We start from the raw sequence: 226,371 nt of genomic DNA on the forward strand, positions 1-226,371 counted from the left end.
TCGCGTGGATGCCCGCGCGGGCACGGGCGGCAGCAGGACGACGAGCAGGACGAGGGCCGCGACGCCCAGCGCGGCGACCGACAGGAAGGCCGCCCGCCACCCGGCCAGGTCGCCGATGAGCGTCCCCAGCGGCACCCCGACCACGGACGCCGAGGACACGCCGCCGAAGACCACCGCCGTGGCGTGGGGAACGTGGCGTTCCGGCACGAGGCGCGGCGCCAGTCCGCCCGCGATCGACCAGAATCCGCCGATGCTCACCCCCACGACGGCTCGGGCCGCCAGGACGAGCGCGAAGTGCTCCGCCAGGGCGCATGCGACGTTCGCGGCCGCCATCAACGCGACGAACACCGCCAGAAGCGTGCGCCGGTCCACGCGGCCGAGGAGCACCGCGGCCGTCGGTGCCGTCGCGGCCGCCACGAAACCGGGCACGGTGACCATGAGCCCGGCCGTCCCGTCCGTGACGGACAGGTCCGCGCCGACGGCGGTCAACAGCCCGACGGGCAGCAGCTCGGTGGTCATGAGCGCGAAGATCCCCAACGCCACGGCGGACACGGCGAACCACGCGCGGCGGTCGACGCGCCCGTCCACCTGACCGGTGTCGTCCCCGCGCACGTCCCCGCTCCGGCCGTTCACATCGCCACCTCGAACCCGTTGAACCCATAATCATTGATAGGAAACATCCAGGATTACCTCCGACCAAAGCCCCTCCGAGGAGGGGCCCATCGTCACCGCGTCACTCGCCCGCGAACCAGCTCCGCACGCGCTCGGCCGTCCCGGGGGCGATACGGTCCACCGACGCCCTGATCTCGGCGAGCGTCTGCGCCCCGAGCTCACGCCGCCAGGCGAGTTCGGCCCTGCGCATCGCCAGGTCGATCTGGCAGGATCCGGGAGGAGTCTCGTCCGGCGCGCCCGGCCCCCGCTTCCGGATCTCCGTGCACTGGAAGGCCTCCTCACGCCCCTCGATCGCGCCCACCACGTCCATGAGAGTGATGTCCTCGGGCTCGCGCGCCAACCGGAACCCGCCGCGCGGCCCGGGGGTCGAGTACACGACCCCGCCGCGCGCCAGCGCCTGGAGCTGCTTGTTCATGTACGCGGCGGGCAGCCCGTAGTACTCCGCCAGCCTGGCGCTGGGCACCGCCCGCTCCGAGCCCACCCACGCGAGGTTGAGGCAGCTGTGCAGCCCCCACTCGACCCCTTCGGACATCCTCATAAACCTGGATACTAGATGTCCAGGAACGTCCGCGCAAGGCCGCGGCCCCCGCTCGCCCCGGATCAGGCGAACAGCCCGGCGGCATGGTCCAGGACACCGCGCGGCAGGTAGTCGCTCTCCACCGGCACATCCCAGCCCCGGGCGCTGGCCAGGCAGGCGAGCGCGAGCAGACGCGTACTGACGTATCCGTCGCTGTCCCCCTTCTTGTCGCCCACGCTGAAGGCGTCCCGATGTGCTTCCAGCGCGTCGGCCAGGGCCAGGGCGAAACCCTCCCGGTCACCGGCCACCAGCTGGGACAGCGCGACGACCGGCGGCGGCGGAAAACCCGGGATCACCTGGTATCCGGGCAGGGCCGCCAGCGCGTCGTCCATCGCCGCGCGCGCCTGCGCCGCCCGGCGTTCGGCGTCCCGCGCCTCGGGCCCGGCGGTGCGGGACCGGGCCGCCTCCACCCGCAGGTAGGCCAGCAACGCCCCCGGGTACAGCGTGAAGACCCGGTTGCCGCCCTGGGCCCTCCGGCCAGCGAAAGCGCCCGTGGGGTGGGCCAACAGCGCGTCGAAGCGCTCCCGCGATCCGGAGAGCACCGCGTACTCGACCGCGACCGTACGCGCCCCCTCGTTGACGTCCCCGGTGGGAGGCACGGCACGCAGGGGCGCGGTGGTCGGGCCGAGGGTGACCTCGACGGTGTCCTCCGCGCCGGTCACGCTGGCGAAGGCGGCGGCCGTGTACTGGGAGGCGTGGGTGAGCGCTTCGAGTTGGCGCGGGTCGCGGGCGTGCGGGTCGGCGAGCGAACGGAGCTGGAACCTGCGGATCTCGTCCCGGGCGGACGACTGGAGTGCCCACGGAAGCATGCTCGGCAGGGTGCTGGGGCTCCACGCGTCGCGCAGCTCCTCCCGGGACTCCTCGTCCCGGCGCTCCAGGATCCGGTCGATGAACGTGGGCGCCTCGGCCGGCCGGACCACGGCCAACCGCCCCTGGGCCAGCTCCCTCAGTGCTCCCGCGTCCTTGTCGGCGCCGTAGGGACCCACGCGCGGAGCGCCCCACCCCTCCTCGCCCACGACGAGTCGGCGCGGCAGGTAGTCCGTCTCGAACGGCTGCTCCCAACCCTCCGTACGCACGGCCATCGCGGCGAAGGCGATCGCCTCGACGGGCAGCAGGGACGCGGGGAAGTCGTCGGACGACCGCTCACGATGGGCTTGGAGGCGACCCGTCATCAGCTCCCAGAACAGCTCCTCCTCCCCGGAGAGCAGACAGTGCAGCTGGAGGAGGTCGGGGTGCGGGAATTCCCCGTCGTCGGCGATACCCCTCACAGCCGAGTCGACGTAGGACAGGAGCTGGTCCCGCTCCGCTCCCGCCTCGGGGAAGAGGTAGTAGGCCAGGCCGCGCGCCAGCACCTCCCCCTCGTCGAACGCCGAGGCGAGGCTGAGGAGGGCGCCCGAGTTCTGTTCGTGCGCTCCGGCGACCAGGCACAGGTACACGGTCCGGATCCAGTCCCAGGACCCCACCGGCTCGGGGTCACCGTCCTCACCGTCCCCGGAGTAGGACACTCCTGTGCCCGTATAGGTCAGGAACACCGGGAACGCCGCCGACGCGGGCGCGTGATCGAGCTTGAGCGCCCCGATCCGGGCCTCGGCCGCCGAGTACAGGGCGGTGACGGCGTCGGCGTCGATCGAGGGATCGTCGGCCGACCGGGCCCCGGCGTAGGCCAGCAGGTCGTCGGCGACCATGTCCCAGCCGTGGAGCTCCCGTCCGGCCTCCTGCTCCCCGTGGACCATCCCGCCGATCCGGTCGTGGAAGTCGTCCGTAGCCTTGGCCAGGGCTTCGGCCCTCACCTCGTGCCGCTCGATACGCACTGGTCTCCCGCGTCCCTTCCATGGCGTGATGCCCGGACCCCCTTCACGGGACCCGAGCGCGCAAGGAAGTCTGGCACGGCGCCGCGACGAACGGCGCGTGCATCCGGGCCGTGGAAAACCTCCGCCTCACCGCGTTTACCCGTAGGTAACAATTGGATCGACGGGCCCGGAGACCTGGATCACGTGACGCCGGGCACCTTAGTGTGCCGCCATGAGTGTCTTGCGCAGCCGTGTCCTCGTTCGCGTACTTGTGGGTTCCCTCGCCGCCGTCGTGGCACTGGCGCTGATCGGCACGCTTCTGGGGATATGGGCCGTCCGCCGGTCGTTCCCGGAGACCTCCGGCGAACTCGCCCTCCCCGGTCTCGACTCCCCGGTCACCGTTCTGCGCGACGGGTCCGGCGTCGCCCACGTCTACGCCGACACCTCGCACGACCTCTTCATGGCCCAGGGGTTCACCCACGCCCAGGAACGCTTCTGGGAGATGGACTTCCGCCGCCACGTCACCGCCGGGCGGACCGCCGAGCTGTTCGGCCCCGACCAGGTCGAGACCGACGCGTACCTGCGCACGATGGGTTGGCGCCGCGTCGCCGAGCAGGAGTACGACCTGCTCGACGAACGGACGCGCGCCCACCTCGACGCCTACGCCGAGGGTGTCAACGCCTGGATCGAGGAGCACGGGGGCACCGCGGCCAGCCTGGAGCACGGCCTGCTCGCGGTGACCGCCGGCGACTACGCCATCGAGCCCTGGACCCCCGCCGACAGCCTCGCCTGGCTCAAGGCCATGGCCTGGGACCTCGGCGGCAACCTCCGCGAGGAGACCGAGCGCGCCGTCCTCCTCGCGTCCGGCCTCACCCGCGACCAGGTCGACGAGCTCTACCCCGCCTACCCCGTCGACCGGCACGCTCCGATCACCGCGACCGACCAGCACAACGGCGCCGAGGTCGGGACCGAGGCCGACGAACGGCGCGCCCCCGCCGCGGCACCGCAGACGGACTCCCCCGACTCCACCGACCGCGGCGGGACCGGCTCCGAGACCTCCCCGGCCGCGCCCGCCGACCTGCCGGAGGACGCCCTCGCCGCGCTCGACGGCCTCGACCGGATCTCCGCGGCGGTCCCCGGCCTGCTCGGCCCCTCCTCCAGCTCCGACCTGGGCTCCAACTCCTGGGTGGTCTCCGGCGACCACACCGAGTCCGGCATGCCGCTCCTGGCCAACGACCCCCACCTCGGGGCGTCGATGCCCTCCGTCTGGTTCCAGAACGGCCTGCACTGCGCCGAGATCACCGACGCCTGCCCCTACGACGTCACCGGATTCAGCTTCTCCGGCCTCCCCGGCGTCGTCATCGGCCAGAACGAGTCCATCGCCTGGGGCCTGACCAACCTCAACCCCGACGTCATGGACCTCTTCGTCGAGCGGATCGACGGCGACCACCACGTCGTGGACGGCGAGCGGGTCCCCCTGGAGGTCGTCGAGGAGACGATCGCGGTCGCCGGGGGCGAGGACGTCGACATCACCATCCGGCTGACCGGGCACGGCCCCCTGCTCTCCGACGCCGTGGCGGGCCGGCACCTGACCCCCCTCACCGAGAACCCGGGCATCACGGAGGACTCGGCGCGGGACGACGAGGAGGGCACGGACGCCGGGGAGGCGGACTCCACCGGTTCCCCCGACGACGCGGACGGCTACGAGTACGGCGTCGCCCTCCAGTGGACCGCCCTGGAGCCGGGCACCACCGCCGAGTCCGTCTTCGCCCTCAACCGCGCCCGCGACTGGGCCGACTTCCGCGACGCCGCCAGCCGTTTCGACGTCCCCGCGCAGAACCTCGTCTACGCCGACGCCGAGGGCAACATCGGCTACCAGGCGCCCGGCCGCGTCCCCGTGCGCGGCCAGGGCGACGGCCGATGGCCCGCCCCCGGCTGGGACTCCTCCTACGACTGGGGGGACTACCTGCCCTTCGACGAACTGCCCAGCGTGTACAACCCCGGCTCCGGGGTGATCGTCACCGCCAACCAGTCCCTCGTCGACGCCGAGTACCCCCACCACCTGACCGGCGACTGGGACTACGGCTACCGGAGCCAGCGGATCAACGACCTGATCGACCAGGCGATCACCGAAGGCCCGGTGACCTCGGAGGACATGTCCGAGATCCACATGGACTCCTACCACGCGGCCGCCGCCGAGGCGCTCCCGTACCTGCTGGAGGCGGAGGTCGACGGCGTCACCGCCGAGGCACGGGACCAGCTCCGCGACTGGGACGGCTACACCGATCCCGACTCCTCGGGAGCCGCGTTCTACCAGGCGTTCTGGCGCCACCTCCTGCCGCTGCTGTTCGACGAGCTGGGCGACGTGCCCATGAGCGGCAGCTCGCGCGGCATGTACGTGGTCAACGGGCTCCTCGCCGACCCCGGGTCCCCCTGGTGGGAGGGCGAGACCGCCAGCGGGCGCGACGAGGTCCTGGTCGCCGCGATGGACGCCGCAGCCGAGGAGCTGACCGAGCGTCTGGGCGAGGACCCGGCCGACTGGCGCTGGGGCGACCTGCACACCCTGACCGCGACCAACCAGTCCTTCGGCGCCTCGGGCATCGGCGCGGTCGAGTGGCTGCTCAACCGGGGACCGGTGGAGAGTTCGGGCGGGTCCAGCATCGTCAACGCCACCGGCTGGGAGCCGGCGAACGGCTACGAGATCTCCGCCGTGCCGTCCATGCGGATGGTCGTGGACCTCGCCGACCGGGACGCCTCCACCTGGATCCATCTCACCGGCAACTCGGGGCACGCCTTCCACCCCAACTACGACGACCAGATGGAGGCGTGGGCGACGGGCGGGACGCTGCCGTTCAGGGTCTCCCGCGCGGCGGTGGAGGAGGCCGCCGTCGACGAGCTGACCCTCGTTCCCTAGAGGCGCCGTCGTCAGGGGCTGGGGCCCGCCTTGCCAGATGAGGACGCTTGTCCTAAGGTGGGAACCGTTCCTAGGACGCTCGTCCTAGGAACGGTCACCGAGTGTGGGGGGCAGTCGTGGGCACACGCGACCGGATCGTCGACGCGGCCAACCGCCTGTTCTACGAGCAGGGCTTCGAGCCGACGTCGTTCGCGACGATCGCGGAGGCCGTGGGCATCTCCCGCGGCAACTTCTACTACCACTTCAAGACCAAGGACGACATCCTCGACGCGGTGATCGAGTCCCGGTTGGCGAGCACCCGAGAGATGCTCGCCGAGTGGGCGGACGGCTCGGCGGACCCGCGCGAACGCGTGCGGCGCTTCGTCGAGATCGTCATCGTCAACCGCGCCGACATCGAGAACTACGGATGCCCGGTCGGGACGCTGACGAACGAGCTGGCCAAGCTCGACCATCCCTCCCGCGCGCACGCCGTCGGCGTCTTCGCGCTGTTCCGCACCTGGCTGCGCGAGCAGTTCGAGGAACTCGGGTTCGACGCGGAGTCCGACGAGCTCGCGATGCGGGTCCTGGCGTTCAGCCAGGGGGTCGCCACGCTCTCGAACGCCTTCCACGACGGCGACTTCGTCGACCGCGAGGTCGACCGGGTCAACCTGTGGCTGACCGAAGTACTGGCCTCCCGCACCCCCGCCGACAGCGCGGTCTGATCCGCGCCCGTTTCCCTGCCCTCCCCGCTCCCTTCTTCGACCCCATCCCTGATCCCCGAGGAGACTCCCGTGTACATCGCCCTGCTTCGCTTCTCCGCCAACAAGGCCGCGGCCGCCGAACACATGCCGGCGCACCAGGACTGGATCCGCCAAGGCGTGGAGGACGGCGTCTTCGTTCTGGTCGGGACCATCCAGCCGGGACTGGGCGGCACCGTGATCGCGACGGGGACCACTCCGGAGGACCTCGAGGCGCGCGTCGCCAAGGATCCGTTCGTGATCCACGACGTCGTCACGGCCGAGATCCTCCAGATCGCCCCGAACCAGACGGACCCGCGCCTGGCGTTCCTCAAGGACTGACCTCGGATGGGAACGTTCCTCGCCTCCGACGGCGCGCCCCGCTGCGCCTGGGCCGGGTCGGCGCCCGAGTTCCTCGACTACCACGACACGGAGTGGGGTTTCCCGGTCGCCGACGACCGTCGCCTGTTCGAGAAGGTCAGCCTGGAGGGCTTCCAGTCCGGACTCAGCTGGCGCACCATCCTGGCCAAGCGCGAGAACTTCCGGGCCGCGTTCGCCGGGTTCGACTTCCACGCGGTCGCCGACTTCACCGACGGCGATGTGCGGCGCCTGCTCGACGACGCCGGCATCGTCCGGCACCGGGGCAAGATCGAGGCCGTCGTGAACAACGCCCGCCGAGCCGTGGAACTCGAAGCAGAGGCCGGTTCGCTGGCCGCGTACTTCTGGCGCTTCGAACCGGCCCCGGGCGAGGTCGATCCGCCCCAGACCGTGTCGACGTCACCGGCGTCGGTCGCGCTGGCGAAGGACCTGAGGAAGCGCGGCTGGAGGTTCGTCGGGCCGACCACCGCGTTCGCGTTCATGCAGGCCATGGGGCTGGTCAACGACCACGTCACCGACTGCTCGACGCGGGACCCGGTCAGGCGGGCCCGGCGCGCCTTCACACCGCCTCGGTGACGCGTCGGACGGGGCGCCGCACGCGGCCTCCGCACGACGGTCCCACCGCCCCCGCGCGCCTCACCCGCGCGGGGGCGGCCGTGCTCCCGGCACGGCTCAGGCGTGCCGCCCCAGGTCGGGGAAGCCCACCCCCGTGAGCTCCTCCGACACCGTCCACAGCCGTCGCGCGGCGATCGAGTCCCATGCGGCCTCGCTGCGGCTCGACAGACCCGGGGCTCCCCGCAGACCGCCCATCTTCCGCGGTCCGGCGTAGGCCGCGCCGGGCACGTCCTGGGTGGCGGCGTAGATCGTGGGCAGGGCGCCGTTGGCCCCGCTCTGGGCGATCAGCGCGTTGCCCACGGCCATCAGCCCCTTGTACACGGGGTTGGCGGCGTGGCTCTGGAGGTTGGTGGCCGCGTACCCCGGGTGGGCGGCGGTGGCGAGCACCGGCGAGCCCGCCGCCTCCAGCCGGCGCTGCAGCTCCAGCGTGAACAGCAGGTTGGCGAGCTTGGACTGGGCGTAGGCGCGGTTCGGCGTGTAGCCCCGGTCCAGGTTCAGGTCGTCGAAGTCGATGCCGCGCGCCAGCCGGTGCATGCCGGACGACACCGTCACCACCCGGCCGGTGACGTGCGGCAACAGGAGGTTGGTGAGGGCGAAGTGGCCGAGGTGGTTGACCCCGAACTGCGTCTCGAACCCGTCCTCGGTCGTCGACTTCGGGACGGCCATCACGCCCGCGTTGTTGACCAGCAGGTGGATCGGCCCGTCCCACGCCCGCGCGAAGGCGCGCACGGAGTCGAGGTCGGCGAGGTCGAGGCGGCGCACCTCGGCTTCGCCGTCGACCGACGCCGCGGCGGCCTCGCCCCTCTCCTCGTCGCGGACGGCCATCACGACGCGCGCGCCCTTGCGGGCGAGGACGCGCGTGGTCTCCAGGCCCAGTCCGCTGTTGGCTCCGGTGACGACCGCCGTGCGGCCTCGGAGGTCGGGGATCGTGACCGCGTTCGTCTCCATCGCGCCACGGTAGGCGACCCCACTCCAAGTTGTCAATGACAACAATGCTGGCGAAGGCCTATCCTGGACCCATGCCCGACCGCCCTTACCACCACGGCGACCTGCGCTCCGTCCTCCTCGCCAACGCCGAACGCGCCCTCGCCGAACGCGGTCCGGCGTCGCTGTCCCTGCGCGAGCTCGCCCGCGAGGCGGGGGTGAGCCACGCCGCGCCCAGCCGCCACTTCAAGGACAAGCAGGCCCTGCTCGACGCCCTGGCGCTCTCCGGGTTCGCACGGCTCACCGAACGCCTGGAGCGCGCGGTGGAGGCCGAGGACGACATTCGCGCGTGTCTGCTCGGGCTGGCCAGGACCTACGTCGCCTTCGCGATCGAGCACGCCGCCCTGCTCGACCTCATGTCCACGCGCAAGCACGACCCCGACGTCTCCGAACAGCTCCTGGCGGAGATCACCCGCATGCTCGACACGGTCGTGCGCCCCATCCGCGAGGGCCAGGCGGCCGGGGAGCTCGCCGGAGGCGACCCGTACGCCGTCGCGATGACCGTGGCGGCCACCCTGCACGGCTTCGTGTCGTTCAAGGCCAACGCCGCCCCCGCCGACATCGAGGCGCACCTCGCCGAGGTGGTCGGGGTCCTGTACGAGGGGCTCGCCCCGCGCTGAGCCGGGCCGCGCCGACGGGGACCGCGCCGACACCGTCCCGCACCGCGGTGGGCCGCTCCGACACCGGCCCGCGATGGACCGCGCCGAGACGAACCGCGCCGACCATGGGCGCGTCCCAAAGGCGCGGAGCACCCCCGGACGAGGAAGGCACCCATGGAGTTCCCCGGCGACTTCGAGACCCACCTGACCCTCGACGCGCACACCCCCGAACGCGTCGAGGAGGCGGCCGCGTGGGCGCGGGACAACGGGCTGAAGTTCACCCACATCGAACTCGACCGAGGCGCCTCCGCCTCCCAGCCCATGGTCACCTACCACGGCCACGGCACGCTCAGCGGGGAGCTCGCCGTCGCCGAGCGGTGGACCGCGCGTCTGGCGGAGGCGGGGTTCGAGGTGACCCGCACCAAGATCGAGGCCTCCCCGCTCAACGTCGACGTCCCCAGAACCCGGGAGGAGGCGCTGGCCCTCCCGCCCCACTGTTACTTCGAGCACCACATCAAACTGCTGCTCGCCCCGGACACGGACCTCGACGCGCTCTCCCGGCTCGTCGAACCGCACCTCGCGAGGCTCTCGCGCAACGCCCGCCGGGTGCGTGAGGACGGCTGCCAGGAGCGGTTCGTCACCCAGCGCTGCTCTCGGGTGGGCGTCCCGACAGCCGTGACCCTCCTGGACCGGTTGGAGGAGGCGCTGAGGGGCGAGGGTCTGGAATGGGCCTACCGCTCCCCGCGCGATCGGCGGGCGCCCGTCCCCGGGATGGTCGACCTCGAACGCGAGTTCGTCGTGTACGACAGCGCGCTCGACCTGGACGCCGGGTGGATGGACGCCGCACCGGTCGCCGCCGAGCCCGAGCCGCCCGCACGGCTGTCGTGGTGGTCGTCACCGCAGCGGCGCTACCCCGCCACCTACCTCCCGAACACCGCCGGACCGCGCGTCAGCCAGGAGAAGGTGTTCGACCCCGCCCTCAAGCAATTCCACAACGCCTACCGGCCGGGCGAACCCGTCTTCGACTCCCCCGAGGGCGCGGAGTCCTGGTGGTTCCACCAGGGCTTCGCCATGGAGCACACGGTGAACGCGATCGCGAGTACGCCCCACTGGAACCGCCACCTGGTCCTGCGCGGCGGCGTGCTCATGCCCCAGTGGGTCGGCGAGGCCGCTCGGCGCCCCCGTGACCTGGACTTCGTGGTCGTGCCGCCGGACATGGAGCCGACCGGGGACGACGCGGCCCGACTGATCGAGGCCATGGTGGACGAGATCTGCGGCGCCGTCCCGAACCTGCCCGGCACATACTTCGACTCCGGGGGTGTTCGGATCGAGAGCATCTGGACCTACGAGCGCGCGGAAGGCCGTCGCGTCGTCGTTCCCTGGTCACACGGTCCTCAGAAGGACCCGAACCCGCTGCGCGGCACCGTGCAGATCGACCTGGTCTTCCGCGAGCCGCTACCCGAAGCCCCGGTGCGGACACTGATCGGCGGTGAGGAGATCCTCGCGGCCAGCCCGGAGCTGTCGCTGGCGTGGAAGGTCCTGTGGCTGTACACGGACACCTATCCCCAGGGCAAGGACCTGTACGACGCCGTGCTCCTGGCCGAGAACTCGTCCCTGTCTCGCGACCTGCTGATGAGGGTCCTGGGACCGGTGATGGAGGAGGAGTTGGCCGTGAACGCCGAGGAGGTGGACGAGCGGTACCTGCGGGAGGAGACGCTCGGGCCGAACCTCGAAGGGGGGTGGGAGCACTTCCGGCAGGAGTGCCCGTGGGTCGGGGGCGGGGCCGAGGAGTGGCTGACCCGCTTCGAGACCGCCCTGGCCCCGGTGTTCAGGAAGGGCTGAGCCCGAGCGCCCCGGTCAGCGGTCCCCAAGGTCCGCCCACCGGCGTTCCCACGCCGCGTACAGCTCCGCGAAGTACGGATGGCGCCCGGCGATCGGCGGGAAGACGTCCAGCGTCTCCCGTCGGTAGGCGACCCACCTGACCGGGTCGGGGTGGGGGCGCTGGACGTTGCTGTACCGGTCCGCGAGCTTGACGACCACCGCGCGCTCCGGTGCCCCGCCGACGCCGAACCGTTCCAGATACGCCGCACGTACCGCTCGCCGGTCGGTCGCGGGAGCCGACGGCTTGGTGAGCCAGTCCACCAGGGTCGCCACCTCCTCACCGAACCGATCGCGCACCTCCGCGACGGTCACGGCGGTGTCCTCCACGGTGTCGTGCAGCAGCGCCGCCGCCAGCGTCGGGTCATCGGTCTCCCCGGCGTCCGCCAGGATCAGCGCCGCCTCGGACAGGTGCACGGTGTAGGGCGCTCCCCCGGGGCGGATCTGCCCGTCGTGGGCCGTCTCGGCGAACCGCCACACGGGTTCCAGGCGGTCGAGCGCGTCGGCGGCCACGCCCGAACGCCGAAGGGCGTCGCGTGTACCGGTCCAGGTCGCGTGTCCGGTGAACTCCTTCATGTGTTCCCCTTCGGGTCGGTGCGCCCGTTCCGGCGCGGCGGTGCCGAGGACGTCAGGCATCCATCGTGGCCGACGGCCACGGGTGATCGGCGGGTTCCGAACGCGGACGGCCCGGTCTCCCGTCTGGCTCCGGAGCCGTGGCTGACCCGGTTCGAGACCGCCCTGGCCCCGGTGGTCAGGAAGGGCTGAGCCCGAGCGCCCGGCGCGCGGCCCTCACCCAGTGCGGGGCGGCCGCACGCTGGGCGATCGCGAGCGCCCGCCTCCGGTGCGCCTCCGCTTCCTCCGGCCTGCCCAGTGCCTCGGCCAGGTCCCCCAGGTACGCCGCCACGGGACCGAGCGTCAGCAGCCCGCTCTGCGCTCCCGCGAGTTCCCCCGCCGCGGGGAGCAGGCGCCCGTACGAGCGCTCCATGGCCGTGCGGTCGCCCGTCCTGAGGGCGACCAGCGCCGCGAGGGCTTCGCGTGCCTCGAACAGCAGGTCCGGCGGCGAGTCCGTCGCGAGCGCCTCTGCCGCCGCCGCGCGTTCACCCTTCCGCGCCAGGTCGAGCGCCCGCGCCCAGGACTCGAAGGGCCCGAAACCGCCCAGGTCCGTCCCGCCGCGGCAGTCCGCCCGCCACACGCCGCGGGAGCCACGCCCACCGGACCCGTCGGCGTCGCCGCCCCCACCGCTCTGGACCCGCAGGCACAGCAGGGCGAACGGCATCAGCCCCCGTTCCATCCCCCGCATGCCGCTCCGCCGCAGCCCCACCGACGCCGCCCGGCAGGCGGCCTCCGCCTCCTCCGTCCGCCCGGCCACGGCGAGGCGCAGCGCCGCGTACCACTCGGTGAACACACCCGCGAGCGGGATCCCGTGCTCCTCCGCCAACCGGTCCACGGCGGCCGCGTGCCCGTCGGCGGCGGCGAAGTCCGCGCGTGCGGCACACGCCTGGAGCAGGATCAGGTGCCCGAGCACCTCGAACCCCGCCAGGGAGTGCCGCCGCGACAGGTCGACCAGCTCCGCGCCCAGCTCGGCGCGCTCGCCGGCCGATCCCGCCCGCTCGAAGGCGTGCATGAAGCGCGCGTTGAGGGCGAACGCGAGCAGCGCCGGATCGTCCAGTTCGCGCGCGATGGCCTCCGCCTCCCGTGCCGCGGCCCGGCCCCGCCCGCTCGGGACGCCCCGCAGTTCCATCGCGAGCGTGGCGAGCAGTCGGCACCGCTCGGCCCGACGGCCCTCCGGGAGGCGCACGAGCACCCGCTCGACCGCCGCCACCACCCGCCGGGACAGGGATGCGTCGTCGTTGGCCGTCCAGATCGCGGGCACGTCGAACGCCCCGAGCACGGCGGCGGTCTGGAGCGGGTCGCCCAGCTCCTCCGCCATCGCGACGGCCTCGCCCCGGTACCGGCGGGCGCTCTCCAGTCCACCCGTGAACGCGAGCGCGCGGACCAGTCCCATGACCAGGTCCAACCGCTCCCGGACGGTGCCCCCGCCCACGCGGTCGTACGCCGCCAGGGCCTCGTGCCACACCCTCGCGGCCTCGTGCGGAGCGAAGGCGCGTTCGGCCCGTTCGGCGGCGGCACGCGCGTACCGCACGGCCTTGTCCGCCGTGTCCCCGGTCCCGGCCCGCACGTAGTGGTGGGCGAGAGCGGCGACGTCGTGCGGGCGCAGCCGTTCGACGGCCTCGGCGATCCGCGCGTGCAGGCGGGCCCGGCGGACACCGGCCGTCTCGTCCCGAAGCGCGTCCCGCACCAGGTCGTGCGCGAACCGCACGCGCGCCGGTCCGTCGTCGACCATCAGCCCCTCGCGCTGCGCCGACTCCACCGCGTTCAGCGCCTCGTCCTCCCCCGCCAGGGCGGACAGGACGTCGAGGTCGACCTCGCGGCCGACCACCGCGGCCTGACGCAGCACCTCCTGGTCGGCCTCCGGCAGCCGAGCCGTCCGAAGGCGGATCACGTGCCGGACCCCGGCCGGAATCGACTCCAGCACGCCGATCCCCTCGTCGCGGAGCAGTCGCGCGAGTTCCCCGACGTAGAAGGGGTTGCCGCCGGTGCGCCGGCGGACGACGCGCACGACGTCGGCGTCCACCCGACCGCCCACGGTCTCCCCGACCAACTCCCTGACCGCCGCCGTGTCGAGTCCGCGCAGGTAGACGCGGGTCGGTTCGGCTCTGGCGAGTCGTCCCAGCGCCTCGGCCAGCGGCGCGCCGATCTCGTTGGCGCGGTAGGCGGCCACGACGACCACGGGAGCCGTGATCCCCTCGCCCGCCAGCGAGGTCAGGAGGGCGAGCGTCTCCTCCCCCGCCCACTGGAGATCGTCGAGCACGATGAGCAGCGGCGCGGCGCGCGCGACGTCCGCGAGATGGTCGGCGGCGGCGCGGTGGGCGCGGAAGCGGCGGGCGGCCATCGCCTCGGGCGGCACCGGGTCCGTGTCCGGAAGGGACGGAGAGGCCTCGGGGGGCGTGGGATGCCCGGCCTTCGCCAAGAGGGCGAACACCTGGGTCCACGGCCAGTGGCCGGGCGCGCCCTCCTGTTCGGGGCCGCGGCCCCAGGCCACCGTCCATCCGCGTTCCGCCAGACGCGCGGCGGTCGCCTCGGCCAGGGTCGTCTTGCCCTCGCCGGGGTCGCCGGAGACCAACGCGAGGCCGAACACGCCCCGTGCGGCCGCCCTCTCGGCCGCCGCGGTCAGGCGCTCCAGTTCGGCCTCCCGACCGACGAACGATCGCTCCCGCCCGGTGGCCGGGACGGTCCGCCCGCCCGGAACCCCCGGCCCGTCCGTCCGCCCGGCCGGTCGGGGTCCCACGGCGGAGGGTCCCACCGTGCTGGACCCGACCCGTCGCGTCCCGGCACGGCGGGGTCCCTCCAGGTGCGGGGCCTGCGCGAGGACGTCGGTCTCCAGGCGCCGCAGATCCGGGCCCGGGTCCACCCCCAACTCCTCCGCCAGCACCGCGCGTGCCCTCCGCAGCGTCGCCAGCGCGTCCCCCTGGCGGCCGGACCGGTACAGGGCGAGCGTGAGGAGCCGCCACGTCTCCTCACGCCAGGGGTGCCCCATGGCCCGCGCCTCCAGGTCGGGCACGGCCTCGGCCGCCCGACCGAGCGCCAGCAGCGTCCGCGCCAGCACGTCCTCGGCGATCAGCCGCAGCTCACCGAGGCGGGCGGCGTCGGCGCGCGCCCAGTCGGCGTCGGCGAACCCGGCGTAGGCGGGCCCGCGCCACAGGTTGAGGGACGCGTCGATCCGGACCAGCGCCGCCGTCTCGTCACCGGCCTCCAGCAGGTGTTCGGACGCGGCGAGCCCGGTCTCGAACCGCCCGGCGTCGACCGACTCCGGTGGTGTGCGCAGCGCGTACCCCGGGCCGACCGTGACCAGCAGGCGGGCGGGAGCGCGCGGCGGCCGGTCGGGTTCCAGTGCCCGGCGCAGCTCACCGACGAACGTCCGGATCGCGCCGACCGCGCCGCCGGGTGGGTCGTCCCACAGGTCGTCGACGAGCCGCTCGACCGGCACCACCCGCCCCCGGGCGACCAGGAGCCTGCCCAGCACCGCCCGATGGCGCGCCCCCTTGAGCCTGACCGGCCCGTGCCCGTCGGCGGCCTCGATCGGCCCCAGCACCCCGAACGTCACCGACGACACGATCCCCCCGCCCCTGTTCGCCGCCCACGCCCAACCTAACCCCGTGCGGGCCGCGTCCGCGGCGGCGCTCATCCGGCGCTGACCGGCCGCTGATCCGCGCCGCGCACGCTCGTGGCACGCCGCCCCGACCGGAGCGGCGCCGAGCCGACGACGAGGAGACCCGATGGAACCGAGGATCAGCGGATTCGACTACCAGCGCGTGCCCGTGGCCGAGGGGGTCGCGCTGAACGCCGCCGTGGGCGGGTCGGGCAGCCCGATCGTCCTGCTGCACGGGTTCCCGCAGACCCACCTGATGTGGCGGCACGTCGCCGCCGATCTGGCGGCCGACCACACCGTGATCTGCCCCGACCTGCGCGGTTACGGGGACAGCGACAAGCCCGAGGACACCGACGGGAACGCCTATGCCAAGCGCGCGATGGCGGCCGACGTCGTCGCCCTCGCCCGCGCCCTCGGGCACGAGCGGTTCGCGCTGGCGGGCCACGACCGGGGCGCCCTCGTGGCGTTCCGCGCGGGGCTCGACCATCCGGAGGCGGTCACCCGCCTGGCGTCGCTGGACGTCCTGCCGACGCTGGACATGTGGGAGGTCATGCACGGTGTGTCGGCCGCCGTGGGGTTCCACCTGTATCTGATGGCGCAACCGCCCGGCCTGCCTGAGGCGATGATCTCGGCGGGCGCGGACGCGTTCTTCGGCCACTTCCTGGACGCCTGGTCGAACGCGCCGGAGGCGATCCCGGAGGACGTCCGCGCCGCCTACCTGCGGGCGTGCCGTGCGGCGGTGCCGTCGATCGTCGCCGACTACCGCGCCTCGGCCACCGTGGACGTCCGGCACGACGAGCAGGACCGCGCCACGGGGAACCGGCTCGGCATGCCGGTGACGGTGCTCCAGCAGGACTGGGGCGCGGCCCTGGGCTTCGACGCCGCCGCCCGGTGGCGTGCCTGGGCCGACGACCTGCGGCACGTCACGGTCGCGTGCGGCCACTTCATGGCGGAGGAGGCCCCGGCCGAGGTGGTGGGAGAGCTGCGTGCGCTCATGGCCCGCTGAGCCGTCCCGCACCGCCGTCTCCGGGCGGCGCGGTCACGGACGTCCGTGACCGCGCCAGCCCGTCCCCACCCGACCGGTGGACTCGCTAGAGTGGCCCGAAACATCGCAGACTTCGCTGGGAGACGGATGGCCGCGGTCGCTGGCGACAGTGCCTTCGGGGACGATGCCCCCATCGACGGTCAGCTGCCCATGAACGCCCGGCAGGAGCATTTCAGCCTCGCCTTCACCCGCATGGTCGCGTACGCGGCCGGATGCTCCATCAAGTCGCACGAGACCGACTACGACGGCGTCGACATCACGATCGCGTCTTCCGCCGAGTACCTGCGTTGCTTCGGCCCCCAGTTCGAGCTGCAGCTCAAGTGCACCGCCCAGAGCCGGTACCTCAGCGATGACCACATGGCGTGGCCGATGAAGGCGGACCCGTTCCGCAAGCTCACCAGGACCGACCGCTTCATCCCCGCCTACCTCGGCGTCCTCCTCATTCCAGCGGCCCCGGAACCGTGGCTCGCGGTCGATGAGGCAGGCCTGCACACGAACAGCAGGATGTACTGGCAGGCCGCGTCCGAACTCGCGACCGTTGAGGAGATCGGCGGAACCAGGACGGTCCACCTGCCCCGCAGTAACCTGTTTACCCCAGACCAGCTTCTGGGCATCATGAAGAGGCTCGGCGAGCAGGAGGGAGGCTTCTGATGACCCCCACCACGCTCGACCCCATCGGCGAGGCAGCCGACTTCCTCACGCCACGGGACGTGTCCCGTTTCCTGGCGGCACACGGGTGGGAACTGGAAAGCAGGCGACCCGGCGTACGAGAAATCTGGCGGCTGGAAGACTCGCCTGACCACGGGTCGGCCCGCGTCATGCTCCCGCTGGCCACCGAGTACGCGGACTTCCGCGCGCGTTTCAGAGATATAATCGACTCCCTCTGCCATGTGTACGGGATTGATGCCTCCGAACTTCAGGAGCGTATAAGTTCAACGAACTCCGATCTCTTCTTCGCACGCATCAACCAACCCATGGCGGGCAACTCCCTTCCCTTCCGGCAAGCCGGCAGGACTGTCGAATCCCTCTTCAGAATGTTCAAGGCAGCCGCCACGACGGCAGCCGATCCTCACCATTCTCACCAAGGGCGGCGTCCAGCCGTGGTCGCGGACTTCCTCGACGATCACATCAGGCTCGGACAAACTCGCCAGGGCAGCTATGTCTTCACCGTTTCGGTCAGCCACGAAGGCGCACGGACCGATGGCGGCGGGTGGGGCGACACCGCGTCACAGACGTTTTCACGCCATGTCATGACGACGCTCGCCCAAGGCTTGGAATCCACGAGGCGCCTCGCCGCGCAGTGGGACGAACGCGTACTCGAAGCACCATGGGAGTTCGGACTGAGCTCCGCCCTGGTGGAATCCATCGAGGAGATGACCCATCCGGAGCGCCTCCGTTCTCTGGACCTTTATTTTGAGTGGGCGAACTCGGGACCTCCGGAGAATGTCAGAACATCGTGTATCGTGTTCGACCGAGACGTCATCGCCGAACTTCCACGAATTCGCGAGCGTCTTGTCCGCCGCGAGGAGCCCGCACGGAAAGTGACACTCGTCGGGATAGTGAAAAGTCTGGCCCGTGAGGAGACCCCACCGGGCGATCATGACACGGCGAGCGCGACGCTCCTCACCGAAGTGGGCGGCAAGCAGCGCAGTGTGCACGTCCTTCTGCATGGCGAGGACCACCGATGGGCGATCTTGGCCTACCAGCGGAGGCTTCCTCTCGTCGTCACTGGATACCTCTCCTACGAGCGACGCGCCTGGCGCCTTTCCGGGCCCATCGACGTGGATACCGCCTTTCTCCGTCACTTCTCCCAGGAACAGCCGTCTCCGGACGATGACCGTGAGGGCTCCTGACCGCCCTCCGATCACGACCGGCGGCGCCCGGCGGGGGGCCGCACGCCTCGTCGACCGACGTTCCGCACGCCGGTTCAGGTGATCATCGAACGGGGTAGACCCCGGTTACGGGCGGTGATCGCGGGCGGTGGACGCGCCGCGGCGGCCGATGTCGATCGGGGGCGACATGCAGGCGAGGATCGGCGACTACGTGCATACGCACGGTGTCACCAGCAGTGACGGTCAGCACAGCGGCAGGATCGTGGACGTGCGCGGCGCCAACAACGGCCCGCCGTACGTCGTGCGTTTCCCGGACGGCGAGGAACGGCTGATCTACCCGGGGCCGAACACCATCGTGGAGCCCCGCTTCCCGAGCGACTGACGCCGGGACCCGGGCCCTTCCGGACACGTCGGGGGCCGGTGGGCACGACGCCCACCGGCCCCCGTCACGTGCGCGGGACGTCCGCGCCGCTCAGGAGCGCAGCCGTTCCAGGAAGCCCCCGAGGTTCTCCTGGGCCCGCGCCACCTGTTCCTCGACGCTGAGCGACTCCTTGAGCCGGCTTCCTCCGGGGGCGGGCTCCCGCAGCCCGCGGATGTACAGCGAACAGCCGAAGTCCGCGCACATGCGCAGCCCGACCGAGTTCCCCTCCCGGCCCGCCCTGCCCGCCTTGGGCGCCGACATCAGCGTCACCCCCTCGCCCCGGTGGGTGGTCAGGCAGAGGGAGCACAGGCTCGCGCGGAACCCGTCGCGTGTGGGGACCAGCCGCATCGCGACCCCCACCGGCCCCTCCTCGCGTTCGACGACCAGGTAGGCCCGCTCGTGCGCGGTGTGGTCGCGCCAACCGAGGAAGTCCAGGTCCTCCCAGGGCCGCTCCGCGAGGTCCCGGGGCAGGGCCAGGCGCTGGGCCTCCCCCTTCGAACAGTTGACGAACGATGCGCGGATGTCCCGCTCGGTCAGGGCCTTCATGTCGGCCGACGCTAACAACCCGCGCACACGCCGGACAACGGGTTTTCCCGGCACGCGGCGTCGCCCGCGGACTCTCCCGAACCAGCGCAAAACCAGTGGAAGCACCCGCGTCCCCCCGCCTACGCTCCCGCCAGGCACGCGCGCGCTTGCCCCGCATCACCGACGACTCCGAGAAGGGACGGTAGTAGCCCATGAACATCCACCGCACGGATCCGAACACGATCCGCAACATCGGGATCATGGCGCACATCGACGCGGGGAAGACCACCACCACCGAGCGCATCCTGTACTTCACCGGCGTCTCCCACCGGATCGGCGAGGTCCACGACGGTGACACCGCGATGGACTTCATGCCCGAGGAGCGGGCGCACGGCATCACCATCACGTCCGCGGCGACGACCTGCCACTGGTCGGTGGAGGGCGTCGACCACACCGTGAACATCATCGACACCCCCGGCCACATCGACTTCACCGTCGAGGTCGAGCGCTGCCTGCGCGTGCTCGACGGGGCGGTCGCGGTCTTCGACGGCGTCGCCGGTGTCGAACCCCAGTCGGAGACGGTGTGGCGCCAGGCCGACCGCCACGGCGTGCCCCGTGTCTGCTTCGTCAACAAGCTCGACCGCGTCGGCGCCGACTTCGAGCACTGCGTGGAGACGATCGCCGCCCGGCTCGGCGCCGCCCCGCTGGTGCTCCAGCTGCCGATCGGCGCGGAGAGGGATCTGCGCGGCGTGGTGGACCTCGTGGGCATGCGGGCGCTCGTGTGGCCCGAGGGGAAGGGGTCCGGCGAGGACTTCGACGTCGTCGACGTCCCCGGGGACATGGCCGAACGGGCCCGTGAGTGGCGCGCCCGCCTGGTGGAGGCGGTCGCGGAGCACGACGAGGAGGTGATGGAGCTGTACGTCCAGGGGATCGACCCCACGGAGGACCGACTGCACGCGGCGATCCGCCGCGCCACGCTGGGCTCGGTCGGCGGCGGCACCACGGTCACCCCGGTGCTGTGCGGCAGCGCGTTCCGCAACAAGGGCGTGCAACCCCTGCTCGACGCCGTGGTGCGCTACCTGCCCTCCCCCGTGGAGACGGGGGCGGTGCGCGGCCACCGACCGGACGATCCCGGCGCCGCGGTCACGCGCGAGCCCACGGAGGACGCGCCCCTGGCCGCCCTGGCGTTCAAGATCAGCGGCGACCCGCACCTGGGCAGGCTCACGTTCGTGCGCGTGTACTCGGGGCGGCTCGACGCGGGCGCCCGCGTGCACAACCCGGTGAAGGGAGGAAGGGAACGGATCGGCAAGGTCTACCGCGTGCACGCCGACAAGCGCGAGGAGATCGCGTCGGCGTCCGCCGGCGACATCGTCGCCGTCATGGGCCTCAAGCGGACCGCCACCGGTGAGACGCTGTGCGATCCGGCGGATCCGGTCGTGTTGGAGTCCATGGACTTCCCCGATCCCGTCATCGAGGTCTCGGTCGAACCCGAGTCCCGGGCCGACCAGGAGCGGCTGTCGGTGGCCATCGGGCGCCTGGCGGAGGAGGACCCCTCCTTCCGGGTGCGCGCGGACGCCGAGAGCGGCCAGACGATCATCGGCGGCATGGGCGAACTGCACCTGGAGATCCAGGTCACCCGGATGCTCCGCGAGTACCGGGTGGCCGCGCGGGTCGGCAGGCCGCGGGTCTCCTACCGCGAGACGATCCGCCGTGCCGTGGCGGGGGTGGAGTACACCCACCGGAAGCAGACCGGCGGCAAGGGGCAGTACGCGAGGGTGCGGATCGCCCTGGAGCCGATCGGGTCCGGGTACGAGTTCGTGAACGCGGTGACGGGCGGCCGGGTGCCCCGGGAGTTCGTCCCGGCCGTGGACGAGGGATGTCGGGAGGAGATGACGGCCGGCGTCCTCGGCGGGCACGAGATGACCGGCGTGCGGGTGACGCTGCTCGACGGGGCCTTCCACACGGAGGACTCCTCGGAGCTCGCGTTCCGGACCGCCGGTGCGGCCGCCTTCCGGGAGGCCGCCGCCCTGGCGGACCCCGTGTGCCTCGAACCGGTGATGGCCCTGGAGGTCACCACACCGGAGGAGCACATGGGCGACGTCATCGGCGACCTCCAGGCCCGACGCGGACGGGTCAGGGCGCTCTCCGACCGCCGCGGCGCGAAGGTCGTGTCGGCGCTGGTCCCGATGGCCGCGACCTTCGGCTACGTGGGCGACCTGCGCGGACGGACGTCCGGCAGGGCGAGCTTCACGATGGAGTTCGACTCCTACGCCCCGGTGCGCCCGACGGTGGCCGGGGCCTGACCGCCCCGGTCGGTCGAGCCGACCGACCGGGGCGACACGGGCCCCGCTCCGGTGGCCCGCCAGCTCGGGCCTCGGAGCGGCCTGAACGGCCGCGGGCCCCGGTCCTTCGTGGACCGGGGCCCGTCCGTGTGCGCGGCGGCGCCGGTTCGCGCGGGATCTCAAGGCTCGCGATCAGGTGCGGGTCCGGTCCGGGTGCCTGGCGGGGATTCGGGCGGCGCCATCGTCCCGGGGCGCGACTCCGCGCGTGCGGACGCCACGGACCCCGGTGTCACAGAACCCGGCGCCACGGGCCCTCCGGCTCCGCCCCCGTGCGTCGGGCCCGGCCCCGCGGCGGTCCCGCCGCCCGGCGCCGCACTGCCCGTACCGGCCCCCTCTGGCCGGGAACCCCCGGATCCGGGCGCGAGGTGCGCGTCCAGCAGCCCGACCAGGCGCAGCGCCACCGCCGCGAGCAGGGCCAGGCCGCCGCCGAGTTCGGCGACCTCCTCCAGCGACTGCTGGAGTCGTTCGGCGGACACGCTCCAGGTGGCGGGGTCGACCGAGTCCACGCCCACGGCGGTCGCGGACAGCACGACGCCCACGACCAGCGCGGCGGTCGCGCCGCGGTCGGGCCGCATCGCCCGCCACACCGACGGCAGCAGCGCCAGGCCGACCACCGCGACGCCCAGGATCAGGAAGTCCCCGGGGGCCACCCACGGCAGGAAGGGCACGGTCACCCCGCGCGGCGCCAGGTAGCCGTCGCGCACGCGCTCGTGCAGGGCGAAGCGGTCGTCCACGGCCAGCGCGACGAAGCCCGCCCCGAGCAGCGGCCAGATCCACCGGGGGCGCTCACCCGTCCTGCCCAGGACGAGCGCCACCAGGCCGCAGCCGGCCCCGGCGAGGACGAGGGCCACACTCTGCAGCCAGGTCATCGGGGTCAGTTCGGGGGCGATCCACTCCCAGTACCGCGGCCACCGCGCCGCGGCGAGCGCCAGCGGCGCCAGGACGCAGACCGCGGCCAGGAGCAGGACCGCACGCACACGCGCGCCGTTCACACGACCACCTCCGGGGTCACCTCGCGGGCGGAGGAACCGGCACGGCCGCCCAGGGCCTCGGTGCGCCCGTCGCACGGGCCACCCGTCCGACCGGGCCACGTCACCGCGTCCCCCGGTCTGCCCCGGACCGCCGCCAGCAGCCGCTCGCCCCACATGCGCGCGCCGCGGTCCAGTGTCTCGTCCCGCCACCAGGCGCTGTGCCCGGTCTGGAGGACCCGGCCCTCGGCCAGCACGTCGGTGTGGCGGTCGGGGTCCAGGACGGTGTCGTCCACCGCGTAGCCGCGCAGGCGGCCGGAGCGGACGTACTCCACCGCCGCCTCGGTGTCGACCAGCGCCGACCGGGCCACGTTGACCAGCAGCGCGCCGGGACGCATCCCGGCCAGCTCGGCGCGGCCCAGGAGCGGCGCGGCCCCGTGGCTGTGGTTCGCGCACACGGCGACCGCGTGCGCGTGGTCGAGCAGCCGTTCCGGTTCGACCATGCTGAACCCGTCCGCGCGGGCGCGGGAGACGGCGCCCGGATCGGGGTCGGTGCCGATGACGTCCATGCCGAGAGCGCGGGCACGGCGGGCGACCGCGCCGCCGATCCGGCCGACGCCCACGATCCCCAGGGTCCGCCCGGCGAGTTCCACGCCGCGCAGCGAGACGCCGGGGCCGACCCGGTCGCGGCTGCGGTCGTTGGCCAGGTGCAGGCGGGTGGCCAGGGAGAGGAGCATCGCCAGACAGTGCTCGGCGACGGCCGTGGTGGCGTAGTCGGGCAGGACGGACAGTCCGACGCCGCGTGATCGCAGCAGGCGGACGTCGAGATGGTCGTAGCCGGTCGCGTACAGGACGATGCCGCGCAGCCGGGGCAGGGCGTCGAGCAGGTCGGCGTCGATCCTGGGCAGGCACAGGTTCGTGGCGCCGAGCAGGTCGGCGTCGGCCAGGAGCCGGGCCGCCGCGTCCGGGTCGGGGGCCGTGTCGGTCCGCACGGCGGTGGTGTGCGCGAACTGTCGGATCTCGGTCCAGTGTTCGGGAAGGAGAGCGTCTTCGCCTCGACGACTGAGCACGACGAGACGTGGGGGAATCATTCGGTGTCGACCTCCGGGCTTCGGGTGCGCCGCCGTTCGCGGAAGGCCGGTGCGCCACGGGGTCGGGGTCGGCGCACGCGAACGCGTCGGGGCCGGACGGCACCGGAACCGGTCCGGTCCTCGTCCCTTCCGACGAGTCCACCGGGGGAGCCCGCACGGACTCCGCGCCCCGTGGCGGACGGAGTCCACGCACCCCCTCCGGTGTGCCTTTCGTGTGTGTGGCGTCTAGGACGGGTGCCTCGCCGCCCAGGTTCACACCGAGGAGCCGCCGTTACACCTCTGACATGCGGTGACGCACGGTTGCGCGAACATCACCGAACGCCGTCCGCTCCGCCGCGCCGTGGCCTGTTGTGGGGCAGCCGGGCGAGCAGCAGCGCCATGCCGCACGTGTTGGTGAGCGCCGCGAAGGTCAGCCCGGCGCCGACGAACCCGGCGACCCACACCGCGGGCGCCCACCACTGGCCCGCCACCACGGACACCAGGACGATGCTCCCGGCGACCAGGCGCACCTGCCGTTCCAGGGACCAGCCCGCCGCGCCGCCGACCGCGGGGGCTCCGGCGGCCGCCCAGGCGTTCATCCCGCCGGCCAGGACGACGGCGTCGGTGATCCCGGCCCGCGCGAGCCGGGCCTGGCAGCGGGCGGCGCGGTCACCGGACTGGCAGACGAGTACGAGGCGGCCCGCGGTGTCGGCGGCGAGCCGCTCCAGGCGCCGGTCGGTCTCGTCCAGGGGCGCGTTCACCGCGCCGCCGATGCGGGAGGCCTCGAACTCGGCGGGGGTCCGGAGGTCCACCAGCACGGTGGCGGGGTCGGCGGCGATCAGGGCGCGGACGGCGGGAACGTCGAGGGTGGTGAACGTGTCTGGCATGGGGGGCTCCAGGCGGGGGACTCGGACGTGGGCAGGGTCCGGGACGCTCGGCCGGATCAGCTCCCCGTCCACGCGTTTCGGCCCAGCCTACCGGGGAGGGGTCGGGCCGTACGGTTCCTCCGGCACCGGTCCGAGCAGGTCCCAGCGGTTGCCCGCGACGTCGAGGAAGACCACGACCCGACCGTAGGGCTCCGTGCGCGGCTCCCCGGCGAACGCGACCCCGGCCGCGGCCATGCGCGCGTGGGCCGCGTCGAAGTCGTCGACGCGCAGGAAGAAGCCGACCCGTCCGGCCGTCTGCCTCCCGACCGCCGCCGCCTGCCCGTCGCCGTCCGCGCGGGCCAGGAGCAGCCCGGTCCGGGCGCCCGGCGGACGGACCACGACCCACCGCTTGGGGCGGCCGTCATCAGTCGTGGAGGGGGAGTCCTCGACCAGCTCGAACCCCAGGACGCCGACGAAGAAGTCGATCGCCGGGTCGTACTCGTCGACGATGAGCGAGACCAGATCCAGGTGCATCCCGACAGGCTAGGGCCCTGGCGCGTCGCGGTCCAGGGGCCGCTCCCCCGCACCGGAGCGCGGGCGGCCGGGTCGTCGGGCGGGTCGGGGCGGGCGTGGACCGGTTCCGGGCACTTGCGTTTGTCCTCCTAACGATCTATTTTCGTTGGTGACACAAACGTTCGTTAGCCAAACGATCTCGATCGGAGTCCGCGTGCCCGTCATCGACGTTCTCGACTCGACCATGTACTACGAGGAGACCGGAGAGGGAACCCCCGTCGTCTTCCTCCACGGCAACCCCGCCTCGTCCCGCGTGTGGCGGAGGGTCATGCCCGTCGTCGGCGCCCCGGGGCGCCTGCTCGCACCCGACCTGATCGGCATGGGCCGGTCCGGGAAGCCCGGCGACGCCCACCGGTTCGCCGACCACGCGCGCCACCTCGACGCCTGGTTCGACGCACTGGGCCTGGACGGGGTGGTGCTCGTCGGACACGACTGGGGCGGAGCGCTCGCCTTCGACTTCGCCGCGCGCCACCCCGGGCGGGTGCGCGGCGTCGCCTTCCTGGAGGCCATCGTCCGGCCGATGGCCTCGTCGGAGCTGAGCGGACCGGCCCGCGAGCGCTTCGCGACCCTGCGCACGCCGGAGGGCGCGAGGGCGGCGCTGGAGCGGCACACGCTCGTGGACGCGGCCTTCACCCGCGGCGTCCTCACCCCGCTGAGCGAGGAGGAGATCGCGCCGTACCGGGCCCCGTACCCGGACCCGGAGAGCCGGCGTCCGCTCCTGGAATGGGCGAACTCCATGCCCCTGGACGGAGAGCCCGCCGACGTCGCCGCGCGGCTCGACGGGTTCCAGGACTGGCTCGCCGCCAGCGTCGACGTGCCGAAGCTGCTGCTGACCTTCGACTCCTCGCCGACGCTGCTCATCACCGAGGAGATGGCCGCCTGGTGCGCGACGCACATCGCGGCTCTGGAGACCGAGCACATCGGCCCGGCCGGGCACCACGCGGCGGAGGACCGGCCCACGGAGATCGGCGAGGCCGTCGCCGCGTGGGCGGACCGCCACGGACTGCGGTAGGTCCCCGCGCGGGCACACGGACCGAGCCCGCGACGGGTCCCGCCACACGGGCGGACCGCCCCGGCCCGCGGACCGCCCCGCCCGGCCCGCCGCTACCGGGATGCGCTTCGCGGGACCGGGTCGAACGCCGCCCCCGCCCCGGCCCCGGCCCGCGTTCCTCCTCCGAGGACGCCGACGCGACCCGGCAGCCCCTCGGCCGACGCGGACATCGAGCGCAGGGCGGCGAGGAGATGGCGGACCGGGTCCTCCGGCGGGTCCGGCCGCACCGCCACGAGCGTCGTCGACCTGGGCGCGGTGAGCTCCCGGTAGGCGATCCCCGGCATCGGCGGCGGCGGGCCCACGGGATAGAAGACCGTCCACGACGGCGGCGCGTGGACCATGTCGGCGAGCGTCTCCTGGAGCCTGGTGAACGGCGGTCCCGCCGGCGGGGCGATCCCAGCCGCCCGGAAGGCGCCGGTGACCAGAGCGTGGAACGGCGGATTGCCCCGGCGGGGCCCCAGGCGCACGGGAAGGTCGCCCAGATCCGCCAGGTCCAGCACGTCGCGCGCGGCCAGCGGATGTCCCGCGGGCAGCGCCGCGACCAGAGGGTCCGACCAGGCCGGGAACAGTTCGATGCCGGGCCCGTCCCACAGGTCCCGGACGAAGGCGGCGTCCAGCGCTCCCGTGCGCACCCCGGACAGCCGCCGTGCCAGGGGCGACTTCGTCAGCCGGACGCGCAGGTCGGGCGCCCGGTCGGCCAGCAGGCCCAGCAGCGAGTAGACGCGCTCGTCGTGGGCGAAGCCCGTACCCAGGTGCAGCACGCCGGATGCCGCGGAGGCCAGCTCGGCGGCCACGCGACGGGTGCGTTCGACCGCCTCCAGCACCTGGCGCGCCTCCGCCAGCAGCCGCTCCCCCGCGCCCGTGAGACGCACGTGGCGGGTCGAGCGGTCGAAGAGGACCACACCGAGTTCCCGCTCCAGCCGCCGGACCTGCTGGCTCACCGCCGGTTGGCCGATGTGCAGGCGCTCCGCCGCGCGCGCGAACCCGCCCTCGTCGGCCACGGCCGCGAAGTAGGCCAGCTGCCGCAGCTCCACGGCGTTCCTCCCCGTCGATCACGATTCGTGATAACTGTACGTGCGGACCGCGCCTGGTTCGGGGGCCCGCACGGCGGTGGGATCGGGGCATGACGAACACATCGATCTCCGCGCCCGCACGGGAGCTGGCGCGGCGCGTGCGCGGTCCGGTGCTCCTGCCCGGCCAGGACGGCTACGCCCAGGAGCTCGCCGGATTCAACCGCGCCGTCCACCACCGCCCCGACGTCGTGGTCGGAGCGACCGGCCCCGACGACGTCCGCGCGGCCGTCGGCTTCGCCGCCCGACACGGCCTGCGCGTCGCGGTGCAGGCGACCGGGCACGGGGCGACCTCGCCCGTGGACACGGGCGTGCTCGTCTCCACCCGGAGGATGGACGAGGTGACCGTCGATCCGCGCACCCGCACCGCGCGCGTCGGCGCCGGAGCACGCTGGCAGCAGGTGATCGAACGCGCCGCCCAGCACGGCCTGGCCCCGCTCAACGGGTCGTCACCGCTGGTCGGAGCGGTGTCCTACACGCTGGGCGGCGGCCTGCCGGTGCTCGGCCGCACCTTCGGCTGGGCCGCCGACCGGGTCCGGAGCCTCGACGTCGTCACCGCCGGGCACGGCCCCGTCACCGCCGCGCCCGACCGGCACACCGACCTCTTCTGGGCCCTGCGCGGCGGAAAGACGGGCTTCGGGGTGGTCACCGCCATGGAGGTCGGCCTCGTCCCGCTCACCGGGCTCCAGGGCGGCGGCCTGTACTTCCCGGCCGAGCGGGCGGAACGGGTGCTGCGCGCCTGGCGGGAGTGGACCTCCGCCGTCCCGGAGACCATGAACACGTCGGTCGCCCTCCTGCGCCTCCCGGACGCGCCCGGCGTGCCGGAGCCGCTGCGCGGACGGCCGGTCGTGCACGTACGCGTCGCCCACATCGGATCGCCGGGCTCGGCGGACGCGCTGCTCAGGCCCCTGCGGCGGCTCGGCCCCCGCCTGCTCGACACCGTCGCCCGGATCGCCACGACGTCGATCGCCTCCGTCCACGACGACCCGACCGAACCCATGCCCTACGACGAGCGCTCGCTCATGCTCCGCTCCCTGGACGGCGACGCCGTCGACGCCCTGCTCCACGCGGCGGGGCCGGACTCCGCGACCGGGATGGCGATGGTCGAGATCCGCCGTCTCGGCGGAGCCCTGAGCCGACCGCCCCGCCCCGGCGGCCCGTTCGACGCGATCACGCACAGGAACGCGGCCTACAGCCTGTCCACGGTGTCCCCCGTGCCGGGCCCGCGGGCGACCGGCCCGGCGGAGGCGACCGCGCTCCTGGACCGCATGGCCCCGTGGAGCACCGGGCGGCGCCTGGTCAACTTCCTCGGCGGCCCGGACTCCGCCGCCCTCGCCCCGCAGGCGTACAGCCCGGAGGTGTCGGCCCGGTTGGCCGAGGTCAAGCGCGCCTACGACCCCGACCGCCTCTTCCCCGCCGCCCACCTCTCCGGAGGCGACCGGTGACCGCCGACCTGTCCGCGCGTTCCGGCCCGGACGCCCGCGCGACCGGCCTCCGACTCGGCGCCCTGTTCGGCCCCGCCGTCTTCGGGGTGACCGCGGCCGGGGTCGCCCTGCCCGACATCTCCGCCGACCTCGGGTCGGCGCCCTCCCTGACCGTGTGGGTGCTGACGGCGCACGCGCTCGCCCTCGGCATCGGCACGGCGCTGTTCGGACGCCTCTCCGACAGCCTCGGCGGCCGGACCGCTCTCACGGTCGGCGGGCTGCTGCTGGCCGCGGGCACGGCGCTGTGCCTGGCCGCGCCCGGGATGGGCGTCCTCGTCACGGGCAGGCTCCTCCTCGCGTCGGGGTCGGGCGCCATGTCGGCGACGGCGCTGGGCCTCCTCGGCTCGGTCCGTCCCGACCAGCGCGCCACCGTGCTCGCCGTGTTCGGCGGAGCGCTCGCGGTCTTCTCGGCCTGTGCGACGCTCGCCGGCGGCCTCGTCACCGAACTCGTCTCCTGGAGGATCACCGTCACCCTGCCCGCGCTCTCCCTGCTGGCGGCCCCGTGGTGCCTGCGCCTCGCGGGCCGCACGGGGTCGGGCCGGAGCGTCGATCCGCTGGGGGCCGGGTGCCTGGCCACCTGCGCGGCCTCGCTCCTGGTCCTCCTCCAGGCTCCGGTACTCGCCCTTCCGGTGTGGGCCGTCGCCCTCGTCGCGGCGCTGTCCGTGATCGCCGGGGGCGCGACCGCGTGGAACGTCCGACGCGTTCCCGAGGGCTTCGTTCCACGACGGCTGGTCACCGACCGCGCCTTCCTCCTCGCCTCGGCCGTCGGCGGCTGCGCCTACGCCGGGCTGTTCGCCGCGATGTACGCGGTACCGCAGATCCTCGTGGGAACACACGGCTGGGACGTCCTCGACGTCGGACTCTGGCTGCTGCCCGGCGCGGTCGCGGGAGGCGTGCTCTCCCGCGTGGCGGGGCGCCTCGTCGCCAGCGGGGGTGCGCGGCTCGTCGCCGGGACCACGGCCGCCGCGTTCGGCGCGGTGCTGGCGGCGGGCGCGGTGGGATCCGGACCGGCGCTGCCGGTGATCGGGGCGTCGCTGGGCTTCGCCGCGTTCTCCACGGTGCAGGTCGTCGTCACCGGGATCATGACGCTGCGGCTCCCGCCGACGGAGCGCGGGGGTGGGCTCGGCCTGCTCAACCTGGCCTTCTTCGTCAGCGGCGGCGTGGGATCGGCGCTGGTCGGCGCCCTGGCCGCGTCGGTCGGTCCCGCGGCGGCGCTCGCCGCGGTGGCCGCTCTCCCGCTGATGGGGGGTGCTCTGACGTTCCTGCTACCGGCTCCGCCGCGCCGGACGTGACCGCCGCCCGGCCGGCGTCTCCAGGGAATCGGCCAAGGGGAGCACGTCGCCGAACGCCGCGTCCGCGCCGATCCACCGCACGCGGTCCTGGACGTCCGCCCCGGTCTCCCCCGTCCTGCAGCCGTCCCCGCCCGTGTGGACGTCCCCGTCCGCCCCAGGACTCCCCCCAGGCGGAGGCGTGCGCGAAGGTCAGGCGGACCGCGCCCCGGGGCGGGCCGGTCCGCCCGCCGCGGGCACGGCAGCGGGTCGACAGGCGTCCCGGGAGCCGGAAGCGGGCCGGGGCCCGCCGCCGACCCCGGTCAGCCGATGTCGAACCGGAGGATCCGGTCGTCGCCCTCGCGCACGTCCCCGCGGCCGTCGGTGTTGGAGGTCGTGACCCACAGCGAGCCGTCCGGTGCGGCCTCCACCGTGCGCAGACGGCCGTGCCGACCCCGTAGCAGCGCGGTCGGTTCACCCGGCGCACCCGCCTCCAGGGGAACCGCCCACAGCCGCTCGCCGCGCAGCGCCGCGACGTAGAGGGTGCCGTCGACGATGGCGGCGCCGGAGGGCGAGGCCTCGTCGGGCGTCCACGTGAGGAGCGGGTCGGTGAAGGGGCCGCCCTCGGCGCCTCCGGCCCCCTCCACCTCCGGCCAGCCGTAGTCGCGGCCCGGTTCGATCAGGTTGACCTCGTCGAACGCGTCCTGGCCGAACTCGGTGGCGAACAGCCGCCCCTCGTCGTCCCAGGCCAGGCCCTGGACGTTGCGGTGGCCGAGGCTGTACACGGGGGAGCCGGCGGTCGGGTTGCCCGGCGCCGGTTCGCCCTCCGGCGTCAGCCGCAGGATCTTGCCGTTCGGACTGTCCGGGTCCCGGGCGAGGCTCGGCCGCCCCGCGTCGCCGGTGGCGACGTACAGCATCCCGTCCGGCCCGAAGGCGATCCGGCCGCCGTCGTGGTAGCTGTTCCTGGCGATGCCGTCGAAGACGGTCTCCGGGGTTCCCCCGCCGAGCCGGAACCGCACGACGCGGTTGTCGTCCCCGGTCGTGAGGTAGGCGTACACGTAGCCGTCCTCCGCGTGGTCCGGCGACACCGCCAGCCCCATCAGTCCGCCCTCCCAGCCGGACTCCGGCCCCTCGGGCCCCGCCACCCCGGGCATCTCGTAGACCTCCCGCGGCTCGCTCCCCTCGGGCGAGACCAGCAGGATCCGCCCGGTGTGCCGCTCGGCCACCAGTGCGTCGCCGGTCGGCAGGAAGTCCAGCCCCCACGGGACGTCGAGCCCGGCCGCCACCTCCACGCCCGTGCCGACCTCCGGCGCCCGCGTCCCGTCGCCGCCGCGGGCGTCCTCCCCGCCGGAGCAGCCCGCGACCGCGATCGCGATCGCCAGCAGAGCCGCCGCGCGGAGACGCACAGCCGCCATCGCGCACCCCCGAAGTCTCACCGCAAGGATCTCCTCCCACGCGGGAGACGGCAAGCGCGCGGCGATACCCGCATCCATTTCGGACATGGATATCCCGCGAACGGGGGCCTCATGCTAGGCACACCGAGAAAAATCCCCCAAGGGGGGCACACAATGACTTGAGCTTGATTTGAGCTTCGGACTCCCAGGGGACGCTTTCGGGCCATTCACCATCGCACGTTCTTCCCGGTGAACAGACCAAGAAAAGGCGATCCTACGATATCGCCCCAGCTCACAGGGGCCACCACGCACCCCTGGCCACGGATGGCGACGCCAGGAATCCGCACAGGCCACCCGGTATCCGTTATCCATACGCCTGTTTCCGTTCTTCGGGGTCTTGTTTTCTCGGGCCACCCCTGTTTCCATGTTCGTGTTCTCCGGAGAGTCCGTGTTGTTCGAGCCGCCCGGATTCCGCCCTGCACGGTTCTCGGGCCCCACGAAAGGATCAGGATGAAGAAGATGCTCGGACGGGTGCTCGCCGTCGCCGCCGCCGGAGTGTTCGCGTCGACGACGTTCGCGTCGCCCGCGTTGGCGAGCGTGAAGATCACGGCGTACGAGACCGCGCCCGTGCGCACCCAGCCCTACGGGAGCAGCCACCAGGTCCGCACGCTCCAGCCGGGCGACTACATCTACGTCGACTGCTTCGTGTTCAACTCGTACGGCAACCGCTGGTACCGCACCGGGGCCGGCTTCTACACCTACGCCCCCCACTTCCCGTCCTACTCCAACATCTACAAGTGCTAGCCGCGGGCGAGGACTGACAGCGAGCCCGCGCACCAGTCCCGGGTGCCGCCCGCGCGTCCGCCGGGCGGCACCGCACCGCGCCCGGCGGCCCGATGTCGTCGGGCCCGAGTAGCGTGCACGCCATGAGCTACTCGTTGAGCGTGTACGTGGTCGACCTGGACGTGTTGCGCGGATCGGCAGGGTCCGGGGACACCAGGCTGCGGCGCATGATCGGGGGCCGTTTCAAGCGGCACCTCGCCTCCTTCGACGACCAGTTCGACCACAGCATCGACGACGGCGCGCCGCCGATCTACGAGGCGATCGGCGCGGTGATCGACGGCGGCCCCTACGACGAGCGCTTCGCCCACATGTACCACTTCGCCTACAAGTGGATCTGCGAATTCCACGGCCGCTTCCTCGACAACGACTCCTTCTCCCCGTTCCGGTCCGGATGGCCGGAGCAGGTGGACGAGGAGCTGAAGGGCCTCGGGATCACCGCGGTGAGCGTGGCCGAGTTCGGCTACGGCGCGCCCCCGAAGCTGCCGCGCGTTCGCGACGTGCACGGATACGGCGAGTGGAGTCCGGCGGAGTGCCAGAAGGCGCTCACCCAGTGGGAAGCGGTGACGCCCGAGCGGAAGGCGGCCCTGGACCCCTACGTCCTGGAGGCCGTCGAGCAGTGCCTCGGGTGGTGCCGGTCGGCCGACGCGGCGGGCCGCGGCGTCGCGGGGTTCTTCGGCTGACCGGGCGCCCACAGGCGATACCTCCTCACAGCCGTCCTGCTGGTGCCCGGCACACCCCTCGGTTGACGTGGACGACCCGTTGACCAGCAGGCACCGCCCGCCCTCGGGCTCGGCCGCACCGCCACGGATCCGGCCCCGGGCCTCCCCTGCCCCGCGAATCCACGCAAATCCGGCGAATCCATTGCGGAACCGTCGTCGGATGTCGCTAGACTCCTGCGCGGCAGGGCCGTAGCGCAGAGGTCGTCGCGCCTGACATCGAGTTGGAGGACGCCGGTTCGAATCCGGCCGGCCCTGTCACTTCCACGTCTGGAGGGATTTCGAGGGAGCGTTGATGCCCGCCGACGAGCCCGTGACGGCGGTGTCCGACACAGGAACCCTCGACCCCGCCGATCTCGACACCTGCCTGCGCGTGCTCGCCCGGGCCCGCGACGCCGACCCCGGCGATCCGCGCTGGCTGGAGGTCCGGCGGGCCGCCGACCAGGTACACCGCTCCGTCAAGAAGTCGCGCAGGTCGGCCCGGCGCGCCGAGCGCAGACGGCTCGACGGCGAGGCGACCTCCGCCGCCACCCGCCACCGGCAGGAGATCCCCGACACCGGCCCCGTGTCCGCGCCTCCGCCCGCCGCACCGTCGCGGCCCCTCGTCGGCGCCCGGCGCTGCTACGTCTGCAAGACCCCCTACGACCGCGTACACCCCGAGTACCACCTGCTGTGCTCCGCCTGTGCCGAGGAGAACCTGGCCCGCCGCCATGCCCGCTGCGACCTGCGCGGACGCCGCGCCGTCGTCACCGGGGGCCGGACCAAGATCGGCTTCCACACGGTGCTCAAGCTGCTGCGCGACGGCGCGGAGGTCGTCGCCACCACGCGGTTCCCCGCCGACGCCGCCCGGCGCTTCGCGGCCGTGTCCGACTCCGCGGACTGGCTGGACCGGCTGCGCGTCCACGGTCTGGACCTGCTCGACCTGGCCGGGGTCGCCGACTTCCTCGACACCCTGCACCGGGACGTCGACCACCTCGACATCCTGGTCAACAACGCCGCGCAGACCCTCCGCAGGCCGCCCGCCTACCACCGCGAGGTGCGGGCCGCCGAGCGGCTGCCGTTGACCGGGGACGCCGCCCGCGTCCACGTCACCAGGGCGCCCGGGTCCGCTCCCGCGGCCCTGGCGGCCGGTACGACCGCCCTGGCCCCGTCCCCGGCCACCGCCCCGGCCGTGCGCTGGGAGGAGCTCTTCCCGGCGGGCCGCACGGACGAGACCGGTGAACCCCTGGACCTGCGGGACCGCAACAGCTGGAGCCTGCGGCTGCACGAGGTCGACCCGGCCGAGTGGATGGAGGTGCAGGTCGTCAACGCGTTCGCGCCCTTCCTGCTCACGTCCCGGCTGCGCGGCCTGTTGGAGGCCTCCCCGTTCCCCGACCGCTACGTCGTGCAGGTGTCGGCGATGGAGGGCAGCTTCTCCCGGGAGCGCAAGACCGTCCGGCACCCGCACACCAACATGGCCAAGGCTTCGCTCAACATGCTCACCCGCACCTCGGCCGCCGACTACGCGGCCGCCGGCATCCACATGAACAGCGTGGACACCGGATGGGTGACCGACGAGCGCCCGCATCCGGACAAGGCCGTCCAACGAGCGGCCGGGTTCCGACCGCCGCTGGACGCCGTCGACGGCGCCGCCCGCGTCTACGACCCCGTCGTACGCGGCGTCGGCGGCGAGCGCCTGTCCGGCCTCTTCCTGAAGGACTACCGAGCGGTGGAGTGGTGATGACCGAACCGACGCCCGTGCGCTGCCCAGCCATCGAGCACCCCGACCTCCCCCTGGCCGATCCGGCGGCGCTGGACCCCCTGCTCGACCGACTCGCCGACCCCGCCCCGGTCGGGGCCGACGAGGAGTTCCCCCTGGGCACCCTGCGCCCGGACGGCCGGGTGGACCTGTGCAAGCAGGGGCTCGGCCCCGCGGGGGCGGCCCGCGTCCTGCCCGCCGCGACCGCCTCGCCGCACGCCGTGCACCTGCTCCTGGGCACCAACGCCATCGGCGCCGAGGGCGCCCGGCTGCTGGCCGACGCGCTCACCCCCGGACACGGCCTGGAAACCGTCTACCTGGGCTGCAACCGGATCGGGGCGGACGGGGCGGCGGCCCTGGCCGCCCGGCTCGGCGACGACGAGACCGTTCGGGCCCTGTGGCTCAAGCGCAACCCCGTCGGCGACGCCGGAGCCCGAGCGCTCGCCGGCATGCTCACCCGCAACCGCCGTGTCCGCTGCCTGGACCTGGTCAACACCGGGATCACCGCCGAGGGCCTGCGGGCGCTGCTCAGCGCGCTCACCGACCGGCCCGAGCCGGTGGAGCGGCTCTTCCTGGGCGGCAACGGCCTCGGGCCGGACACCGCCGACCTGCTGGCCGCCTTCCTCCGGGACGCGGGCGTGCGCGAACTGTACGTCCCCGCCAACCACCTGGGCGACGAGGGCGCCGCCGTCATCGCCGCGGCCACCGACCCCGCGCGCCCCGTCACCCTGGGACTGGGAGGCAACGGCATCGGTCCGGCCGGTGCGCGCGCCCTCGCCGACGCCCTCGGCGGGATCGAGGCCCTGGACCTGGGCCGTCCTCCGTCCGAGCGGGCCCTGGGCGCACCCCCCAACACCTCCGGCGACGAGGGGTTGGCCGCGATCGCCGCCGCCCTCCCCCACAGCGCACTGCGCCGCCTGGAGGTGCGCCACACCGGGATCACCCACAAGGGCGCGGCCACCGTCCTGCGGGCCGTCGCCCGGGGCGGCCGACTGGAGTACGCGGGGTTCGGACCGGGCATTCCGCGCCGGACCAAGCGGGCGGTCGGCCACCACCTCCGTCCAGGCCAGGGCACCCACCACGACCTGCGGATGATCAGGAGCCTGTACCGGTGACCGCCCTCCCGCCACGCCCGCCGTCGGCGTCGCACCCGCCCGCGCGGGCCGCCTGGCTCCGCAAGGTCCGCCTGTACGCGGTCCCCCGCACCATGGTCGAACGGGCCGCCGAGCGCCGCCTGGCCGGAGACTGGCGCGGCGCCTGCGCCGCCGCCGGTGTGGACACGGCCTTCGACATGGCCGCGGTCGCGAACGAGCACGGGACCGCGTTCGCGACCGCGCTGGAGGAGGATCTGCTGCACCTGGTCCCCGACCTCGTGCGCTGGCACATGCCCCGGCTCGCACCCCACTCCGCCCTCCTCACACCCGACCAGACCGTGGCGCTGTCGCGACCGGGCGGTGGGGACGCCGCGCTTCCCCACCTGAAGGTCCGCACCACGGCCACCACGGCCTTCGCGCCCCAGAGGCTCACCCTCGGCCTGGGCCCCGTCTCCTTCGGCAACGACGAACTCATGCGGGTCGTCGAGGCGGAGCACCTCAGGTTCTGGAGCGGCCTCGTCCACAACTGGACGACGTCGCGCTACCTGTGGGACGCCCGGAACACCGGTGAACTGCGCGAACGGTGCGGCGGGAGCACCGAGCGGGCCCCGTTCCACCACCCGGACGGCCGCCCCCTGTCCGCCGCCGAGCTCCCCTCGGCCGACCCCGGCCCCGGCGACCCCGCGGCCCTCACCGAGTGGGTGGACGGGCTGCTTCGGGCGGGCGAGGTCGAGGCGGCCTTCACCGCGACGGGCATCGGCCTCGACACCGAGCCGGTGGAGCTCGACTGGATCGACCCGGTCGACGCCGGAGCCGTCGCCGCGGACCTCCCGCTGGACCCGTGCCGCCTGGGGTCCGAGGTCCGCCGGTTGAGGGAGGCCGGCCACGGGGACCGGTACTGGATCCCGCACACGCTGCACGACCGGATCGTGATCGAGGTCGACGACGACGGCCTGCGGCTGGGCGTGGACGAGTACGAGACGTGGGCCGCCCAGGAGGCCCACCTCCTGCCCGAGGCGTGCTGGCGGCGCTCGCCCGACATCGACGTGCTCCGCGACGGCGGTGCCGCCCCCGACCACCTGCACCCGCTGGTCCGCGCCGCCCTGTTCCCCGCCCGGCCGCCCGCCGACGGCCCGGTGGGGCCGCCCGACCCCGCGCCGCCCGCGCCGCTGCGGGTGCGCTGCCAAGGCGTGTGGCACCGGGTGGCGCACCGCGGCGGAGCGCTGGAGATCCCGCACGACGAGGAGGAGCGCCGGCGCGAGGCCGCGCTGCGTGCCTTCGGCGGCGCCAGCTCCGGGTGCTTCGCGGCCCGGGAGGCGTGGACATCCGTCGGCGGACGGCTGCCCCGGGCCCTGCGCGCGCAGCGCGACGACCTGTTCGAGAGGGCCAGACACGGCGACACCGACGGCGTCCTGCGGCTCCTCGACGCGGGAATGGACCCGCGCGCCAGGGACCGGCGAGGACGCACCCTGCTGCACCACCTGGCGTTCCTGGACCACGAGACCGTCCTTCCGCGCCTGCTGAAGGAGGGTCTGGAGGTCGACACCGAGGACGACCAGGACCGCACCCCCCTGTACGCCGCCGTCACCGGCGGCGGCCCGGTCGACCTGGCGCGGGCACTCGTCGGCGCGGGGGCGAGGACGGAGGACACCGGCCTGGACACGTGGGAGGAGCAGACGTCGCTGGTGGAACTCGTCAACGAGCGCTGCGCGCGGGAGGTCCCGCCCGCCCTCGATGCCTGGTCGGCGTTCAAGGAGGAGCTGTGACCACGGTCAGCGAACCCCTGTCCGCCGCCGACGGCCTCAACGGGCTGCTGCGCGCCCGGCGGACCGAACCCGCCGCCAACCCCCGGTTGGAGGCGCTGGCGCTCGCGGTCACCGCCAACCTGCCCGTCCTGCTGTGGGGCGAGCCGGGCATCGGCAAGTCGTCCGGGCTGGAACAGCTCGCCTCCGGGCTCGGCCTGCCGTTGGAGACCGTGATCGCCAGCGTCCACGAGCCGTCGGACTTCGCCGGTCTGCCCGTGGTCGGCGACGACCCGGCCACCACCGGCGTCCCCATGGCCCCGCCGGACTGGGCGGTCCGGCTGACCCGCGGGGGACGCGGCCTCGTCTTCTTCGACGAGCTGTCGTCCGCCCCGCCCGCGGTGCAGGCGGCGCTGCTGCGCGTCGTCCTCGAACGCCGGGTCGGCAGCCTCGCCCTGCCCGAGGCGGTACGCGTGGTGGCCGCCGCCAACCCGCCCTCCAGCGCGGCGGACGGCTGGCACCTGGCCCCGCCCCTGGCCAACCGCTTCGTGCACCTGCGCTGGACCCACGACGCGCGCACGGTCGCCCGGGGCATGACGGGCGTGTGGCCGTCCGTTCCCACACCGACCGTCGACCCCGCCAAGGTGTCCTCGGCCGTCGCCCGCGCTCGCGGGGCGGTCTCCGGGTTCCTCACCGCGCGCCCGGGGCTGGTGCACCACATGCCCTCGGACGCCGAGGCACGCGGCGGCGGCTGGCCGTCGCCGCGCACCTGGGAGATGGCGCTGCGACTGCTGGCCACGGCGCACGCCGCCGACGCGTCGCAGGAGGCGCTGTCCGCCGCCCTGGTCGGCGCGGTCGGGGACGGGGCGGGCCTGGAACTGCTGGCCTACCTCGATCAGCTCGACCTGCCCGACCCTGACCGGGTCCTCGCCGACCCGGGGGCGTTCGCGCTGCCCGAGCGCGGTGACCGGCAGCTCGCCTTCCTGACCGCCGTGGTCTCGGCGGTGCAGGGCGAGCCGACCCGGCGGCGCTGGGAGGCCGCGTGGAAGGTCCTGGCCAAGGCCGTGGACGCGGGGGTGCCCGACGTCGCCGCGCGGGCCGCCGCCGACCTCGCCGCGATGCGCGATCCGGGGTGGGCGGTGCCCGGCGACATCGACGCGTTCGTGGACCTGCTGCGGCTCTCCGGCGCCCTGACCGGGAGCTGAGCGTGTCCACGGAACACACCCTGGACCGCACCAAGCTGCTGGCCGCCCGGTACCGAGCCGCCACCGAGCGCCCGTACCTGGCGTCGGCGCTGTACTCGCTGACCGTCGTGCCCGGCGCGGGGGTGCCGACGATGGGCGTCGACCGGCACTGGCGGTGCTACGTGTCGCCCGCGTTCGTTGCGGCGACCCCGGTCCCGGAGCTGGCCGGGGTGTGGGTCCACGAGGTGGCCCACCTGTTGCGCGACCACCACGGGCGGGCCGATCGCCTGCCCGCGGGCGAACAGCGGGACCGGCTCCGCGTCAACGTGGCGCAGGACTGCGAGATCAACGACGACCTGCTCGCCGACGGGCTGGAGCTACCGAAGGGACGGGTGGAACCGAAGGGATACGGGCTGCCCGCGGGGCTCCTGTTCGAGGAGTACCTGCCGCTGCTGCCGTCGCCGATCCCGTCCGCGTCGGCCGCGGAGTGCGCGGACTGCGGATCGGGGGCCGACGGCGTGCGCCGGGCGTGGGAGACGCCGGAAGGGCACGGCGCGGGCGTGAGCGAGGTCGAGGCGGAGTCGCTGCGGCGCTCCACCGCCGAGGCCGTGCGCGCCCATGTGCGCGCGCGGGGATCGGTGCCCGCGGGGTGGCGGCAGTGGGCGGAGAAGGTCCTGGAGCCGACCGTGGACTGGAGGACGGTGCTCGCGGGGGCCGTCCGCGAGGCCGTGGCCTGGGCGGGGGGCGCGGTGGACTACACCTACCGGCGGCCGTCGCGCCGGGGTGCGGCTCTGCGCGGCGTGGTGCTGCCGAGCCTGCGCCGCCCCGTGCCCCGGGTCGCGATCGTGGTGGACACGTCGGGGTCCATGGACGCGGACGACCTGGCCGCGGCCCTGGGCGAGGTGACGGGCATCCTGCGGGAGGTCGGGGTGGGCGGTGACCGGGTCACGGTGCTGTCATGCGACGCCGACGTCCAGGCGACGAGGCGCGTGGTCAGCGCCGACCAGGTAGAGCTGCTGGGCGGCGGCGGAACGGACATGCGCGTGGGGATCGACGCGGCCCTGGCCGGACCGCGTCGGCCGCACATCGTGGTCGTGCTCACCGACGGGTACACACCCTGGCCGGCGGAACCGGTCTCCGCCCGACTCGTCGCGGCACTGGTCGGCGACGGCGCTCCGGCCCCGCCGTCGTGGGTGGAGAGCGTCCGCGTGGGCTGAGTGCCGGGAGGGCGGCGGCGCACGGGCGGCCGCACGGTGCTGGCCCGCCGCTCGCACACGGCCGTCGGCGCCTCGCTCACAGACCCGGCTGAGCGCCGGAGGCGCGGACGGGCCGACGCCCTCGGCGGGCCCGTCCGGGCACCGTCGACCCCTGGTGCCAGGGGGTGTTTCGTGCGTGGATCGAGGCCGTGCGATGATCATGTCCCGCGGCTCGAGGAGATCTGACAGACGCTTCGTGGGCGTCGCCGGAGCCGTCGCCTCCGAACCGGACCGCCGCCGATGCGCACCCAGCGGCGGCTGACCAACGGCCTACCGCGGCGGGACCCGCCCGAGCGGTACGGTCCGTGGGAGACGGAGTACCGCCGCTGGCATTGCGAGGGCGCCCGGCACCGCGTCGTCGAGCAGCTCCAGGCCCGGGCCGACGCGAAGGAGCTGACCATCCGGGACATCTCGGTAGACTCCACCATCGCCCGCACCCACCGACACGCGGCCGGTGCGCCCGTCCAGATCACTGGCCGTTGCCCAGGGGGCGCGGGAACGCCCCACCGGCGCGAAGGTCGGCTTGTGAGGAGCTACCGAAGATGGTCCAGGGTCTGGTGCGGTCCGTGCCCACGGTGAACGACGCGGTGGTGCGCGGGGTGGTCTACCCCCGGCGGTCCCTGCTTCTGGTCGCCGGAGTACCCGGGGCCGGGAAGAGCACCCTGCTGCGGAGGCTGTTCGGTCTCCGCGGGGACGAGGTGCGGACCGTGCTCACCGCGGACGGTGTGCGGGTGATCGACTCGCTGCAGTCGCGGTACCAGCTGGGACCGCTGCTCCGCCGGGTCCCCTACCCCCTGTGGCGCTGGGTGGTGCACGTACTGCACCTGGCCCGGGTGGCCGCGGCGCTCCGCGGCGGCCCGGTGGTGGCGCACGAGTGCGGGACCCGGCTCCCGGTCCGCGTGCTGCTCGCCCTGCTCTGCCGACTCCGCCGGTACGAGGTGCACGTGCTGATGATCGACGCCACCCCGCAGGAGGCCCGGAGCGGGCAGAACGCCCGGGGACGGCGGGTGACCGAGCGCAGCCACCGGGCGCATTCGCGGCGCTGGCGGCGACTGCGCGCGGCGACCCGGCACGGGCCGACGTCGTTCGCGCCGGGCGCGCGCAGTCTGCTCGTCCTCGACCGGCGCCGGGCGCGGAAGCTGGCCCGGATCCGGTTCGCCCCCTGCGCGAACGCCCGTACTCCCCCGCACACCGGGACGGAGTCGCCCGCTGTGCAGCTTGAACTCGTGATGTCCCCTACCTCGTGACACTGGCTGGTCACGGCGGTACGACGTCCCATGAGACACGCGCGAGGGGGCGGGCCGACGCCCCCGGGAGCGACAGCGCCGAGAGCAGACGCGGCCGGGAACGGCCGAACACTTCGTCCGTGGTGAGGGGACGGAGACCATCGGCGGGGAGTTGCGGGTGACGACGCGGTCGGTGTGACGCTGACGATCCACGGGCGGCCAGGGCGGTGCGCTCGGTGCCCATAGGCGATACCTCTTCAGGCGGCGAAGCTGTCAGCGGAGTGGTTCCGCCTGAAGATGTCCCAGGTCAGACATAGTGAGAGCCAGCGAGGGGACTTGAACCCCTAACCTATCGCTTACAAGGCGATAAGTGTTATGGGAAGTGTCCAAGTGCGGAAAGGGTGCTCTCACCGAGGAGGGAAATCCAGAGGCGAAATCTGTTCTCCAGAGTAGATAGCAGATCCCGCCTCCGCAACCGGTTCCGCAAAACTCTGTGGATAACTCAGCTATCGCCTATCCGCAGGTCATCGGCACACAGAAAAGCCCTGGGCGACGCCCAGGGCCTGATCCAGAAGAAAACTCACCGGCTCCCGCGAAGGAGCTTCTCCCTCACCCTCGCGCTCTCCGGGATGGACACCACTCGGTATCCCGCCTGCCCGATCCGCTTCTCGGTCACGTAGTGGTCCCCCTCCCAGCGCGGCGCCACCTCCATCACGCCCGCCAGGCGCGCAACCTCGTCCTGCTGGTGCCCGTCGCACCCCTCGGTGAAGTAGACGATCTCCACCCGCGTCATCTCCCCCACCGGCAGGTCCGGGTTCGCCTCCAGGTACGACGCGAGCCTGCGCAGATCATCGAGCAGCGCCAGCCGCTCCGAGTGCCCGGCGACCCGCAGGGTGGCTCCCTCAGCCTGCGGGCACGTGCTCCGCAGACCGAACGTCCGACGGCGGCCTCGTCCTCCCACCGCGTACAGCCGCGGCTCGTGCTGGCACCGCCCGCTCTCGTCCAAGCGCCGCATCAGCTCACACCTTCCGGGTCGACAACGTCCTTCACCCCAGAAAGAAGCCACCCACACCCCCGGATTGGACACCGGCCCCGAGATCCTTGCCCCGTCGCCCACCCCCGCCACGAGGAGAAGAGACCAGCGAAAGACATATATGTCGGAGTCGCACAGACGCCCCTCAGCACCCCACATGACCTGCAATGTTAGTGCCTTGCTCGAGCACAACCAAGACGACACCCCAGCGACCACCAACAGGCCACGATCAATACATCAGGCAAAGGAATGGATCTAGAACCTCCAACCATCGAAAAACCATCCCTGCAACAGTCAGACCCGAAATATAAATAAATTATCCAGAGTCAACGCGATGAAAAATAACCTGAATACGATCCGGATCCGGCCAACGAGAGGAAGTGAACACCGAACAAAAGAGTGACCTTCTCAATAGTTTGTAGAGATAGTCGGTTGCCGTTATTTCATATCTAGCAAACTTGGCCACACAATCAGTGGCCACAATTCGCCAACCATCAGGGTTTCCAACACGCTCCCAAAAGAGCTTTCTTCCCGAGTCATCCTCGGCCCAGCAGACGAGATTCGAGAAACTAATCCACTCGGCACCGGAACCCGAGAATCCCGCAGGGAGGATCTCGCCCCCACGAACAAAGAAGCCTGTGTTCTTGTGAATATACTCAAGATCCCTCTGGCTTTGAGGAAAGAACCGATCAATCACCCCAGGGCCCTTGACAATGAGTTTCTTGTCAATGGAGAAGTCTGAGCCGATCTTCGCCACCATTTCAATATAGTCAGTCGGCAGAGGAAGGGAAATCTCATCGCATGAGGGAATCGCAGATTCCCTTCCTTCACCAGCGCGCCCACCCAGCAGAAGATTCCGCAGTTCGTCGACTACCACTGCCTAACACCCCATCCCCCAGGCTCGAACATCGCAGACACACACGCATGTCCACCAAGTGTTCTTGAATTCTGCCTGTTCTCAATACAAGAATTAATATCCAAGCCCCCACTCCCTACAGCTCTGTAGTGAATGTAAGTTGGCATCTCCTGGGCATCAGAGTAGATAGGAACCACCGACATATAGACAGCCTGCCCCTCACTCACCGCATTTCTGATGTCGGCTTCAATCTTGGACATCTCGGGATTATTCGCCCTCGCATGAAGCGTCACCAGGTTCCACGGATCATCGCCACTGAATCCCAAACTATCAGCACCAAGGTGTCCTCTATGGTACTTCCATGACCCGCTTGGAAGAACGTAGTTGTTCGACTCCGTCCCCGTTGGAGTCCCAGGCCACCCAGGAGGATTGATTTCATCATTTGCCCCCGTCCCCCTCCAAAAATCATGGTCATCACAGAGGAGGGCAATTACTCCAATTGCCTTTTTCTGCTCATTCCATCTATTATTACCCGGGATAACTTGACGATCGTTCTGGCAATCACTGTTTCCAACTTGTGACCCCAAAGGCATCCCCCGATAGGAGTCCACGATACTCTCGTACTCCTGTGAAAGTTCCACATGCACATTCAACATGGACTTGTATGCTTGTTTCTCCCTGGCCCGACGCTCCTCGTCCACATCCTTCTGGGAAACCACAGGAGACATAGGCGGGCGGTCCTGTGGGGTATTCAGAATATCGTGAAGGATTTCTTTTCGGTTATCTACAACGATGGGAACATAAGGTTCTCCCGAATCCCACAGCACATGGCCGCCGGACCCGTTCCAGCCGCCACCGCCAGGAGCCCCCCAAGACCTCGGCTTCCCCCAGGAACTCTGAATAAGTCGCTTTCGTTGTGTCATAGTCGGAGGCGTGGAAATGGTTCCACCCCTCGGGGTCGATCCGATTATCGGACCCATGTTTGCCAGGTAATAGAAACCTACTCCGACACCAACAGCGACTACAACAACCGCCGTACCAGCCAGAACATAAGGATTCGCCAAGACTGGAGCGAAACGCGCTCCCGCGAGGCCGAGCCTCAAGACCCGCCCAGGCGTGAGCTTGTTGGTTCTGGAGGGATACGTGAACGGAATAGCGTCGTGACCACTTGGGTCGGTGTACAGCACCGGGTTAGCATTGGCGTAGGTGTACCGATTCGCTTGCACTGAAGGGCTCGGTTCCAGGGTCAGCGTGTCCCTGGACGCGAACCGTCCGCTCCCCGGCTGATACCAGCGCGCGTGCATGTTCACATCGCCGGTTTCCGGATCGGTCCACTCCCCCTGGTAGCCCACCGACGCGATCGGGGACCCGCCCAACTGCTCGCCGAACGGACCGAAATCGGCCGCACTGATGACCGTTCCGGTGCCGGAGTAGGTCGCCACCGTGTCGCCGTGCGCGTTGTTGTACGTCAACGCTGGCGTCTGGCCTCGGTCGAAGACACTCACGGCCTGGCCGTAGGGGTCCCGCCCGTACTGGGAGACCGGTGTCTCCGTACCGTCCAGAACCGCGATGGGGTCGTTCTCGAGGCTGGGATAGACGAACCACTCCGTACCCGCGGAGGTAGTCCGTTCAGCGAGGCGCCCCAGAGCGTCGTAGGCGTACTCGCCGGATCCGTTGCCAGCACTGACCATCCGGTTGAAGCCGTCGAACTCCGGGGTCCGGAATTCTCCGTCGACGAACTGAGAGCTGATCGTTCCACGCGGCGTATAGCTCCAGGTGTCCCCCTCGCTCGACGAGACGAGTCGGTTGCGTTCGTCGAACTCGAAGGTTTCGTCCCCCTCTTGGACCCTGTTTCCGGAGTCGTCCCACGCGTACTCTGTGACCACACCGCCCGGAGCGGTCCATGAGGTCAGCCGCGAGGCGTCGTCGTAGTCGAACTCGTGCGTTCCTTCTGGAGCCACGCCCTCTGCTGTCCGCGCCGTGATGCGTCCAGCCGCGTCATAGGTGTAGCTAGTCCCGAGGAGCCTGCCTCCTGAAGGTGAGGTGAGCACGTCCTCGGTCAGCTGACCCAACGGATCGTGGGTGAAGCTCCGGACGGTTCCGTCCTGGGTGGTGATGGAAGCAGTGCGTCCCGCCTCGTCGTAGGCGATGGACAGGTCCTCGCCGGTGACAGGGTCATGGTGATCGACGACCCGTCCCGCCTCGTCGTAGGCGAATGTTGTGGTCCCCGTCGGGTCCAGACGGGTGGTCGCACGCCCAGCTCCGTCGTAACTGACGGTGGTCCCAGGCGCCATGCCACCGAAGGAGACCGTGTTCGGGCCCAGGAACTGCACCTGGTGTCCGCGGTCGTCGTAGACGATCTCGATGGCTCCGCTGTTCGGAGTGCCGATCGAGGTGGGACGGCCCATCTGGTCGTAGCCGATGTGACGGTCCTGCGTCGTGACCTCGGCCCCTGTCGAGCTCTCCCTGGACAGTCCGCCTAGAGCGGTGAACTCTCGCTCACGGACGACACCGCCGGGGACGTGCTGCTCGACCGGGTTGCCCGCGGCGTCGTAGTACGTGGTCCAGGTGCGATCACTCTCAGTGGGTGTGGCTTCGGTCGCGGGCTCGATCAGCTGCGCGACCTGACCGCTCGGGGTGTAGGTCGTGTGCGTGCTGTTGCCCCTGCCGTCGGTGAGGCGTGTCTGCTGCCCAAGGGCGTCGTAGCCGAAGGTGGTGGTGATGGTCTCGGTGTCGCTGACCGGCTCGATCCGGCTGGTCGGCTGCCCGAGAGCGTTGAACTCCGTCGTCACCGCGTGGCCGAGGGGATCGGTCTCGGAGACGGGGAGTCCGGCGGCGTCGTACGCGACACTCTGCGAGCGCAGTTCCGTGCCGTCCTCCGCGAGAACCGTAGTGCGGATCTGACGTCCCGCCAGGTCGAACTCCGCGACGATCTGAGTACCGATGGGGTTGGTGACCGTGCTCGTCCGTCCGGCGAGATCGTGGTCGAAGCCGGTGGTCTCCCCTGCCGGGTCGGTGGTCGAGACCAGCTCGCCCGCAGCGTTGTAGGTGCTGGTGGTGGCGTTGCCGAGGGGATCCGTGGTGGTTGTCGTGTTACCCATCGCGTCGTAGGCGTACCTGGTCGTGTACGCCGCTGCGGAGGGGATGCGTTCGATCTGCGTGTCGGTGACCTGACGGCCAAGATCGTCATAGGTGGCCTCGATGCGCGCGCCCACCGGGTTGGTGGTGGCAAGGAGCTCCCCGACGGGGTTGTAGATGAACGTCCACTGCCCGGGTTCGGCTGCCTCGTTCAGCGGAGGGTCGGTGATCCCGGCAAGGTTGCCGAGCTGGTCCCACGTGAACGTGCGGACGTTGCCCAGTGCGTCGGTCTGCGAGGCGATACGACCGAGGTCGTCATAGGCGGTCTGCGCGCGAGGCGTGATCTGTGATCCGTCCGCCCCGTCGAAGCTCGGTGCCTGGCTCTCGATTTGCTGACCGACCAGGTCGTAGCCGAATTCCGAGGTGTAGCCCTCAGCGTCCTGCTGATGGGTCAGATTGCCGACCAGGTCGTAGCCGAAGGTGCTGGTGGGCCGCTCGGTGACCGTGGGCTCACCGTAATGCTCGATCGCGACCTCGGGCAGCTGCTCCTCCACCAGACGACCCAGTTCGTCGTAGCGCATCTGCGACGTGAAAGCGGAGGCATCTGCTCCGTCCTCATGCCCGCGCGGGTCCGTGACGGCGGTGACGAGTCCGAGTTCGTCCACCTCGTAGCTGGTGACGAGCTCGCCACCGCTGACCTGTACGGCTTCCTCAATCACCCGTCCACCGCCGTCGTAGGCGTAGCGGGTCTGCTCGGAACGGCCTGAGGGATCGGTCATCGCGGCCGAGAGCGTGTTGCCGCGCCCGTCATAGGTGTAGGAGGTGACGCGGGCGAGCCCCTCGGGATCGAGGGTTTCACTGACGAGGCGGGAGTCGGCGTTCCACTCCATGTCGACTCGGGTCGCCCCGTCGTTGGTCACGGCACGGACGGGGTTGCCCACCGCGTCGTAGGCGTGTTCCGCCAGGACCACGTCGCGCGGTTCCTCAGCGTCGTTGAGCATCGCTCCAACCGCGATGGTCTGCGCTGGTAGCTCGTCCGCGTAGTACGTGTAGGCGGTGGTGCGTCCGACGGCGTCGGTTGTGGAGGCCAAGCGGCCGTCCGGGTCGTAGGCGTTGGACTCAAGTACCAGTTGGGTGGGCTCGTTGTCCTCGTCGGGGTGACCGACCCAGCCCTCGATGGTGCGTTCGGCCACGTGTCCACGGGGGGTGTAGGCGGTGCGGAACACCGTACCGGAGGCGTCTTGGTGGTAGATCTGCGCGCCGGTGTAGTCGTAACCGAAGTGCTCGGTTCGGCTCTCTGGGTCGGTTCGGGCGACCAGGTGTCCGAACTGGTTGTAGGCGAACTGCGTGGTCCTGTCAGGCTCACCGCCGCTCAGGTCACTGACGGTCTGACGGACCACGTTGCCGTCGTTGTCGTAGACGAAAGTGGTCCGTGCCTGGTGGACAGTGTCGGTGAGTTCGTTGGTGACCGCGGGCGCCGTCTCGGTGAGCACTCGTCCGGCGCCGTCATAGGTGCGCGTGGTCGTGATGCCGTTCGGATGGTCGCCCGTGGTGACCGTAGTGGTGAGCACCCGCCCGAGTCCGTCGTAGGTGTACTCGGTCACCAGGCCGGAGGGTTCCGTGACCGAGGTGATGTCACCGTGGCTGTTGTGGGCGAACCGGGTCTTGCCTCCGTCGGCGTCCCAGGATTCGACCAGGAGCCCGGCTGGGACGGTTCCGCCGTCGGTGGCTGCTTCCGTGCCGTCGGTGTAGAAGTAGCGGACCGTGCGGCCGTCCGGGAAGTCCTCGGTGGCGGGGCTGGTCTCGGAGATCTGGTTGCCGTGGACGTCGTAGGCCCACCAGGTGCGGTAGGTGGGGTCGAGCAGGTCCGCGGAACGGGCGTCGTGGTGGGCGGTGAGCTGGTTGTTGCGGGGATCGAAGGGATCATCCGGGTTGTGGTGGTAGCCGAACCATTCCCAGGAGCAGGAGGTGGCGGCCAGGTCCCGGCAGCTCATCTGGCCGATCCGGTTGCCGCGTTCGTCGTTGAAGAACCGCAGTTGGGCTCCGCTGGGCATGGTGGTCGCCACCAGGAACCCGCCCGTGTCGTAGGCGTAGGTGGTTTCGTGTCCCTGTTGGTCAACGTCACTGACACGGCGGTATCCGGCCAACGCGTCGTAGCGGGAAGAGGAACGCTCGACACGGGGGTCCGTGATCGTCACCTCTGCGGTGACTTCGGGTTCCTCGTTGTTGATGTCGCCCTGGTAGCGCTGGTTCGAGTAGAGCCACTTACCGCCGTTGTGGTCGTGGAAGATGCTGACCCGCGAGGTGCTCTCGTCGAAGGACAGGTTGACCATCTCGTTCAACTCGGGCGAGGTGACCGTGTCCAACCTGTCCGCGGGGTCCACACCGGAGGCATGGTGCAGCGCGATGGTGTCCGGGTGCAGAGGGCGCTGGTAGACGGCGACCTCATCGATCTGCCCTTCGAAGGGGAAGTCTCCCAGTGAGGGCAGGGTCTCGGGCCATCCGCTGCCGCCCATGCCGTAGCCGACGTACACGAACCGGGTGTCGCGGTGTTCGACCTGCCCCGTCTTGGATCCGACCTCCTCACCGTCCAGGTACAGGGTTTGGGAGGTACCGTCCGACGTCAGCGCGACGTGGTGCCACTGGCCGTCGTTGACCGCCTGTTCGGTGGTGATGGGGGCGACGCCGCCTGCGGTCCAGAACTGGGCTCGGAGCTTGCCGTCGTTGCCCACGTAGACGAGCTGTGTCCGTTGGTCGGGGTCGGTGGGCTTGTCGAGAGCGCCGATCACGGTGCCCTGTTGGGTGGTGGAGAACCACGCCTCCACGGTGATACGCGCACCGACGCTGTGCAGGATGGAGGTCGGGAGTTCGGCGTAGGCGCCCGAACCCGCGGCCAGGGCGTTGGAGGTGGCACCAGCGAGCGCGCCGTCGGCTCCCAGCGCTGAGCCAACGATGGAGGCGGCCTCGCCACCCAGCTGGCTGGGAACCTTGTTGGCGGCGGTGTCCCCGCTGCTCTCCTCGAAGCGCCAGTAGCCGTAGGGGTTGGAGTCCATGGCAGCGGCGCTGTAGTGCGATCCAGCCGTGTAGGTGTAGGTGGTGCACTCGAGCTCGGGGTTGCACGCCTCGGTCAGCCGCTGCCCGTCGTAGGCGTAGGTCCACTGGGCACTGGTCTCGTCGCCGCCCTGAGCGGTCACCGCGGTGACATGGCCGTCCTGCCAGGTGAACTCGAGGGACCGACCGCCGTCGGAGGTGACAGTGGAGATGTCGCCCGAAGAGTCGTAGGTGATGGTCTGGGATCGGCCACGGTGGTCCGTGACTTCGAGCAGGCGCCCCGCATCGTCGAAGACGTAGGAGGTGGAGGCCTTGTCCATCAGTTGCCACCCGGTGGCCGTCTCAGCGAGCACCGCGTGCATGCCCGAAGGCGGTGTGAAGCTTCCGTCCGCGTTGCGCGCGAAGCGGTGCTGACGGCCGTCCGGGTACGTCAACACAACGTTCCCGGTACCGTCGACGTCCGGCACCAGATCCATGTCGAACCGGGTGGACCAGCCAGCACCGAAGATGGCGTCCTGTCGGGGGTCGGAGGAGTTGTACGTGCGGGTGATGCTCAGCGGCGGACCGACCGTCGGCACGACGGCGTCGGTGACGGTCTGGGTGAAGTTGCCGATGAGCGCGTTGACCGTCCCGTGCCCGTCCGGGTCGCTGCCGGAGAGGTTGGAGGTCACGGCGGGCTGGTCGGGGTCGGCGATCAGCCGCAGCCAGCCGCTCTCGACGGTTTGACTGCTGTCACGGACGAAGACGTTCCACCAGTATTGGTCGCCCCACTCCATGAGGCCGTTGGGTAGCTGCCAGGAGGTCTCGGTCTGCCATCCGGAGTCCACGCACTCCCAGTCCGGCCACTCGCCGTCACAGAAGTTGAACCAGAACTCCATGCCGTCGGTCGGCCAGGCGTCGTTGTTGCGTCCCAGCGCGGTGAACTCAGGGGTCAGCGTCGCGACTCTTGCTCCATCGCGGGGGCTGAAGTCCAGGAGCTGCGGGGGAAGATCGGGGATCTCCAGGTTCACCTGAGCCAGCATGGGGACGCCCCACGCCGCGAACGACTGCGCCTCGTGGGTCATGTCGAACTTGATGGTCCACGTGCCCGGCGGCAGGGGATCGATCTGGGCGTTCACCGTCGCCGTCTGCCCCGTCGCCACGTTCGTCGGCATGGGGGTCGTGGGGGCGATGTGGTAGACGCGGTCGCCCTCCTGGTCGTAGACCTGGTAGCTGAGTTCGTATCCGTTCGTCGGAGTCCAGGTCTCGTGGCCGCGGTTGGTCACCTCGACCTCGACGGAGGTCCCACGGTTGGCGTGGGGCGCAGGGTTGAACTCCGGCGGGGAGGTGGCGAACTCGTAGTCGGCTCGGTAGGGGCTGTAGGTGACCGTCATGTACGGCGCGCCCCACGACTCCCGGCTGCCGAACTTCTTCCAGCCACTGCTGCTGGTGGCGGAGGCGCGGACGGTGAGGCCGTAGTTCGGCTTGTCCCCGTCCACCCACGCCTGGACCAGGTCCCGGCCGCCCGTGCCCAGGTCGATGCCTTCGTATCGGGCGGGGCATGAGCTGGAACTCGCTCCGATCGGCATCCAGCCGCGTGCGAAGCTCTCGGTCCCGAGGGGTGTGGAGCGGTAGTCAGGTCCGGGGTAGTCGGAGATGGACTTCTGGGACCAGGACTCGGTCACCTCGTGGACGTAGACCGGGCTCGGCGTGCACGAGTAGGACCAGTGGTTGAACAGGTAGAGCTCGGCTCCGAAGATCTTGTGGTCGCTCAGCTCGTCGACCATCGCGTTGAACCGCAGGTACGAGGCAGCCCGATGAGAGCCGCCGTCGTAGGTTCCGACCTTCAGTTCCTGCTCGGTGTAGCGCGAGGTGTTGTAGCCGCTCTGGACGTAGGTGTCCTGCGAGGCGTTGTAGTTCCATGTCGACGTGGGGTCCACCGCGACCGGGTAGACACGGTTCTCGTCGGTGAGCCACTCGAAGTCGGCGACCACCTCCAGAACCCAGCCACCGTCCTCCTCGATGAGGGTGAACTCCACTGCCTCGGAGAACTCGCCGTCCCCGGAACGGGGGTCCCGGTTCGAGTCCTCCATGTACCCGGCGGGGATGTGACCGACCGCGTCTCCATCGCCGTTGACGAGGTCGATACTGCCGTCCTCCAACTGGACGGGATCCAGGTCGCCCAGTTCGAGGGGAAAGCGCCAACGCACGTCGTCTTCCGTGGCGGGGACTTCCTGGAGCCAGATGGTTTCCTTGACCGCTCCACCGATCAGTGACGTCAGCTCGATGTCCACACCGGGCAGGGCCTCGGCGTAGACGATCGTGTTGGGCTCGTCCTCCAACACCTCGCCCTGAGCGCTCTGAGCCCCTTCTAGGGAGAAGGACAGGCTGTGGCCCTCGTCCAGCTCCATGCGTGCGAGCGCATCCGCGTCGGCGGTCGCAGCGAAGTCCACCTCCCTGGAGTCTGCGGAGTTGGTCCAGGTAAGGGAGTTCTCAGGCACGAGGTTGGGGTCGATCTCCTCCCAGGAACCGTCGTCCTCCTCGTAGTGCAGGGGCTCCAGGGAGAAGTCGGTGGAAAGCGTGCCGTCCTCGTTCTCGAACGTGCGCGAGTGCTCGTCACGCTCTTCGACGAGTTCCACACTCGTGTCCGGATCGAAGCCCGAGACCTCCGGCTCCGGCTCTTCCTCCACAGTGCGAACCGCAGGCTCCGCATCCGGAGGAGCGAGTGTGTCAGCGTCCTCGGGCAGATCCGGCCACTCCTGGGGCAGGGCGTCCGCAGGGGGATCCACATCCGGCCCCTGACCGGTTGAGGTGCCGTCGACCAGGGCGGTGTCGGCTTCGTGAGAGAGGCCGTCGGCAGATCCGTCACTCTGATCCGGGGTCACCACGTCCGCAGCGGACACCGGGGTGAGCCGGGGCATGCCCGTGTACAGCGGCACGGAGGATATGGAGTCCGACAGCAGCAGGACCAGAGCACTGCCGACTGCGATGAATTTGATCAGCCGACTCGTGCGAGGCTTCGACCGATCGTTCGTGTCACGGCGGGCAACGATGCGCTGAAGCACCGAGCGGGGGGTCACGCGCTGGCCGGTCGACACGACCGGTCACCTCCGGATCACTAAAAGCGAACCAGGAGCGGAAGGTGCCCTAAGCCCCCAAAGAGCACGCACTTCCCCCAAAGTCCGCAAATCCGGAACGCCGCTTGAAGCTGACAGAACCAGGCGTAAAACTAGCAGAAGTTGAAACTCAGTCCACAAGACCTCATGGACACCATAAACCCCACTGTTTCCACAACGAGACTTATACGTGACCAGCGAAAATCATCCATAAAGGGCCTGACCTGGAATTAGTCACTGAGTGCGACATTCGAAGTCAGAGCGTGAAAGATCTTGTTCGTGGCTGCGCTGGGCCGGGCGCGCATGGATTTGAGGCGATCGGCGAGGTCCTGGAAGGTGCGTTGCACGGCATCCGGGCGACCCAGCGCCGCGTGGATCTTCATGATCTCCTGGTAAACGGCCTCGTTCAGGTCATCGGACTCGCGAGCGCGCTCCAACCAGGCCAGCGCCTGTTCAGGTGTCTCGGCTGTCTTCGCCAGGCTCACGAAGCAGTCAGCGGCGGCTCGCCGGTACGCCTGGCGCTTCTCCTCGATCCACGGGAAGTCGACCTCGGACAGCAGCACCTGCGCGTACTCGCCTGAGGCCAGGCGAAGGTGCTCCGCACGCACCGCGGAATCCGATGTCTCGGCTGCCGTCTTCATCGCTGCGTCGAATCGCCACACGTCCACGTCCACGACCTCCTCCCGGATCCGGTAACGTCCCGAGTCCACCTGGAGGATCTCCGCTTCGGGGTCCCCAAAGGCGTCGCGGACGACGCGGCGGACGTCACTGGAGGCGGTGTTGCGCAGGGCCCTGGCCTTGCTCTCGGTGCTGTCGGGGAAGAGAGCGTCGGTCAGAGTCTCGGTGCCGACTCCGCGTGGATGAAGTGCCAGGTAGGCGAGCATCCTTCGGGATGACGAACGCATCCGCTGGCCGATGTCGGACCCCGCCACGCTGATGTACGGGTGCGGTGCGAAGAGCTGGATGTCCACCTTCGTCGGCGGAGCCGAACCCGGGGAAACTCGCCCCTGGTCCAGTTCGGGCTCCGGGAGTGCTTCCTCCTCTTCCGACGTCTCCTGTTCCGGCTGCTCTGACCACCGCAGTTCCTGCCTCTCATAGCCCCCGGCGAACTGGGCAGCGAAGGTCGCCTGGTCGATGTGCAGGAGCCGCAGGTCCGTGTAGGCGGCGGTGCTCCCGTCCGACGCGGTGACGCTGACCATGTCGAAGGAGTCACAGTCCACTTCGGCGTACCCTGCTCCCGCACCGAGAGCGACCACCAATACCTCGTCCTCATCCGCTTGCGCCAGGGTGAGCAGACGGTCCCGAACCAGGGCGTGTTCGGGAGTGTCCACCACCAGCAGGATCCGTTCCTCTCCCTGCTCACGTGGTGCTGCGGAGATGCTGGCCAACTCCGCTTCCGTGATGGCGGAAGCCGTGTCAGCGCTCACCGTCGCACCGGGGACCCGCGCGTTCGGCGGTGCACCCGCTTCAGCGATCACCTGGCGGGTGGTGACGACCCGGACGTCGGGCGAGTCCACGGCCCGGACGATGAGGGATGCGCATACGCCCACCGCGTGGGCGCCCACGATGCCGAGCCCCGTGCGCGCGCTGACGCTGAGGCTGTCAGCGATCCGTACGTGCCCTTCGGCACTGATCACGCCGCTGTCAGTGTCCCGGAGCACGGGTACCGGACTCCCCAGGACCTGATCACCGTCGAACTCCTCGCCCTCGAGAAGGTCGCTCCGCTCCTTCTTCGGCTTCCTCTCACGCCGTCCAGGTGCTGTCAGCCGTCCCGCGATCACTCCTGCCGCTCCCCCGGCGACGGCTCCCACGATCAGCTCGCCGCCATGGAACCCTCCGTCGCCCTGCGGATCGGTCTTCGGTTCCTCGTCAGCGGCTGGCTCGCCGTTCTGTGAACTGTCCGCCGTCTCCGATTCCCCTTCCTCCGGCGCAGCGAGTTCGTGCGGTCGGGTGATCAGGGTGTAGGTGATCTCGCCCCGGCGCTCGGCGGCGTGCCCGAGGTCGGGTTGCTCCCGTGGTTGGTCGGAACCCATCCCCTCGGTGGTGATCGTCCACCCCTCCCCGAGCTGCTCGGTCAGGAACGCGGCTACGGCGTCGGCCCGCCGTTGTGACAGGTCGCGGTTGTAGGCATCCAGCCCGATGGAGTCGGTGTGGCCGGTGACCGCGATGGGGCTCCCTGGATCACCGAAGAGCTGGAGGAGTTCGACCGTGGGCAGCAGTTCGTTCCTCATCCGGGGAGTGAGTTCCGCGGAGTCGAAGCCGAAGCCGGACAGTACGCGGGTGCGTTCCAGCGTGTGTGCGGGTTCCTCATTGTCAGCGGTGTGTTCGTCGGTCGTCGGCGTTGCGTCAACCGACGCCACGGCGGCAGGTGACACGGACATAGCCACCGAACTCCCGGTGACTCCGGTCACGACGAGCCGCAGCAACCCGATTCGGGGGATCTGACCTCGAAGAAGGGCAACGACGTCCGTGCCGACCAATACCACGAACGCACCCCACAAGCCCCACAGGATGACGAGCACCAGGGCATGGAGGACGGACGTCGGAAGCGTGCCGCTGATCAAGGACAACCACATGTAGTCCCAGGTCATGTCCGGCCCCACTGGCCATTCCCAGCGGCTGAGAACCACCGGCGGCGCGACCAGCAGGACGAGCGTGGCGCCCGTGGCCAGGACCATCTTCGTCGGGTTCATGGCGTCATCCCCCTCGTTCTTCACGGTGTGTGTGCCGTCGCCGTGGCCTGGGAGACGATCTCAACGTTCCCGATCACTGCCAGCACCGTCGGCTCGTGATGGGTGGTGACGGTGACCGTGATGGCATCGGCCCGAACCTCCACCTCCGCACTCGCGCCACCGCGTTCCGCGTGGGCCTGGGCGGCTCGACGTGCGGGGGCCTCATCGAGAACGACCGACCCTGCTCGCAGCCCCTCCTCGTCGAGCTGCTGCGCTCCGGCCCGGGCAGCTTCGTGCGCGAGGGTGGTCGTCATGGTCTTGGCGCGCAGCATCCTCGCGCCGTCGTGGACCAGGCCAAGGCAGGCGATCAGCGTCATGGCGACGATGACGACGAACGCGCTGGGGTGGCCGCCGTGCAGCATCAGGGTTCCCGTTCGCGGTGGACGTCCAGGACAGACGTGGCGTGGCCAGAGATGGTGCGGCGTTCACCAAGCCCCAGGCCCGGAAGGTCGTCGCGCTGGCTGACGCAGGTGACGTCGGCCTGAACAGCGCGGTCTCCGGCAGTGGTGGTGTGCTGGATGGTGACACTGGGGTTCTGGCAGGCGCGGCCCCACGTGCCGACGCTCTCTGCCACGGCACGCTCGGCCGCAGCGCGAGCCTCCCCCGGGTCGAGGTACAGGGACGCGGAGCGGGCGGCGCCGTGTGCCAGCGCATCGGCGGCGAGCCCCGCGGTGTAGGAGCGGCCGGTCAGGGTGAGCAGGGCCAGGAATGCTAGGAGCACGGGGACGATGAGGATCACCTCGACCGACGCGCTCCCCCGATCACCCTCCTGCCCCCTGCCTCGCCACGGCGTCATGGGGCGCCCCCCACAGGCCGTTCGATGGGGCCCGTCAAGGTCGCGGACACCGAAGGGCTCCAGCCAGGCAGGAGGCTGACCGTCACTCCATCCACAGAGACACGAGCCGTGCCGTCGCGTCGTTGGACCTGGATCCGTAGGTCCCGCAGGACCGTCCCGCCGAGGTCCTCCGCCAGCGCGTACCCCCGCGTACGACCCTCCCCCTCGCTCCCCTGGAACGCACGCCCGGCCGCCAGGGCTTCGGTGGCGATGGCCTGCGCCCGGTGATGCGCGTGCGCCCACAGCCCGTACTGGATGATGCCCAGGAGCATGACGAACATCAGCGGGATCGCGAACATCAGCTCAGCCCCGCCCCTGTCGTCACGAGAGGCCCAGCGGAGACCCCGCCGGTTCACGGAACGACCCCCAGGTCGATGCCCTGCGCGGTCTCGATGATGAGCGGGGTGATGATGGCGCCGACCCCAGTCGCGATGCCGATGGTGACGGCGAGCATCAGCACCCAGTCGGTGGTGGCCGATCCGCGGTCCCCATCGGGGCTCCGTGTGCCGAGGATCAGTTCCACGAGGGCGCGCAATCGCATGGAGGCCATGTGCTCGTTCGCCTTCCTCTCCTTCTCGGTGGTGGTTCAGAATCCGTTGCTGACCTGCACGATCGCGGGGTAGCCCATGAGCAGGAGGAAGCCGAGGACGAGCAGCATGACGGGCAGGCTCATCCGTTCGGTGGCTTCGAGGGCCTCGGTCTCCAGCGCGGCCAGCTGGTGGGCGCGGAGCGATCTGGCCTTGGCGCGGACCGAGGCGCGTACCCTGGCGCCGTCGGCCCCGGCCAGGCGGATGGACGAGGCCAGTTCCTCCAGCTCCCGCACTCCGGTCTGACGGGAGAGATCCGTCAAGGCGTCCCAGGGCGGTCGCGTGCGCAGGTGGGCTTCGTGCAGGCACCTCCGGATGCGTCCGAAGGCGGATCCGGTACCGCGCCCAGTGGCCGCCGTGAGTGCCCCGGTAACTCCGGCTCCGCCCGCGAGTGCGACCCCGACCAGGTCAGCGATGACCGAGGTGGCCAGACGTAATTCGACCCGCTGACGGCGCGCCCGCGCTCGAAGCAGGATCCCCGGGGCGAGAGCGCACACGGCCAGACTGGTTCCGCCGATGACCAGCGCGGCCGACATCGGGAGCACGGAAGCCGCTGGCACGGCGATCGTCAGCGTGCACGCGAACAGCGCTGCTCCGGCGAGCGCCAGGGCGACGACCGTCGTGCGATGGGTGTCGACGTCCATGTCGCACGCCGCGAGGTCGCTCCTGGTCCGGCGTCCGGGCCAACCGATCCGGGCGAGAACCGCGCAGCCGATCCCCTTCCCCTGCTCGAGGATGCCCACGGATCGCGCAGCACTGTCGATCTCCTCCGTCGGTGGCGGAAGGAGTTCGTGCAGCCGCGGCCGGCGCAGCCCCTGAGCGATCAGCCAGACGCCCGCTCCGACCGCGGCTCCCCCGACCGCCGCGACGATCACGGTCATACGCCCACCCCCGCGGTCGGGGCGGTCAGGACGCGCCGCGTTCGCGGTGGGGCGGACAACCGCACCAGCCACCACAGGGCGACCGCCCACAGCACCCCGACCGTCGCGAGGACCAGTTGCCCGGTGGCGGAATTCAGGGGTGCGAAGTAGGCACCGTTGAACACGGCCATGCCGACCACCATGGCGAGCGTGGTCGAGATGATGATCCGCACCGACGTGCGGGTTCGTGCCCTGGAGGCGTTGGTGCGCACGAGCATCGACGCGCGGTCGTGGGCCGCCTCGGCGAGGGTTCCCAGCAGGGCGCCGAGGTCGGCGGCGTGTCGGCTGGCCGCCATGGAGAGCGCGGTGGCCACGAGGTCCGCGGTGTCGTTGTCGACGCTGTCGGCGAACGCGGTGAGCGCGTCGTCCAGGTCCGTGCCGTCGACGAGGTCCTGGGCCAGGGTCTCCACGTGTGGGCGGATCGGTGGCGGGGCGATCGGGGCGGAGGTCCAGATGGCCTGGCGCAGCCCGGAGGATCCGGCGATCAGGTCTCGTAGCTGCTCGGTCCAGCCCGCCACAGCCTCGATCCGTTCCACCTCGGCCGTCGTCTCCCGGTCCGGCGCCATGATCCCCGGCAGCCACCACGTGGCCGCTGCCGCCAGGACGGCGGCGACCGGCCATCCGGTGAGCGCCCAGGTGGCCGCGCCCACCGCACCCGCGACCGCCAGCCGGATGACCACGTCACGACGCACGGGCGGGGCCGAGCGCGCTCGGGACACCGCGGCCGTGAGAGCCGGGGCGAGAAGCACCAACCCCAGCCCGACGGCTCCCCCGCCCAGGCTCGCGACCAGCACGCCCGTCACCACTCCTCCCTGAACAGGCAGGCCGGGTCGAAGCCCACCCGGGCGAGGGAGCGGGCATAGTGCGGGCTGGGCGGGGTGACGAACCCGCCGAGCTCGGCGGAGTAGATCTCGTTCGTGATCGCCTGGGGGCCGTCCATACCGACGACCTCCCGGATGCTCGACACCCGCCGCCTGCCGTCCGTGCCGGTGTCGATGTGCACGGCCAGGTGGACGGCGGAGGCGATGAGGATCGCGCTCTCCTCCAGCGTCAACCGTTCGCTGGACTGGTTGGCGTAGGTGGCCAGCTTGGTGAGGATCTGTGCGGAGGAGGAGGCGTGCACGGTGGCCATGGACCCGTCGTTGCCCATCGTCATCGCGTTGAGCAGCGGGACGGTCTCCTGGCCTCGTGTCTCTCCCACGATGACCCGGTTCGGGGACATGCGCAGCGCGTGGCGGACGAGGTCGGCCAGGGTCACCTCGCCCGCGCCCTCGGTGTTGGGCGGTCGCCCCTGGAGTGCGAGGCAGTCGAGGTCGTCGTCGCCCTCCAGCCCGAGTTCGTAGGCGTCCTCGATGGTGATGACGCGCTCGCCGTACGGGATGTGCCGGGCGAGTGCCCGGAGCAGGGTGGTCTTGCCCGATCCGGTGGCGCCTCCGATGACGATGTTCAGCCGGGCGCGGACGGCGGAGGTCAGCAGGGAACGCACGGATGCGGTGAGCATGCCGGAGCTGACCAGGTCGGTCAGGGTGAGTTCGTGTTCGGGGTGGCGGCGGATGGTCACGGCGGGCCTGCGGGACACCCCCATCACGGCGGACAGGCGCGCTCCGTCGGTCAGCTCCATGGACAGCAGCGGCGCGGACAAGTCGAAGCGGCGTTCCCCGCCGGGTGCCTGACCGGCCAGCCGCTGGACGAGAGCGACCAGCTCCTCGTCGGTGGCGGTGACGGGTGGGCGTTCCTCGCGTCGGCCGTCACCGAAGTCGACCCACACGCGGGTGCCGTTGATGTGGATGTCCCGCACGCCCGGTTCGGAGAGCAGGATGTCCAGCGGTCCCAGCCCGCACACCTGGGCCAGTGCCCGTGCGCGCACCCACGCCTCGTCCTGTTCGGTCAGCGGCGCCGCGGCTCCGGTCAGGGCACGGCAGGCGTACTCGTCCAACAGCGCGGAGAGCATCCTGTCCGCCAGTTCGCGGTGTCCGGGAGCGTGGTGGGTGTCCTGGGGCAGGGTGTCGGTCTCGGAGGTGCGGCGGACGAGTTCGTCCGTCACCGTGGCCGCGAGCTGGTCGGCGAGGTCGGCAAGCGTGGTGGGGAAGTTGACGAGGGTCATGCGGCCACGCCCTCCAGCCGACGCGCATCCGAGGATGGCGGTTCGCGGACCCAGATCTGGTCGTCGATGTGTTCGGCCAGCCGACGTGCCGTGGCCAGCAGCGGCATCCACTCGACGGCGTCGGGGTCCTGGCGGGTGTGCGACCAGGCGGCGACCCGCTGCCGCAGGCCGCGCGGGCCGGTGCCCTCTCCCCTCAGGAACGCCGCGCCCGTGGTGTCGGTGGGCACGCTCGCCCACACCGGGTATCCGGTCTCGGCGGTGATCTCGTCGGCCGGGAACCGGCTGTCGCGCACGGCCAGCCCCACGCGCGTGCCGCCTTCGGCAAGGGCGTCCAGGACGTCGCGGCAGCGGGCCACCCGGTGGATCTGGGAGGGGTCGTTGCCCGTGACGGCGACGACCGCCGCGTCCACCTGCGCGAGCAGGTGCGCGCCCGCCGTCCCCGGCATCACGCGGCCCAGGTCCAGCACGGTCACCCCGCCGAAGAGGACCTGGATCCTGCGGGTGAGGGCCACCACCACGGCGGCGGCCTCGTGCGCGGTCGGCGGCGCGGCGACGACCCGCATCCCACCGGGGAGCTCGTAGGCGTGGCGGAGCAGGACCCGCCGAGTTCCCTCCTCCTGCACCACGACCGGCCCCGAGGTCGCCCGCACGGACGCCGTCAGAGAGACCAAGCCCGGTCGGCCGGCGATCCGGTGCCACGTGGCCAGGTCGCCCCCGCTGACGTCGGCTTCCACCAGCACCGGGACGGTGAGCGGACCGGCGGGCCACAAGGCCGCCAACCCCGTCGCCAGGGTGGTGACCCCTGGAGCACCCGAGAATGAGCACACCGCGATGATCATGTGTTTCCCCTCGTCGATCCGTTGTCCTACTGCCCGGGCGTCAGCACCAGGCGCGTCCCCGGCTCGTCCACGACCCTGGCCGCCTCCGCGACGTCACCGACGTCCACGAGCAGCTCGATGACCTGCGAACCGCTCAGCTCCCCCTCGTCCCCCACCGAGTGCAGGCGCGCGGGTATCGGCTCGTTGTCTGTGTCCTCCTCGCCGTCCTGACTCCCGACGATCAGCAGCGGCGCACCCTCGCGCGCGGAGGCCGGGAACATCCCGGGCGGGGCGTCGACCGACATCACGGCATGTCCGGAGCCGGGCCAGGCGGTGGTGTCGGCGAGCATCGGTTCCGTCAGCACCGTCCCCGCGGGGACCGGCACCGCCGCCGTCGCACCGACGACGCCGTCAGCGGAGACCAGATCCAGACCCTCCACACCCAGGGCGTGGACCACGCGGACGTCGGTGTCGGTCAGTACGTCACCGGCCGCGATGTCGGTGGCCGTGACCAGTAGGGGGACGCGCTCTTCTTCGTGTGCGGCGGCCCAGGCGGCGACGATTCCGCCCAGGAGCACGACCGCGATCCCAGCGAAGGGCCGCTTCCATCCCCGGCGACGCACCGGGGTCAGGCGTGATTTCCCTCTGACTCGACCGGTTGTGTGGGGTTCGTTCACCGTCGTCGTCACGTTTCCTCCGTTCTTCCGTTCGTGGGGTTGTCAGCCGTCGGTCACCAGGGCGTGGACCTCGCGCACCCGGACGCCCCTCGACGCGCTGGTCGTCAACGAGTCCAGGGATCCTCCGCTGCCGGTGGTGGTCGTCCACCGCACGGTCCACGTGAGGGTGGCCGTGACGGGGAACCGCCCGTGCGGCTGGTCGGTGGAGGTGCGGGTGTAGGTGTGGCCGCAGTCGGGCGAGGGAGCTCCGGCGTCATCGAAGGTGGCGGAGAAGACGGTGCCGGGGCCGTCGCATTCGACGACAGTGCCGTCTCCCATGTCCCACCGGACGGTGTCCGGGGTGGCGGTCACCGTCACCGAACCGGACGAGACCAATGCCGTCGCGCCGACCGGTTCCCACTGGGCGCCGTCCGCCCAGAGCCAGAGTGGGAAGTGAACGATCGACGTCGCGTCGAAACCGGGCGAGGCACCGACCGAGAGCCGAGGAAGCGACATGGAGGCCCGCGTCCGTTCGGCGAGGACACGCGGACTGATGGCCTGTTCGTCGCTGTCCGATGCGGGCTGCACCCACGCCGTGCAGGTCCACACCGCCTTGTCCTCGCCCTCCTCGCACGCTGGCTCGGAGGAGGTCTCGGCTGGCGCGTCACCGTTCCCGGATCGCGAACCGCCGCCGGAGGGGCCGCTCTGCTGCTGGGACTCCGCGAAGGCTGTGCACCCAGCCCCGCCATCCTGGCCGCACGTCGCCAACCCGCGGAATTCCGAGGAGCCATCCGCGGGAACGGTGAATGCCAGGAGAGGCAGTAGCGAGGCGCTGCCCACCACCCTCAGCATTGAAGGGTTCAGCATGTGTCGTCCCCCCAGATACGCATCTCGACGACCCACCAGTCGAAGACGTCTCGCTTGACCGTGGCGGTGACGAGGACGCGGTCCATCTCGGGTTCTTCCGCGCCAGCTGCCCGCCAGTCACCACCGACTTGGCAGTCATCGATCTCGACTGTGGTGGGATCGTCCTCGGGCTCTGCCGAGACCACCTCAGGGCTGGGGTCGAGCTCTCCTTCCATGCCGTGACCCTCGTCGACAAGCCCCTGGACACCGAACTGAGCCAACTCCAGAGCCTGACCGGTGGCGTGCTCCGCCAACTCCGGGTGGTCCGGGTCCATCTCCTCCGAAGCCAGCACGATCGCGTCCCAAAACCGCAGGTAAGCGGCTATGGCTTCGTCTTCCGGGGTTGCCTCCGAAGGTTCCGTTTCCACTGGGGTTGTTGAGGATTGAACGACTGGTTCGGCACCCGTCGAATCCTCGACGGAGCACCCCGACATGAGGACAAGACCGAAAGCAGGCAGCACAAATCCGCGCAGCACCAAGAAGCACTCCTTTGAGTGATTATTTCATCACTCTTAGCGATCAAGGTGAACGTAGCCCTTCGAATGCCCTGTACACAAGCGGTTTCAGGCAGCCCGCCCGCGAAAGGTTGTGGACAAGATCACAGAACCGTGATGTCCAACTCGGCATCCTGCGAAAACACAGTTGGAGTCCAGGAAGGAGCAACGGTCTGGCACCTTCCTGAGCGCACTGAACCGGGCGGCACCCACCGTGGGCACCGCCCGGTCTCTACCGAGGTCAAGCAACCAATCAGCGTGTGAGGACGAACCGCCCCAGCCCGTCTGGGACCTGATCGGGGGAAACGTTGAAGGTCGCCCACACCCCGATACCGAACTCAGTACCGCCCGGCCCCACCGGGTAGTAGCCCCATTCCTCGGCGAGGATGTCGACCAGCGCCAGGCCGCGCTGCCCCTCGGCCATGTCCCACTCGTCGGTGGTGCGTTCGGTCGGGATGCGCGGCAGACCGATCCCGCCGCCCTCGTCGACGATCGCCAGCCACAGCGTGGACGGGGTCGGCATCGCCAGTACGCGGAGGAACTCCGTCCCTCCCGGTGCGTACTTGACCGCGTTGGCCGCAAGCTCGGCCGCGCACAGCTGCACGGTGTCCACCAGGTCAGGGTCGAACCCCGTCAGGTCAGCCGCCAGGTCACGACGCACCGGACCCACCTGAGCAAGGTTCGCGGTGTAGACGCGGTGATCCCACCAGGTCACGGCACGCGTGGGTGGAGAGAGCATGGTGTCGTTCATGGCCTGCTCCCCTCAGCCGACGGTGTTGAGGTAGGTACGGATGGCGGCTGCCAGGTCGCCCAGGTCGTCGGGTGCCCGATCCGTCGGCGCTGCCAGGAGATCGCCCTCCGGAGGGCGGGGCCGGGGTACCAGTGGTCGCCCCGGTGGCCGAGGGCGCATGTAGGGACGGACGAGCGCACCGCCGGTCTCGTCGGGGTCGTCGTTCTCCGGCCCTGCCAGCTCCTGCGCACTGCTCGTGCTCGTGTCCGGCGTCTGGGGACGGGGCGGCTCGGGCGGCGGGGTGATCGCAGCCGGTTCACGCATCGGCGGGTCAGGGACGAACACGAAGGCCAGTGCGGTCGCCAGGGCCGCTGCGGCGAGGGCCCAGAGCTGTCCCGCGAGGGTTCGGTGCCGCCTGCGGTGGCGGCCGGTAGTGTCGTGATCCACGGTCATCCTCCTGCTGCATTCAGGTGGTTGATCACGCCCCGGCTCGGTGCTCCAACACCGATCGGGGCATCTTCGTGTCTGCCGCTGAAACGGGTGTCATTGGCCCGGGTCGGGCTGCGCTTCCCGCCGTGGCAGCAGGTCTTTGGCTGCGTTCAGGCGTCCAGGTCGCGGTGGGGGTCGATCAGCGCCCACACGGTCAGCGGACCTCCTCGGAGGCCGGTCCACCACCACTTCTCCGCCAACGCGGCCACCAGGCGCAGCCCGAATCCGCACTCCTCCGCGTCGCCCACATGGGCAGCCAGGGTGGGCACGGTGACTGGGCGCAGAGCCCGAGGACCGTCGTCGGTGACGGAGATCAGGACGATCTGGCCGGGCATGACCTCCACGGTGACCTTGATGCGCCCGTACCGGCCGCCCGAAGCCGAATGCCGCACCGCGTTGGCGACGAGTTCGCTGACGGCCAGTTCGACCATGACGGTCTCCGCCTCGTCCAACCCGGTGGCCCCCGCGCACCAGGTCCGGATCCGACCAACCTGCTCCGGGGTCCCGTCGAAGTACGCGGCGGACATCCCCCGTCGTCCGGTCCTCACGCGCATCGGCAGTCCCACCACAGCCCGTCGATCCTCGTTCTGACCGCACCGCGACCGAGGGATGAAACAACCGCCAGGCGGCTGATCTGGGACTGGTGTGTTGGAGCGGCTCATGCCTGGGTCTCCTCAGTCGCAGGAACACGGGAACGCGCGTGACGCATCGCGTTCCCTCACGGACCGGCGCACAGACCCCGAGAGCACCGAACGTGATCCCGAAGACACTGAGCGCTGACATCGATGATGCGCCAGGGGAAGTTTCCTCGCAATAGCTTTTTGGAAATTTCCAAGAGATCTTCTAGACATGTCCGTGACGAGACGGCGCAGAGGGATACTGGGGAGAACGGAGTGTCACATGACCCGCAGGAGGAACCGCCCCATGCCCCAAGAGCAGCACGGCCCCATCGCCAGCCGCCTACTGCTCGGCAAGGCGCTCCAGCAGCTCAGGGACGAGGCCGGTCTGAGCGGGGCCGAGGTCGCCAAACAGATGGGGTTCGGGGCGGCCAAACTGTCGAAGATCGAGCGAGGGCAGGCCGCGGTCTCCAAAGCCGACCTCCACCTGTTCTTCCAAGTCCTCAACGTCAGCGACGACGTCCGCCCCACCCTGATCGAACTCGGAGCGCAGTCCCGAAGGCCACGGCGCAACCGCACCACCACGTTCGAGCAGGAACTGCCCGGCAAGAACTTCGAGAGGTACCTCGGGCTCGAGGAGATCGCAGTCGGCATCAAGGACTGGCATCCCTACCTGATCCCAGGGCTCCTCCAGACCCCCGAGTATGCCCGTGCCCTGATCTCCGCCAACCCGCTGCTGCTTCCCGACCAGGTCGACCACCTCGTCCAACTCCGCGTGGAGCGCCAACAGGCGTTGCACCGGGAAACGGACCCTCTGCAGCTGTGGTCGATCGTGGAGGAGTACGCGCTCCGACGCGTCCTCGGCAGCCAGGAGATCCGCGACGGCCAGCTTCGCCACCTGCTCACGATGGGGCAGAAGCCCAACGTCAACATCCAGGTCGTCCCGGAGTCCGCTGACGCGCACGCCGGACTGGACGGCGCCTTCGCCATCCTCGACGCCGGAAACCACCTACCGCCCGTCGTCTACATCGACAGCCGAGGCATGAACACCTACGTCGAAGGAGTGACCGAACTGGCCGTCTACAAGGCGACCTACGACCACATCCAGTCCGCCGCGCTCTCCCCGGTACAGTCAGCCGAAGTCATCACGGCGATTCTGGAGGGCACCCGATGAGATGGACCAAGTCCAGCTTCAGCAGCACAGGGGCGACGTGCGTCCAGGTCCGAGCCCCGCGGCCGGGCGTGACCGAAATCGGTGACACGAAGAACCCCGACGGCCCCACCCTCACCGTCCCTGGCTTCGACTGGGAGTACTTTCTCGGCCAGGTCACCAACGGCACCACCGACTTCGGTCGTCTGCGCGCCGAGTTCCTACCCGACGGCGGCTTCACCCTCACGGACACCGGTATCCCGAACTCCCTCGTCCTCACCTATACGAAGTCCGAGTGGGACGCCTTCAAGCTCGGGGTCGAAGCCGGAGAGCTGCGCAGCGAGGACCCACGTGGCCTTCTCGTCAGTCACGCCTGAGTCGATCCAGGACCTCCGGCAACGGCAGCGCCCGGTCGTCCTTGTCCTGCTCCCAGAAGTCGAACACTGCGGCGGCGGCCTCGGCCATCTCCTGGGGAAGCCCTGCCTTGGCGAGGCTCTGGGCCACCTCACGCATCTCTGGGGCCCAGCGCCACGCCTTCGCCGCTACCCCGGTCAGGTACTCCGGGGTGGCCAGAGGAGACTTCGCCAGGCGGCGCGCCTCCGCCGTCAGGTGTTCATCCACTCCATGGGAACGACCCAGCGCCTGAGCGATCCCAGCCAGGGCGCACGCGGCCTTCTGATACGAGCCGTAAGCCATCTTCAACGCCGAGGCGGCTCCGACGGGTCCCTCCATAGGAATCGGAACGACAGCCGTCCCGGCGAACAGTTCCGTGACCGCCGCCAACTCCGCCTCCTCCCCGGAGAGGTAGAGGTGGGTGGCGACGGAGCCCCCGGGTGGCGGACCGATGACGCACCCGTCCAGGGCTCGGCCCCCGTGAGCGGCCATGTCGGCAGCGATCCGCTCAGCTCGGTGGGGGCTGATGGCGTTGGCCTCGACGAAGATCCCCGAGAAACCGACCTCCCTCACCGCAACGGCCGTCTCCTCGGCGGCGGCCGGTGGGCACAGGGAGATCACCACGGACGAGTGCTCCAGGAGCTTTTCCAGCTCGGGAACGGCGTCGAGCCCGGCTTGTTCAGCGCGCCGGGCGCTCGCGTCACTTCGCCCGGTAGGGCACCACAGGACACGGACCCCAGCTTTGGTGATCTCGTGTCCGACTGCGGCGCCCATCTGGCCAGGGTGCAGCAGGCCAACGGTGAGGGAGCTGGTCATGAAGTGGACCCTCCGGGGAGAATTGGGGATGGTCAGGTCACAGAACTCGGTAGTGTCATCACGAAGCGTGACAGCCAGGAGTAAGGTCCTCACCTGCGGAGTCTGCGGCGCCCCCTCCCGGTAGGACCGACACTGTAGCCCTGGTCACCCCTCACCCGCGCCACATGAACCCGCTGTCCCCACACTCCGCACCCGCATGACGCGTGTATTGAACGACATGGAACCGCGATGCTCACATGACGTTGACCTCGCGCCCCAGGGTGGCCGCAATCGCCCGCGCGTGCACCAGACCGGGGCGAGCGATTCGAGCGCGGTTCGACGAGCAATCCACGATCGTCAGGTGATTCGCTTCCGGGCAGACCCCACCGTCGATCGCGACGTGGACTTCGGTACCGGTCAGCTCCAGGAACTCGTCGACCTCACAGGGCGAGACAGCCGGGCCCGGGGTCCCGTCCCCGGCCTGGCCGGAGATGTTGACCGTGGTCGCCGCCACCAGCGTGCCCGACCGCCGAGCCAGTTCACCCAGCGTCCCCGGGTCCCGGGTCACGAGCGCCGGCGCACCCACGGACGAGTAGCGCCGAGCGTCCTCCGCCTCACGCCACCGCATGAGCATCGCCAGGTCTCCCGGCCAGAACTGGTCCGCGAGTGCCCGAGCCTCAGCTGTCAAGACGAACAATCGCTCGCACACCTCGGATGAGGGAGCGATCAGCGCCAACGGCTTGTCAGCCGGGCGCCGCTTGGCGTCGAAGATCCGCTGACAGGCGTCCTCGTCACCAGCGTCGGCGCAGATCATGTACCAGCGGTTCGTTGGCACGATGACCAGGTGCCCGGACGCGATCGCGGCTTCCGCGTCCGAAAGTCGATCGTGGTCAGTCCATCGCATGAGGGGTTCTCCAGGGGTAACGGATGAGGGTCTGGGGACGATGTGTCTCCCTGCGTGCACCTACCGGGACGCGGGGACGTGGTCACGCAGCGGTGGGAAATCGAGCCAGGGATCCTTGAGCGCTTCCAGGCGTCGACGAACATGGTCAACGTGGGAGACCCGGAAGTACGCCATGATTCGAGGCTGGTTCAGGATGTTGCGTCCCACCGAGTGCGGCACGAGGTGGTGCATGAGAAGGACGTCTCCGGTGCGCCCGAGGAAGGGAGTTCCCTGGTTCGCGTCCAGGTGCGGAGGCACCTGCTCGGTGAGGCCCAGCGCCCATTCGGAGCGGAACCACTCCGCCATCGTGTGGTGTCCTCCGGGTTGGTAGTGCAGCGCGCCGCCTTCGGGGACGTCCAGGTCTGACAGGACCACGCCGATTAGGAGGGAGAAGGTCCGCAGCTCGTCGGGGTCGAGGTGGGGGCAGGCGACACCATCGACGTGCATCGACTTCTCGGGCTGTTCGCTTCCCAGATCAGCTTCCGGCAGGCGGATCTGGATCTGAGTGGTCGTGACCGGGGCGGGGGTTCCGATGAGTTCTTCGACGAGTCCAACAACGTCGGGGGCGTCGAACAGCGCGAGGAGATCGGGGTGGGAGCCCAGGTGAGGGGCGAAGGTCCGCTGCGTGTATTGGCGTACCAGGGCGGGATCCATCTCCTCGCGGTACCAGCGCGTGATGTGTGCGTGTGCCTGAGTAGTGAGGCCGTGGGGCACGAGGTCTCGTCGGATGAGGAGCCCGTCATCGATGAAGGCACGGATGTCGTCTTTGGTGAGCCCCATGTCATCGCCTTTCGGGGGTCTGGGGGTCGGTGGACGCGAGTGTGGCGAGCACATCCGGTAGGGCCGCCAGGGCGCTGTCGATGATCCGCCAGCCGAGCTCGGGGCTGGCGTCGCGGGGGTTCGCTCCGATCACGCCGTGGGAGGAGATGGCGGGGTCGTCGGACGACCAGGGCCACGTCGTGCCCCGGTGGATGATCCTTCGTCTGATCGATTCGGCTCGGTGGGGTGCGGCGTGATGGTCCTGGGCCAGGTTGTCGAGGCGGACCCTCTCGGGTGCGAGGGCGAGCATGAGGGAGGTCTCCACGACTCCGGCGTGGATGTCCGGCATCGGCCCGTCAAACCGGACCTCGGACAGGGCGACCGGGTGCACGACGCCCAGGGCCAGGGGGTAGCGGTCGCGTAACTCCTGGGCGCAGGTTTGGAGGATTCCCCGGTTCCCGCCGTGTCCGTTGACGATGAGGATCCTGCGAGCGGGTGTGGCACGCAGGTGCGCACGGATCACGTCGTCGAGCAGGGCGGTGAAGGAGGCGATGCTCAGTGAAACGGTGCCTGGGGACCATCCGTGCTCCAGGGACAGTCCGTAGGGAATGGCCGGGAGCGCCCAGAGGTCGTGGCTTGGCCCGTACCGTGAGACCACCAGTTCGGTGAAGCGTTCCGCGATGGTGGTGTCGGTGTCCAGCGGCAGGTGTGGGCCGTGCTGTTCGCAGGCCCCGACGGGCAGGCACAGGACGGAGTCCGCGCCCAGGCTCGCGGGCACCTGGGGCGCGGTCAGCGACGTGTAGCCGCGGCTCTCGGTCAGGAAGGTCACTCCCGCTCCCGACGTCCGATCCGGATGAGGAACTCGTTCTCCTCCGGGAAGGTGTCGCCGTCGCCGTGGCCGGCCAGCGTGCTCTTCACCGCCGTCTCGAACGCCTCGATCCGATCCCCGAACAGGCCCCGAGCGGCGAACGTCGTGGAGTACAGGTAGCCGAGGATGCTCTCGACCGTCCACTCGCGTCGCACCGGCACCCTCACCTCGTCCACCTGGTTGAACGCCGACTCCTCCAGGAACTCGCTGTAGGGGCGGTTGTGGTGTTGGAAGGTGCCTCGGCCAGCTCGGCGTTCCTCGCCGAGGAAGTCCTTGATGACGGCGCGGACGGCGTCCTTCCACGGGCTCCCGGCGGCCCAGAAGCTGTTGTCACCGAAGATGGCGACCGCGCCGCCGGGACCCACCTGGCCGTCGAGCTGGCGCAGGATCTTGGGCTGGTCGAGCCAGTGGAAGGCCCGGCAGATCGTGACCAGGTCAGCGCGCCACCCCGGCGGAGGAGCGAAGTCCTCGGCCGTAGCCTCTACCAGGGTCAGGGACGTGCCCTTGGGCAGTTCGGGGCGCAGGCACGACTCGGCCGCTGCGAGCATGTCAGCGTCGTTGTCGACGCCGATGACGTCGTCGAACCGTCCCAGGAGCGCTTCGATGACTAGTCCGGTCCCGGTGCCCACGTCCAGGAGCCGACGCGGCCGTCGTTGGGGGGTCGCGTGGTCCAGGACCCGGGCCACCTCCTGTGGGATGCCGGGGCGGTACTTGCGGTAGAACTCCGTGGTGCCGGTGAACAGGCTCATGTGCGCTTCCGTTCGTGAAGGTGATGGACATGGTGTGCGGCCGCGGCGAGGTCCTCGGTGATCAGCGTGTTCGAGGCGGCGAGCGACGGACTGGAGGGAGCGGTCCTGCCCCGGGAGATCCAGATCGCGCTGATGCTGGCCGAGTGCGCTCCCAGGACGTCACACTCCCAGTCGTCTCCAATGTGGAGCATGTGCTGCGGGGACACACCGTGTTCGCGTGAGACCGTGAGGAACGCTCGCCGATCGGGTTTGGCGTAACCGATGCGCGAGGAGGGGTAGAAGCCGCTCACCCACGGCGCCAGGAGTGTTCGCAGCCGTTCCGTGTCGGCTTCCTGGCAGGTCACGTTGGACAGGGTCACCACGGTCGCCACCCTGCTCAGGGCCTGAAGGGCTTCGAGGGTGCCGGGGAACAGGGTCAGGGGTACCGCTGGCAGATCCCGGGGGAAGTCCGATACGGGGACGTGGAGCGCCGCGCAGACCGTGGCCACCAGCTCATCGGTGATGATGGGCGACGTGTGCAGCAGGTCGCGCATGATCGCCCTGGCTCGCCTGGGTGGCAGGGGCGAGGCTTGGACGAGAGACGAGGAGAGCCCTTGGCCTTGTACCGTTCCCAGGGTTCCTCCGACGTCGACGCTGATGAGGAGCGGAGCTGACGGGCTCATGCGCCTCCTCCGTCTCGTGAAGGCAGCGCTTGGACGATCGCGTCGACGCGGGCGGCCCTGATCTGGTCGGTGGTGGCCTCCGCCAGGAACGTGAGGGCGTACCGGGTCTCCGCCGTGTCCAGAGCGTCGAGTCGGCGCCCGCGAGCGTGCGCAGCCGCCTCAAGGTCTCGGGGAACGACACGCGGGCGCAGACCATGGGGCAGGCGCAGTGTGCCTGACCAGCGTTCTCCGAGCGCGTCGGGAAGGGCCGACGTCGGGTGCAACACGGTGACGTCGTCGAAGGTGAGGATGCGTACGCGAAGGCGCTCCTTGTGCCCGTCCAGGTCGAGGTTGCCGGTGAGGAAGGTGTCGTGGCCCTCGAGGCGTTCGGCGAGTACGAACAGGGGTCCGTCCGCGGTGTGCTTGATGGACCCATTGGCAGTAAGGGTGAGCGAGGTTCGGGGCATCGTCAACTCCTGGGGGCCGTCCCCAGCCCCGGCACGGAGGCGTGGGACAGGCGTCCTTGTCGTGGGGTCACGGGGTTGAGGTAACGGCGCTGCCTGCGCGGTTCCCACTGGTGTCGGTACTCGACCGCGGCCACGGTGTCGGGGAAGGCCGCCGCCAGGTGGAGGGCGGGGGTGAGCGAACGGCCGTGTGGGTAGACCGGGATCCCTGACTCGCATGCCGTCGCGAGGATCCGGACGGCCTGGGTGAGGCCTCCACAGCCGACGACGTCGATCGCGAGCGCGGAGGGGCGGACGCGTGTGAGCAGCTCTTGGTGATCTGAGCTGTACCGGAGGAGCTCTCCCACGGCCAACGGCACTCCCGCCGCGCTGAGGGCGCCGTAGGTGTGGAGGTCGTGGTGGGGAAGGGGGTCCTCCAGCCAGTACAGCGCGGATGGGTCCACCCTGTTCATGAAGGCCCTGACCAGTTCGGCGTTCCAGGTTCGGACCGCGTCGACCGCGAGTCGGCCTCTGGCGGACTCTGCCGCCTGCTCCACGGCGTGAGCGAGGCTGATCGCCTCGGCCTCAGGATCGAGGAGCCGGGTGGAGCGTAGCCCCCACTTGGTGAGGGCCCATCCCCCGCTCTGAACGCAGCGGATGTGGTCGTGTGGGAATGCCGTGAGTTCCTGCGACAGCCAGGAGAAGTAGGCAGGAACGCTCTGTCTGGGCTCGGCGCTGGACAGCAGATGGGCGACGGGATACCCGGCGATCCGACCACGCAGGTCCCAGACCGCGCAGTCGAGGGCACCGATCGCCCACGAGAGGGCCTTGTCCTCTGGCTCGCCGTAGGCGGCGCTCAGCCGCCGTCGCGGCCCATCGTGGTCCGTCACCGACACGCCCACCGCACGCGAAGCCGACTTCCTGAGCAGGGTCGAGCACCGGGCACTGACCGGCCCGTACCAGCCGGTGTGTCCGCCCGCGTGGACGGCGACGAAGGCCGTGTCGTCTCCCGGCATGGATTCTTGGGGGTAGTCGATCACCCTGACATCGGTGATCACCGGATCGCTCATCAGGGCCGCCCCTTCATGGCCAGCAGTCGGACGGCGTTGTGGAGTAGGCCACGGGTGTCCAGGCCCAGGTGCGAGGCGAGCCTCCGCTGAGGCATCGGTGCCGGTGGTTCCCGCCACCCGACCACCTCGACGGGGCGGCGCAGTCGTCCGCCCAACAGGCCCCAGATCGCGGACGGATGGCCGAGGGTGATGACCAGCACGGCCGCGTGTGCGCCGAGGAAACTCAGGAGTTCGGTGTCGGACAGTCCGCGAGGCCACCTGATGGGGTCTCCGAGCACCGTCAGGTCAAGGAGGTTCACGAAGCGGACACGGGTCCTGCTTCCGAGCCCTTGCCTGATGGCGGGCAGTGCTTCGACCGCGACCTGGGTCGGCAGATCCCCTGCGGTGACGATGGTGAGGTCGGGTTCCCCGGTGTCACTGATGTGGGGCCAGATCGCCAGTCCTCGGCTGAGTTCCTCCTCGACCGTGTCCGTGGGGTGGTTGGTTCGGGCGTGCTTGCCCGCGATGACGAGGTTGACGTCCCCACGAGAGTCGAGGGCCCGGCGAAGGACCGCGCCCGTGCGTGTGGGGTCGGCGGGGGTCAGCACGCGGACTGCGGGGTCCTCGGTGGCCAGCAGGGCTGTCGACAGCGAGGGGTCACCGTGTGTGTAGACGTTGTGCCACCCGTAGGAGGTCAGGAGCAGGTTGAGACTTGGGGAGCGCTCAGCGGCGAGTCGGCGTTGCTTCAGGTGGGAGATCATCCAGGCGGTCAGCAGTGGCGCGAAGGCCTCGTAGGAGATGAGGACGCCCCGGCGGCCACCGGCCGTCCACCCGGCGAGCCACCCCAGGAGCACCTCTTCTCCGAGGACTTCGGTCACCCATGGTTCGCCGCTGATGTCCGCGAGACGGTTGGAGGCCAGTTCGTCGGGGCTGAAGACTCGGAAGTCGCCTCTCCCCGCTTGGTCACGCAGCACGGTGCCGACGGCCTGGGCGAAGGTCTCGTACCGAGCGGTCGGAGAACACTTCGGCCTGGTGGAGGCCTCGTGTTGTTTCCTGTTCGGGAGGAGCCCGTCCCACCGGGCCACCCGTAGGGCGTCCCGCAGAGCACCCGACGGATTCCCCTGAGCGTCGAAGAGCTCACCGACCTGGTAGCTGGCCAGCCACCGCTCCAGTGTCCTGACCTGAGCCGGGTCGTGAACGTCGGTCAGAGGGGTCTTGTGCGTGTCCGGAGTGCCCAGCACTCGTCGGTCGCCGACCGTGGTGGGACCGCTCCACCCCTTGACGCAGCGGAGGAAGATCACGGTGGGGTCGCCCGTCCCCGCCTCCCGTACCGCCTGCGACAGAACCTCGTGGAACTCGGCGTGCTCGTCCGGGGCGCTGTTCGCGACGCGCACCACCTGGGACCGCCAGCCGTGCGCGGCGGCATAGGAGCGCAGTTGTTCGTCTTCCATGCCGTCGAGGAGGGACCGGTTCCCCATGCCGAAGCCGTTGAGATGAACGATCGGCACGACCTTCCCTCGACCGAGCCGCGCGGACGCCAGCCAGGACGCCGCCGTCGTGGGGGTCTCGCACTCGGCGTCCCCGATGAGGGGGACCATGACCTTCGAGGGTTCCTCGCACGCGGCTCCCTGCGCGAAGGCCAGGGCTCCTCCCAAACACCCGCCCACGTAATCCCCCACCGGAAACAGCGGGTGAGTCTCCGATCCGAGCCCGTCCACGTCCGGGAAGGCCCGGGCGAGTCTTCCCAGTCCGGCGATGTCGGCGGTGAAGCGCGGACGGACTCGGCACAGTGCCCCGCTGAGCCAGGCGAGGGAGAGCTGGACGACACCGGCGTGACCGGCTCCCAGCAGCGGCACCACGCGCATATCTTCCGGGTACCGGCTCGCGAGGAGTCCGATGTGCGCCAGTGCCCAGGCCGTTCCGGGAACGGTGCCCCAGTGCCCGCTCGGGTGCTCCTTGACGTCCCCGCGGTTCAGGGGGCGGCTGAGCAGCACGTTGTCGCGCAGGTGGAGCTGAGCAACGGACGCGTAGGTCAGCGCACGCCACAGGGCGTCAGCACGATCGATCGTGGTGCTCATACCTCGACCAACGGTTCGCCGTCGAAGGTGAAGTACCACAGGGGCCGGTAGCACTCCCAGGCGACCGGGCGCAGTCCGGAGGGCCCCATGATCGTCTCGATCGTCCTCCGAGCCCGAAGGTAGAACTCCAACTCACCGGCTCCCGGAACACGCAGCCCGGACATGATCGTGTTGTGTGCCTGGTAGATCTGGAAGTTGGGGAACTCGGTCGTGTGAGGGACGAGAGCGGCCACGCCCTCTTCCAGGGAGGCGAGATCGTCCAGGCCGACGATGTAGGTGAAGGACGTGTCGTGCCCTGCCTCCTTGGCGAGCCGGAGTACCTCAGGCATCCGTGCGCGGTCGAGTTCGGTCTTGCTCGCTTTCAGCAACAGATCGCGCCGGGTGAAGCACTCCACCGTGAGCCGGAGAACGAAGGGTGTGGTTGTCCGCCCCAGTTCCTCGAACGCCCGCCGACTTCTGAGCACGGAGGTCAGGAGACCGATACGCGCCCCGACGCCCTGTTCCGTGAGGGCCGAGCGCAGTGCGGCCAGGTGGCCGAGTGCCAGGTCCTCGCGTTCGAAGCACCCGGTCGAGACGGTGGCCTCCCGGAGTTCGCTCAGGTCTCCTCGGGGGTGCTGCTCCGCCAGCGCCGAGAGCAGTTCGCGCAGGCCACGCTCTTCGGCCAGCCGAGGATCGGCAGAAGCCTCCAGGGTGTTCGGGCAGAAGGCGCACCCGGTGCAGCGGCTGCGCGCGTTCGGGTTGAGGGTCGCGGCGCGCCCTCCGTCCCGGAAGTACCCACCGACCGCCTCATCGGCGTCGATCCGCTCGACGTCAGCGATGGGCTCTCCACCGAGTAGGAGTTCGTCACCGATCAGGTGGAAAGGCGAGGCCGCGGCGTTGAGCGGCACGATCACCATCCACGGCACCTGCGGGGCGCCGCGCAGCCGCAGGTGTACGCGTGCCCGGTGCCGCTGGTGCTCCGAGGCGATGCCGTGAAGGTTGATGGCGATCAGCAGGGCGTCCTCGACGGGTACGGCGTGCTGCTCGGCCAGTTCGACCACGTCGGCGACGGTCAAGGGCATGGTCGGGTTCGCGCTCATGGTTCGCATGGTGGATGCCCCGTCCTGCCCCGGAGGCCGTCGACCTCGACGACGTTCACGCGGATCCCCCTTTCCTCGAAGGCTCACCCACCAAGGATCGGAATCCTGCCGGGCGTGCCGTGACGAACACAGCGACGATCGCAGCGAGGCAGGGGACGTCGAAACCCTGTTTGAGGACGTTCGCGAGACGTCCAGGACGTCCCAGGACGTTCAGGAATGCGCGCGCAGGTCGCGGAGATGATCCAGGAGAGCGCCGGTGCCCGTCAGGTCATCGAGGACGTGGTCGGCCCCAGCCTTGGAGAGCTCCTGAACCGTGTGGATTCCCGTGGCCACGGCGATGACGTGTGAACCGGTGAGGAGGGCCGCTTCGACATCCCTCGGGGTGTCCCCGATCAGAACGACGGGTGTGTCCCCCAACAGCCCAAGCGCCGTTCGCGCCCGAGCCAGGGCCGTGCCCACAAGTGAGAAGCGATCGACCGAGTCGGCCCCGTACGCGCCAATGGACAGATTCACCAAATCGTCGAGGCCGAACGCTGCCAGCTTCACCCGAGCGTTCGGGGCGATGTTTCCTGTGAGGACGGAGGAGATCATCCCCAGTTCCCGATCCACCGCTTCCAAGGCGCTCCTCGCTCCCGGGAGCGCCCACCCCCGGCTCTGGAGGGCTTCGAAATGAGCCGCCCCAGCCTCGGTCAGGGCCTGTCTTGTCGTTTCCCACCCGGGCTCGGCGAGGCCGTTCCGCCTGAACAGATCGGACATGATCGCGCGATCGGTTCGGCCTCCCGTACGGACGGGGGCGTGCGGAGGATGTCCGATTACGGAGGCGAACGCGGCAGCGTAGATCTCCTTGCTCACTCCCGAGTTCTCGATGAGTGTGTGGTCGATGTCCCACAGGATCAGAAGCGGCACACGCCCAGCTTAGGCAAGGTGAGCGCCGCTGCTGAGGGGCTGAGGAGCGGTTTTCGCGTTTGCGTCGGCGAGCGCTGGTCCGCTTGGATGATGGCCGTGAATGAGCGCCTTCGTTCCGTACTCGCCCAACGGGGCGTATCGATCGAGGCACTCGCGAGTGTCTGCCAGGTCGACCCCAAGACCGTGAACAGATGGATCGGTGGACGTCGGCCCCACCGACGTCACCGCTGGAGCGTGGCACGCCACCTGGGTGTGGACGAGTCCTTCCTGTGGCCAGCCCCGACCGTCAGCGAGCACCCCTCGCCCGGTGTCACCAGCCACGAAATCGTCGCGACGTACCAGGACCGCGCGAGCGTTCCCCGGGACGTGTGGCTGACGCTGCTGCGGGAGGCGACGGAGCGGATCGATGTGCTGGTCTTCTCCGGCACCTTCTTCGCGCAGTCGAACCCGAAGGTCGCCCAGATGCTCACGGACAGGGCCGCGAACGGGGTCCGTATCCGGCTCTGCTTCGGTGATCCGGACGGTGAGGCCGTGATGCTGCGAGGCGAGGAGGAGGGGATCGGGGACACGCTGGCCGCCAAGATCCGTGCCTCACTGACGTACTACCGGCCGTTGGTCGGGCTGACAGGCTGCGAGATCCGCCTGCACGACACGACCCTGTACAACTCCCTGTTCCGCTACGACCAACACCTCATGGTCAACCCGCACGTGTGGGGCCAACCCGCCAGCGCCAACCCCCTCTTCCAGCTCGACCGCACTCACGCCCACACCTGGTTCGACCACTTCACCGCGGGCTTCGAAGCCGTCTGGAACACCTCCACCCCCTGGAACCCCGAGACCGAGGAGCGCACACACCATGGGCAGGACCGAGTACTACCACGACCCCGCCGCGCCCAAGGCCAACACCCTGATCCCCGCGAGCAACCTGCTGGTGGTCAATGACCAGGGCGCCATCCTCCTCCAACGTCGGAGGGACACCGGCCAGTGGGCCCTGCCCGGCGGCGCCCAGGACATCGGCGAGTCCGCCGCCCAGTGCGCGGTGCGTGAATGCGCCGAGGAGACGGGCGTCCTCGCCGAGGTGACCTGCTTCCTCGGGGTGTACTCCAACCCGGCCCACATCGTCGCCTACACCGACGGTGAGATCCGTCAGCAGTTCGAGGCGGCCTACATCGGCAGGCCCGTCGGAGGGAAGCCGACCGTCAACGACGAGGCGGACGGCGTCGAGTGGGTCCTCCCCACCGACCTGGACCGGTACGACATCCATCCGAGCATGCGCCAGCAGATCGGCGACTATCTGGCTGGTGACTACCCCTACCTGGGCTGAGGACCGATCAACGCCCACCGAAGGCGACAAGCCGTCTTTCGACCCTGTGGACGGCGGCTTCCAGTATGGGCCGCGCCTGGGTGACGAAGTCGAAGACCACAGATCCGGGACCGTACCGGGCCAGGATCTCGTCCAGCCGGGCGTCGACGTCGACCGCCTCCCCAATAGGGGAACTCGTCAGATCCGCGTACCACAGCGCGTCGGTGACCTCAGAGTCCTCGAAGGGAAACTCCTCCAGTTCAGCGCGAAGCCCACGTCGTTCCGCTTCGACGAGGGCCCCGGTGTGATGAGCGACCAGGCACACGAGGCGCTCGTCCACGCCCTGGTCCTGGAGCCAGCGGGCGCCGTCGAGAGGGTGGAACCCGGTGTGCGCGAGGGCGGGGGCATACCCGATGTCGTGCAGCAGCGCGGCAGCGACTAGGAGTTCATGGTCCTCGCCGGCGACGGTAAGCGCCACGGAACGAGCCTGCTGGGCCGCGCGTTGGACGTGCGGCCACCGGGTACCGACGTTCTCCAGCAAGTCGCGGGAGACCTCGGCGGCCCAGCTCGTGAGTTCCAGGAGATTCGCCTCCCACGTCGGCCGGTCCGGTTCCTTCCACCTGGAGTATGGGGCAGACCGAAGGCTTGGCACCAGGGGAGCCTCCCCGGATCTCACCAAACGGACACCGCCACGGTCGTCGGGGCACCACCCTCGGAACCACAGAGTCTCGTGCCGGGGCCAGGGACGACGTCATGGACGACTGCGGCACTGCGGATTCGGCCGCTCCCGGCAACCTCCCCTTCCTTCTCGCGTTCCCCGCCCTCAAGCCCCCCGTTTCACTACCGTGCTGCCCATGGCACCCACCGGCTCCCCGCACACCCGGCTGATCACGATCCGAGGCAACTCCGCCTCGGGCAAGAGCACCATCGCCGCCGGACTGCGAGCCGCCTACGGGCGCGGGCTGGCGGTGATCGGACAGGACGCCGTCCGCCGTGACGTGCTCAAGGAACGCGACCGGCCGGGCGGGGTGAACATCGGGCTGATCGACACCATGGCCCGCTACGCCCTGGACCACGGCTACCACTTGGTAGTGGAGGGCATCCTGTACGCCGACCACTACGGCCACATGCTCACCACCCTCGTGGGCGACCACCGCGGCACGTCCCACTTCTTCTACCTTGACGTGCCCTTCGCCGTGACCCTGGAGCGGCACACCACCAAGCCGCAGGTGGACTCCTACGGGGAAGTCGAGATGCGCCAGTGGTGGCGCCCCCTCGACCTCCTCCCCGACCAACTGGAGGAGATCATCGACCAGCACAGCACGATCGAGCAGAGCGTGTTGCGCATCCTGCGCACCAGCGGGCTCGACTTCAGAAACCCGCAGCCCCGTCATTCCTGAGCCGCTCCAAGGCCTGTACGTGCCTCGTCCGCCTGGTCCACCAGCGCCAGCAGGCCGTGGACGTTCGCTTGGGCGAACTCGGCAAGCTGGGGTGGGACGAGGTGGAGCTCGGAGAGCGCTTCCCGGGTAGCTGGGACACTGACCACCTCGTAGGTACCGCGCCCGGGTTCGGTGAACTCGGCCCCCGTCCGGGCGACCAGGTTCATGGAGGTCAACCGGGCAGCGAAGACGTGCTGGAGGCCGAGGCCACCGGGGAGGTTGTCAGAGATGAGGAGAACCTGGCGGACCCGGTCGATCCTGCCGCCGAGCTCTTCGAGAACCTCGCGGTGCAGGGCGGCATCGGCATCGGCGTCCCCGGGCTCCAGCCCTCCCCCCACGGCGACCCAGTAGGGCTCCCAACCCGGCTTGGTGCGCTTGATGAGCACGAGTCGCCGCTCGTTATCGAAGAGGAGGGCACGGGCGCTCTGCTTGACGATCTCGGTCATGTTCACTCGTCCCTGGTCGTGTGTTCGAAGTCGAGAAGAGGTGGCCGGAATCCGCGATCCGAAGGAAGGCCGGCACGCGGGTCCCCTGTTAGCTTCGCCAGTGTCGAGCCAGTACGCCTTCGAAAGCGAGCCCTGCCGTGTCCGACACCCCCTACGTCCCGCGCACGTTCCCCGTCTCGGTCAAGGGCGTCGTCATCCGCGACGGCCGGGGCTGTTGTTGCGCAACGAGCGCGACGAGTGGGAGCTGCCCGGCGGCAAGATCGAGATCGGGGAGACCCCCGAGGAGTGCCTGGCCCGGGAGATCGAGGAGGAGACCGGCTGGCCCGTGCACGTGGCCGAGATCCTCGACTCGTGGATGTACCACATCCCCCAGGTCGACCGGCACGTCTTCATCGTCACCTACGGATGCCGTGTGAACTCCCAGGCCCCGGTAGTGGTCTCCAGCGAGCACAAGGAGGCCGGGCTGTTCACCGAAGCCCAGGTGCCAGACCTGCCGATGCCCGAGGGCTACAAGCGGTCGGTCCTGGACTGGTTCACCCGCTCCCACGCGTGACCGCCGCACCCACTGCCCTCCTGCAACGCCGAGGAGGCGGTGACAAGGGAGAGGACCCCTCTATGTGCAGGAACAACTCGTCAGCGGTGGATATCCCCATCTCGACGTAGGAGATCGCACGCAAATGCGGGGACGAGCCAGGCTGGGAGATCCCACGCTCGTAGTCGCGGGGACCACACCTGTAGGTCCGGCTACGGGAGGAGGGCGCGCCACTTCATGTCCGAACCAGGGGGAAGATCCCCGCTAGTGCGGGGACGAGAATCCTTCAATCTGAACACAAAGAACGATCCAGGGACAAATCCCGCGACTGCAGGACCGACAAGCCAACATTGTGACTGTACAGCAGCCGACCAAAGAATGAGAAATCGAGTCACCAAAACCCACAAATTATCACATATAACACAAACTGCATACTGGAGGAGTCCACACAGAACTATCCAGTTAATGTAGAGTCCCACCATGGCCAACGGAAGCGACCAGCCCACCTCCAGGGTACACGGAGATGCACACAAAAACTTCCGCACATCTAAAATATTGCGAAAAAGAACAAAAGCCACCGATCCGCGTGAACTTCTGGTGTGCTGCGACCACAGGACACAAGGATGTATTCACGCAGCATCGACTGGGACTCCAACAGCAGGCAAGCAACGCAAGTGATTCGATTCTCCAACCGGACAAGTAAAGATCAGGAGCGGTAGATCTGCTCGTCGTTCATCGCCAGCAGGGGCGCCTCACCAGCTCGAGATATCGAAAGCCGACGGAGGCCCGGTGGCAACCGCTATGCCAACACTCAAAAACATCGTTGAGTGCGCTTCTTTCCTTGGCTTTCTCGTCTTCATTTACGGAGGATTGATAACGATATTAGTGCTCACTGCTGTGTTCTCTTCCAAGCCCGTTCGCCGAAAATCGGCTAAGGATATTCTTCGCCTTTTGCTTCCGCGTCGAGGGCACGACCAGACAGGGGAATAAACTAAGTGACTGCGAGAGCCAGGAACCCACCTCGAACACCTCCACCTTCGAGCTGACCTCCAACTACCTCAGTCTGGAGAGTCGATAAATAAACGGACCCCCAGAAGGGCTACGCCCATGACCGAACCTGTTTCACTGGTGGCCATGAGCAGGCGGCCCTGTTCCCACTCCGAGATCCTCGCAAGCTAGGTCGACCGCATGGCCGCGAGAAGTTCGCCCCGACAACCGTCGATCACGCCCTCGAGATGATCGTCTTTTACCACGACGCCGAAGGGCTCTCTATCGCAACCAAATCGCCTCAGGTGGAGCTGCCCTCCCACACGCGCCAAGATCCCATATCGGACGGGCCCGCAACCACGCCCCGCACGTTGATCAGTGACCAACCCCGGCGAATTAGAGACAACCGAGGGCTGTCACCGGGTATCGCTACTATTCGTGTACGCGATGATGACCCAAGGCCCGGATCTAGCCGCCTTTGATTTGGCTCATGCGTGTGGGATTCCCGAAGAATTGGAGGTGATGGACTTTTGCGCAAACCTCTTCCGCGGCTGCGAGGACGGCGGCCCACCGAGCACATACCGGCCCTCGTTGTCTGGAGGATCCCCGCAGGGGCGGGACGACCTTCCCCCCCGGTTCCTCCAGGGCCTGGGGTGCGGAAGACCCCTGCGGGTGCGGGGACGAGGAGGACTGGTGCCAGGAGGAGCAGCCGGACACCGGAAGACTCCCTTGGGCGGGGGACGAGTGGTCCATGGCCCCGGTGAGCATCGGACACGCCGGAAGGCCCCTGCGGGTGTGGGGACGAGCCGGGGTAGGCCAGGATCGCTTCGGTCATGGCAAAACCATCCCCGCTGGTGCGGGGACGAGTGCGCGGCCGACAAGGAGCAGGCGCGGATCGTCGGACTACCCCCGCGAGTGCAGGGGGCGAGTTGGGTGGCCCCCACCGTCAAGTGCAGTTGCCGGGACTACCCCCACGGATGCGGGGACGACTCGCGTGCGGCGATCGCCTCCGATCGGGTCGGGGGAAGACCTCCGCGGGTGCGGGGACGACGTGGCGTTCTCCCTGCCGGTGCCGGTGTGGGCGGGACTACCCCCCGCGGGTGCGGGGACGAGTCGGCCAGGGCGCCGAGGGCGCCCTCCTCGACCGGACTGCCCCCGCGGGTGCGGGGACGAGCAAGCGGACGCTTGAGTACCTGGAGAGGATCTAGGACTATCCCCGCGGGTGCGGGGACGACGGCTCCTCGCATGCGCACTGGACGCGGACGCGGACGCGCGGAAGACCCCCGCAGGTGCGGGGACGAGGCGGCCGGAGCCTCGTACACGGCGGTGTACTGCGGAAGGCCCCCGCGGGTGCGGGGACGAGGCCGCCGCCCGCGCCGCGCAGGTGTGGGAGGAGGGAAGACCCCCGCGGGTGCGGGGACGAGGGGTTGCCGATCGGCCAGTGCCTTCGGCGCGGGGGAAGACCCCCGCGGGTGCGGGGACGAGTGGTCATCCAGCTCCATGATCAGGACCCTGCGCGGAAGACCCCCGCGGGTGCGGGGACGAGGGCCGGGGACGCCACGGCGGAACCGGCCCCGGGGGAAGACCCCCGCGGGTGCGGGAACGAGCGCTGTCCGGGTGCGGCCCTTGTCGGGGAGGGCGGACTACCCCCGCGGGTGCGGGGACGAGCTCACCGAAGCCAGGATCGGCCGGTACCGCGGGGGACTACCCCCGCGGGTGCGGGGACGAGGCCTCCTGATCGCCGTCGGGATCGTGGGTGGGAGGACTACCCCCGCGGGTGCGGGGACGAGCATCGACGCGGTTACCACCGACCGTAGGCAGAGGGACTACCCCCGCGGGTGCGGGGACGAGGGTGCCCGCTGCTCCCAAGGAATGGTCACGAAAGGACTACCCCCGCGGGTGCGGGGACGAGCGCATCACCGTCACCCGCGGCAAGGTCGACAGCGGACTACCCCCGCGGGTGCGGGGACGAGGTGTTGCACGCAATGCCCTACGCCAGCGAGGAGGGACTACCCCCGCGGGTGCGGGGACGAGGGCGGCTTGGTCCTCGATGGCTTCGCGGGCGGAGGACTACCCCCGCGGGTGCGGGGACGAGTGGGCTACGTAGGCGGCCAGCGCCTCCCGGATGGGACTACCCCCGCGGGTGCGGGGACGAGGCAGTAGGGCTCCACGAAGACTCCCGTGTCCAGGGACTACCCCCGCGGGTGCGGGGACGAGATCTGCTGGGACTTCTGCCCGTTCGCACGGGACGGACTACCCCCGCGGGTGCGGGGACGAGACTTCTTCACCTGGGCTTTTATCGGCGGGAACGCGCCATAAGCATCACTCCGTCGAAGTCCACCGGCTTCCAGCGTTCACGGCCCGCCGTACGCACCGCCCACCCCTGCTCGTTGTTCGCTGGCTCGGCCATGATGGCCTGCCCATCCCCGATCCTGTTGGCGAGCACCCGCCACAGGTTGTCCCGAACACGCCGACCGGGTGTGCCGACGAACATCCCAGGAGCGGTTTCGACCATCCACCGGGTCAAGTGCCCTCGCAGTCCCTCAGGGGCGGCGATGAGCACAACGACCGTCATCGCCTCTCCCCTCCGTTCGCCTCAGCCCGGCCGTCGACCGTCGGACCGACCACGGAGAGGAACCCCCCCTCGTCGAAGATGTCGTCTCCCCAGTTCACGCCGCCCTCGACCATGCCCTGCTTCTCATCCCACAACCCGTTGAGGTCCCGGTCGATGAGCTCCTCGTCCTCGGGAAGCAGCAGTTCCTTGATGTCACGGACGATCCGGGGCATCAGCTTCTTGTCGGTCACCCGGTCTCTCAGTGCCAGACGAGCGTCGCGTTCGCTGTTACGCCCCTGCGCGGTCAGGTCGAAGGCCAGTCCGATGGTGTACTCGGGCTTGTACAGGTCAGCGATGTCGAGCACGAACGAGACCGCCGAGCCGGTGTGGATGAACCCCAGTGCCGGGCTCGCTCCAATTCCGGTGATCACGGCATGGCAGATGCCGTACAGGGCCGAATTCGCGGCTGAGAGCACCCTGTTGACGTCATCGCCCGCCGCGAAGGGCTGGCCGGGTTTGTACTCACGGCGTTCCCAGGGAACACCTGTCCTCGTGGAGTGTTCGCGGTACAGCTTGCGGACCCGAGAGCCCTCGCGCCCGCGGAGTTGCTGCATGGTGAGCGTGCTGGTGTCCTCACCGGGAAACCGCATCCCGTACATCCGGCGCGCCACATTGAGCCTCTCGCGGGGACGGGTGACCAGCCAGGACTGCCTCAGGATGAGCTGGGAGCCACGGCTGGGCCCCATGCCTGCGGCGTACATGCGCACGCCTCGCTCTCCCACCCAGCTGATCGCCGTCCCCGAGTCGGCCAGGAGTGCGACCGCGGCGTTGGTGATCCGGGTACCCGGTCCGACGAGCATGACCGCGATGAAGGCGGCGGGAACCCTCACCGTGCGTTCCTTGTTGATGAGGATGACGGCGTTGTCGTCCCGATCGATATGGCACCGCTCGACATACAGGCTGGAAATGCGGTCCTCCAGCCTGTACAGGTCCTGGGGATCAGCCTTCCACCACGGTTCAGCCACCGTTCCTCGATTCGTTCAGAGGCGCCAAGGTCAGCAACCCGCACCCATAGCGCTTCGCCGGGCCCATGCCGTTCAGGAGGGCTGTCCGCAGCAGTTGGGGATCGGTGACACGGAGACGTCCTTCGAAGGTGGCCGTGATGATGGACACCGGAGGCCGCTTCCCTCGGTCCGAGGTTTTCTTGTGAAACCGCAGATCCTGACGCCCGACCACGCGTAGGTCGGGTGCAGGCACACCATCCAGGGGCATACCCGGGGCAGGGAGCCGTTCGGTGCGCGCGTCCGGGATCTCGAACCCGGCTTTGGCCGTCCGCTTGAGCAACCATTCCAGCTGGTGACGGGCGGTACGGTGCCCTATTCGGAAGCCGCGGTGCCGACTCCCCTTTCCATCCGGGCTGTGGGTGGTCTCCATGACCTTGAGCTGCTGCTTGGTCGGCTTCTCGGGCTTCTTGGTGTTCTGCACCGGGTTGGCGGTCAAACGGAAAGCGAACTCCCTCCCCACCGCCAATCGGGCCAGCAACGGTTCGTAGTCCCTTACCAGAGCATGCTCACCGTCGGCGTCAGGCCATCCCGCCTCCGCGATGATGTGGCTCCAGTCGGGCCTGCTCGGGGTGAGCACGAGTAGGTGGGGATGGTGCCTGCCGGAGCCGTCCAGCCTCCACAGCACCGGCTCGTCATCGACGCGCTCGGGGACGCCGCCCAGGACGGCAATCTTCATCCTGTGCGCGTTCTCCAGCAGGGCTTGGGCCCCGCTACGCAGGGGATTGATTCTGATACGGGACAGATAGGGCACTCTCTTCACCACCCAAGGAGAGCGAAGGGGTCATGGACATCGCCCGGGTCCGGACTGGCAGCGCCGTGGGAGGGGTTCGGCGACGCCGTCAGACCGGTGGGAGCCGGAATCCACAGGTGCCGAACACAGCGGGTGTCCCAGGTACGCACACCGATCGTGAACGAGCCCGGCACATCCTCGACCGTGACCGACCCGCCGTCGTCCTCGACCGTGGCTGCCAAGTCGATGGTCTCCGGGTTCCGTGAGCTGTTCCGGTAAGCCACCCGGGCATGGTCTCCCGCCTGCCACGGGACAGCCCGAAGCACGCTTTCCAGTCCCTTCGCGGTGTCCATCCCTGAGGGAACGGACAGTCGCAAAGGCTGGGTGGGAGGGCAGGAGCGGCGCCCAAGTGACAGGGGGAACGCTGGGTTGCCGATGGCGTGGCTCAGGGCCTGGATCAGTTCTGCGGGTCCCCGGAGCGCCACGACGAAGACGGCGTCCTCCAGATAGAAGCGCTGGGTGACGTAGGTCGGTTTGGCAGGAGAGGTCGCTTTCTGTATTCCTTTCGCGTTCACCTGGGATGACAGGAGAGGTCCGCCTCGGTAGTCGCTGGTGGTGTGGTAGTCACGAAGGACACGTCCTGGCTGGTCCACACGCACACCGAGCTTGAGCCCGGTGAGATCGCGGATGTCGTCACCACGGGCACGACCGTCGGCGGCGGCGAGGAGTCCGATGACTCCGGACTTGGTGGGCCTGTCCTGGGTCTCACGTCGGTTGTACTCGGAGTTCGCGCCCCAGGCCTGGAGGGGACCGGCCAGGCGCAGCACGAGCACGTCCTGGGCTTCGCTCACCTCTGGTCACCCCTGGAGTTCAACCACTCGGCGACCGCAGTGTGCGCCCTTTCCAGAAGTTCAGGGAGGGGGAGGCTCGCCCCGAACGCCTCCTGGGTCTTGTCCGCGATGTTCTCGAACTGGCTGTAGGTAGCCAGCGTCAACGTCGGCTTCAGGTCCCAGGTGTCCGACATGACGGTGAACTCTTCCGCGAGCTTGCCCACCGACTGTTCGGCGATCCCGCTGGTGCGGCCCGACACGGGCTTCTCGAAGGCGGACACCAGGTTGACGGGCTGGTCGGTGCGCAGGGCCAGCAGGACAAGTTGGGGGACCGTCCGGTGCGCGAACGAGTTCTGGTGCCCGGTCGGCATGGACAGGGCGAAGGACTCCACGAACCGACGGGCGGTCAGAGCCGTCTCCGTGTCGTCGCTGAGGTTGTCACGCAACTGGTGGATCCCCACGGTGGCGTACCGGTAGAGGGTGGCGGCGTTGAACTCCACGTTGCCGATCATCCCGGCGCCGGTCTCGCCGTCGGGGTTCTCGTCGTCGACGGCGGTGTAGTAGTCGAACTCCGTCTTGACCGGGTGTGTCGAGAGCGCGTGTGCCACCTGGGTGGCGGCGTCGACATTGAGCCGGGGGATGTCGGCGACCATGCGTCCGAAGAGGGCGACCTCCGCGGGGTGGCCCGTGGTGAGTACACCTGCCACGTCGAGGTCCTTCAGCTCCGCCGACAGTTTCTTGGCGTCCAGCTCCGCCAGCTCTCCGGCGCGTTCCTCGACCAGGTCGACGATCTTGTCCAACTGCGGCTTCCCGAAGAAGAGCAGGTAGGCGGACTGTTCTTCCTTCTTCAGGCTCTTCTTGATGCCCAGGGGCTCCAACAGCGCGGCGGCCAGACGCTGACCGGCTTCGGCGTGCAACCCGGTGCGCGCGGTGATGCGCTGGGTGAGCAGCTCGAGCATCTTCTTGGTGCGCGTGGCGCGGTCCGCCTCGGGGGTCGCCTCGGCGTAGTGGAGACGGGTGGCGCGCTTCCATGCCTGGGAGGACACGCGGGCCCGCTGCACGCCGCCGAAGGTGGCGTGCTTGGGGCTGCCGCTGTCGTCCCTGTTCAGGTTGGACGGGGGGACGGTCTGGATGACGCTCACGTCCAGGTACAGGCGCTGACTCATGGGAACTCCTATCGGTGTTGCTCTACTTGTCGGTCTGGGCGCCGGCCTCAGCGCCTTCTCCGGTCCCAGTACTGACCGCCCCAGCGGCGCGTGATGCGCTCGTGGTCCTCCGGGTAGTGCCAGGCCCGGATGTCGTCGTACAGCCGCGTGTAGTCGAGGGGTTGTCCCGCCTGGCTCAGCAGCCGGACCAGGCCCCGCAGGTGGCCTATCAGTTCCTCGGGGTCCGATGAGGTGGCGGCGGCGTTCATCCGGTTGTCGATGGACTCGTCGCTGCGGTCCTTGGAGTTGCGCAGTTCCAGCGCGGCATCCCCTACTCCGATGCCGACTCGGTGCATGTGCGTGCCCTTGGACTGCTGGTGGAGGCCGAACAGGCTCAGGGCGGCGTGCTCGGCGACCAGTTCGGGTGTGAGCCGACCAGCGCGGTTGAGGGTGGTGTAGTGGCGCAGCATGGCGGGTGCCTCACCCGGGTTTCGCCCGAGCCCTTGGCGCAGATGCGCCAGGTCCTTCCCTGCATAGGCGTCGTCAGGGGTGAACCTCTCCCAGTAGTGACGTCGCGGCGGCTTCTCCGGCGTGTTCATGTCAGCCTCCTTGCTGTGTCTGGGACCTGGTGCGCAGCACTTCGGCCTGCTTGGGCAGGGCGGAGTAGAGCTTGCTGCGGAAGGCACGTTCGGCCGTGGTCGCGGAGTAGCGGCGGTTGTCGACCTCCACCCCGGAGAAGGGTGACGCGGGTGCCGCGGAGAGCAGGCGTTGAGCGTGCTGTTCCGCGATCTGCCACAGGCGGCCCTCCCAGGCCGTCATGCCTGCTTCCAGGGCTTCGTCGTCTTCGGAGTGCTCCTGGATGCCGCGGAGGGCGCGACGTACCAGTGGATCCAGGGCGTGAAGGAACACCGTGCCGGGATGATCTCCCTTGTCCCATGGAACGGGATCTCCCCCGGCCAGCCGCCGCAGGTCGGAGTGGAGCCGGTTGAGGGCCGTGGCCAGTGTGTTGGCCTGTCGCGCGAGGTCGCGGACCAGGTCCTGGGTGAACTCTCCGGAGGCGAGAGCCGCAAGCGGGAGCGGAAGCCGGTCGGCGATGGCGCTTTCGACCACGGCGGACTGGTTGCCGTAGACCATTCCCGCCGCGACGATCTGCATCGGGTAGTCGTCCGGCAGGGCGCCGTCGATGCGGAGTTCGCCGAGCGCGCGCAACAGGTCGCTGGTGACCTCAGTTTCCGGTGACCCACCCTCCTCCGGGTCAGCCGGAAGATTGACCGCCAACAGCGACTCCAAGCCCTGCCAGATCGCCCGGCCGGGGCGGTGACGGCGTGGACGCCACTGCTGCTGGCCCTTACGCGGCTTGGAAGTCCAGCTCCAGGCGGTGTGCGGTTCGTTCTGGGGGGCGCGGCTGAGCCGGTCACCAGCGCAGAGCACCACCTGAGTGACGCGCAGACCGTCGGGGGTTTCCTCGGGGATTAACCGGATGCGGCGTGACTGCCATGTGAGCAGGTCCATCAGCCCCAACTCCGGACGGAGGGACCATCGCGGAGAGGCGGGTGAGGAGACCGGGGTGGATCCCGCGACCGTGTCCACCTCATCGGCCCGCCACTGCGGACGGTCGAAGGAGTCCGGGGAGTGATCTCGTGGCGGCAGGTTGAGCAGGAGCGTCTCGTACAGGGTTCTCCCCAGAGGGATGATGACTCCGAGCTGTCCCAGTGGGCCGGTGGGGTTCCCCGTCGTCTTGCCCTTCGCCGCCTGCGGGTCCCCCTCGGCACCGCTCTTGATGGCGGCCGTGTCCCAACAGTGGGTGTGCAGCAGCCACCACGCCGCCTCGGCGGGCTCCAGGGCGAGAGTGTCCGCCTCCGTCATCCCGGAGAAGAGGGGGACGTTGTTTCCCGACGCGATGGAGGACACCAGAAGAGAGCTGCTCTTGGTTTCCCCCTTTTCCGTTTTCAACCCTCCGACCTGGGCGAACGGGCGCTTCTCAGAGAAGAGGTCGAAACTGCGGGCGTGTTCGTCCAGATACTCTTCGAGCCTCTCCCTCTGTGCGTCGGAGAAGCATCCGCGATCGAACCAACTCCTCCACTCGGACGACGAGCGCGGGGAACCGATCGCGTCGATGACCACGGGGAGCAGCACCTGTCGAAGTACGGCGGGCAGTAAGGTCGGCGCCGGAAACACCAGGTTCGAGAACTTTTCGGCCTCCAGCAGGCCCGTACGCAGGGAGACTCGGTCGAGAACCCCCTCGAAAGGCTGCACGGGAAGCCACTTGTCATCGACAAGATTGCACACGAAAAAACCACCTTGAAAGGCAGATGTGTTCTTCTAGGACATCAGACTAGCGACAGACAACGCCCGAAGTTGGCGTTATCACAACATTCCTCACGGTACGTTTGGCATACGGCAGAGAAGCTTCAGTTCGTCCGCTGGACCAACAATCCCAGGCCCTGGTCGTACCCGACCCGCTCCGAGCCGAGGGGTGCCCATCCGTCCTCGTCCAGGACCAGGGCGGGGAAGAACCGCAGCCAGGGGTCGTCTCTCCACCCCTCCAGGGGGATGAGCTCCTCGGCCGCCTCGGCCAGCCGACTCGGCAGTCGCGTCAGTCCGCCGAGAACGGCCTCGCGTACCTGTTCGCTCGCCTCTCCCTGCACCCCGACCCACTCCCCGTCCACCGTGGTGAGCCCCCGAGGCGCGCGCCGAACGATGATGACCTCCACGGAGGGGCTACCGTCGCGCACCAGGGCCTGAAGGTCTCTTTCCTCGCTGGCTGTGGTCCCGATATGGTGCAGTCCCTCGAGCGTCGGTTTGGACCTGTGGTCCGGGCGCGACAGGAGAAAACCCTCCGCTTCAGCGGCTCGGTTTCGTTCCTTGGCCTGCCATTCGGAGCGGGCGTCGAGTTCGTCCTCCTGGAGCGACGGTTCACACAGGAGCTCCTCGCCGTATCCACGCGCCACCAGGTCAGGCACCTGTTCCGGAATCGACCAGCCCTTATCGCCAGCCTCGTTGACCAACGCCAGAGTCCGAAGCAGCATGTACCGCCCGTAGATGTGCTCCGAGGTTTTGAGCATCGTCGGGTGGGGGCGTGTGTCGGGGTTGACGCCAGTCACCAGAACCCTCGGTGTACGCAGGTGCGCGGGCCGGAAGACACCTTCGTGCCGGTGCAGCCTCCCGATACGCTGCAACAGCAGGTCGACGGGGGCCAGGTCGGTGACCAGAAGGTCGGCGTCGACGTCGAAGGACTGTTCGGCGACCTGGGTGGCCACGACGATCATCCGTTCCGGACGATCCGCCTTCGGTCCCAGCGCCGTCACACACAGGGACGCCCTGTCCGCCCGATGGGCAGCGCACAGACGCCCGTGGAGCAGGTGCACCTGTCCGGGATAAGCGTCCTTCAGTTCCCGGTAGACGTTCTGGGCACGATCAACCTGGTTGAGGATGACCAGAGCGACTCCGCCGTCGGCCATTTCCTCCCGTACTCGGCTGGCCACCGGAAGCCCCTGATCGGAGGTGTCGGGCAGCCACTCCAGAGAAACCGGCTGCGATGAACGCCAACTCTCGGCAGACCGGGTCACGCAAAGCGCCTCCCCCTGTTCTGGGTAAGCCACGGTCACCGACGGGTAACCGGCTGGCGCGGGCAGCGCGGTACCAGACGATCCCGTCGCTCCCAAAGCGCCGTGGAGATAGGCGTCCGTGAGACTGCTGCGCTGCGCGGGAGGCAGGGTGGCTGAGAGCAGGATAACCGGAACGCGTGCTTGGCCGAGCCAGCGCAGCGCCTCGGTGAGGAACTGGCTCATGTAGACGTCGGCCGCGTGCACCTCGTCCAGGATGACGACCTTGCCAGCGAGTCCGGCGAACCGCAGCATCACGTGACGCGTGCGCGTGGCGGCGTACAGCAGCTGGTCGATGGTCCCCACGGCGAACGCGGTGAGCAGCCCTCGGTTGCGTCCCAGAAACCATCGGGCGGGCCCGCTCCGCTCCCCGGTCTGCTGCCCTCCGACCGCGAAGATGTCATCCATCCCGAAGTCATCGCAGTCCACGCCCGCGAACCGGGTGTCCGGGGAACCGTCCTCGGCATGCCACAGTTCACGCCACTCAGGGTGAAACATCTTCTTGCCGTGCAGCAAGGCGACCTGGGACTTCAGGGCCTCGTCGAACTCGGACACCCACGTGAGGACCTGAGAGTAGATCGGATCGCTCGTGGCCTGGGTGGGCATGCCGACGAACACGCCGTCGCATCCGAACCGCGCCGCCAGTACCTCGGCGGCGGCCAGCGCGCCCTTGGTCTTGCCCTCACCCATCGGAGCTTCCACGGTCACCAACCCGGGGTGGGTCATGTGTCGAACCGCCTCGACCAACTCCTTCTGGAAGGGCCTCGACTCGTCATCGAAGCGGAGTTTCACCAGATCCTGTGCCGTGGGTTCGTCCAGCGCACCCCAACCTCCGCGCAACCGCAGTTCCCTGATGGCTTTCGCCGCACGCTCGCGGGACCTGCGCAGGCTGACTTGGGCAATGTCCTCGACGCCCTCGAAGTGGTCACTGTCGCTGGCGATCCAGTCCGCCATGATGATCAGCCCGGAAATCGTCAACTGCTCGGCTTTGGTGAGTACACCCTTGGGCTCCACCGCCTCAAGCGACGTGTACCCCAACGCGCGAGTGATGATCTCGATCAACGCCCACTGGACTGCCTTCCAGGGTTCGCGATACGTCCCCTGGTGTTCATCGCGCGCCTCGTATTTCTTCAGAACTGTCACTTTGGATGGAAACGCACCATGATGTCCGGCTATCAGGGGCCAAACCCAGGCAATGTTCTGCTCGTCCCACCTCGACTCAAGGACGCTGTGCAGAAGCCTGCCCCCGGCTTTGTCATGCCGCCAACGTCGCCGTTGCAGTCGGCTGTCACGCCACTCAAGTCCGGCCGCACGTACCTGCGCCGCTCCTTCCTCGTCGACCGCCTGGAACGCAGGGGTCGCCTTCCCGCAGTCGTGGACGGCACACAGCCACATGAAGAACGGCCGACCGCGACTGCCGGAAACGCGGTCCAGCAGGTGGCGCGTCTGTACAGGTAGGAAACATTCCCACAGTTGCTCCGCAACTGCCGCCGTGTCGAGAAGATGGCTCACCAGCAAGTTGATGTAGCCGCCGCCGTGTCTCCTGGACTTACCCCAGAGCACACCGATCCGCTTGCTGGTCTCTCTGTCGAGGCCCAGTTCAACCAACACATCGGCCAAAGGACGGTCTGGCAGCGGAGCATGAGTGTCCATCGTGCTGTCCCTCTGAAGAAGTTAGGGAAGAAGAACATGGCGGTCCGCCACGACGCTCGCATGCACCTGAGACATTCGAGAGTGGCTCGGACGAGCCGCCTACGTAGTGCTACTCTGCGCACGTTCCGAGGCACTTCGCAACCGAATGAAAAGCGGCACCTTCCTTAGAAAAACAGCAGGTCATGAAGTCTCGGCCCCGCACCCGCGGGGGTAGTCCCTGCTTGACCCGCCTTCCCTTGAGCAGGCGATACTCGGCCCCGCACCCGCGGGGGTAGTCCCCACGAGATCGTCCCGCCGATCCCGGGGACCCACTCGGCCCCGCACCCGCGGGGGTAGTCCCCGCAGCTTCGCTTCGAGCCGGTCCGCGGTCTCCTCGGCCCCGCACCCGCGGGGGTAGTCCTCCGTCCCAGGTCCCATCCCACCGGCGCCGCACCTCGGCCCCGCACCCGCGGGGGTAGTCCCCCCCGACGCCTCCCCGGCCTGGCTGGAGGAGGCTCGGCCCCGCACCCGCGGGGGTAGTCCCACAACGGTCTCCTCAGTGGTGGCGCGTCGGGGCTCGGCCCCGCACCCGCGGGGGTAGTCCCCTGCTCGGAGGCGAGGAGGTAGCCGGTGACGCCTCGGCCCCGCACCCGCGGGGGTAGTCCCGTGGGCCACTCCACGGACGGGAACATCAAGGTCTCGGCCCCGCACCCGCGGGGGTAGTCCCTGGTCGACACCTACATTCACCCGCGTGGCGTCCTCGGCCCCGCACCCGCGGGGGTAGTCCCCGGTGCGGGAGGTGATCCGGGAGACCACCACGCTCGGCCCCGCACCCGCGGGGGTAGTCCGATACCTCCCCCCGGACTCCCATGACCCCGGATCTCGGCCCCGCACCCGCGGGGGTAGTCCCCCAGCACGCCAGTCGTGGGAGTTGTTCCAGACCTCGGCCCCGCACCCGCGGGGGTAGTCCGCAAGCGCACACCACACGCGCGCCGCCCTGAGCCTCGGCCCCGCACCCGCGGGGGTAGTCCCCGCGACTACCGCTCCCTCCTGGTCCTGGTCGGCTCGGCCCCGCACCCGCGGGGGTAGTCCCCGGGAGAACGGGACCGGGGACGTCCAGGGCATCTCGGCCCCGCACCCGCGGGGGTAGTCCCACGAGCGCCCGGACCTGCTCGCCGCAGCCGAACTCGGCCCCGCACCCGCGGGGGTAGTCCCTCGCCGTTGACCAGGAAGCCGCCCGCGGTCATCTCGGCCCCGCACCCGCGGGGGTAGTCCGTTGGGACACCGGCCTTTGTTGCGCTTCGTAGCCTCGGCCCCGCACCCGCGGGGGTAGTCCTCGGGGCCGCTGCGCTGGTCAGGGGCGTGCTCGCTCGGCCCCGCACCCGCGGGGGTAGTCCCTCACGGACAGTAAGCGCCGGGAGCCCTCCCGGGTCATGTCCCTTGAAGTGGTGTAACTTTCCTACGGTCGTGTCCTTGCAGGTCATCCCGGCGAGCATCGACTGTGACCGGCCCCGCGTGGACCCGTACCCCCGTTGATCGGCGATGTCATGCCGTCGAAGGTGGCGGTGCGGCAGTCGAAGAGCCGAAGTCGGCCCTTCTCTCTGGAAGTACGGCCGGAGAAGTTACACCACTCGGTGGGACGCCATCCCCTCCCGCCTCGGCCCCGCACCCGCGGGGGTAGTCCGCGCATCCAGGTCCAGGTGGTGGCCGCTACCGCCTCGGCCCCGCACCCGCGGGGGTAGTCCGTCGATCGTGCGGCGGGGCCGCTCCACCGGGGTCTCGGCCCCGCACCCGCGGGGGTAGTCCCTTGCCCGAGGTCATCGACGGGATCGGGCTCGCCTCGGCCCCGCACCCGCGGGGGTAGTCCCCCAGCGAGGTCGAGACGTATCGAGCGGCCTGGCTCGGCCCCGCACCCGCGGGGGTAGTCCGCAGTACCAGGCGATCTACGAGGCCCCGGCCGCCTCGGCCCCGCACCCGCGGGGGTAGTCCGGCGGGGGGCGACGCCTGATGCCGCTTTACGAGCTCGGCCCCGCACCCGCGGGGGTAGTCCCTTCTAAACGTGTGACGTCGGCCGCGATGGAGGCTCGGCCCCGCACCCGCGGGGGTAGTCCCCGCTTCTGGGCGGGGGTGGCGCCCTTCCCGGCCTCGGCCCCGCACCCGCGGGGGTAGTCCCGCCCGGCACGACCAGATCGTCCTGGTCGATGCCTCGGCCCCGCACCCGCGGGGGTAGTCCCGTCATCAACGGGCTGATCGACGGCATCCGCCGCTCGGCCCCGCACCCGCGGGGGTAGTCCGCCGCGGGCCTCGGTCGCGATGGTCTGGCTGTACTCGGCCCCGCACCCGCGGGAGTAGTCCCGGTACGAGGTCGACGAGGACGGCTACGCGGACCTCGGCCCCGCACCCGCGGGGGTAGTCCGTCCGAGACGGTCAGGTAGCCGGGGATCGGGACCTCGGCCCCGCACCCGCGGGGGTAGTCCCTGCTCTTCGAGCTATTTGACCGTGCGCCCGTCCTCGGCCCCGCACCCGCGGGGGTAGTCCCCGGGCCGGGGCGGTGGCAACCGTGGCTGAGCCTCGGCCCCGCACCCGCGGGGGTAGTCCCCGGGCCGGGGGCGGGCCCTGGTCGGGGTACCCCTCGGCCCCGCACCCGCGGGGATAGTCCTCGGGACGACCCGGAAGTGCTCCCCGCAGAGGCCTCGGCCCCGCACCCGCGGGGGTAGTCCCACCGACGACGGCAGCCCCGTCGCCCTCTACCTCTCGGCCCCGCACCCGCGGGGGTAGTCCCCGGGCCGGGGGCGGGCCCTGGTCGGGGTACCCCTCGGCCCCGCACCCGCGGGGATAGTCCCACCGACGACGGCAGCCCCGTCGCCCTCTACCTCTCGGCCCCGCACCCGCGGGGTGGTCCCGGCGCAAACATCGTCCGTGACGCGATGGAACGAAATCCTCAGCTGGGTCGCCGCGCGGACATGAAGCGGGCGGAGTAGTAGGGGCTGTTAACGGGTTCGACGCGGATGGTCGTTCCGGTACGCGGGGCGTTGACCATCTGGCCGTCGCCGACATACATCGTCACATGGGAGGGCGCACCACCTGGACCACCGGTGTCGTAGAAGAGCAGGTCGCCGGGGGCGAGGTCGTCGAGGGTGACTGGGGTTCCGAAGTTGACCTGGTCGGTGGTCACGCGCGGGATCGATACCCCGGCGGCGCGCCAGGCCATCATGGTCAGTCCGGAGCAGTCGAAGGCGTGCGGGCCCTCGCCGCCCCACAGGTAGGGCTTGCCGACCTGCTCCAGAGCCCACTCGGCTGCTGCCCGACCACGCTTGCTGCCCCCGGCGGACACCGTATGCGATCCGGCGTCGCTGAGGTTCATCGCTGAGTACTCGTCGATGTGGGACAGCACGTTGTCGACGTAGGCGTCCCAGGGGTTGTAGCGGAACAAGGCGGCTCGGAGTTCGTCACGGCTGGTGAAGTCCACCGAGTCGTTCGGGTGGCTGGTGCACAGTTCGACGGCGGTCGAGGCGGTGGCGTCGAAGACGTTGTGCGGGTCGGCTTCCGCGTCGGCGTTGCCGTCGACACCATGGTCCGCCCACCAGGCGGGGAGGAGTTGGGTGACTCCGACAGCAGCGTCGTAGGTGGTGTCGCCGTCCCAGCGCCCGTTATCGGTGTCGTGGTGTGGTGGCGTGTGGTTGTTGCCGACGCCGGAGCCGTTCAGAATCGGGCCGACGACGGGTGGGACGGTGTCGCCGTTGAATGCAATCTGGCTGCCTGCCGCGTGGTCGGACTCCTCCCGACCGATGCCCGCGAGGATGGCCCAGGTCATGCCCGTACATCCCGGGTGGAGCTCTTCGAGGCGCTCGGCAGCGCGCACGTAGGCGTCGAGCAGGACCGTGTGGATGCCGGGAACCCGCCCCGGTCGGAGCCGCGCGTTCTCGATGCGTTCGCGTTCCTCGTCGCCCATCCCCACAGCTCCAATGACGGCCACGAGCAGGAAGAAGCCTCCCCCTATGCCGGACGCGATCTTGAGCACGGCGCCCGTGCTTCAGACCAGATCGACGAGAGCGCGAACAGCACAGGTCGCGTCCCCGACCTGACGCCAGATGGGGCGCGCGGGGCCGGGGTGGGTGAGTTGGTCAATCGTGGCCACGTGGACGGGCACCCACGGATCCGGTGTGGCCAGGGACCGGCAGATGTTGGTGAGGCGCTTGGGTCCGGTGACGACGAACAGCACGGGTGTGCGGTGTTCTGTTTCCTCAGCCAGGGCGCGGTAGCGATCGATCTTCGCGATGGCGCGGGCGAGCGGTTCGCTGCCGGTGTCGTACTCAATGAAGGCGTCCACGGTCACCCCGTTCTGGCGCCAGCGCACGTAGGCGTCCGGCCGGACGTGGTGACCCCAGGTGCCGCGGCAACGGGCTTCGGGCCACCATCGCTGGAGCTGAGCTCCGAGGGCTGCGCGGGCGCTGACGAAGAAGCACACGTAGGTCTCGGCCAATCCGGTGATGTGTCCGAGGTGGCTGTTCAGTCGGAGCGCTCGTTGCGCGGCTGGTCTGTGGCCGAGCTCCTGTGGCGTGAGGCCCTGGAGGGTGCCGAGGACCTGGGCGCCTTTGTCCGCGAGAACCCAGTGGTAGGGAGCACGCCCACCCGTGTGGGGCTGAATGAAGTGGTCGATGACGCCTGCCGCCTCGAGTGACCGGAGACGGCGTTGGGCGAGCCGTGAGTGGCGGCCGGAGAAGAAGAGTTCACCGATCTGCGGTGTGGTCAGCACCCGGTGGGTCCGAACGGTGGTGAGGATGCGCATGTCGCGGTCGGTGAACTCGATCGTGGTCATCGACGGTCCTCCTGGTCGTCGCGAGGGTCCGGGTTTCTGGTGGTTGCGAATCGGCGGGCGCCTCTGCGAATGTGCTCGGCGCGGTACGGGATGGCTTCCGTCGGTGGCTGCGTCCGGAGGGTTACCGCGGGGAGCTCGGCGGCATCGTGGATGGTGCGGACGGCGGCCTGGTAGGAGCCCAGGTGGGACAGGTCGTAGGCGTTCAGGTACGGCAGGGTGTGTCGTTCGAGCTTGGAAGCGTCGTCCGGCGCGAGGTTGAAGAAGACCTTCGTCCGGGTGTGGGCGTCCACCGCCGCACGTGTGGCGGGTGGGAGTTGGTGGAGTTCCTGGTGGGCCAGGACCATCGCGGCGCGGTAGCCGCGGGCCTCAGCGAGCATGTCGGCCAAGGATCCGGGGAGCCGGAGGAAATTGGCGGCTTCGTCCAGGTACACGCAGGTGTCCGGGCGTCGGTGTTCGGGAACGGCGGCGCGGGCGGTGATGGCGTGCCAGGTGGCGGCCAGGGTGATCGTGCCGAGGAGACCGGCCGTGTCCTCGCCGAGGTGTCCCTTGGGCAGGCGCATGAGGACCAGACCGCCGTGGTCGAGCAGGTGGGGCAGGTCGATCGTGGAGGCTCCGGAGGCCAGGACTGCGGCTGCCCAGGGCCGTAGCAGGACGGTGCGGAGCTTGTTGAGCAGCGGGTCCGTGGCGGCGGCGCGCATCTGCGGGGACTGGGCGGAGTACCAGCGCCAGAAGTCACGCAGGGCCCCGGTCGGGTGGAGCTGGGCGAACAGCCCGGTGCGCCACGGGTCGTCGGCGAGCAGCCTGGGGATGTCGCCCAAGGTCAGGTTCGCGTCGCGAGTGGCTGCGAGGGTGAGGGTGCTGGCGCGGAGGATGTCGTCGGTGCGCGGGCCCCAGGAGTCGGCGTAGATGGTGCGGAAGATGCCGGTGACGGTGTCGGCGGCGTGGGCGGGCGTGCCGATCTGGAGCAGGTTGATCCGGGGCGGTGGTGTCGGGTCGGCGGGGTCGAAGAGCACCGTGCTGCCGATCGCGCGTGCGGGGAGGCGGTCCAGGACGTCAAGGACGAGGTCGCCGCGGGGTTCGATGACCAGGGCGCTGCGTCCGGCTTCGGCGTCCTGGCGGATCATGTGGGTGAGCAGGGTGGACTTGCCGGAGCCGGTCTTGCCGAGGATGTGGATGTGTTGGCGGGCGTCGGCGACGGTGGTGGCGATGGGGCGGCGCGGTCCAGCATCGGCATGGCCGAGAACGCGGCCGCTGCGGGGCACGTCGGGGCTGGGTGCGACGCGGCGGGCGCTGGCTCGGGTGAGTCCGGGGACGGCCGGGTCGGTGGGCAGGTGGGCGATGGCGGCGAGTTCGGCGGTGCTGAGCAGGTAACCGCGGGCCAGGTAGCGGCACCGGATCCACAGGTTGGGGAAGAGCATGGGTGCGCGTCGGAGTGCGTTGAGGCCGGAGGTGTAGGCGGCCAGGGATGCGGAGATGCTCCGTGCTCGGGTTCGCGCTCGGTGCTCAGCCTGGCGGCTGGGGTGCTCGGTGGTGACCGCGACGCTGATCTGGCAGGCCAGACGGGGCGAGGACGCCTTGGTGAGGATGGCGCGAACGTCGTCGCTGATTCCGGGCAACGTGTTGATGTGCTGGCCGCGCCTCGGTGGTGATTGCCACGGGCGGAACGGGCTGTGCTGTCCGCGTAGGCGTGCGGCGGCGCGGGCGCGCGATGCTCGGTGTGGGCTGGCCGGGCGGGCACAGACGCGGACGAGTGCCTGTTGTCCTGAGGCGAGGTTGGCAAGTTCGCCGAACAGTCCGCGAAGGGAGTCGTCCGCGAACGTGGTGCGCAGCGGGTAGTGGTCTGCTCGGGCCGTGCGGAGCCAGTGGCCGCGGGTGCACTGGTCGGCCGGGATCGCGGGTGTGGCTGGTGCGAGTCGGGTGGTGGCGCCGGGCCAGGCGGAGGTGATGGCGCGTTGGACGGTGCGGGAGTTGACGGTTCCCGGAACCCAGATCTGGACGCGTATCCCTGCGGGGGTAGCGGTGTACTCCCAGGCCAGGTGTGGCGCCAGGAGTCGGTGGGTCCATCGCGGGCGCAGCAGTCCCAGGGTGTGGGTCCAGAAGGCCGTGGCGTGGTCGACGGTCGTGTGTGGTGGCGCGTGGATCTCCAGAACGTGCGCGCCGCGGGACAGGTAGGCGTGCCGGGCCCAGCGCAGGACGAACACCGAGCTGATCCACGTCACGGCCCCGACTCCGGCGACGGCGGTCCACAGGGCCAGGTTGGCGGCGATCACCGCTCCTCCAGGTGGGCGAGTTCGGCGGGGTCGGTGGTGAGGAGCCGGTGTTCGATGGGTGAGGCGATGGTGCGAAACACTGCGCGGTGCCGTCCGGCGGCCAGGAGCGCGCTGCCGCGTTCGGCGGTGGCGACGATGCGGCGTTCTCCATGAGAGAGGTGGAAGGACTCGCACACGGCGTCGAGGTTCTGTGGCGCTTGGCGCAGCAGGATCTGGGTGGCGGCGTTGGCGGCGACGGCTCGGCCGAGATCGGTGGCGAGGAGGTCGGCGACGTCCTGTGTGACGAGGGTGAGTCCGGCCCAGTGGCGGCGTGCGTTCTTGGCGAGGTTGAACAGGTAGCGGGCGCCGACGGGGTCGCGCAGGAGCGTCCATCCCTCGTCGATGGTGATGAGGCGCGGCCGTCGTCGTTCGGGGGTGCTGATCTGGCGCCAGAGGGCGTCGAGGATGAGCAGGAGGCCGACGGTTTTGAGTTCCTCGGGCAGGTGGCGCAGGGACACGACGGTGAGGTGGCCGATGAGCCGGACGGTGGTGGGTCCGTCGAACAGTGTCCGGCGGGAGCCGGTGGTGAATGGCGTGAGTCGATCGGCCACCGACCGGGCCGCGTCGGCGTGGCTGCTGGCCGGGTCGGTGTCGCGCAGGGTGGCGACGAGGTCGGTCAGGAGCGGTGGGGTCCGGTGCCAGGTGTCGGGTTCGTGGGTGATGCCCCGCTCGGTGTAGGTGGTCAGGATCGCCTGGTCCAGGGCGGCGAGTTCGGCTGCGGTCAGGTCGCCGACCATGGCGGAGATGAGGGTGTGCAGGAACAGGACTCGAGTGGTCAATGCCTGTTCGCCCGTGCTGGGGAGGTCGAAGGGGTTAAGCCGCCCGCGTTCGAGTCCGAGCGGGACGCGGTCGCCCCCGACGACGTCGGCGAGGTGCGCGTACTCGTCGGTGGGGTCGATGACGCTGACCTGAACGCCCGCGTACAGGGAACGGAGGAGTTCGGCCTTGGCCAGGTAGGACTTCCCGGCTCCGCTGCGGGCCAGGATGACGGCGTTGCTGTTGTCGAGCCCGCCGTGGAACCGGTCCCAGAGCACCAGCCCGCCCGTGTGCGCGTTCTCGCCGTAGACCACGGCGGTGCGTCCCGTGCCCGCGGACAGGTCAGCCTGGGCGAAGGGCATGAGGGCGGCGACGGCCTCGGTGTCGACGGTCCTGCTCATGCGCAGGACGTCGGTGCCGAGCGGGAGGGCGGAGCGCCATCCCTCCCATGGCCGGTACGTGGCGGGTGACAGGTCGACGAGGATCGAACCAGCCAGGGCGCGCAGGCGGTTCAGGTCGGTGTCCAGGTCCTCGGCGGTGTGGGCGTGCACGGTGATGTACACCGACAGCGCGAACAGGCGGGTCTCCCCCACCGCGACGCGGTCAGCCAGGTCTGCGGCGTCCTCGGTGGCCGCGATGCGTTGGGGGTCCGACAGCCGTCCGTGTGTGGCGTCGGTGCGCCATGCCGATTCCAGGCGGGCACGACGGCGGCGCAGACGTTCGGCGGCGAGCTGTCCGGGGACGGGCACGATGTGGCAGGAGACGTCGACGCGACCGGGGAAGGTCAGGAGCGGGTCGGCCCATCCTGCTCGCACGTCGCGGGGGTAGCCGGTGACGATCATGGTCTGGGCGAGCCACCCGTCCGCGTCCAGGTGGCGTGGATGCAGTTGGACGCGCGGGAGTCGTGTCATCGGTGGTCCTCCTCGGTCGTGGCGGTGCCGTGCGGGTGGAGGGAGGCGTGGATGAGCCGTTCGGTGTCGGTGCCGTCCAGGACGCGGGCGCGCACGCCCAGGGCGTCGAGTTGGGAGACGGCGTCCTCCGCACGGCTCAGGAGCGCGCCCCCGTCGTCGTGGCTCGTTCCGGTCTCGGTCATGACCAGCAGGACCCGATGGCTGCTCAGGTCGTGGTGGTCCTGGAGGTGGTCGAGGAAGACGGCGTGGGCGCGTGCGGCGCGGCTCAGTTCGGCGGGCAGCCCGGGGATCCCCGAGCGCAGTCGGTCGAGGTGCGGTGTCAGGTCCATGGGTCGGCGTTGGACGAGGATCTGGACGGGTGCGGTGAGCGAGTCCAGGAAGGACGCGAACGTGGCCAGGATCTGGTCCTGCTCCTCGCCCGAGGACAGGTGGAAGGGCGTGCTTCCGCACTCCAGGACCACGGCGCGGCGGTCGTCGAGGTTCACGACCCCGGATCCGTCGATATTCGGAAGTTCGGGGTGGCGGTGGTGGGGCGTGACCTTCCACCGCACGGCGAGCCAGACGATGTGATCGAGTCCGATCCCGTCCTTGCGTCCGCAGGCGAGCACCCAGGCCAGGCCGAGGAGAACGATCGCGACGACCCCGAGGAGCCACAGGGGAACGCGGCCCAGCAGGAGCGAGAACAGGCCCCACACGGTCAACCCGGCGGGAGCGATGACCAGGAGTTGCCGCGCGGTGAGGTTCCACAGCACGGGCTCGGGTCGATCGATGTCCGTGGGGATGCGTGCGTGCCAGGTGGACACGTCCTGGTCCATAGCGGTGTCCCTTCTCCGTGTGGGTGGTTCAGTGCCGTCGCCGGTTCCAGAACCGGAGCCGGGACGGATCGGGTCTGCGTGGCCACGGGAGTCGGCGTTCGGAGCGCTTCGGTTGGGGCCCGGCATCGGATGGCCGTTGGGCGGACCGGCTCGCGGCAGACCTCTGCCGGTGCGGGTTCGGGCGTGAAGGACGCTCTGGGGCAGGACGGGCACCGCTGGCTCCGTGCCGGTGGTCGGTCACTGGGTCCGGTGACGCCGTAGCCGGGGCGCGGCGCTGCCTGTTGATGGGAGGCGCCGCAGCGTGTTGGGGGTGCGGAAGGGTGTGTCCGGGCGTGCGCGTCTCGGGGTTGGTCGGACGGTGATCCGGGACGGCGGCGCGGTGGGTCCGGTGGCCGGCCGACGTGGACACGGGTCGTGTGCTTGGTGTGCCGAAGCGCCAGCTGCGCGCCCGTCGGGGCAGGGGCGTCGTGGGTCCAGCAGTGCGGCTCGCTCGAACCCGGCGCACCCCCTGCTGCCCGGCCCTCAGCAGCGCGCCCGTCCGGCCACCGACTCCCCGGACGGCCGCCGCTCCCCCACCCGTTCCCGCCGTGACCACTGCCACGGCCACCCAGGTCAGGGCCTTGGCCACCCCTGCTGCGGGGGATCGGCCGGAAGGCGCGGACCACACCGCCCGGTACGCCCAGATGGGAATGCGGATCTGCACGTAGACGAGCACCAGGAGCAGGAACAGGTCGAAGAGGTCGACGTCTCCGCGCACGACCTGCGCGGCGCCGAACATCGCGCGGGCATCGCCCTCGAAGAACACGCGCATGAGCGCCACGAAGGCGAGGGCCTGGGCTATGGGCACGAGGCAGACCGCGCCCAGGGAGCGCCACCACATCTGCGCGACGCGGTTGGTCTGCGGGAGCCCGTGGAACATGAGCATCGCCGGTCCGCCGACCATCAGCAGAATCACGATGACGATGCGGACGATCTCCACGATCACCCACAGGATCATCAGGACGACGAACACCAGGAGGAACAGCACGACGATCGCCGCGTCCTCCCCCAGGAACCGCACCGTCCGCTCGCTGAGGTTCTGCGCGGCCACCTCGTTGTTGATGCCGTCCGCGGTGATGGCCTGGGCGACCGAGGTCGAGACGTGTGCCGCGATTCCGACGACACTCAGCGAGACGTTCGAGGCGACGAACCCGACCACGAGGCGCGGCAGGACCTCCCGTGCCGAGTACTGCGCCTGGAGTCCGTGGTGGGTCATGATCACGAACCCGGCTGCGATGACCAGCAGGGCGTAGGCGGTGTTGACCGTGGCGGAGACGCCCTCCCACACACCGGTGATGCCGTCGGTCGGGGCAGGGGTCGTGAACAGCATCCCGGCGATCCATCCGAAGAGCGGTTCGAGGATGCCGAGGACCAGCCCGTGGAACCACTGGGTGATGTGGCAGGAGACCTCGAGCGCACCGCAGTCGAAGACGTCGGCGTACTCCTCCTCCAGGTTCAGCGGGCTCGCCAGCGCGAAGCCTTCTCCCGAGGGCTCGGCGCTGTTGCTGTCGGGACTGGTCGGTGCCGTCGTCATGGCGACTCGTACTTGCTCAGGTAGTCGAGGGCGAAGAGCAGGACCTCGCCCGCGAACACCACGACGTAGCCGATGGCCGCTCCGGCGAACCCCCGTTTGGCCTTGTCGATCTCGTTGGGATCGCCACCGGCCAGCATCCAGCGCAGGCCCGCGACGATGATGAAGAGCGTCGCCACCGATCCCGCGATGGCCTGGCAGAGCCTGGTGAGGCGCAGGATGACGTCGTTGAGCTGGTGGGCGAACAGCCACGCCTCGTCCGCGAGCACGGGTTCGGCGAGCCCGAGGACGAGGGTCAGCGCGGTCCCCGACGTACAGACCCAGGGCTGCGGGGATCGGTGCCCGCGCCGTGGTCGGCGTTCGTGTGGAGTCGCCATGTCGCCCCCCGTGGTCGGCTCTCCTACCTCGGAACAGAGCCACCACGAGGGGCGGGATTGGACTTACTGTCAGCGATCCTTGACCCGGTCCTCGAATGATCAGGCCGCTGACAGGGCGGACAGGCGTGCGGTGACCAGGCCCGATCGCACCGCGTCCGTGAGGCGCCGTTCCGCGCGCGATCGGCGTTTGGCGAGCTGCCAGTAGGCGGTCCCGTTTTCTAGGGCCACGGCCGTCAGGGGCACCCGGTCCAGCCTGGTGCGGCCGATGAGGTCGGCGTCCGCCTTGCTGATCACTCCCTGGCGGACCGCGTCCTCCAGCACCAGGTCCGGGTTGCCGGTCGGGGTAGGTCCGTTGGCGAGCGGTTCGGCCACCGCGGTCGGCACGGCCAGCGCCTCCTTACGCGCCCGCAGCCCCCATCGGCTGGCGCGGCAGCGCAGCACCCACGGGAGTCGGTGCCAGGAGGTGTCCACCTCGTGGATGGCGGCGATGAACCCCGCCAGGATCTCTTCCTGGACGTCCTCGGCGGCCCGCGCGTCGAGGCCCGCGCACATCCGCGCCGCGCACGCCCGGAGTGCGGGCATCGCCAGGCCGATGGCGGCCACCATCCACTCCTCGCGCAGGCGCGCCGACTCGATCACCGTGCGCCAGACGCCGTCGCGCACCTGGCGGGCCAACGAGCCCGACAGTAGGAGTTCGCGCAGCTCCAGCAGGGTGTCCGGGCGGGCGTCGGTGCACGGTGCCAGCTCGCGCAGCAGGTCGTGGGTGTCCAGATCCAGGCGCAGGAACTCGCGTTCGGCCGCGCGCAGTGGGTCGTGACGCATGGTGGGTCTCCCCGTCGTCGATCGGTGATGACCCGACCGACCCAAGGAGGGGCGGCTGACGCTGGGCTGGCGGCGGTCTGACCGTCAGCGCGCAAGCTGCGAACGGGGGGCTCACGAGCCCCTGACCCGCAGCTCACAGGCCAGGGAAACCATCGCCCGCGAGAAGGGGAGAAACACTCCGCTTACAGTCCCCTCACACGCACTCTTACCAGTGATGACGGTGCTTCCGGAGCAGCTGACGAAGCGCTGCCGTCAACCGCTCACCGTGCCCGTTGACCCAAACGTTGCCACCTTCCCTATGCTTCGACTCCATCCAAGAACGTCGGTGGAGAGCGCGTCACTAAGCGCCAACTGACCGCGAGATAGCTTCCAGACACCGGTCACTGCTCAATGCACACTCCACGACGGCGAGAGCCCTGGCTTCGAGGATGATCTGGATGATGCCCAAGACGCTCAAAGGCCACCCTGGACCAGCCACCACAGCCCGGTGGCGTCTTACAGTCGAAGGGGCGGTCGAAGCCAGTGCCGATGGCTTCGACCGCCCTCTTCATCTTGCGACGCAGCAGGCGCTACGCCTGCCCGCGGATCTTCTTGCCGGGGATCGTGTGCGGGTAGAGGATCGCGTCGGCGACCCGGCCGCCGGAGTCCTTCACCCCGCCTGCGAAGCTGATGCCGTCATCACTGCCCGTTGCCCTGCCAGCGATTCCGTCCCAGTAGGAGGCTTTCCGTTCCCACTTGATCCCGGTGAGGAGATCGCGGAACTTGTCAGGGGCGATCTTGTCGCCATCCGCCCATGGCATGGCCTGGTGACCAGCGACACCGAGCCCAGCGAGCACTGCCGGGGTGGAAACTGCGGACCGGGCCACGAAGTGGGGGAACAGGTCGCTGATCATTGAGCTGACCAGTTCGACGACGGCTTCCCCAGCCTCGTTCGCCTCTGCGCCCTCGGGAAGGTAGGTTTCGTCCACACTGTTGGACGTCATCTGAATGCCGCTGCGGCCGAAAAGCGTGGTAACTACCAGGGCACGCAGTCCGGACAGGGTAATGACCTCGGGATCGCTCTTGCCCAACTGGCGCTTTCGTGCCTGCACCAGCTTGGAGAACTCAATGCGCTCCCCCTCATGCTCAACAGTGAGCCCCTGGGCGATGCGATGGGCGAGCTGGGTACCGAGATCGCGCTGGTCCATGCTCATCGCCAGGTTCTTTGCGACGGGTACGCCTTCGACGTTGCGGTCGTAGAAGATCTGGCGCGCGTCCTGCACCGACAGCCCCCAGTACAGCTCGAAGGGCACAAGGACCTCGCGAAGCTTTGCATACGTGAGGCCGTACGCCTCGGGGTCATCGTTGAGCTCGTGCAGAGCGGTCACCTGGGTCTCCCCGTCGATCGCGATGACAGGCGTACCGCTGAGGATGGTGATGTTCTGGATGCCGGTACCTTCGACGAGTTCACGGCCTTCAGGGACGACAGTGTCGCCGTCCGCACCATCAGGGATCCACAGTGTGACAGGAGGCGTAGACCAGCCCTTACCGTATTCGCCCTTGATCCCGGTGGCGATGTACTTGGCGTAGCCGGGGACGTTTCTGCCCTTGTTGGTGGACTTGATCATGCGCTGTACGAGGGCGCGGATCTCAGCGTGGCGGCGGGTAGCTCCACTCTGGTATTTCATCGCACGAGGGTCTTCCTCGCGCTTGGGCGAGTGCACCACTTGGAGCAGCGTGGGCAGGCCGATAGTGCCCACCACGGCCGTGGGGCGGAAGGGCATCACAGGCAGAGTGATCCCTTCGGCCCTGGCCGTCGGCATGAGCATGGACATGCGTGTCCCCTTCCTGGGGTCTGCGGGGAGGGCTAGCTCTATCTGCCGTCGACCGTATCCAAAAAAATCTGACCGCAAGTCAGAAAAACGAAACTACGACGTGAATTCTGAGCCAGATCTTTCACCGCGGCTGCAATGTAAAAGAGTGCGGTCAAAGTACAGAGAGAAGGAGCATCATCACCGAACACCTGGCGCACAGGCCACTCGTTAACCCACACATGCATCCTGAACAGCAGTGACAGCGCTTCCGAGGTAGCTGACGGAGCGCTGCCGTCAGCCACCCACCGACCGCGTTGACCCAACCGTTGCCGGTTTCTTCGCGCTCACGCGGCTCCGCACATGATCCGGTCGTAGCTGCGCTGAGCGCGCGAAGCCGCGGCCGAGCGACCATAGCGGCGCAGCATCTGGCGCGAGTCCCACCCGTTGAGCTCCATCAGGTCGCCCTCGGACCCGCCGTTGTCCAGGTAGCGGTGGGAGAAGTCGTGGCGGTACCGGTGCAGGTACGCGCCCTCCACGCCAGCACGTTCCGCGCGGCGGCGCACCATCTGGTAGATCCCCGACGCCGACAGCGCCCCTCCCTTCTGCGACAGCCACAGGTGCGGCAGGTGTGCGTGGGAGTGCTTGGCACGCTGGCGCAGGTAGCGGTCCAGCGCCTTGGCGGTCTCGAAGGTGAACTTCACGAACCGCCGCTTGCCGCCCTTGCCGGTCACCAGCGCCCGCCGGTCCGACACCGACACGTCGTCCACCGTCAGCCCGGCCAGCTCCTGGCGGCGCATCCCCGTGTCGCGCAACAGCATGATGATCGCGGTGTCGCGGACATTGCACGCCTTCCCCCGCGCGCCGCGGGTCCCCGGCATCTCCAGGATCCGCTTCGTGGCGTCCTTTTCGAACACCGGCACCGGCTCGGGCACCACCGTGGGCGGCTTGAGCTTACGCATCGGGTTCGGAATCTCCTCCTCCTCGGCCAACCACTTGAAGAACTGCTGCAGGCAGCGGAACTGGTTGTTGAGGTAGGAGTCCTTGTGACCCCGGCGACGCAGCCGCACCAGCCACGACCGGATGTGCACCCGCGCGACCAGCTCCCAGTCGCGCACGGGCTCGAACGTGACCATGTCAGCGCTCGTGTCAGTGACGGTGTCGTAGCGAACGTCGATGTCAGACGGCCGACCGCCGGTCAGCAGGTGCTCGGCGGCGAACCACCGGACCGCCTCGCTGTACATCGTGGCAGTGCGCTCGCTGCGACCAGCGGCGCGCAGGGTGAGGACGAAGGAGTCGACGTGGGGCTTCAGGGGTCCGGCGGCCATGTCGCGCGGTCCCCGGCGTACGCGCTTGGTGCCCATAGGCGATACCTCTTCAGGCGGTGAGGCTGTCAGCGGAGTGACTCCGCCTGAAGATGTCCCAGGTCAGACCATGTGAGAGCCAGCGAGGGGACTTGAACCCCTAACCTATCGCTTACAAGGCGATTGCTCTGCCAATTGAGCTACGCTGGCGGGCGTCCGGGGCCGTCCGACCTCGGAGCGTCCTTCCGAATGGTACCGGTTCCTGGACCGCGTGGCCTACTCGGATCCGGCCCCGCGCCTGCGGGCGACCTCGTAGAGTGCCACGCCCGCCGCCACGGAGGCGTTCAACGACTCCGCGCCGCCGATCGGGATGCTCGCCACCACGTCGCACGCCTCGCGCACGAGGCGCGACAGCCCCTTGCCCTCGGACCCCACGACGATCACCAGCGGTCCCGTCGCCAGCTCCAGCTCCGGCAGGTTCGTGTCGCCCCCGGCGTCGAGGCCGACGACGAACAGCCCCGCCTTCTTGTAGGCCTCCAGCGCGCGGGTCAGGTTGGTGGCCTGCGCGACCGGGAGCCGCGCGAGGGTGCCCGCGGACGTCTTCCACGCGGTCATGTTCACGCTCGCCGAGCGCCGCTCCGGGATCACCAGGCCGTGCGCGTCGAACGCCGCCGCCGAGCGCGCCACCGCGCCCAGGTTGTGCGGGTCGGTCACCCCGTCGAGCGCGACGACCAGCGGCGCCGTGTCCGACTCCAGGGCCCGCTCCAGCAGGTCCTCCACCGCCCAGTACCGGTACGGTCGCACCTGGAGCGCCAGGCCCTGGTGGGCGGCGCCCGGCTGGCCGTTGCTCTCGCACCGCCGGTCCAGCTCGGCCCTGGTCACCTCGACGACCTCGATGCCGCAGTCCCCCGCGACGCGCGCCGCCTCGGTCACCCGCTCGTCCGGGTCCAGGCTGTTGGCCAGGAACAGGCGGCTGGCGGGCATGCCCGCGCGCAGCGCCTCCACGACCGGGTTGCGGCCCACCAGCAGGTCGGAGTCGGCCGCACGGCGCTGCGGCCGCGCGGCGGCCTCACCGGAGGGTCGGGACCGCTTGGCCGCGCGGGCCCGCTGCTTGCCCTCGTACCAGTGCCGCTGCTCGGCGGGCAGCGTCCCGCTCTTGCCCTCCAGCGAACGTCGGCCCTTGCCGCCGCTGCCCTTGGTCGGGCCCTTCTTGCTCTTCTTCGCCGGCATGTCCGCCGCCTCCCCGTACGTCTCGCGAGCATGCCGGAAGCTCAGGCGCGTCCGGCGGATCCGCCACCAGAGGGCGGTGGCAAACGTCCAGCCTAACGCCGACGCGCCACCACCCGTGTCAACCGCGCCTCAGGTCCCATCGGGGGCCCTGCGGGGTGTCCTCGACGATGACGCCCGCCTCGGCGAGGCTGTCGCGGATCGCGTCCGCCGCCGCGTAGTCCTTCCGGGCCCGCGCCGCCTGCCGCTGTTCCAGGGCCACGGCGACGAGGGCGTCGACGACCTCGCGCAGCCCCGCGCCCCCGCTCGCCCACTGCTCGCCGAGCGGGTCCAGGCCGAGGATCGCCAGCATCGCGCGGAGTTCACCGGCGAGCTCGGCGGCCCGGTCCTTGTCCCCGGAGGCCAGCGCCGTGTTGCCCTCGCGCACGTGCCCGTGCACGACGGCCAGCGCCTGGGAGACCCCGAGGTCGTCGTCCATGGCGGACGCGAAGTCGGCGGGAACGGCGGTGGCGGGGACGACCTCGCCGAGCACCTCGACGGCGCGCGTGAGGAAGCCCTCGATCCGCTGGTAGGCGGCGGCCGCCTCCTGGAGCGCGGCCTCGGAGTAGTCGATGGTCGACCGGTAGTGCGCCTGGCCCAGGTAGTAGCGCAGCTCCACCGGGCGGACCTTCTGGATCATCTGCGGGATGAGCATCGAGTTGCCGAGCGACTTGCTCATCTTCTCGCCGCCGACGCTCAGCAGCCCGTTGTGCAGCCAGTAGCGCGCGAAGCCGTCCCCGGCGGCGCGGGACTGGGCGAGTTCGTTCTCGTGGTGCGGGAAGACCAGGTCCAGCCCGCCGCCGTGGATGTCGAAACTCGGCCCGAGGTACTTGGTGGCCATCGCCGAGCACTCCAGGTGCCAGCCCGGCCGTCCCCGGCCCCACGGCGTCTCCCAGCTCGGCTCGCCCGGCTTGGCGCCCTTCCACAGGGCGAAGTCGCGCGGGTCGCGCTTGTCCCGGCCCCGCTCCGCGCTGTCCTCCATCTGGTCCGGCCGCTGGTTGGACAGTTCGCCGTAGGCGCCGTAGGAACCCACGTTGAAGTAGACGTCGCCGGAGCCGTCCTGGGCCGCGTAGGCGTGGCCGGCGTCGATGAGGCGGCGCATGAGCTCGATCATCTCCGGCACGTGGCCGGTCGCGCGCGGCTCGACGGTGGGCGGCAGGCAGCCGAGGACGTCGTAGGCCTCGGTGAACGCGCGCTGGTTGCGCTCACTGACCTTCCACCACGGCACGCCCTCGGCGGCGGCGACGTTGATGATCTTGTCGTCGATGTCGGTGACGTTGCGGCAGAACGTGACGTCGTAGCCGAGATGGGTCAGCCATCGGCGCAGGATGTCGAAGTTGACGCCGGAGCGGATGTGGCCGATGTGCGGTGGGGCCTGCACCGTGGCGCCGCACAGGTACAGGGAGGCACACCCCTCGCGCAGGGGGACGAACTCTCGGACCTGTCGGGCACTGGTGTCATAGAAGCGCAGACTCACGTTGTCAAGCCTAGCCGCATTCCCCTCACACGCGGGTCACAAACCACTGATCGCCGTCGCCCTCATCCGGCTCCCGGACAGTCCCGAGTCCACATATGTGGTGAGCCGTATTACGGGTGACCTGGTGTGAGATTTCCGGGCACGGAAGCCCGTCCCCCACGGCGATCAGGGCGCCCGCCGCGTCCGTTCCCGGGCCGCCCCCGCCGCGCGGCGGTCGTGATCGGCCGGAATCTCGTGTTGGCGCGGCCTCCTCGACTACGCTGCGGTTGCGATGGCCCCTTACGACAAAGCCCCCGAGACAGGGACACGGAACGGCCGCCCGGCGAGCCGCGGCCCGGGAGCCGGTGCTCTCGTCGGTGGCGCGCTGTTCGTCGGCCTGATCGCCGTGTGCGCCCTCGTCATCTCCTACGCCGGCGTCTTCCGCTTCGCCGAGTACGGCGGACACGAGGGCAGCCCGCTGGCGCACGTGTTCCCGGTGACCTACACCCTGCTGCTGCTCATGGCGTTCTGGGTGAGCTACGTCCTGCGCGAGGCCCACCCCCGGGACCGCGCGTGGGTGGACCTCGCGCTCATCCCGGTGCTCATCGTGGTCGCCGCGGTCGCCATGGTGCTCAGCAACCTGGGGCTGGTCGAGTCGGTCCACCAGGGGATCGCCAACGTCATCGTGGCGGTGGCTCCGCTCGCCGCGCTGCTCATCGCCTTCCTGCTGTGGATGACCGTCCGCGCGCACATCCGCCGTCGCCGCCGTGGCACGCCCGCGCGCCCCAGGCCCTCGGCCGACCGGGCGACCGTGCTGCACGGCCGCGCGGTGGCGCCCTCGGAACTGGACGACGACCACCACCTGACGACCCGGCTGCTGGACTTCGGCCCCGCCCCGGCCCGGCCCGAGCGGGGCGCGGACGCGCCCGGGGGGCCGTCCGCCGCCGGCACGGCCACGCGTCCGCTGTGGCGCGAGGAGCCCGAGGACGACGAGGACTCCGGGGTCGTCTCGGTGACGCCCGTCGCCGACCGACCGGAGAGCGGGGCCGAGCCGGTCACGGCTCCGCTGCCCCGGCGCACCCGTACCGGGGCCAACCCGATCAAGCGCGCGAGCACCGACGTCCCGGTCGTGCCCGGCGCCGCCGCACCGGTGGACCGGCCCGAGGACGACGACCGCCTCGCTGACGGGTTCGAGGACGGCTTCGACGACGAGCCGCTGCCCGGGGACCCCGCCACCGACGAGGCGGACGCCCCGGCCGCGCCCGTCGCCGAGCCGTGGGGACCGGAGCCCGACCCCGACCCCGACCCCGACCCCGTCGCGCCCGCGCCCCCGGAACGGGACACCCGGGCCCTCGGCGGTCCCGAGCCCGAGGACTCCCCGATCCCGGACACGGTCCTGTGGGAGCCTCCCACCGACGCCCTCGCCGCGGGAGCGATCGCCGACTACGTCCCGCCGGAGTGGACCCCGCCGGAGGACGGGGATCCCGCGCCCGCGGCGGCGGAGGACGTGCCGGAGGCCGGCGGGGAGGCGACCCCCGTGCTCGACCACGACACCGGTCCCGAGGTCCGGGCGGCCTTCGGGATCGGGTCGGTTCCCCCGGGCGCCGCCGCCCCCGCTCCCGAGCCGGTGGAGCGGTTCCAGAACGCGGAGCCGGAGGACCGGTACCGGGAGCCGGAGCCGGTGGCCTGGTTCGACGAGGACGTCCAGGACGGCGCCGAGCCCGCGTTCGTCCCGGAGGCCGACCAGGACACCGGACCGCCACCCGAACGGATCCCGTCCCCGGAGACGCACGGCGCCCCGGACACCGGGCCGCTGGCCGGGGAGGCGCCCTCCCCGGAGCCGGACGAGCCGTCGGCGCCCGCGCCCCGGCCGGTCACGGAGCACCGCCCGCCGCTGGAGAAGCGCCCGATGGTCCTCAAGCCGCGCCGTCCGCCGATGCCCGACCTCACCCCCGGCCCTCCGTCCGGGCGGGTCCGCAGCGGGCCGCTGCCCCCGCGCGACTGACGCGCCCCCGCGCCTCCCCGTCTCAGACCCGCAGGCGGGCCGCGACCGGCAGGTGGTCGCTGTCCGTCCTGGGCAGCGTCCACGCCTCGGTGGCCGTCACCCCGCGCACCAGGACGTGGTCGATCCGCACCGCCGGGAACGCGGCGGGCCAGGTCAACCCCAGCCCGTCCCCGCCGGTCTCCCGCACCGAGGCCAACCGCGAGGTGAGCGGAGCCATGGCGCGGTCGTCGGTGCTCCCGTTGAGGTCGCCCATGAGCACGACCCGCTCCAGCGGCTCCGCCTCGACCGCGGCGCCGAGCGCCCGCACGCCCCGGTCCCGCAGTGCGGTGTCGAAACCGGAGCCGCCCACCCGGACCGAGGCCAGGTGCACGACGTAGACGGCGAACGCGCCGTCGGGCCCGTCGATCTCGGCGCGCATCGCCCGGTTCCAGCCCAGCCCGAGGTCGATCGACCGCGACTCCGTGATCGGGTACCGGCTCCACAGTCCGACCGTGCCCCAGCGCTCGGAGTGGCCCATCTCGGCCCGGAGGGCGCCGTCGTACGCCGCGTTCGCCTCCCAGGTGACCTCCTGGAGCGCGACCAGGTCGGGGTCGGCGGCGAGCACCCCCGCGACGGTGCCCGCCGGGTCGCCGTTGGCCGCGCCGACGTTGTGCGTGACCACGGTGAGGTCGGGTTCGACGTCCGGTGGGACCGGCAGGTAGAGGCGGCCGAACACGCCCGCCCACACGGCTGCCAGGAGCAGGACGGCGAGCCCGGCGGGGGCGGAGCGCCGGAGCAGGGCGGCGACGGCGGTCACGGGGACCGCCAGGCCGAGCCACGGCAGGCCCGTCTCGAACAGACTGCCCACGTGCCCCGGGACGTTGGGCACCAGAGTCGGAACGGCCAGGAGGAGGGCCAGCAGGGCGGTCACCGCGGCGAGGACCCGGCCGCGCCGCCAGTCCCGGGGAACCCTCCGCAGGACGCGCAGCCACCGTGGTCCGCCCGGCTCCCGGCGCGCGTCCCGGCGCTCCTGCCGGTCGGCGTCCCCGTCCGGTCTCCCGGGCTGCGGCCCGAACGGGCGTGTGCGATCGTCGGTGTCCGTCATGGCCCTCCCCTTCGTGCGTGCCGCGCGCGCGGCGCTGGGGGATGGGCCGCCGGTGTCGGCGGCGCGGATCCGGAGACTACCCGCGGCTCGGGAGTGCCCGCACCCGGCCGTCCCTTCGGAACAGCGGCTCCCACACACGACGACGGCCCGCGCCCCGGTGCGGGGCGCGGGCCGGGCGGCGGTCGTTCAGCCGCGGGGCGCGCACAGGGCGGTGGCCACGGCGGCGATGCCCTCGCCGCGCCCGGTCAGCCCCAGGCCGTCGGTCGTGGTGGCCGAGATGCTCACCGGAGCCCCCACCACAGCGGACAGCGTCTTCTCCGCCTCCTCGCGCCGCGGCGCGAACTTGGGGCGGTTGCTGATGATCTGGACGGCCACGTTGCCGATCTCGAACCCGGCTGCGTGCACGCGGGCGACGGTCTCGGTCAGCAGGGCCGCCCCGGAGGCTCCGCGCCACCGGGGGTCGGCCGTGCCGAAGTTGGAGCCGAGGTCCCCGAGGCCGCAGGCCGAGAGCAGCGCGTCACAGGCCGCGTGCGCGGCGACGTCACCGTCCGAATGACCGCTCACACCGTCCTCGCCCGGCCATTCCAGACCGGCGAGGAAAAGTGTTCTTCCAGGAGAAAACGGGTGGACGTCCGTTCCGACGCCCACCCGAGGCATATTCGTCATGAAATAGGTGCTTCTTCGACCCGTATCAGTTCGTCAGAACCTCGTCGAGGAGCGCTTCGGCCTTGTCCTCGTTGGTCTTTTCGGCGAGCGCGAGTTCGCTGACGAGAATCTGGCGGGCCTTCGCGAGCATCCGCTTCTCACCGGCGGACAGCCCGCGCTCCTTGTCCCGGCGCCACAGGTCCCGGACCACCTCGGCGACCTTGTTGACGTCACCGGACGCCAACTTCTCGAGGTTCGCCTTGTAGCGCCTGGACCAGTTCGTGGGCTCCTCGGTGTGCGGCGCGCGCAGCACCTCGAAGACCTTGTCCAGGCCTTCCTGTCCCACCACGTCACGAACGCCGACGTCCTCGGCGTTCTCAGCCGGCACACGAACCGTCAGATCGCCCTTGTCGACCCTCAGAACGAGGTAGGTTCTGTCCTCGCCCTTAATGGTGCGAGTCTCGATCGCTTCAATACGAGCAGCCCCATGATGGGGGTAGACAACAGTGTCGCCGACCTTGAAAGCCATGTGACAGGTACCCCTTCCGCTACCACAAGGATACCACGAATCTGTGACTTAACGTACCTATTAGGTTTGCGAACACGCAGGTCAAGCCACACTTTTCAGGGCTTGACAAAGTGTACCCGAGGCCTGTCGAGGCCCTGGTCGGAGCTCCTCCGGGCGGGCGCGAACCCCTGCTGGCCAGCGAATCCGCCGACCCGTGAGGAGGGGGATCGGGGAGGGGCCGGCGGCCCCTCCCCGGGTCTCTCCGACGGCGTCGGAGCGACGGACGTCACGTTCCCGACACCCTTCGACGCTCCGGGTCACCACGTCACCGTTACCCGGGGTCACGCTTCGGGGTCGTAGTCCTCGCGCTTCTCGCCGGTCACCATGTAGACGAGATTGTCGGCGACGTGCACCGCGTGGTCACCGAACCGTTCGTAGAAGCGGCCCACCAGGGTGACGTCCATGGTGGCCTCCACGCCGTACTCCCATCCCGGCGCGAGGATGCGCTGCAGCAGCTTGCGGCGCAGCCGGTCCATCCGGTCGTCGTCCTTGTCCAGCTCCAGCGCGGTGTCGGGGTCGCGCTCGCTGATCACCTCGCCCGCCTTGGTCACGAGCAGCTCGGCCTGGTGGCCCATCTCCAGCACGATCGACCGGACGGGCTTGGGGATGGCCGAGTCGGGGTGCCGCCGCCGCGCGATCTTGGCCAGGTGGACGGCGTGGTCGCCCATCCGCTCCAGGTCACCGCGCATGTACAGGGACGTGATGATGGTCCTCAGGTCCGAGGCGACCGGCTGCTGCCGCGCCATCAGGCTGAAGGCGGTGTCCTCGATCTCCTGGTCCAGCCGGTTGATCGCCTCGTCACCGGAGATCACCTCCTGCGCCGCCGCCAGGTCGTTGTCCAGCAGCGCGGTGGTGGCCCGCGCGATCGCGTGTCTGGCCAGGCGCGTCATCTCGACGAGGCGTTCGCCCAGGCTGTCGAGGTCCTCGTGGTAGGTATCCCGCATGTCGTCAATGCTCCCAGTGGTTGATTGAAGAGTCGGCCAAGAATTGGTGAACGATGCAAGAAGCTCGGTTGTGCCACCCGCCCTGACCGGGTAAAGATCCGGTCCGCCCGTTTACGATCGAATCGTGCAAGGGGAACTTCTCGCCGCCGTGACCGGCATCTTCGGACTCGTGACGGGCGTCGTCGTCGGCGTCCTCGCCGGTCTCTACCTCCGTACCAGTCCGCCTGAGCGCCGGCCTCCGGCGCCCGAGCGGCGCGACGGCGCGACCCTCCCGTCCGGTATCGCCGAGGTCCTGTCCGCGCTCCCCTCGTCGGCCGTCGTCCTGGACTCGGCCGACCGGGTCCTGCGCGCCTCGTCCGCCGCCCGGGCCTTCGGGATCGTACGGGGCGAGGAGCTGGTGATAGGCGAACTCCTGACCCTGGCCCGGCAGGTCCGGCGGGACGGGGTCATCCGCGAGACCGACATCGAGGTGGCCGTCCGCAAGTTCGGGCCCGACGCCACCTCCTTCGCCGTACGCGTGGCGCCCCTGGGCGGCACCGGTCTGGTCCTGGTGCTGGCCGAGGACCAGACGGAACACCGCCGCGTCGAGGCGGTGCGCCGGGACTTCGTCGCCAACATCTCGCACGAGCTGAAGACGCCGGTCGGCGCCCTGTCACTGCTGGCCGAAACCGTACAGGACGCGAGCGACGACCCCGAGGCCGTCCGCCGGTTCACCGACCGCATGCAGCAGGAGGCCGCCCGGCTGACAGCGGTCATCCAGGATCTCATCACGCTCTCCCGCATCCAGGGCGCCGAGCCCATGGCCGAACCCACGCGGGTGGACCTGGGCTACGTCGTGGACGAGGCGCTCGACGCGGTGCGCATGCCCGCCGACGCCAAGGGGATCGAGTTGGTCGGCAGCGGCGCGGAGGGCGTCACCGTCCTGGGCGACGAGGGCCTGCTCGGCACCGCGCTGCGCAACCTGGTCGCCAACGCCGTCGCCTACAGTCCGAAGGACACGCGGGTGGCGGTCTCGGTCGGGGTGTCCCGGTCGAGCGTGGACATCAGCGTCGCCGACCAGGGCATCGGCATCCCCCAGCAGGACCTGGAGAGGATCTTCGAGCGGTTCTACCGTGTGGACGCCGCTCGGAGCCGGGCGACCGGGGGCACCGGTCTCGGCCTGGCCATCGTCAAGCACATCATGACCCACCACCGTGGAGAAGTGACCGTGTGGAGCAAGGAGGGGTCGGGGTCGACGTTCACTCTGCGTCTGCCCAGACCCGAGAGCCGGAGGGTCGAGCCCGCCGGTAACAGCGACCGTCAGGAGGCGGCACAGTGACGCGCGTACTCGTTGTCGAGGACGAGGAATCCTACAGCGACGCCCTCTCGTACATGCTGCGCAAGGAGGGCTTCGAGGTGGCCGTGGCACCCACGGGCACGGTCGCCCTGGAGACCTTCGACCGCACTGGCGCCGACCTGGTGCTGCTGGACCTGATGCTGCCGGGGCTGTCGGGCACCGAGGTGTGCCGGACGCTGCGGCAGAAGTCGAACGTCCCCGTGATCATGCTGACCGCCAAGGACTCCGAGATCGACAAGGTCGTCGGTCTGGAACTGGGCGCCGACGACTACGTGACCAAGCCCTTCTCGTCGCGTGAGCTCGTCGCGCGCATCCGGGCCGTGCTGCGGCGCCGGGGCGAGGGCGACGGCGCCGAGCCGCTGCCCGCGGCGCTGGAGGCGGGGCCCGTCCGGATGGACGTCGAGCGGCACGTGGTGACCGTGCGCGGCACGAACGTGCAGCTCCCGCTCAAGGAGTTCGAGCTCCTGGAGGTGCTCCTGCGCAACGCGGGCCGGGTGCTCACCCGGATGCAGCTCATCGACCGTGTGTGGGGCGCGGACTACGTCGGCGACACCAAGACGCTCGACGTCCACGTCAAGCGCCTGCGCGCCAAGATCGAGGAGGACCCGAGCAACCCGCAGTACATCGTGACCGTGCGCGGCCTCGGCTACAAGTTCGAGCCGGTGACCGCGAGCGTGGAGTAGGGCGCCCGTCGCGGCTCCCGGTCCCGTCGCGCGGGGCGTTCCGGGCCGCCGAGCCCTCCCGAGTCACCGGTCCCGGACCGCGGCCGCGTCGCCGTCCGGGACCGACTCGTGTCCGGAGTGGCCCACCCGGCAGCCGAGCAGCGCGGTCGCGCAGCCCATCATCCCCAGTCCCACCAGGTGGCCGACGGTGTTGGCGCACAGGTCGGCGAGGTCCGCTCCCCGGCCCGAGACGAGCGTGAACTGGAGCCCCTCGACGGTGGCGGACACGATCGGTCCGACCGCGGCGCGGGCCCGCGGCGAGGTCAGGACCGGGAAGGTCACCAGCCCGAGGGGGACGAAGAGCACGGCCTGGGCGAGGAGTCCGTCGAGGAGCGGCGTCGGCGGCTCCGCGGGGGCGGGGTCGATCACCCCCACACCCGCCGCGAGGTCGTCGGCCGGCAGCGGGACGTCGTGGGCGTGCCCCGCCGCCGGCCAGCCGCCGCCCGGGTCCACGACGAGGACGGCGTAGGCGAACAGGACGGCGGCGATGCCGAGGGCGCCCAGGGTTCCTGCGGCGCGGGGCCGGACCAGACCGAGCCAGGCCAGGGGCAGAGCGGGAATGGCGAACGTTCCGAGGAGGAGTGGCGCGGCACCCGCGTCGATATGCAGAACGGCATGCCACACGGACGGGCCGTGCACCTTTCTCATCACCTTTCCGTGGGCCGTCGGCCGATTCTCCGCGGTTTTCCCGACACGCTCCGGACGGTCTCGGCGCACGGTGTCCGCCGCCGCGTGCACATGCGTTTCCCGCACCCGGACACGGCGGGGCGCGGGGGAATGCGCGAACGCCGCCGTGTTCGACCGCCGCAGCTCCGAACGCCCGTGCGCACGGCAGACGAACGCGACGCGAGGCATCGGCGAACGCCGACTGAACCGCTCCCACGCACGTGGGATTCGCCATCCGGAACGCTATCTCAACGAAAAACCGAAAACCGGATCACAAATGGCGACTCCCACAACCCGAGGGCGATTCACAACGCAACTGTACGGACACCCTCAGCGACCGTCAATGGCGCGGCGAAGCCTTTTTCGCGCTTTCCCGGCAAAACAGTCGTGACCTGCGCGAAATACGCGTGTTCCGGGCGCCCGCTCAGGCCTCGACGATCACGGTGAACGGGCCCTCGTTGGTCAGCGCCACCGACATCATCGCGCCGAACCGCCCCGTCGCCACCTCGGCCCCCAGGTCGCGCAGTTCCTTGACCACGGCGTCGACCAGCGGCTCGGCGACCGGGCCGGGGGCCGCCGCCTGCCACGTGGGGCGGCGGCCCTTGCGCGCGTCCCCGTAGAGCGTGAACTGGCTGACCACCAGGAGCGGGGCGCCGATGTCGGAGCAGGACCGCTCGTCCGCGAGGATCCGCAGCGTCCACAGCTTCTTCGCGAGCTTGCGCGCCTCCGCCTCGGTGTCGGTGTGGGTGACCCCCACGAGCGCCATCAGCCCGGGGCCGGTGATCGCGCCGACCACCTCGCCGTCCACCGTCACCGACGCGTGCGACACGCGCTGCACGACCGCGCGCATGTTCCCTCCTCGTGGCCGCCACCGCCGCGGGCCGGTCCCCGCCGGCGGACAGCCCCGACGATACGGCAGGCGCGGGAGCGCCCGGACCGGCCGCGGCCGGTCCTCAGCGCCGGCGCTGGAACTGGTTGACCAGCCGCATCCGGCGCGCGTTGGTGATGATGCCGGTGAGGGTGACCGCGAACGTGCGGATGGAGTCGGCGAAGTCCTCGATCCGCCACTCCTGGGGCCCGGTGTACCAGGCCAGTCCGTCGCCGGTCAGCTCCTCGTCCGTCAGGTCGGTCAGCGCCGCCGAGGCCAGGATGTTCGCCCAGCGGTCGACGTCGTCGAAGATGACCGCGTACGGCAGGTAGCGCGAGTAGATCTCCACGCGCTCCCCGGGCCGCTCCGTCGCCGACCGCTGGCTGAGCAGGTAGTCGCGGAAGCCGATGGTGTGCGCGAGCACCGAGCTGCCCAGGCGGGTCTTGGCCGGCATGTACTGGGCGGCGACCGTGATCGCGGCTCCGGCGATGACGACCGCGAGCCCGGTGAACGCCGCCGTGGTGAACATGGCCAGCAGCACGGTCAGGAGCACCCCGAGGGCGGTGATCGCCATGCCCATGGTGCTCCAGCGCCCGCGCACCTGGTTCGGGGAGCGCGCGAACCACCTCAGCCGCACCATGTCGCGGTACAGCTCCTCCCGGACCCGGTCCATCCGGGCGGGGAAGTCCGCGCACACGCGGGCCGTGCCCACCTGGGACAGGCGGACGGTCCGGCGCTCGGCGAACAGCGCGTCCAGCAGGAGCCACTCGTAGGGCCGCAGGCTCTCCCCCGGCGGCCCGTCCAGGCGCACGAGCCGCCAGTCGACCGACGTGAAGTGCTCGTGCGGCAGCTCCTCCAGCCGGATGTATCCGCGCACGGCCAGGTCCACGACCGCGCCGGTCAGATCGGTGATGTCGACGGTCTCGTTGAAGAGCGTGCCGATCTGGCCGGGGTGCACGCCGTCCGGCGGCTCGAAGCGCGCCCGTCCGTGCTCCCCGGTGGTCACGGGCGCCTGGTCGCCCCGGGCCGCCTCCTCGCGCAGGGCGCGCTCGTCCCGTCCGCGCACGCGGATCAGCACCACCAGGCCGCCCACCAGGACCACCAGCAGGAGGCCGAACACCCCGGCCGTCCACGGGGTCACCTGGAAGGACGAGGCCAGCGACCAGCGCCGGTCGAGGATCGGCTCCCCCTCGGCGGCGCCGGGCGGATAGGTGACGGCGATGTCGAGGCGGTCGCTGGGGCGCATGTCGGCCTGGAGGAAGTGCGCGACGGCCATGTCGGTCCCCATGTCGGAGGCCGTGCAGTACAGGGCGCTGCGCGGCTCGCCGGCGAGGCACGACAGGCCCTCCGGGGGCATCCGGGCGGTGACGGTCACGTCCGTGGACTGGACGGTGTGGCTGTAGGCGCCCACCGCCCGCCACTCCAGTTGGACCCCCTGGGCGACCTGGCTGACCGCCCCGCGCACCCGGTAGCGGAGCACCACGGTCTCGGCGCCGCCGGTGGAGATGTGCGCGTACAGCGTGCCGCCCGCCTTCTCCGTCTCGACCACCAGCTCCTCGCCCGTGCCGTCGGCGGCGCCGACCCCGTGCACCTCGAAGACGCGGTCGTGCTCGGTGTCGTAGAGCATCGTCTCGGTGAGCGCCCGGGTGAAGGTCGTCGGAGCCCCGCCCTCGAAGGTGAGCGTCTCCTCGCCGAGCAGGACGCCGTCCTCCTCGAGGTGGAGCCGGATGTCGTTGGTGATCACCGTCTCGCCGGTCGAACTCCGACCGGCGGCCGCGCCGGGGGGCCCTTGTACTGTGGGTGCCGGTGCCGCCGCCGTCACGGCATGGGCCGCCCCCACGGGCCCGACGACGGTGACCACCGTGAACAGCGAGGAGAACACGAGAGCGGCCGCCGCGGACGCGACGGCCGGGCACCTGGAGCCGACCCACCACATGACGCGAGAGCCTATCCGGTCCCCCCGTTCCCCCCGTGCACTGACGCCCCTTCCCCGGAGCCGCGCCCACCGTCGCCGCCGGGTGGTCCCATGGTGAGCCCGTCCCCCGACGCGGGTGCCGGGTTCTGGTCGGAACGGCCCGGATTCGTCCAGCGGCTCGGGCTGTCCGCCTCGTTCACGCTGTGCGTCGGGCTGGCCGCGGTCGGGTTCACCGGGTTCCTCGCGACATCGGAGATGCTCGCCCCCGCGCAGGCCTCCTGGTCCGGCGCCCATCCGCTCGGCGCGGGGGGCCCGGACCCCGAGCCGACGACGGCCGAGGCCCCGCTGACCGACACCGGCGGCGACCCGCTGCTCGACAACGCCCTCTACGAGGTCGGCGAGCTGGGCGAGGTCACGTGCGTCGTCCCCGAACTGGACGCGGACGACCCCGCGTCGATGGAGGCGTTCGTGCACGCCGTCGCCGACTGCCTCGACCAGGCCTGGAGCGCGTACTTCGCGGAGGCCGGGCTGGAGTTCACCTCCCCCAACCGCGTGTACTGGTACGCCGAGGGGCACAGCCCGTGCGGCCCCTTCCCCAAGGAGGACACGGCGGCGTTCTACTGCCAGGCCAACCAGGGCCTGTACCTGGGGGTGGAGGACATCGTCTCGGCCTCGGCGGGCGCCGACCGGCCCGAGGCCTACACCTTCCTGCTCAGCCACGAGTACGGGCACCACGTCCAGGGCCAGTCCCGCATGCTCGCCGAGTTCCGGTCCGACCGCGCCGAGGCGGACCCCGAGACCGCCGACGAACTGACCCGCCGCAACGAACTCCAGGCCGACTGCCTCGGCGGGGTGTTCCTCGGCGCGTCCGGGGCGTCCCTCGACCTCGGCGCGCGGGAGCGGGCGAATATCCTCGACGACGTCGCCCGGCGCAGTGACCACGGAGCCGAGCGCACGCACGGACAGGCGTCCAGCGCCCGCCTGTGGACCGAACACGGCATGGACCGAAGGGACCCGGCCGCGTGCAACACATGGAAGGCCGACGGGGAGCTGGTGCGGTGAGAGGCGTGACGGACCCGGTCGGCCACCGGGCCCGCCAGGCCAACCGGCGTGTGCTCGGCACGGTGGCCGCCCTGCTCTCACTGCTCATGGCTCTGGCGGTGCTCTCGTGGTCCACGGTCGAGGACGGCGGGGGCGCCGCCTCCGGGTCCGCGGCCGACGGCGCCGACCGGTCCCCGCCCAGCGGCTCCGCCGACGCGGCGGACCTCGCACACCGTCCCGACCAGCGCGGACGCCCGTCCGGTCGCACCGCGCTGGTGGCCAATCCGCTCTACGACACCGGCCGCCTCAGTCCGCTCCCCTGCCCGGTGCCCGAGCCGGACGTCGAGGATCCCGACACGATGGAGGACTTCCTCCACCGGGTCGCGGACTGCCTGGACGACGCGTGGGGCACCCAGTTCGCGCGGGCGGGGATCCCGTTCGAGCCGCCGGACCGCGTGTTCTGGGACGAACCCGGGGTGAGCCCGTGCCGCGCCTACCCGTCCGCCGCCGGAGCCTTCTACTGCCGGGCCAGCCTGAGCATCTACATCGGCACCGCCGACGTGGTGGAGAAGTGGAACGGCGCCACCGACAGCGTGGTGTACGCGTCCCTGCTCGCGCACGAGTACGGGCACCACGTGCAGGGCGAGTCCGGCCTGCTGGACTACTACCACGAGCAGCGCCGTCTCGAGGTCGACGCCCTGGAGCGCAACGCGTGGACACGGCGGAGCGAACTCCAGGCCAACTGTCTGGCCGGCGCGTTCCTCGGCTCGGTCCGCCTCGGCTACCCGCTGGACGGGGACGATCTCGCGGCGCTCCTCGACGACGCGGCCGCCACCGCCGACCGCGAGGACGGCGACGAGGAGGAACGCACCCACGGGTCGGCGGACAACGGCGTGTGGTGGACCAGGCGGGGGTGGGAGGAGCAGACACCCGGCGCGTGCAACACGTGGGACGTCACCGACGAGTCACTCGTGCAGTAACGCTGTCGTGCGCTCACCCAGCGTGGCAGGATGCTGGATATGTCGGACCCCGCCCCGCCCCCCGGACTCCCCGCCGCCTCCGACCGGCCGAGCCCCGCACCCGAGCGCGTCGAGCTGCGCGTGCACGGCGTGGCGGGCGGCACGGCCGAGGAACTCCTCGATGTCGAACCGGCCATGCGGGTGGCCGGTGACGGCCTCGCGGGCTTCTTCCGCTGGCGCGGCCGGGACGACACCGAGACCGTTCCCGGTGTGCGCCGCGAGATCTTCGCGTGGGGGAACCTGACCTCGGGCAGTTCCTCGCGCGCTCTGTGGCTGCTGTTACTCCCGTTCATGCTGCTCAACCTGGCGTACTGGACGCGGCCGAGCCGCGTCGACCGGAGCCCGGGCGGCGCACGCCGGGCGGCCGACCACGTCTACGACGGCTCGGTCCGCCTGCTCGCACTGTCCCTGACCGTGCTCATCACCCTGGCGGCCGCGGGGATCGGCATGGACCTGGTCGCGTGGCAGTGCACGGCCCAGGCGGAGGCGTGCGTCCGCGCCCGCCCGTGGCTGACCTTCCTGGCCGCCCCCTCCTCACCCCTGTGGGCCCCGGGCACCGCCCTGCTCCTCGGCGCCCTGCTCCCGGTGGCCGTGGTCGCGGTGCTCTGGCACCTGTCGCGGCGCACCGAGGGCGAGTACGAGGTCGTCCGGGGACCGGTCCCCCCGGTGACCAGCGACACCGCCCCGCTCAGCCGCCCCGGCTTCTGGCACAACGGCGAGATCCTGGCGCGGCTCCGGTCCGCGCACATCGCGGTGGCCCTGGGAACGGTGGCCGTCCTGCTCCTCGTCCCCGCCCTGCGGCACGACCTCGCCGACGGCGGGAGCGTCCTGTCCGGACTGTCGGCGGTCGGTGCGGTTCTGGCGGTGCTCCTGGGGACGGTGATGATCGCGAGCGCAGGGAGCGTCGTGGTTCCCGACGCGGATCCGAGGCGCAACGGACGCGTGGACCGCGTCTGCCGGATGCTGCGGGACGCGGCGGTCACGGTCACCGCGGGGGTGGCCGCCTACACCGCGTGGCCGCGTCCGTCCTGGACGGCGTGGGGCCGTCTGCCGGGTCACGGCGCGACGCTCAACGCGCTGTTCACCGCCCAGGGACTCCTGGTGCTGGCATTGCTGGCGGCCTCGGCGGTGTTGTACGCGTCGGACCGCGCCCACGACCGTTCGGCGATGCGGGGTATGGCGGGACCGGCGACCGCCGCGCTGGGCGCCCTCCTCGGGGGCGGCTTCTCCGCCGCGCTCGTCTACCAGGGCTCGCTGTGGCTGAGCGGGTGCGACGCCCTGACTCCGGGCGGGCCCGCCTGCCTGGAGCTGGCCCCGCCGACGGCGTACTCCTGGCTGCAGCTCGCGTTCACCCTGGAGGCGGTGATCGCGCTGGTCGTGGTGGCCGCGATCGCGGTCGCCCTGCGCCGTGCCACCCGCGCCCACCTCCCGGCCGTCACCGAGCACTACGCCCGCAGTGTGCGTGACCGGCGCACGTGGGAGATCGCCCGCGCCCGGGCCATGGGGCGGATGACCGAGGCCCTGCCCGCCGTCCTGGCCGCCTTCCTGGCGCCGGCGTTGCCGTTGGTGGTGCTCGTCCTCTACTCGACGTTCTCCGGCGACGTGGCCGCGGGCCCGCGGCCCGCCGACACCGCGGTGTCCGGCGGGATCGAGGGGATCGCCCGGGAGACGGTGGCGCTGATGGTCAGCGTCGGGTCGGTCCTGGGCGGCGCGGCGCTGCTGGGTGTGGCCTGGGTCGGCCGGAGCGCCTACCGGGACCGCCCGACGCGGCAGGCGGTGGGCGTTCTGTGGGACGTGGGCACATTCTGGCCGCGCGTGGCGCACCCGCTGGCGCCGCCCTCCTACGCCGAGCGCGCGGTGCCGCAGCTGACCGCCCGGGTGGCGCGGCTGGTCCGCGACGGAGCCGACGTGGTGCTCTCGGGCCACTCGCAGGGGTCCGTGCTCGCCGCCGCCACGGTCTGGCAGTTGCCGGAGGACTGCGCGGGGCGGGTCGCGCTCGTGACCCACGGGTCCCCGCTCGACCGCCTCTACGCCCGCTACTTCCCCGCCTACTTCGGCCCCTACGCCTTCGCCGACCTGCGGCGCCGGGTGTCGGGCTGGCGGAACCTGTGGCGGGTCACCGACGCCATCTCCGACCCGGTGCGCACGAAGGAGCGCTCCGGCGACAGGCCGGACGTCCCGGAGGTGATCCCTCCGGCCGAGCCCCTGCCCGACCCCCGCGCCTACGACCCGCCGCCGGGCGAGGCGCTGCGCCCGGAGATCCTGCGGCACGCCCGCTACACGGACGACCCCGCCTACGCGGAGTCGCTGTGGAAGGTGCTGAACGATATGGGCGACCACCGCGCCTGAGGCCCGTCGCCCCGGTGAGGGCCGTGGCCGAACGGTCTACCAGGGGCCGTAGGGGCCGTTGTTGCGGCCGCCGCCCGCACCCTTGACCGCCGGGCGCACGTCGAGGAGGAAGACGAGGGTCGCGACCAGGCCGAGGATGACGAACATGCCGGTTCCGGAGAACACCGCGAGGAGGGACAGACCCGTGGCGGCGCCGGTGAGGATGAGCCAGAGCTTCTTGGTCTGCTTGTCCATCAGCTCGAACGCCTGGGCGGGTGTGCGGATCACCTCGATCAGGGCGTACAGACTGGCCACGAAGGTGACCAGGTAGATGGCCTGCCAGATCATTCCGAACACAACACACTCCCGACGACGCGTTCCGGCGGGGGTCCCGCCCGCTCTCCACGGTAAACGCACCGGGGCCGCCGATCGTGCCCAGCGGGGTCGGGCGTCACAGACGGGTACCCGGTGGGTCACACGGGGATGTGCCAGAGGCAGGTGACCGACGCGAGGAGGAACGCGGAGCCGCCCATGATGAACGCGCCCGCGTGGTACGGGAGTTCGGTGTCGGGACGCAGGAGCCGGTTGACGCGACGCACCACCCCGGCCTGGGCGGACGCCTCCAGGGCAGCCATCGCCCCGGCGGGCACCGGCGCGGGTCCGGCGGCGCCGAACCTCAGGAGTGCCATGGCGAGCTCGCGGGAGGAACTCGTCCGGCGGGCCTGGTCGTCGGCGCACATCTCGATGAGCAGGGCGACGCTCTCGTAGTACGTCCGGATCAGGGGGACGCGCGGGAAGGCGCGCTTGAGCGAGGAGAAGGGCAGCAGCACGAGGTCGTGGCGCTGGCGCAGGTGGGCGTGCTCGTGGGCCAGGACGGCGGCCAGTTCGCGGTGGTCGAGGACCGCGAGGGCGCCGGCGCTGATGACGACCTGGGACCGCAGCACGCCGGGCAGGCAGTACGCGGCGGCGGCCGGGTGGTCGACCACCCGGGCGCCGGGGACGTCGGGGTGTTCGCTGGCCACGAGTTCGAGGAGGTCGTGGTGGCGGCGGCGCACCCGCACGACGTGCACGAACGAGGAGACCAGTCCGTAGAAGAGGACGAGGGTGAGCGCGATCGCCAGGACCACGGCCGCGATGTGGCTGACGCCCTCCAGCCCGCGGGAGAGTTCGGTGAGCACGAGTTCACCGGACACGACGTCGGTGACCAGCGCGAGCAGGCCTGCCGCGGCGCCGAGTTCGTAGGTGGACAGTCCGTAGGCGAGCAGCGCGCCGATGGTGGACACACCCCACGCCAGGCCCAGTGCCTGCCAGGTGATCACGGCCGTGTAGGGGCCGCGCGACGGCCATTCCGCCCGGTGGAGGGCCTCCATGGCGAGCACGCAGCCGACCGCGACGAGGGAGAGGAGGGCGGCACTGACCATTCGGACTAGTTCCTTGGCTGCTCGATTTCCGCGAGTGCGCGCCGGAGCGCGTCAGCCTCCTGGCCGTCCATGGACTGGACGAAGGCGGCCAGGGCGGCGTCACGGTCTCCCGTCTGCCCGAGCGCGTCGAACATCAGCTCGGACACGTACGCCTCACGGCTGGCTGCCGGACGGTACCGCCACGCACGACCCTCACGTGCCCGGGTGACGACCTTCTTCTTGGCCAGTCGGTCGAGCACGGTCATGACGGTCGTGTGTGCGAGGTCGCGCTCGGCGAGGGCCTTGCCCACCTCGCGAACCGTCATCGGTTCGTTCTGCGCCCACAGTACATCCATCACCGCGCGTTCGAGTTCGCCTAGCCGAGTCATGACGTCGAGTCTACCGGGGCTAGTACTACAGTCTGTCGTACCCCCACGTTAAATCCTGGTCACCCGTGGGCAAGGGGGTTCCAGCCACCCGACGGAAGCGGGAAGGAAGGGAACATGGACCGTACACGGCGCACACGCCTCACCGTGGTCAGGGGCGACATCACCGAGCAGCGGGTCGACGCGATCGTCAACGCGGCCAACAGCTCTCTGCTCGGCGGGGGCGGCGTCGACGGCGCGATCCACCGCAGGGGCGGCAAGGCCGTCCTGGAGGAGTGCCGACGGCTGCGCGCCTCCCACTACGGCGGCGGTCTGCCGACCGGCCGGGCGGTGGCCACGACCGCGGGCCTCCTGCCCGCGCGGTGGGTGATCCACACGGTCGGCCCGGTGTACAGCGCGTCGGAGGACCGGAGCGCGCTGCTCGCGTCGTGCTTCACGGAGTCGCTCCGGGTGGCGCACGAGCTGGGCGCGGAGTCGGTGGCCTTCCCCGCGGTCTCCACGGGCGTCTTCCGGTGGCCCGTGGACGACGCGGCGCGGATCGCGGCGGAGGCGATCCACGGGGCGCGGGTCCGGGTGCCGGAGATCCGGCTCGTCCTGTTCGACGACCGCACCCTGACCGCCTTCCAGCGGGCCTTCGACACGACCTGACGCGGCGGCGGCCGTCCCCGTCGCCCTCACCGGCCCGGGTCGGCGATCGGCGGCGGGTAGCCGTCCGGCGGCTCCGGCTCCCGCCACGGTGTGAGCGCCCGCCTGCCCGGCAGGCCCCGCAGTTCCGGCACGTGGCGGCGGACGTAGTCGCCCTCGGGGTCGAACCGGCGGGCCTGGCGCAGGGGGTTGAACGCGCGGTTGGGCCTGGTGTCGTTCCCGGTCCCGGCGATCCACTGCCAATTGCCGTAGTCGTCGGCGACGTCCCCGTCCACCAGGTGGGCGTGGAAGTGGTCGGCGCCCGCCCTCCAGTGCACGCGCAGGGTCCGGGTGAGGAAGGCCGCGGTGATCATGCGCGCCCGGTTGTGCATGAACCCCTCCCCCAGGAGCTGGCGCATGCCCGCGTCCACGATCGGAACTCCGGTCACGCCCCGGCGCCAGGCGTCGAGGGCGTCCGGGTCCTCACGCCACCCGCGGTCCCCGCTCCGGTAGTCGCGTACGGGCAGTTCGGGAAAGGCGCGCGCGACCTGGTGGTGGAAGTCCCTCCACGCGAGCTGGCGGACGAACTCCTCGGTCCCCGCACCCGCCCGGGCGGCCTCGGCCGCCTCGGTGACCTCCAGCGCTGACAGGCAGCCGAAGCGCAGGTCCGCGGACAGGTGGGAGGTGGCCGCGGCGGGTAGGCGGTCGCGTTCCCGCGCGTACCGGACCAGGCCCCGGTCCAGCCAGGAGTCCAGCCGCGCACGCGCCGCCGCCTCCCCGCCGGTGAGGCGGTCCCGCGCCGCCGTCCCGATCCCCGCCGCCGCCAGCCCGTCCGGGACGGCGCCGGGGGCGACGCCCTCGGGCAGGCGCACCTCCCGCGGGGCGGGCAGGACGGCCCTGCGGCCGTACTCCGCCCAGGCTCGCCAGTAGGGGGTGAAGACCCTGTAGTGGTCGGCGCCCGCCGGGGTGACCTCACCCGGGGGAACCACCGTCAGTCCGGGGAACGGGCGCACGCTCAGACCAATCCTCCGCAGCAGGTCCTCCCGCCGGGCGGCGAGCCGGGAGACCCCCGCGGTCAGGAACACCGCCTCGGCGCCGGTCCGCTCCGCGAGCGCGCGGACGTGTCCGGCCGTGTCCCCCTCCCGGACGACCAGGTCGCCGCCGCGCGCCCGCAACGCGGCGCGCAGGCCGGCGAGCGCCTCGGACAGGTAGCCGCACCGGTTGCGGGCGGAGCGGCGCACGATCCGCGGATCGACCACGAACAGGGGCAGCACGGTTTCGCCGGCGTCGACGGCCGCCGTCAGCGCCGGGTGGTCGTGGACACGCAGGTCCTGGGTGAACAGCACGATGGTCGGCGACACCCATCCCCCTCACTCACGGCGACCGTTCACTGTCCGAGCGTAGCGGTGGCGCGGAGGGGATCCGCCCCGGATCCCGGGTAGGGGAACGGTATGTACACGGCACACGAGCCGACGGCCGCCGTCCGACCCAGGGTGGGGGTGTCGAGCTGCCTGCTCGGCGCGCCTGTCCGCTACAACGGGGGCCACTCCCGCTCACGGTTCCTCACCGACGAACTCGACCGCCACGTGGACTGGATTCCGGTGTGCCCGGAGGCGGAGATCGGTCTGGGCGTGCCGCGTCCGACGCTGCGGCTCCAGAGGCGCGACGGGGCCGACCGGGTGGTCTCCAGCGGGGACGGCGCCGACCGCACCGACGACCTCGCGGCCGTCGCCGACCACCACGTCCTCCCGTTGCGCCGGGCGGACGGCTACGTCCTCAAGAACAGGTCGCCCAGCTGCGGGCTGCTCGCCCTGCCGGTGTTCTCGCCCGACGGGAACCGGGTCGGCGGCACGGGCCGGGGCGCCTTCGCCGAGCGGTTGACCCGGCTCCTCCCGGACCTGCCGGTCGAGGAGTCCGGCCGCCTGTCCGACGCCGCGCTTCGGGAGCACTTCGTCCAGCGCGTCTTCGCGCACGCCCGCCTGCGCGCGCTCCTGGAGTCGGACTGGCGACCGCGCGACCTCGTGGACTTCCACACGCGCCACAAGCTCCAGCTGATGTCGCACTCGCCCGAGGGGTACCGCAGGACGGGCGGGATCGTGGCCCGGGCCGGATCGGCCGACCGGGACGAGACCGCCGCCGCCTACCGGACCGCGTTCCACCGGGCGATGGCGGTGCGGAGCACGCGGGGCAGGCACGCCAACGCGCTGCAGCACGCGTTCGGACTGATCAGCCCGCTCCTGGACGACACGCGCAGACACGATCTGCTGGCGGCGATCGAGGACTACCGCGCGAAGCTGTCGCCGTTGAGCGTCCCGGTCACGCTCCTGCGGCACCACTGCGCGGCCGAGGACGTCGCGTGGGTGCGCGAGCAGACCTACCTGCTCCCGTACCCGGACGAACTGCGCCTGCGGCACGCCCTGGTGGTCTGAGCCGGGGGCGGCCGCCGGATCACCGCGTGGCGGCCGGGTGCTCCCGGCGCCCCACGGGACACTCGGTGCGGAACACGTGGCTTGGGGTTCAAGCGGCAACCTCCACACACAAAGCCCTCGGTCAACTACAGTGAGTCACATTCCGTACCGCTCCGCCCCGCTGGGAGTGGATTCCGGTCAACCCCGACCCTGAGGTTTCGGTGTGTTCGCGACATTCTCCCGACGGGCCGTCGTGCTCGTCTCCTCGTGCACGGTCGTCGTCTCCGCGGCGGTCCTGGCCACCACCCCGCCCGGGGGGCTCCCCGGACAGCTCGGCGAACGCCTGCTCGGCACCGGTCCCGAGGTCGTCACCGGCGAGGTCCGCTTCCCGCCCGTGCGGGGCGAGACCACGCCCGCGCCGATCCCGCAGCCGGGCCAGGTCGCCGTCTGCGACGAGGCGGGACGGGACGAGGTGGTCACCCTCCCCGACCCCGGCGCGCCCGAGGGCGGCCGTCCCCTGTGGATCCGCCGCCCGCCCGGCCCCGACAGCGCCGACCTGCCCGTGCTGTACCTGCTGCACGGATCGGCCTCCACGCACCGCACGCTGATGGACGAGCGGGTCGGGGAGCTGCTGGACGAGCAGATGTGCCGTGCTGGGGTCGAGTTCGTCGTCGCCGCCCCCTACGGGCAGGTGGAGTGGGGGGCGACCACCGAGTGGGGGGACGCGGCGGACGGCTCCTTCGCGTTGGAGTCGTTCCTCACCGGCCCCGCGATCCACGCGGTGGAGGGCGACCACGTCCGGCCACGGGGGTTGCGCGCGATCGGCGGTTTCTCCATGGGCGGCTACGGCGCGGCGGCCGTCTCCCTGCGCAACCCCCGCCGCTACGGGCAGGCGGTGAGCTGGGGCGGGTACTTCCGGGTGGACGACCCGGACGGGATCTTCGGCGTCGACCCCCAGGACCGCTCCCCCGATCGGCTGCTCGACTCGTCGGCGGCACACCTCCGGTTCGTGCTGGTCGAGGGCGAGGACGACCACACGCCGCTCCAGGAGGGCAGCATCCACGGCGAGGCGGAGCGCTTCGCCGGGCTGCTCGCCGAGGCGGGTATGACGGTGGCCACGCTCAGCCCGCGCGGCGGCCACGACTTCCGGACCTGGACGCGGAGTTTCCCCGACACGGTCGACTTCCTGGTGTCGGGGTGGTCCGCCACCCCCTGATGCGGCGTGCCGCCAATACCAGGACCCTCGGACAATCCGGGTGGGAACAGTGTGTACCTTCGTCGCTGTTGACGACAGCGGCCGTATACACGATCGGAAGGGACCACCGGTGTCCGGAAACGTGCCTGAGCGAGAACAGACGGCGGTTCCGTCCCGCGTCGCGACCGTCAGTCTGCACACCTCTCCGCTCGACCAGCCCGGCACGGGCGACGCCGGTGGACTCAACGTGTACGTCGTCGAGGTGGCACGGCGCATGGCCGACCGGGGCGTGGCCGTGGACGTGTTCACCAGGGCCACCAGCGCCGACCTCCCCCCGGTCGTCGAGCTCGTGCCCGGCGTGAACGTGCGGCACGTGCCCGCCGGTCCCTACGGCCGCCTGGACAAGCACGCGCTCAACGACCACCTGTGTCCGTTCATCTTCGGCATGCTCCGCGCCGAGGCCCAGGGCGAACCCGGCCACTACGACCTGGTCCACGGCCACTACTGGCTGTCCGGCAGGGCCGGCGTCGTGGCCGCGCGCCGGTGGGGCGTGCCGCTCGTGCAGTCGATGCACACGATGGCGCGGGTCAAGAACGCCTCCCTCGCCGAGGGCGACTCCCCTGAGCCGGAGGCGCGGGTCCGCGGCGAGGACCAGCTCGTGCGGCAGGCCGACATGCTCATCGCCAACACCGACGACGAGGCCCGCCAGCTGCGCGAGTTCTACGGCGCGCGCGACGAGCGGATCAGCACCATCCCGCCCGGCGTCGACCTGGAGGTCTTCACCCCCGGCGCGCGCGACGAGGCGCTGCGCCGGATCGGGCTGGCGCCCGGAACCGAGCTCCTGCTGTTCGTCGGTCGCGTGCAGCGGCTCAAGGCCCCCGACATCCTCATCCGCGCCGCCGCGCGCCTGCTCGACCGCGACCCCTCCCTGCGCTCGCGCCTGGTGGTCGGCGTGGTCGGCGGCCTGTCCGGCGGCGGCACACGCGAACCGGGGCTGCTGGCCGATCTGGCGCGCTCCCTGGGCGTGGCCGACGTGGTCCGGATCGAACCGCCGCAGGACCGCGTGCGGCTGGCCGACTACTACCGGGCCGCCACGGCGACCGTCGTCCCCTCCTACTCCGAGTCGTTCGGGCTGGTCGCGGTGGAGTCCCAGGCCTGCGGCACACCGGTGGTGGCGTCGCGGGTGGGCGGACTGACCACGGCGGTCGCGGACGGGACCTCCGGGGTGCTCGTGGAAGGGCACGACCCCGACGACTACGCGGCCGTGCTGCACCGGCTGGTCACCCAGCCCGCGTGGCGTGCCAGACTCGCGGTGGCGGCCCCACGGCACGCGGCGACCCTGGGCTGGTCGCGGACGGTGGACGAGCTGCTGGACGTGTACCGGGAGAGCACCGTCCCGCGCCCGCTGCCGATGGCCGCGTGCCGGTGACGGATCGAGGGGAAGGAACCGACGTGGGAACGGATGCGGCGCGCGAGGCCGCGGCCCGGGCGATCGCCGAGGCGGTGGCCGAGGCCGGGCTGGAGACGGAACGCCCGCGTGAGGGCTCCTTCCTCGTCACCCTGCCGGGGACGGCCAAGCTCAAGACGCTGGTGTGGCTGGAGGTCGGTCCGCACAGCCTGACGCTGACGTCGTTCTTCTGCCGCCAGCCGGACGAGAACCACGCCGCCTTCTACCGGTGGCTGATGCGCCGCAACTCCGACATGTACGGGATGGCGTTCGCGGCCGACGACGCCGGCGACGTGTACCTGCGCGGCCGCCTGCCGCTGGAGGGGATCACCCCGGACGAGGTCGACCGGCTGCTGGGCTGCGCGCTCACCTACACGGACGAGAACTTCAACGCGGCGCTGGAGCGCGGGTTCGCGTCGGCGATCCGCAAGGAGTGGCGCTGGCGGGCCGAACGCGGCCACGACATGCGCAACCTGAGGGCGTTCGCGCACCTGGCCGAACCCGCGCACCACGAGTAGCGGACGGGGTCGCTCCCGAAGCGGGCGGGCGGGGTGGATACGCTGGATGCCATGGGAACTCTGGTACTGCTGCGACACGGTGAGAGTGTCTGGAACGCGAAGGGCCTGTTCACCGGGTGGGTGGACGTGGACCTGTCCGCCACGGGCGAGGACGAGGCCCGCCGTGGCGGGGAACTGCTCAAGGCCGCCGGGATCACCCCGGACATCGTCCACACCTCCCTCCTCAAGCGCGCGATCCGCACGGCCAACCTCGCGCTGGAGACCGCCGACCTGCACTGGCTTCCTGTCCAGCGCACCTGGCGGCTCAACGAGCGCCACTACGGCGCCCTCCAGGGCAAGGACAAGGCGCAGACGCGCGACGAGTACGGCGACGAGCAGTTCATGATCTGGCGCCGGTCGTACGACACCCCGCCGCCGCCGATCGCCGACGACGACCCCTACTCGCAGGCGGGCGACACCCGCTACGCCGGTCTGCCGCCGGAGCTGCTGCCGCGCACCGAGTGCCTCAAGGACGTGCTCGACCGCGCCCTGCCGTACTGGTACGACTCGATCGTCCCCGACCTGGCCGCGGGCCGGACGGTGCTCGTCGCCGCGCACGGCAACTCGCTGCGCGCGTTGGTCAAGCACCTGGACGGAGTCAGCGACGCCGACATCGCGGGGCTGAACATCCCGACCGGCATCCCCCTGCGGTACGACCTCGACGACCGGTTCGAGCCGACCAACCCGGGCGGCACCTACCTGGACCCGGAGGCCGCCGCGGCCGCCATCCAGGCCGTCGCCGACCAGGGCAAGAAGTAGGCCCGGCCCAGGCGTTCCGTGCCCGTGCCTCCGTCGGCGGCGCGGGCACGGCCGTGTCCGGGACCGGGCGGCGGGTGCGTCGGAGCCGTGCTCAGTAGACGAGGGCCTGGGCGCCCTCGCGCAGGGTCTCCTCCACGAACGAGGGGGCCCCGGCGATGCGCACGCCCTCGATGAGGTCCCCCTGTGCCAGGTCCCGGCGCGCCGCGCACTGCGTGCACACCGTCACCCGGCCCGCCGCGAGCACGGCGGCGAGGAGGTCGGCGAGAGGAGCGGCGTGCGGGAGCTCGAAGTCCTCCGCGCGGCCGGGGACGGCGAACCACGCCGATTCCCCGGTCAGCCACAGCGAGACCTCGACACCGCTGGCCACGGCGGCGGCGGCGACCGTGAACGCCTGGTTGCACCGTTCGGGGGCGTCGTGCCCCGCGGTGACCTTGATCACCATAGATCGAGACATGGTCGCCAGCCTACTCAGATTCCGAGGAGGACCAGGACGGTCCCGGCGAGGGCGCAGAAGGCGAGGGCGGCCGAGAAGGCCGCGGCCTCGCGGCGCCGGGGCGACAGCCGCACCGGCTGCGCGTCGACGCCGTGCTCGATGGTCAGACCGCCGCCCTCGGGGGCCGCGATCACCACGCGCCCGTCCCGGACCTGCACCTCGCCGGAGACGCGCACGCGGGCGCCCCGCCGGATCACCCACTCGCGGTACTCGAACTCGATGGTCTCGCCGCGGAAGACACCCGAGATCCGCCCGCGCACGCGCGGCAGGAGGTCGTCGGCGGCGGCCGCCACACCCGGTTGGGGGCGCCCCACCACGCGCTGCAGGCACAGTTCGGCGTCACGGGGCTCACCGTCGGCCGGGTCGACCATGACGCGGTCGCCCTCGTCGGCCGCACCCTCCGCGACCAGTCCGAACAGCTCCTCGGACCCGAACTCCGCGATGGGGTCGCAGGCCCGTTCCCGGACCGCGTTGGCCCCCCGGTCGCGGTTGAGCGGCCAGTAGTGCCGCAGCACCTCGTGGCCGTGCCACACGCACTCGGCCCCGGCCAGGCCGGAGCCGATCGTCCCGGCGGGACCGGGGGCGGCGACACCGGTCAGCGTGACCCGCTGGCCGACGTGCCCGGCCAGGGCGCTCGGGCGCAGGCGGGCCAGGCCGCGCTGACGCAGCCAGCGCCGCACGGCGAGGAAGGTCAGCGGGAGGAGGACCACCGCGGCGACGAGCATCACCGAACCGATCACCAGTAACACAGGCCGCCCCTTCGGAAAGTGCGTGGAGGTCGATGACGACGGTGGGCGTGACACCCCGTGGCCACACCGCGTCGGTGACCATCTTTACCAGCTCTTCGGGAAAGCCGGGCCAATTGGGCATGACCGGAGCCGTGCACGGGGGTGACCGGAGCGGGCTGTCACCGTCACCCTCCGGACGCGGCTACGCTCGGGGACCATGGACGCTGATGTACACCCCGATCTGGCGAAACTGTCCTTCCTGATCGGCCGTTGGGAGGGCGTCGGCGTCGCCGGATACGCCGACGAGGAAGAGTTCCAGTTCGGCCAGGAGATCGAGTTCGCGCAGCGGGGCGACCTGCCCTACCTGGACTACCGCAGCAGGGCATGGCGGATGACCGCCGAGGGGACGCTCGGCGAGCTGATCACCGAGGAGTCCGGCTACTGGCGTGCGCTGTCGGAGGAGGACACGGCGCGGTACGCGAAGGACGACGACGAGAACGTCATCCACCTCGAGGTGCTCATCTCCCACAACGAGGGCTTCATCGAGTCGTACCTGGGCAACGTGTTCGCGAACCGGGTGGAGATGGCCACCAGCGCTGTGATGCACACCATCACCGGACTGGAGGTGACCGCGTCGCACCGGCTCTACGGGCTGTTCGGTGACGACAGGCAGACCCTGGGGTACGCGTGGGACCTGGCGGCGCGGGGCCACGACCTCCGCTCGTACATGTCGGCGCAGATGAAGCGGACCGACAGCAACGACTAGCGCGGAACCCTGCCGGGGTCCGTCCACGGCACGGGCGGACCCCGGGCTGTCTCCCGCCGAGGGGGCGGGGCCGGTCGGACGAGGTCCGGCAGCCCGGGGTCCGGGTGTCCGTCTGGGATTCGCGGCGAACGACGTCGCGCGAACGCGTTGCGTCGCCCTAGCGGACGGCCACCTCGCCAGTCCTAGAGTCAATCATTTCTCGGACCACCTCCTTTCTTGCGTGCCACGACAGTACGTCGCCCGCGACGCCTGGGGCAAATGTTTTTCCTGTGGACATAACAGCAGGTCAAAGACGTGTTTCCGGTGCGCCCGCCGCTGCGGCTACCCTCGGCGGTATGACATCGCCGCTGCTGACCACACCGGGCGCCGTGACCGCCGAGTCGATCGACTCGGGCGTCGCCGCGCACTACGGCGACCCCGCCCACGAGGGCCGCGCCATCGAACGCTCCAGCGCGTGGGTGGACCGGAGCAACAGGGACGTGGTCCGGGTGAGCGGACCCGACCGCCTGGGGTGGCTCAACGATCTGACGAGCCAGCTCACGCGCGGCCTTCCGCCCGGAACCGCGACCGAGGCGCTGGTGCTGGACACGCGGGGCCACCTGCGGCACCACCTGTCGCTGGTGGACGACGGCGAGGCCGCGTGGATCCACACCGAACCCGGCGACGGGCCGGGGCTGGCCGCGTTCCTGGACTCGATGCGGTTCATGCTGCGGGTCGAGGTCGAGGATCTGAGCGCGTCGCGCGCGGTGCTGACGGTGCTCGGACCGGACCGCGCGGCGGCGGTCGCCGCGGTGGCCGCACGGATCGACGGCGTCCCCGTACGCGCCGCCGAGGGCGAGACCGACCTGTTCCTGCCCGCCGAACGGCTGGCGGACGCCGCGCGGGCGCTGACGGAGGCGGGGGCCCGCCCGGCGGGCATGTGGGCCTACGAGGCGCACCGGATCGCCGAGCACCGGGTCCGCCCGGGCGTGGACACCGACGACCGCACGATCCCGCACGAGGTCGACTGGGTGGGCCGCGCGGTGCACCTGGACAAGGGCTGCTACCCGGGTCAGGAGACGGTCGCCCGGGTGCACAACCTGGGTCGGCCCCCGCGCCGACTGGTGCTGCTGCACCTGGACGGGACCGCCGAGCGGCTGCCGGAGGTGGGCGCCGCGATCGAGCTGGAGGGCCGCGCCGTGGGGCGGGTCGGGTCGTCGGCTCGCCACCACGAGCTGGGCCCGATCGCGCTGGGCGTGGTGAAGCGGGCCGCGCCGACCGACGCCGACCTCGTGGTCGAGGGGATCGCGGCGGGCCAGGAGGTCGTCGTGGACCCGGACACGGGGGCCAACGCCCAGATCGACCTGCGCCGCCGCCCGAGGTAACGGCCGGGGCACCGGAGACCGCACCTCGCGGCAGTGGTGGGGTGCGGCACCGGTGACGGCGGGTCCGCCCCGCTGGGACGCCCGCCCGAAATTCGATGGCCGTGTGCCCGGGCGGAGCTCCAGACTGGGGGCATGCACATCCGCGTCGCCACCCCGGCCGACTGGCCCGCCATCTGGCCCTTCTTCTCCTCGATCGTCTCGGCGGGTGAGACGTTCACCTTCCCCACCGACCTCGGACGGGAGGACGGACGCGACTGGTGGCTGCTGCCCGAACCCGACCGGACGGTGGTCGCCGTGGACGGGAACGGGACGGTGCTCGGTACGGCCAAGATGAACAGGAACCACCAGGGAAACTCCGGCCACATCGCCAGTGCCAGCTACATGGTCGACCCCGTCTGTGAGGGCACAGGGGTGGGCCGTGCCCTGTGCGCGTACACGCTGGAGTGGGCCCGTGCGGCGGGCTACCGGGCCATGCAGTTCAACGCGGTCGTGGCGACCAACACGCGCGCGGTGCGGTTGTACACGTCACTCGGGTTCGACGTCGTGGGCACGCTGCCCGACGGGTTCGCTCACCCCGAGCACGGATACGTCGGTCTGCACATCATGCACCGGCTGTTGTGACCGGGACTCCTCGGAACGCGGGCATGGCGGCCCCCGCGGCGGATGCTCCGGCCGCGGGGGCCGTGAGGCGCCCGGTTCCGCGCCGCGCCCTCGCCCCCAGGCGTCAGCCGCTCAGGGCCGCGGCGAGGCGCTCCTCGTGCAGACGCTCACCCCAGGACGGGGCGAGCGGGGGCAGCTGGCCCACACGCCAGCGCAGCAGGAGGTCGGCCAGCGCCGGGTTGCGCGGCAGCGCCGGGCCGTGCAGGTAGGTTCCCAGGATCTGGCCCTGGTAGGCGCCCTCGGTGCGGTCGTCGTTGCCGATGCCGCGCACCGTGGCGGACAGCGGGCGCGCGGACGGACCGATCGCGGTGCGGCCCTGGTGGTTCTCGAATCCGGTGATGCGGCCCACGCCCAGCGAGGGGTCGACGTCGGCGACGATCTCGCCCACGGCCCGGGTCTGGCCGCGTCCGCTGCGGATGTCGAGGATGCCCACGCCTGGCAGCGGCTTGGCCTCGTCGTCGCCGTAGCTCTCGCCGATGATCTGGTACCCGGCGCACACGGCGAAGACACAGGCCCCCCGGGCAGCGGCACGGGCGAGGCCGCCGTCGGCGCGCAGGCGGTCGGCCGCGAGGATCTGCGGGCGGTCCTCACCGCCGCCGAGCAGGTAGATGTCGCCCTGCTCGGGCACGGGGTCGCTGGAGTGGACGTGCACGATCTCGGTGGGGATCCCGCGCAGCTCGGCACGGCGGCGCAGGATGAGGACGTTGCCCTGGTCGCCGTAGGTGCTCAGCAGGTCGGGGTAGATCCACACGATCCGCAGGGCGCTGCTGGTGTCCGTCATGAGTGTCTCCCCTACTGGACGCGGCCGTAGGCCGTGCGGATCTGCTGGAACGCGGTGTAGTTGGCGATGACGTCGACCTTGGTGATGTCGGGCTGCTCCGCCCTGAGCCGCTGCAGGACCTCGTCGACCCGGTCGGCGACCTCGAAGGCCACCCCGTCGGTCTCCAGCCGCAGGGCCAGGTCGGTGCGGCGCTCACCCATGATGAACACGCGGCGCCCGCGCAGCACCGTGTAGTCCACGTCCCAGAGCCAGGACGTGTCCTTGCCGTCGGGGATCTGCGCGTTCACGGAGAGGATGACCGGCACCCGGGGCGGGTCCAGGACCGCGAAGGACTCCAGCCATCCGGCCGGGTTCTTGGCGAGCAGCAGGCGCACCTCCACGCCCATGGTCACCACGGAGGTGTACCGCCCGGCGACGGAGGTGATCTCGCGGAGCCGCTCGACGGCGCGCACCGGGTGGATGCCGTACCCTGCCGCGGTGGCGGCGGCGATGGCGGCGTTGGACCGGTTGGCGTCACCGGGCAGGTTGAGCTGGAGCCGCACACGCTGGCCGTCGGGGCAGACGAGGGAGTCGGTGTCGTTCTCCACCCCCCAGGCCGTCTGGGGACGGGTCAGTCCGCACTCGGGGCACTCCCAGTGCGGGTCGACGTCGCGCTTGAGGTGACCGCCGCACTCGGGGCAGCACCAGGAGTCCTCCTTCCAGCGCTGGCCGGCCGAGACCCAGGTGGCGTTCGGCGCGCCCAGCCCCGCCCAGGCGACGAGGGGGTCGTCGGCGTTGGCGATGACGTGCGTGTCGGTCTCGCCGAGCGCGGTGCGCCACTTCTTGGCGAGGAGGTTGATCTCCGAGGCGCGGTCCATCTGGTCGCGGCTCAGGTTCATCAGCACCACGAACGCCGGCCGGGTGGCGCGCAGGACCTGCGGAAGGTACTTCTCGTCGACCTCCAGCACGCCGTTGACGGCGGAGGTGTTGTTGGACAGCGCCGTGATGTGCCCGGTGGGCATGTTCGCGCCGAACTCGTTGGTGGCGACGTCACCGAGCTCGCGCAGGGCCTGCGTGATGAGCTTGGTGGTGGTCGTCTTGCCGTTGGTGGCGCTGACCAGGGCCAGGCGGCGCCCCTGGGCGAGCTTGGCGAGCAGGTCGGGCTCGACCTTGAGCGCGACCCTGCCACCGATCACGGAGCCGTCTCCGCGTCCGGTCGCGCGCGACAGACTGGCTGCGCTCCTACCCAGTACCGATGCCAGTTGGGCGCGCAGGGGAAGCTCGCTCATCTACTCTCCAGGTCGCTGGATCGCCCGCGCCACCACGTGGCGGTCGCGGGTGACGTGTTGGGGCCAAGACTAGTGTCCACCTCGGGTCAGACCCGCCAGTCCAGGCGCTCGGGGGGCGGTCCCAGGTTGGGCGGCACCCGGTCGGGCACCTCGGCGCCGTCGGGAGCCCCGGCCGGCACCGGAGCCGAGCCCCTCCCGCCGGGGGGCGGATCGGGGAGCGTTCTCCGCGGCCGTGCCCCGTCGGTGCGGCGCCCCGGCGCGGAGGTGTGCCCCTCCCCGTCCGACGCCGCGACGGCGCCGTGTCCGGTGGTTCGGGAGTCCTCCACTGTGGCCAGGGTGGCTGTGGACAGGCTGAGGATACCCGGGTTGGTGTCGGTGAGAACAGGCCCGTCGTCGCCCAGGACCAGTGCCGCCGTGTACGGCAGCCGCCGCAGCGACCCGGCGTCCAGACCGATCGGCCGCGACGCTCCCTCTCCCTCCGCGCCGGCCCGGGCGGGCGCGTCGATCTCCTCGGCCTGCGCGGTGGCCCGCCCCCAGGCGGTGGCCGATCTCACATGGCGGACGAGGTCGAGGGGCGCGATCCCGGACGCCGCGTTGCGGATCATCGCCCCCGACTCGGTGTGCGGGGAGGCGAAGAAGCGGTCGTCGGCCTCCGCCTCGGCCTCGGGGTCCGGGTCGGGTTCGGTGACCGTCGCGCCCACCGCCTCGCCGATCACCTCGGTCAGCCGGTGCACGGTGAGTCCCCCCGCACCCCGCCTGGCGGTACCCGGCCCGGGCCCCGCGGCGCGCCCGCCCGGGTCCGGCGCGCCCGGTTCCACCCGCCCGTTCCCGCCTGGCGCGGACGTGCCCCCGTGCCCGCTCACGCCCGGCACCGAGGCCGCGGCCCGCTCGACCGTGTCCGCGGCCCCGCCGCGCTGGCGCATGACCACCGGCAGGCAGGCGGGATCGGAGAACCTGGCGAGGGCGGCCGGGGACGGGGTGCGGAACATGAGCACCACCTCCACGCCCCCCTCGGCGGCGGCGCGCAGCACCTGGTCCACCTCCCCCTCCGGCAGGCTCTCCGCCCCGCAGACCACGACCGTGCGGGTGCGCTCCGGGCGCGGCCGGGGCCGCCGCGCCGCGGCCGCTGTCGGCCCCTCGCGCGGGCCGTCCTCCAACAGCTCGCTGAGCGCCGCCACCGTGTAGGTCCCGTACATCCGGGCCGCGACCTCTCCGGACGCCCGGTCGGTGGAGATGATCTTGATCTGCGCGTACGTGCCGTCCTCGGCACGGGTGCCGACCGTCTCGAAGGGGCTCAGCCGCCGCTCCAGCTCCCAGGCCCGTTCCCAGACCCCCGGAGTGTCGGCGCAGCGTCGGCGCACCCGGGTGCGCTGGTCCGCGCTCAGCCGCACCAGCGCCGGGTCGTCCTCGGCCGCGTCGCCCTCGGGTGTGCACAGCGCGCGCAGACCGCCGATCAGCTCCGCGATCCCGGCGTCGGGACCGAGCACCTCCAACAGCCGCAGCAGGAGGGTCTCGTCGGCGTCGACGTCCTCCGCCGAGCCGGACGCGGCGGCGACCGCGGACAGGACCCGGGCCCGCTGGCCCGCGTCCAGGTTGGTCCCGAGGGTCATCCGGGGCAGGTCGGCGGGGAGCACCCAGCGGCGCGGGGCGACGGCGCACCGGCGTGCGAGCCGGACCAGCTCGCGGGCGACCGACCGCCCGGTGAGGTCGACGACGGTGAGGTCCCCGCCGCTCCGCAGGCGCGAGACTCCGACCGTGGTGAGCAGGGCGGACCACCCGACGTCGGTGCCCCCGACCACGACGACCGCCTCGCGGCCGGTCGGCACGGTGACCCCGTACCAGTGCGGCTGGGCCTCGTAGGCACGGCTGGCCGCCTGCCACTCCGTGTGCCTGCGGGCGTGGTCGCGTTGGCGCTCGCGCAGGGCGCGCTCGCGCTCCTCCCGCTCGGCCGCCAGCCGTTCCTCGGCTCTGGCCAGGCGTTGGGCGATGACCTGCCGGCTCTGCACCAGCGCGAACCCGACGGGTGCGGCGATGGCCGCGCAGGCGAACACGCCGCCCACGGCGAGGGCGGCGGGCAGGATCCGCTGTGACCACAGCAGGAGGAACAGGACGGCGAACAGGGTCAGCCCGACCAGCGCGATGTGGAGCGGCCGGTTGGTCTGGGCCTCGCTGTCCCGCTGGCCCGCGATCCACTCCTCGCTGAGGGTCCGCGTGTCGTCGGGCGCCGGACGGCGCGGGGCCGGACCCGGATGCGGCAGGAGGACGGCGTGCCGCCAACCGAGGTAGGTCCGTCCGGCCTCGCCTCGGGGTGAACCTTCCGTCCGTGGGGTGGGCACCGTCCGAACACCTCCTGACCGGCCTCGGTGAGGGCTCCGGGCGCACCCGGAGTGGGGCATGAGGCCGTGACCAGCCCGCCGAACCAAGTCAAGCAGGCCAGGCCACGCGCTGCCAGCCTCTCGCCGTCGCCTGTGGACAACCGGCGTGCCGGATCCGGCGCACCCGAGGTCGTCGCTCACCGCGCGGTGGGCGCCGGGACGCGTCCGGTCCACGCCCACACCAGGCACCCGAGTCCGCTGACCCCCGCCCCCAGGAGGCACACCGCTCCCCAGCCGAAGGCGGCGTAGAGCCCGGTCGCGGCGATCGCGCCCGAGGCGCTGCCGACCGAGTAGAAGACCATGTACCCGCCGATCAGGCGGCTTCCCGCCCCGGGACGCAGCGCGTGGACCAGGTTCTGGTTGGTGACGTGGACGGCCTGGACCGCCAGGTCGAGCACGACCACACCCGCCACCAGGGCCCAGAGCGACTGGCGCGTGAACGCCAGGGGAAGCCACGAGAGGGTGAGCAGGACCAGGCCGGCGCCGGTGGTCCAGTGGGACAGGCCCCGGTCGTTGAGGCGGCCCGCCGCCGTCGCCGCGACGGCTCCCGCGGCCCCCGCCAGGCCGAAGGCGCCGATCGCGGTGTGCGACAGGGACAGCGGCGGCTCGCTCAGCGGCAGGGCGACGCAGCTCCACAGGACACTGAAGGCGGCGAAGACCAGCAGGCCGAGCAGCGCGCGCACGCGCAGGAGGCGTTCGGCGGCGAACAGGGCGACGGTGGAGCGGAGCAGGCCCGCGTACCCGACGGCGGACGCGGGCGCGGTCCCGGCGGGGAGCGCCCGGTGCAGGACCAGGGCGAGCACGCAGACGAGTGCCGCCGAGGCGAGGTAGACCGCGCGCCATCCGGCGAGGTCCGCCAGAGCGCCCGAGACCGTGCGCGCCAGCAGGATGCCGACCACGATGCCGCCGGTGACGGACCCGACGACCCTCCCACGCCGGTCCGGCTCGGCGAGCGCGGCGGCGTGCGCCACCAGGGTCTGGGCCACGACCGCCAGCAGGCCCACGGCCGTCGTGCCGACCAGCAGGACCGCCGCGGCGGGCGCCGTGCCGCTGACGACCAGGGCCGCCGCCAGCGCCACCAGCTGGACCACGACCAGGCGCCGCCGGTCGAGCACGTCTCCGAGGGGGACGAGGAGGACGAGCCCGAGGGCGTAGCCGACCTGGGTGAGGGTGACGACGGCCCCGACGGCGCCCTCACCGACCCCCAGTTCCCGGCCCATCGTGGCGAGCAGGGGTTGCGCGAGGTAGACGTTGGCGACGGCCGCGCCGCAGGCGACGGCGAGGAGGAACGTGGCGCTCCTGGTGAGCGTGCCGCCGCGGGCCGTCCCCCGTGTGCGTCCGGTGTCGTGCGTCGACGGGGATCCGTCGTCCATCGGGCCTCCCTGGTTGCAAGTTGCTACCTAAGGGGACGATAGCCAGCACTGGTAGCATGTTGCAACCAACAAGCGCGGAGGGATCCCATGGTGAAGCGGACGAGGCTCGACGACAGCGACTGCCCGGTCGCACGGTCGGTCGACGCGATCGGCGACTGGTGGTCCCTGCTCATCGTGCGGGACGCCTTCGACGGCAGCCGCCGCTTCGGCGACTTCCGGAGGAGTCTGGGCGTGGCGAAGAACATCCTCGCCGCCCGCCTGCGCACCCTGGTCGAGGGCGGAGTCCTGGAGAGCGTCCCGGCGTCCGACGGCGGCTCCCACCGGGAGTACGTCCTGACTCCGATGGGGCGGGACCTGTTCCCCGTGATCGTGGCGCTGCGCCAGTGGGGCGAGGCGCACTTCTTCGACCCCGGCGAGCCGCGTTCGGAGATGCTCGACGCCCGGGGCCGCCCTCCCCGCGCGCTGGAGGTGCGGGCGGTCGACGGGGGCGCGCTCGGTCCCGAGGACGTCGTCGTCAGGAAGGTCGGGCGCCCGGAGGAGCCGTCACGGTGACGGCGCCCCCGTGTCCGCGCGGGGCTCGGGAAACGGCGGGGGCGCCGGTGCCGACGGTCGTCCCGTCCGCACCGGCGCCCCGCGCGTCCCGGTCGGCCCGGCGCTCACGCGCCGGTCGCGTACCCGGGTGTCAGGCCTGCACCTGGAGGTCGATCACCTTGCCGACCTCGGCGTTCACCGGGTACTCACCGGTGAAGCCCTGGGAGGCGAGGACCCGCACCTTCCACGACCCGTCGGCCGCGAAGAAGCGGAAGGTGCCCTCGTCGCCGGTGGCCACCTCGCCCACGAAGTCGTCGGACTCGTTCAGGAGCCGGGCGTAGGCGCCGCGCAGCGGCTTGCCGTCCCGGGTCACCGTGCCCTGGATGACCGCCTGGTCACCGGCGTCCACGTCGGCGAGGGCCACGCCCCCGACCGGTGCTCCGCAGCTGTCGCTCACTTGGCCTCCGCCTCTCCGAGCTCGACCGGAACGCCCACGAGGGAGCCGTACTCGGTCCAGGAACCGTCGTAGTTCTTCACGTTGTCCAGCCCGATGATCTCGTGCAGGGCGAACCAGGTGTGCGAGGAGCGCTCGCCGATACGGCAGTACGCGATGATCTCCTTGTCGAGGTCCACACCGGCCTCGGTGTAGAGCTCGCGCAGCTCCTCGGCGGTCTTGAACGTGCCGTCCTCGTTGGCGGTCTTCGCCCACGGGATGTTGCGCGCCGTCGGGATGTGGCCGGGGCGCTGGGAGGTCTCCTGCGGCAGGTGCGCCGGAGCCAGCAGCTTGCCGGTGAACTCGTCGGGCGAGCGGACGTCGACCAGGTCCTTGGCGCCGATGGCGGCGACGACCTCGTCGCGGAAGGCCCGGATGCCGTGGTTCTGCTCCTGGGCCGTGTACGAGGTGGCGGCCCGCTCCGGGACCTCCTTGACGAGCTCGCGGGAGTCCAGCTCCCACTTCTTGCGGCCGCCGTCCAGGAGACGGACGTTGTCGTGGCCGTAGAGCTTGAAGTACCAGTAGGCGTACGCGGCGAACCAGTTGTTGTTGCCGCCGTACAGGATCACCTGGTCGTCGTTGGCGATGCCCTTCGCGGACAGCAGCTTCTCGAACCCGGTGCGGTCGACGAAGTCGCGGCGGACCGGGTCCTGGAGGTCCTTCTTCCAGTCGATCTTGACGGCGCCGCGGATGTGCCCCCCGTCGTAGGCGGACGTGTCCTCGTCGACCTCGACGAGGACCACGTTCTCGTCGTCCAGGTGAGCCTCCACCCAGTCGGCGTCCACAAGGACGTCGGAGCGGCTCATGGGGAACCTCCTGTGATTCGTGATGCGGTGTCGCGTGTGCTGGTCGGTGCCCTCCGGGCACGCGTTCGGGCCCGGAGGTCGGGGGTCAGGCGATCAGGGTGCGGGCGGACGCGGCGTCCCGGCCCCGGGCTCGGCACAGCCTGGCGGGGACGGCGGCACGCGATGCGACGGGCCCGTTCTCCCGATCCGCTCCCGCCGGGCTCGTCTCCGCCGCCCGGCGGGAGCCGGGCACGGCGGAGCGGCCGTGGTTCACGGGAGGGAAGGGTGCCGGGACGGCGAGACGCCGCCCGCGAGGGCCGACCTGCATGGCGTGGAGTCCCCGACTGCGTGCTCGGATACGGACCGGTCGCACGGAGGGGGCGTGGGCTGGGAAGCCCGTCCGCCCTAGGGACACAGACAGAGCGCGGCGGCGACACGGCAGAAGTCCACTGCCCGTCGCTTCGTCAGATACGCGCTCGTCAAGGAAGTCACGTCCTAGACGCTACAGGTGGGCCGAGGTGTTTGTCACGGGTGGGCTGGATCACAGCGAGGGACGTCGGTGCCGGTGGGGAGGGTGCGAGGGGCCGGTTCAGGCGATGGCCGCACCGAGCGCGGCGATCACGTCGGCCTTGCGGGGCTGCCCTCCGCCGCCGCGCACGACCCGCCCCGAGGCGTCCAGAACGAGCACGGTGGGGGTGCCGCGAAGGCCCAGGCGGCGCACGAGGTCGAGCCGGGACTCGGCGTCCACCTCCACGTGCGCGACGCCCCCGACCATGCCCGCGACGTCGTCGAGGACGCGCCGGGTGGCGCGGCAGGGCTGGCAGAACGCCGTGGAGAACTGCACGAGCGTGGCCCGCTCCCCCAGGTCGGCGCCCAGGTCCTCGCGGTCGAGCAGCTGGCCGTCCCAGGGGCGCGCGGCGTGGTCCCGGCCGCCCGCGCCGACCTCGTCCACGGTCACGGATCCCCCTTGCGAGCCGATCAGGCCGCCTCGGCGCCCATGAGCGGGACGTCCTGGGCCACGCCGGTGATCCTCAGGCCGTTGGACGTGGCCTCCATGTCGGTGACGGTCAGGCCGAACGGCAGCGCGGGCGCCTGCACGCTGAAGCTGAGCATGCCCTCGACCATGGACGAGACGTCGATCGGCGTGTCGCCCAACTGCACGTCGACGGGGGTGAGCCGCACGGTGTCGCCCTCGACGGTGAACTCGCCGCCCGCCGACACCGACGTGCTCAGACCCAGCTCGGGAAGGGCCAGCTCGCCGACGATGCGGGGTTCCCCGTCCTCGGTCGTGACGGTCATGCCCTCGGGCAGGTGGGCGCTGAAGTAGGAGTAGGGGACCACGAAGGAGCCGTCGATCTCCCCCGCGACGACGGAGGGCTGCTCGAGCAGGTCGCCCAGGGGCGCCTCGACGTCGCTCGCGGTCGCCTCGATCTGCTCGACGCTGACCCCGGCCATGGCGGCGCTGTCCGCGGTGATGGTGATCCGCGAGTACTCGCCGCTGACGACCTGGGGCAGGAAGGCCCAGCCCTCGATGGCCACGTCCGGGTTCTCGGTCATGTCCAGCTGCTGCGCCGTCCGCTCGGAGACCACGCCCTCCGCGACGCCGCGCAGCGCCACGTCCGCGACCACCGCGACGACTCCGATGAGGAACAGCAGGACGACGAGGAGCTTACGCATGAGTCCCAGCACACTTTCTTTCGCTCAGGCGCGCCTGTCGGCCGGTCCGTCCCGCCGGTCTAGGTCACACGCCGTCGGCACCCGATGGGGCCGGTCATGAAAAACCTGTAGGGAAGCGTACTTCACCCGGATTGCGACGACGTGTGCCTCGGTGCGGTTTCCCACCTGCGCGAAAGACACCGGTTCGAGATCTCTCGCGCCGGGCGTCGCGTCGTGCGGCGTCGGAGACGCGTTCAGCGGGGCGTCAGCATGGCGGCGAGGCCGTCGCTGGCCGAGGCGCCCGACAGGGAGAGCTCGATGACGTTCGTGGCCACCACCTGCGACGAGGAGCGGCGGGCGAACTCCAGGGTGTGCGGCTGCCGCTCGTGCTCCTCGCGGGCCAGCTCGTCGCGGTAGATCGCGTAGACGATGCGCTGGAGGGGCGCGTTGGGCACCGTGTGGCAGGCGAACAGCAGCGTGTCCGGCTCGTGGTGGGCGACCTGGTCGACGACGGCGTCGGCGATCTGGTCGAAGCCGTCCTCCTGGCCCTCGGCGAGGGTGTAGATCGTGATCACACCGCGCAGCTTGGACGGGGCCTGACGCGCCGGCGGAGCGTCGTAGCGGTCGGGCTCTGGGTTGCGACGCCTGCGGCGCACGGGTTCCTCCTGGGGCTCGGCGTAGGACTCGAAGGGCTCGTCGGCGTCGTCGTAACCGTCGTAGCGGTCGTCGTGGCGACCCTCGTCGTAGGGGTCCTCGTCGTCGTAGCGGTCGTCGTCCGCGTACCGGTCCCGGCGCCGGGGGCGCGCGACCATCGCGGAGGCGCCCCACAGGGCCGCGACGGCGCCCAGCACCAGCAGCGGGCCCAGGACGCCCAGACCCGTGCGGCCGACGACGACGCAGAGCAGGGCGGCCAGGGCGACCAGACCCAGCACCGACAGGTCGGGAACCCGGTCGCGCCCGCCGTCGCGCCGGCGCAGGACCGCGACGAGCGCGCAGACGAGGAAGACGGCGACCACGACGTGCGCGCCGCCGATGAGCCAGCGGGGGATGATGTCGTAGTGGTCGGCGAGGGCCGGGAAGGCGCGTTCGAAGCCTCCGCTCAGCCGGTCCACGGACAGCACCACCAGCGGAACGATGGTGAAGGCGCTGAGGAACAGGCGCGAGGCGAACCGGCCGCGCGGCGACCGGACGCCGTACTCGACCGCGCCCCATGCGAGGTAGAGCGGGCCCAGGAGGCTGATGCCGATCTGGTGGATCCGGAAGGTGACGTCGCCGAAGCCGAGGATCGCGCCGATCACGGCGGCGCTGAGCCCGGTGGCGATGCCGAGTGCGGCGACCAGCCAGCCGATCCTGGCGGTGCTGGGACGACGCTGGGCGTACGCGGCGAGAGCCGCGGTGGCGCTCCAGGCCACCAACGCGCTTGTGAATGCCAGTCCTACCGTCACCATCCCGACAATGATGCTGCACATCGACGGGTGGATGTGCACGTCAGTGCGGCGACGGGGGACAGTCTGCGGGAAGATCCCGCAGAGTGGGGGCACAACCCGCCCGACTAACTGTGACCTTCATCACCAGAATTGCACCGGGGACCCAGTGATCCCACGGGACCCACCGGTGGCCGTAGGCTCGAGACCAGCGGGGAGCGTCACCCCGGACATGGAGGGCCGCCTCCCCCAGCCGAGCCAGGAGAGAACCGTGCCGTACGACGCGCCGCGCCCGCCCTCTGGAGGGCCGGGAGCCGCCTTCTTCGACGTGGACAACACCCTGATGCGGGGCGCGTCGATCTACCACTTCGCACGGGGCCTGGCGTCCCGCGACCTGTTCACCACGCGCGACCTGCTGCGGTTCGCGTGGGGACAGACCGTGTTCCGCGTGACGGGCGCGGAGCAGCCCGACCACATCAACGCCGCCCGCGAGGCGGCTCTGGCGTTCGTCGCCGGGCACGACGTGTCCGACCTGGTCACCCTGTGCGAGGAGATCTACGACGACTCCATGGCCGACCGCATCTGGGAGGGCACCCGGCGGCTCGTCCAACGCCACCTGGACGCCGGGCAGCCCGTGTGGCTCGTGACGGCCACGCCCGTGGAACTGGCCCAGATCATCCGCAGGCGCCTGGGGCTCACCGGGGCGCTGGGCACCGAGGCGGAGAGCGTCGACGGCGTGTACACGGGACGGCTCAACGGGGACCTGCTGCACGGTCCCGCGAAGGCCGTGGCGGTGCGCGCGTTGGCGCGGAAGGAGGGATGGGACCTGACGGCCTGTTCGGCCTACAGCGACTCCTCCAACGACCTGCCGCTGCTGTCGCTCGTGGGCGACCCGCACGCGGTCAACCCCGACGGCGACCTCCGCAGGTACGCGCGCGCGCACGCGTGGCCGGTGCACGACTTCCGCAGACACAGAAAGGCGCTGAAGGTGGCCGTTCCAGCGGCTGTGGCGGGCGCCGTCGCCGGGGGCATGGCGGTGCGGGCACTGCGCCGCCGCCGGGCCTAGGGCGCGTTCCGGCGGGCACTGCCCGCCGTGGGGGTAGGGACCGCGGGGTGGGGCGTCGGCGGGGTTCCGCCGCGGCGGCTCAGCGGCCCAGGGTGGCCCGGGCGAGCGCCAGAACGTGGACGGGGCGCAGTCCGGCGCCGCGCGGCGGCTGGGCGGAGGCGCGGCTGTCGGCGTAGGACTCGAAGGCCTGGGCCGAGGTGTAGGACGGCGACCAGCGCAGGACGCGCTCCAGAGGGTCGGTGTCCCAGCGGGAGGCGTCCAGGGTCGCGCGCACCGAACGCGCGGCGCTGGCGCTCGCGTAGGCGATCCGACCGTGGCGGGCCAGGCCGCGCAGGACGCGCAACCCCGAGGCGGGCACCGGAAGCCGCTGGCCGCCGATCCTGCGCAGGCAGTGCGACAGGGGCACGGAGTCCTTGGCGGCGACGTCGAAGGACCCCGTCTCCTCGCTCAGCGCCATCCGCACGAGCGCCTCGGCGCCGTCGTCCTCGTGCAGGAAGCGCACGCGCGGGTCGCGGCCGAGCACGGTGGGGACGACCCGGGAGTCGAGGTACCGGGTGAGGGGCGTGTCCGTGGAGGGGCCGATGAGGTTGGCGAACCGCAGGACCGCCACGGAGACGTCGGGTCGGCGCCGCTGGAGTCCGCGGGCGTGTCGTTCGACCTCGGCCGCGTCGTCGGCGTCCAGGGTGGCGCTGGAGCGGAGCACGATCCGGTGCACGGACGCCGATCGCTGGGCCGCGGTCAGGGCCCGCATGGCGCCCAGGAGGTGGTCCTCGCGGTGGCGCCCGCGGTCGGCGTCGAGGCCCAGGTGGAGGACGAGGTCGGCGCCGGAGTCGGCGACGATCTGGGGCAGGCTCTCGTCGTGGAGGTCGACGTGCGCGTACTCCAGGGTCGGGGCGCCGTCGCCGGACGCCTCCCGGGCGTTCGGGGCGTAGGTCGCCCAGTCCTCACCCGAGGGCGGCGCGGAGTCCACTCCGATGACCCGACGCACGTCGGGCGCCCCCCTCAGGGTCTGCGCGACCCTGGCTGCCATGGGGCTGGAAACCCCGGTGACGAGTACGACACGAGCCATGGCGAGACGTTCCTTGGAAGACGGGAGCCGAGATTCCGGGAGGTCAACGGACGTTCACCGAGAGGTGAAGAATGTGTCCGCGACTTGTGAACCACAACAGCGGCACACCCGGAAAATTCCTGCGCGGTGCTCGGTACCGCGCGGGGAGGGAGGGGTGTCTCCGCGTCCGAAGGCGCGCCCAGGGCCCGCCCACGCCCGCGGAGAGACGACGTTCGCCGCGACTTCCTACTTCTTGTTGCGACGCGCCACACGCGTGCGCTTGAGCAGCTTGCGGTGCTTCTTCTTCGCCATCCGCTTGCGGCGCTTCTTGATGACGGAACCCATGGGATCACCCTCTCGCTGACTGAGGTGCCGGACATGCCGCACCAGTGGGCGGTGCCTTGCCGGCATGGAGCTCGGATGCGGTCGCCGTGCCCGCGGGGCACCGACCGGCGCCGGGCGCGGGGTGGCCCGTGGGCCGGGGCGGACCCCGGTGAGGCCGCCGACGGAGGCGTACGCCCACCGCACCCGAAGGCCCAGCTTACCGGTACGGGCACGCGGTCAGGGTCACGCCCCCGGAAGACCCATCGCGTCGGTGTACAGCTCCGCGGCGGGTTCGGCGTAGCTCACGCTGGCCAACCGCTCGTCGACGAAGGTCAGTGACGTGACGCTCGCCAGGTTGCACTCGCGCCTGTCCGGTCGGTGCCACAGGCGCTTGCTCTCGGCCGTGCGGCGCGCCATCCAGATCGGGAGCTGGTGGCTCACGCACACGGCCTCGCGGCCCCACGCGGCACGCCGCGCGTCCTTGATCGCGTCGACCATGCGGCCGACGATCTGCGTGTAGGGCTCCCCCCAGGACGGGCGGAACGGGTTGTACAGGCGTCTGAGCACCCTGGGGTCGCGCGCCGAGCGGGCCGACAGCGACATGCCCTGGAACCGGTTGGCCGCCTCGATGAGGCGGTCGTCCAGGGTCACGGGCAGGTCGAGCCGTTTCTGGAGCGGGATCGCCGTCTCCTGGGTCCGGTCCAGCGGGGAGGAGAACAGGGCGGCCACGTCGTGGCCCTCGAACCACTCCGCGGCCATCTCGGCCATCTGTTGGCCCCGGTCGCTGAGGTGGAAGTCGGGCAGTCTGCCGTACAGGACCCTGTCGGGGTTGTACACCTCGCCGTGACGCAGCAGGTGCACGACGGTGGTCGTCGTCATCGTGGTCGTCCTCTTGATCCGAATCGCGGGCGCGCCTAGCCCTGGGCCTCCGCCGCGGCTCGCGCGGCGCGGGGTAGCGCCGAGACCACGCGGTCGATGGCGGCGTCGTCGTGGGCTGCGGAGAAGAACCACGCTTCGAAGGCCGCGGGCGGCAGGTAGACGCCCTGGTCGAGCATGGCGTGGAAGAAGGCCGCGAACGCGGAGGTGTCGGTGGTGCGCGCGGTGTCGAAGTCGTGGACGTCCTGGTCGGTGAAGAACACCGTGAAGAGGTTGCCGCCGCCCTGGACGCGGTGCGGCACGCCGGCCTCGCTGAGCGCCTTGGAGACCTCGGACTCGACCTGGGCCGAGACGCGGTCGATGTGGGCGTAGACCTTGGGGGTGGCGCCGCGCAGCGTGGCGATCCCGGCCGCGGTGGCCAGCGGGTTCCCGGAGAGGGTGCCCGCCTGGTAGACGGGGCCCTCGGGGGCGAGGCGGTCCATGACGTCGGCACGGCCGCCGAAGGCCGCCGCGGGCAGGCCGCCGCCCATGACCTTGCCGAAGGTCATGAGGTCGGGGGCGACGCCCTCCAGCCCGTACCAGCCGGAGGCGCTGACGCGGAAGCCGGTGAGGACCTCGTCGAGGATGAGGAGGGCGCCGTGCGCGTGCGCGATCTCCTTCAGGCGGGCGTTGAACCCGTCCTTGGGCGGGACGACGCCCATGTTGGCGGGGCAGGCCTCGGCGATGACGCAGGCGATGTCGTCGCCGTGCTCGGCGAAGGCGCGCTCGACGGCCTCGGTGTCGTTGTAGGGCAGGACGAGGGTGTCGGCGGCGCTGGCGCCGGTCACGCCCGGGGAGTCGGGGAGGGCGAAGGTGGCCAGACCCGATCCGGCGGCGGCCAGGAGCGCGTCCACGTGGCCGTGGTAGTTTCCGGCGAACTTGACGATCTTGCCGCGCCCGGTGAAGCCGCGTGCGAGGCGGATCGCGGACATGGTGGCCTCGGTGCCGGAGTTGACGAGGCGGACCTTCTCCACGGGCGTGCGCTCGACGATGAGCTCGGCGAGCTCGACCTCGCCGGGCGTGGGCGCGCCGTACGAGGTTCCGGCCGCGACCGCGTCGTGGAGCGCCGCGACCACGGGAGGCGCGGCGTGGCCGAGGACGAGCGGACCCCAGGAGCAGACGAGGTCGACGTACCGCCGGCCCTCGGTGTCGGTCAGGTAGGGGCCTTCGCCCTTGACGAAGAAGGGCGGGGTGCCGCCCACGGCGCCGAAGGCGCGCACGGGCGAGTTCACGCCGCCGGGGACGACGGAGGCGGCCCGCTGGAAGAGCTCTGCGGAAGTCTGTTGATTACCCACGTCACCAGTGTGTCAGCTGTGTCCGGTTCGGTGACCGTGACCCGCCCCGTATCGGTCGCGGTGTCGCCGGTGGTCAGCGGCGGAGGAGGGCGCGGACGAGGGCGTGGACCCGGGTGCTGGGGTCGGCGCCGGGGGGAAGCCGTTCGGCGCGTCGGCAGGCGTCCTGGAGGCCGTGGGCGAAGTCGCGGAAGTGCGTCCTGCCCTTGTCCCAGGTACGGAGAGCGGACCTGAGCACCCTGGCCGCCGCGTCTCCGTCGACGAGGGGCGCCCGGTGGTCCCGCAGGTGGAGGAGCAGCCAGGTCTCGAAGGTGGGAGTGGAGGGAGCGGACTCGACCCCCTGCCGTGTGGCCGAGGCCACGATCTCGGACACGTCCTCGCCGTCGGTGTCGAAGACCGCCCATACCTGTGTGTACTCGTCGCCGCGCGCCTGGGCGGCGCTTCGGACGACGGCCGCGCGCTGGGGGTGTTTGGCCTTCCTCGCGTGGACGGTGTGCAGGTTCACGTCCGGATGGCGCTTCATGGTGTCGAAGTAGCGCTTCTCCGTCTCGCCCTCGCAGACGACGAGGTAGACGTCCCGTTCCTCTCGCCGGGGACGGCGGCGCCGGAGGTCGGTCTCCTTCTCGCGCTTGCGCCGCTTGCTCACGTGGTGGCTTCCTCGGGCTGCTCGACGCGCCTGCGGAGGGCGCCCCGGAACAGTTCGTCGTCCACGTCCGGCACGGCTCCGTAGCGACCGGTGAGGTAGCGCCGGGCCCGGTTGTCGTCGGCGCGCGGTTTGAAGTCGCTGAGCGGGAAGAGCGCGGTCCGGCTCTGGTCGTCCTTCTCCACGAACCAGATGTGGTCGCGCCTGAGGACCTCCTCCCCGCGGATCCGACCGAGGAGGGCCGCGTCGTGGCTGGTGAAGATGAGTTGGGCGCCTCCGGGGTTCTGCCGCTCGTCCTGGAACAGGGAGATGATCCGTGCCGAGAGGTAGGGGTGCAGGCTGGCGTCGATCTCGTCGATGACGAAGACGCCGGTGGACTCCACGACGCGGCGTGCCTCGAACCCCATGGTGGCGAAGGTCCGGGTACCGAGGGACTCCTCCTCCCATCTCAGGGGCGTCGACTGCCCCGATGCCCGGTGGTGGAAGAGGAGGGTGGCACGCTGGCGTAGGACGAGATCGAGGGCGACACGCCTCCACCTCTCCTCCGGATGGCGCATGTCGATCGCGACGCCGCTGTCCTCGGGGTGACCGTGCTCCGCGAGAGCCCTGCGGAGGTTCTTCGCGGCGAGCTCAACCTGAACGTCGGCGTCGGAGGCCTCTCCGCCGTCCAGTTCCACCGACTCCACACCCGTGTCGGCCGAACGGAGGAGGTCACCCAGCTGCGACAGGCTCACGTCGGTCGCCGTTCCGTCGTGCACCCAGTCGGGGCGGTCCGAGCGACGCTCCGAGGCGAACACCACGCCCCGGGTGAACCACCGGTGGACGGGCATGACCTGCGCCTGCTTGGCCTGGGCCGCGACGGACAGGAAGAGGACGTTGGGGGCCGTGATCCCTTCCACCTGCCGGAGGTCCGATGACACGTCGTCGCCGAAGGTGAACGCGGTCCCGTCCCTCTCGAACACCACGCGCCTGCGTCGCTTGGGATAGGCGTACAGCCACTCTTCGAGCACGTGCTCGTCGTCGAAGGCGAAGCCGTACGTGTACCGCACGCCGTCGAGCACGAGGTCCACGACGAAGGTCGACGGTTCTTGGCGTGAGCGGGAATCGAGTCCGAACGGGTGGCGCCGCATCCCCCCGCCGGGCTCGTTGCCCCGGAACGACCACCGAACCGTGTCGCGCATGAGGGCGAGCGCGTCGAGGACGTTCGACTTGCCCGAGGCGTTGGCTCCGAAGATCCCCGCGACGGTGGTGGCCTCCCAGTCGGCCTCCCTGGGGCGGGCGTCGTCGTAGACCGGGGTGAGGAGGAGTTGCTGCTCCTCACGGATGGACTTGTGGTTCTCCACGCGGAAACTCAACAGCATGACGGACCTCCCCCTCGGGAACGCAGGGCTTCACGGCTTCTCGTGTGGAAAACCCACGCACCTGAAGTATGCCAACCCAGAGTTGGCGTAAACGTGCGCCCAGGGGGCGCCGCGTCCGGGGATCGGGTTCCGCGACCGCGCGGACCACGGCCCGCGACCGGCGTCGGCGAGGGTGTCGGGCGGTCCCGACCTGGGCCGGAGTTCTACCAGTGAGTAGCTTGGGTGGCGTACACCTTTGTCCACCGACCGGAGTTGGCATGGCGACGAACTTCACCACCGCGGACCTCATCGACGACCACGGCGACACGCTGCGCAGCTGTTCCACGCAGTTCCTGCGCCTCGGCCGCCGCGACCGCTTCTCCGGCCCCATCCGCACGGTCCGGTGCCACGAGGACAACGGCCTGGTCAAGCAGGTCCTCAACACCCCCGGCGAAGGCGCGGTCCTGGTCGTGGACGGGGGCGGCTCCCTGCGCTCGGCCCTGATGGGCGACATGATCGCCGAGTCCGCCGTGCGCAACGGCTGGGCGGGCGTGGTGATCCACGGCGCCGTCCGCGACACCGTCGCCCTGGGCGGGCTCGACCTGGGCGTCAAGGCCCTGGGCTCCAACCCCCGCAAGTCCGCCAAGGACGCCGCGGGACGGCTGGACGTTCCGGTCACCTTCGGCGACGTCACCTTCGTGCCCGGCGAGTGGCTGTACAGCGACGAGGACGGGATCGTCGTCAACGCCGAGCGCGTGTAGTCGCGGGCGCCCTCCGCACCGCCGGGAACCGCCCGTCTCCGCATCCACGCGGGCCGGGGTCGTGAGGGGGGCGCCCCTCCCGCCGTCCGGATCCGGTCAGCGGCCGTCCCCGGCGAACTCCTCGCTCGCGTCGGAGAGGATGTCGAGCACCGCGATCGGGTCGGGCAGCGGAACCGACCCGCCCTCGTCGTAGGGCGCCCGGATCCACGTGACCCGGTCGCCGGACGGCAGCACCGAGGGCGCGCCGAGCACGAAGCTGTCCCGGCAGTGCCACCGCAGGCCCGGGGTCTCCTCGACCGACTCGGGGACGCAGTCCAGATGGCACGACCACCACTCGTCCTCGTCCACCGGCGAGCGGGTCGCCACGAAGAACAGGTAGCGCGTGGACTCGACCGCCGCGACCGGTCCCGCCGGGACGCCCGCGCGGCCCATCCGCGCCAGGGCCATCACACCGGCCTCGCGCGGCACGTCGAACACGTCGAAGACCCGGCCGGTCGGCAGGATCACGTTCGCGTGGGGCGAGGCGGTCCACCACCGGCGGATGGTGTCGGTGTCGGTGCTCGCCTCCACGCCCCACGCCATGGTGACCGGGTGCGCCGCGGGGTCCGGACAGCCCATCCGGTCGCACGTGCACGCCCGGTCCTCACCGGGCGCGGCCCCGCGTACCACCGGCCAACCGAGCCGTGCGTACCGGAGCGCCGACTCCAGCATGCTGTCGGTCGTGTGGCGCCGTTTCCGTCGATAGAGCACCTCTGCCATCGAGCCCCCCGGTGGTCGTTCGTGATCGGGACGCGGCCGGTGGCTGGTGGCCCCACGCCCGGCGACCGCGACCGGCGTGGAAGGCCCGGCGCCGTCACCGGAGCAGACGCGCCGCCTCGGTCGCCCAGTACGTGAGGACCTGCTCGGCCCCCGCCCTGCGGTAGGACGTGAGCGTCTCGACGATGGCCCGCTCTCGGTCGAGCCAGCCGCGCTCCGCCGCCGCCTCGATCATCGCGTACTCGCCGCTGACCTGGTAGGCCGACACGGGTACGGGAGAGGACTCGGCGACCTTCGCGACGATGTCGAGGTAGGCCAGGCCCGGCTTGACCATGACCATGTCCGCGCCCTCGGCGACGTCCAGGGCGACCTCGCGCAGGGCCTCCCGGGCGTTGGCCGGGTCCTGCTGGTAGCCGGAGCGGTCGCCGAACCGGGGCGCGCCCTCGGCGGCCTCGCGGAACGGCCCGTAGAAGGCCGACGCGTACTTGGCGGCGTAGGCGAGGATCGGCACACCGGTGTGCCCGGCGCCGTCGAGCCCGGCCCGGATCGCCGCGACCTGGCCGTCCATCATCCCGCTCGGCGCGACGACGGCGGCGCCCGCGTCCGCCTGGGCCGCCGCGATCGACGCGTACCGTTCCAGGGTGCGGTCGTTGTCCACGTTCCCGTCGGTCGTCAGCGGACCGCAGTGGCCGTGCGAGGTGTACTCGCACAGGCACAGGTCGGCCATCACCACGATGTCCGCCCCGACCTCGGCCGACAGGTCGCGCAGGGCCGCCTGCACGACGCCGTCCGGGTCGTCGGCCGCCGAGCCGCGCTCGTCCTTGTGCGCGGGGACGCCGAAGAGCATGAGGCCCCCGACCCCCGCCGCGGCGGCCTCGACCGCGGCCTTGCGCAGGCTGTCGCGCGTGTGCTGCACCTGGCCGGGCATGGAGGAGATCGCCACCGGTTCGGCGAGCCCCTCCTTGACGAACATCGGCAGGATGAGGTTCTCCGGGAGCACCCGCGTCTCGGCGACGAGGCGGCGCATCGCCGCGCCGCGGCGCAGTCGGCGCGGTCGGGCGGCGGGGAACGCGGCGTCGTGGCTGGAGGCGGTCATCTGGGTGCTCCCGGGTGGTGGTCGGACATGGGCGGGCTCAGAGCTTGCGGCGGCGGCCGCGGCGCTTCTGGCTCGGCTTCAGGACGGGCTTGCCCGCCTCGACCGCCTCGCGCCGCTTGGCGGCACCGTACTCCGAAAGCGCCCCCACGAGGGCCGAAACGGAGGCTTTGGGGGCCACGACGTCGACGCGCAGCCCGAACTCGACCGCGGTCTTCTCGGTCTCGGGGCCGATGACCGCGATCACCGTCGTGTTGTGCGGCTTGCCCGCGATCCCCACCAGGTTGCGCACCGTGGAGGAGGACGTGAACAGCACGGCGTCGAAGCCGCCGCCCTTGATCGCCTCTCGGACGGGGGCGGGCGGCGGGGCGGCGCGCACGGTGCGGTACGCGGTGACGTCGTCGACCTCCCAGCCCAGGTCGGCCAGCCCGGCCGACAGGGTCTCGGTGGCGATGTCGGCGCGGGGCAGCAGCACCCGCTCGATCGGGTCGATCTCGGCGTCGTAGGGAGGCCACACCGACACGAGCCCGGCGCTGGACTGCACGTCGTCGGGCGGAAGCAGGTCGGGCTGGATCCCGAAGTCGCGCACGGCCCGCGCGGTGGTCTCCCCGACCGCGGCGACCTTCACCCCGGCGAAGGCACGCGCGTCCAGACCGTAGGACTCCAGCCGCTCGCGGATCGCCCGGACCGCGTTGACGGAGGTGAACGCCACCCACTGGTAGCGGCCGGTGACCAGGCCCCGGACGGCGCGCTCCATCTGCTGCGGGGTGCGCGGCGGCTCGACGGAGATCGTGGGGACCTCCTCGGGCACGGCCCCGTGCGCGCGCAGCCGCTCGGACAGCGCGGCGGCCTGCTCCTTGGTGCGCGGCACGAGCACCCGCCATCCGAACAGCGACTGGGTCTCGTACCAGGACAGTTCCGGCTGGCGGCTCACCGGCGCCCCGACGACCATCAGCGCGGGCGAGGTGAGGTGGTGCCCCTTGGCGTCCTTGGCCTTGAGCTCGGCGACCAGGCGGTTCAGTGTCGAGGTGACCGTGGTCTGCCGGGTGGTGCCGCCCGCGCGCACGACCGCCACCGGCGTCGTCGGCGGACGTCCGCCCGCGATGAGGGTCTTGCACAGGACGTCGATCCCGGGCCCCTGGTGCTCGGGCGGCTCACCGGGGGGAGCGTCGGCGCCCAGGACGACCAGCGCGGCGTCGCTGGCGGCTGCCTCGTGCCAGTCGACTTCGGCGCCGCCGTGCGCACGCGCGTGCAGCACCCGGACCTCGGGGTTGCCGTCGCCCAGGAGCGGGATCCCCGCGAAGGTCGGCACGGAGGTCACCGAGGAGATCCCCGGGACCACGTCGACGGCGATCCCGGCCTGGTGGCAGGCCGCGACCAGCTCGCCGCCCCGGCACCCGAAGAACGGGTCGCCCGAGAACAGCCGGACCACGCGCCGGCCCTCGCGGGCGCGCGCGACGGCGAGGGCGTTGACGTCGCCGCCGCACTCGTCGGCCTGGATGACGGACACGTCGTCGGAGCAGTGTTCGAGGAGCCCCTCACGGAAACCGGCGAGCTCCTCCCCCGCCGGTTCGCGGAGGGTGATGACCACGTCGGCGCGGCGGAGCATGTCGGCGCCGCGCAGGGTCAACAGGTCGGCGCTGCCGGGGCCGGAACCGACCAGCGCCACGTGTCCGGTCCGCGATGCGGCGCGCGACTCGTCGGGCTGGTGGTTGGCGTTGGCGTTCACGTACTGGCTCCTCGTGTGTGGTTCGCCTGCTCCCGGGGCGCGGGTTCCGGGACGGTGGCGATGCGGCGGGCAGGGCGTGCGATCGGCCCGCCGACCGGCTCCTACTGTGTCTCGTCCCTCTCGGTGAAGGCCGCGGCGACGATGCGGTCGGCGCCCTCGGCGATCATCTGCCGTGCGAGGTCCCGTCCCAGGCCGGCGGCGGCCGCCAGGTCCCCGGGGTTCTCCAGCGCGATGTCGCGCTCCCGCCGCACGGCCTCGCCGCCGTCGGTGGCGACGACGGCGGCGCGCAGGCGGAGCCGGCCGTCCCCGTACTGCGCGTAGGCGCCGACGGGCGCGGCGCACCCGGCCTCCAGTTCGGCCAGCACGGTCCGCTCCGCGACGACCTCGGCGCGGGTGGGCGCGTGGTCGACGGTGGCGAGGTAGGCGAGGTCGCCCTCGGCGCGCGCGGTGGCGCACTCGACGGCGAGGGCGCCCTGACCGGGCGCGGGCAGGACCTGCTCGGGCTCGAAGACCTCGGTGACGTCGTCGAGGCGGCCGACGCGGCCGAGCCCGGCGTAGGCCAGGACCACGGCGTCGACCTCGCCGGAGGCGACCTTGCCCAGGCGGGTCTCGGCGTTGCCGCGGATGGGCACGAAGACGAGGTCGGGGCGGAGCGCCGCGATCTGGGCGGCGCGGCGCGGGGAGCCGGTGCCCACGCGCGCGCCCGGGGGCAGGTCGGCGAGCTTGAGGCCGTCGCGGGCGCACAGGGCGTCGCGCGGGTCGTCGCGCTCGGGGACGGCCGCGAGCGTCAGGCCCTCGACGGGGGACGTGGGCAGGTCCTTGAGCGAGTGGACCGCGAAGTCGATGTTCCCGGCTTCGAGTTCGTCGCGCAGGGCGTTGACGAACACGCCGGTGCCGCCGAGCTGGGTCAGCTGCGCCTTGGTGACGTCGCCGAAGCTGGTGATGAGCACGAGCTCGATCGCCTGTCCGGTGCGCTCGGTGATCGCGTCCGCGACCATCTGGGACTGGGTGGTCGCCATGGTGCTGCGGCGGGTGCCGAGCCTGGCGGTGGTGCCGGTCATGACTTCTCCTGAGCGGAGGGCTCCGTGTGGGTCGGGCCCGTCGGGGCGGCGAGCGCTCCGGGAGCCTGGGGGTCGAGGTCGAACAGTTCTCTGAGGGCCGCCTCGTAGGACTCCCCGTCCGGCGCCTTGGCCAGCTCCTTGACGCGCACGGTGGGCCGGTGCAGGAGCTTGTCGGCGACGCGGCGCATGGCGCGCGTGATCTCCTCGCGGGCCTTGGCGCCGAGGTCGTCGGGCAGGCGGCCGTGCAGGCGGGCCAGCTCGGCCTCGACGACGTCCTGCGCCTGGGCGCGCAGGGCGACCACGGTGGGCGTCACCTGGTCGGCGCGGCGGACGGCGCCGAACTCGGCGACCTCCTCCTCGACGATCCCGCGGACCAGGGTGAGGGAGCCGGACCGGTCGCCGCCGCCGGAACCGGTGGCGGCGGCCTGGCGCAGGTCCTCGATGTCGACCAGGCGGGCGCCGGCCAGGTCGCGGACGGCGGGGTCGACGTCGCGGGGCAGCGCGAGGTCGAGGAAGACCAGGGGTCTGCCGCGTCCCCCGACGGCCGCGGCGACGGCGTCGGCGGTGAGCACGAGGCCCTGGGCTCCGGTGCAGGAGATGACGAGGTCGACGTCGGCGAGTGCGTCGGCGGCGGTCTCGAAGGGCACGGCGTGCGCGGAGACGGTGTCGTAGGCCTCGGTGAGGCATTCGGCGAGGCGGGCGGCGCGCTCCTGGGTGCGGTTGGCGACGACCACGCCGCTCGCGCCCTGGCGGGCGACGGTGTTGGCGGACAGGGCACTCATGGATCCGGCGCCCAGGACCAGGACGCGGATCCCGGCCAGGGGGGCGGGCGCGGGCCGGGCGACCTCGGCGGCGGGGGTGTCGGCGGGAGCGGCGGCGGTCACCCCGGACATGGGGCAGCCCGCGGGGGCGGCCACGCCCTCGGCGGGGGTGGTGCGGTCGACGGTGACCTCGGCGACGGCGGGCGGGGCGCCCAGGTGGCGGAGGGCCTCGGTGAGGCCGAAGCTGACCATGTCGGCCCCGGCGTGGTCGAGGTGGGTCTCGGTGTGGGCGCGCTTGCCCACGCGCAGGGCGCGCTGGCCGAGGTCGTTGAGGACGCGGCCGACGGAGGCGCCGTCCTGGCCCTCCTTGAGGGCGTCGCGGACCTGGCCGAGGATCTGGCCCTCGCCGACGACCATGGAGTCCAGGCCGCAGGTGACGGAGAAGAGGTGCTGCACGGCGCGGTCCTCGTAGTGCACGTAGAGGTGCTCGGACAACTCGCCCAGGGGCACGCCGGTGTGCCAGGAGAGGAGTTCGGTGATGGCCGCGACGCCGCCGTGGAAGGTCGCGACGTCGGCGTAGATCTCCGTGCGGTTGCAGGTGGAGACCACCATGACCTCGTTCACGGAGTCGGAGCCGAGCATGTCGCCGACCGCCCTGGTCCGCGTCTCCCCGTTCAGCGCGACGCGTTCGAGCAGCGCCACCGGTGAACTCCGGTGGCTCAACCCCACGGCCAGGACACTCATCCGAACTCTCCTATGCGGGCCCTACACAGCTTCGTCCATACTCGGGTACGGGTCGCCGGCCCCGTGGGCGGCCCCACCCGAGACGCGGCGCACGCTCGCTCATCGCCGCCGCGTGTGCGGGCCTCACGGCCCCGGTGTCGGTCTCACGTCAGTTCCAGTCCCGCCCTCCGCGCCCCGCGGCCGTCGCCGTCGGCCCTGCGCTGCGCGTGGAAGGCGAGGATCTGGAGTTCGATGGACAAGTCGACCTTACGCACATCGACCCCGTCCGGCACATTGAGCACCACGGGGGCGAAGTTGAGGATGCTCGTCACCCCGGCCTCGACGAACCGGCTCGCCACGCCCTGGGCGGACGCCGCCGGTGTCGCGATGACCCCGATGGACACGCTCTTGGAACGCACAACCTCCTCCAGGCTGTCAATATGCCGCACGTCGAGGGAGGCCACGCTCCGTCCGACCACCGAGGGGTCGGCGTCGAGCAGGGCCGCGATGCGGAACCCGCGTGAGCCGAAGCCCCCGTAGTTGGCCAGTGCACGGCCCAGGTTGCCGATGCCGACGATGGCCACGGACCAGTCCTGGGTGAGACCAAGCTCACGCGAGATCTGGTACACGAGGTACTCGACCTCGTAGCCCACCCCGCGCGTCCCGTAGGAGCCCAGGTGGGACAGGTCCTTGCGGAGTTTGGCGGAGTTCACCCCCGCGGCCGTCGCGAGCGCCTCGGAGGAGACGGTGAGGATCCCGCGGTCCTGGAGCGCCTGGAGTGCGCGGAGGTAGACCGGCAACCGGGCGACGGTGGCTTCGGGGATTCCCCTCTCCCGGGGCCGAGGCGGACGGCTTGTCACAGGCGGGCGCTCCTGAGCGGCTGTGGTGCGGACGGGGTGCGGGCCGTGAGCGGCGCGCCGTGGGGGCCGGTGCGTCGTCCTTCCCCGACTGGTCTGTGTTCCAGATTACGCGCTTGTGAAAGCACGCACAAAGTGGGGTCGGGTGTGACGCGGCGTTCATAAGTTCCCACGAATCGGGCGCGCGGGCGCCGCGCGGCGCGGCCGGGGACGCCCCGCGCGCCTCCGCGCGACGCCACGGCGGCGTCCGGTGGTACGGGGAAGCGGATTCCGGTCGCCGACCGCTCACCCCGCCTCCTTCGCGGAACGCCCCCGCGCGCCGCCGAAGCGGTATGGCCGAGGCACCAATTCCGGGCCGCCGGAAGGAATCCGATGGGAACATTTGTGCAGAATCGCCGGAATTCTCCCGCACGCGCACGCTCTCCCCCGCAATCCCGCCGCAAAGGCCGCATACGGACGCGGCGCGGAGCACGCGTACCGCGCCGGAACGCGCGAACCGGTGTGGACACCGACCCACGCCGACCCGGGCCCGGCACGGGACCCGCCGCGACACGCCCGACGCGCGGCCCGCGGTCCGGTCGGCCTCACGCTCCGATCGCCGAGCGCAGCCGGTCCTCGGCCACCCGCCAGAAGTCGTGCCGCCGCCCGTCCACGAAGGTCACCGGGATCTTGTCCCAGTACTCCTCCCGGTCGGCCTCCCCGACCTCGTCCAGCCGCACCTCGGCCCGCGTCACGCCGAGGTCGCCGGTGACGCGCTCGACGACCGACCACGCCTCCTCGCACAGATGGCAGTGCGGCTTGCCGAGCACGACCACGCGCGCCCGCCGCGTCCAATCCGGTGTTTCGCCCATGTCTCCTCCGTGTTCCGAACCGTTGTCGCGACCCTCACCCGCCCGCGAACGGCGGTAGGACCTCGATCACAGTGCCGTCCGTGACGGGGACCTCGCGGTGCGGCCGGCGGCCGACCGGCCGTTCGTCCACGAGAAGGGACGAAGCCCCGAGAACACGCTGGAAACGGTCGTCCGGATGCAGCCGGCAGGCCGCGTCCAGGGCGTCGCCGAGCGTCTGCGCCTCGACCCGTTCCTCGGCGGTTCCGGCCGCTTCCTTGGCCGCGGCCCAGTACCTGATAGTGCACTTCGCCATCTGTTGATTATCCTTGGTGTTGCTCGGAGGCGACGTATTCGACAAATCTTCACCGGGGGCAATGGCGCCTTCGTTCGTCCGCATCGCGCGGGGTTGACGAGAAGAGACGCATGAGCCATCTGCTGCTACTGACGAACTCGAACGAACCGTCCGACCACGTGCTGCCCGCTCTCGGACTCCTCCTGCACTCGGTGCGGGTGGCGCCCGCGGAAGCCGGTGCGCTCCTGGCCTCCGGTGCCAACGGAAGCTCCAGCGCTCCCGTCGACGCCATTCTGGTCGATGCGCGAACCGACCTGGCAGCCGCCCGGAACTTCTGCCGCCTGCTCGACACCACGGGACTGGACTGCCCGCTGCTGGTCATCCTGACCGAGGGCGGCGTCGCGGCCCTCACCCCGGACTGGCAGGCCGACGACTTCATCCTCGTCACCGCCGGTCCGGCGGAGGTCGAGGCCCGGCTGCGCCTGGCCGTGGGCTCGGCCGACGCGGGCTCCGACGACCCGGACGAGATCCGCCGGGGCGACCTGGTGATCGACGAGGCGACCTACATCGCCCGGCTGCGCGGGCGGATCCTGGACCTGACCTTCAAGGAGTTCGAACTCCTCAAGTTCCTGGCCCAGCACCCCGGCCGCGTGTTCACGCGGGCGCAGCTGCTCCAGGAGGTGTGGGGCTACGACTACTTCGGCGGCACCCGCACCATCGACGTCCACGTCCGGCGCCTGCGCGCCAAGCTCGGCGCCGAGTACGAGTCGCTCATCGGCACCGTGCGCAACGTGGGCTACCGCTTCGTCCCGGACCCCGTCGCCAAGCAGGCGCCCAAGGACGAGGGCGCGGAGTCGCTGCCCGCCGCCCGGACCCCGGAGACGAGCGGCACGTAGCGGGAGGCCGCGCCTCGGCGGGCCGCCGGAGACAGGGCGGCACCGGGCGCGGGGGGCGCGATCGGCGTGGCCGGGACCGACGGGGTCCCGGTCGCCGACTTCGCGCGGCGTCGGGCCCGCCCTGGTCGGCGGCGTGGGACCCGCTCGCACCCGGAACTCCGTACTCCCGCCGTGACCGCCCGTAGGAAATCGGGTGCGCAAGGCACTCGTCTTCGGAGGCTGGACGCCCTAGGATTCGTGGGGTACCCCGAGTCGGGCGAGAGCGGGCGCGGTGACACTCCCCTGGCCGGGTCGTACGCCCACCGTCCCGGCGCGCCACCGTAGGAGTGAATCGCACCGATGTCCACCCCCGCCGCGAGACCCCCGCTCCCCGCGCAGGCCCGGCCCCTGCGCGTCGCTCTCGGCACCACGTTCGTCGGATCGACGCTCATCGCCGTGGTGGCCCCCGCCTACGCCGCGCCCTCGCCCTCCGAGGAGCCCACCGCGGACACTCCGTCAGTCGCGGTCGCCTTCCACCACCCCGCCAGCGAGGTGGACCTCGGCTCGGACGCGCCGTCCAACCCCGTCACCGCGGTCAACGCGGGCGACCTGGCCGTCTGCCTCGTCGACCTGGCCGTGGAGAACGCCGGCTTCCGCGTCAGCGGCTTCGAGCCCCAGCGCCTCGGCCCCGGCGCGCGTGTGCCCGCGGGTGTGGTCGACGGCGCGCCCCGGCAGTCGGTCGACGTCGTGGCCGTCCTCACCTACGCCCCCACCGACGACCAGGGCGGGTGCGCCGCCCCCGACCCGCGGACCAGCGCCGTGACTGGGACGTGGTCGATCACCGTGATCGACCCCCGTCCCACGGACCCCCCGTCGCCGGACCCCACGGACCCCCCGTCGCCGGACCCGACGGCGTCCCCCTCCCCCACGCCCGAGCCCACCGGGAGCCCCAGCCCCACCCCGAGCCCGCCGGTGCGGCCCTCGCCGACCCCGACGCCCACCGGCGGACCCGGTGGCCCCGGGTCGGAGAGCCCCTCCCCGGCCCCCACACGGACGGACGAGGAGTCGGCCGGCGGCTCCGACGGCGAGCGGCGGACGGACGCCCCCGGCAACCCGGATCCGGCGAACAGCCCCACCTCCCGCACCACGTCGCCCCCTCAGACGCCCCGGCCCGGCGTGGACTCCCCGCCGACCAGCGGCGGCGACGTCCCGACCATCCCCGACGACACGGCCGACCTCCCCGACCTCTCCCCGGGCGGCCAGGACCTCGCCGAGCTGCCGCTCGTCACGCCGAGCGGCGACGACGCGGCCGCGACCGAGATCGCCGCCGACCACACCGACCTCCGCCCGTCGATGGCGCCGTCGATCCTCCTGGCCGCCGTCCTGCTGGCCCTGCTGCTCGTCACGCCGCTCGCCCCGGCCCGCCGGGTGCGGACCGGAAGCGGGTACCGGGGAAGGCGTCGCCGTTCCTGAACGGCACGTCCCCGACCCGGTACACCGGACGCGGCCGCGCGTCCGAGGCGTCATAGGCTTTCGGCATGAGCACCCCGCACGTCACCGACGACCTCGGCGCGGACCTGGCCGACCAGATCCTGGCCCTCGCCGAGGCCGCCCGCCGACAGGACGGCGTCGCCCCCCTGTCGGAACACACCGTCCTGCGCGTCCGCCACGGCGCCCCCGCCGGCAGCAGCCGGTTCCACGTGGTCACCCGGGACGGCCGGGCCGTGGGCTTCGCGTTCGTCGAACGCGTCGCGGGCGAACCCGACTCCGGCGAACTCGTGGTCGACCCGGCCCACCGCGCCGAGGGACACGGCGCCGCCCTGTTGGACTCGGTGCGCGACGACGCCGGACCCCGCGGCGTGAGGGTGTGGGCGCACGGACGCACCCCGCGGGCGGCGGACCTCGCCGCATCCCGCGGTTGGCGCCCCGTCCGCGAACTGCACAAGATGCGCATGCCGCTGCGCGACCTGCCCGCCGACGCGCGGGGCGGCCCCCGCACCGCGCCCGAACTGCCCGAGGCCGAGCTCAGGCCCGACATCGCCGACCGGGTCGGGGTGCGCACGTTCGTCGTCGGCCAGGACGAGGAGGCGTGGCTGCGCGCCAACGCCCGCGCCTTCGCCGACCACCCGGAACAGGGCCAGCTCACCCTCGACGACCTGCTCCAGCGCGAGGTTGAGGACTGGTTCGACCCCCACGGCTTCTTCCTGGCCACGACCGCTGACGGTGCGGTCGCCGCGTTCCACTGGACCAAGACGCACGCCGACGGGGCCGGGCTCACCGACGGCGAACCGGTCGGCGAGGTCTACGTCGTGGGCGTGGACCCCGACTGGCAGGGGACGGGGTTGGGCCGCACGCTCACCCTGACCGGCCTGCACCACCTGCGCGACTCCGGGCTCCCCTGGGTGCACCTGTACGTGGACGGCGACAACGGGGCCGCCGTGCGGCTCTACACCTCCCTCGGGTTCGAGGTGTGGGACACGGACGTGATGTACGCGCCGTCGTCGGAGGCCGCCGCCCCCGGGGCCTCCTGAGGTGCGACACATCACATTTACCGCCCGAACCCCTTGAGGCCACGGGAGTGCGACATGTCGTTCATCTCCCGTTCATCTTCTCTGGGATAACTGGTCACCTGCCCCGCCTACCTTCGCAGTCGGCGCGGAAGGGCCGAACCGCGCGTGGTGACCGTGACAACACGGCCGCCGACCGGCTACCTCTGATGCGTGGCGGACTCCCTCGGGGGCACACCCTGGCGAACGCCGCCGACCCGGACCCACGGCGCCCGGAGCCGCCGCGCGAACCCCGCGCGCCGATCCGGCACGCCCCAGGTGACCAGCCCCGACACCCTTTCCGAACCGGAGCCAATCCATGACGACCACGGACGCGCCCCAGGCGGCACCGCCGCCCACGGGAAAGCGCCGGATCGGCGACGCCGTCTTCGCCGGGCTCGCCCGAGGCTCAGGCCTCCTCATCCTGGTGATCCTCGCCGGGGTCGCCGCCTTCCTGGTCATCCAGGCCTGGCCCTCGCTCTCGGCCAACACGGCCGGCTTCCTCACCAGCACGGAGTGGGAGGCCAACGTCCGTGAGGCTCCGGCGTTCGGGGTCGCGGCCCTCGCGTTCGGCACCGTCCTCGCCGCCGCCATCGCACTGCTGCTGGCCACGCCCGTGGCGGTCGGCATCGCGCTGTTCATCGTCTACTACGCGCCCCGCCGGCTCGCCTCCGTGCTCGGCTACCTGGTGGACCTGCTCGCCGCCATCCCCAGCGTCGTCTACGGCCTGTGGGGCATCGGGTTCCTGGCCCCGCAGCTCGTCCCCGTCTACGGCGGACTGACGGAGTACCTGGGCTGGATCCCGCTCTTCACCGGTCCCGCCTCCACCTCCGGCCGCACCATCCTCACCGCCTCGGTCGTCCTCGCCGTCATGATCCTGCCGATCATCACCGCGATGTCGCGCGACGTCTTCAGGCAGGTGCCGCAGGGCCACCGCGAGGCCGCGCTCGCCATGGGCGCCACACGCTGGGAGATGATCCGGCTGGCCGTGCTCCCGTTCGGCCGCTCCGGCGTCGTCGGCGGCGCGATGCTCGGCCTGGGCCGCGCCCTGGGCGAGACGATGGCCGTCGCCATGATCCTGTCCCCGTCGCTCGTGATCTCCTTCGATCTGCTCCAGAGCGGCAACCAGACCATCGCCGCGCACATCGCGCTCCAGTACCCGGAGGCCACCGGGTACGGCGTGTCCGCGCTGATCGCCGCGGGCCTGGTGCTGTTCGCGATCACCCTCGCCGTCAACATGGGCGCCCGCTACATCGTGGCGCGCGGCAGCAAGGAGGCCTGATGAGCTCGACGACCACGCGGCCCTCCGGACCGGAGACCACCGCGGCCGCGCTCCGGCACGCGTCCCTGCCCCGCTACTTCCCCGCCGCGCTGCTCGCGTGCTCCGCCGCGGTGGTGGCCGGTGTCCTGCTGGCCTTCTCCTCGTTCGGCGTCGTCCTGTGGGCGCTGCTCACCGCGGTGGCGTACGTGGTCATCACCGTGACCGCCGCCGCACGCGTCGAGGGCGGCCGCAAGGCGATGGACAGGTTCGTCACGTCGCTGGTGTACGGGTGCTTCCTGCTCGCGCTGGTGCCGCTGGTGTCGGTGCTGTGGACGGTGCTCCAGAACGGCTTCGCCCGGTTCGACGGCTACTTCCTGTCGGTGTCGATGAACGGCGTCCTGCCGAGCATGGACGCGGGCGGCGTCTACCACGCGATCGTCGGCACACTGGCGATCACCGGGATGGCCACGCTCATCTCCGTGCCGATCGGCGTCATGACCGCCGTCTACCTGGTGGAGTACGCCAGGGGCCGGATCAAGCGCGTCATCACCTTCTTCGTCGACGTCATGACGGGCATCCCGTCCATCGTCGCCGGTCTGTTCGTGGTGGCCCTGTGGATCGCGCTGTTCGGCCCCGGCCACACCAACGGCGCCGCCGGCGCCCTCTCGCTCGCCGTGCTGATGATCCCCGTCGTGGTCCGCTCCAGCGAGGAGATGCTGCGCCTGGTCCCGCGCGACCTGCGCGAGGCCTCCTACGCGCTGGGGGTGCCCAAGTGGCGGACGATCACCAAGGTGGTCCTGCCGACCTCGGCGGCCGGCCTGACCACCGGGATCATGCTCGCGATCGCCCGCGTCATCGGCGAGACCGCGCCGCTGATCCTCACGGCGGGCTCCTCGGCGGTCTCGATCAACTGGAACCTGTTCGACGGCCAGATGATGAGCCTGCCGGTCTTCATCTACTCGCAGGTCCGCATGGGCGGTGCCGTCAACTACGAGAGGGCCTGGGCCGCGGCGCTGACGCTCATCCTCACGGTGATGCTGCTGTTCTTCCTGGCCCGGATGGTCGGCCGCGCGTTCGCGCCGAAGTCCACCCGCTGACCCCATACCCACCGCCCCGCGCACCGCGCGTCGAGCTCACTCACGAGGAACATCCAGTGGCCAAACGAATCGACGTCTCCGGACTCCACGTCTACTACGGCGACTTCCTCGCCGTCGAGGACGTGTCCATGACCATCGAGCCGCGGTCGGTGACGGCGTTCATCGGCTCGTCCGGCTGCGGCAAGTCCACCTTCCTGCGCACCCTGAACCGGATGCACGAGGTGACCCCGGGCGCCTACGCGCGCGGCAAGGTGCTCCTCGACGACCTGGACATCTACGGCCCCGACGTGGACCCCGTCCTCGTCCGCAGCGAGGTCGGCATGGTCTTCCAGAAGGCCAACCCGTTCCCGACGATGTCGATCTACGACAACGTCATCGCGGGCGCCAGGCTGAACAACAGGCGGATGAGCCGCTCGGAGGCCGACGACCTGGTGGAGGAGTCGCTGCGCGGCGCCAACCTGTGGGAGGAGGTCAAGGACCGGCTGCACAAGCCCGGTTCGGGCCTCTCCGGCGGCCAGCAGCAGCGGCTGTGCATCGCGCGGGCCACGGCGGTCAGGCCGTCGGTGCTGCTCATGGACGAGCCGTGCTCCGCGCTGGACCCGATCTCGACGCTGGCGATCGAGGACCTCATCCACAAGCTGAAGGAGGACTACACGATCGTCATCGTCACCCACAACATGCAGCAGGCGGCGCGCGTGTCCGACCGCACCGCGTTCTTCAACCTGGCCGGTCCGGGCAAGCCCGGCAAGCTCATCGAGATGGGCGAGACCAACCAGATGTTCACCCGGCCGGAGAAGAAGGAGACGGAGAACTACATCACCGGCCGGTTCGGATAACGGGCCGCCGCCCGCAGCCCGGCAGGGGGCCGGTGACCGACCGGAGGCCGGTTCGGGTAGATTGCCGCTCTGACCTCGGACAAGGGAGACCGTGTGCCCACTCCTCTCGTGATCGACACCGACACGGCCCAGGACGACTGCGTCGCCCTCCTCGCGGCGCTGCTCGACCCGGCCGCCGATCTGCGGGCGATCACGATGGTCGCGGGCAACGTCGGCTTCGACCAGCAGGTGCGCAACGCCTTCCTGACGCTCAACGTCGCCGGACGGCTCGGCGAGGTCCCCGTGCACCTGGGCTGCCGGGCGCCGCTCACCCGCGCGTGGGTCAGCGCCGAGAACGTGCACGGCGACGGGTCCGGCGGGCTGGACATGGACCGGACCGGCCTGGAGCCGGAGTCCGAGCACGCGGTGGACGCGCTGGTCCGGCTGGCCGCCGAGCACCCGGGCGAACTGTCGGTCGTGGCGATCGGCCCGCTGACCAACATCGCGATGGCCGCGGCCAAGGACCCCGACTTCGCGCGCAACGTCGGCGCGCTGTACGTCATGGGCGGGTCCAACAACGGGCGCGGCAACATCACGGCCGCGGCCGAGTTCAACTTCTACGTGGACCCCGAGGCGGCCAAGGCGGTGTTCGCGGCCGGGTTCGAGGTCACCGTCGTCCCGTGGGACCCGCTGACGCTGCGCCAGGCCGTGTTCGGGCAGGAGCGGCTGGACCGCGTCGCGGCGCTCGGGACGCCGCTGTCGGACTTCTTCACGGACGTGTGCGCGGCGACGCTGGAGTTCGACCGCAGCGTGGGGATCGACGGCACCACGCACCCGGACTCGCTCACCGCCGCCGTCCTGCTCCACCCGGAGCTGGTCCGCCGGTCCGCGCGCTACCACGTGGACGTGGAGACGGCGGGCGAGCTGACGCGCGGGTACTCGGCCATGTCCTGGGGCGTGCACGGCCTGGAGCCGAACGCCACGGTGATCGAGGAGATCGACGCGGAGGGCTTCTTCGCCTACCTCAGCGGCGTGCTGGCCACGCCGACCACCCCGGCCCGGGAGGTCCGCCGCTCGGCGTAGGGTGCCGACGCGCCCTACAGTCCGAGCGTCTTGCGTGCCGTCGCGATCTTCAACACGAGACGCCGCGGATCGTTCCGTACCGGTTGGAAGCCGTACTTCCGGTAGAAGGACGCCGCGGCCTCGTCGATCGCGTCCACGACGACGAGCCTGCCCGACGCCAGAGACGCCGCGGCCACGATCACCTCGAGTGCGTCCAGGAGGAGTTGCCCGCCGAGCCCCTGTCCGTGAAGCGTGTTGTCGAGCGCCAGCCTGGCCAGCAGATAGGCCGGCACGTGGGTCACACCCCCCGAGCAGCCCCGCGACACGTCATCCCGGTGGACGACGGAGGGCGCGAGGGCGTAGTAGGCCTTGGCGGAAGGGTCACCCCGAGCCACCCATACCTGGGTGCGAGCGGTGCCCGACGTCTGAGCCCGCAGGGCATGCGAGACGAGCCAGTCGTTCAACGAGGGCACACCGCAGTCGAACGCGGTCAGGTCGTGGTGCTTCGTGAGAGTCTCGGAATGCCAGTCGTTCATGACCGCCTGAACCGGCGGGGCCGTTGGGCCAGCGCCGCGAGGCGGGGGGCATCGTCAGGGACGTCCAGCGACTCGATCAGCTCGTCGAACTGCTCCGGATCCATGAGCGTCGCGTCGGACCTGGCCAGCACACGGTCGGCCGCGGCGGCGGCGGCGCTCAGCACGAACGAGGAGACCGGTTCGTTGAGCAGCTCGGCGGCCCGAGCGATTCTCTCCCGGGTCTCCAGGTCGGTTCTCATCTCCAGCCGTGCCGTCTTCGTCGCCATGACGCACCACCTCCGCCATGATCGTACGGCAGTTGTCCGTACGCTTCAACGGCTGTATGGACGGAGGCACCGGACAAGCCCGGCGCGCGTCTCAGCCGTTCTTGACGACGATCGTCTCGACGGTGTTGGCCACGTGCTCGAAGGCGTCCGCCGCGGTCTCCAGTTCCTCGATCACGTCCTTGAGCTTGAGCACCGTCAGCGCGTCGTACTCGCCGCTGAACAGGCGGGCGAGGAGCTTGCGGTAGATCCGGTCCGCCTGGTTCTCCAGCTGGTTGATCTCTATCCAGTACCGGGTCAGGTCCTGCAGCGTCCGCAGGCGCGGCATCGCCTCCGCGGTCAGTTCCGCGGCGCGCTCCAGGACCTCGATCTGGTCGATGATCCCCTTGGGAAGCCGCTCCAGGCCGTACAGCCCGATCAGGTCGACGGCGGCCTCCATCGAGTCCATCACGTCGTCGAGGTTGGACGCCAGCCGGTAGATGTCCTCCCGGTGGATCGGCGTCGCCGAACTCTTGTTGAGCCGCCGCATGATCGCGTGCGTGGCGTCGTCGCCCGCGTGCTCACAGGCGCGCATCTTCTCGCCGATGGCCTCGCGGTCGGCTCCGTCACTCATCAGCTCCACCAGCAGGCGAGCCGCGATGACCAGGTTGTTCGCCGAATCGGTGAACATCTCGTAGTAGCTGTCATCACGCGGGCGCAAGCGCAGGCGCACGTCGTTCTCCCGATGGTGCGGTGGTCTTCCTTCGTGGATGGTAAGTGTGCTGGCCAGCCGCTCGGCGCGGCGGCCCCGCGCGGAGGGGGTCCGGGAACCGGCGGGCGGGGACGTCTCCGAGCCGGTTCACCCTTCGTTCATCTCTTCAGTGTCGGTGCGCGGAACTCCGTGGCAAGCGGGTTCCATCGCATTCCTCCCAGTCTCAGTGACATCGGGACGGTTCGGGACGCTACCGTGTCAGGCCCCCTCTGGCCAGCGGTGCGCTGAGACAGGAATCACCCAAGCGTGCGGAGACCGGTGGACGAGTCCACCGGAGTTCTCCGATGTCCACCATCGGTCCATTCCCTCGACATGGCAAGTCTCCCTTCCCTTCACCGATCCGATACCAGCCTGTTCCCTTCCGTCGCTCCAGCGCGTGCGCCGCGGACGCACCGCACGGCGGCATGTGCGTCCGCGGCGCACGCCCTAGGCTGCGGACATGCCTTCCGCTCTGACCGCGAGCGCCCTCCGGCGGCTCCGCACGGCCCTGGACGACCAACTCCGCGCCCTGGGGGACCCGCCCTTCGGGGGTTCCGACGAGGAGGCCGCCGCGGCGTGCGCCCGCGCCGTCCTGCGCGCCGGCGCACCCCAGCGCGCGGCGGTCAAGGCCGCCGTCCGCGCCACCCTGGCCGTGCTGGCCGACCGCGCCCCGGGCAACAGCCTGGAGGTACGCGTCCCCCCGTACGGGGCCGTCCAGGCCGTCGAGGGCCCCCGGCACACCCGCGGCACCCCGCCCGGCGTCGTGGAGACCGACCCGCTCACCTGGCTCCGTCTCGCGACCGGCCGGATCCCCTGGGACCAGGCGGTCGCGGGCCACGACGTCCAGGCCAGCGGTGCCCGGGCCGACCTGTCGCCGTGGCTCCCCCTGTGGTCCGACCATCCCCCGGGTGGCGCCGACCGGACGGGCAGGCATTAAGCTGGGGTTGTGTCGTACTCCGACGGCCGGCTCTCCATGGACCTCGATCCGCTCGAACGCGGCCCGCAGGACGCCTGCGGTGTCTTCGGGGTCTGGGCGCCAGGCGAAGAAGTCAGCAAGCTCACCTACTTCGGTCTCTACGCTCTGCAGCACCGCGGACAGGAATCCGCGGGCATCGCGCTGAGCGACGGGGAGCGGATCGTCGTCTACAAGGACATGGGGCTCGTCTCCCAGGTCTTCAACGAGGCGACGCTCGAATCCCTCAAGGGCCACCTCGCGATCGGTCACTGCCGTTACTCCACCACCGGCTCCCCGGTGTGGGAGAACGCGCAGCCGACGTTCTACTCGGCGCGTGAGGGCGGACTCGCCCTCGGTCACAACGGCAACCTGATCAACACACCGGAGCTGGCGGCGATGCTGCCGGACTCCCGGCGGGGCGCCACCACCGACACCGAGGTGCTCACCAACCTGTTGGCCGACTACGCCAGGGCCGACTCCGAGCGCACGATGGAGGACGCGGCGCTGGCCCTCCTCCCCAAGGTGCAGGGGGCCTTCTCCCTGGTGTTCATGGACGAGCACACCCTCTACGCGGCGCGCGACCCGCAGGGCATCCGCCCGTTCGTGCTCGGCCGCCTGGGTGAGTCCTCCAACGCCGGGGGCTGGGTCGTGGCGAGCGAGACCGCCGCGCTGGACATCGTCGGCGCCACCCTGGTCCGCGAGATCGAGCCCGGTGAACTGCTCACCATCGACGAGCGCGGTGTCCGCTCCCGCCGCTTCGCGCCCGCCCGCCGCAAGGGCTGCCTCTTCGAGTACGTCTACCTCGCCCGCCCCGACACCACCATCGCCGGGCGCAACGTCAACTCGACCCGGGTCGAGGTGGGCCGCCGTCTGGCCAAGGAGCACCCGGTCGAGGCCGACCTGGTCATCCCGGTGCCCGAGTCCGGGACCCCCGCCGCGGTGGGGTACGCCGAGGCCAGCGGCATCCCCTTCGCCCAGGGCCTGGTGAAGAACTCCTACGTCGGGCGCACCTTCATCCAGCCCAGCCAGACCCTGCGCCAGCTCGGCATCCGCCTCAAGCTCAACCCGCTGCGCGAGGTCATCGAGGGCCGCCGACTCGTGGTCGTGGACGACTCCATCGTCCGCGGCAACACCCAGCGCGCCCTGGTCCGGATGCTGCGCGACGCGGGCGCCGCCGAGGTGCACGTGCGCATCTCCAGCCCGCCCGTGCTGTGGCCGTGCTACTACGGCGTGGACTTCGCCACACGCGCCGAACTCATCGCGGCGAACCTGTCCGTGGACGAGATCGCCGAGTCGGTCGGCGCCGACTCGCTCGCCTACGTGGACCTCGACGAGCTCGTCGCGGCCTCCGAGGTGCCCAAGAACGAGCTGTGCCGGGCCTGCTTCGACGGCGTGTACCCCATCGAGGTCGCCGACGACGCCCGCGGCAAGTACCTGCTGGAGAAGTCCTGCGGTACGCCCGAGGGCTCCGACCTGGCCACGAGCGACACCTAGCCGCGGCGCGGCGGACGGGGGTCCGCCGTGCCCGGGTCTCGGCGTGCCCCGAACGGGTCCGCCGTGCCCGCACCACCACCGAACACAGCACGAGGAGATCTCGCGTGGCAGCCGACAGCACAGGGGCGACGGGCGCGTACGCGGCCGCGGGCGTCGACATCGCCGCGGGTGAGCGCGCCGTCGACCTGATGAAGAGGCACGTGGCGAGGACCCGCCGACCCGAGCAGGTCACCGACGCGAGCGGCTTCGCGGGCCTGTTCCGCCTGGACACGGCCAAGTACAAGGATCCGGTCCTGGCGACCTCCACGGACGGCGTGGGCACCAAGGTGATGCTCGCCCAGCAGCTCGACAAGCACGACACCATCGGCATCGACCTGGTGGCGATGGTCGTGGACGACCTGGTGGTCAGCGGCGCCGAACCGCTGTTCATGACCGACTACATCGCCTGCGGCACGGTGGTCCCCGAGCGGATCGCCGAGATCGTCGGCGGCATCGCCGAGGGCTGCCACCAGGCCGGGTGCGCGCTGATCGGCGGGGAGACCGCGGAGCACCCGGGCGCGATGGAGCCCGGCGAGTACGACCTGGCGGGCGCGGGCACGGGTGTGGTCGAGGGCGACGCCGTCCTGGGCCCGGACCGGGTCCGCGAGGGCGACGCCGTCATCGCGATGGCCTCGTCCGGACCGCACTCGAACGGGTACTCACTGGTCCGGGGGATCGTGGAGCGGGCCGGTCTCGACCTGCACGCGCACGTGCCGGAGCTGGACGGGGTCCTGGGCGACGTCCTGCTGACCCCGACCCGCGTGTACGCCAAGGACTGCGTCGCCCTGACCGGAGCCGTCGAGGTGCACGCGTACTCGCACATCACCGGCGGCGGACTGGCCGCGAACCTGTCGCGGTCCCTGCCCGGGCACCTGGACGCGGAGCTGGACCGCTCCACCTGGGCGCCCGCGCCCGTGTTCGGCTACCTGGCCGATCGGGGGGGCGTGGCGCGGGACGACATGGAGGCCACGTTCAACATGGGCGTGGGCATGGTGGCGGTCGTCGCCGCGGAGGACACCGAACGCGCCCTGGGCGTGCTCGCCGACCGCGGTGTCCCGGCCTGGCGGCTGGGCGAGGTCACGACCGGATCCGGCCGGGCCCGCCTGACCGGTGAGTACCGGAGCGCGTGAGAAAGCGCACGAACATAGCCGGTGCGAACCACCTGAGTGGTTCGCACCGGCTATATCCACCTGTCCACCGGGGCCCCCGCCTGGGGGACCGGTGGGTGGTACAGGTCTGCTGTTGCTGTCCGAGCGACCTGACAGCCCCGGCAACGACTACTTGTCGGAGTCCGAGTACTTCTCGGCGAGATCCGCGTAACGGTCGACCAGCTCGTCGTGAGGATCCGCGTAGGGGTCGTCCGGACCCGACGATCCGGAGGGAGACCCCTCGTCCTCAGCGACACCCAGCTCCGACCGCAGCCGATCAAGATCGGTCCCGCCGGTGCTGTACTTGAGCTTCCGGGCGACCTTCTGCTGCTTGGCCTTGGCTCGGCCGCGCCCCATTGGCTCGACCCCCTCAACGATTGGGTTCCGACGAACCCCAGATCACTTACTAACCCGCGGTAACGGGCTGACGGCCGTCAAACGCGACTGACGACCGGCGTCAGCGTACGTACACGTACAACCGTACCTGGTCGCACCCCACCCTGCCTACGCCACCCGGGTGTGACGGGTGTGGTCCGCGCCCGAACGCCCTCTCCACGGGGGGTTCGGGGGTGGGTGCCACCCGCGTTGATCTGTGCCACGATGCGATCGTGCTGCCCTACACCGCTTACCTCCGGGTCTACCAGCCGATCGACGCGTTCGCTCCGCGTGACCGACGGTACTGGGAGGAGTACGCCGGATCGACGGACCGTCCCCGTCGGATCAACGCCCTGGCGGCCGAGCACGCCGAGAGCCTGGGCCGGCTCGTCAGCACGCCCCCGGTGGTGGCACCGGCCGAGGAGAGCCGCGACGCCTACCTGCGCCGGGTGGACGAGCGGCTGTACGTGTGCCCGTGGCAGACGCGGCTGCGCTCGTGGCGGGCGTTCACCGAGTTCACGGCCGCGACCCCGGTACTGGTGAGCGGGGCGTTCGTCCCCGAGTGCGAGGCGGACCGCGCCGAGGAGGGGTACCGGGAGTGGCGGGAGTCGGGGGCCGGGGTGCGGCCCGGCATCCTGTCGAGCAACTGGACGATCCCGGTCCCGTGGTTCGTGCCCTTCGAGGAGCGGGAGCGCTGCCAGGTCCTGTCGACGGACACCACGCGCGCCCTGTTGTACCTCACCCGCGTGTCCCAGGCGCGGCGGCGGCTGGACCGCACGGTCGCCGTGCTGCGCGAACGGATCGGCGAGCACGCGGTGTCCGCCTCGACCGAGCGGCTGGTGGACTGGCTCACGCTGACCGCGCACCCGCGGGCGCTGCTCGAACTGGACTACGGGGGCCTGCCCCACCTGCTGAGCGACGACCAACTGACCGCGGACCGCTCGGTGGCGGAGGTGTCGGAGGCGGTGGAGGCGCTCTCGGCCGGCGACACCGCCCGCATGACGGAGCTGCGCGAGCGGATCGCACGGCGGTGGAAGTCGGTGCGCGCCCTGGAGCACGCCAACTGAGGGTCACGGGTCCCCCATGCTTTCGTGGACACCGAACCCGCGCCTGTCGCGACCGGAGAGCGTGATCCGCGACACGCCACGCCGTGCGCCAACCTGGTATGCCAGGTTTCTTCTCAGTCACCGGACACCTTTCCGCACGTGACAACGGTGCGAGCCCGGACGTCATCCCCGCACGACACCAAGACCGGTGAAACTGGGCATAACGCCCGTTAGGGATCGGCGTAGACTGTAGCGAGCCCATCACTGAACGCACTCTGAGTAACGACGAAACCCTTGCCACACGGGGGATCCAGGCGGCTCCGCCCTCAGGCCGCCACCGTCGGAGACACCCTCCGCCCCCGCGGTCCGACCACCTCCGCACAGCGACCGACCAGCCAACCAGCCCACCTCCCCCAGCCCGAACCACGGGTTTCGGTCACGACCGCCTAGCACTTCGGACGCTCCGGATCGAGAAAAACGAGGCCCGAGAACGAAGTTTTGACCGAATACGCCACATGCCACTAAACGTGTCGCTAGAATCACTTAGCGTGACGCGGCCACGGGCGGCTTTCTTGGCCTCCCACGTGCAAAGTTGCTTGGAGTGGTCGCGCTATCACCTCGGGTGATGCCAATATGGACCCAGTGGAAATATTGGACATCCGGGCCAAGCGCCAGGAATAAGGCTCAAGGATCGGCACACAGATCCAGGAGGAGAGGCCGTACACATGTCAACTCGCACGCCCGAGGCGGAGCCCCTGTTGACCCCCGCCGAGGTTGCCACCATGTTCCGCGTGGACCCCAAGACCGTCACACGCTGGGCCAAGGCGGGCAAGCTGACCTCGATCCGCACCTTGGGCGGACACCGTCGCTACCGCGAGACTGAGGTCCGCGCCCTGCTGGCGGGAATCCCCAACCAGCGTACGGAGTGATCTCCCCGGTCTGTGCCGATTCCGGGGGGAACGGCCGGACAGGCTCCGGCTTCTGATACTGACACGATGGCGGGCGGGCTTCCGGGGAACGGGCCCGCCCGTCTCCGTCCCCACCCTCCGTCGACGCCTCCGGCGGGTTCCCGTTCCGCCCGCCGGTCGTCCCGCCCTGGGGGGGACCCTCGCGACGGCGGGAGGTAGCGTCCCTGAGCATGGCTCACGAGGACGTGTTACAGGACAAGCCGCACCGGCGGGTCGTGCGGGTGGGCGACACCGTCCGCCGGCCGGCGCGGCCGTGGACAGCGACGGTGCAGGCCCTTCTCGCGCACCTGGAGGCGGTGGGCTTCCCCTACGCGCCCCGCCCCCTGGGGTTCGACGGTCAGGGCCGCGAGGTGCTCAGTCACATCGACGGCGAGGCCGGCCCGGCGGGGTGGGCCAGGGTGGTGGACGAGCGGGGGCTGTCCGCCTTCGCCCGGCTGCTGCGCGACTACCACGACGCCACCGCGGACTTCTCCCCTCCGAGCGACGCGGCCTGGGCGGACGGCGCGGTCGAGTTCGGCGAGGGCCAGGTGGTCTGCCACGGCGACTTCGGCCCGTGGAACGTGGTGTGGCGGGGCGACCGCCCCGTGGGGATCATCGACTGGGACTTCGCCCGACCCGCGCCGCGACTGCACGACGTGGCCTACGCCCTGGAGTACGTCGCCCCGTTCCGCGACGACGCCGAGTGCGTGCGGTGGCTGAGCTTCCCGGAGCCGCCCGACCGCCGCCGACGGCTGGAGCGGTTCTGCGCCGCCTACGGCCTCCCGGACACCGTCGGCGTCGTGGACACGGTCGTGGACCGCCAGCGGCAGAACATCGACCGCGTGCGTCGGCTGGCCGCCCAGGGGCTCGAGCCGCAGGCCACGTGGGTCCGCGAGGGGCTGCTCGAGGAACTGGGGCGCCGACTCGCATGGAGCCGTGCGAACCGCGGCCTGGTGGGGTAGGTCGGCGCCGCACCCGGCTCTTCCCCCGCCCCGGCAGCGGGTATGCCCGGGACGAGGAGAGAGTGCCATGCGCGAACTGAGCACCCGGTGCTGCGTCGTGGGCGGCGGCCCGGCCGGGATGACCCTCGGGCTCCTGCTGGCCCGCCAGGGCGTGGACGTCGTCGTCCTGGAGAAGCACGCCGACTTCCTGCGGGACTTCCGGGGCGACACCATCCACCCCTCGACCCAGGAGCTGATGTACCAGCTGGGGTGGGACGAGGAGTTCCACCGCCTGCCGCACGCCCGGGTGGAGCGGATCACGGTCGAGTTCCAGGGCAGACCGGTCACCTTCGCCGACTTCCGGCGCCTCCCCGTGCACCACCCGTACGTCGCGTTCATGCCCCAGTGGGACTTCCTCGACTTCCTGGCCGCCAAGGGCCGGGAGTTCCCCTCCTTCCGGCTCCTGATGTCCACGCCCATGACCGAACTCGTGGTGGCCGATGGCCGGGTGACCGGCGTACTCGCCGAGGACGCCGACGGCGCTCTGAGGGTCGACGCGGACCTCGTGGTCGCGGCCGACGGACGGCACTCGTCCTGCCGCGAGCAGGCCCGGCTCGTCCCGGAGTCCGCCCAGCCGCCCATGGACGTCCTGTGGTTGCGCGTGTCCCGCAGGCCCACCGACTCCGTGCCCTTCTTCAACGCGGGCGGCCGGGGGCTCGTCGCGATCGACCGCGGCGACTACTGGCAGCTGGCCTACCTGATCCGCCCCGGAACCTTCGACGACCTGCGCCGTGAGGGTCTGACCGCGCTCCAGGAGGGGATCACCGCGCTCGCCCCCGACCTGGCGGACCGGGTGGAGGAGATCGCGGACTGGGACCACGTGCACCACCTCGCGGTCCGCGTCGACCGGCTGCGCCGGTGGCACCGGCCCGGCCTGCTGTGCATCGGGGACAGCGCGCACGCCATGTCCCCTGCCGGAGGAGTGGGGATCAACCTGGCGGTCCAGGACGCCGTCGCCGCCGCCAACATCGTCGGCCCCCGGCTCGTGTCGGACACGCTGTCCGAGAGCGACCTCGCCGGTGTGCAGGCGCGGCGGATGTGGCCGACCCGGGTCACCCAGACACTGCAGATCGCGATCGGACGCCGGCTCTTCCCCAGGCGGGCGCCCCGGGACGGCGACGGGGCCCGCGTCCCCTCGTTCGTGCGCCTGTTCCGGTGGTTCCCGCAGCTGAGCCGGGTCACGGGCCGCCTCATCGGCATCGGCGTGCGCCCGGAGCGGGTCCGGACCTGACCCGGGGAACCCCGTGCCCCCGCCCCGGGGCGGGGCGCTCCGGACACGGACGGGGCGGTGCCGGGACCACGCCGCGCAGCGGTCACGCGCGACCGGACGGGCGCGTGCCTCCCCGTGCTCAGTCCCCGATCTGATCGTCCAGGGCCGTGGTCCGTTTGCGCGCCAGGAAGGTCGCGGCGGTTCCACCGCCGACGGCGACCACCGCCGCGACCACCAGCGCGGCGAGCGAGCCGCCCGTCGTCGCCAGCCGGTGGTCCGAGGGGTCGCGGGTCGGGCCCGGGCTCGGCTTCGGGGAGGACGTGGGGCTGGCGGTCGGGGTCGGGGACGGGCTCGGCGAACGGTCGCCGCCGCCCGGGTCCCCGGTGGCGCCCGGCTCGTACGTCGAGCCCAGCGCCCGCGCCTCCGCGAACTCCACGACCAGCCGGTCGGCGTCCTCGTCGCCGACCTGGACCCACACGGTCAGCCACGACCGCACGCCCTGTCCGTCCCAGCCCTCGTCCTCGTCCTCGAACGTGGACTCGTTGACCGCGAAACCGACGCTGACCCGGAACTCCTCGATCACCGCCCCCTCCTCGTCCAGGTAGGCGACGCGGTCGTCCACCACGTATCCGGTGTCGCTGTCCTCCACGGACTCCACGTCGACGCCGAACGCGGTCAGCTCCCCGTACTCCAGCGACGCCTCCGTGCGGCCGTCGTATCCGGCGGAGGCGCTCGACACCACGTCGGTAAGGCTGAACCCGACCGTGTCGACGTCACCGGCCACGGTCGCGGCCACGCCGCCGTCCAGGAACAGCACGTCGTCGGCGGCACCGGAGGTGGGGGTCTCGGCCGGCTCCGGGCCGGTGTCCGGCGAGGCGGTCTCGCCGTCGAGCGGGTCCCCGTCTCCGCTGGGCTCCTGGCCCGGCTCCCCGGCCGACGGACCGGGGTCGGGGGGTGCGGTCTCGGCGGCGGTCGGCGTGGCTTCCGGAGCGCTCGGGGACTCCGGCGCCGACGGGGAGGCGGTGGCGTCCGGACCGCTGCCGCCCGCCCCCTCGTCCGGCGCGGCGGCGGTGGTCACCGGCGCCCAGCCCTCCGGGGGTTCGACCAGGCCGAGGTCGACGAGGTCGGCCGCGCCCAGGCGGACGGTCGCCGTCTCCAGGGTGGTCGTCGCGTGCGCGCCCTCGGCGTCGATCGACGCGCCGGCCTCCCCGCTGATCGTCGCGTAGGGGGCGAGCGGGCCGAGGAGGATCCCGGTCGCGGCGGTGTCCTCGACGTCGTCGCCGAAGGCGGTGGCCGTCGCGTGGGCGGCGAGGAGGTCGCCGTCGGCCGCCCTCGCCTGGGCCGTGCCCCACACGAGTTCGTCCGCGACCGCGGGAGTCGCGAAGGCGGCGCCGAACGCACCGAGAGCGGTGAACAGGGCACCGGCTCCGAGGAGCCGACGAGCGGTCAACTTGGGGGGAGTCACCACGACACTCCTGTCGTCTCAGGGGGATGCCGGGTCCGGTTCACGCCGGGGTCCGCCGCTGGGGCGGGGGTCGGCGACAACCGGTCGGCCGGGGGGAGGGAGCGTGGAACGGGGGGTGGCGGGGCCGGGGTCGCACGCGTTCGGGAGGCGTTCCAGGACCGCTCGCGGCGCCGGGGCCGCGCTGTCGGTGGGCCCGGTCGCGCGTGCTGTCCACCGCCCCGGATACGGCATTGGGTCGTCCTCGCTTCCTCGACGACCGGACAACGGCGGACGAGCGCGGGAAGTTCCGTGGCCGACGGCGACGCGAAGGGCCCCGGGGCGTTCACCCCGGGGCCCTCAGGCACGGATCAGGCGTTCCGACGCCTCGACGGCTCTCGCCGACCGACTCAGCCCTCGCTGGACTCGTCGGCGGCGGGCGCGTTCTTCCGGCGGCGGGCGAAGAAGGCGGCGAGGCCACCGCCGGTGGCGATCGCGGCGCCGGCGGCGATCAGGCCGACGACCGGGGAACCGGTCTGGGCGAGCGACTCGGAGCCGCGCTGCTCGGGCTTGGCCGCGGGCTTCTCGCGCTCGGCGGGCGGGTTCTGCTCGTCGGCGTCGCCGTTGTCCTGGCCGTCGTCGCCGTCGCCGCCGTCGTGCGTCTCCTCGGTGATGCTGGCGATGGTCTCACCCAGCGGGTGGGAGACCGCGAACTGCTCGGGCACGGAGAGTTCGAGCACACCGGCGGTGTAGGCGTCGGTCCAGGAGAAGCCCGCCTCCTCGACCTCCCAGACGTCCGTGTACTCGGTGACGGCGACCGTGGCGTCGACCTCGTTGACGTTGTAGGCGATGTTGCCGGGAACGACCGAGTGGACGACCTCGCCGTCCCAGGACTGGATGGTGCTGATCAGCGTGCCGCGGATCGTGACGTCCAGGACGATCTCGTCCTCACCGCTGGTGAGCTCGGAGTTCTCCTCGTCGAGCTCGACGACCTCGTTCTCCGCGTCGGCGGAGGGCTCCTCGGTCGGCTGCGCGTCCGGCTCGACGTCCGCGTCGGCGCCGGGGTCGGCCGGATCGGCGGGGTCGGCCAGGTCCGCGGGGTCGGAGGGGTCCGCGGGGTCGGAGGGGGCCGCGGGGTCCCCCTCGCCCTCGTCGGTCTCCTCTTCTTCCGAGGGCTCCTCGGAGGGCTCCTCGGAGGGCTCCTCGTCGGTCTCCTCCTCGCCCTCCTCCTCGAACTCGTCGAGGAAGCCGTCGAGGTCACCGGCGGTGATCTGGATCCGGGCGCTCTCCACCACGGTCAGGGCCTCGACGCCGTCCGCGTCGATCCGGGCGGAGGTCTCGGCGTCGACCGTCAGGAACTCGTCGACCGCGCCCGAGAAGGCGTTGCCGGCGGAGTCCTCGGTGCCGATGGCCGTGGACGCCTCACCGTAACCACCGGCGATGTCGGCGTAGGCCCAGCCGTACCGGTAGACGTCGGCGCTCGCGGGAACGGCCGTGGCGATCGTGAGCGCACCGAGGGCGGCGAAGGCGGCGCCGCCCTGGATGATGCGTCGGGCCGAGAAACGGGCAGTGTCGTTCAAGTCAATCCTCATTCGGATCGTCCCAACCCGCACTGTCGGGCTGGCCTGGTCGTGCGAACCGCCGCCCACGGGGTCGGAACGCATCGGAACGCGGGGCACGAACCAGGGGCTGATGGGGGAGGGAGACAGGGCCTCATGACCGTCTCCACAGGGAACAGGGGGTCGCGGCGGCGGCTCCGACGTGCGCGGACACCTGACCGCCCGGACGGGGACCACGTCCCGTTCCTTAACGAGGATCATACTTCGACCGAATAGTCTGGTTCATCCGAATATGCATTACGGAATAGTCACATTGGAAACTCTGTCACCCAGTGCGACCATTTCGGATGTTTCTTCAGATAGTTCGTGGAATGTGTAAACCTGACGCCGTGCCACGCGTCCCAACAATGCGCTCTCCTCCCGCGGTCCCCGTCTCCACCCGGATCCGGGGCTCTCTCCCCGCCTCCCGGCCCCCGCGAACCGCTACGTTGTGGGCATGCCCGCCTCCGCATCGCCGGGGCCCGTCGGTCTCCAGCGCGTCGCGCTGCCCCTGACCGCCCTGGCCCTGCTCCTGACCTCCGCCTGCACCACCCCCTCCAACGCCTCGGACGGCCCCACCGCCGCTCCCCCACTGCCCGCCCCCGACGACGGGGACGGCGGCTCCGGCGACGACCCCGCCACCGGCCCCTCCGGCGACGACTCCTCGGGCGACGTGCCCGACGGCCCTCTCAGCGACCGCGTCGTGGTCATCGACCCCGGACACAACGGCGGCAACGCGGACGCCCCCGACGAGATCAACGCGATGGTGCCCGCGGGCCCCAGGGAGAAGGCCTGCGACACCGTCGGTTCGGAGACCGCAGACGGCTACGCGGAGCACGCGTTCAACTGGGAGCTGTCCCTGCTCGTCCGCGACCGCCTGGAGGCGGACGGCGCCACGGTCGTCCTCACCCGGAGCGACGACGAGGGCGTGGGACCCTGCATCGACGAGCGGGCCCGTATCGGCAACGAGGTCGACGCGGACGCCTCCGTGTCCATCCACGCCGACGGCGGCCCCGAGTCCGGCCGCGGATTCCACGTGATCACGCCCGGCGACGTCCCCGGGTTCACCGACAACATCGTCGAGCCCTCCCGTCTGCTGGCCGAGGACCTGCGCCGCGAGTACCGGGAGGGGACCGACGTCCCCTACGCCGACTACCTGGCCGACGAGGGCCTCGACGAGCGCACGGACCTGGGCGGGCTGAACATGTCCGACGTCCCCAAGGTCTTCCTGGAGGCCGGGAACCTGCGCAACCCCGAGGACGCGGCGCTGCTGACCGACCCCGCGTGGCGAGAGCGCGCGGCGGACGCGATCGCCCGCGGCGTGGCCGTGTACCTCCTGCGGAGCTGACCGGGCCGCGTCCGCACCCGGCCACGTGCGGGATGTGGCGCGCGAGACGGGCGGATCGGCATAATTGCGGCATGAGCTCCCCCAAGCCCCTGCCCTTTCCCGCGCCCTTCTTCGACGTCGTGCTGCGCGGCTACGACCGGCCCACCGTCGACGCGCTCGTCTCACGGGCGTACGCGACCCTCCTCGCGGGGACCTTTCCGACGCGGACGTTCGCCCTGGACCCCCTGCTCGGGTTGGACGGGGCCGAGCCGATCACCGTCCAGGAGTTGCGCGCGGCCAGCATCGACGTGGTCCTGCGGGGATACGACCGCGCCCAGGTGGAGGACATCCTGAACGCCGTCGAGGGCCACCTCGCGGAGGCCGAATCACGGAATGGCCAGCAATAAGCCCCTGAGAACCTCCTGAACTGCACAATGGGGACCATGCCTCTGACAGCGGCGGACATCCGCAACAAGAAGTTCCACACGGTGCGTCTGCGCCCGGGCTACAGCGAGGAGGACGTCGACGCCCTCCTCGACCAGGTCGAGGCCACGCTGGTGGCCCTGGAGGGCGGCTCCAGGTCCGGCCCGCTGCTCACGGCCGACGACGTGCGCAACGCGCGGTTCCGGACCACCCGGTTCAGCCCCGGCTACCGGGAGGACGAGGTGGACGACTTCCTCGACATCGTCGCCGCGGACCTCGCCGGACGCGGACTCGGCGGCCCCTCCGGTCCGCCGCCGCTGCCGAGCCACCCCTCCCCCGGCGCCGCCCACGGACGGGGCGGCTACCCGGCCGCCGGCCCCCAGACGCGGGCGTACGGGCACGACACGGGGCGGCGGCCCCGTCTCACGGCGGCGGCCGTCAGGGAGCAGCAGTTCGCCACGACCCGTCTGACCACGGGCTACAACGAGCAGGAGGTCGACGACTTCCTGGACCGGGCCGAGTACACGATCGACGCCCTCCAGCAGGGCCGTCCGGAGCGGGCGACGCTCACCGCCGCCGAGGTCGAACGGGTCCAGTTCGCCACCACGCGGGCGCGGCCCGGGTACGACCCGGCGCAGGTGGACCGGTTCCTGGATGTGCTCGCCGAGGAGCTCCGGCGGTTCGAGGAGGCCGACGAGGGTTTCTGAGCCGCCGACGGACACGCCGTCCCCAGGCAACCCCATACCCAGGGCAGCGAAAAGTAATATTCCGTTACAGGGAGTAGCGAGCTTCCACTGTACACGGACCGCGGCCCGAGGGGAGGCAGGATGCCGCACGGGACGCCCCCGGGCAGCGGCGCGCGCGCCCGGACAGCGCACGGACCGCCGTACTGTTCACCGACCGTCCGAACGGGCGGCGCGCACGCCCGCGTGGACGGTGTCCCGCCGATGGGCGCGTGCGGGATGGCGGACGAGGAACTCGTCCCGGCTCCGGCGCACCCGTGGGAGACCCCGCTCCTGGTCGTGAGCGTGCTGGTGGGAGCGTTGGCGACCGCGGCCCTCGTCCACACCCTGTGGACGGCGACGGGGTCGTGGGTCTGCGCGGCGGCCGCGGCGGCCTGCCCGCCCGCCGTGTGCTGGACGGCGCGGGGACTGCGGTACGCCCGCGAGCGGGCCGAGTCGGTCAAGATCTCGCCCACGCAGTTCCCCGAGGCCTACCGTGCGGTGGTGACGCTGTCCGCCGCGATGGGACTGCCCCGCCCCCCGGAGGCCTACGTCCGGCCGACCCGCGCCCGGGCGGCCACGGACGCCGCCGCGCACCGGCTGAGACGGTACCTCGTGCTGTCGCACGAGCTGTTCGGTCCCGACGGCCGGCCCCGGGACCCCGACGCGCTGGCCTTCCTCGTGGCGCACCAGATCGGCCACGTGGCCGCGGGGCACACGTCGTTCTGGCGGCGGGTGGCCACGCTCGGCGCGGAGCTGGTGCCGGGGCTGGGCTCGGCGCTGTCGCGCGTGACGGAGTACACCGCCGACAACCACGCCTACGCGCACCATCCGGAGGGCGCCCACGCGGTGCGGCTCTTCGCCGGGGGGCCGGAGCTGTACACGCGGGTGAACATGGGCGAGATGGCGGACCGGGCGCGCACCGACCGCGGGGGATCGCTGCTGCTGTACCACCTGCTCAGCCGACGGCCGAGCAACACCCGGCGGATGGCGGCGCTGCGCGACCGCAAGCGCCGCGGCCGGGTGTTCCTCTGACTCCGAAACCGAAGGTCAGCACCGGAAAGGACTTGACGCGGTCGAACGCCTGTTCGATAAACTGTACGCGTGAGTCTTCTGAACGAACGGATCGACGTCCGCTCCACGAGCGGTGATCACCCCGCCAGGTTCACGTGGCGGGGCCACACCTACCGCGTGCGCAGGATCATCGGCGACTGGCCCGCGCGTGCCGGGACGCCCGGGGCGCCCGCCACGCAGACGCACCTCCTGCGCGTCTCGGCGGAGTCGGAGGCCGGAGAGCCCAGCATCATCGACATCACGCGCGACGTCTCCTCCGACCACTGGACGATGCGTCGCCAGTGGCACTGAGACCGGGGCAGCGCAACCCCGCCGCGACCGCCCTTCCCGCCGTCCGGGGGAGGGGCGGTCGCGTGTTTCGCGGGGTGCGGCCCACCTCCGCGCCGCCCTCGTCGCACCGCTGGGACGCGACGGCGTGGAACGCGGGGAGGAGGGCATCCGTCCCCGCCGGTTCCCGGCCACCGCGGGGACGCGGGACGCCGGTCACAGCCGATCGGACGCCGAACTCCGGGCCCGGTCCTCAGGGCCGGGACGCCGACAGGTGGAAATACGGCTCGATCCGGTCCTCGCGGGCCCAGGCGATCCGGTCGAGGATGCGGCGCGGCATCTCCGGCAGGCCGTCCACGGGGAACCAACGCACGTCCAGGGTCTCGTCCCCGGAGGCGTCCGGTTCGCCGCCGACGTAGCGGCAGCGGAAGGCGATGTCGAGCATCTGCACGACGTCGCCGTTGGGGTAGGTGTAGGGCTCCTGGGCGACGACGCTGGTCAACCGCTCGACCTCGACGGTCAGCCCGGTCTCCTCCCACACCTCGCGGACGGCGGTCGCGGCGGGCTGTTCACCGGGCTCCAGGATGCCGCCGGGCGTGCACCAGCGCCCGTCGTCGGGGCGCTGGTGGAGGAGCACGTCGTCGTTGTCGCCGAGGACCACGGCCGTCACCCCGGTGAGGGGGAGCAGTCCGTGGCCGACGTGTCGGCGCAGTTCCACGATGAAGTCCGGGACCGGCATGGCCGCAGCCTATCGGCGGTGGGGCGCGCGTGGGGCCGGAAGGCCCGGGAGTCAGCGGGACCGGGCGGCGCGGAGGTCGGCGTACTCGTGGGCGAGGATCGACATGAGGACCGCGTCGTGCCACTCCCCGTCCCAGTACAGGTGGTCGCGCCACACGCCCTCGCGGACGAAGCCGGACCGCTCGTAGGACTTCTGGGCGTTGCCGTTGAAGTCGAACACCTGGAGCGCCACCCGGTGCAGGCCCGCGACGGTGAAGGCGTACTCCAGGACCAGGTCGGTGGCCTCCGTGCCGTAGCCCCGACCGGTGAACGCCATGTCGTTGAGGGCGACGCGGTAGTCCGCGCCGCCGTTGTCCGCGTCGAGGTCGAGGAGCGCGCAGTCGCCGACGCAGACGCCGTCCTCGTTCCGGAGGATCACCCAGTCGGCGCGGTCGGCGTGCTCGGGCCGGGAGGCGGCCCACGCGCGGACCTGCTCCTCGGTGAAGCGCCGGTGGGTGCCGGTCAGGCGCCGCACCTCGGGGTCCAGGTCGACGACGGCGCGGACGAGGTGTTCCCCCGTCCGCGCGTCGACCGGTTCGAGTCGGACGCGGTCACCGGTGAGGACGGGCTGGTCACGGAAGACGTCGGCGGGCACCATGCCCGGATCCAACCACGGGGGCCGTCCGCGGCCAAGCGGTTTTCCCCCGCGGCCCCCGGCGGATGATCCACTCGGCCACGGCGAGGTTGACCACCCAGCCCGCTCCCATGAGCAGCGCCCGGGTCAGCTCGCCGGGCACACCGAGGACCAGCATCCAGGGCAGGTGGGTGAGGACCTGCGTGCCCGCGCCCTGGCCGATCGCGTACCCGCGGATCATCCAGGCCCGGTGCCGGGCGATGTCGCCCCGCCGCACCGCGACGACGGCGAGGACCAGGGACAGGGCCATGGCCGTGCCGAACACGAGCCGCTGGCCGCCGAGGAGGAGGTTGTCGTCGATCTCGGGAAGGTCGTAGAACACGGTCATCCACATCCCCGAGACCGCCGCCGTGATCCCCAGCGGCACCAGCAGCCGTCCGGAGGCGCGGTGCCAGCCGATCCGGCGGCGGCGCAGGCCCGGGGCGAACTGCACGGCCCCGAGCAGGCAGTACACGCTGGCGCTGACGATGTGCAGCACCACGGGCACGGGGTCGTCGAAGAAGCGGGCGTTCTCCGGGGTGACCTGCGCTCCCCCGGTCAACGCGCCCAGCCGGACGGCCCCGGCGATCACGGGGACGGCGCTGAGCACGGTCAGCGAGACGAGGACGAACCAGTCCGCTCTGGCTCTGGAGGGGGTCACGACGGGTCCCTTCGGTCGGTCGTCGACGGCATGGCTCCACCGTGACCGGTGAGGGGACAGCGGCGCATCGGCACTCCGGTCCGAGCCGACTCGGCCGAAAGTACGGGCGCGGGACCGTGCCTTCGGCCGCGCGTCCCCAGCCCTCAGCTCCCGGAGGACCCGTTCCCCACGCGGTGGGTCTCGTAGGCCCACATGGCGATCTCGACGCGGTTCCGGGCGCCGAGCTTGGCCATCAGACTGGCGATGTGGGTCTTGACGGTGCTGAGCGAGATGTGGAACTCGGCGCCGATCTCGCCGTTGGTCCGCCCGCGGGCGACGGCGGCGAGGATCTGCTCCTCCCGGCCCGTCAGCGCCTCGACGGGCGGCCTCGGCGGTGCCGCGGGACCGGAGTCCGCGAACGTCCGGAGCAGCCGCGCGGTGACGCTGGGGGCGATGAGCGCGTCGCCCCCTGCCGCGGCCCGGACCGCCTGCGCGAGCAGGCCGGGGCCGGCGTCCTTGAGCAGGAAGCCCCTGGCTCCGGCCCTGAGGGCGGCGTAGACGTAGTCGTCGAGGTCGAAGACGGTGATGACGACGACGGCGAGGGGGTCGTCCACGGTGGGCCCGGCCAGCGCGCGGGTGGCCTCGATGCCGTCGGCGCCCGGCATCCGGACGTCGAACAGGCACACGTCGGGGCGCAGGCGCCGCGCGAGCGCGACCGCCTCCCGCCCGTCGGCGGCCTGTCCGACGACCTCGATGTCCGGCTGGGCGTCGAGGATCATCGCCAGGCCGGTGCGCACGATCTCCTGGTCGTCGGCGACGAGCACCCGGATGCTCACACCGCCCCTCCGTTCCTGGGCAGGACGGCGGTCACGGTCCAGCCCCCGCCCGGGTCGGGAGCCGCCTCGCAGCTCCCTCCGAGCAGGCCGGCGCGTTCGAACATGCCGGTGAGTCCGTATCCGCGGGAGGCCGTCGGGCGCACGGCGTCGCCGTCGTCGCTCACGCGCAGGCGGACCGACGTGTCGTCGGCGGTGACGCGGACCTCGACACGGGTCGCGTTGCGGGCGTGGCGCCGGGCGTTGGTGACGGACTCCTGGGCCAGGCGGAACACCGCCGCCGCGACGGACGGGGGCAGGTCGTCGACGGCGCCGTCGACCTCCACCTGGACGGACGGGCCGGACCGGTCGCGGCCCGCGAGCCGCCGGAGGTCGCCGACGCCCGGATGGGGCGCCAGGTCCGCCGGATCGCTCCGGCGCAGGGCGCGCACCATGGCGCGCATCTCGGTGAGGGCGCGCGCCGCCTCGGACTCGATCACCCTGAGCGCGTCGACCGCGGCGCCCGGCCGCGACTCCGCCGTCACCAGGCCCGCCTGGGCGCGGATCGCCATCGCCGAGACGTGGTGGGCGACGGTGTCGTGCAGGTCGCGGGCGACCCGTTCGCGTTCGCGCAGCCTGACCTGGTCGAGTTCGCGCGCCCGCGCCTTGGCCCGGAAGCGCAGCGCGGCGCCCAGGGCGCCCACCGAGAACAGCACGGCGAACCCGCCGACGGTGTCGGCGACGCCGTCGACGACCGCGCCCACGCCGGACTGGGCGAGCACGATCACCGCTCCGGCCACGATCTCGCGTCCGGAGCCCCACCGCACCAGGGCGTACGGCAGGAGCAAGAGGTAGGCCATCGTGTACATGGCCGCGGACGTGCCGCCCGTCAGCAGGGGGAACGCGGCCGAGACCCCGAAGGCGACCGCCAGCACCGCCAGTGGGCGGGTGCGGCGCCACGGCAGGGTGAGCGCGAGCCCGGCGACGACCGCCACCGTCAGGGCCCGCCACGGCAGATCCGGCCGCAGGAGGCCCTCGACCACCGCGACCGCCACGAGTGCCCCGACCAGCGCCCAGTCCCACCGTGTCCGCGGCGGCGGGTCGGAGGGGCGGGGTTCGTCCCACACCGACCGGAGGAGGGTGTCCACGAGCAGCATGGTACGAGAGGGGGCACCGCCCTCGGATCGGCCAGAAGTACGAGTCCGCGTACCGGACGCCCGCCGCGCGCGGGAGGAGTTCCCCGGCTTCCAGGAGCGCGGGCACGGTCGTCCGAGGCGGTCAGGAGACCAGCGATCGGCCGGTCGGCGCCAGCCGCAGGGTCCGGGGCGCCGCCGCCTGCTCCCGCTCGATGCCCGGCAGGATCCCGTCCCGCACGCTTGGATGGGCCCGCACGGCGTCGAGGTGCTCCCGGCCGGCGTCCTCGTCGGGGTACGAGGAGAAGACCGCGGTGACGTTCACTCCCGTGCGGACCGGGAGCCTGGGGAAGGTGTTGCGCGCCGTCTCGGTGGTGAGGGCGGCGAGCGGACCGGGTCCCGTCCTGGGAAGCACCGGGAGGAGACCGTCCCGGATCAGCGCGGCGCCGTCGTGTCGCCCGGGGTGGAAATCCCACACGGTGGCCGTCACGCATCGTTCCGGCGCCGGGGCGCCGACCGGTGGACGCCCGGTCGGCGAGACGGCGAAACCGCTCCCCTCCGACAGAGGACGCAGCAGGAGGACGTCGTCGGAGTCGGCCATGGTGGCGTTGGCCTGGGGACCGTGCTCGGCCCAGACGGGGCCGCCGTAGAAGGCCGCCAGCGCGCGGCGCCGCCGCTCCATGTCCGGGAACCCGCGCAGCCAGACGAAGCGATCCGGATCGTCGAGGTCCCGGAACTGGCCGAGCACGGCCATCCCGGCCTCCTCCTGGGTTTCGACGAATTCCCGGTCGAACAGCTCGATGAGCTCGTCGCGCCGGCCGGGACGCAGCGTGTACTGGCGAAGCTCGATCACGGCGAGGGGGCCGACGGGATCGGTGGCGGACATGGCAGGCTCCTGTTCGGTTCACGTCCGGGCGCGGGTTCCCGGCTCGCGGGTCGGAGCCGGGCGCGAGTCGACGGTAGGGGAGGCGTGTGCCAGGCACTGTCAGGGTTTCCGAGGGGAGAACGCGCTCATGTCCGCTGGTCGACTGCTGTCGGTCCTGCTGTCCCTGCAATCCCGTGGCCGCATGTCCGCGCGCCGGATCGCCGAGGAGCAGGGCGTGTCCGTGCGCACCGCCTACCGTGACCTGGCTCGTCTGCAGGCCGCCGGGGTCCCGGTCTACGCGGAGCCCGGCCGGGGAGGCGGCTACCAGCTGCTCGACGGCTATCGGACGCGCCTGACCGGGATGAGCGAGGGAGAGGCGAGGGCGCTGTTCCTGGCCGGGCTGCCCGGCCCCGCCGCCGACCTGGGGCTGGCGGAGGAGGTCGCCGCCGCGCGGCTGAAGCTGCTGGCCTCGCTGCCGAGCGGGCCGCGCGAGGAGGCGGCGCGGACCGCGGCGGCCTTCCACCTGGACGCCCCGGGCTGGTACCGGGAGCCGGAGCGGACGCCGTATCTGCCGCTGTTCGTCGAGGCGGTGCTCACCCAGCACGCGGTGGACGTGCTCTACCGCCGCTGGCGCGCACCGCGGGAGGTGCGTCGCCGGCTTCGCTCCTACGGCCTGGTGCTCAAGTCCGGTGTCTGGTACCTCGTGGCCGCCGCGGAGAGCCGGATCTCGACCTACCGCGTCTCCCAGGTCCTCGACGCGACGGTGACCGACGAGCGGTTCGACCGGCCCCGCGACTTCGACCTCGGTTCGTACTGGACCTCCTACCTGGATGATTTTCACAAACGCCGCTACACCGGAACGGCCACCGTCCGGCTGTCCCCGCGGGGACTCCGGCGCCTGCCCGACAACGTCCCGCCGGAGGTGGTGAGAGCGGTCGACTCCACCGCGGCCCCCGTCGGCGACAGCGGATGGGTCGAGGCGGTCATCCCGACGGAGAGCACCGAGCACGCGTGCGGTGAGCTGCTGCGGCTCGGCGTCGACGTGGAGGTCGTCGCGCCGGACGAACTGCGCCGGGCCATGGCCGACACGGTGGCCGCGCTCGCCCGGGCCTACGGAGTCGAGTGACCGGCCGACTCGCGCGTCCGGCGGTCACGTCCGCCGGGGCGGGAACGCCCCCGGCGCGCGGCGGGACCCGCGTCGGTCACTCGGCCGGCGGCGGTGTGAACGGCTCGCCCTCGCCCATGTGCGCCCGCGCGCCCACGGGCAGGGCGACGACCGCCTCGAACGGCTCTCCGTGCGGGTTGGCCAGGGCGAACCGGGTCCGCGCGGGAACGACGACCGCGTCCCCCTCCCTGACCTCGTGGTCGACGCCGTCGAGCGTCGCCACGGCGGCCCCGGCCACCGCGACCAGCACCTCCTCGCGGTCGAACCAGTGCTCGGCCCCGGGCGCGCCGGGGTGGACGCGCGTGCGCCAGACGCAGGTCTCCTCGGCGCCGCGGCTGGGCGCGGCCAGACCGGTGAAGGTGGCGTGGGGCAGGCTGAACGTCGGGGCGGAGGCCCCGGAGATGATCGGCATGTGAACTCCTCAACCTCAGTTGTACAACCATAGTTGTAGAATAGACCGCGCGACCGCGTCAACCCCTGGAGCACGCATGGATCTGAACGACGACCTCGGCGCCCGGCTCGGGCTGGCCTTCCAGCAGATGGCGGGCGAGCTGCACGCCCACCTGGCGGAGGCCGGGTTCACCGACCTGCGCCAGAGCTTCGGTTTCGCGTTCAAGCTGCTCGCCAGGGAGCGGCTGACCACCAGCCAGCTGGCCGCGCGGATGGGCGTCACGCACCAGGGCGCGGCGAAGACGGTCGAGGACATGGTGGCGGCGGGCTACGTCGAGCGGGTGCCGGACCCGTCGGACGGCCGGGTCAGGCGGCTGGTCCTGACCGAGCGGTGCCGCGCGCTCATGGCCAGCGCCCACGCGTTCCACCAGGAGTTCGAGCGGCGGCTCACCGAGCGCCTCGGGCCGGAGCACGTCGCCGCCACCCGGGCGGTCCTCGACGCGATCGTGGCCCGCAGCGACTCCCGGGACGGCCTCGAACGCGCGCTCCCGCCGCTGGCGTAGCCGCCGGTCGCCCCGCGCGACCCGGAGGAGATCTCCCGCCGGGCCCGCGCGGAGTTCCCGGGCTTCCAGGCGTACATCGACGCCCAGTGCCGGTAGGGAGAGGACCGGGTCCGGGCGCGCCGGACCCGGGTCCGGCTCAGCGCGACGCGCCCTCGAAGACGTCGTCGGCCCACGCGGTGACCCGCTCGGACATGTCCCCGTCGCCGTCGAGGATGTGCCATGCGAACACGTCGCGCTCGTGCGCCAGGATCTCGGCCTCCCACACGCAGGGGGCCAGTCCCGCGCGCGCCGGTCGGAGGAGGTCGGGACGTTCGGCGGGGCCGGTGAAGATCCCGAGGTCGGACATGTGGCCCTCGATCCAGCTGTGGACGAGGACGTAGTCGCCGTCGCCGCCCGCGTGCACGATGAGGACGGCCAGCCCCAGGGATCCGCGGGCGGCGCCGAGTGCCAGGTGGCCCTCCGCGATCCGCACCGCCTCGGCCTCGTCCTGCTCGGTCACGGTGCGCCCGGGGGCCTCCAAGGCGTAGACCTTGACGAGGTGTCCGCTGATCTCCCGGCAGTCCAGGGGGTGGACGTCGCGTTCGTGGTGGCCTTCGGCCAGGGCGAGGAGTGCGTTCGCGTCGACTGCTGCGGGTAGGCCCGCGTGTTCGCTCATCCGGTCATTATGCGCAAAAGCGCCGTCAGTTCGCCCTCCGGTGGGGGCGGAGGGGCCCACAGCCGGTCAGGGCACCGACCCTGTCCTGCGGACCGCGTGAACGCTAGGCTCCGGCCGTGGACCGAGAAACCGTCACGCCCGAGACCCTCGCCCAGCCCGCGGATCCGGCTCCGGCGAACGACTACGACGGCTTCGCCGAGGCGTACGCGGCGGACAACGAGACCAACCTCCAGAACGCGTACTACGAGCGGCCCGCGATGCTGGCCCTCGCGGGGGACGTGACCGGCCGCCGGATCCTGGACGCAGGCTGCGGCGCGGGCCCCCTGTCCGCCGCTCTGCGGGACCGCGGCGCCGACGTCACCGGCGTCGACGCCAGCGCCGGGATGCTGGCGTTGGCCAGGCGTCGGCTCGGTGACGACGCGGACCTGCGCGTGGTCGACCTGAGCGGCCCCCTCCCGTTCGCCGACGGCGCGTTCGACGACGTGGTCGCGTCGCTGGTGCTGCACTACCTGGAGGACTGGGGGCCGACGCTGGCCGAGATGCGGCGCGTGCTCAGGCCCGGCGGACGCCTGATCGCGTCGGTGCAGCATCCGTTCGCGGACTACGTGATCCAGAACCCCCGGCCCGACTATTTCGCGACCACCGCCTACTCCGACGATTTCACGTTCCACGGGCGGTCCGCCACGCTGAGGTTCTGGCGCAGGCCGTTGCACGCGATGACCGACGCCTTCACCGCCGCCGGCTTCCGCCTCTCCGTCATCAGCGAGCCGCGGCCCGACCCGGCCGCCCGTGACCTGTTCCCCGAGGACTTCCACGCACTGTCGACCCGGATCGGCTTCCTCTTCTTCGTCGTCGAGGCGCCGCCGACGGCCACCGCCCGCGGCGAGTGAGACGCCGTCCGCCCCTCCCACGGCGGGGGCGGACGGTGGCCTACGCGGCGAGCGGCACCCGGGTGGCGGTGTCGCGCTCGACGAGGGCGCGGACCTGCCCGGGATCCGGGGACGGGTGGCCGTCAGGCGCGGGGATCGAAGTCCTCGGGCCGGAGCGGCCGACCGGGCAGCCGGGCCGTCCTCGGCGAGTTCACCGTCAAGCGCGTGAACGCGCTCAAGCCGCGCGTCCAGGAGATCGTGGACGAGCACGTCGACGCGATGCTGGCCGGACCCCGCCCCGTCGACCTGGTCCGCGCCCTGTCCCTGCCCGTGCCGTCCCTGGTGATCAGCGAACTGCTCGGCGTGCCCTACTCCGACCACGAGTTCTTCCAGACCAACTCCGCCACGCTCGTGAGCCACACCGCGACCCCCGAGGAGCAGAGGAACGCGACCGTCGCCCTGGCCGTCTACCTGGACAAACTCCTCCAGGACAAGGAGGCCGACCCCGCGGACGACCTGCTGAGCCGCCAGATCCTCCGCCAGCGCGAGGACAACGGCGAGGTCGACCGCACCGACCTGATGGGCCTGTCCTTCCTCCTGCTCAGCGCCGGGCACGAGACCACGGCCAACATGATCTCGCTCAGCGTGCTCAAGCTGGCGCAGGAGCCGGCGGCACGTGAGGCGATCCGCCAGGACCCCGCCAAGACCCTGCCCGCCGTCGAGGAACTGCTCCGGTACTTCACCATCGCCGAACAGGCGGTCGGCCGGGTCGCCTCCGAGGACCTGGAGCTGGGCGGCCAGGTCATCCCCGCCGGGGACGGCGTCGTCCCCCTCGCCCACGCCGCGAACCGCGACCCGCGGGCGTTCACCGACCCCGACGCCTTCGACATCGACCGCGGCGCCCGCAACCACCTGACCTTCGGCTACGGCCCGCACCAGTGCGTCGGCCAGAACCTCGCCCGCCTGGAGCTGCAGATCGTTCTCGACACCCTGCTGCGCAGGATCCCCGGCATCCGGCCCGCGGTACCCGTCGAGGAGCTGCCGTTCAAGCACGACGCGATCGTCTACGGCATCCACGAGTTCCCGGTCACCTGGTGAGTCGGCCGATCACCACCACAGCGTTCACAGAGAGAGGAAGGACCCGGCCGTGAAGATCAGCGTGGAAGAGGACAGGTGCTGCGGAGCGGGCCAGTGCGTGCTGCTGGCGCCGGAGGTGTTCGACCAGCGTGACGACGACGGGATCGTGGTCCTGCTCGACGCGGCGCCGGACGGACCGCTGCACGAGGCCGTCCGCGAGTCCGCGGCCGTGTGCCCGGCGGCGGCGATCCACATCGACGAAGTCGCATGACGCCGTCGAGGGTCCTGGTCGTGGGCGCCTCCGCCGCCGGGCTGGCGACGGCGGAGGCCCTGCGCCGCAAGGGATACCGTGGCGGACTCACTCTGCTGGACGCGGAGAACCACCCGCCCTACGACCGGCCGCCCCTGTCGAAACAGGTCCTCTCGGGGGCCTGGACGCCCGACCGGGTCCGGCTCAGGTCCGACGAGGCGCTGAGCGCCGTGAACGCCGAGTTCGTCCTCGGCGACCCGGCGGTCAGGCTGGACGCCGCGACCCGCGAGGTCACCACCGCGTCCGGCCGGGTGCTGGACGCCGACGCGGTCGTCGTGGCCACCGGGCTGCGACCCCGTACCCTGCCCGGCCAGGACGGGCTGTCGGGGGTCCACGTGCTGCGCACCCTCGACGACGCGCTCGGCCTGCGGGCGGCGCTGACCGCGGGAGGGACCCGGGTGGCGGTGGTCGGTGACGGCGTGCTCGGCGCGGAGGTCGCGGCCACCGCACGCGGCATGGGTCTGGAGGTCACCCTGCTCGGCCCCCAGACCGCCCCGCTCGCCGCCCAGTTCGGCCCGCTCGTCGCCGGACTGCTCGCCGACCTGCACACTGGGCACGGCGTGCGGTTGCGGCTCGGCCTCGGGGTCGACGCGCTCGTCGGCGTCCAGGGGCGCGTCACCGGCGTGCGTCTGGCCGACGGCGCCGTGGTGCCCGCCGACGTGGTCGTCGTGGCCGTCGGCGCGGCCCCGGCCACGGACTGGCTCGACGGGAGCGGGCTCACGGTGGCCGACGGGGTGGTGTGCGACGCGCACTGCCGGGCGGCCGAGGGGATCTACGCGGTCGGCGACGTCGCCCGCTGGGACCACCGGGGGCTCGGTGGGTCGACGCGGCTGGAGAACCGGACCAACGCCACCGAACAGGCCGCCGCCGTGGCGGCCGGCATCCTCGGTGAGGGGCGGCCCTACACCCCGGTGCCGTACCTGTGGACCGACCAGTTCGACGTCAAGGTACAGGTGTACGGAACCGTGGGCGCCGACGCCGACACGGCGGTGGTGGACGGCGACCCGGACCAGGGCCGCTTCGTCGCCCTCTACGGACGCCGGGGGCGGGTGACCGGTGTGCTCGGGTGGAACATGCCCAGGCAGACCCGCGTGCGTCGCGGACTCGTCGTCGACGCCGCGTCCTGGGACGCCGTCACGGCGTCGTGAGCGCACCCGGTTCACAGCGCGGGGTCCGCACCCGGGGTGCGGGCCCCGCGTTCCCCCCGGCGTTCGCGCGGCGCGTGATGCCGTCCGGCCCGCCCCCGAGGGGCGGTGCCCGGCGGCACGGCGGAAGCCTCCTGGCCGCGGTCAACCTTCGCGGCGCGAGGGGCGGTTCGGCTCAGGGGCCGCCCCCTCCCGCGTGACCTCGGCGGAGAACTCCTGCACCCCGATGACGGACAGCAGCTCCAGCTGGTCGACCGCCGGAGTCCCCGGCTGGGCGCTGAACCACAGGAGCCGTTGACGGCCGTCCTCGCTCTGCAGGTTCTGGCAGTCGAGTTCGATCACACCGAGGGTCGGGTGCACGATCCGCTTGCTGTCCAGTCGACGCACGGCGACGTCCCCGGTGTCCCACAGCGTCGCGAACTCCTCGCTGCGTCGGCGCAGCGACGCGATCATCCTCGCCGTCTCGGAGTCCCGGCCGTGTCGGGCGGCCGCCGCGCGCAGGTCGGCGACGAACACCTGGGAGTGGTGGGGGTGGTCGGCCTCGGGATAGATCCCCCGGCTGTCCGGGTCGGTGAACCAGCGGTAGGCGAAGCTGGCCTTCGGGCCGTGCCCGACGGGCGCCTCGCCGAGCAGTGCCTTGGCCAACCGGTTCTGGAACAGGACCTCGTGCAGGTCGGAGATGACCATGGCGGGCGTGGACTCCAGCCGGTCCAGCAGACGCAGCATGCCCGGCTCCACGTGCGCGGTGGACCCGTGTTCGGCGGGCACGGGGCGGCCGGCGAGGCGGAACGCGTAGTCGCGTTCGTCGTGGGTCAGGCGCAGGGCCCGGGCCAGCGCCGCGAGCATCTGCGCGGACGGCTGCGCGCCGCGGCCCCGTTCCAGCTCCGTGTAGTAGTCCACCGACGCACCGGCGAGCACGGCCACCTCGTCGCGGCGCAGCCCCGGCACGCGGCGACGCGGGCCGGGGTTCAGCCCGGCGTCGGCGGGTCGGATCCGGTCGCGGCGGGACTTGAGGAAGACACCGAGCTCTACGAGGTCCATGCCGTCCATTCTCGCTCGTGGACGGCGGCTGAGACAGGGGACGCCGACCCCAGGGTGAGCGCCCATCTGGCTGCCCCGCGGCTCCGGACCGATGGTGAGAGGGAGCCGCCGGACCCGGCCAGGGTCGGGACGGCGATGTCGACACCCGTGCGGGCCCCGCCCAGTGCACGGAGAAAGGTAGAGCCACCGTGTCCACTTCCTCAGCCACCACCCCGATCGGCGACGCGGCCACCGGCCGGGTCGCCGTGGTCACCGGCGGTTCGCGCGGTATCGGCCGCGAGAGCGCGGTCCGCCTCGCCCGCGACGGATTCGCCGTCGTCGTGAACTACGCCGACGGCAAGGAGGCCGCCGAGTCCGTCGTCGACGAGATCCTCGCCGCGGGCGGTCGGGCGACCGCCGTCCGGGCCGACGTGGCCGACGAGACGGCGGCGTCGGCCCTGTTCGACGCCGCCGAGTCCGAGTTCGGCGGCGTCGACGTGGTCGTCCACGCGGCGGGCCGGGTGCTGATCACGCCGGTCGCCGAACTCGACCTGGACGCCCTGGACGCCCTGCACCGCACCAACATCCGCGGGACGTTCGTGATCGCCCAGCAGGCGGCCCGCCGGGTCCGCGACCAGGGCGCCGTCATCACCTTCTCCTCCTCGGTGGTCGGCCTCGCCTTCCCCGGCTACGGCGCGTACAGCGCCAGCAAGGGAGCCGTGGACGCCCTCACCCTGATCCTGGCCCGGGAGCTGCGCGGCCGCGGGATCACCGCCAACAGCGTGGCGCCCGGCCCCACCGCCACCGACCTGTTCCTCCAGGGCAAGGACGAGGAGACGATCGCGCGCCTGGCCGCCCAACCCCCGCTGGAGCGGCTGGGGACGCCGACCGACATCGCCGAGGTCGTCTCGTTCCTCGCCTCGCCCGGCGGCCACTGGGTCAACGGCCAGGTCGTGCGCGCCAACGGAGGGATCATCTGATGGGCACGGCCGAGGAGTCCGCCACGGCCCCGGGCGCGTCCCAGGCGATCCTGGTCACCGGCGCCTCCAGCGGGTTCGGTGCGCTCACCGTCCGGGCCCTCGCCCGGGCCGGGCACACCGTCTTCGCGGGGATGCGCCAGACGGCCACCCGCAACGCCGCCGCCGTCGCCGACCTCGCGTGGTACGCCGAGAAGCACGGTGTGGCCGCCCACGCGGTGGACCTCGACGTCACCTCGCAGCGCTCGGCGGACGAGGCCGTGGGGCGGGTCCTGGACCGGGCCGGCCGCCTCGACACCGTCGTGCACAACGCCGGGCACATGTCGCTCGGCGCCGCCGAGGCCTTCACGCCCGACCAGATCGGCGACCTCCACGACGTCAACGTGCTGGGCACGCAGCGTGTCAACCGCGCGGCGCTGCCGCACATGCGCGACGCGGGGAGCGGGCTCCTGGTCTGGGTGGGCAGCTCCAGCACGCGCGGAGGTTGCCCGCCCTTCCTCGGCCCGTACTTCGCGGCCAAGGCCGCCATGGACGCCCTCGCCGTCAGCTACGCGGGCGAGCTCGTCCGGTTCGGGATCGACACGGCCATCGTCGTGCCCGGAGCCTTCCCCTCCGGAACCAACCACTTCGTGCACGCCGGAGCGCCGGAGGACACCGATCGGGCCGCGGTCTACCAGGACCGGTACACCGACGTGCTCGACGGCCTCGGCGACCGGCTCGCGGCGATCGTCCCCGAGGACGCCGACGCCTCGGAGGTGGCCGACGCCATCACCCGCGTCGTCGGCATGGCACCGGGGACCCGGCCGCTGCGCACCCACGTCGACCCGGGGCGCGACGGCAGCGAGGTCGTCTCGGCGGTCGCCGACCGCGTCAGGGCCGACTTCCTGCGCCGCGTCGGCCTGGCGGACCTGCTCACCAGGGGCAGTTCCCTCTGACGGCCGCGCGGAATCCCACAACACACCATCACACACACGAGGAGAGTCACATGCCCTTCGCGAACTTCAAGGTTCCCGCAGGCACCATCACCGCCGAGCAGAAGGAGAAGATCATCACCCGCACCACCGACCTGTACGCCGAGATCTACGGCGAGCAGGCCCGGCCGACCACCGTCGTCCTCGTCGACGAGGTCGTCGACGGCGGCTGGGGTGTGGCGGGCAACGTCCTGACCCTCGCCAAGATCCAGGCCATGGCGTCGGGCCAGGAACAGTCCGACTGACGGACGAGGTCGGAAAGCCGGATCCGGATCACCACGATCCGCCCGGTCCGTCCGGGGCCGCGGCCCGCGTTCCAGCGCGGGCCGCGGCCCTTCCGCGTCGCGGTGACCCCGTCCTCGCGCCGCACACCTCAGGCGGGCGCACTTCCGTCATGTCCGCGGGCCACACGCGCCGCCGTGTTCCGGTCGGGGTCCGGAGTCAGCCCTTCACCGCGGTCTCCGCGTAGATCCCCATGCGCGCCTGGGCGACCGGGCCGCCCTCGGCGAGCATCTCGTCCATGTCCGCCAACCGGCTGGCGGCGAGGCCGGCGAGGTGCTGCGGGCAGGTCCAGCCACGCCGCCTGGGCTCCCACTCCTCGGCGTAGTAGTCCTCCGCCTCCTGCGGGTCGACCAGGCACCCCATGATGATCGTCAGGTCCTCGGCGTCGGTGTCCGTCGGGTGCTCGGCCCCGCCGCAGTGGCACGGCATCGTCCTGAGCCGCGCCTCGGCGGCGACCAGGCCCCTGCGCGTGCCGTCGACGATCTCCCTGTCGTCACACCGCCAGCAGGCCCAGTAGACGACGGCCGCGAGTCCCAGCAGGGGGAGGATGATCGGCTCCGAGTTCCCGACCCCGGCCGACACGGACGATCCGAGGTAGTCGACGGTCACGTACGGCTCGCCGTGGGGGTAGTCGCAGACGATGCCGTCGATCCACCTGACCTCGTCCTTGTACTCCTCGCGGTCCTCCTCGGTGATCTCCAGCAGGCGGGCGTCGGCCTCGGAGAGGACCGGGGCGGCAGGGGTGGTGGGGGTGTCGCTCATGGCAGAGGAGTCTAGGGGGACCGGAGCGACGCTCCGGCCTCGGCGGACCGCGAGCGCGCCAGGGGCAGGAGGTGAACCCCTCCGCTCCGGCGGGCCGCACAAGCGGCCGTGCTCCCGCGGGGGAGAGCGGTCACTGCTCCGCCGAGGCCGCGCGCCAGCGGGCGAAGCGGTCGGCCCGTTCTGGCGGGTTGAGCCGACGGATCCATCCGGTTTCGCGCTCCGGGTCATCGTCGTCGGGATCCGAGACGGCGAAGACCACCACGTGATCGGCGCCCGGGCCGAAGGCGCCGTCGGCGACCAGCGATTCGAGCGCCGCCACACACGCCTCGTACACGGTGTCCCGGAACCTCGTGGACTCCGCCTCGCCGACGCTCTCCCGCGCGTCGCGCAGACACCGACAGATCGACGCGAACTCCTCGGCGGCGACGCCCTCCACCGCCCATTCGGCGGGCGTCCACTCGTAGTAGTCCGCGTCCGCGGGGTCCTCGGCCGTCAGCCGGTCGAGGTGCCGACGGGTGTTGGCCGCGCAGCACACCGTCATCGCGTCGGCGTCCGAATACAGGGCGTACCCGCACAGGTCCGCGTCGGGGCGGGCGTCGCGCAGCCCCGTGAAGGCGGCCAGTGCCGCCCGGACCACCTCCGCACGGAGCCGCTCCTCGCCGTGGGGCACGGCCGCACTGTCACCACGGGTCGATCCCATGCCCCGAGTATGCCCGGGCCCCTCCGGCCGGGGGCGGACGGGCGGCAGGTGCGTCGGCAGTCGACGGCCCCGGCGGACCGCGCACACCGTCGCCCGACTTCGGCGGCATCACTCGAACGGCCGGTGGCCGCCGCGCGCATTATATTTAGGACTTTTCGCGCATTTCCCACCAGGGGAACAAAAAGGGCTGGTTCTTCCCCTCGCCCGCCCTGAACTGGACAGACGACAAACCTGGTTCTCCCCCACCCCCTCCCACGCAGAAAAATTCGCCCCACCCCAAGAACTCCCCTAATCTTTCTCCCAACACAACCGCACACAAAAGACCCCGCGACGTTACACGCGTCCGGGGCCGTGGCCAGCAACTCACACCTTTAACCAAAGGATTGCCGACATGGGCTATTCTATCCGCGCCCTCCTGCGCGAAACCCTCCACACCCTCCGAGCCCTCCTCGCCCCCGCGCGCGGACGCCACTCCGCCGCCGCCCGCCGTCGCCGCTCCACCCGGGTCCGCCGCTACGCGCCGCTGCCCGCGCCGGAGCAGGCCGTCGCCCCCGCGCCGCGCCCGGCACCCCGGTTGACGCCCCCGCCCGCCCCGATCCCGGCCGAGGACGTCGCCCTGGTGCGCGGCTACTACCGGGCCTTCGAACGCGAGACGGCGCAGCGCCAGGCCGAGGCCCGCGCCCGCCTCGACCGCTGGAGCGCGAAGCCCCCGACCCCTCCGGCGCGCGTCCCCCAGCCCAGGCCGGTCCCGCCGGGCGACCTCCTCGCACCGACCCCGGAGACCGCCATGACCCTGGACGGCCGCGCGGACCGGACGGCGGTGGCGGTCTGATGCCGGAGCGCACCGAGGAACCCCGCCCGCTCGTGTTCTGGGAGCACCGCTCCTACCCCGGCCGTCTGGAGCGGCTGCGCGAGGTCCGCGCGGACCTCGCGACGGACCTGGCCGGGTTCGATCCGGACCTGGTGGCGACCGTGGAACTCGTGACCAGCGAACTCTTCGCGAACTGCGTCAAGTACACGGACTCGGGCAACGCTGGCGGCGAGGTCATCCGGGGCCTGTCCATGCCGCACGCTGGAGAGCTTCGGGTCTTCCTCAGCGACTGGGGCGGCCGGGGCGGCGTCCCGCGCATCCCCGAGGAGCGGAGCGGAGACGAGTGGGAGTGGGCGGAGGGCCAACGCGGGCTGCTGCTGGTCGAGAACCTGTCCACAGCCTGGGGACACTTCCGGCTCGCCCCGTAGGGCGACCTGGGCACACACGTCTGGGCGGGGTTCGCGGTCGAGCCCGGCGCCGCTCCCGCGGGGCTCCGCCCGTTCGTCTTCACCGTCTGACCGGCGGGTTCCGGAGCGGACCGCCCCGGAACTGATGACCGACACCCACGTGCGGCACTCGCACTCGCACGAATATTTTGAATGCATCATGCTTTCAATGAAGATAGAATGCTTTCATGACTGCTCTCACCATCCGGGACATACCGGAAGAAGTCGTCAGGGAGATGAAGATCCGAGCCGCCAAGGCCGGTCAGTCCCTTCAGGCCTATGCCCGCACCGTGCTCGCCCGCGACGTCTCCAAGCCCACCTTGGCCGACGCGGTGGAGGCCGCTCGCCGTACCGCCCAGTCGGACGTCACCGTCTCCGACGTCCTGTCCGCCATCGATGAAGGGCGATCCGGGCGTTGATCGTCATCGACAACTCAGCGCTCGTCGAGATGCTGACAGCGGTCGGCCCGGTCGGTTCGGCCGTGGCCGAACGGGTGGCCAAAGCCGACATCCTGTGCGCTCCACACCTCCTCGACACCGAGGTCATGTCGGCGCTTCTCGGCATGGCTCGCGGCAGAAAGATCACGCCAGGCCAGGCGGACAGGGCAATGATCGCCTATGAACGGCTACCGATCGACCGGTATGACGCGCTTCCGCTGTGGCCCCGTGTCAAGGTGCTCCGCGCGAACCTGTCCGCCTACGACGCCACCTATGTGGCACTGGCCGAAGCCCTGGGAGGATCGCTGGTCACCAGTGATGCCCGCATAGCCCGCAGCGGTGCGGCCCGATGTCCGATCGAGGTCTTCGACTAGGACGAACGCGGATCCGCACCGGTGCCCGGCCGCATCCGGCCGGACCTTCGACCCTGGTCAGGGATGCGCGTTACGCTCGTGTGCGCACCCCGACCGCGTGCCGTCCCGACCCGTCGACCCCGAGGAGCCCCGTGTCCTCCCCCGTCAACCTGCCCCTACTGGTCGCGCCGATCCTGTACCTCCTCGTGGGCATCGGCGCCGTCGCTCTCGGCCCGCTCGCCCCCGTCGGCCGTAAGGGTCTCACCGTGGCCAGCGGAGCGCTCATCCTGGTCAGCGCGATCATCGACCTGGTCATCAACCTGGCGTGGTTCCCGATCCACGAGTTCATCGGCGTCCCCCTCGGCTTCGACACGGCCACCCTCGTGGTCAACACCGTCTCCTACCTGTCCTACGCCCTGTTCGGCGTCGGGGTCATCCTCCTGGTGTTCGCCGCCACGCGCCGACGTCCGAAGCCCGCCGTCGGGCCTGCGACGGGCGTCCCCCGCCCACCCCAGACCCCGTACCGGCCCGGTCCCGCGGCCCAGCGTTGACCCCCGACGACAGCGGAGACGATCATGATCCACCTCGTCCTCAACATCCTGTTCGCCATCGTGGTGTTCCTCGTCCCCGGCGCCGTGGCGTTGGTCCGCGCCGCCGGATCGCCCAGCGGCAGGGGGCTCGTCTTCACGGGCGGCGGTCTGCTCATCCTGTCCGGACTCGTCAACGTCGGATGGGCGATCTGGTACTTCTCCCTCATCGTGGAGCCGTTCGGGAACACGGTCGCCGGGGGACCACTGCCGTACACGGGCCTGATCAACGCCTACAACACCGTCCGCCCCGTACTGGTGTCCATCGCGGTCGCCCTGCTGCTGTTCGCGGTGCTGAGCGCGCGCGGCAAGGTCCAGCCGAGCGCGGGGACGCCGACGCCACACGGCCACCCCCCGTACCAGTCCGCTCCGGGGTACCACGCCGCGCCGGGGCACCCGGGCCAGCCGTACACCCAGCAGGCCCCGGCACCCCCGGCAAACCACGGGCACCAGCCTCCCCAGCCCCCGCAGGCCCCCCGACCGGAACAGCGATAGTCGCGTCCCCATCGCGACCGACGCATCACGCCCACTCCCCCGAAGGCTGATCGAACCATGGCCGTGGACGACCCCCAGAAGCAGACCGGCGCACGCAGCCCCGAACGCCTCGAACGATGGCAGCGCGCCACGGAGTGGCCCCTCCTCGCCCTGGCCGTGGGCTTCCTGGTCGCCTACGCGTGGCCGATCCTCGACCCCGACCTGTCCGCGCGGTGGCGTGAGCTGTGCGCCTCGGCGGCCGGGATCGTCTGGTTCGCGTTCACCGTCGACTACGTGATCCGCCTGTACCTGGCCCCGGACCGGTGGGCGTTCGTCCGCGCGAACCTCCTGGACCTGGCCATCTGCCTGCTGCCGATGCTGCGCCCCCTGCGCCTGGTGCGTCTGCTGAGCGTGGTGTCGATCCTGCACCGGAAGCTGTCGGTCTCGGCGCGCGGGAACGTGCTGCTGTACACCGCCACCCTCACCGTGATCATCCTGTTCGTGGCGTCGCTGTCGGTGCTCCGCGCCGAGCGCGACGCCCCGGGCGCCAACATCACCACCATCGGGGACGCGATGTGGTGGACGCTGGTGACGATCTCCACCGTCGGCTACGGCGACCACTACCCGGTGACCGAGGGCGGAAGGATGATCGCCGTCGGCCTGTTCCTGGTCGGGATCGCCCTGCTCGGTGTCATCACCGGCGTGCTCGCCTCCTGGTTCGTCAAGTCCATCGAGGGCGAGAAGGAAGAGGAGCGGGAGCAGGACGCGCTCAGCGGCGACGAGGTGCGCGAGCTCCGGGATCTGGTGACGGAGCTGCGGGCCGAGCTCGACCGGACCCGGGCCGAACGCGACGCCGAGCGCGTGGTCGACGGGCTGGCCGAACCGGCGGACCGGTCCGACTGACCTCTCCGGGCCCGGCCCGGAAGCACGGTCGGCGCACCGACCGGCCCGGCGCCGGGGCAGCCCGCCCGAGGACTACTCCGGACGCGTGTACACCAGCGAGTACCGCCACATGAGCAGGCGGCGCAGCCGGGCCCCGGGCAGGTGCCGGGCGGCGGCGACCGCGATCTCCCGCAGGCTCATCTCCGGGTCGCGCACGGGCATGTCCCGGTGGCCGGACATCCGCGCCAGGTCGGGCGTGCCCGTGACGAGGCGCGCGGCGCGGACCCCCAGACCGATCGCCCACTGCGGCCCGAGCGCGGCCAGACTCGCGGCCACGTCCTCCCACCCCTCCTCGCGGTACAGGCCGAGGACGGCCAGGGTCCCGCCGGGTTCGAGGGCGGAGGCCAACCGTTCGAGGGTCGGGCCGAACGGCATGTGGTGGACGCTGGCGATCGCGCTGACGAAGCCGTACCCCTCCGGCGCGAGCTCGGCCTCCTCCAGCCGGGCGTGCTGGTAGCGCACGGGCAGCCGCACGGGGGTCCGCTGCCGGGCGAGCGCGACCATCTCCGCGGACGCGTCCACCGCGTCCACGGCCAGGCCGTGCTGGGCCAACACCCGGGCGAACCGTCCGTCGCCGCACCCCACGTCGAGGGCGCGGCTCCGGCCAGAGGGCGCCTGGCGGAGGAGATGTTCGTGATAGTGGCTGTTGTGGTCCCACGAGACGTCGATGGGACTGGGGGGCAGTACTCGGGTCATGCGCCCGGAGACTACCCGGCCTGCCGCTTGGCCTCCAGGGCGTCCATGGCGGCGACGGCGGTGGCGACGGTCTGGTGGACCGGGACCTGGCGGTGCAGGCCGACCAGGCGGACGACCTTGGTGACGCGCTCGTTCAGAGCGGCGAGCGCGAGGGAACCGCCCTGCTCACGGACGGTTCGGTACGCGTTGATGATGACGTTGAGTCCGCTGGAGTCCATGAAGTCCAGCGCGGACAGGTCCAGGATCAGGAACGGCCCGTGGGCCTCGATCGCGGACTCGATGTGCTCCTGGAGGTCGGCGGCGGTCGCGATGTCGAGCTCACCCTCGATCGCGACGATGACGCTGCGGCTGTCTACCCGCGTGCTCAGTCCAAGCCTGTGCACGATCACTCCTCCCGGCCCCACGTTGAGATGGCGGGGGTCCCTTCGCTAAACCATACGCAGACCGGCGGGCTGCGCCGTCGGGATCCGGCGCCACTCCCACAGAGCCGAACCACCGAGGGGACGAAGCTGGCGCGCCCGCGGTCTGGTAAGTCGTTGGACACACACGGTATAGGCGAACGGCCCGTTCGGGAATGCCATCACGGAAGAAATTTTCGCCTCCTGGGCACGAACCTGCCGCGAAGTGCCTGTTTTCACCCGTTGACACCGCGTTATTTCACGACATGGGAGGCGGTAAAATCGCCCACCCGTCGCACGTGGTCGGCGTCACACTACACATAGTGACTTTCGGTTCACTCGTCCAAGGAACGATCACTCCGCGTGATCGTTCGCGTGAACGCGTCGAGGAGTCCGCGCGCCGCGAGGGTCGCGGTGGTCTCCCCGGACCGCACCTCCTCCTCCAGGCGGGGCGCGAGCTCGCTCACCCGCGGGTCGCGCAGGAACGTGTCCATCACCTGGTCGCGCACCTGGTCCCACATCCAGCTGACCCGCTGGCGGCTCCGGCGCTCGGCCAGTCCGCCGCCGCGCTCCAGCACGGAGCGGTGTTCGACCACGGTCTCCCACACCTCGTCCAGCCCGTCCCCCGTCAGGGCGCTGCACGTCAGCACGGGCGGGCGCCAGTCGGGGTGCACGGGCTGGAGCAGGCGCAGCGCCCGGGACAGCTCCCGGGCGGCGCGGCGCGCGTCGTCGGCGTGCGGTCCGTCGGCCTTGTTCACCGCGACCACGTCGACCAGCTCCAGAACGCCCTTCTTGATGCCCTGCAACTGGTCGCCCGTGCGCGCGAGGGCGAGGAAGAGGAAGCAGTCGACCATCGCGGCCACGGTGACCTCGGACTGGCCGACGCCCACCGTCTCCACGAGCACCACGTCGTACCCCGCGGCCTCCATGAGCAGCATGGTCTCGCGTGTCGCCCGGGCGACCCCGCCCAGGGTGCCCGCCGTCGGCGAGGGCCGGATGAACGCGTCGGGGTCCACGGACAGGTGCGCCATCCGGGTCTTGTCGCCGAGGATGCTGCCGCCGGTGCGCGTGGAGGAGGGGTCGACCGCCAGCACCGCCACCCGGTGCCCGGCCGCGGTGAGCCGACCGCCGAGCGCGTCGATGAAGGTCGACTTGCCGACACCGGGGACGCCGGTGATCCCGACCCGCCGTGCCCCGCCCGTGTGCGGGAGCAGCCGCACCAGCAGTTCCTGGGCGGCCCGCGCGTGGTCCGGGCGGCGGGACTCCACGAGGGTGATCGCCCGCGCCAGGGTCGGCCGGTGCCCCGCCAGCACCCCCTCGGCGAGGACGTCCACGTCCACCGGGCGCCGCCCCCGGCCGCGCGTCCTCGAAGCCGGGCCGTCGTCGGCCACGCTCACTCCCCTTCCCGCTCGGGGTGGTCCAGTCGTTCCTCCAGTTGGTCCAGCAGCCCGATCGCGGCCTCGGCGATCACCGTCCCGGGCGGGAAGATCGCCGCCGCGCCCGCCTCCCGCAGCGGCTCGAAGTCCGCCGGGGGGATCACACCGCCCACCACGATCATGATGTCCTCGCGGTCGAGCCTGGCCAGCTCCTCGCGCAGCGCGGGGACCAGCGTGAGGTGCCCGGCCGCGAGGGAGGACACCCCGACCACGTGGACGTCGGCCTCCACGGCCTGGATCGCCACCTCGGCGGGGGTCTGGAACAGCGGGCCCACGTCGACGTCGAAGCCCAGGTCGGCGAAGGCGGTCGCGATGACCTTCTGCCCCCGGTCGTGCCCGTCCTGGCCCATCTTGGCGACCAGGATGCGGGGGCGCCGCCCCTCCGCCTCGGTGAACTCGTCCACACGGGAGGCCACGCGCTCCATGAGCCCCGCCGCGTCCTCGCTGCCGGCCGCCTCGTCCCTGTACACACCCTGGATGGTACGGATCTGCCCGGAGTGGCGGCTGAACACCTTCTCCATCGCGTCGGAGATCTCACCGACCGTGGCCTTGGCGCGGGCCGCGTCCACGGCGGCGGCCAGGAGGTTGTTCGTGAGCGCCTCGTCCGCGGCCGACTCGCGCCCGGCCGCCTCGGTGAGCGCGTCCAGGGCGGAACGCACGGCGGCCTCGTCGCGCTCCTCGCGCAGGCGGCGCAGCTTCTCCAACTGCTGGGCGCGCACCTCGGCGTTGTCGACCTTGAGGACCTCGATCTCGTCGTGGGCGTCCGGCCGGTACTTGTTGACGCCGATCACCGGCTGGCGCCCCGAGTCGATCCGCGCCTGGGTCCGGGCGGCGGCCTCCTCGATGCGCATCTTGGGCAGACCGGCGTCGATCGCCGCCGCCATGCCGCCCGCCTTCTCGACCTCCTGGATGTGCCCCCACGCTCTGGCGGCCAGCTCCTGGGTGAGCCGCTCGACGTAGTAGCTGCCGCCCCACGGGTCGACCACCCGCGTCGTGCCGGACTCCTGTTGCAGGAGCAGCTGGGTGTTGCGGGCGATGCGCGCGGAGAAGTCGGTGGGCAGCGCCAGCGCCTCGTCCAGGGCGTTGGTGTGCAGCGACTGTGTGTGCCCCTGGGTCGCGGCCATCGCCTCCACGCAGGTGCGGGCGACGTTGTTGAACACGTCCTGCGCGGTCAGCGACCACCCGGAGGTCTGGGAGTGGGTGCGCAGGCTCAGCGACTTGTCCTGGACCGCGCCCAGGTCCCTGACCAGGCGCGCCCACAGCAGGCGGGCGGCGCGGAGCTTGGCGACCTCCATGAAGAAGTTCATCCCGATCGCCCAGAAGAACGACAGCCGGGGAGCGAACCGGTCGACGTCGAGTCCGGAGCGCTGCCCGGCGCGGATGTACTCCACGCCGTCGGCGAGCGTGTAGGCCAGTTCGAGGTCGGCCGTGGCCCCGGCCTCCTGCATGTGGTAGCCGGAGATCGAGATGGAGTTGAACCGCGGCATCCGCTGCGAGGTGTAGGCGAAGATGTCGGAGATGATCCGCATCGACGGCTGGGGCGGATAGATGTAGGTGTTGCGGACCATGAACTCCTTGAGGATGTCGTTCTGGATGGTCCCCGACAGCTGCTCCGGGGCGACCCCCTGCTCCTCGGCCGCGACGATGTACAGCGCGAGGACGGGCAGCACCGCGCCGTTCATGGTCATCGACACGCTCATGCGGTCCAGCGGGATGCCGTCGAAGAGCTGGCGCATGTCGTAGATGGAGTCGATCGCCACCCCGGCCATGCCGACGTCGCCGGCCACGCGCGGGTGGTCGGAGTCGTAGCCGCGGTGGGTGGCCAGGTCGAAGGCGACGGACAGGCCCTTCTGCCCGGCCGCCAGGTTGCGCCGGTAGAAGGCGTTGGACGCCTCCGCGGTGGAGAAGCCCGCGTACTGGCGGACGGTCCAGGGCTGGTTGACGTACATGGTCGGGTACGGCCCGCGCAGGTACGGGGGGATGCCCGGTAGCCCGTGCACGAAGTCGAGGCCCGCGCGGTCGGCGGGGGTGTAGAGCGGCTTGACCGAGATGCCCTCGGGGGTCTCCCACTCCAGGGCGTCGACGGCCTTGCCGCTGCGCGCCTGGACGGCCTCGCGCCAGTCGGCGGCGCCGTCGCCGGTGGACTCGGGCGGCTCGGGGGCCACGGTGGAGAAGTCGGGGATCATGCGATCTCCTCCCGGGAGGCGGCGGGTCGGGGCGCGTCGGAGGCGGACGGTCGGGCCGGGGCGTCGCTGAGCAGGACGTCCATCAGGTCGGTGAGCAGGGCGACCGCGTCACAACCCCGGTGGGCGAACACGTCCACCCCGGCCTCCCGGTAGGAGTCGCGCGGCGGTCCGGCGAGCAGGACGCGGCGGGCGCCCGCCTCCCTGAGCGCGCGGGCGGCGGTCTCGGCGTGCTCGGCGTAGACCTTGTCCGAGGAGCAGATGACCGCGACCCGGCAGCCGGAGGCGGCGAAGGCGTGCCCGGCGTCGTGGGCGTCGTCGAGCGGTCCGGGCCGTTCCACCGCGATCCCGCCCGCCGCGAGCAGGTTGGCGGCGAAGGAGGCCCGCGCGGTGTGCGCGGCGACCGGGCCGAGCGTGGCCAGGAAGGCGGTGGGCCGGTGGCCGGTGTCGCCGGTCCGGGCGTCGCCGCGGTCGCGCAGGTCCTCGAAGTCCTGGGCGTAGCGGCGGACGGGGAAGCCCCCGGGGGTGCGGGCCCGTGCGGGGTCGGGGGGTCTGACCAGCGGGGTCTCGTCGAGGTCGGGGAACTCGCTGACGCCGGTGAGGGGCGCGCGGCGGTGCGCGATGTCGGTCCGGCGGCGCTCCCACACCTCGTCGACGCGCTCGCGCAGCAGCCCGTGGGCGAGGGCCTCGGCGGCGCCGCCGGAGCCCTCCAACTCCTGGAAGAAGGACCAGGCGGCGCGGTAGAGGTCGCGGGTGAGGGCCTCGATGTAGAAGGAGCCGCCCGCCGGGTCGATGACCTGGGCCAGGTGGGACTCCTCGATGAGCAGCGACTGGGTGTTGCGGGCGATCCGTCGCGCGAAGTCGTCGGGCAGGCCGACGGCCGAGTCGTAGGGGGCGACCGTGACCGCGTCCGCGCCGCCGACCCCGGCGGCGAAGCACGCCACGGTGGTGCGCAGCATGTTCACGTGCGGGTCGCGGCGGGTGGTCATCGCCCCGGAGGTGGTCGCGTGCAGGCGCATGGCGCGCTGGTCGGGGGCGAGGCCGCACGCGGCCAGGACCTGGTTCCACATGGCGCGCACGGCCCTGAGCTTGGCGATGACCGAGAACTGGTCGGCGTTGGCGGCCAGGCGGAACTCGATCCGGCGCGCGGCGTCGGCCGCGTCCAGACCCGCCTCGTGCAGCGCGCGCAGGTAGGCGGTGCCCGCGGCGATCGCGGTGCCGAGTTCCTGGGCCTCCGACCCGCCCGCCTCGTGCACGAGCGTGCCGTCGGCGACGAGCAGGCCGAGTCCGGGGCGGTCGGCGGCGAGTTCGACGGCGAGGCGGACGGGGTCGGTCAGGTCGGGGCGCCCGCCCGCGCGGGCCGCGGTGGTCAGCGGGTCGATGCCCAGGTGGGCGATGATCCGGCCGTCCGGCACGCCGGAGTCGGCGTGGGCCTCGAGCAGGGCCCGGGAGGCGTCGGCGTAGTCGGGGCCGGGGTCCAGGACGACGGGCGCCAGGTCGAGGTAGACGTCGGTGAGGGCCGCGCCGAGGGAGGCGGTCGGCAGGGCGTCGCCGCCGACGCTGATCCACAGGGAGCCGACGCCGTTCATCAGGTCGGTGTGCAGCCGCCGCCGGAGGGTGTCCGGGTCCGTGTCGGTGTGGCGGGCCCGGATGTCCCATCCGCCCGTCGCCGCGCCCTCGGGCCGGTAGCCCCGGGTGAAGGGCGGCTGCCCGGGGAAGCCCGGGTCGGCCGCGGCGGGCTCGCCGGTGTACAGCGGGTCGATGTCGAAACCGTCGTAGGTGCGGGTGGCGAGCACCGCCTCGGGGGCGTCGGCGAGCCGCTCCTCCGCGACGCCGCTCTTGCGCAGCACCCCGGCGACGAGTTCGCGCCACCGGTCGCGGGTGGCTTCCGGGAACCCTTCGGCCAGGTTGGGGGTACTGGGATCGCCAGCACCTCTCTCAGGGACGTCCATACTCCGAGATGGTAGAGAATCGCGTTCGGTCCGGCGGCGTCGGGGTGTGGTGCGGCGCACATGAGCCGAGTCCCAGTCGGATCCCGATCCCCGCGCCACCCACTGTATGACACGGGTCACACCGGCTCTGGTGGCCGCTCGCGTCGGGCGGCGCGCCGCGGCGCGGCGCGCACCGGGCTTCGGACTAGCCTGACCTGGGGGAACGCCCGGCGACCAGGCCGGTGGCGCCGGTACCGAGCACGGGTGGGCGGATGGGACTTCGGTTCTTCGACGACGACCAGTTCGACTACGAGACGCGGCTCGCGCTGGGGGCGGCCTACCGGCGCGCCACGGACGTCGGCGAGGTCCTGGCGACGGCCGGGCGGATCACCCCGGGCGGTGACGCCGAGGCGTGGTTCACCGCGTGGACCGGTCTGGCCCGCCGGGTCCGCGAGCGGGCTGAGCTGTCCGCCGCCCGGGGGTGCCGGGTGAGCGCCGGGGAGGGCCATCTCCGTGCCGCCAAGTACTTCGCCACCGCCCTGGTCAGCGTCGACGCCACGGACGACCCGGAGCGGCTCGTCCCGGTCTTCCGCGAACACCGGGACTGCTTCGACCGCTTCGCCGCCGCCGCGGAGCCGCCCGCCGAGCGCGTCGACATCCCCTACGGGGGCGACGTGCTGCCGGGGTTCCTGTTCGGCCCGGTCGACCGCTCCGGCCCGCTGCCGACGCTCATCGTCTGCAACGGCAGCGACGGCGCGCTCACCGACGTGTGGTCGCTCGCGGGCGCGGGCGCCGTCGCGCGCGGGTACCGCGTGCTGCTGTTCGACGGCCCGGGGCAGCAGTCGATGCTGTTCCTGCGCGGGGTGCCGTTCCGGCACGACTGGGAGAACGTCATCACGCCGATCGTCGACTTCCTGCACGACCGCCCCGACGTCGACCCGCAGCGGATCGCCCTGCTCGGCATCAGCCAGGCCGGGTACTGGGTGCCCCGGGCGCTGGCGTTCGAGCACCGGATCGCCGCCGCCGTCGCGGACCCGGGCGTGATGGACGTGGCGACCTCGTGGTGGCGGCACTTCCCCCAGGAGATGCGCGACCTGTGGGAGGCGGGTGAGCGGGACGCCTTCGACCGGTACGTCCTGGAGGGCGACGACGACCCGGCCGCCCTCGCGACCTGGCGGTGGCGGGCCAAGCCGTACGGCCACTTCGCCCCGTTCGACCTGTTCTCGGAGCTCGCCCGGTACACGCTCTCCCCGGTCGTGGACCGCGTGGCGACGCCGCTGCTCATCACCGACCCGGAGGGCGAGGGCTTCTGGCCGGGTCAGTCCCGGCAGCTGTACGACGCGCTGCTCGGGCCCCGGGAGCTCGTGCGGTTCACCGCCGACGAGGGCGCCGACCTGCACTGCGAGCCGCTGGGCCGCGCCGTCTTCGAGCAGCGGGTGTTCGACTGGCTCGACGAGCGGTTGGCCTGAGCGGCGGCCCCGCACCCGTCGGCCGGGCCCGGAGACACGAGGGGTGCGGCGCCGCAGACGGCGCCGCACCCCGGGATCGGAGGGCTCCGGGACGGTCAGACCGTGGTCTCGTCCGTCCGGAAGCGCGCCACGTCCTCCTGCTCCCAGCAGTCCACATCGGTCAGCTCGGGCATGGTGTCCTTGGTGAACACCGGGTCGATCCCCCGCTTGCGCTGGGCGAGGTAGTCGGTGAGCAGTCGGCACGCGATCGGCGCCAGGAAGGCCAGAGCGGCCAGGTTGACCAGGGCCATGAAGCCCATGGTCGTGTCCGCCAACGTCCAGACCAGGCCGCCGGAGCCGACCGCGCCGAGGAAGGTCACCGCGATCAGCAGCACCCGGAAACCGGTCAGGGCGGCCGGGCTGCCGGTGAGGTAGCCGACGTTGGCCTCACCGTAGAAGGCGTTGCCCAGCACCGAGGTGAAGGCCACCAGCAGGATGATCAGCGTGAGCAGGTGCAGCGCCCAGGAACCGAGGTTGGCCTCCAGCGCGTTCTGGGTGAGCGTCGGACCGGCCTCGGCCGTGTAGCTCGGGTTGGACACGAGGATGATGAACGCCGTGGTGGAGCAGACGATCAGCGTGTCGAAGTAGACGCCCAGGGTCTGCACGAGGCCCTGCTTGACCGGGTGGCTGACCGCGGCGCTGGCGGCGGCGTTGGGAGCCGAACCCAGGCCCGCCTCGTTGGAGAACATGCCGCGGCGCATGCCCTGCACGATCGCCGTGCCGATGCCGCCCGCCGCGATCTCGCGGATCCCGAACGCGTGGGTGACGATCTCGGTGATGACGGCGGGGATCTGGCCGACGTTCATCGCGACCACGGCCAGGCCCATGAGGACGTAGACGGCCGCCATGAACGGCACCAGCAGCGTGGCGGTCTTGGCGACCCGGCGCCCGCCGCCGAAGATGATCACGGCGGTGACGGCGGCGAGGACCGCGCCGACCGCGTAGGGGATCCACGGGGCGGCGTCCGCGCCGGTGGCGGTGGAGACCGTGTTGGCGACGGCGGCCGAGATGGTGTTGCTCTGCACGCTCGTGAACGCCAGACCGAAGGTCACGATGACGATCACCGCGAAGAGCATCCCCATCCACTTCGCGCCGAGCCCGCGCTCCATGTAGTAGGCGGGGCCGCCGTAGTAGCCCTCCTTGCCCCGTGACTTGTAGAGCTGGGCGAGGGTGGACTCGACGAAGCTGGCCGCGCCGACCAGCAGCGCCATGGCCCACATCCAGAAGATGGCGCCGGGGCCGCCGAGGGCGATCGCGGTGGCCACACCGGCGATGTTGCCGGTGCCGATGCGGGCGGCGGCGGACACGGCGAAGGCCTGGAAGGCGGAGATGGGCTTGCCGCCGTCGGCGGCGAGACCGGGGTCGTCGCGCATGGCGCGGAACATCTCGGGGACGAGGCGGAACTGCACGGCGCCGGAGCGGACCGTGAAGTACAGGCTGAGAAGGATCAGGAGGGGGATGAGCAGGTACGCCCAGAACACATCGTTGAAGGCGACGATGCCCTCGTTCACGGCATCCACGGGGGGACTTTCCCTTCGTCGTCGGCGGATGCGGCGGTGCCTCGCTCCGCGACCGATTCATGTCCCGTAGGGGCGGGACAGGTGTGGCTGGTCGGGTTGGTCCGGACACGAGGTGACGCTTCCGACGAGGTCATCGCAGGGAGCCACCCGGCAGCCCGAGGGGGGTGGTTCGGGCCGCGGACCAGGAAACGGTAAATCGGACGCGAACGCAAGGCACATCACGGGTGACCATGGCCCCCGACACCCTTCCCCTCAACGGTCAGAACGGGGCAGACCGGGCGCGAGAGCGACTGGTCGGACCCACCGCGCGGGGCTGGCTCGGATCAGGTGAAAGCCATGGTGAACCGGGCTGCGCGCCACACCAGATTCATCCACAACCGAACAGAAAGAGACACACAAAGAAAAACAACAGAACGGAATTCTGTCGTGACGCACATCACGACAGCAGTGCGGCCGAGGTGACGGTCAACGTCCGTGCGCACACGTTCAGCGACCAGCGGGGGATCCGCCCCGCACCGTGTCCCAGCGGCGGGCCCTCGCCCGGCGCGACGAACGGCCGCGCCTCCGGGGACGGCGTCGGAGCGCGGCGGCGCCTCGCCGAGGCCGGTGCGGGGACCAGGCGAAGACCAGCGAACCACCGGTGACGCCGACCAGCGTTCCCAGGACGAAACCGCCGAAGTTCGAGGCCGCGAACGCGGCCAGGGCGAGCAGCACCCCGACGATCCCGTGGAAGGAGTGGTGCGCGGGCTGCGCCCAGCTCATCAATCCGTTGACGACCAGCAGCGCTCCGATGAGGTAGTGCGAGGAACCGGCGAGCCCCGCGACGACGAGCAGGTCCGGCGGAAGCACCAGCGACCGCGCGGTGGGCACGGCCAGGACCTCGGCGCCTGCCAGGACGAGGACCAGGCCGCCCCAGAAGGGACGGGTCCAGCGCCAGTGGCGGAATCCTCGCGCGGCGGCCCGCAGGACGGCGATGGGGCGGAGCATGGTCAGAAGCACTCGGGCTCGTCGAAGCCGACGGCGAACCGGGTGTCGGGCAGCCGCAGGTCCGCGGCCGTGATCGCCAGGACGCGCGCCCGGAGGTCGATGAGGCGCAGGGTGTCGGCCTGCTGGCCGAACCCGCCGGGCGGCCCCTGTCCGCCCGCGGCCCTGTCCAGGGTGCTGGCGTCCCGGCCGATCTCCACGTCGGTGAACTCGACGTCGGCGGTGAACTCCTCGACGTCGAACACCACCGAGTGGCCGACGACCGGCTCGTCGTGACCGGCGGTGACGCGGACCACGACCGGGCCGAGCGGGGTGTCGAGCAGCGTCGACTGGCAGAGGCCGACCAGTTCGGCCCGCTGCATGGTGGTGACGGCGACCGGGATGCTGGTGCCGTCGATGGTGTGGTCGAAGGAGCCGAACTGGGTGAACCCCTGTGCGTCCAGGACGTCGGCGGAGACCTTGATCCGGTCCCCGGACACGGCGAAGGCCGCCGCGAGCAGGCCCTGGAGGGTCATCGCGCCGAGCAGTCCGGCCGCCGCGAAGCCGGGCAGGGCGACGAGGGCGAACCTGCGCCATCGCGTCCCGCCCCGAGGGGCCCCCTCGGACGAGTCCGGCATGTCCCCCGCACCTCCCACCGGCCGTGTCCGCGGCGCGGAGGCGACGCGGAGGCCGGCTCCGGCGCCGACGCGCCCGCACGTGCCGTGTCGCACGCGCCTGCCCGACGCTAGTCGCAGGCACCACTCCGGGCAATTACCCCATCACGGTGAGTCGCACAGTCATCCGACATCGGCGGTCGGAGGCCGCGCGCGAGGGGCCGTGGCGTCATCCCCCGCAGTGGCGCTTGACATGACGTCATTTATGGCGTCATGATGACATCATGGATCTGATGCCGTACGTCGACGAACTCCGTCGCCAACTCCTGATGGCCGCCGAATCCGGGGACGAGGACACCCGGGCCATCGCCGAGCGCCTCAGCGCGGCGCTCGAAGCCGCTGCGCGGTTGACGCTGCTGGATGCCCTGTCCGATGCCGCGGACGAGATCACCCGGGACCTCGCCCCTGGTTCGGTCGAGGTCCGGCTACGTGGGCGCCAAACTGACTTCATCGTGACGTCACCCGATTTCGAGGACGTTGACGAGAACGGCTTCGCGCCGCCGGGGACCTACCAGGCCGAGGCCGGGGAGGACGGCCGGACGTCCACGGGGCAGCTCCGGGGCGACGCCGAGGACGGCGGCACGTCGCGGATCACCCTCCGCCTGCCCGACCGCCTCAAACCGCGCGTCGAGGAGGCGGCCCGCGCCGAGGGACTGTCGGTCAACGCCTGGCTCGTGCGCGCCGTGGGAGCCGCGCTCGACGGCGGCGTCCGTCGGCCCGACAGCCGGACACGCCAGATCGGCCGCGGCTACACCGGCTGGGTCCGCTGACCGGACCCGGTCCCCGAACCTCCACCACCACGTCTCCCACCTGTGGAGACGACCACCAACGCCACGTCTGGGAGACAGCCATGCCGACTTTCGACACCCCCGAACCGATCACCGCCGCCCTCAGCCTGGTGGCCGGAAGCGTCCAGATCACGGCCGGAGACCGCACGGAGACCACCGTCGAGGTCCGCCCGCGCGACACCGGCAAGGACAGCGACGTGCGGGCCGCCGCACAGGTCGAGGTCGCCTACGCCGCCGGCCGCCTCGAGGTGCGCGACCCCCAGCCCACGGGCCTGGGCCGCGTGATCGGGCGCAAGGGCATGGTCGACATCACCGTCGAACTGCCCGCGGGCTCGCGCGTGCAGGCCACGGGCGGCTTCGGCGGCCTGCGCTGCGACGGGCGGCTGGGCGCGTCCGAGATCGCGTTCTCCCACGGCAACATCGCCGTGGACCGCGTCACCGGCAACGCCGAACTCACCACGGGGTACGGCTGGATCCGAGCGGAGGAGATCGGCGGCTCCGCCGTCGTCAAGTCCACCGGCGGAGCCCTCACCCTCGGCACGGTGACCGGGGAGCTGCGGGCCAACTCCGCGCACGGCGACATCACCGCCGACCGGACCCTGGCCTCCGTCACCGCGCGCACCACCCACGGCAGCATCCGGCTCGGCCAGGTGGTCCGCGGCAGCGTCGACGTGGAGACCTCCTTCGGCGAACTGGAGGTCGGCGTCCGCGAGGGCACCGCCGCCTGGTTGGACGCGGTGTCCAGGAAGGGCGTCGTGCGCAGCTCCCTGGAGGCCGCCGAGGGCCCCGGCCCCACCGACGAGACCGTCGAGATCCACGCCCGCAGCGTCCACGGCGACGTCCTCATCCACCGGTCCTGACCGAGAACAGCAGAGAGGCAGACATGACCCAGCCCACCCCCCGCGCGGCCGTGACGGTCACGGGACTGCGCAAGTCCTACGGGGACCACACCGTGTTGGACGGTGTCGACCTGGACATCCCCGCCGGAACGGTCTTCGCGCTCCTCGGCCCGAACGGCGCGGGCAAGACCACCGTCGTCAAGATCCTCTCCACCCTGATCGGCGCCGACGACGGCCGTGCCCGGGTCCTCGGGCACGACGTGGCGGAGGAACCCGACGCGGTGCGCGCCGCGATCGGCGTCACCGGGCAGTACTCGGCGGTGGACGGCCTGCTCACCGGGCGGGAGAACCTGATGCTCATGGCGAGGCTGAACCGCCAGGGCCGGGCCCGCGCCCGCCGCCGGACCGACGAGCTGCTGGAGCTGTTCGACCTGGTCGACGCGGCCGCCAAGCCCGCCTCCACCTACTCCGGGGGCATGCGCCGCAGGCTCGACCTGGCCATGACCCTGGTGGGCGGGCCGCGGCTGATCTTCCTGGACGAGCCGACCACCGGCCTGGACCCGCGCAGCCGCCGGGACATGTGGCAGATCATCCGCGAACTCGTGGCCGACGGCGTCACGGTCTTCCTCACCACGCAGTACCTGGAGGAGGCCGACCAGCTCGCCGACCGGATCGCGGTCCTGGACCAGGGCACGATCGTGGCCGAGGGCACCGCCGCCGAACTCAAGCGCCGGATCCCCGGCGGACACGTCCGCCTGCGCTTCGCCGAGGCCCACGCGCTGGAGTCTGCGGCCCAGGCCCTGGGCGGCGAGGCCGACCCCGACGCGCTGGCACTGGACGTACCCGGCGGGGACGGGGTCGCCTCGCTGCGCGAACTCCTGGACCGCCTCGACTCCGCGTCGATCACCCCCGAGGAGCTGTCGGTGCACACCCCGGCCCTCGACGACGTCTTTCTCGCGCTCACGGGCCACCGGAGCACGGACGACCACGCACGGAAGGCACACCGATGACCGCCCTCGCCCACACCGTCGGCGACTCGGCCACGATGGTGGCCCGCCAGCTCCGCCACATGCTGCGCTACCCGTCCATGACGCTGCTCCTGGCCGGGATGCCGATCTTCTTCCTCCTGTTGTTCGTGTACGTCTTCGGGGGCGCCATGGGCCCCGGAACGGACGGCGCCGCCGCCAGCCGCGCCGACTACCTCGCCTACATCGTGCCCGGCACCGTCCTGATCGCGGTGACGAGCGCGGCCCAGGGGACGGCCATCTCGGTGGCCATGGACATGACCGAGGGCATCGTCGCCCGGTTCCGCACCATGGCCATCGCCCGGGTCTCGGTCCTGACCGGGCATGTCGTCGGGAGCCTGGTCCAGGCGATGCTGTGCGCGGGCCTGGTCGTCGCGGTCGCCCTGCTCATCGGATTCCGGCCCAGCGCGGGCCCGGCGGAGTGGCTGGCGACGGTCGGCCTGCTGGCGCTGGTGTCCTTCGCCCTCACCTGGCTGTCGGTGGCGCTCGGCCTCGTCGCCAAGACCGTCGAGTCGGCCAGCAACCTGCCCATGCCCCTGGTGTTCCTGCCCTTCCTGGGCAGCGGCTTCGTGCCGACCGAGACGCTGCCGACCGGCCTGCGCTGGTTCGCCGAGTTCCAGCCGTTCACACCCGTCATCGACACCCTGCGCGGACTGCTGACGGGGACCGGGATCGGCGACAGCTGGATCGCCGCGGTCGCCTGGTGCGCCGGCATCGCCCTGGTCTCCTACCTCTGGGCCAGGAAGCTCTACGACCGCGACCCGTCGGCCTAGGCGCGGAGGCGGTGCCGCCCCGGTCCGCGGACGCCGACCGGGGCGGGGCGCCGGAACCGCTCATGCGGTGCCGCTCCACCAGACGGGTGATCGTCACGGTGCCGTCGTCGGCGGTGGTGTAGGTGACGTCACGCCTCATAAGTGCACAGGGTTCGCGTGAACCGGCTGGAGATTCCAGGAGTCCTATACACGAACCCGCCAGGCCCGCGCACTCGGCACTTTCGGGTCCTCAGAACACGTATTGACGCACGTGTCCGAACCCTGGTAGACAACTCAAGCCCCTGCCCCCCTCCGGCCCCTGCCCCCGCCGGCGCGTCGCGAGGCGCTGAGAGTGTCCTCTCCGTTGACGGCCCTGAACGAGCCACTCGCCCAAGGGAGCCAAGAATGGTGGACCAGCCCACCGCCCCCGTGTCGGATCCCACTCCCCCTCGCCGCCGTTCCCCGCGCCGCGCGATCGCGGCGCTCGGGCGCCGCGCCAAGGCCAGCTCCCCGGGACTGCTGGTCTCGGTGCTGGGCGCCGCCCTCCTCAGCACCGTCTTCGGCGCGGGGGCCATGGGACGCGCGGACGAGATGTCCGACGGCGCCGTGTGGCTCTGGAGCAGTCCCCTCGGGGAGGCCGTCCGCGTCAACGGCAACAACGCGCAGATCGACCTCGTCGCCGCGCTGCCCGAGTCCTCGGGGAGCCGGGTCCGGGTCACGCAGAACGACGACTACCTGCTCCTGTTCGACCCCGTCACCGGCCGGGTGACCTCGGTGGACCTGCGGGAGATGGGCTTCTCCGGCGTGCTCGACCTGGGCGCCGGCGGGGACTTCAGCCTGACGCTCGGCGAGGAGGCCGCCGTGGTCGTCGACCACGAGGGCGGCGAGATCAGGGCGGTCGACCCCGCGACCCTGCAGCCCACGGGTCCCCTGCTGAGGATCCCGGCCCCGCTGGCGGGCGGCGCCTTCGACGACTCCGACACCCTCTGGCTCGGCGTGCCCACCCAGGGAACGGTCGTCGGCGTCGCGGTCCAGGACGGGGAGGCCACCATCGAGCAGACCGTGTCGGTGGCCGACCCGGGCGCCGACCTCGCCGTCACGGTCCTCGACAGCGGCGTGCTCGCGGTCGACCGGACCGGCGTGAACATGGTGGCCGTCAACGGCCGCGGCGAGCCCCGGGTCCTCACCTCGCCGGTCCCCCTGGAGGGAGCCGAGCTTCCGGAGCGCACCCGCGGCGACCTGGCCGCCGTGACGCTGCCCGCGTCGGGCGAGATCGTCACCGTGGAGGACCCGGGCGGAGCGGGCCGGATCCAGAGCTTCTCCACCGGCCGCGGGGGCGGCGGCGTCGCGGTCCCCCACGAGGGCCGCCTCTACGTCCCCTACGAGGACGAGGCCACCGTGCGCGCCTTCGACTCCGCCGGGCAGGAGCTCAACCCGATCAGCCTGGCCGGAGCCGAGGGGCCCCTGGAGCTGGAGACCCGCGAGGGGAACCTGTACATCAACGCGCCCGACTCCGGGGTCGCGGCGGTCGTCGACCCCGAGGGACAGGCCACCGTCATCGACAAGACCGCCCGGCCGCCCGGCACGGGTGACGAGGACAAGAACGAGGAGGAGACCGCTCCCCGGGATCCCCTGCCGGGCGACGTCACGCCGCCCGCGCCGGACGTCCCCCGCCCCGAGACGCCCGTCACCGAGACGCCCGACGCCCCCGAGGCTCCCCAGGCGCCCGCCCCGGAGACGCCCACCAGGCCGGAGACGCCCACCAGACCGGAGACGCCCGCTCCCGACCCCCGGGAGACCGAGGCCCCTCGGGAGGACGAGGAGGCCGAGCCCGACCCCGGCGTGCCGCCGGGCGCCCCGGCACCCGTCACCGCCACGTCCGGGGACGGTTCGGTGACCCTGAGCTGGCCCGAGGCCTACTCGCCGGACGCGCCGGTCGACAGGTACTCGATCACCTGGGCGGGCGGATCGACCACCGTGCCCGGGTCGGAGTTGGAAGCTCGGATCGACAGTCTGACCAACGGCACCGCCTACCGCTTCCGGGTGACGGCGACCAACGAGTTCGGCACCGGCCCGGCCGCGCAGACCACGGAGGTCACCCCGAACTCGGCCACGCCCGGCGACCCCGCCGACGTCACCGCGCAGGCGTCCGGCAACGACTCGGCGACCGTCACCTGGCAGGCCGCCGACAACGCCACGGACTACCTGATCACCACCGCCAACACCGGTGGCGGGGCCGCGCCCAGCGACCGGACCTCAGCGGGCACCTCGGTGGAGATCACCGGACTGACGCCGGGACAGACCTACACCTTCACCGTCACCGCCCGGGGTGAGGGCGGTGTCGCCGGCGGGTCGGCCACCAGCGCCCCGCTCGCGATGAGCGCGCTGACCGTCGGCAACCCGAGCAACGTCAGCCACTCCGTCAACGGCAACCAGGTCACGGTCACCTGGACCGCGGCGGAGAACGCGACCCAGTACCGGATCACGCCCGCGGGCGGCGGAGGCGCGAACCTGAGCGCGGTCACCGTCACGGGCACCTCGCACACGTTCACCCGGGGCGGCGGACGCTGCTACGCCTTCACCGTGCGGGCGATCGGCGCCGACGGCACCGAGAGCGACGGTTCCGCGTCCAGTCCCAGCGCCTGCGTACGGGAGTTCAGCTGATGCCGACGACACACGACACCCGCGAGGAGGCGGCCGTGGCACCGAGGAAGTCCCGCAGACGCGCCTGGACGAGCGCGGTCGGCGCGGTCGCCGTGGCGGTGTCCGCCCTGGTCATGACCTCGGCGACCGTTGTCCAGGCGGCCGACCCGGCCACGGTGTGCAACGGCGGCGACGGCCGCAGACCGGACGCGGGGTCCGGGACATACGGCCAGGTCAACAGCGCGGCGATCCCGGGCGGCGGGGGCACCCTCTACCTCTTCTACAACAACACCACCGGCTACAACTGCGCGGTGACCATCAACGCGGGCGTGGGCACCACGTACATGGACGTGGGCCTGCGGCAGACCGGCAACAACGGCACGGCGCAGTGGAACAGCGGCCAGTTCGGCCAGTACGCCGGGCCCGTCTACGTCTCGGCGCGGGGCATCTGCGTGGACACCACGGGAGCCGTGGGCGACCAGTCCACGGCCCTGATCGGGACCAACTGCGGCTCCTGACGCGGCG

Annotated in this window: 213 protein-coding genes, 2 tRNA genes, 1 pseudogene and 1 CRISPR repeat array (1 of these 217 only partly in view); of the genes and pseudogenes, 89 read left to right on the forward strand and 127 right to left on the reverse strand. The window is 71.5% G+C overall.

Features of this window, described 5'->3' with window-relative positions; genetic code table 11:
* The 3 genes from ACIBFB_RS05980 to ACIBFB_RS05990 all read right to left on the reverse strand — a co-directional run.
* A protein-coding gene (locus ACIBFB_RS05980; protein ID WP_397226750.1) for an MFS transporter crosses the window boundary here: on the reverse strand, positions 1–633 show its 5' portion. Its footprint begins 579 nt before the window's first position; 633 of the gene's 1,212 nt are visible here — the first part of the coding sequence; the start codon lies at positions 631–633; its stop codon lies beyond the left edge, outside the window.
* A gap of 100 nt (positions 634–733) precedes the next feature.
* Positions 734–1,204: an RrF2 family transcriptional regulator gene (locus ACIBFB_RS05985; protein WP_397226752.1), complete on the reverse strand. Its 471-nt coding sequence runs from the start codon at positions 1,202–1,204 to the stop codon at positions 734–736.
* Between the two features lie 68 nt (positions 1,205–1,272).
* On the reverse strand, positions 1,273–3,060 hold the full coding sequence (locus tag ACIBFB_RS05990) for an Imm49 family immunity protein (protein WP_397226754.1): 1,788 nt from the start codon (positions 3,058–3,060) through the stop codon (positions 1,273–1,275).
* A 211-nt stretch (positions 3,061–3,271) separates the two neighbouring features.
* Here ACIBFB_RS05990 and ACIBFB_RS05995 point away from each other — a divergent pair, with 211 nt between their 5' ends.
* From ACIBFB_RS05995 to ACIBFB_RS06010, 4 genes are all read left to right on the forward strand, one after another.
* Positions 3,272–5,953 carry a penicillin acylase family protein gene (locus tag ACIBFB_RS05995; RefSeq protein WP_397226756.1) on the forward strand — a complete coding sequence of 894 codons (2,682 nt, stop codon included), beginning with the start codon at positions 3,272–3,274 and terminating at the stop codon, positions 5,951–5,953.
* A gap of 116 nt (positions 5,954–6,069) precedes the next feature.
* Positions 6,070–6,654: a TetR/AcrR family transcriptional regulator gene (locus tag ACIBFB_RS06000; RefSeq protein ID WP_397226758.1), complete on the forward strand. Its 585-nt coding sequence runs from the start codon at positions 6,070–6,072 to the stop codon at positions 6,652–6,654.
* Between the two features lie 69 nt (positions 6,655–6,723).
* Complete coding sequence (locus ACIBFB_RS06005) at positions 6,724–7,011, forward strand: YciI family protein (protein ID WP_397226760.1); 288 nt, start codon at positions 6,724–6,726, stop codon at positions 7,009–7,011.
* 6 nt (positions 7,012–7,017) lie between these two features.
* Complete coding sequence (locus tag ACIBFB_RS06010; protein WP_397226762.1) at positions 7,018–7,623, forward strand: DNA-3-methyladenine glycosylase I; 606 nt, start codon at positions 7,018–7,020, stop codon at positions 7,621–7,623.
* Between the two features lie 96 nt (positions 7,624–7,719).
* Here ACIBFB_RS06010 and ACIBFB_RS06015 read toward each other — a convergent pair whose 3' ends face one another.
* Positions 7,720–8,610 (reverse strand): oxidoreductase, encoded by an 891-nt coding sequence (locus tag ACIBFB_RS06015; RefSeq protein ID WP_397226764.1) that lies wholly within the window; start codon positions 8,608–8,610, stop codon positions 7,720–7,722.
* A gap of 71 nt (positions 8,611–8,681) precedes the next feature.
* Here ACIBFB_RS06015 and ACIBFB_RS06020 point away from each other — a divergent pair, with 71 nt between their 5' ends.
* Entirely contained in the window at positions 8,682–9,266 is a 585-nt protein-coding gene (locus ACIBFB_RS06020; RefSeq protein WP_397226766.1) for a TetR/AcrR family transcriptional regulator, read from the forward strand.
* 153 nt (positions 9,267–9,419) lie between these two features.
* Positions 9,420–11,087 (forward strand): nucleotidyl transferase AbiEii/AbiGii toxin family protein, encoded by a 1,668-nt coding sequence (locus tag ACIBFB_RS06025; RefSeq protein WP_397226768.1) that lies wholly within the window; start codon positions 9,420–9,422, stop codon positions 11,085–11,087.
* 15 nt (positions 11,088–11,102) lie between these two features.
* On the opposite strand, the gene ACIBFB_RS06030 is transcribed toward ACIBFB_RS06025, so the two are convergent.
* Together ACIBFB_RS06030 and ACIBFB_RS06035 are read right to left on the reverse strand one after the other, a co-directional pair.
* Complete coding sequence (locus tag ACIBFB_RS06030; RefSeq protein WP_397226770.1) at positions 11,103–11,699, reverse strand: HD domain-containing protein; 597 nt, start codon at positions 11,697–11,699, stop codon at positions 11,103–11,105.
* Positions 11,700–11,874: 175 nt separating this feature from the next.
* Positions 11,875–15,288: a BTAD domain-containing putative transcriptional regulator gene (locus ACIBFB_RS06035; protein WP_397226772.1), complete on the reverse strand. Its 3,414-nt coding sequence runs from the start codon at positions 15,286–15,288 to the stop codon at positions 11,875–11,877.
* Between the two features lie 172 nt (positions 15,289–15,460).
* On the opposite strand from ACIBFB_RS06035, the gene ACIBFB_RS06040 reads away from it, so the two are divergent.
* The 4 genes from ACIBFB_RS06040 to ACIBFB_RS06055 all read left to right on the forward strand — a co-directional run bounded on the left by ACIBFB_RS06040 (position 15,461) and on the right by ACIBFB_RS06055 (position 18,592).
* Entirely contained in the window at positions 15,461–16,339 is an 879-nt protein-coding gene (locus ACIBFB_RS06040; protein WP_397226774.1) for an alpha/beta fold hydrolase, read from the forward strand.
* Positions 16,340–16,465: 126 nt separating this feature from the next.
* Positions 16,466–17,029, forward strand: a complete 564-nt coding sequence (locus ACIBFB_RS06045; protein ID WP_397226776.1) for a DUF4365 domain-containing protein — start codon at positions 16,466–16,468, stop codon at positions 17,027–17,029.
* Positions 17,029–18,231 (forward strand): hypothetical protein, encoded by a 1,203-nt coding sequence (locus ACIBFB_RS06050; RefSeq protein ID WP_397226778.1) that lies wholly within the window; start codon positions 17,029–17,031, stop codon positions 18,229–18,231. The genes ACIBFB_RS06045 and ACIBFB_RS06050 overlap by 1 nt, the downstream gene beginning before the upstream one ends.
* 166 nt (positions 18,232–18,397) lie before the next feature.
* Positions 18,398–18,592, forward strand: coding sequence for a DUF1918 domain-containing protein (locus ACIBFB_RS06055; protein WP_075927192.1), 195 nt, complete (start codon positions 18,398–18,400; stop codon positions 18,590–18,592).
* A 90-nt stretch (positions 18,593–18,682) separates the two neighbouring features.
* On the opposite strand, the gene ACIBFB_RS06060 is transcribed toward ACIBFB_RS06055, so the two are convergent.
* Positions 18,683–19,177, reverse strand: a complete 495-nt coding sequence (locus ACIBFB_RS06060) for an FBP domain-containing protein (protein ID WP_397226781.1) — start codon at positions 19,175–19,177, stop codon at positions 18,683–18,685.
* A 191-nt stretch (positions 19,178–19,368) separates the two neighbouring features.
* Between ACIBFB_RS06060 and fusA the strand changes: the two genes are divergently transcribed.
* On the forward strand, positions 19,369–21,459 hold the full coding sequence (gene fusA / locus ACIBFB_RS06065; RefSeq protein ID WP_397226783.1) for an elongation factor G: 2,091 nt from the start codon (positions 19,369–19,371) through the stop codon (positions 21,457–21,459).
* A gap of 158 nt (positions 21,460–21,617) precedes the next feature.
* Here fusA and ACIBFB_RS06070 read toward each other — a convergent pair whose 3' ends face one another.
* From ACIBFB_RS06070 to ACIBFB_RS06085, 4 genes are all read right to left on the reverse strand, one after another.
* Positions 21,618–22,490: a hypothetical protein gene (locus ACIBFB_RS06070; protein WP_397226785.1), complete on the reverse strand. Its 873-nt coding sequence runs from the start codon at positions 22,488–22,490 to the stop codon at positions 21,618–21,620.
* A complete protein-coding gene (locus ACIBFB_RS06075) occupies positions 22,487–23,557 on the reverse strand; it encodes a 2-hydroxyacid dehydrogenase (RefSeq protein WP_397226787.1) in 1,071 nt (356 codons plus the stop codon). The genes ACIBFB_RS06070 and ACIBFB_RS06075 overlap by 4 nt, the downstream gene beginning before the upstream one ends.
* A 311-nt stretch (positions 23,558–23,868) precedes the next feature.
* Positions 23,869–24,423, reverse strand: a complete 555-nt coding sequence (locus ACIBFB_RS06080; RefSeq protein ID WP_397226789.1) for a rhodanese-like domain-containing protein — start codon at positions 24,421–24,423, stop codon at positions 23,869–23,871.
* A gap of 87 nt (positions 24,424–24,510) precedes the next feature.
* On the reverse strand, positions 24,511–24,936 hold the full coding sequence (locus ACIBFB_RS06085) for a VOC family protein (protein ID WP_397226791.1): 426 nt from the start codon (positions 24,934–24,936) through the stop codon (positions 24,511–24,513).
* A 193-nt stretch (positions 24,937–25,129) separates the two neighbouring features.
* Between ACIBFB_RS06085 and ACIBFB_RS06090 the strand changes: the two genes are divergently transcribed.
* Entirely contained in the window at positions 25,130–25,987 is an 858-nt protein-coding gene (locus tag ACIBFB_RS06090; protein ID WP_397226793.1) for a haloalkane dehalogenase, read from the forward strand.
* A gap of 92 nt (positions 25,988–26,079) precedes the next feature.
* Here the strand turns inward: ACIBFB_RS06090 and ACIBFB_RS06095 are convergent, their stop codons facing one another.
* Positions 26,080–27,060, reverse strand: coding sequence for a LysR family transcriptional regulator (locus ACIBFB_RS06095; protein ID WP_397226795.1), 981 nt, complete (start codon positions 27,058–27,060; stop codon positions 26,080–26,082).
* Between the two features lie 89 nt (positions 27,061–27,149).
* Here ACIBFB_RS06095 and ACIBFB_RS06100 point away from each other — a divergent pair, with 89 nt between their 5' ends.
* Both ACIBFB_RS06100 and ACIBFB_RS06105 read left to right on the forward strand, forming a co-directional pair.
* Positions 27,150–28,541: an FAD-binding oxidoreductase gene (locus tag ACIBFB_RS06100; RefSeq protein WP_397226797.1), complete on the forward strand. Its 1,392-nt coding sequence runs from the start codon at positions 27,150–27,152 to the stop codon at positions 28,539–28,541.
* Positions 28,538–29,872, forward strand: coding sequence for an MFS transporter (locus ACIBFB_RS06105; protein ID WP_397226799.1), 1,335 nt, complete (start codon positions 28,538–28,540; stop codon positions 29,870–29,872). Before ACIBFB_RS06100 ends, ACIBFB_RS06105 begins: the two co-directional genes overlap by 4 nt.
* A gap of 299 nt (positions 29,873–30,171) precedes the next feature.
* Here ACIBFB_RS06105 and ACIBFB_RS06110 read toward each other — a convergent pair whose 3' ends face one another.
* Positions 30,172–31,263 (reverse strand): PQQ-dependent sugar dehydrogenase, encoded by a 1,092-nt coding sequence (locus ACIBFB_RS06110; RefSeq protein ID WP_397226801.1) that lies wholly within the window; start codon positions 31,261–31,263, stop codon positions 30,172–30,174.
* Between the two features lie 489 nt (positions 31,264–31,752).
* Between ACIBFB_RS06110 and ACIBFB_RS06115 the strand changes: the two genes are divergently transcribed.
* The 9 genes from ACIBFB_RS06115 to ACIBFB_RS06155 all read left to right on the forward strand — a co-directional run bounded on the left by ACIBFB_RS06115 (position 31,753) and on the right by ACIBFB_RS06155 (position 41,062).
* Positions 31,753–32,046, forward strand: a complete 294-nt coding sequence (locus ACIBFB_RS06115; RefSeq protein WP_397226803.1) for a hypothetical protein — start codon at positions 31,753–31,755, stop codon at positions 32,044–32,046.
* A gap of 122 nt (positions 32,047–32,168) precedes the next feature.
* Complete coding sequence (locus ACIBFB_RS06120) at positions 32,169–32,765, forward strand: hypothetical protein (protein ID WP_397226805.1); 597 nt, start codon at positions 32,169–32,171, stop codon at positions 32,763–32,765.
* A gap of 222 nt (positions 32,766–32,987) precedes the next feature.
* Positions 32,988–33,059, forward strand: a tRNA-OTHER gene (locus tag ACIBFB_RS06125).
* A gap of 37 nt (positions 33,060–33,096) precedes the next feature.
* Positions 33,097–34,521 (forward strand): SDR family NAD(P)-dependent oxidoreductase, encoded by a 1,425-nt coding sequence (locus ACIBFB_RS06130; protein WP_397226807.1) that lies wholly within the window; start codon positions 33,097–33,099, stop codon positions 34,519–34,521.
* The gene (locus ACIBFB_RS06135; RefSeq protein WP_397226809.1) at positions 34,521–35,654 is read left to right on the forward strand and encodes a gala protein; all 1,134 of its coding nucleotides are present in this window, start codon (positions 34,521–34,523) and stop codon (positions 35,652–35,654) included. The genes ACIBFB_RS06130 and ACIBFB_RS06135 overlap by 1 nt, the downstream gene beginning before the upstream one ends.
* Entirely contained in the window at positions 35,651–37,399 is a 1,749-nt protein-coding gene (locus ACIBFB_RS06140) for an ankyrin repeat domain-containing protein (protein WP_397226811.1), read from the forward strand. The genes ACIBFB_RS06135 and ACIBFB_RS06140 overlap by 4 nt, the downstream gene beginning before the upstream one ends.
* Positions 37,396–38,580: an AAA family ATPase gene (locus ACIBFB_RS06145; protein ID WP_397226813.1), complete on the forward strand. Its 1,185-nt coding sequence runs from the start codon at positions 37,396–37,398 to the stop codon at positions 38,578–38,580. Before ACIBFB_RS06140 ends, ACIBFB_RS06145 begins: the two co-directional genes overlap by 4 nt.
* Before the next feature lie 2 nt (positions 38,581–38,582).
* Entirely contained in the window at positions 38,583–39,776 is a 1,194-nt protein-coding gene (locus tag ACIBFB_RS06150) for a VWA-like domain-containing protein (protein ID WP_397226815.1), read from the forward strand.
* Between the two features lie 581 nt (positions 39,777–40,357).
* Positions 40,358–41,062: an AAA family ATPase gene (locus ACIBFB_RS06155; RefSeq protein WP_397226817.1), complete on the forward strand. Its 705-nt coding sequence runs from the start codon at positions 40,358–40,360 to the stop codon at positions 41,060–41,062.
* Between the two features lie 559 nt (positions 41,063–41,621).
* On the opposite strand, the gene ACIBFB_RS06160 is transcribed toward ACIBFB_RS06155, so the two are convergent.
* From ACIBFB_RS06160 to ACIBFB_RS06245, 18 genes are all read right to left on the reverse strand, one after another.
* Positions 41,622–42,056: a hypothetical protein gene (locus ACIBFB_RS06160; protein WP_397226819.1), complete on the reverse strand. Its 435-nt coding sequence runs from the start codon at positions 42,054–42,056 to the stop codon at positions 41,622–41,624.
* Positions 42,057–42,390: 334 nt separating this feature from the next.
* The gene (locus tag ACIBFB_RS06165) at positions 42,391–42,951 is read right to left on the reverse strand and encodes a hypothetical protein (protein ID WP_397226821.1); all 561 of its coding nucleotides are present in this window, start codon (positions 42,949–42,951) and stop codon (positions 42,391–42,393) included.
* Positions 42,945–52,136, reverse strand: a complete 9,192-nt coding sequence (locus ACIBFB_RS06170) for a DNRLRE domain-containing protein (protein ID WP_397226823.1) — start codon at positions 52,134–52,136, stop codon at positions 42,945–42,947. The genes ACIBFB_RS06165 and ACIBFB_RS06170 overlap by 7 nt, the downstream gene beginning before the upstream one ends.
* A gap of 248 nt (positions 52,137–52,384) precedes the next feature.
* On the reverse strand, positions 52,385–54,847 hold the full coding sequence (locus ACIBFB_RS06175) for an OmpA family protein (protein WP_397226825.1): 2,463 nt from the start codon (positions 54,845–54,847) through the stop codon (positions 52,385–52,387).
* A gap of 20 nt (positions 54,848–54,867) precedes the next feature.
* Positions 54,868–55,248 (reverse strand): hypothetical protein, encoded by a 381-nt coding sequence (locus ACIBFB_RS06180; protein ID WP_397226827.1) that lies wholly within the window; start codon positions 55,246–55,248, stop codon positions 54,868–54,870.
* The gene (locus tag ACIBFB_RS06185; RefSeq protein WP_397226829.1) at positions 55,248–55,682 is read right to left on the reverse strand and encodes a TadE/TadG family type IV pilus assembly protein; all 435 of its coding nucleotides are present in this window, start codon (positions 55,680–55,682) and stop codon (positions 55,248–55,250) included. Before ACIBFB_RS06185 ends, ACIBFB_RS06180 begins: the two co-directional genes overlap by 1 nt.
* Complete coding sequence (locus ACIBFB_RS06190) at positions 55,679–56,020, reverse strand: TadE/TadG family type IV pilus assembly protein (RefSeq protein ID WP_397226831.1); 342 nt, start codon at positions 56,018–56,020, stop codon at positions 55,679–55,681. Before ACIBFB_RS06190 ends, ACIBFB_RS06185 begins: the two co-directional genes overlap by 4 nt.
* Positions 56,021–56,073: 53 nt before the next feature.
* Entirely contained in the window at positions 56,074–56,271 is a 198-nt protein-coding gene (locus ACIBFB_RS06195) for a hypothetical protein (protein WP_397226833.1), read from the reverse strand.
* A 36-nt stretch (positions 56,272–56,307) separates the two neighbouring features.
* Positions 56,308–57,189 carry a type II secretion system F family protein gene (locus tag ACIBFB_RS06200; protein WP_397226835.1) on the reverse strand — a complete coding sequence of 294 codons (882 nt, stop codon included), beginning with the start codon at positions 57,187–57,189 and terminating at the stop codon, positions 56,308–56,310.
* On the reverse strand, positions 57,186–58,031 hold the full coding sequence (locus ACIBFB_RS06205; RefSeq protein ID WP_397226837.1) for a type II secretion system F family protein: 846 nt from the start codon (positions 58,029–58,031) through the stop codon (positions 57,186–57,188). The genes ACIBFB_RS06200 and ACIBFB_RS06205 overlap by 4 nt, the downstream gene beginning before the upstream one ends.
* Complete coding sequence (locus tag ACIBFB_RS06210) at positions 58,028–59,332, reverse strand: CpaF family protein (RefSeq protein ID WP_397226839.1); 1,305 nt, start codon at positions 59,330–59,332, stop codon at positions 58,028–58,030. The genes ACIBFB_RS06205 and ACIBFB_RS06210 overlap by 4 nt, the downstream gene beginning before the upstream one ends.
* Entirely contained in the window at positions 59,329–60,171 is an 843-nt protein-coding gene (locus ACIBFB_RS06215; protein WP_397226841.1) for a hypothetical protein, read from the reverse strand. Before ACIBFB_RS06215 ends, ACIBFB_RS06210 begins: the two co-directional genes overlap by 4 nt.
* A 26-nt stretch (positions 60,172–60,197) precedes the next feature.
* Positions 60,198–60,728, reverse strand: a complete 531-nt coding sequence (locus tag ACIBFB_RS06220) for an SAF domain-containing protein (RefSeq protein ID WP_397226843.1) — start codon at positions 60,726–60,728, stop codon at positions 60,198–60,200.
* Positions 60,729–60,869: 141 nt separating this feature from the next.
* Positions 60,870–61,145 carry a hypothetical protein gene (locus tag ACIBFB_RS06225; protein WP_397226845.1) on the reverse strand — a complete coding sequence of 92 codons (276 nt, stop codon included), beginning with the start codon at positions 61,143–61,145 and terminating at the stop codon, positions 60,870–60,872.
* Between the two features lie 521 nt (positions 61,146–61,666).
* Complete coding sequence (locus ACIBFB_RS06230; RefSeq protein ID WP_397227508.1) at positions 61,667–62,188, reverse strand: hypothetical protein; 522 nt, start codon at positions 62,186–62,188, stop codon at positions 61,667–61,669.
* Between the two features lie 271 nt (positions 62,189–62,459).
* Positions 62,460–62,957, reverse strand: coding sequence for an ATP-binding protein (locus ACIBFB_RS06235; RefSeq protein ID WP_397226847.1), 498 nt, complete (start codon positions 62,955–62,957; stop codon positions 62,460–62,462).
* Between the two features lie 12 nt (positions 62,958–62,969).
* A complete protein-coding gene (locus ACIBFB_RS06240; protein ID WP_397226849.1) occupies positions 62,970–63,383 on the reverse strand; it encodes a hypothetical protein in 414 nt (137 codons plus the stop codon).
* 152 nt (positions 63,384–63,535) lie between these two features.
* On the reverse strand, positions 63,536–63,952 hold the full coding sequence (locus ACIBFB_RS06245; RefSeq protein WP_397226851.1) for an ATP-binding protein: 417 nt from the start codon (positions 63,950–63,952) through the stop codon (positions 63,536–63,538).
* Between the two features lie 397 nt (positions 63,953–64,349).
* On the opposite strand from ACIBFB_RS06245, the gene ACIBFB_RS06250 reads away from it, so the two are divergent.
* Positions 64,350–65,216 (forward strand): helix-turn-helix domain-containing protein, encoded by an 867-nt coding sequence (locus tag ACIBFB_RS06250; protein WP_397226853.1) that lies wholly within the window; start codon positions 64,350–64,352, stop codon positions 65,214–65,216.
* A complete protein-coding gene (locus ACIBFB_RS06255; RefSeq protein WP_397226855.1) occupies positions 65,213–65,569 on the forward strand; it encodes a DUF397 domain-containing protein in 357 nt (118 codons plus the stop codon). Before ACIBFB_RS06250 ends, ACIBFB_RS06255 begins: the two co-directional genes overlap by 4 nt.
* Here ACIBFB_RS06255 and ACIBFB_RS06260 read toward each other — a convergent pair.
* The 11 genes from ACIBFB_RS06260 to ACIBFB_RS06310 all read right to left on the reverse strand — a co-directional run bounded on the left by ACIBFB_RS06260 (position 65,556) and on the right by ACIBFB_RS06310 (position 75,895).
* Positions 65,556–66,401: a DUF1932 domain-containing protein gene (locus ACIBFB_RS06260; protein ID WP_397226857.1), complete on the reverse strand. Its 846-nt coding sequence runs from the start codon at positions 66,399–66,401 to the stop codon at positions 65,556–65,558. The genes ACIBFB_RS06255 and ACIBFB_RS06260 overlap by 14 nt on opposite strands.
* A 232-nt stretch (positions 66,402–66,633) precedes the next feature.
* Positions 66,634–67,284: an L-threonylcarbamoyladenylate synthase gene (locus ACIBFB_RS06265; protein WP_397226859.1), complete on the reverse strand. Its 651-nt coding sequence runs from the start codon at positions 67,282–67,284 to the stop codon at positions 66,634–66,636.
* Between the two features lie 60 nt (positions 67,285–67,344).
* Positions 67,345–68,103 carry a phytanoyl-CoA dioxygenase family protein gene (locus ACIBFB_RS06270; RefSeq protein ID WP_397226861.1) on the reverse strand — a complete coding sequence of 253 codons (759 nt, stop codon included), beginning with the start codon at positions 68,101–68,103 and terminating at the stop codon, positions 67,345–67,347.
* A 1-nt stretch (position 68,104) separates the two neighbouring features.
* Positions 68,105–68,911 (reverse strand): creatininase family protein, encoded by an 807-nt coding sequence (locus ACIBFB_RS06275; RefSeq protein WP_397226863.1) that lies wholly within the window; start codon positions 68,909–68,911, stop codon positions 68,105–68,107.
* Positions 68,908–69,699 carry a class I SAM-dependent methyltransferase gene (locus tag ACIBFB_RS06280; protein ID WP_397226865.1) on the reverse strand — a complete coding sequence of 264 codons (792 nt, stop codon included), beginning with the start codon at positions 69,697–69,699 and terminating at the stop codon, positions 68,908–68,910. The genes ACIBFB_RS06275 and ACIBFB_RS06280 overlap by 4 nt, the downstream gene beginning before the upstream one ends.
* Entirely contained in the window at positions 69,696–70,361 is a 666-nt protein-coding gene (locus ACIBFB_RS06285; RefSeq protein WP_397226867.1) for an HAD family hydrolase, read from the reverse strand. Before ACIBFB_RS06285 ends, ACIBFB_RS06280 begins: the two co-directional genes overlap by 4 nt.
* Positions 70,358–70,807, reverse strand: coding sequence for a hypothetical protein (locus ACIBFB_RS06290; RefSeq protein WP_397226869.1), 450 nt, complete (start codon positions 70,805–70,807; stop codon positions 70,358–70,360). The genes ACIBFB_RS06285 and ACIBFB_RS06290 overlap by 4 nt, the downstream gene beginning before the upstream one ends.
* A gap of 2 nt (positions 70,808–70,809) precedes the next feature.
* The gene (locus ACIBFB_RS06295) at positions 70,810–71,853 is read right to left on the reverse strand and encodes an enolase C-terminal domain-like protein (RefSeq protein ID WP_397226871.1); all 1,044 of its coding nucleotides are present in this window, start codon (positions 71,851–71,853) and stop codon (positions 70,810–70,812) included.
* Positions 71,853–73,910 carry a hypothetical protein gene (locus tag ACIBFB_RS06300; protein WP_397226873.1) on the reverse strand — a complete coding sequence of 686 codons (2,058 nt, stop codon included), beginning with the start codon at positions 73,908–73,910 and terminating at the stop codon, positions 71,853–71,855. The genes ACIBFB_RS06295 and ACIBFB_RS06300 overlap by 1 nt, the downstream gene beginning before the upstream one ends.
* Positions 73,907–74,989 carry a radical SAM protein gene (locus tag ACIBFB_RS06305; RefSeq protein WP_397226875.1) on the reverse strand — a complete coding sequence of 361 codons (1,083 nt, stop codon included), beginning with the start codon at positions 74,987–74,989 and terminating at the stop codon, positions 73,907–73,909. Before ACIBFB_RS06305 ends, ACIBFB_RS06300 begins: the two co-directional genes overlap by 4 nt.
* Before the next feature lie 210 nt (positions 74,990–75,199).
* The gene (locus ACIBFB_RS06310) at positions 75,200–75,895 is read right to left on the reverse strand and encodes an HAD family hydrolase (protein ID WP_397226877.1); all 696 of its coding nucleotides are present in this window, start codon (positions 75,893–75,895) and stop codon (positions 75,200–75,202) included.
* A 234-nt stretch (positions 75,896–76,129) separates the two neighbouring features.
* Between ACIBFB_RS06310 and ACIBFB_RS06315 the strand changes: the two genes are divergently transcribed.
* Positions 76,130–76,837, forward strand: coding sequence for an XRE family transcriptional regulator (locus ACIBFB_RS06315; protein ID WP_397226879.1), 708 nt, complete (start codon positions 76,130–76,132; stop codon positions 76,835–76,837).
* The gene (locus ACIBFB_RS06320) at positions 76,752–77,219 is read left to right on the forward strand and encodes an NUDIX hydrolase (protein ID WP_397226881.1); all 468 of its coding nucleotides are present in this window, start codon (positions 76,752–76,754) and stop codon (positions 77,217–77,219) included. The genes ACIBFB_RS06315 and ACIBFB_RS06320 overlap by 86 nt, the downstream gene beginning before the upstream one ends.
* 7 nt (positions 77,220–77,226) lie before the next feature.
* On the opposite strand, the gene ACIBFB_RS06325 is transcribed toward ACIBFB_RS06320, so the two are convergent.
* On the reverse strand, positions 77,227–77,850 hold the full coding sequence (locus ACIBFB_RS06325; protein ID WP_397226883.1) for an HD domain-containing protein: 624 nt from the start codon (positions 77,848–77,850) through the stop codon (positions 77,227–77,229).
* Positions 77,851–78,052: 202 nt separating this feature from the next.
* On the opposite strand from ACIBFB_RS06325, the gene ACIBFB_RS06330 reads away from it, so the two are divergent.
* Positions 78,053–78,598, forward strand: a complete 546-nt coding sequence (locus tag ACIBFB_RS06330; protein WP_397226885.1) for a kinase — start codon at positions 78,053–78,055, stop codon at positions 78,596–78,598.
* On the opposite strand, the gene ACIBFB_RS06335 is transcribed toward ACIBFB_RS06330, so the two are convergent.
* Positions 78,589–79,083 carry an NUDIX domain-containing protein gene (locus ACIBFB_RS06335; protein ID WP_397227510.1) on the reverse strand — a complete coding sequence of 165 codons (495 nt, stop codon included), beginning with the start codon at positions 79,081–79,083 and terminating at the stop codon, positions 78,589–78,591. The genes ACIBFB_RS06330 and ACIBFB_RS06335 overlap by 10 nt on opposite strands.
* A gap of 217 nt (positions 79,084–79,300) precedes the next feature.
* Here ACIBFB_RS06335 and ACIBFB_RS06340 point away from each other — a divergent pair, with 217 nt between their 5' ends.
* Entirely contained in the window at positions 79,301–79,636 is a 336-nt protein-coding gene (locus ACIBFB_RS06340; RefSeq protein ID WP_397226887.1) for an NUDIX domain-containing protein, read from the forward strand.
* A gap of 3,262 nt (positions 79,637–82,898) precedes the next feature.
* Here the strand turns inward: ACIBFB_RS06340 and cas2e are convergent.
* From cas2e to cysS, 21 genes are all read right to left on the reverse strand, one after another.
* Positions 82,899–83,177, reverse strand: coding sequence for a type I-E CRISPR-associated endoribonuclease Cas2e (gene cas2e / locus ACIBFB_RS06345; RefSeq protein WP_397226889.1), 279 nt, complete (start codon positions 83,175–83,177; stop codon positions 82,899–82,901).
* Positions 83,174–84,181: a type I-E CRISPR-associated endonuclease Cas1e gene (cas1e, locus tag ACIBFB_RS06350; RefSeq protein WP_397226891.1), complete on the reverse strand. Its 1,008-nt coding sequence runs from the start codon at positions 84,179–84,181 to the stop codon at positions 83,174–83,176. Before cas1e ends, cas2e begins: the two co-directional genes overlap by 4 nt.
* The gene (gene cas6e, locus ACIBFB_RS06355; RefSeq protein WP_397226893.1) at positions 84,174–84,971 is read right to left on the reverse strand and encodes a type I-E CRISPR-associated protein Cas6/Cse3/CasE; all 798 of its coding nucleotides are present in this window, start codon (positions 84,969–84,971) and stop codon (positions 84,174–84,176) included. The genes cas1e and cas6e overlap by 8 nt, the downstream gene beginning before the upstream one ends.
* 5 nt (positions 84,972–84,976) lie before the next feature.
* Positions 84,977–85,801, reverse strand: coding sequence for a type I-E CRISPR-associated protein Cas5/CasD (gene cas5e / locus ACIBFB_RS06360; protein ID WP_397226895.1), 825 nt, complete (start codon positions 85,799–85,801; stop codon positions 84,977–84,979).
* A complete protein-coding gene (gene cas7e / locus ACIBFB_RS06365; protein WP_397226897.1) occupies positions 85,798–86,946 on the reverse strand; it encodes a type I-E CRISPR-associated protein Cas7/Cse4/CasC in 1,149 nt (382 codons plus the stop codon). Before cas7e ends, cas5e begins: the two co-directional genes overlap by 4 nt.
* Before the next feature lie 47 nt (positions 86,947–86,993).
* Positions 86,994–87,524 carry a type I-E CRISPR-associated protein Cse2/CasB gene (gene casB / locus ACIBFB_RS06370; RefSeq protein WP_397226899.1) on the reverse strand — a complete coding sequence of 177 codons (531 nt, stop codon included), beginning with the start codon at positions 87,522–87,524 and terminating at the stop codon, positions 86,994–86,996.
* A 1-nt stretch (position 87,525) separates the two neighbouring features.
* The gene (gene casA, locus ACIBFB_RS06375; protein ID WP_397226901.1) at positions 87,526–89,214 is read right to left on the reverse strand and encodes a type I-E CRISPR-associated protein Cse1/CasA; all 1,689 of its coding nucleotides are present in this window, start codon (positions 89,212–89,214) and stop codon (positions 87,526–87,528) included.
* Positions 89,215–89,336: 122 nt separating this feature from the next.
* Positions 89,337–92,183, reverse strand: a complete 2,847-nt coding sequence (gene cas3 / locus ACIBFB_RS06380) for a CRISPR-associated helicase Cas3' (RefSeq protein WP_397226903.1) — start codon at positions 92,181–92,183, stop codon at positions 89,337–89,339.
* Positions 92,184–93,818: 1,635 nt separating this feature from the next.
* Positions 93,819–95,065: direct repeats of the CRISPR family, unit length 28 nt; unit sequence CTCGGCCCCGCACCCGCGGGGGTAGTCC.
* A 38-nt stretch (positions 95,066–95,103) separates the two neighbouring features.
* Positions 95,104–96,183, reverse strand: a complete 1,080-nt coding sequence (locus ACIBFB_RS06385) for a C40 family peptidase (protein ID WP_397226905.1) — start codon at positions 96,181–96,183, stop codon at positions 95,104–95,106.
* A gap of 12 nt (positions 96,184–96,195) precedes the next feature.
* Positions 96,196–96,981 (reverse strand): replication-relaxation family protein, encoded by a 786-nt coding sequence (locus ACIBFB_RS06390; RefSeq protein WP_397226907.1) that lies wholly within the window; start codon positions 96,979–96,981, stop codon positions 96,196–96,198.
* Positions 96,978–99,251: a type IV secretory system conjugative DNA transfer family protein gene (locus ACIBFB_RS06395; protein ID WP_397226909.1), complete on the reverse strand. Its 2,274-nt coding sequence runs from the start codon at positions 99,249–99,251 to the stop codon at positions 96,978–96,980. The genes ACIBFB_RS06390 and ACIBFB_RS06395 overlap by 4 nt, the downstream gene beginning before the upstream one ends.
* Positions 99,248–100,957, reverse strand: coding sequence for a VirB4 family type IV secretion system protein (locus ACIBFB_RS06400; RefSeq protein WP_397226911.1), 1,710 nt, complete (start codon positions 100,955–100,957; stop codon positions 99,248–99,250). Before ACIBFB_RS06400 ends, ACIBFB_RS06395 begins: the two co-directional genes overlap by 4 nt.
* Positions 100,954–101,772, reverse strand: a complete 819-nt coding sequence (locus ACIBFB_RS06405; RefSeq protein WP_397226913.1) for a PrgI family protein — start codon at positions 101,770–101,772, stop codon at positions 100,954–100,956. The genes ACIBFB_RS06400 and ACIBFB_RS06405 overlap by 4 nt, the downstream gene beginning before the upstream one ends.
* A 28-nt stretch (positions 101,773–101,800) precedes the next feature.
* A complete protein-coding gene (locus ACIBFB_RS06410) occupies positions 101,801–103,345 on the reverse strand; it encodes a hypothetical protein (protein WP_397226915.1) in 1,545 nt (514 codons plus the stop codon).
* Complete coding sequence (locus tag ACIBFB_RS06415; RefSeq protein ID WP_397226917.1) at positions 103,342–103,719, reverse strand: pilin; 378 nt, start codon at positions 103,717–103,719, stop codon at positions 103,342–103,344. Before ACIBFB_RS06415 ends, ACIBFB_RS06410 begins: the two co-directional genes overlap by 4 nt.
* Positions 103,720–103,818: 99 nt before the next feature.
* Complete coding sequence (locus tag ACIBFB_RS06420) at positions 103,819–104,541, reverse strand: hypothetical protein (RefSeq protein WP_397226919.1); 723 nt, start codon at positions 104,539–104,541, stop codon at positions 103,819–103,821.
* Between the two features lie 569 nt (positions 104,542–105,110).
* Positions 105,111–106,355 carry a DNA sulfur modification protein DndB gene (locus tag ACIBFB_RS06425; RefSeq protein WP_397226921.1) on the reverse strand — a complete coding sequence of 415 codons (1,245 nt, stop codon included), beginning with the start codon at positions 106,353–106,355 and terminating at the stop codon, positions 105,111–105,113.
* Between the two features lie 323 nt (positions 106,356–106,678).
* Positions 106,679–107,695 carry a tyrosine-type recombinase/integrase gene (locus tag ACIBFB_RS06430; RefSeq protein WP_397226923.1) on the reverse strand — a complete coding sequence of 339 codons (1,017 nt, stop codon included), beginning with the start codon at positions 107,693–107,695 and terminating at the stop codon, positions 106,679–106,681.
* Between the two features lie 77 nt (positions 107,696–107,772).
* Positions 107,773–107,845, reverse strand: a tRNA-Thr gene (locus tag ACIBFB_RS06435).
* A gap of 66 nt (positions 107,846–107,911) precedes the next feature.
* Entirely contained in the window at positions 107,912–108,865 is a 954-nt protein-coding gene (gene rlmB, locus ACIBFB_RS06440) for a 23S rRNA (guanosine(2251)-2'-O)-methyltransferase RlmB (protein ID WP_397226925.1), read from the reverse strand.
* Between the two features lie 118 nt (positions 108,866–108,983).
* A complete protein-coding gene (cysS, locus tag ACIBFB_RS06445) occupies positions 108,984–110,378 on the reverse strand; it encodes a cysteine--tRNA ligase (protein WP_397226927.1) in 1,395 nt (464 codons plus the stop codon).
* A gap of 271 nt (positions 110,379–110,649) precedes the next feature.
* Here cysS and ACIBFB_RS06450 point away from each other — a divergent pair, with 271 nt between their 5' ends.
* On the forward strand, positions 110,650–112,362 hold the full coding sequence (locus ACIBFB_RS06450; protein ID WP_397226929.1) for a DUF2637 domain-containing protein: 1,713 nt from the start codon (positions 110,650–110,652) through the stop codon (positions 112,360–112,362).
* Between the two features lie 22 nt (positions 112,363–112,384).
* On the opposite strand, the gene ACIBFB_RS06455 is transcribed toward ACIBFB_RS06450, so the two are convergent.
* The 4 genes from ACIBFB_RS06455 to phoU all read right to left on the reverse strand — a co-directional run bounded on the left by ACIBFB_RS06455 (position 112,385) and on the right by phoU (position 115,603).
* Positions 112,385–113,446 carry an endonuclease/exonuclease/phosphatase family protein gene (locus ACIBFB_RS06455; RefSeq protein ID WP_397226930.1) on the reverse strand — a complete coding sequence of 354 codons (1,062 nt, stop codon included), beginning with the start codon at positions 113,444–113,446 and terminating at the stop codon, positions 112,385–112,387.
* Positions 113,447–113,632: 186 nt separating this feature from the next.
* The gene (ispF, locus tag ACIBFB_RS06460; protein WP_397227512.1) at positions 113,633–114,103 is read right to left on the reverse strand and encodes a 2-C-methyl-D-erythritol 2,4-cyclodiphosphate synthase; all 471 of its coding nucleotides are present in this window, start codon (positions 114,101–114,103) and stop codon (positions 113,633–113,635) included.
* Between the two features lie 34 nt (positions 114,104–114,137).
* The gene (locus ACIBFB_RS06465; protein ID WP_026122741.1) at positions 114,138–114,620 is read right to left on the reverse strand and encodes a CarD family transcriptional regulator; all 483 of its coding nucleotides are present in this window, start codon (positions 114,618–114,620) and stop codon (positions 114,138–114,140) included.
* A gap of 320 nt (positions 114,621–114,940) precedes the next feature.
* Positions 114,941–115,603, reverse strand: a complete 663-nt coding sequence (gene phoU / locus ACIBFB_RS06470; protein WP_397226933.1) for a phosphate signaling complex protein PhoU — start codon at positions 115,601–115,603, stop codon at positions 114,941–114,943.
* Between the two features lie 124 nt (positions 115,604–115,727).
* On the opposite strand from phoU, the gene ACIBFB_RS06475 reads away from it, so the two are divergent.
* Both ACIBFB_RS06475 and ACIBFB_RS06480 read left to right on the forward strand, forming a co-directional pair.
* Positions 115,728–116,921, forward strand: a complete 1,194-nt coding sequence (locus tag ACIBFB_RS06475; protein WP_397226935.1) for a sensor histidine kinase — start codon at positions 115,728–115,730, stop codon at positions 116,919–116,921.
* Entirely contained in the window at positions 116,918–117,622 is a 705-nt protein-coding gene (locus tag ACIBFB_RS06480; protein WP_397226937.1) for a response regulator, read from the forward strand. Before ACIBFB_RS06475 ends, ACIBFB_RS06480 begins: the two co-directional genes overlap by 4 nt.
* A 63-nt stretch (positions 117,623–117,685) precedes the next feature.
* On the opposite strand, the gene ACIBFB_RS06485 is transcribed toward ACIBFB_RS06480, so the two are convergent.
* From ACIBFB_RS06485 to ACIBFB_RS06495, 3 genes are all read right to left on the reverse strand, one after another.
* A complete protein-coding gene (locus ACIBFB_RS06485) occupies positions 117,686–118,309 on the reverse strand; it encodes a VanZ family protein (RefSeq protein ID WP_397226939.1) in 624 nt (207 codons plus the stop codon).
* Between the two features lie 442 nt (positions 118,310–118,751).
* Positions 118,752–119,177 (reverse strand): D-aminoacyl-tRNA deacylase, encoded by a 426-nt coding sequence (dtd, locus tag ACIBFB_RS06490; RefSeq protein WP_397226941.1) that lies wholly within the window; start codon positions 119,175–119,177, stop codon positions 118,752–118,754.
* A gap of 103 nt (positions 119,178–119,280) precedes the next feature.
* Entirely contained in the window at positions 119,281–121,131 is a 1,851-nt protein-coding gene (locus tag ACIBFB_RS06495; RefSeq protein WP_397226943.1) for a DUF2207 domain-containing protein, read from the reverse strand.
* A 90-nt stretch (positions 121,132–121,221) separates the two neighbouring features.
* Between ACIBFB_RS06495 and ACIBFB_RS06500 the strand changes: the two genes are divergently transcribed.
* Genes ACIBFB_RS06500 through ACIBFB_RS06510 form a run of 3 tightly spaced genes read left to right on the forward strand, consistent with a single transcriptional unit; the run spans position 121,222 to position 125,519 of the window.
* Positions 121,222–122,172, forward strand: a complete 951-nt coding sequence (locus ACIBFB_RS06500; RefSeq protein ID WP_397226945.1) for a neutral zinc metallopeptidase — start codon at positions 121,222–121,224, stop codon at positions 122,170–122,172.
* Between the two features lie 50 nt (positions 122,173–122,222).
* Positions 122,223–123,131 (forward strand): neutral zinc metallopeptidase, encoded by a 909-nt coding sequence (locus ACIBFB_RS06505; RefSeq protein ID WP_397227514.1) that lies wholly within the window; start codon positions 122,223–122,225, stop codon positions 123,129–123,131.
* Between the two features lie 39 nt (positions 123,132–123,170).
* Positions 123,171–125,519: a hypothetical protein gene (locus ACIBFB_RS06510; protein WP_397226947.1), complete on the forward strand. Its 2,349-nt coding sequence runs from the start codon at positions 123,171–123,173 to the stop codon at positions 125,517–125,519.
* Between the two features lie 36 nt (positions 125,520–125,555).
* On the opposite strand, the gene ACIBFB_RS06515 is transcribed toward ACIBFB_RS06510, so the two are convergent.
* The 3 genes from ACIBFB_RS06515 to ACIBFB_RS06525 all read right to left on the reverse strand — a co-directional run bounded on the left by ACIBFB_RS06515 (position 125,556) and on the right by ACIBFB_RS06525 (position 127,287).
* Positions 125,556–125,855 carry a DUF2516 family protein gene (locus ACIBFB_RS06515; RefSeq protein ID WP_397226949.1) on the reverse strand — a complete coding sequence of 100 codons (300 nt, stop codon included), beginning with the start codon at positions 125,853–125,855 and terminating at the stop codon, positions 125,556–125,558.
* Between the two features lie 116 nt (positions 125,856–125,971).
* Positions 125,972–126,919 (reverse strand): M56 family metallopeptidase, encoded by a 948-nt coding sequence (locus ACIBFB_RS06520; protein ID WP_397226951.1) that lies wholly within the window; start codon positions 126,917–126,919, stop codon positions 125,972–125,974.
* Positions 126,920–126,924: 5 nt separating this feature from the next.
* On the reverse strand, positions 126,925–127,287 hold the full coding sequence (locus ACIBFB_RS06525; protein ID WP_397226953.1) for a BlaI/MecI/CopY family transcriptional regulator: 363 nt from the start codon (positions 127,285–127,287) through the stop codon (positions 126,925–126,927).
* A gap of 114 nt (positions 127,288–127,401) precedes the next feature.
* Here ACIBFB_RS06525 and ACIBFB_RS06530 point away from each other — a divergent pair, with 114 nt between their 5' ends.
* A complete protein-coding gene (locus ACIBFB_RS06530; protein WP_397226955.1) occupies positions 127,402–127,932 on the forward strand; it encodes an O-acetyl-ADP-ribose deacetylase in 531 nt (176 codons plus the stop codon).
* Between the two features lie 26 nt (positions 127,933–127,958).
* Here the strand turns inward: ACIBFB_RS06530 and ACIBFB_RS06535 are convergent, their stop codons facing one another.
* The gene (locus ACIBFB_RS06535) at positions 127,959–129,269 is read right to left on the reverse strand and encodes a cryptochrome/photolyase family protein (protein WP_397226957.1); all 1,311 of its coding nucleotides are present in this window, start codon (positions 129,267–129,269) and stop codon (positions 127,959–127,961) included.
* A 90-nt stretch (positions 129,270–129,359) separates the two neighbouring features.
* Here ACIBFB_RS06535 and ACIBFB_RS06540 point away from each other — a divergent pair, with 90 nt between their 5' ends.
* The 5 genes from ACIBFB_RS06540 (at position 129,360) to ACIBFB_RS06560 (ending at position 134,274) form a co-directional block, all read left to right on the forward strand.
* Complete coding sequence (locus ACIBFB_RS06540) at positions 129,360–130,337, forward strand: YbgA family protein (protein WP_397226959.1); 978 nt, start codon at positions 129,360–129,362, stop codon at positions 130,335–130,337.
* Between the two features lie 202 nt (positions 130,338–130,539).
* A complete protein-coding gene (locus ACIBFB_RS06545) occupies positions 130,540–131,532 on the forward strand; it encodes an alpha/beta hydrolase (protein WP_397226961.1) in 993 nt (330 codons plus the stop codon).
* Between the two features lie 109 nt (positions 131,533–131,641).
* Positions 131,642–132,940 (forward strand): D-inositol-3-phosphate glycosyltransferase, encoded by a 1,299-nt coding sequence (gene mshA, locus ACIBFB_RS06550; protein ID WP_397226963.1) that lies wholly within the window; start codon positions 131,642–131,644, stop codon positions 132,938–132,940.
* Between the two features lie 23 nt (positions 132,941–132,963).
* Positions 132,964–133,476, forward strand: a complete 513-nt coding sequence (locus ACIBFB_RS06555) for a YbjN domain-containing protein (RefSeq protein WP_397226965.1) — start codon at positions 132,964–132,966, stop codon at positions 133,474–133,476.
* Positions 133,477–133,527: 51 nt separating this feature from the next.
* The gene (locus ACIBFB_RS06560) at positions 133,528–134,274 is read left to right on the forward strand and encodes a phosphoglyceromutase (protein WP_397226967.1); all 747 of its coding nucleotides are present in this window, start codon (positions 133,528–133,530) and stop codon (positions 134,272–134,274) included.
* A 91-nt stretch (positions 134,275–134,365) separates the two neighbouring features.
* Here ACIBFB_RS06560 and ACIBFB_RS06565 read toward each other — a convergent pair whose 3' ends face one another.
* Positions 134,366–134,728 (reverse strand): DsrE family protein, encoded by a 363-nt coding sequence (locus ACIBFB_RS06565; RefSeq protein WP_397226969.1) that lies wholly within the window; start codon positions 134,726–134,728, stop codon positions 134,366–134,368.
* A gap of 14 nt (positions 134,729–134,742) precedes the next feature.
* The gene (locus ACIBFB_RS06570; RefSeq protein ID WP_397226971.1) at positions 134,743–135,516 is read right to left on the reverse strand and encodes a GIDE domain-containing protein; all 774 of its coding nucleotides are present in this window, start codon (positions 135,514–135,516) and stop codon (positions 134,743–134,745) included.
* A gap of 196 nt (positions 135,517–135,712) precedes the next feature.
* On the opposite strand from ACIBFB_RS06570, the gene ACIBFB_RS06575 reads away from it, so the two are divergent.
* From ACIBFB_RS06575 to ACIBFB_RS06585, 3 genes are all read left to right on the forward strand, one after another.
* Positions 135,713–136,261 (forward strand): FABP family protein, encoded by a 549-nt coding sequence (locus ACIBFB_RS06575; protein ID WP_397226973.1) that lies wholly within the window; start codon positions 135,713–135,715, stop codon positions 136,259–136,261.
* Positions 136,262–136,596: 335 nt separating this feature from the next.
* The gene (locus ACIBFB_RS06580) at positions 136,597–137,625 is read left to right on the forward strand and encodes a YgfZ/GcvT domain-containing protein (RefSeq protein ID WP_397226975.1); all 1,029 of its coding nucleotides are present in this window, start codon (positions 136,597–136,599) and stop codon (positions 137,623–137,625) included.
* 132 nt (positions 137,626–137,757) lie between these two features.
* A complete protein-coding gene (locus ACIBFB_RS06585) occupies positions 137,758–138,246 on the forward strand; it encodes a GNAT family N-acetyltransferase (protein WP_397226977.1) in 489 nt (162 codons plus the stop codon).
* A 103-nt stretch (positions 138,247–138,349) separates the two neighbouring features.
* Here ACIBFB_RS06585 and ACIBFB_RS06590 read toward each other — a convergent pair whose 3' ends face one another.
* The 4 genes from ACIBFB_RS06590 to ACIBFB_RS06605 all read right to left on the reverse strand — a co-directional run bounded on the left by ACIBFB_RS06590 (position 138,350) and on the right by ACIBFB_RS06605 (position 144,082).
* Positions 138,350–139,066 (reverse strand): type 1 glutamine amidotransferase, encoded by a 717-nt coding sequence (locus ACIBFB_RS06590; protein ID WP_397226979.1) that lies wholly within the window; start codon positions 139,064–139,066, stop codon positions 138,350–138,352.
* Positions 139,067–139,077: 11 nt separating this feature from the next.
* Positions 139,078–140,334: a MurT ligase domain-containing protein gene (locus ACIBFB_RS06595; RefSeq protein WP_397226981.1), complete on the reverse strand. Its 1,257-nt coding sequence runs from the start codon at positions 140,332–140,334 to the stop codon at positions 139,078–139,080.
* Positions 140,335–140,420: 86 nt separating this feature from the next.
* On the reverse strand, positions 140,421–142,670 hold the full coding sequence (locus ACIBFB_RS06600; protein ID WP_397226983.1) for a hypothetical protein: 2,250 nt from the start codon (positions 142,668–142,670) through the stop codon (positions 140,421–140,423).
* Between the two features lie 176 nt (positions 142,671–142,846).
* Positions 142,847–144,082 (reverse strand): MFS transporter, encoded by a 1,236-nt coding sequence (locus ACIBFB_RS06605; RefSeq protein WP_397226985.1) that lies wholly within the window; start codon positions 144,080–144,082, stop codon positions 142,847–142,849.
* Between the two features lie 87 nt (positions 144,083–144,169).
* Between ACIBFB_RS06605 and ACIBFB_RS06610 the strand changes: the two genes are divergently transcribed.
* Positions 144,170–144,634 carry a winged helix-turn-helix transcriptional regulator gene (locus tag ACIBFB_RS06610; RefSeq protein ID WP_397226987.1) on the forward strand — a complete coding sequence of 155 codons (465 nt, stop codon included), beginning with the start codon at positions 144,170–144,172 and terminating at the stop codon, positions 144,632–144,634.
* 130 nt (positions 144,635–144,764) lie between these two features.
* On the opposite strand, the gene ACIBFB_RS06615 is transcribed toward ACIBFB_RS06610, so the two are convergent.
* The 6 genes from ACIBFB_RS06615 to ACIBFB_RS06640 all read right to left on the reverse strand — a co-directional run bounded on the left by ACIBFB_RS06615 (position 144,765) and on the right by ACIBFB_RS06640 (position 148,962).
* Entirely contained in the window at positions 144,765–145,070 is a 306-nt protein-coding gene (locus ACIBFB_RS06615; RefSeq protein ID WP_397226989.1) for a DUF1416 domain-containing protein, read from the reverse strand.
* A complete protein-coding gene (locus tag ACIBFB_RS06620) occupies positions 145,067–145,912 on the reverse strand; it encodes a sulfurtransferase (protein WP_397226991.1) in 846 nt (281 codons plus the stop codon). The genes ACIBFB_RS06615 and ACIBFB_RS06620 overlap by 4 nt, the downstream gene beginning before the upstream one ends.
* Positions 145,913–146,296: 384 nt before the next feature.
* Positions 146,297–146,383, reverse strand: coding sequence for a putative leader peptide (locus ACIBFB_RS06625; protein ID WP_352983320.1), 87 nt, complete (start codon positions 146,381–146,383; stop codon positions 146,297–146,299).
* A 97-nt stretch (positions 146,384–146,480) separates the two neighbouring features.
* Complete coding sequence (locus tag ACIBFB_RS06630) at positions 146,481–146,786, reverse strand: thioredoxin family protein (RefSeq protein ID WP_397227516.1); 306 nt, start codon at positions 146,784–146,786, stop codon at positions 146,481–146,483.
* Positions 146,787–146,869: 83 nt separating this feature from the next.
* Positions 146,870–147,568: a DUF2993 domain-containing protein gene (locus ACIBFB_RS06635; RefSeq protein ID WP_397226993.1), complete on the reverse strand. Its 699-nt coding sequence runs from the start codon at positions 147,566–147,568 to the stop codon at positions 146,870–146,872.
* A 233-nt stretch (positions 147,569–147,801) separates the two neighbouring features.
* Positions 147,802–148,962 (reverse strand): putative quinol monooxygenase, encoded by a 1,161-nt coding sequence (locus tag ACIBFB_RS06640; RefSeq protein WP_397227518.1) that lies wholly within the window; start codon positions 148,960–148,962, stop codon positions 147,802–147,804.
* A 280-nt stretch (positions 148,963–149,242) separates the two neighbouring features.
* Between ACIBFB_RS06640 and ACIBFB_RS06645 the strand changes: the two genes are divergently transcribed.
* Positions 149,243–150,037, forward strand: coding sequence for an HAD family hydrolase (locus tag ACIBFB_RS06645; RefSeq protein WP_397226995.1), 795 nt, complete (start codon positions 149,243–149,245; stop codon positions 150,035–150,037).
* Positions 150,038–150,116: 79 nt separating this feature from the next.
* Here ACIBFB_RS06645 and ACIBFB_RS06650 read toward each other — a convergent pair whose 3' ends face one another.
* The 6 genes from ACIBFB_RS06650 to ACIBFB_RS06675 all read right to left on the reverse strand — a co-directional run bounded on the left by ACIBFB_RS06650 (position 150,117) and on the right by ACIBFB_RS06675 (position 155,620).
* On the reverse strand, positions 150,117–151,106 hold the full coding sequence (locus tag ACIBFB_RS06650; RefSeq protein ID WP_397226997.1) for an epimerase: 990 nt from the start codon (positions 151,104–151,106) through the stop codon (positions 150,117–150,119).
* 225 nt (positions 151,107–151,331) lie between these two features.
* Positions 151,332–151,430 carry a 30S ribosomal protein bS22 gene (locus ACIBFB_RS06655; RefSeq protein ID WP_013155353.1) on the reverse strand — a complete coding sequence of 33 codons (99 nt, stop codon included), beginning with the start codon at positions 151,428–151,430 and terminating at the stop codon, positions 151,332–151,334.
* Positions 151,431–151,652: 222 nt separating this feature from the next.
* Positions 151,653–152,288 carry a histidine phosphatase family protein gene (locus ACIBFB_RS06660; RefSeq protein ID WP_397227000.1) on the reverse strand — a complete coding sequence of 212 codons (636 nt, stop codon included), beginning with the start codon at positions 152,286–152,288 and terminating at the stop codon, positions 151,653–151,655.
* 35 nt (positions 152,289–152,323) lie between these two features.
* Complete coding sequence (gene hemL, locus ACIBFB_RS06665) at positions 152,324–153,619, reverse strand: glutamate-1-semialdehyde 2,1-aminomutase (RefSeq protein WP_397227002.1); 1,296 nt, start codon at positions 153,617–153,619, stop codon at positions 152,324–152,326.
* 73 nt (positions 153,620–153,692) lie between these two features.
* Entirely contained in the window at positions 153,693–154,262 is a 570-nt protein-coding gene (locus tag ACIBFB_RS06670) for an RloB family protein (RefSeq protein ID WP_397227004.1), read from the reverse strand.
* A complete protein-coding gene (locus ACIBFB_RS06675; RefSeq protein ID WP_397227006.1) occupies positions 154,259–155,620 on the reverse strand; it encodes an ATP/GTP-binding protein in 1,362 nt (453 codons plus the stop codon). Before ACIBFB_RS06675 ends, ACIBFB_RS06670 begins: the two co-directional genes overlap by 4 nt.
* Positions 155,621–155,877: 257 nt before the next feature.
* On the opposite strand from ACIBFB_RS06675, the gene rraA reads away from it, so the two are divergent.
* Positions 155,878–156,360 (forward strand): ribonuclease E activity regulator RraA, encoded by a 483-nt coding sequence (gene rraA / locus ACIBFB_RS06680; protein ID WP_397227008.1) that lies wholly within the window; start codon positions 155,878–155,880, stop codon positions 156,358–156,360.
* A gap of 96 nt (positions 156,361–156,456) precedes the next feature.
* Here the strand turns inward: rraA and ACIBFB_RS06685 are convergent, their stop codons facing one another.
* The 8 genes from ACIBFB_RS06685 to ACIBFB_RS06720 all read right to left on the reverse strand — a co-directional run bounded on the left by ACIBFB_RS06685 (position 156,457) and on the right by ACIBFB_RS06720 (position 164,483).
* Positions 156,457–157,119 (reverse strand): bifunctional DNA primase/polymerase, encoded by a 663-nt coding sequence (locus ACIBFB_RS06685; protein ID WP_397227010.1) that lies wholly within the window; start codon positions 157,117–157,119, stop codon positions 156,457–156,459.
* Positions 157,120–157,213: 94 nt separating this feature from the next.
* The gene (hemB, locus tag ACIBFB_RS06690) at positions 157,214–158,212 is read right to left on the reverse strand and encodes a porphobilinogen synthase (RefSeq protein ID WP_397227012.1); all 999 of its coding nucleotides are present in this window, start codon (positions 158,210–158,212) and stop codon (positions 157,214–157,216) included.
* Between the two features lie 37 nt (positions 158,213–158,249).
* The gene (locus tag ACIBFB_RS06695; RefSeq protein WP_397227014.1) at positions 158,250–159,938 is read right to left on the reverse strand and encodes a uroporphyrinogen-III synthase; all 1,689 of its coding nucleotides are present in this window, start codon (positions 159,936–159,938) and stop codon (positions 158,250–158,252) included.
* A 101-nt stretch (positions 159,939–160,039) separates the two neighbouring features.
* A complete protein-coding gene (gene hemC, locus ACIBFB_RS06700; protein WP_397227016.1) occupies positions 160,040–160,999 on the reverse strand; it encodes a hydroxymethylbilane synthase in 960 nt (319 codons plus the stop codon).
* The gene (locus ACIBFB_RS06705) at positions 160,996–162,504 is read right to left on the reverse strand and encodes a glutamyl-tRNA reductase (RefSeq protein WP_397227018.1); all 1,509 of its coding nucleotides are present in this window, start codon (positions 162,502–162,504) and stop codon (positions 160,996–160,998) included. The genes hemC and ACIBFB_RS06705 overlap by 4 nt, the downstream gene beginning before the upstream one ends.
* Before the next feature lie 143 nt (positions 162,505–162,647).
* On the reverse strand, positions 162,648–163,343 hold the full coding sequence (locus tag ACIBFB_RS06710; RefSeq protein WP_397227020.1) for a redox-sensing transcriptional repressor Rex: 696 nt from the start codon (positions 163,341–163,343) through the stop codon (positions 162,648–162,650).
* Positions 163,344–163,924: 581 nt separating this feature from the next.
* Complete coding sequence (locus tag ACIBFB_RS06715) at positions 163,925–164,191, reverse strand: glutaredoxin family protein (protein WP_397227022.1); 267 nt, start codon at positions 164,189–164,191, stop codon at positions 163,925–163,927.
* 34 nt (positions 164,192–164,225) lie between these two features.
* Positions 164,226–164,483 carry a MoaD/ThiS family protein gene (locus ACIBFB_RS06720; protein ID WP_397227024.1) on the reverse strand — a complete coding sequence of 86 codons (258 nt, stop codon included), beginning with the start codon at positions 164,481–164,483 and terminating at the stop codon, positions 164,226–164,228.
* A 110-nt stretch (positions 164,484–164,593) separates the two neighbouring features.
* On the opposite strand from ACIBFB_RS06720, the gene ACIBFB_RS06725 reads away from it, so the two are divergent.
* The 7 genes from ACIBFB_RS06725 (at position 164,594) to ACIBFB_RS06755 (ending at position 172,139) form a co-directional block, all read left to right on the forward strand.
* Positions 164,594–165,358, forward strand: a complete 765-nt coding sequence (locus tag ACIBFB_RS06725; protein ID WP_397227026.1) for a winged-helix domain-containing protein — start codon at positions 164,594–164,596, stop codon at positions 165,356–165,358.
* A gap of 339 nt (positions 165,359–165,697) precedes the next feature.
* A complete protein-coding gene (locus ACIBFB_RS06730; protein WP_397227028.1) occupies positions 165,698–166,810 on the forward strand; it encodes a hypothetical protein in 1,113 nt (370 codons plus the stop codon).
* 65 nt (positions 166,811–166,875) lie between these two features.
* Complete coding sequence (gene mshD / locus ACIBFB_RS06735) at positions 166,876–167,868, forward strand: mycothiol synthase (protein ID WP_397227030.1); 993 nt, start codon at positions 166,876–166,878, stop codon at positions 167,866–167,868.
* Between the two features lie 334 nt (positions 167,869–168,202).
* A complete protein-coding gene (gene pstC / locus ACIBFB_RS06740; protein WP_397227032.1) occupies positions 168,203–169,165 on the forward strand; it encodes a phosphate ABC transporter permease subunit PstC in 963 nt (320 codons plus the stop codon).
* Complete coding sequence (pstA, locus tag ACIBFB_RS06745; protein ID WP_397227034.1) at positions 169,165–170,241, forward strand: phosphate ABC transporter permease PstA; 1,077 nt, start codon at positions 169,165–169,167, stop codon at positions 170,239–170,241. The genes pstC and pstA overlap by 1 nt, the downstream gene beginning before the upstream one ends.
* A 56-nt stretch (positions 170,242–170,297) precedes the next feature.
* Positions 170,298–171,077, forward strand: coding sequence for a phosphate ABC transporter ATP-binding protein PstB (gene pstB / locus ACIBFB_RS06750; protein WP_397227036.1), 780 nt, complete (start codon positions 170,298–170,300; stop codon positions 171,075–171,077).
* Between the two features lie 93 nt (positions 171,078–171,170).
* Positions 171,171–172,139 carry a nucleoside hydrolase gene (locus ACIBFB_RS06755; RefSeq protein ID WP_397227038.1) on the forward strand — a complete coding sequence of 323 codons (969 nt, stop codon included), beginning with the start codon at positions 171,171–171,173 and terminating at the stop codon, positions 172,137–172,139.
* Positions 172,140–172,153: 14 nt separating this feature from the next.
* Here ACIBFB_RS06755 and ACIBFB_RS06760 read toward each other — a convergent pair whose 3' ends face one another.
* From ACIBFB_RS06760 to ACIBFB_RS06770, 3 genes are all read right to left on the reverse strand, one after another.
* Positions 172,154–172,654 (reverse strand): GNAT family N-acetyltransferase, encoded by a 501-nt coding sequence (locus ACIBFB_RS06760; protein ID WP_397227040.1) that lies wholly within the window; start codon positions 172,652–172,654, stop codon positions 172,154–172,156.
* Positions 172,651–172,920: a DUF1778 domain-containing protein gene (locus tag ACIBFB_RS06765; protein ID WP_397227042.1), complete on the reverse strand. Its 270-nt coding sequence runs from the start codon at positions 172,918–172,920 to the stop codon at positions 172,651–172,653. Before ACIBFB_RS06765 ends, ACIBFB_RS06760 begins: the two co-directional genes overlap by 4 nt.
* A gap of 91 nt (positions 172,921–173,011) precedes the next feature.
* The gene (locus ACIBFB_RS06770) at positions 173,012–173,629 is read right to left on the reverse strand and encodes a DUF47 domain-containing protein (RefSeq protein ID WP_075927285.1); all 618 of its coding nucleotides are present in this window, start codon (positions 173,627–173,629) and stop codon (positions 173,012–173,014) included.
* Positions 173,630–174,107: 478 nt separating this feature from the next.
* On the opposite strand from ACIBFB_RS06770, the gene ACIBFB_RS06775 reads away from it, so the two are divergent.
* From ACIBFB_RS06775 to purM, 3 genes are all read left to right on the forward strand, one after another.
* Positions 174,108–174,584 carry a sterol carrier family protein gene (locus ACIBFB_RS06775; RefSeq protein ID WP_397227045.1) on the forward strand — a complete coding sequence of 159 codons (477 nt, stop codon included), beginning with the start codon at positions 174,108–174,110 and terminating at the stop codon, positions 174,582–174,584.
* Positions 174,585–174,593: 9 nt separating this feature from the next.
* Positions 174,594–176,096: an amidophosphoribosyltransferase gene (purF, locus tag ACIBFB_RS06780; protein ID WP_397227047.1), complete on the forward strand. Its 1,503-nt coding sequence runs from the start codon at positions 174,594–174,596 to the stop codon at positions 176,094–176,096.
* 104 nt (positions 176,097–176,200) lie between these two features.
* Positions 176,201–177,265: a phosphoribosylformylglycinamidine cyclo-ligase gene (gene purM, locus ACIBFB_RS06785; RefSeq protein ID WP_397227049.1), complete on the forward strand. Its 1,065-nt coding sequence runs from the start codon at positions 176,201–176,203 to the stop codon at positions 177,263–177,265.
* Between the two features lie 147 nt (positions 177,266–177,412).
* Here purM and ACIBFB_RS06790 read toward each other — a convergent pair whose 3' ends face one another.
* Positions 177,413–177,640, reverse strand: coding sequence for a DUF3073 domain-containing protein (locus ACIBFB_RS06790; protein WP_358562582.1), 228 nt, complete (start codon positions 177,638–177,640; stop codon positions 177,413–177,415).
* Between the two features lie 251 nt (positions 177,641–177,891).
* On the opposite strand from ACIBFB_RS06790, the gene ACIBFB_RS06795 reads away from it, so the two are divergent.
* The 4 genes from ACIBFB_RS06795 to ACIBFB_RS06810 all read left to right on the forward strand — a co-directional run bounded on the left by ACIBFB_RS06795 (position 177,892) and on the right by ACIBFB_RS06810 (position 181,883).
* Positions 177,892–178,725, forward strand: coding sequence for a hypothetical protein (locus tag ACIBFB_RS06795; RefSeq protein WP_397227052.1), 834 nt, complete (start codon positions 177,892–177,894; stop codon positions 178,723–178,725).
* A gap of 704 nt (positions 178,726–179,429) precedes the next feature.
* Positions 179,430–179,633 carry a developmental transcriptional regulator BldC gene (gene bldC, locus ACIBFB_RS06800; protein WP_017600591.1) on the forward strand — a complete coding sequence of 68 codons (204 nt, stop codon included), beginning with the start codon at positions 179,430–179,432 and terminating at the stop codon, positions 179,631–179,633.
* A gap of 209 nt (positions 179,634–179,842) precedes the next feature.
* Positions 179,843–180,613 (forward strand): aminoglycoside phosphotransferase family protein, encoded by a 771-nt coding sequence (locus ACIBFB_RS06805; protein ID WP_397227057.1) that lies wholly within the window; start codon positions 179,843–179,845, stop codon positions 180,611–180,613.
* A 67-nt stretch (positions 180,614–180,680) separates the two neighbouring features.
* Entirely contained in the window at positions 180,681–181,883 is a 1,203-nt protein-coding gene (locus tag ACIBFB_RS06810; protein WP_397227059.1) for an FAD-dependent oxidoreductase, read from the forward strand.
* A 118-nt stretch (positions 181,884–182,001) separates the two neighbouring features.
* Here the strand turns inward: ACIBFB_RS06810 and ACIBFB_RS06815 are convergent, their stop codons facing one another.
* Positions 182,002–183,327 carry a hypothetical protein gene (locus ACIBFB_RS06815; RefSeq protein ID WP_397227061.1) on the reverse strand — a complete coding sequence of 442 codons (1,326 nt, stop codon included), beginning with the start codon at positions 183,325–183,327 and terminating at the stop codon, positions 182,002–182,004.
* Positions 183,328–183,713: 386 nt separating this feature from the next.
* Positions 183,714–184,883 (reverse strand): LPXTG cell wall anchor domain-containing protein, encoded by a 1,170-nt coding sequence (locus ACIBFB_RS06820; protein WP_397227063.1) that lies wholly within the window; start codon positions 184,881–184,883, stop codon positions 183,714–183,716.
* A 475-nt stretch (positions 184,884–185,358) separates the two neighbouring features.
* Between ACIBFB_RS06820 and ACIBFB_RS06825 the strand changes: the two genes are divergently transcribed.
* The 5 genes from ACIBFB_RS06825 to ACIBFB_RS06845 all read left to right on the forward strand — a co-directional run bounded on the left by ACIBFB_RS06825 (position 185,359) and on the right by ACIBFB_RS06845 (position 188,738).
* The gene (locus ACIBFB_RS06825) at positions 185,359–186,249 is read left to right on the forward strand and encodes an N-acetylmuramoyl-L-alanine amidase (RefSeq protein WP_397227065.1); all 891 of its coding nucleotides are present in this window, start codon (positions 185,359–185,361) and stop codon (positions 186,247–186,249) included.
* A gap of 71 nt (positions 186,250–186,320) precedes the next feature.
* Positions 186,321–186,635: a hypothetical protein gene (locus ACIBFB_RS06830; RefSeq protein WP_397227067.1), complete on the forward strand. Its 315-nt coding sequence runs from the start codon at positions 186,321–186,323 to the stop codon at positions 186,633–186,635.
* Between the two features lie 27 nt (positions 186,636–186,662).
* Positions 186,663–187,358 (forward strand): DivIVA domain-containing protein, encoded by a 696-nt coding sequence (locus ACIBFB_RS06835; protein ID WP_397227069.1) that lies wholly within the window; start codon positions 186,663–186,665, stop codon positions 187,356–187,358.
* Between the two features lie 120 nt (positions 187,359–187,478).
* A complete protein-coding gene (locus tag ACIBFB_RS06840) occupies positions 187,479–188,408 on the forward strand; it encodes a peptidase M48 (RefSeq protein WP_397227071.1) in 930 nt (309 codons plus the stop codon).
* A gap of 69 nt (positions 188,409–188,477) precedes the next feature.
* Positions 188,478–188,738 carry a DUF6504 family protein gene (locus tag ACIBFB_RS06845; protein ID WP_397227073.1) on the forward strand — a complete coding sequence of 87 codons (261 nt, stop codon included), beginning with the start codon at positions 188,478–188,480 and terminating at the stop codon, positions 188,736–188,738.
* Positions 188,739–188,967: 229 nt separating this feature from the next.
* Here the strand turns inward: ACIBFB_RS06845 and ACIBFB_RS06850 are convergent, their stop codons facing one another.
* The 6 genes from ACIBFB_RS06850 to ACIBFB_RS06875 all read right to left on the reverse strand — a co-directional run bounded on the left by ACIBFB_RS06850 (position 188,968) and on the right by ACIBFB_RS06875 (position 193,575).
* Entirely contained in the window at positions 188,968–189,453 is a 486-nt protein-coding gene (locus tag ACIBFB_RS06850; RefSeq protein WP_397227075.1) for an NUDIX hydrolase, read from the reverse strand.
* 51 nt (positions 189,454–189,504) lie between these two features.
* Positions 189,505–190,089 (reverse strand): GNAT family N-acetyltransferase, encoded by a 585-nt coding sequence (locus ACIBFB_RS06855; protein ID WP_397227077.1) that lies wholly within the window; start codon positions 190,087–190,089, stop codon positions 189,505–189,507.
* Entirely contained in the window at positions 190,064–190,765 is a 702-nt protein-coding gene (locus ACIBFB_RS06860; RefSeq protein WP_397227079.1) for a DUF2306 domain-containing protein, read from the reverse strand. The genes ACIBFB_RS06855 and ACIBFB_RS06860 overlap by 26 nt, the downstream gene beginning before the upstream one ends.
* 143 nt (positions 190,766–190,908) lie before the next feature.
* Positions 190,909–191,580 carry a response regulator gene (locus ACIBFB_RS06865; RefSeq protein WP_397227081.1) on the reverse strand — a complete coding sequence of 224 codons (672 nt, stop codon included), beginning with the start codon at positions 191,578–191,580 and terminating at the stop codon, positions 190,909–190,911.
* Positions 191,577–192,713, reverse strand: a complete 1,137-nt coding sequence (locus ACIBFB_RS06870; protein ID WP_397227083.1) for a sensor histidine kinase — start codon at positions 192,711–192,713, stop codon at positions 191,577–191,579. Before ACIBFB_RS06870 ends, ACIBFB_RS06865 begins: the two co-directional genes overlap by 4 nt.
* A 121-nt stretch (positions 192,714–192,834) precedes the next feature.
* Positions 192,835–193,575 carry an NIPSNAP family protein gene (locus ACIBFB_RS06875; RefSeq protein WP_397227085.1) on the reverse strand — a complete coding sequence of 247 codons (741 nt, stop codon included), beginning with the start codon at positions 193,573–193,575 and terminating at the stop codon, positions 192,835–192,837.
* 127 nt (positions 193,576–193,702) lie between these two features.
* Here ACIBFB_RS06875 and ACIBFB_RS06880 point away from each other — a divergent pair, with 127 nt between their 5' ends.
* Entirely contained in the window at positions 193,703–194,680 is a 978-nt protein-coding gene (locus tag ACIBFB_RS06880) for a helix-turn-helix transcriptional regulator (protein ID WP_397227088.1), read from the forward strand.
* A gap of 76 nt (positions 194,681–194,756) precedes the next feature.
* Here ACIBFB_RS06880 and ACIBFB_RS06885 read toward each other — a convergent pair whose 3' ends face one another.
* Positions 194,757–195,131 (reverse strand): cupin domain-containing protein, encoded by a 375-nt coding sequence (locus ACIBFB_RS06885; protein ID WP_397227090.1) that lies wholly within the window; start codon positions 195,129–195,131, stop codon positions 194,757–194,759.
* A gap of 76 nt (positions 195,132–195,207) precedes the next feature.
* Between ACIBFB_RS06885 and ACIBFB_RS06890 the strand changes: the two genes are divergently transcribed.
* A complete protein-coding gene (locus ACIBFB_RS06890) occupies positions 195,208–195,672 on the forward strand; it encodes a MarR family winged helix-turn-helix transcriptional regulator (RefSeq protein WP_397227092.1) in 465 nt (154 codons plus the stop codon).
* A gap of 136 nt (positions 195,673–195,808) precedes the next feature.
* On the opposite strand, the gene ACIBFB_RS06895 is transcribed toward ACIBFB_RS06890, so the two are convergent.
* Positions 195,809–196,327 (reverse strand): hypothetical protein, encoded by a 519-nt coding sequence (locus ACIBFB_RS06895; protein ID WP_397227094.1) that lies wholly within the window; start codon positions 196,325–196,327, stop codon positions 195,809–195,811.
* 116 nt (positions 196,328–196,443) lie between these two features.
* Here ACIBFB_RS06895 and ACIBFB_RS06900 point away from each other — a divergent pair, with 116 nt between their 5' ends.
* The 4 genes from ACIBFB_RS06900 to ACIBFB_RS06915 all read left to right on the forward strand — a co-directional run bounded on the left by ACIBFB_RS06900 (position 196,444) and on the right by ACIBFB_RS06915 (position 199,731).
* Entirely contained in the window at positions 196,444–197,217 is a 774-nt protein-coding gene (locus ACIBFB_RS06900) for a class I SAM-dependent methyltransferase (protein ID WP_397227096.1), read from the forward strand.
* Positions 197,218–197,421: 204 nt separating this feature from the next.
* Positions 197,422–198,294, forward strand: a complete 873-nt coding sequence (locus ACIBFB_RS06905; RefSeq protein ID WP_397227098.1) for a cytochrome P450 — start codon at positions 197,422–197,424, stop codon at positions 198,292–198,294.
* A 49-nt stretch (positions 198,295–198,343) separates the two neighbouring features.
* On the forward strand, positions 198,344–198,544 hold the full coding sequence (locus tag ACIBFB_RS06910) for a ferredoxin (protein ID WP_397227100.1): 201 nt from the start codon (positions 198,344–198,346) through the stop codon (positions 198,542–198,544).
* Positions 198,541–199,731, forward strand: coding sequence for an NAD(P)/FAD-dependent oxidoreductase (locus tag ACIBFB_RS06915; protein WP_397227102.1), 1,191 nt, complete (start codon positions 198,541–198,543; stop codon positions 199,729–199,731). The genes ACIBFB_RS06910 and ACIBFB_RS06915 overlap by 4 nt, the downstream gene beginning before the upstream one ends.
* A 141-nt stretch (positions 199,732–199,872) precedes the next feature.
* Here the strand turns inward: ACIBFB_RS06915 and ACIBFB_RS06920 are convergent, their stop codons facing one another.
* Positions 199,873–200,769: a helix-turn-helix domain-containing protein gene (locus ACIBFB_RS06920; protein WP_397227104.1), complete on the reverse strand. Its 897-nt coding sequence runs from the start codon at positions 200,767–200,769 to the stop codon at positions 199,873–199,875.
* Between the two features lie 188 nt (positions 200,770–200,957).
* Here ACIBFB_RS06920 and ACIBFB_RS06925 point away from each other — a divergent pair, with 188 nt between their 5' ends.
* From ACIBFB_RS06925 to ACIBFB_RS06935, 3 genes are read left to right on the forward strand one after another with little or no spacing between them, the layout of a single operon-like run.
* A complete protein-coding gene (locus tag ACIBFB_RS06925; protein ID WP_397227106.1) occupies positions 200,958–201,728 on the forward strand; it encodes an SDR family oxidoreductase in 771 nt (256 codons plus the stop codon).
* The gene (locus ACIBFB_RS06930; RefSeq protein WP_397227108.1) at positions 201,728–202,660 is read left to right on the forward strand and encodes an SDR family NAD(P)-dependent oxidoreductase; all 933 of its coding nucleotides are present in this window, start codon (positions 201,728–201,730) and stop codon (positions 202,658–202,660) included. The genes ACIBFB_RS06925 and ACIBFB_RS06930 overlap by 1 nt, the downstream gene beginning before the upstream one ends.
* Positions 202,661–202,710: 50 nt before the next feature.
* The gene (locus tag ACIBFB_RS06935; RefSeq protein ID WP_397227110.1) at positions 202,711–202,941 is read left to right on the forward strand and encodes a tautomerase family protein; all 231 of its coding nucleotides are present in this window, start codon (positions 202,711–202,713) and stop codon (positions 202,939–202,941) included.
* Positions 202,942–203,137: 196 nt separating this feature from the next.
* On the opposite strand, the gene ACIBFB_RS06940 is transcribed toward ACIBFB_RS06935, so the two are convergent.
* Positions 203,138–203,740, reverse strand: a complete 603-nt coding sequence (locus ACIBFB_RS06940; protein ID WP_397227112.1) for a hypothetical protein — start codon at positions 203,738–203,740, stop codon at positions 203,138–203,140.
* A 130-nt stretch (positions 203,741–203,870) separates the two neighbouring features.
* Positions 203,871–204,440, reverse strand: coding sequence for a DUF4303 domain-containing protein (locus tag ACIBFB_RS06945; protein ID WP_397227114.1), 570 nt, complete (start codon positions 204,438–204,440; stop codon positions 203,871–203,873).
* Between the two features lie 391 nt (positions 204,441–204,831).
* Between ACIBFB_RS06945 and ACIBFB_RS06950 the strand changes: the two genes are divergently transcribed.
* From ACIBFB_RS06950 to ACIBFB_RS06980, 7 genes and pseudogenes are all read left to right on the forward strand, one after another.
* On the forward strand, positions 204,832–205,272 hold the full coding sequence (locus ACIBFB_RS06950) for a hypothetical protein (RefSeq protein WP_397227116.1): 441 nt from the start codon (positions 204,832–204,834) through the stop codon (positions 205,270–205,272).
* Positions 205,272–205,769: pseudogene (locus tag ACIBFB_RS06955) on the forward strand (ATP-binding protein). The gene ACIBFB_RS06950 and the pseudogene ACIBFB_RS06955 overlap by 1 nt, the downstream one beginning before the upstream one ends.
* Positions 205,770–205,885: 116 nt before the next feature.
* Positions 205,886–206,116, forward strand: coding sequence for a FitA-like ribbon-helix-helix domain-containing protein (locus tag ACIBFB_RS06960; protein WP_397227118.1), 231 nt, complete (start codon positions 205,886–205,888; stop codon positions 206,114–206,116).
* Positions 206,113–206,508 carry a type II toxin-antitoxin system VapC family toxin gene (locus tag ACIBFB_RS06965; RefSeq protein WP_397227120.1) on the forward strand — a complete coding sequence of 132 codons (396 nt, stop codon included), beginning with the start codon at positions 206,113–206,115 and terminating at the stop codon, positions 206,506–206,508. Before ACIBFB_RS06960 ends, ACIBFB_RS06965 begins: the two co-directional genes overlap by 4 nt.
* 131 nt (positions 206,509–206,639) lie before the next feature.
* Positions 206,640–207,038, forward strand: a complete 399-nt coding sequence (locus tag ACIBFB_RS06970; protein ID WP_397227122.1) for a hypothetical protein — start codon at positions 206,640–206,642, stop codon at positions 207,036–207,038.
* Positions 207,039–207,062: 24 nt separating this feature from the next.
* Complete coding sequence (locus ACIBFB_RS06975; protein WP_397227124.1) at positions 207,063–207,569, forward strand: hypothetical protein; 507 nt, start codon at positions 207,063–207,065, stop codon at positions 207,567–207,569.
* Positions 207,570–207,626: 57 nt separating this feature from the next.
* Positions 207,627–208,451, forward strand: coding sequence for a potassium channel family protein (locus tag ACIBFB_RS06980; protein ID WP_397227126.1), 825 nt, complete (start codon positions 207,627–207,629; stop codon positions 208,449–208,451).
* A gap of 72 nt (positions 208,452–208,523) precedes the next feature.
* On the opposite strand, the gene ACIBFB_RS06985 is transcribed toward ACIBFB_RS06980, so the two are convergent.
* The 5 genes from ACIBFB_RS06985 to ACIBFB_RS07005 form a co-directional block, all read right to left on the reverse strand.
* Positions 208,524–209,186, reverse strand: coding sequence for a class I SAM-dependent methyltransferase (locus ACIBFB_RS06985; RefSeq protein ID WP_397227128.1), 663 nt, complete (start codon positions 209,184–209,186; stop codon positions 208,524–208,526).
* Positions 209,187–209,197: 11 nt separating this feature from the next.
* Positions 209,198–209,569 (reverse strand): STAS domain-containing protein, encoded by a 372-nt coding sequence (locus tag ACIBFB_RS06990; protein ID WP_397227130.1) that lies wholly within the window; start codon positions 209,567–209,569, stop codon positions 209,198–209,200.
* Positions 209,570–209,919: 350 nt separating this feature from the next.
* Positions 209,920–210,981 carry a methylmalonyl Co-A mutase-associated GTPase MeaB gene (meaB, locus tag ACIBFB_RS06995; protein ID WP_397227132.1) on the reverse strand — a complete coding sequence of 354 codons (1,062 nt, stop codon included), beginning with the start codon at positions 210,979–210,981 and terminating at the stop codon, positions 209,920–209,922.
* Positions 210,978–213,206 (reverse strand): methylmalonyl-CoA mutase, encoded by a 2,229-nt coding sequence (gene scpA, locus ACIBFB_RS07000; RefSeq protein ID WP_397227134.1) that lies wholly within the window; start codon positions 213,204–213,206, stop codon positions 210,978–210,980. Before scpA ends, meaB begins: the two co-directional genes overlap by 4 nt.
* A complete protein-coding gene (locus tag ACIBFB_RS07005; protein WP_397227136.1) occupies positions 213,203–215,155 on the reverse strand; it encodes a methylmalonyl-CoA mutase family protein in 1,953 nt (650 codons plus the stop codon). Before ACIBFB_RS07005 ends, scpA begins: the two co-directional genes overlap by 4 nt.
* A gap of 251 nt (positions 215,156–215,406) precedes the next feature.
* Between ACIBFB_RS07005 and ACIBFB_RS07010 the strand changes: the two genes are divergently transcribed.
* The gene (locus ACIBFB_RS07010) at positions 215,407–216,603 is read left to right on the forward strand and encodes an alpha/beta hydrolase family protein (RefSeq protein ID WP_397227138.1); all 1,197 of its coding nucleotides are present in this window, start codon (positions 215,407–215,409) and stop codon (positions 216,601–216,603) included.
* Positions 216,604–216,698: 95 nt separating this feature from the next.
* Here the strand turns inward: ACIBFB_RS07010 and ACIBFB_RS07015 are convergent, their stop codons facing one another.
* The 3 genes from ACIBFB_RS07015 to ACIBFB_RS07025 all read right to left on the reverse strand — a co-directional run bounded on the left by ACIBFB_RS07015 (position 216,699) and on the right by ACIBFB_RS07025 (position 219,763).
* On the reverse strand, positions 216,699–218,162 hold the full coding sequence (locus ACIBFB_RS07015) for an alanine/glycine:cation symporter family protein (RefSeq protein ID WP_397227140.1): 1,464 nt from the start codon (positions 218,160–218,162) through the stop codon (positions 216,699–216,701).
* Between the two features lie 486 nt (positions 218,163–218,648).
* On the reverse strand, positions 218,649–219,161 hold the full coding sequence (locus ACIBFB_RS07020) for a DUF6114 domain-containing protein (protein ID WP_397227142.1): 513 nt from the start codon (positions 219,159–219,161) through the stop codon (positions 218,649–218,651).
* Positions 219,152–219,763, reverse strand: a complete 612-nt coding sequence (locus ACIBFB_RS07025) for a DUF6230 family protein (RefSeq protein ID WP_397227144.1) — start codon at positions 219,761–219,763, stop codon at positions 219,152–219,154. The genes ACIBFB_RS07020 and ACIBFB_RS07025 overlap by 10 nt, the downstream gene beginning before the upstream one ends.
* Before the next feature lie 260 nt (positions 219,764–220,023).
* Between ACIBFB_RS07025 and ACIBFB_RS07030 the strand changes: the two genes are divergently transcribed.
* The 6 genes from ACIBFB_RS07030 (at position 220,024) to ACIBFB_RS07055 (ending at position 226,364) form a co-directional block, all read left to right on the forward strand.
* On the forward strand, positions 220,024–220,569 hold the full coding sequence (locus ACIBFB_RS07030) for a histidine kinase (protein WP_397227146.1): 546 nt from the start codon (positions 220,024–220,026) through the stop codon (positions 220,567–220,569).
* Between the two features lie 80 nt (positions 220,570–220,649).
* Positions 220,650–221,447 carry a DUF4097 family beta strand repeat-containing protein gene (locus ACIBFB_RS07035; protein WP_397227148.1) on the forward strand — a complete coding sequence of 266 codons (798 nt, stop codon included), beginning with the start codon at positions 220,650–220,652 and terminating at the stop codon, positions 221,445–221,447.
* Between the two features lie 23 nt (positions 221,448–221,470).
* On the forward strand, positions 221,471–222,436 hold the full coding sequence (locus tag ACIBFB_RS07040; protein WP_397227150.1) for an ATP-binding cassette domain-containing protein: 966 nt from the start codon (positions 221,471–221,473) through the stop codon (positions 222,434–222,436).
* On the forward strand, positions 222,433–223,224 hold the full coding sequence (locus ACIBFB_RS07045) for an ABC transporter permease (RefSeq protein ID WP_397227152.1): 792 nt from the start codon (positions 222,433–222,435) through the stop codon (positions 223,222–223,224). The genes ACIBFB_RS07040 and ACIBFB_RS07045 overlap by 4 nt, the downstream gene beginning before the upstream one ends.
* Before the next feature lie 384 nt (positions 223,225–223,608).
* A complete protein-coding gene (locus ACIBFB_RS07050; protein ID WP_397227154.1) occupies positions 223,609–225,867 on the forward strand; it encodes a fibronectin type III domain-containing protein in 2,259 nt (752 codons plus the stop codon).
* Complete coding sequence (locus tag ACIBFB_RS07055; RefSeq protein ID WP_397227156.1) at positions 225,867–226,364, forward strand: spore-associated protein; 498 nt, start codon at positions 225,867–225,869, stop codon at positions 226,362–226,364. Before ACIBFB_RS07050 ends, ACIBFB_RS07055 begins: the two co-directional genes overlap by 1 nt.
* Positions 226,365–226,371 lie beyond the last annotated feature (7 nt).

Source organism: Nocardiopsis sp. NPDC050513 (genome assembly GCF_044457925.1).
Taxonomy (GTDB): Bacteria; Actinomycetota; Actinomycetes; order Streptosporangiales; family Streptosporangiaceae; genus Nocardiopsis.

Bases quoted from the DNA above. Each gene is read 5' to 3' on its own strand.
- ACIBFB_RS05985 (WP_397226752.1), bottom strand. From the start codon at position 1,204: ATGTCCGAAGGGGTCGAGTGGGGGCTGCACAGCTGCCTCAACCTCGCG.
- ACIBFB_RS05995 (WP_397226756.1), top strand. From the start codon at position 3,272: ATGAGTGTCTTGCGCAGCCGTGTCCTCGTTCGCGTACTTGTGGGTTCC.
- ACIBFB_RS06010 (WP_397226762.1), top strand. From the start codon at position 7,018: ATGGGAACGTTCCTCGCCTCCGACGGCGCGCCCCGCTGCGCCTGGGCC.
- ACIBFB_RS06015 (WP_397226764.1), bottom strand. From the start codon at position 8,610: ATGGAGACGAACGCGGTCACGATCCCCGACCTCCGAGGCCGCACGGCG.
- ACIBFB_RS06020 (WP_397226766.1), top strand. From the start codon at position 8,682: ATGCCCGACCGCCCTTACCACCACGGCGACCTGCGCTCCGTCCTCCTC.
- ACIBFB_RS06025 (WP_397226768.1), top strand. From the start codon at position 9,420: ATGGAGTTCCCCGGCGACTTCGAGACCCACCTGACCCTCGACGCGCAC.
- ACIBFB_RS06030 (WP_397226770.1), bottom strand. From the start codon at position 11,699: ATGAAGGAGTTCACCGGACACGCGACCTGGACCGGTACACGCGACGCC.
- ACIBFB_RS06040 (WP_397226774.1), top strand. From the start codon at position 15,461: ATGGAACCGAGGATCAGCGGATTCGACTACCAGCGCGTGCCCGTGGCC.
- ACIBFB_RS06045 (WP_397226776.1), top strand. From the start codon at position 16,466: ATGGCCGCGGTCGCTGGCGACAGTGCCTTCGGGGACGATGCCCCCATC.
- ACIBFB_RS06050 (WP_397226778.1), top strand. From the start codon at position 17,029: ATGACCCCCACCACGCTCGACCCCATCGGCGAGGCAGCCGACTTCCTC.
- ACIBFB_RS06055 (WP_075927192.1), top strand. From the start codon at position 18,398: ATGCAGGCGAGGATCGGCGACTACGTGCATACGCACGGTGTCACCAGC.
- ACIBFB_RS06060 (WP_397226781.1), bottom strand. From the start codon at position 19,177: ATGAAGGCCCTGACCGAGCGGGACATCCGCGCATCGTTCGTCAACTGT.
- fusA (WP_397226783.1), top strand. From the start codon at position 19,369: ATGAACATCCACCGCACGGATCCGAACACGATCCGCAACATCGGGATC.
- ACIBFB_RS06075 (WP_397226787.1), bottom strand. From the start codon at position 23,557: ATGATTCCCCCACGTCTCGTCGTGCTCAGTCGTCGAGGCGAAGACGCT.
- ACIBFB_RS06080 (WP_397226789.1), bottom strand. From the start codon at position 24,423: ATGCCAGACACGTTCACCACCCTCGACGTTCCCGCCGTCCGCGCCCTG.
- ACIBFB_RS06085 (WP_397226791.1), bottom strand. From the start codon at position 24,936: ATGCACCTGGATCTGGTCTCGCTCATCGTCGACGAGTACGACCCGGCG.
- ACIBFB_RS06100 (WP_397226797.1), top strand. From the start codon at position 27,150: ATGACGAACACATCGATCTCCGCGCCCGCACGGGAGCTGGCGCGGCGC.
- ACIBFB_RS06110 (WP_397226801.1), bottom strand. From the start codon at position 31,263: ATGGCGGCTGTGCGTCTCCGCGCGGCGGCTCTGCTGGCGATCGCGATC.
- ACIBFB_RS06115 (WP_397226803.1), top strand. From the start codon at position 31,753: ATGAAGAAGATGCTCGGACGGGTGCTCGCCGTCGCCGCCGCCGGAGTG.
- ACIBFB_RS06120 (WP_397226805.1), top strand. From the start codon at position 32,169: ATGAGCTACTCGTTGAGCGTGTACGTGGTCGACCTGGACGTGTTGCGC.
- ACIBFB_RS06130 (WP_397226807.1), top strand. From the start codon at position 33,097: ATGCCCGCCGACGAGCCCGTGACGGCGGTGTCCGACACAGGAACCCTC.
- ACIBFB_RS06135 (WP_397226809.1), top strand. From the start codon at position 34,521: ATGACCGAACCGACGCCCGTGCGCTGCCCAGCCATCGAGCACCCCGAC.
- ACIBFB_RS06155 (WP_397226817.1), top strand. From the start codon at position 40,358: ATGGTCCAGGGTCTGGTGCGGTCCGTGCCCACGGTGAACGACGCGGTG.
- ACIBFB_RS06160 (WP_397226819.1), bottom strand. From the start codon at position 42,056: ATGCGGCGCTTGGACGAGAGCGGGCGGTGCCAGCACGAGCCGCGGCTG.
- ACIBFB_RS06175 (WP_397226825.1), bottom strand. From the start codon at position 54,847: ATGAACCCGACGAAGATGGTCCTGGCCACGGGCGCCACGCTCGTCCTG.
- ACIBFB_RS06180 (WP_397226827.1), bottom strand. From the start codon at position 55,248: ATGCTGCACGGCGGCCACCCCAGCGCGTTCGTCGTCATCGTCGCCATG.
- ACIBFB_RS06185 (WP_397226829.1), bottom strand. From the start codon at position 55,682: ATGACGCCGTGGCGAGGCAGGGGGCAGGAGGGTGATCGGGGGAGCGCG.
- ACIBFB_RS06190 (WP_397226831.1), bottom strand. From the start codon at position 56,020: ATGTTCGCGATCCCGCTGATGTTCGTCATGCTCCTGGGCATCATCCAG.
- ACIBFB_RS06195 (WP_397226833.1), bottom strand. From the start codon at position 56,271: ATGGCCTCCATGCGATTGCGCGCCCTCGTGGAACTGATCCTCGGCACA.
- ACIBFB_RS06200 (WP_397226835.1), bottom strand. From the start codon at position 57,189: ATGACCGTGATCGTCGCGGCGGTCGGGGGAGCCGCGGTCGGAGCGGGC.
- ACIBFB_RS06210 (WP_397226839.1), bottom strand. From the start codon at position 59,332: ATGACCCTCGTCAACTTCCCCACCACGCTTGCCGACCTCGCCGACCAG.
- ACIBFB_RS06215 (WP_397226841.1), bottom strand. From the start codon at position 60,171: ATGATCATCGCGGTGTGCTCATTCTCGGGTGCTCCAGGGGTCACCACC.
- ACIBFB_RS06225 (WP_397226845.1), bottom strand. From the start codon at position 61,145: ATGGGAGACGGCACTGTCGTCGAATGCGACGGCCCCGGCACCGTCTTC.
- ACIBFB_RS06235 (WP_397226847.1), bottom strand. From the start codon at position 62,957: ATGAACGACACCATGCTCTCTCCACCCACGCGTGCCGTGACCTGGTGG.
- ACIBFB_RS06245 (WP_397226851.1), bottom strand. From the start codon at position 63,952: ATGTCCGCCGCGTACTTCGACGGGACCCCGGAGCAGGTTGGTCGGATC.
- ACIBFB_RS06250 (WP_397226853.1), top strand. From the start codon at position 64,350: ATGCCCCAAGAGCAGCACGGCCCCATCGCCAGCCGCCTACTGCTCGGC.
- ACIBFB_RS06255 (WP_397226855.1), top strand. From the start codon at position 65,213: ATGAGATGGACCAAGTCCAGCTTCAGCAGCACAGGGGCGACGTGCGTC.
- ACIBFB_RS06260 (WP_397226857.1), bottom strand. From the start codon at position 66,401: ATGACCAGCTCCCTCACCGTTGGCCTGCTGCACCCTGGCCAGATGGGC.
- ACIBFB_RS06265 (WP_397226859.1), bottom strand. From the start codon at position 67,284: ATGCGATGGACTGACCACGATCGACTTTCGGACGCGGAAGCCGCGATC.
- ACIBFB_RS06270 (WP_397226861.1), bottom strand. From the start codon at position 68,103: ATGGGGCTCACCAAAGACGACATCCGTGCCTTCATCGATGACGGGCTC.
- ACIBFB_RS06280 (WP_397226865.1), bottom strand. From the start codon at position 69,699: ATGAGCCTGTTCACCGGCACCACGGAGTTCTACCGCAAGTACCGCCCC.
- ACIBFB_RS06285 (WP_397226867.1), bottom strand. From the start codon at position 70,361: ATGAGCCCGTCAGCTCCGCTCCTCATCAGCGTCGACGTCGGAGGAACC.
- ACIBFB_RS06290 (WP_397226869.1), bottom strand. From the start codon at position 70,807: ATGCCCCGAACCTCGCTCACCCTTACTGCCAATGGGTCCATCAAGCAC.
- ACIBFB_RS06295 (WP_397226871.1), bottom strand. From the start codon at position 71,853: ATGAGCGATCCGGTGATCACCGATGTCAGGGTGATCGACTACCCCCAA.
- ACIBFB_RS06300 (WP_397226873.1), bottom strand. From the start codon at position 73,910: ATGAGCACCACGATCGATCGTGCTGACGCCCTGTGGCGTGCGCTGACC.
- ACIBFB_RS06305 (WP_397226875.1), bottom strand. From the start codon at position 74,989: ATGAGCGCGAACCCGACCATGCCCTTGACCGTCGCCGACGTGGTCGAA.
- ACIBFB_RS06320 (WP_397226881.1), top strand. From the start codon at position 76,752: ATGGGCAGGACCGAGTACTACCACGACCCCGCCGCGCCCAAGGCCAAC.
- ACIBFB_RS06330 (WP_397226885.1), top strand. From the start codon at position 78,053: ATGGCACCCACCGGCTCCCCGCACACCCGGCTGATCACGATCCGAGGC.
- ACIBFB_RS06335 (WP_397227510.1), bottom strand. From the start codon at position 79,083: ATGACCGAGATCGTCAAGCAGAGCGCCCGTGCCCTCCTCTTCGATAAC.
- cas2e (WP_397226889.1), bottom strand. From the start codon at position 83,177: ATGACGGTCGTTGTGCTCATCGCCGCCCCTGAGGGACTGCGAGGGCAC.
- cas7e (WP_397226897.1), bottom strand. From the start codon at position 86,946: ATGAGTCAGCGCCTGTACCTGGACGTGAGCGTCATCCAGACCGTCCCC.
- casB (WP_397226899.1), bottom strand. From the start codon at position 87,524: ATGAACACGCCGGAGAAGCCGCCGCGACGTCACTACTGGGAGAGGTTC.
- cas3 (WP_397226903.1), bottom strand. From the start codon at position 92,183: ATGGACACTCATGCTCCGCTGCCAGACCGTCCTTTGGCCGATGTGTTG.
- ACIBFB_RS06390 (WP_397226907.1), bottom strand. From the start codon at position 96,981: ATGACCACGATCGAGTTCACCGACCGCGACATGCGCATCCTCACCACC.
- ACIBFB_RS06400 (WP_397226911.1), bottom strand. From the start codon at position 100,957: ATGACACGACTCCCGCGCGTCCAACTGCATCCACGCCACCTGGACGCG.
- ACIBFB_RS06405 (WP_397226913.1), bottom strand. From the start codon at position 101,772: ATGGACCAGGACGTGTCCACCTGGCACGCACGCATCCCCACGGACATC.
- ACIBFB_RS06410 (WP_397226915.1), bottom strand. From the start codon at position 103,345: ATGACGACGGCACCGACCAGTCCCGACAGCAACAGCGCCGAGCCCTCG.
- ACIBFB_RS06415 (WP_397226917.1), bottom strand. From the start codon at position 103,719: ATGGCGACTCCACACGAACGCCGACCACGGCGCGGGCACCGATCCCCG.
- ACIBFB_RS06420 (WP_397226919.1), bottom strand. From the start codon at position 104,541: ATGCGTCACGACCCACTGCGCGCGGCCGAACGCGAGTTCCTGCGCCTG.
- ACIBFB_RS06425 (WP_397226921.1), bottom strand. From the start codon at position 106,355: ATGTCCATGCTCATGCCGACGGCCAGGGCCGAAGGGATCACTCTGCCT.
- ACIBFB_RS06430 (WP_397226923.1), bottom strand. From the start codon at position 107,695: ATGGGCACCAAGCGCGTACGCCGGGGACCGCGCGACATGGCCGCCGGA.
- rlmB (WP_397226925.1), bottom strand. From the start codon at position 108,865: ATGCCGGCGAAGAAGAGCAAGAAGGGCCCGACCAAGGGCAGCGGCGGC.
- ACIBFB_RS06450 (WP_397226929.1), top strand. From the start codon at position 110,650: ATGGCCCCTTACGACAAAGCCCCCGAGACAGGGACACGGAACGGCCGC.
- ACIBFB_RS06455 (WP_397226930.1), bottom strand. From the start codon at position 113,446: ATGACGGACACCGACGATCGCACACGCCCGTTCGGGCCGCAGCCCGGG.
- ispF (WP_397227512.1), bottom strand. From the start codon at position 114,103: ATGCCTCGGGTGGGCGTCGGAACGGACGTCCACCCGTTTTCTCCTGGA.
- ACIBFB_RS06465 (WP_026122741.1), bottom strand. From the start codon at position 114,620: ATGGCTTTCAAGGTCGGCGACACTGTTGTCTACCCCCATCATGGGGCT.
- phoU (WP_397226933.1), bottom strand. From the start codon at position 115,603: ATGCGGGATACCTACCACGAGGACCTCGACAGCCTGGGCGAACGCCTC.
- ACIBFB_RS06485 (WP_397226939.1), bottom strand. From the start codon at position 118,309: ATGAGAAAGGTGCACGGCCCGTCCGTGTGGCATGCCGTTCTGCATATC.
- dtd (WP_397226941.1), bottom strand. From the start codon at position 119,177: ATGCGCGCGGTCGTGCAGCGCGTGTCGCACGCGTCGGTGACGGTGGAC.
- ACIBFB_RS06495 (WP_397226943.1), bottom strand. From the start codon at position 121,131: ATGTGGTGGGTCGGCTCCAGGTGCCCGGCCGTCGCGTCCGCGGCGGCC.
- ACIBFB_RS06500 (WP_397226945.1), top strand. From the start codon at position 121,222: ATGGTGAGCCCGTCCCCCGACGCGGGTGCCGGGTTCTGGTCGGAACGG.
- ACIBFB_RS06510 (WP_397226947.1), top strand. From the start codon at position 123,171: ATGTCGGACCCCGCCCCGCCCCCCGGACTCCCCGCCGCCTCCGACCGG.
- ACIBFB_RS06520 (WP_397226951.1), bottom strand. From the start codon at position 126,919: ATGGTCAGTGCCGCCCTCCTCTCCCTCGTCGCGGTCGGCTGCGTGCTC.
- ACIBFB_RS06525 (WP_397226953.1), bottom strand. From the start codon at position 127,287: ATGACTCGGCTAGGCGAACTCGAACGCGCGGTGATGGATGTACTGTGG.
- ACIBFB_RS06530 (WP_397226955.1), top strand. From the start codon at position 127,402: ATGGACCGTACACGGCGCACACGCCTCACCGTGGTCAGGGGCGACATC.
- ACIBFB_RS06540 (WP_397226959.1), top strand. From the start codon at position 129,360: ATGTACACGGCACACGAGCCGACGGCCGCCGTCCGACCCAGGGTGGGG.
- ACIBFB_RS06560 (WP_397226967.1), top strand. From the start codon at position 133,528: ATGGGAACTCTGGTACTGCTGCGACACGGTGAGAGTGTCTGGAACGCG.
- ACIBFB_RS06565 (WP_397226969.1), bottom strand. From the start codon at position 134,728: ATGTCTCGATCTATGGTGATCAAGGTCACCGCGGGGCACGACGCCCCC.
- ACIBFB_RS06575 (WP_397226973.1), top strand. From the start codon at position 135,713: ATGGACGCTGATGTACACCCCGATCTGGCGAAACTGTCCTTCCTGATC.
- ACIBFB_RS06580 (WP_397226975.1), top strand. From the start codon at position 136,597: ATGACATCGCCGCTGCTGACCACACCGGGCGCCGTGACCGCCGAGTCG.
- ACIBFB_RS06585 (WP_397226977.1), top strand. From the start codon at position 137,758: ATGCACATCCGCGTCGCCACCCCGGCCGACTGGCCCGCCATCTGGCCC.
- ACIBFB_RS06590 (WP_397226979.1), bottom strand. From the start codon at position 139,066: ATGACGGACACCAGCAGCGCCCTGCGGATCGTGTGGATCTACCCCGAC.
- ACIBFB_RS06595 (WP_397226981.1), bottom strand. From the start codon at position 140,334: ATGAGCGAGCTTCCCCTGCGCGCCCAACTGGCATCGGTACTGGGTAGG.
- ACIBFB_RS06605 (WP_397226985.1), bottom strand. From the start codon at position 144,082: ATGGACGACGGATCCCCGTCGACGCACGACACCGGACGCACACGGGGG.
- ACIBFB_RS06610 (WP_397226987.1), top strand. From the start codon at position 144,170: ATGGTGAAGCGGACGAGGCTCGACGACAGCGACTGCCCGGTCGCACGG.
- ACIBFB_RS06620 (WP_397226991.1), bottom strand. From the start codon at position 145,912: ATGAGCCGCTCCGACGTCCTTGTGGACGCCGACTGGGTGGAGGCTCAC.
- ACIBFB_RS06635 (WP_397226993.1), bottom strand. From the start codon at position 147,568: ATGCGTAAGCTCCTCGTCGTCCTGCTGTTCCTCATCGGAGTCGTCGCG.
- ACIBFB_RS06650 (WP_397226997.1), bottom strand. From the start codon at position 151,106: ATGGCTCGTGTCGTACTCGTCACCGGGGTTTCCAGCCCCATGGCAGCC.
- ACIBFB_RS06655 (WP_013155353.1), bottom strand. From the start codon at position 151,430: ATGGGTTCCGTCATCAAGAAGCGCCGCAAGCGGATGGCGAAGAAGAAG.
- ACIBFB_RS06660 (WP_397227000.1), bottom strand. From the start codon at position 152,288: ATGACGACGACCACCGTCGTGCACCTGCTGCGTCACGGCGAGGTGTAC.
- ACIBFB_RS06675 (WP_397227006.1), bottom strand. From the start codon at position 155,620: ATGCTGTTGAGTTTCCGCGTGGAGAACCACAAGTCCATCCGTGAGGAG.
- rraA (WP_397227008.1), top strand. From the start codon at position 155,878: ATGGCGACGAACTTCACCACCGCGGACCTCATCGACGACCACGGCGAC.
- ACIBFB_RS06685 (WP_397227010.1), bottom strand. From the start codon at position 157,119: ATGGCAGAGGTGCTCTATCGACGGAAACGGCGCCACACGACCGACAGC.
- hemB (WP_397227012.1), bottom strand. From the start codon at position 158,212: ATGACCGCCTCCAGCCACGACGCCGCGTTCCCCGCCGCCCGACCGCGC.
- hemC (WP_397227016.1), bottom strand. From the start codon at position 160,999: ATGACCGGCACCACCGCCAGGCTCGGCACCCGCCGCAGCACCATGGCG.
- ACIBFB_RS06705 (WP_397227018.1), bottom strand. From the start codon at position 162,504: ATGAGTGTCCTGGCCGTGGGGTTGAGCCACCGGAGTTCACCGGTGGCG.
- ACIBFB_RS06715 (WP_397227022.1), bottom strand. From the start codon at position 164,191: ATGGGCGAAACACCGGATTGGACGCGGCGGGCGCGCGTGGTCGTGCTC.
- ACIBFB_RS06720 (WP_397227024.1), bottom strand. From the start codon at position 164,483: ATGGCGAAGTGCACTATCAGGTACTGGGCCGCGGCCAAGGAAGCGGCC.
- ACIBFB_RS06725 (WP_397227026.1), top strand. From the start codon at position 164,594: ATGAGCCATCTGCTGCTACTGACGAACTCGAACGAACCGTCCGACCAC.
- ACIBFB_RS06730 (WP_397227028.1), top strand. From the start codon at position 165,698: ATGTCCACCCCCGCCGCGAGACCCCCGCTCCCCGCGCAGGCCCGGCCC.
- mshD (WP_397227030.1), top strand. From the start codon at position 166,876: ATGAGCACCCCGCACGTCACCGACGACCTCGGCGCGGACCTGGCCGAC.
- pstC (WP_397227032.1), top strand. From the start codon at position 168,203: ATGACGACCACGGACGCGCCCCAGGCGGCACCGCCGCCCACGGGAAAG.
- pstA (WP_397227034.1), top strand. From the start codon at position 169,165: ATGAGCTCGACGACCACGCGGCCCTCCGGACCGGAGACCACCGCGGCC.
- ACIBFB_RS06760 (WP_397227040.1), bottom strand. From the start codon at position 172,654: ATGAACGACTGGCATTCCGAGACTCTCACGAAGCACCACGACCTGACC.
- ACIBFB_RS06765 (WP_397227042.1), bottom strand. From the start codon at position 172,920: ATGGCGACGAAGACGGCACGGCTGGAGATGAGAACCGACCTGGAGACC.
- ACIBFB_RS06775 (WP_397227045.1), top strand. From the start codon at position 174,108: ATGCCTTCCGCTCTGACCGCGAGCGCCCTCCGGCGGCTCCGCACGGCC.
- ACIBFB_RS06790 (WP_358562582.1), bottom strand. From the start codon at position 177,640: ATGGGGCGCGGCCGAGCCAAGGCCAAGCAGCAGAAGGTCGCCCGGAAG.
- bldC (WP_017600591.1), top strand. From the start codon at position 179,430: ATGTCAACTCGCACGCCCGAGGCGGAGCCCCTGTTGACCCCCGCCGAG.
- ACIBFB_RS06805 (WP_397227057.1), top strand. From the start codon at position 179,843: ATGGCTCACGAGGACGTGTTACAGGACAAGCCGCACCGGCGGGTCGTG.
- ACIBFB_RS06810 (WP_397227059.1), top strand. From the start codon at position 180,681: ATGCGCGAACTGAGCACCCGGTGCTGCGTCGTGGGCGGCGGCCCGGCC.
- ACIBFB_RS06825 (WP_397227065.1), top strand. From the start codon at position 185,359: ATGCCCGCCTCCGCATCGCCGGGGCCCGTCGGTCTCCAGCGCGTCGCG.
- ACIBFB_RS06830 (WP_397227067.1), top strand. From the start codon at position 186,321: ATGAGCTCCCCCAAGCCCCTGCCCTTTCCCGCGCCCTTCTTCGACGTC.
- ACIBFB_RS06835 (WP_397227069.1), top strand. From the start codon at position 186,663: ATGGGGACCATGCCTCTGACAGCGGCGGACATCCGCAACAAGAAGTTC.
- ACIBFB_RS06840 (WP_397227071.1), top strand. From the start codon at position 187,479: ATGCCGCACGGGACGCCCCCGGGCAGCGGCGCGCGCGCCCGGACAGCG.
- ACIBFB_RS06850 (WP_397227075.1), bottom strand. From the start codon at position 189,453: ATGCCGGTCCCGGACTTCATCGTGGAACTGCGCCGACACGTCGGCCAC.
- ACIBFB_RS06855 (WP_397227077.1), bottom strand. From the start codon at position 190,089: ATGGTGCCCGCCGACGTCTTCCGTGACCAGCCCGTCCTCACCGGTGAC.
- ACIBFB_RS06870 (WP_397227083.1), bottom strand. From the start codon at position 192,713: ATGCTGCTCGTGGACACCCTCCTCCGGTCGGTGTGGGACGAACCCCGC.
- ACIBFB_RS06875 (WP_397227085.1), bottom strand. From the start codon at position 193,575: ATGTCCGCCACCGATCCCGTCGGCCCCCTCGCCGTGATCGAGCTTCGC.
- ACIBFB_RS06880 (WP_397227088.1), top strand. From the start codon at position 193,703: ATGTCCGCTGGTCGACTGCTGTCGGTCCTGCTGTCCCTGCAATCCCGT.
- ACIBFB_RS06885 (WP_397227090.1), bottom strand. From the start codon at position 195,131: ATGCCGATCATCTCCGGGGCCTCCGCCCCGACGTTCAGCCTGCCCCAC.
- ACIBFB_RS06890 (WP_397227092.1), top strand. From the start codon at position 195,208: ATGGATCTGAACGACGACCTCGGCGCCCGGCTCGGGCTGGCCTTCCAG.
- ACIBFB_RS06895 (WP_397227094.1), bottom strand. From the start codon at position 196,327: ATGAGCGAACACGCGGGCCTACCCGCAGCAGTCGACGCGAACGCACTC.
- ACIBFB_RS06915 (WP_397227102.1), top strand. From the start codon at position 198,541: ATGACGCCGTCGAGGGTCCTGGTCGTGGGCGCCTCCGCCGCCGGGCTG.
- ACIBFB_RS06920 (WP_397227104.1), bottom strand. From the start codon at position 200,769: ATGGACCTCGTAGAGCTCGGTGTCTTCCTCAAGTCCCGCCGCGACCGG.
- ACIBFB_RS06930 (WP_397227108.1), top strand. From the start codon at position 201,728: ATGGGCACGGCCGAGGAGTCCGCCACGGCCCCGGGCGCGTCCCAGGCG.
- ACIBFB_RS06935 (WP_397227110.1), top strand. From the start codon at position 202,711: ATGCCCTTCGCGAACTTCAAGGTTCCCGCAGGCACCATCACCGCCGAG.
- ACIBFB_RS06940 (WP_397227112.1), bottom strand. From the start codon at position 203,740: ATGAGCGACACCCCCACCACCCCTGCCGCCCCGGTCCTCTCCGAGGCC.
- ACIBFB_RS06945 (WP_397227114.1), bottom strand. From the start codon at position 204,440: ATGGGATCGACCCGTGGTGACAGTGCGGCCGTGCCCCACGGCGAGGAG.
- ACIBFB_RS06950 (WP_397227116.1), top strand. From the start codon at position 204,832: ATGGGCTATTCTATCCGCGCCCTCCTGCGCGAAACCCTCCACACCCTC.
- ACIBFB_RS06960 (WP_397227118.1), top strand. From the start codon at position 205,886: ATGACTGCTCTCACCATCCGGGACATACCGGAAGAAGTCGTCAGGGAG.
- ACIBFB_RS06975 (WP_397227124.1), top strand. From the start codon at position 207,063: ATGATCCACCTCGTCCTCAACATCCTGTTCGCCATCGTGGTGTTCCTC.
- ACIBFB_RS06980 (WP_397227126.1), top strand. From the start codon at position 207,627: ATGGCCGTGGACGACCCCCAGAAGCAGACCGGCGCACGCAGCCCCGAA.
- ACIBFB_RS06985 (WP_397227128.1), bottom strand. From the start codon at position 209,186: ATGACCCGAGTACTGCCCCCCAGTCCCATCGACGTCTCGTGGGACCAC.
- scpA (WP_397227134.1), bottom strand. From the start codon at position 213,206: ATGATCCCCGACTTCTCCACCGTGGCCCCCGAGCCGCCCGAGTCCACC.
- ACIBFB_RS07005 (WP_397227136.1), bottom strand. From the start codon at position 215,155: ATGGACGTCCCTGAGAGAGGTGCTGGCGATCCCAGTACCCCCAACCTG.
- ACIBFB_RS07010 (WP_397227138.1), top strand. From the start codon at position 215,407: ATGGGACTTCGGTTCTTCGACGACGACCAGTTCGACTACGAGACGCGG.
- ACIBFB_RS07025 (WP_397227144.1), bottom strand. From the start codon at position 219,763: ATGCCGGACTCGTCCGAGGGGGCCCCTCGGGGCGGGACGCGATGGCGC.
- ACIBFB_RS07030 (WP_397227146.1), top strand. From the start codon at position 220,024: ATGGATCTGATGCCGTACGTCGACGAACTCCGTCGCCAACTCCTGATG.
- ACIBFB_RS07035 (WP_397227148.1), top strand. From the start codon at position 220,650: ATGCCGACTTTCGACACCCCCGAACCGATCACCGCCGCCCTCAGCCTG.
- ACIBFB_RS07040 (WP_397227150.1), top strand. From the start codon at position 221,471: ATGACCCAGCCCACCCCCCGCGCGGCCGTGACGGTCACGGGACTGCGC.
- ACIBFB_RS07045 (WP_397227152.1), top strand. From the start codon at position 222,433: ATGACCGCCCTCGCCCACACCGTCGGCGACTCGGCCACGATGGTGGCC.
- ACIBFB_RS07050 (WP_397227154.1), top strand. From the start codon at position 223,609: ATGGTGGACCAGCCCACCGCCCCCGTGTCGGATCCCACTCCCCCTCGC.
- ACIBFB_RS07055 (WP_397227156.1), top strand. From the start codon at position 225,867: ATGCCGACGACACACGACACCCGCGAGGAGGCGGCCGTGGCACCGAGG.